The 222506-nt window shown below is 61.0% G+C and carries 223 protein-coding genes, 3 tRNA genes and 1 pseudogene (2 of these 227 running past the window's edge); 120 read left to right on the top strand and 107 right to left on the bottom strand.

What is annotated here, in order from left to right:
- From ACLH0H_RS02680 to ispD, 14 genes are all read left to right on the top strand, one after another.
- Positions 1 to 400, top strand: the 3' portion of a protein-coding gene (locus ACLH0H_RS02680) for an OmpH family outer membrane protein (protein WP_033902788.1). It extends 104 nt beyond the left edge of the window; 400 of the gene's 504 nt are visible here — the last part of the coding sequence; the start codon falls outside the window, past its left edge; its stop codon occupies positions 398 to 400.
- Positions 401 to 403: 3 nt separating this feature from the next.
- A complete protein-coding gene (gene lpxD, locus ACLH0H_RS02675; RefSeq protein WP_411380867.1) occupies positions 404 to 1459 on the top strand; it encodes a UDP-3-O-(3-hydroxymyristoyl)glucosamine N-acyltransferase in 1056 nt (351 codons plus the stop codon).
- 111 nt (positions 1460 to 1570) lie between these two features.
- Complete coding sequence (gene fabZ, locus ACLH0H_RS02670) at positions 1571 to 2011, top strand: 3-hydroxyacyl-ACP dehydratase FabZ (RefSeq protein WP_003172281.1); 441 nt, start codon at positions 1571 to 1573, stop codon at positions 2009 to 2011.
- Complete coding sequence (gene lpxA / locus ACLH0H_RS02665; RefSeq protein WP_411380866.1) at positions 2008 to 2784, top strand: acyl-ACP--UDP-N-acetylglucosamine O-acyltransferase; 777 nt, start codon at positions 2008 to 2010, stop codon at positions 2782 to 2784. Before fabZ ends, lpxA begins: the two co-directional genes overlap by 4 nt.
- Before the next feature lie 2 nt (positions 2785 to 2786).
- Positions 2787 to 3926: a lipid-A-disaccharide synthase gene (gene lpxB / locus ACLH0H_RS02660; RefSeq protein WP_411380865.1), complete on the top strand. Its 1140-nt coding sequence runs from the start codon at positions 2787 to 2789 to the stop codon at positions 3924 to 3926.
- The gene (rnhB, locus tag ACLH0H_RS02655) at positions 3923 to 4555 is read left to right on the top strand and encodes a ribonuclease HII (RefSeq protein ID WP_411380864.1); all 633 of its coding nucleotides are present in this window, start codon (positions 3923 to 3925) and stop codon (positions 4553 to 4555) included. Before lpxB ends, rnhB begins: the two co-directional genes overlap by 4 nt.
- 106 nt (positions 4556 to 4661) lie before the next feature.
- Positions 4662 to 8183, top strand: a complete 3522-nt coding sequence (dnaE, locus tag ACLH0H_RS02650; RefSeq protein WP_411380863.1) for a DNA polymerase III subunit alpha — start codon at positions 4662 to 4664, stop codon at positions 8181 to 8183.
- Positions 8184 to 8333: 150 nt separating this feature from the next.
- Positions 8334 to 9281 carry an acetyl-CoA carboxylase carboxyltransferase subunit alpha gene (locus ACLH0H_RS02645; RefSeq protein ID WP_012722607.1) on the top strand — a complete coding sequence of 316 codons (948 nt, stop codon included), beginning with the start codon at positions 8334 to 8336 and terminating at the stop codon, positions 9279 to 9281.
- A gap of 159 nt (positions 9282 to 9440) precedes the next feature.
- The gene (tilS, locus tag ACLH0H_RS02640; RefSeq protein ID WP_411380862.1) at positions 9441 to 10760 is read left to right on the top strand and encodes a tRNA lysidine(34) synthetase TilS; all 1320 of its coding nucleotides are present in this window, start codon (positions 9441 to 9443) and stop codon (positions 10758 to 10760) included.
- A 273-nt stretch (positions 10761 to 11033) separates the two neighbouring features.
- The gene (locus tag ACLH0H_RS02635; RefSeq protein ID WP_076950034.1) at positions 11034 to 12665 is read left to right on the top strand and encodes a CTP synthase; all 1632 of its coding nucleotides are present in this window, start codon (positions 11034 to 11036) and stop codon (positions 12663 to 12665) included.
- 4 nt (positions 12666 to 12669) lie between these two features.
- A complete protein-coding gene (gene kdsA / locus ACLH0H_RS02630; protein ID WP_076950035.1) occupies positions 12670 to 13515 on the top strand; it encodes a 3-deoxy-8-phosphooctulonate synthase in 846 nt (281 codons plus the stop codon).
- Positions 13516 to 13672: 157 nt separating this feature from the next.
- Positions 13673 to 14962, top strand: coding sequence for a phosphopyruvate hydratase (gene eno, locus ACLH0H_RS02625; RefSeq protein ID WP_186691158.1), 1290 nt, complete (start codon positions 13673 to 13675; stop codon positions 14960 to 14962).
- Between the two features lie 171 nt (positions 14963 to 15133).
- Positions 15134 to 15412, top strand: a complete 279-nt coding sequence (ftsB, locus tag ACLH0H_RS02620; RefSeq protein WP_049709653.1) for a cell division protein FtsB — start codon at positions 15134 to 15136, stop codon at positions 15410 to 15412.
- On the top strand, positions 15409 to 16116 hold the full coding sequence (gene ispD, locus ACLH0H_RS02615) for a 2-C-methyl-D-erythritol 4-phosphate cytidylyltransferase (RefSeq protein ID WP_411380861.1): 708 nt from the start codon (positions 15409 to 15411) through the stop codon (positions 16114 to 16116). Before ftsB ends, ispD begins: the two co-directional genes overlap by 4 nt.
- A 129-nt stretch (positions 16117 to 16245) precedes the next feature.
- Here ispD and ACLH0H_RS02610 read toward each other — a convergent pair whose 3' ends face one another.
- Complete coding sequence (locus ACLH0H_RS02610) at positions 16246 to 17142, bottom strand: LysR substrate-binding domain-containing protein (protein WP_411380860.1); 897 nt, start codon at positions 17140 to 17142, stop codon at positions 16246 to 16248.
- A gap of 109 nt (positions 17143 to 17251) precedes the next feature.
- Between ACLH0H_RS02610 and ACLH0H_RS02605 the strand changes: the two genes are divergently transcribed.
- The 8 genes from ACLH0H_RS02605 (at position 17252) to rpoS (ending at position 24374) form a co-directional block, all read left to right on the top strand.
- Positions 17252 to 18364 carry an S-(hydroxymethyl)glutathione dehydrogenase/class III alcohol dehydrogenase gene (locus tag ACLH0H_RS02605; RefSeq protein ID WP_411380859.1) on the top strand — a complete coding sequence of 371 codons (1113 nt, stop codon included), beginning with the start codon at positions 17252 to 17254 and terminating at the stop codon, positions 18362 to 18364.
- A gap of 8 nt (positions 18365 to 18372) precedes the next feature.
- A complete protein-coding gene (gene fghA / locus ACLH0H_RS02600) occupies positions 18373 to 19218 on the top strand; it encodes an S-formylglutathione hydrolase (RefSeq protein WP_411380858.1) in 846 nt (281 codons plus the stop codon).
- Positions 19219 to 19272: 54 nt separating this feature from the next.
- Entirely contained in the window at positions 19273 to 19746 is a 474-nt protein-coding gene (gene ispF, locus ACLH0H_RS02595) for a 2-C-methyl-D-erythritol 2,4-cyclodiphosphate synthase (protein ID WP_076950041.1), read from the top strand.
- Positions 19743 to 20801, top strand: coding sequence for a tRNA pseudouridine(13) synthase TruD (gene truD, locus ACLH0H_RS02590; protein WP_411380857.1), 1059 nt, complete (start codon positions 19743 to 19745; stop codon positions 20799 to 20801). Before ispF ends, truD begins: the two co-directional genes overlap by 4 nt.
- A complete protein-coding gene (surE, locus tag ACLH0H_RS02585) occupies positions 20789 to 21538 on the top strand; it encodes a 5'/3'-nucleotidase SurE (RefSeq protein ID WP_411380856.1) in 750 nt (249 codons plus the stop codon). The genes truD and surE overlap by 13 nt, the downstream gene beginning before the upstream one ends.
- A 41-nt stretch (positions 21539 to 21579) precedes the next feature.
- Positions 21580 to 22215 carry a protein-L-isoaspartate(D-aspartate) O-methyltransferase gene (locus ACLH0H_RS02580; RefSeq protein ID WP_010563544.1) on the top strand — a complete coding sequence of 212 codons (636 nt, stop codon included), beginning with the start codon at positions 21580 to 21582 and terminating at the stop codon, positions 22213 to 22215.
- Between the two features lie 208 nt (positions 22216 to 22423).
- On the top strand, positions 22424 to 23260 hold the full coding sequence (locus ACLH0H_RS02575) for a peptidoglycan DD-metalloendopeptidase family protein (protein ID WP_076950044.1): 837 nt from the start codon (positions 22424 to 22426) through the stop codon (positions 23258 to 23260).
- Between the two features lie 109 nt (positions 23261 to 23369).
- Positions 23370 to 24374, top strand: coding sequence for an RNA polymerase sigma factor RpoS (gene rpoS, locus ACLH0H_RS02570; RefSeq protein ID WP_076950045.1), 1005 nt, complete (start codon positions 23370 to 23372; stop codon positions 24372 to 24374).
- Positions 24375 to 24692: 318 nt separating this feature from the next.
- Here rpoS and ACLH0H_RS02565 read toward each other — a convergent pair whose 3' ends face one another.
- On the bottom strand, positions 24693 to 24902 hold the full coding sequence (locus tag ACLH0H_RS02565; protein WP_002554837.1) for a cold-shock protein: 210 nt from the start codon (positions 24900 to 24902) through the stop codon (positions 24693 to 24695).
- Between the two features lie 561 nt (positions 24903 to 25463).
- On the opposite strand from ACLH0H_RS02565, the gene dcd reads away from it, so the two are divergent.
- Positions 25464 to 26030 carry a dCTP deaminase gene (gene dcd / locus ACLH0H_RS02560; RefSeq protein ID WP_307386551.1) on the top strand — a complete coding sequence of 189 codons (567 nt, stop codon included), beginning with the start codon at positions 25464 to 25466 and terminating at the stop codon, positions 26028 to 26030.
- A 108-nt stretch (positions 26031 to 26138) separates the two neighbouring features.
- Positions 26139 to 26336 carry a hypothetical protein gene (locus ACLH0H_RS02555; protein WP_411380855.1) on the top strand — a complete coding sequence of 66 codons (198 nt, stop codon included), beginning with the start codon at positions 26139 to 26141 and terminating at the stop codon, positions 26334 to 26336.
- 3 nt (positions 26337 to 26339) lie between these two features.
- Here ACLH0H_RS02555 and pdeM read toward each other — a convergent pair whose 3' ends face one another.
- The 5 genes from pdeM to ACLH0H_RS02530 all read right to left on the bottom strand — a co-directional run bounded on the left by pdeM (position 26340) and on the right by ACLH0H_RS02530 (position 32238).
- Positions 26340 to 26990 carry a ligase-associated DNA damage response endonuclease PdeM gene (gene pdeM / locus ACLH0H_RS02550; protein ID WP_411380854.1) on the bottom strand — a complete coding sequence of 217 codons (651 nt, stop codon included), beginning with the start codon at positions 26988 to 26990 and terminating at the stop codon, positions 26340 to 26342.
- Positions 26990 to 29470, bottom strand: coding sequence for a ligase-associated DNA damage response DEXH box helicase (locus ACLH0H_RS02545; RefSeq protein WP_411380853.1), 2481 nt, complete (start codon positions 29468 to 29470; stop codon positions 26990 to 26992). Before ACLH0H_RS02545 ends, pdeM begins: the two co-directional genes overlap by 1 nt.
- Positions 29471 to 29535: 65 nt before the next feature.
- Positions 29536 to 30948 carry an ArnT family glycosyltransferase gene (locus ACLH0H_RS02540; RefSeq protein WP_411380852.1) on the bottom strand — a complete coding sequence of 471 codons (1413 nt, stop codon included), beginning with the start codon at positions 30946 to 30948 and terminating at the stop codon, positions 29536 to 29538.
- The gene (locus ACLH0H_RS02535) at positions 30945 to 31838 is read right to left on the bottom strand and encodes a glycosyltransferase family 2 protein (protein ID WP_411380851.1); all 894 of its coding nucleotides are present in this window, start codon (positions 31836 to 31838) and stop codon (positions 30945 to 30947) included. The genes ACLH0H_RS02540 and ACLH0H_RS02535 overlap by 4 nt, the downstream gene beginning before the upstream one ends.
- A 13-nt stretch (positions 31839 to 31851) precedes the next feature.
- Positions 31852 to 32238, bottom strand: a complete 387-nt coding sequence (locus ACLH0H_RS02530) for a GtrA family protein (protein ID WP_411380850.1) — start codon at positions 32236 to 32238, stop codon at positions 31852 to 31854.
- Between the two features lie 140 nt (positions 32239 to 32378).
- Here ACLH0H_RS02530 and ACLH0H_RS02525 point away from each other — a divergent pair, with 140 nt between their 5' ends.
- Both ACLH0H_RS02525 and ACLH0H_RS02520 read left to right on the top strand, forming a co-directional pair.
- On the top strand, positions 32379 to 33041 hold the full coding sequence (locus tag ACLH0H_RS02525; protein WP_411380849.1) for a response regulator transcription factor: 663 nt from the start codon (positions 32379 to 32381) through the stop codon (positions 33039 to 33041).
- 40 nt (positions 33042 to 33081) lie between these two features.
- Positions 33082 to 34230 (top strand): sensor histidine kinase, encoded by a 1149-nt coding sequence (locus tag ACLH0H_RS02520; RefSeq protein ID WP_411380848.1) that lies wholly within the window; start codon positions 33082 to 33084, stop codon positions 34228 to 34230.
- On the opposite strand, the gene ACLH0H_RS02515 is transcribed toward ACLH0H_RS02520, so the two are convergent.
- The 12 genes from ACLH0H_RS02515 to ACLH0H_RS02460 all read right to left on the bottom strand — a co-directional run bounded on the left by ACLH0H_RS02515 (position 34223) and on the right by ACLH0H_RS02460 (position 45898).
- Positions 34223 to 34987: an ABC transporter ATP-binding protein gene (locus ACLH0H_RS02515; RefSeq protein ID WP_186691174.1), complete on the bottom strand. Its 765-nt coding sequence runs from the start codon at positions 34985 to 34987 to the stop codon at positions 34223 to 34225. The genes ACLH0H_RS02520 and ACLH0H_RS02515 overlap by 8 nt on opposite strands.
- A gap of 13 nt (positions 34988 to 35000) precedes the next feature.
- The gene (locus ACLH0H_RS02510) at positions 35001 to 36119 is read right to left on the bottom strand and encodes a succinylglutamate desuccinylase/aspartoacylase family protein (protein ID WP_411380847.1); all 1119 of its coding nucleotides are present in this window, start codon (positions 36117 to 36119) and stop codon (positions 35001 to 35003) included.
- 9 nt (positions 36120 to 36128) lie between these two features.
- Positions 36129 to 36839: an ABC transporter permease gene (locus tag ACLH0H_RS02505; protein ID WP_076950057.1), complete on the bottom strand. Its 711-nt coding sequence runs from the start codon at positions 36837 to 36839 to the stop codon at positions 36129 to 36131.
- On the bottom strand, positions 36836 to 37564 hold the full coding sequence (locus ACLH0H_RS02500; protein WP_411380846.1) for an ABC transporter permease: 729 nt from the start codon (positions 37562 to 37564) through the stop codon (positions 36836 to 36838). Before ACLH0H_RS02500 ends, ACLH0H_RS02505 begins: the two co-directional genes overlap by 4 nt.
- A 57-nt stretch (positions 37565 to 37621) precedes the next feature.
- On the bottom strand, positions 37622 to 38401 hold the full coding sequence (locus ACLH0H_RS02495; RefSeq protein ID WP_025855157.1) for a transporter substrate-binding domain-containing protein: 780 nt from the start codon (positions 38399 to 38401) through the stop codon (positions 37622 to 37624).
- A gap of 314 nt (positions 38402 to 38715) precedes the next feature.
- The gene (locus ACLH0H_RS02490) at positions 38716 to 40350 is read right to left on the bottom strand and encodes an ATP-dependent DNA ligase (RefSeq protein WP_411380845.1); all 1635 of its coding nucleotides are present in this window, start codon (positions 40348 to 40350) and stop codon (positions 38716 to 38718) included.
- A complete protein-coding gene (locus ACLH0H_RS02485) occupies positions 40347 to 41351 on the bottom strand; it encodes a ligase-associated DNA damage response exonuclease (RefSeq protein ID WP_411380844.1) in 1005 nt (334 codons plus the stop codon). Before ACLH0H_RS02485 ends, ACLH0H_RS02490 begins: the two co-directional genes overlap by 4 nt.
- Before the next feature lie 181 nt (positions 41352 to 41532).
- Entirely contained in the window at positions 41533 to 43974 is a 2442-nt protein-coding gene (locus tag ACLH0H_RS02480) for a penicillin acylase family protein (RefSeq protein ID WP_411380843.1), read from the bottom strand.
- Between the two features lie 241 nt (positions 43975 to 44215).
- On the bottom strand, positions 44216 to 44428 hold the full coding sequence (locus ACLH0H_RS02475) for an SEC-C metal-binding domain-containing protein (RefSeq protein WP_076950063.1): 213 nt from the start codon (positions 44426 to 44428) through the stop codon (positions 44216 to 44218).
- On the bottom strand, positions 44425 to 44907 hold the full coding sequence (locus tag ACLH0H_RS02470) for an LEA type 2 family protein (protein ID WP_411380842.1): 483 nt from the start codon (positions 44905 to 44907) through the stop codon (positions 44425 to 44427). The genes ACLH0H_RS02475 and ACLH0H_RS02470 overlap by 4 nt, the downstream gene beginning before the upstream one ends.
- A gap of 18 nt (positions 44908 to 44925) precedes the next feature.
- Positions 44926 to 45396, bottom strand: a complete 471-nt coding sequence (locus tag ACLH0H_RS02465; RefSeq protein WP_076950065.1) for a YchJ family protein — start codon at positions 45394 to 45396, stop codon at positions 44926 to 44928.
- 4 nt (positions 45397 to 45400) lie between these two features.
- Positions 45401 to 45898 carry a DUF6231 family protein gene (locus tag ACLH0H_RS02460; RefSeq protein WP_411380841.1) on the bottom strand — a complete coding sequence of 166 codons (498 nt, stop codon included), beginning with the start codon at positions 45896 to 45898 and terminating at the stop codon, positions 45401 to 45403.
- 215 nt (positions 45899 to 46113) lie between these two features.
- Between ACLH0H_RS02460 and ACLH0H_RS02455 the strand changes: the two genes are divergently transcribed.
- Positions 46114 to 46872, top strand: a complete 759-nt coding sequence (locus ACLH0H_RS02455; protein ID WP_411380840.1) for a collagen-like protein — start codon at positions 46114 to 46116, stop codon at positions 46870 to 46872.
- Positions 46873 to 47184: 312 nt separating this feature from the next.
- On the opposite strand, the gene ACLH0H_RS02450 is transcribed toward ACLH0H_RS02455, so the two are convergent.
- Entirely contained in the window at positions 47185 to 47649 is a 465-nt protein-coding gene (locus tag ACLH0H_RS02450) for a CopD family protein (RefSeq protein ID WP_411380839.1), read from the bottom strand.
- A gap of 99 nt (positions 47650 to 47748) precedes the next feature.
- On the opposite strand from ACLH0H_RS02450, the gene dinG reads away from it, so the two are divergent.
- The 6 genes from dinG (at position 47749) to ACLH0H_RS02420 (ending at position 56200) form a co-directional block, all read left to right on the top strand.
- The gene (gene dinG / locus ACLH0H_RS02445) at positions 47749 to 49893 is read left to right on the top strand and encodes an ATP-dependent DNA helicase DinG (protein ID WP_411380838.1); all 2145 of its coding nucleotides are present in this window, start codon (positions 47749 to 47751) and stop codon (positions 49891 to 49893) included.
- Positions 49894 to 49981: 88 nt separating this feature from the next.
- A complete protein-coding gene (locus ACLH0H_RS02440) occupies positions 49982 to 52279 on the top strand; it encodes a beta-galactosidase (protein WP_411380837.1) in 2298 nt (765 codons plus the stop codon).
- Positions 52280 to 52361: 82 nt separating this feature from the next.
- Positions 52362 to 53507 (top strand): serine hydrolase domain-containing protein, encoded by a 1146-nt coding sequence (locus ACLH0H_RS02435; protein WP_411380836.1) that lies wholly within the window; start codon positions 52362 to 52364, stop codon positions 53505 to 53507.
- 143 nt (positions 53508 to 53650) lie between these two features.
- Entirely contained in the window at positions 53651 to 54829 is a 1179-nt protein-coding gene (locus tag ACLH0H_RS02430; RefSeq protein WP_411380835.1) for an OmpA family protein, read from the top strand.
- A 26-nt stretch (positions 54830 to 54855) separates the two neighbouring features.
- Positions 54856 to 55503: a pyridoxamine 5'-phosphate oxidase gene (gene pdxH, locus ACLH0H_RS02425; protein ID WP_411380834.1), complete on the top strand. Its 648-nt coding sequence runs from the start codon at positions 54856 to 54858 to the stop codon at positions 55501 to 55503.
- 232 nt (positions 55504 to 55735) lie between these two features.
- The gene (locus ACLH0H_RS02420; protein WP_003231137.1) at positions 55736 to 56200 is read left to right on the top strand and encodes a glycine zipper 2TM domain-containing protein; all 465 of its coding nucleotides are present in this window, start codon (positions 55736 to 55738) and stop codon (positions 56198 to 56200) included.
- A 768-nt stretch (positions 56201 to 56968) separates the two neighbouring features.
- Here the strand turns inward: ACLH0H_RS02420 and nhaA are convergent.
- A complete protein-coding gene (nhaA, locus tag ACLH0H_RS02415; RefSeq protein ID WP_411380833.1) occupies positions 56969 to 58156 on the bottom strand; it encodes a Na+/H+ antiporter NhaA in 1188 nt (395 codons plus the stop codon).
- A 216-nt stretch (positions 58157 to 58372) separates the two neighbouring features.
- Here nhaA and ACLH0H_RS02410 point away from each other — a divergent pair, with 216 nt between their 5' ends.
- Positions 58373 to 59467 carry a PLP-dependent cysteine synthase family protein gene (locus ACLH0H_RS02410; RefSeq protein ID WP_411380832.1) on the top strand — a complete coding sequence of 365 codons (1095 nt, stop codon included), beginning with the start codon at positions 58373 to 58375 and terminating at the stop codon, positions 59465 to 59467.
- A 150-nt stretch (positions 59468 to 59617) separates the two neighbouring features.
- On the opposite strand, the gene ACLH0H_RS02405 is transcribed toward ACLH0H_RS02410, so the two are convergent.
- The 3 genes from ACLH0H_RS02405 to ACLH0H_RS02395 form a co-directional block, all read right to left on the bottom strand.
- Positions 59618 to 61231, bottom strand: a complete 1614-nt coding sequence (locus ACLH0H_RS02405; protein WP_411380831.1) for an NAD(P)/FAD-dependent oxidoreductase — start codon at positions 61229 to 61231, stop codon at positions 59618 to 59620.
- Positions 61232 to 61337: 106 nt separating this feature from the next.
- The gene (locus tag ACLH0H_RS02400; protein WP_411380830.1) at positions 61338 to 62009 is read right to left on the bottom strand and encodes a COG3650 family protein; all 672 of its coding nucleotides are present in this window, start codon (positions 62007 to 62009) and stop codon (positions 61338 to 61340) included.
- A 96-nt stretch (positions 62010 to 62105) separates the two neighbouring features.
- On the bottom strand, positions 62106 to 62705 hold the full coding sequence (locus ACLH0H_RS02395; protein ID WP_411380829.1) for a short chain dehydrogenase: 600 nt from the start codon (positions 62703 to 62705) through the stop codon (positions 62106 to 62108).
- A 101-nt stretch (positions 62706 to 62806) separates the two neighbouring features.
- On the opposite strand from ACLH0H_RS02395, the gene ACLH0H_RS02390 reads away from it, so the two are divergent.
- Positions 62807 to 63715 carry a LysR family transcriptional regulator gene (locus ACLH0H_RS02390; RefSeq protein WP_411380828.1) on the top strand — a complete coding sequence of 303 codons (909 nt, stop codon included), beginning with the start codon at positions 62807 to 62809 and terminating at the stop codon, positions 63713 to 63715.
- Here the strand turns inward: ACLH0H_RS02390 and ACLH0H_RS02385 are convergent.
- From ACLH0H_RS02385 to ACLH0H_RS02345, 9 genes are all read right to left on the bottom strand, one after another.
- The gene (locus ACLH0H_RS02385) at positions 63712 to 64197 is read right to left on the bottom strand and encodes a DoxX family protein (RefSeq protein WP_411380827.1); all 486 of its coding nucleotides are present in this window, start codon (positions 64195 to 64197) and stop codon (positions 63712 to 63714) included. The two genes, ACLH0H_RS02390 and ACLH0H_RS02385, sit on opposite strands and share 4 nt — an antisense overlap.
- Positions 64194 to 64970, bottom strand: coding sequence for a putative DNA-binding domain-containing protein (locus tag ACLH0H_RS02380; protein WP_411380826.1), 777 nt, complete (start codon positions 64968 to 64970; stop codon positions 64194 to 64196). The genes ACLH0H_RS02385 and ACLH0H_RS02380 overlap by 4 nt, the downstream gene beginning before the upstream one ends.
- Complete coding sequence (locus ACLH0H_RS02375) at positions 64967 to 65842, bottom strand: DUF692 domain-containing protein (RefSeq protein ID WP_411380825.1); 876 nt, start codon at positions 65840 to 65842, stop codon at positions 64967 to 64969. The genes ACLH0H_RS02380 and ACLH0H_RS02375 overlap by 4 nt, the downstream gene beginning before the upstream one ends.
- A gap of 25 nt (positions 65843 to 65867) precedes the next feature.
- On the bottom strand, positions 65868 to 66164 hold the full coding sequence (locus tag ACLH0H_RS02370) for a DUF2282 domain-containing protein (RefSeq protein ID WP_411380824.1): 297 nt from the start codon (positions 66162 to 66164) through the stop codon (positions 65868 to 65870).
- A gap of 245 nt (positions 66165 to 66409) precedes the next feature.
- Positions 66410 to 67111 (bottom strand): ABC transporter ATP-binding protein, encoded by a 702-nt coding sequence (locus ACLH0H_RS02365; RefSeq protein ID WP_017844798.1) that lies wholly within the window; start codon positions 67109 to 67111, stop codon positions 66410 to 66412.
- Between the two features lies 1 nt (position 67112).
- The gene (livG, locus tag ACLH0H_RS02360) at positions 67113 to 67880 is read right to left on the bottom strand and encodes a high-affinity branched-chain amino acid ABC transporter ATP-binding protein LivG (protein WP_076950082.1); all 768 of its coding nucleotides are present in this window, start codon (positions 67878 to 67880) and stop codon (positions 67113 to 67115) included.
- Positions 67877 to 69130: a high-affinity branched-chain amino acid ABC transporter permease LivM gene (locus tag ACLH0H_RS02355; RefSeq protein ID WP_411380823.1), complete on the bottom strand. Its 1254-nt coding sequence runs from the start codon at positions 69128 to 69130 to the stop codon at positions 67877 to 67879. Before ACLH0H_RS02355 ends, livG begins: the two co-directional genes overlap by 4 nt.
- The gene (livH, locus tag ACLH0H_RS02350; protein ID WP_411380822.1) at positions 69127 to 70050 is read right to left on the bottom strand and encodes a high-affinity branched-chain amino acid ABC transporter permease LivH; all 924 of its coding nucleotides are present in this window, start codon (positions 70048 to 70050) and stop codon (positions 69127 to 69129) included. The genes ACLH0H_RS02355 and livH overlap by 4 nt, the downstream gene beginning before the upstream one ends.
- Before the next feature lie 228 nt (positions 70051 to 70278).
- On the bottom strand, positions 70279 to 71406 hold the full coding sequence (locus tag ACLH0H_RS02345; protein WP_411380821.1) for a branched-chain amino acid ABC transporter substrate-binding protein: 1128 nt from the start codon (positions 71404 to 71406) through the stop codon (positions 70279 to 70281).
- Between the two features lie 341 nt (positions 71407 to 71747).
- Between ACLH0H_RS02345 and ACLH0H_RS02340 the strand changes: the two genes are divergently transcribed.
- Together ACLH0H_RS02340 and ACLH0H_RS02335 are read left to right on the top strand one after the other, a co-directional pair.
- A complete protein-coding gene (locus ACLH0H_RS02340; RefSeq protein WP_411380820.1) occupies positions 71748 to 72059 on the top strand; it encodes a DUF2288 domain-containing protein in 312 nt (103 codons plus the stop codon).
- A gap of 250 nt (positions 72060 to 72309) precedes the next feature.
- A complete protein-coding gene (locus ACLH0H_RS02335; protein ID WP_411380819.1) occupies positions 72310 to 73401 on the top strand; it encodes a hypothetical protein in 1092 nt (363 codons plus the stop codon).
- A 36-nt stretch (positions 73402 to 73437) separates the two neighbouring features.
- Here ACLH0H_RS02335 and ACLH0H_RS02330 read toward each other — a convergent pair whose 3' ends face one another.
- The 3 genes from ACLH0H_RS02330 to ACLH0H_RS02320 all read right to left on the bottom strand — a co-directional run bounded on the left by ACLH0H_RS02330 (position 73438) and on the right by ACLH0H_RS02320 (position 78577).
- Positions 73438 to 75615, bottom strand: a complete 2178-nt coding sequence (locus ACLH0H_RS02330; protein ID WP_186691194.1) for a hypothetical protein — start codon at positions 75613 to 75615, stop codon at positions 73438 to 73440.
- A 205-nt stretch (positions 75616 to 75820) separates the two neighbouring features.
- Positions 75821 to 78073 (bottom strand): putative bifunctional diguanylate cyclase/phosphodiesterase, encoded by a 2253-nt coding sequence (locus ACLH0H_RS02325; RefSeq protein ID WP_411380818.1) that lies wholly within the window; start codon positions 78071 to 78073, stop codon positions 75821 to 75823.
- Between the two features lie 138 nt (positions 78074 to 78211).
- Positions 78212 to 78577 carry a YkgJ family cysteine cluster protein gene (locus ACLH0H_RS02320; protein ID WP_411380817.1) on the bottom strand — a complete coding sequence of 122 codons (366 nt, stop codon included), beginning with the start codon at positions 78575 to 78577 and terminating at the stop codon, positions 78212 to 78214.
- 251 nt (positions 78578 to 78828) lie between these two features.
- Here ACLH0H_RS02320 and ACLH0H_RS02315 point away from each other — a divergent pair, with 251 nt between their 5' ends.
- On the top strand, positions 78829 to 80175 hold the full coding sequence (locus tag ACLH0H_RS02315) for a spinster family MFS transporter (RefSeq protein WP_076950093.1): 1347 nt from the start codon (positions 78829 to 78831) through the stop codon (positions 80173 to 80175).
- Positions 80176 to 80467: 292 nt separating this feature from the next.
- Here the strand turns inward: ACLH0H_RS02315 and rapA are convergent, their stop codons facing one another.
- Positions 80468 to 83314, bottom strand: coding sequence for an RNA polymerase-associated protein RapA (gene rapA, locus ACLH0H_RS02310; protein ID WP_411380816.1), 2847 nt, complete (start codon positions 83312 to 83314; stop codon positions 80468 to 80470).
- Positions 83315 to 83533: 219 nt separating this feature from the next.
- Between rapA and ACLH0H_RS02305 the strand changes: the two genes are divergently transcribed.
- From ACLH0H_RS02305 to ccoM, 3 genes are all read left to right on the top strand, one after another.
- On the top strand, positions 83534 to 83875 hold the full coding sequence (locus ACLH0H_RS02305) for an aspartate-semialdehyde dehydrogenase (protein WP_411380815.1): 342 nt from the start codon (positions 83534 to 83536) through the stop codon (positions 83873 to 83875).
- A 102-nt stretch (positions 83876 to 83977) separates the two neighbouring features.
- Positions 83978 to 84139, top strand: a complete 162-nt coding sequence (locus ACLH0H_RS02300) for a hypothetical protein (protein ID WP_090219949.1) — start codon at positions 83978 to 83980, stop codon at positions 84137 to 84139.
- A 143-nt stretch (positions 84140 to 84282) separates the two neighbouring features.
- Positions 84283 to 84399 carry a cytochrome c oxidase subunit CcoM gene (gene ccoM, locus ACLH0H_RS02295; RefSeq protein ID WP_003172387.1) on the top strand — a complete coding sequence of 39 codons (117 nt, stop codon included), beginning with the start codon at positions 84283 to 84285 and terminating at the stop codon, positions 84397 to 84399.
- A gap of 277 nt (positions 84400 to 84676) precedes the next feature.
- On the opposite strand, the gene ACLH0H_RS02290 is transcribed toward ccoM, so the two are convergent.
- Together ACLH0H_RS02290 and ACLH0H_RS02285 are read right to left on the bottom strand one after the other, a co-directional pair.
- On the bottom strand, positions 84677 to 86152 hold the full coding sequence (locus ACLH0H_RS02290) for an inorganic phosphate transporter (RefSeq protein ID WP_076950098.1): 1476 nt from the start codon (positions 86150 to 86152) through the stop codon (positions 84677 to 84679).
- Positions 86153 to 86465: 313 nt separating this feature from the next.
- A complete protein-coding gene (locus ACLH0H_RS02285) occupies positions 86466 to 86666 on the bottom strand; it encodes a hypothetical protein (RefSeq protein WP_411380814.1) in 201 nt (66 codons plus the stop codon).
- Positions 86667 to 87217: 551 nt separating this feature from the next.
- Between ACLH0H_RS02285 and pcaR the strand changes: the two genes are divergently transcribed.
- From pcaR to pcaC, 11 genes are all read left to right on the top strand, one after another.
- The gene (gene pcaR / locus ACLH0H_RS02280; RefSeq protein WP_076950100.1) at positions 87218 to 88060 is read left to right on the top strand and encodes a pca regulon transcriptional regulator PcaR; all 843 of its coding nucleotides are present in this window, start codon (positions 87218 to 87220) and stop codon (positions 88058 to 88060) included.
- Positions 88061 to 88205: 145 nt separating this feature from the next.
- Positions 88206 to 89546, top strand: a complete 1341-nt coding sequence (locus ACLH0H_RS02275) for an MFS transporter (protein WP_411380813.1) — start codon at positions 88206 to 88208, stop codon at positions 89544 to 89546.
- A 178-nt stretch (positions 89547 to 89724) separates the two neighbouring features.
- Entirely contained in the window at positions 89725 to 90582 is an 858-nt protein-coding gene (locus tag ACLH0H_RS02270) for a CoA transferase subunit A (RefSeq protein WP_411380812.1), read from the top strand.
- Positions 90582 to 91361, top strand: a complete 780-nt coding sequence (locus ACLH0H_RS02265) for a CoA-transferase subunit beta (RefSeq protein ID WP_076950105.1) — start codon at positions 90582 to 90584, stop codon at positions 91359 to 91361. The genes ACLH0H_RS02270 and ACLH0H_RS02265 overlap by 1 nt, the downstream gene beginning before the upstream one ends.
- Positions 91358 to 92560, top strand: coding sequence for a 3-oxoadipyl-CoA thiolase (pcaF, locus tag ACLH0H_RS02260; RefSeq protein WP_411382488.1), 1203 nt, complete (start codon positions 91358 to 91360; stop codon positions 92558 to 92560). The genes ACLH0H_RS02265 and pcaF overlap by 4 nt, the downstream gene beginning before the upstream one ends.
- 23 nt (positions 92561 to 92583) lie before the next feature.
- Positions 92584 to 93288: a protocatechuate 3,4-dioxygenase subunit beta gene (pcaH, locus tag ACLH0H_RS02255; protein ID WP_411380811.1), complete on the top strand. Its 705-nt coding sequence runs from the start codon at positions 92584 to 92586 to the stop codon at positions 93286 to 93288.
- A 1-nt stretch (position 93289) separates the two neighbouring features.
- The gene (pcaG, locus tag ACLH0H_RS02250; RefSeq protein WP_411380810.1) at positions 93290 to 93856 is read left to right on the top strand and encodes a protocatechuate 3,4-dioxygenase subunit alpha; all 567 of its coding nucleotides are present in this window, start codon (positions 93290 to 93292) and stop codon (positions 93854 to 93856) included.
- Between the two features lie 117 nt (positions 93857 to 93973).
- Entirely contained in the window at positions 93974 to 95269 is a 1296-nt protein-coding gene (locus ACLH0H_RS02245; RefSeq protein ID WP_411380809.1) for an MFS family transporter, read from the top strand.
- Positions 95270 to 95279: 10 nt separating this feature from the next.
- Positions 95280 to 96635 carry a 3-carboxy-cis,cis-muconate cycloisomerase gene (locus ACLH0H_RS02240; protein ID WP_411380808.1) on the top strand — a complete coding sequence of 452 codons (1356 nt, stop codon included), beginning with the start codon at positions 95280 to 95282 and terminating at the stop codon, positions 96633 to 96635.
- A gap of 10 nt (positions 96636 to 96645) precedes the next feature.
- Positions 96646 to 97437, top strand: coding sequence for a 3-oxoadipate enol-lactonase (pcaD, locus tag ACLH0H_RS02235; RefSeq protein WP_411380807.1), 792 nt, complete (start codon positions 96646 to 96648; stop codon positions 97435 to 97437).
- 10 nt (positions 97438 to 97447) lie between these two features.
- Positions 97448 to 97846, top strand: a complete 399-nt coding sequence (gene pcaC / locus ACLH0H_RS02230) for a 4-carboxymuconolactone decarboxylase (RefSeq protein ID WP_411380806.1) — start codon at positions 97448 to 97450, stop codon at positions 97844 to 97846.
- Between the two features lie 48 nt (positions 97847 to 97894).
- On the opposite strand, the gene ACLH0H_RS02225 is transcribed toward pcaC, so the two are convergent.
- The 4 genes from ACLH0H_RS02225 to ACLH0H_RS02210 all read right to left on the bottom strand — a co-directional run bounded on the left by ACLH0H_RS02225 (position 97895) and on the right by ACLH0H_RS02210 (position 104772).
- Entirely contained in the window at positions 97895 to 98794 is a 900-nt protein-coding gene (locus ACLH0H_RS02225; protein WP_411380805.1) for a polysaccharide deacetylase family protein, read from the bottom strand.
- Between the two features lie 213 nt (positions 98795 to 99007).
- Positions 99008 to 100465, bottom strand: coding sequence for an AdeC/AdeK/OprM family multidrug efflux complex outer membrane factor (gene adeC / locus ACLH0H_RS02220; protein WP_411380804.1), 1458 nt, complete (start codon positions 100463 to 100465; stop codon positions 99008 to 99010).
- Positions 100462 to 103623, bottom strand: a complete 3162-nt coding sequence (locus tag ACLH0H_RS02215) for an efflux RND transporter permease subunit (RefSeq protein WP_411380803.1) — start codon at positions 103621 to 103623, stop codon at positions 100462 to 100464. The genes adeC and ACLH0H_RS02215 overlap by 4 nt, the downstream gene beginning before the upstream one ends.
- A 3-nt stretch (positions 103624 to 103626) precedes the next feature.
- Positions 103627 to 104772, bottom strand: coding sequence for an efflux RND transporter periplasmic adaptor subunit (locus tag ACLH0H_RS02210; RefSeq protein ID WP_411380802.1), 1146 nt, complete (start codon positions 104770 to 104772; stop codon positions 103627 to 103629).
- Between the two features lie 286 nt (positions 104773 to 105058).
- Here ACLH0H_RS02210 and ACLH0H_RS02205 point away from each other — a divergent pair, with 286 nt between their 5' ends.
- On the top strand, positions 105059 to 105691 hold the full coding sequence (locus ACLH0H_RS02205; protein ID WP_411380801.1) for a TetR family transcriptional regulator: 633 nt from the start codon (positions 105059 to 105061) through the stop codon (positions 105689 to 105691).
- Between the two features lie 360 nt (positions 105692 to 106051).
- Here the strand turns inward: ACLH0H_RS02205 and ACLH0H_RS02200 are convergent, their stop codons facing one another.
- From ACLH0H_RS02200 to ACLH0H_RS02190, 3 genes are read right to left on the bottom strand one after another with little or no spacing between them, the layout of a single operon-like run.
- A complete protein-coding gene (locus ACLH0H_RS02200; protein WP_411380800.1) occupies positions 106052 to 107107 on the bottom strand; it encodes an alkene reductase in 1056 nt (351 codons plus the stop codon).
- A 25-nt stretch (positions 107108 to 107132) separates the two neighbouring features.
- Positions 107133 to 108299 (bottom strand): MFS transporter, encoded by a 1167-nt coding sequence (locus ACLH0H_RS02195; RefSeq protein WP_186694672.1) that lies wholly within the window; start codon positions 108297 to 108299, stop codon positions 107133 to 107135.
- Positions 108300 to 108314: 15 nt separating this feature from the next.
- Positions 108315 to 108641 (bottom strand): ArsR/SmtB family transcription factor, encoded by a 327-nt coding sequence (locus ACLH0H_RS02190; protein WP_411380799.1) that lies wholly within the window; start codon positions 108639 to 108641, stop codon positions 108315 to 108317.
- 154 nt (positions 108642 to 108795) lie between these two features.
- On the opposite strand from ACLH0H_RS02190, the gene ACLH0H_RS02185 reads away from it, so the two are divergent.
- Positions 108796 to 109380 carry an ACP phosphodiesterase gene (locus tag ACLH0H_RS02185; protein ID WP_411380798.1) on the top strand — a complete coding sequence of 195 codons (585 nt, stop codon included), beginning with the start codon at positions 108796 to 108798 and terminating at the stop codon, positions 109378 to 109380.
- Between the two features lie 123 nt (positions 109381 to 109503).
- Here ACLH0H_RS02185 and ACLH0H_RS02180 read toward each other — a convergent pair whose 3' ends face one another.
- Together ACLH0H_RS02180 and olsB are read right to left on the bottom strand one after the other, a co-directional pair.
- Complete coding sequence (locus ACLH0H_RS02180) at positions 109504 to 110292, bottom strand: lysophospholipid acyltransferase family protein (protein WP_411380797.1); 789 nt, start codon at positions 110290 to 110292, stop codon at positions 109504 to 109506.
- Positions 110292 to 111047: an L-ornithine N(alpha)-acyltransferase gene (gene olsB / locus ACLH0H_RS02175; RefSeq protein WP_076950140.1), complete on the bottom strand. Its 756-nt coding sequence runs from the start codon at positions 111045 to 111047 to the stop codon at positions 110292 to 110294. The genes ACLH0H_RS02180 and olsB overlap by 1 nt, the downstream gene beginning before the upstream one ends.
- Positions 111048 to 111232: 185 nt before the next feature.
- On the opposite strand from olsB, the gene ACLH0H_RS02170 reads away from it, so the two are divergent.
- The 4 genes from ACLH0H_RS02170 to ACLH0H_RS02155 all read left to right on the top strand — a co-directional run bounded on the left by ACLH0H_RS02170 (position 111233) and on the right by ACLH0H_RS02155 (position 114538).
- Positions 111233 to 112306, top strand: coding sequence for a serine hydrolase domain-containing protein (locus ACLH0H_RS02170; protein WP_411382487.1), 1074 nt, complete (start codon positions 111233 to 111235; stop codon positions 112304 to 112306).
- Positions 112303 to 112617, top strand: a complete 315-nt coding sequence (locus ACLH0H_RS02165) for an amidase (RefSeq protein ID WP_411380796.1) — start codon at positions 112303 to 112305, stop codon at positions 112615 to 112617. Before ACLH0H_RS02170 ends, ACLH0H_RS02165 begins: the two co-directional genes overlap by 4 nt.
- A 171-nt stretch (positions 112618 to 112788) precedes the next feature.
- Positions 112789 to 113379: a YceI family protein gene (locus ACLH0H_RS02160; RefSeq protein WP_411380795.1), complete on the top strand. Its 591-nt coding sequence runs from the start codon at positions 112789 to 112791 to the stop codon at positions 113377 to 113379.
- 1 nt (position 113380) lies between these two features.
- Positions 113381 to 114538 carry a phospholipase D-like domain-containing protein gene (locus ACLH0H_RS02155; protein WP_411380794.1) on the top strand — a complete coding sequence of 386 codons (1158 nt, stop codon included), beginning with the start codon at positions 113381 to 113383 and terminating at the stop codon, positions 114536 to 114538.
- A 30-nt stretch (positions 114539 to 114568) separates the two neighbouring features.
- On the opposite strand, the gene ACLH0H_RS02150 is transcribed toward ACLH0H_RS02155, so the two are convergent.
- Entirely contained in the window at positions 114569 to 117520 is a 2952-nt protein-coding gene (locus ACLH0H_RS02150; protein ID WP_411380793.1) for an autotransporter domain-containing protein, read from the bottom strand.
- A gap of 312 nt (positions 117521 to 117832) precedes the next feature.
- Positions 117833 to 120124: a beta-glucosidase BglX gene (gene bglX / locus ACLH0H_RS02145; protein WP_411380792.1), complete on the bottom strand. Its 2292-nt coding sequence runs from the start codon at positions 120122 to 120124 to the stop codon at positions 117833 to 117835.
- Between the two features lie 238 nt (positions 120125 to 120362).
- On the opposite strand from bglX, the gene ACLH0H_RS02140 reads away from it, so the two are divergent.
- The 4 genes from ACLH0H_RS02140 to ACLH0H_RS02125 all read left to right on the top strand — a co-directional run bounded on the left by ACLH0H_RS02140 (position 120363) and on the right by ACLH0H_RS02125 (position 123805).
- Entirely contained in the window at positions 120363 to 120974 is a 612-nt protein-coding gene (locus tag ACLH0H_RS02140) for a LemA family protein (protein WP_010212287.1), read from the top strand.
- Between the two features lie 18 nt (positions 120975 to 120992).
- Positions 120993 to 121721: a TPM domain-containing protein gene (locus ACLH0H_RS02135; RefSeq protein WP_411380791.1), complete on the top strand. Its 729-nt coding sequence runs from the start codon at positions 120993 to 120995 to the stop codon at positions 121719 to 121721.
- Positions 121722 to 121749: 28 nt separating this feature from the next.
- Entirely contained in the window at positions 121750 to 122367 is a 618-nt protein-coding gene (locus ACLH0H_RS02130; protein ID WP_411380790.1) for a TPM domain-containing protein, read from the top strand.
- Positions 122368 to 122602: 235 nt separating this feature from the next.
- Entirely contained in the window at positions 122603 to 123805 is a 1203-nt protein-coding gene (locus ACLH0H_RS02125; protein WP_411380789.1) for a class I SAM-dependent methyltransferase, read from the top strand.
- 111 nt (positions 123806 to 123916) lie between these two features.
- Here the strand turns inward: ACLH0H_RS02125 and ACLH0H_RS02120 are convergent, their stop codons facing one another.
- On the bottom strand, positions 123917 to 124933 hold the full coding sequence (locus ACLH0H_RS02120) for a DUF4917 family protein (RefSeq protein WP_411380788.1): 1017 nt from the start codon (positions 124931 to 124933) through the stop codon (positions 123917 to 123919).
- Positions 124934 to 125056: 123 nt separating this feature from the next.
- On the opposite strand from ACLH0H_RS02120, the gene yiaY reads away from it, so the two are divergent.
- The 6 genes from yiaY (at position 125057) to ACLH0H_RS02090 (ending at position 131564) form a co-directional block, all read left to right on the top strand.
- On the top strand, positions 125057 to 126205 hold the full coding sequence (gene yiaY / locus ACLH0H_RS02115; protein WP_411380787.1) for an L-threonine dehydrogenase: 1149 nt from the start codon (positions 125057 to 125059) through the stop codon (positions 126203 to 126205).
- Between the two features lie 92 nt (positions 126206 to 126297).
- Complete coding sequence (locus ACLH0H_RS02110; RefSeq protein ID WP_411380786.1) at positions 126298 to 126972, top strand: NAD-dependent epimerase/dehydratase family protein; 675 nt, start codon at positions 126298 to 126300, stop codon at positions 126970 to 126972.
- The gene (locus ACLH0H_RS02105; protein ID WP_411380785.1) at positions 126972 to 127910 is read left to right on the top strand and encodes a LysR family transcriptional regulator; all 939 of its coding nucleotides are present in this window, start codon (positions 126972 to 126974) and stop codon (positions 127908 to 127910) included. Before ACLH0H_RS02110 ends, ACLH0H_RS02105 begins: the two co-directional genes overlap by 1 nt.
- A gap of 118 nt (positions 127911 to 128028) precedes the next feature.
- Positions 128029 to 129222: a CaiB/BaiF CoA transferase family protein gene (locus tag ACLH0H_RS02100; RefSeq protein ID WP_411380784.1), complete on the top strand. Its 1194-nt coding sequence runs from the start codon at positions 128029 to 128031 to the stop codon at positions 129220 to 129222.
- Positions 129219 to 130172 carry a hydroxymethylglutaryl-CoA lyase gene (locus ACLH0H_RS02095; RefSeq protein ID WP_411380783.1) on the top strand — a complete coding sequence of 318 codons (954 nt, stop codon included), beginning with the start codon at positions 129219 to 129221 and terminating at the stop codon, positions 130170 to 130172. The genes ACLH0H_RS02100 and ACLH0H_RS02095 overlap by 4 nt, the downstream gene beginning before the upstream one ends.
- A 60-nt stretch (positions 130173 to 130232) precedes the next feature.
- Positions 130233 to 131564 carry an MFS transporter gene (locus ACLH0H_RS02090; RefSeq protein ID WP_411380782.1) on the top strand — a complete coding sequence of 444 codons (1332 nt, stop codon included), beginning with the start codon at positions 130233 to 130235 and terminating at the stop codon, positions 131562 to 131564.
- 12 nt (positions 131565 to 131576) lie between these two features.
- Here the strand turns inward: ACLH0H_RS02090 and ACLH0H_RS02085 are convergent, their stop codons facing one another.
- Positions 131577 to 132065 (bottom strand): DMT family transporter, encoded by a 489-nt coding sequence (locus tag ACLH0H_RS02085; RefSeq protein ID WP_411380781.1) that lies wholly within the window; start codon positions 132063 to 132065, stop codon positions 131577 to 131579.
- A gap of 77 nt (positions 132066 to 132142) precedes the next feature.
- On the opposite strand from ACLH0H_RS02085, the gene ACLH0H_RS02080 reads away from it, so the two are divergent.
- On the top strand, positions 132143 to 133051 hold the full coding sequence (locus ACLH0H_RS02080; RefSeq protein ID WP_411382486.1) for a LysR family transcriptional regulator: 909 nt from the start codon (positions 132143 to 132145) through the stop codon (positions 133049 to 133051).
- Between the two features lie 7 nt (positions 133052 to 133058).
- Here ACLH0H_RS02080 and ACLH0H_RS02075 read toward each other — a convergent pair whose 3' ends face one another.
- Both ACLH0H_RS02075 and ACLH0H_RS02070 read right to left on the bottom strand, forming a co-directional pair.
- Positions 133059 to 133343 (bottom strand): type II toxin-antitoxin system RelE/ParE family toxin, encoded by a 285-nt coding sequence (locus ACLH0H_RS02075; protein WP_411380780.1) that lies wholly within the window; start codon positions 133341 to 133343, stop codon positions 133059 to 133061.
- A complete protein-coding gene (locus ACLH0H_RS02070; protein WP_307386393.1) occupies positions 133333 to 133572 on the bottom strand; it encodes a CopG family ribbon-helix-helix protein in 240 nt (79 codons plus the stop codon). The genes ACLH0H_RS02075 and ACLH0H_RS02070 overlap by 11 nt, the downstream gene beginning before the upstream one ends.
- A gap of 189 nt (positions 133573 to 133761) precedes the next feature.
- Between ACLH0H_RS02070 and ACLH0H_RS02065 the strand changes: the two genes are divergently transcribed.
- Positions 133762 to 134289: a DUF4142 domain-containing protein gene (locus ACLH0H_RS02065; RefSeq protein WP_076950172.1), complete on the top strand. Its 528-nt coding sequence runs from the start codon at positions 133762 to 133764 to the stop codon at positions 134287 to 134289.
- Positions 134290 to 134342: 53 nt separating this feature from the next.
- Here the strand turns inward: ACLH0H_RS02065 and ACLH0H_RS02060 are convergent, their stop codons facing one another.
- The 3 genes from ACLH0H_RS02060 to ACLH0H_RS02050 all read right to left on the bottom strand — a co-directional run bounded on the left by ACLH0H_RS02060 (position 134343) and on the right by ACLH0H_RS02050 (position 135788).
- The gene (locus tag ACLH0H_RS02060; RefSeq protein ID WP_307386390.1) at positions 134343 to 134768 is read right to left on the bottom strand and encodes a low affinity iron permease family protein; all 426 of its coding nucleotides are present in this window, start codon (positions 134766 to 134768) and stop codon (positions 134343 to 134345) included.
- Between the two features lie 106 nt (positions 134769 to 134874).
- The gene (locus ACLH0H_RS02055) at positions 134875 to 135375 is read right to left on the bottom strand and encodes a methylated-DNA--[protein]-cysteine S-methyltransferase (protein ID WP_411380779.1); all 501 of its coding nucleotides are present in this window, start codon (positions 135373 to 135375) and stop codon (positions 134875 to 134877) included.
- Between the two features lie 89 nt (positions 135376 to 135464).
- Complete coding sequence (locus ACLH0H_RS02050) at positions 135465 to 135788, bottom strand: hypothetical protein (protein WP_411380778.1); 324 nt, start codon at positions 135786 to 135788, stop codon at positions 135465 to 135467.
- Positions 135789 to 136019: 231 nt separating this feature from the next.
- Between ACLH0H_RS02050 and ACLH0H_RS02045 the strand changes: the two genes are divergently transcribed.
- Complete coding sequence (locus tag ACLH0H_RS02045) at positions 136020 to 136259, top strand: DUF6124 family protein (RefSeq protein WP_411380777.1); 240 nt, start codon at positions 136020 to 136022, stop codon at positions 136257 to 136259.
- An 80-nt stretch (positions 136260 to 136339) separates the two neighbouring features.
- Here the strand turns inward: ACLH0H_RS02045 and ACLH0H_RS02040 are convergent, their stop codons facing one another.
- The 6 genes from ACLH0H_RS02040 to ACLH0H_RS02015 all read right to left on the bottom strand — a co-directional run bounded on the left by ACLH0H_RS02040 (position 136340) and on the right by ACLH0H_RS02015 (position 140615).
- Positions 136340 to 136645: a DUF6482 family protein gene (locus ACLH0H_RS02040; protein WP_411380776.1), complete on the bottom strand. Its 306-nt coding sequence runs from the start codon at positions 136643 to 136645 to the stop codon at positions 136340 to 136342.
- A 195-nt stretch (positions 136646 to 136840) separates the two neighbouring features.
- A tRNA-Gly gene (locus ACLH0H_RS02035) sits at positions 136841 to 136914 on the bottom strand.
- A gap of 93 nt (positions 136915 to 137007) precedes the next feature.
- Positions 137008 to 137892 carry an alpha/beta fold hydrolase gene (locus tag ACLH0H_RS02030; protein ID WP_411380775.1) on the bottom strand — a complete coding sequence of 295 codons (885 nt, stop codon included), beginning with the start codon at positions 137890 to 137892 and terminating at the stop codon, positions 137008 to 137010.
- A gap of 111 nt (positions 137893 to 138003) precedes the next feature.
- Positions 138004 to 138696, bottom strand: a complete 693-nt coding sequence (locus ACLH0H_RS02025) for a pseudouridine synthase (RefSeq protein WP_411380774.1) — start codon at positions 138694 to 138696, stop codon at positions 138004 to 138006.
- The gene (locus tag ACLH0H_RS02020; RefSeq protein WP_411380773.1) at positions 138696 to 138908 is read right to left on the bottom strand and encodes a cysteine-rich CWC family protein; all 213 of its coding nucleotides are present in this window, start codon (positions 138906 to 138908) and stop codon (positions 138696 to 138698) included. Before ACLH0H_RS02020 ends, ACLH0H_RS02025 begins: the two co-directional genes overlap by 1 nt.
- An 84-nt stretch (positions 138909 to 138992) precedes the next feature.
- On the bottom strand, positions 138993 to 140615 hold the full coding sequence (locus tag ACLH0H_RS02015) for a methyl-accepting chemotaxis protein (protein WP_411380772.1): 1623 nt from the start codon (positions 140613 to 140615) through the stop codon (positions 138993 to 138995).
- A gap of 263 nt (positions 140616 to 140878) precedes the next feature.
- Between ACLH0H_RS02015 and ACLH0H_RS02010 the strand changes: the two genes are divergently transcribed.
- Both ACLH0H_RS02010 and ACLH0H_RS02005 read left to right on the top strand, forming a co-directional pair.
- On the top strand, positions 140879 to 141244 hold the full coding sequence (locus ACLH0H_RS02010; protein WP_411380771.1) for a hypothetical protein: 366 nt from the start codon (positions 140879 to 140881) through the stop codon (positions 141242 to 141244).
- 92 nt (positions 141245 to 141336) lie between these two features.
- The gene (locus ACLH0H_RS02005) at positions 141337 to 141831 is read left to right on the top strand and encodes a DUF3757 domain-containing protein (protein ID WP_411380770.1); all 495 of its coding nucleotides are present in this window, start codon (positions 141337 to 141339) and stop codon (positions 141829 to 141831) included.
- Positions 141832 to 141835: 4 nt separating this feature from the next.
- On the opposite strand, the gene ACLH0H_RS02000 is transcribed toward ACLH0H_RS02005, so the two are convergent.
- A complete protein-coding gene (locus tag ACLH0H_RS02000; protein WP_411380769.1) occupies positions 141836 to 142948 on the bottom strand; it encodes an enoyl-CoA hydratase/isomerase family protein in 1113 nt (370 codons plus the stop codon).
- 134 nt (positions 142949 to 143082) lie between these two features.
- Here ACLH0H_RS02000 and ung point away from each other — a divergent pair, with 134 nt between their 5' ends.
- Positions 143083 to 143775 (top strand): uracil-DNA glycosylase, encoded by a 693-nt coding sequence (ung, locus tag ACLH0H_RS01995; RefSeq protein ID WP_411380768.1) that lies wholly within the window; start codon positions 143083 to 143085, stop codon positions 143773 to 143775.
- Between the two features lie 16 nt (positions 143776 to 143791).
- Here ung and ACLH0H_RS01990 read toward each other — a convergent pair whose 3' ends face one another.
- From ACLH0H_RS01990 to ACLH0H_RS01970, 5 genes are all read right to left on the bottom strand, one after another.
- The gene (locus ACLH0H_RS01990) at positions 143792 to 144421 is read right to left on the bottom strand and encodes a YncE family protein (protein ID WP_411380767.1); all 630 of its coding nucleotides are present in this window, start codon (positions 144419 to 144421) and stop codon (positions 143792 to 143794) included.
- 424 nt (positions 144422 to 144845) lie between these two features.
- Positions 144846 to 145874 (bottom strand): AbrB family transcriptional regulator, encoded by a 1029-nt coding sequence (locus ACLH0H_RS01985; RefSeq protein ID WP_411380766.1) that lies wholly within the window; start codon positions 145872 to 145874, stop codon positions 144846 to 144848.
- Complete coding sequence (locus ACLH0H_RS01980; RefSeq protein WP_411380765.1) at positions 145867 to 147381, bottom strand: tripartite tricarboxylate transporter permease; 1515 nt, start codon at positions 147379 to 147381, stop codon at positions 145867 to 145869. Before ACLH0H_RS01980 ends, ACLH0H_RS01985 begins: the two co-directional genes overlap by 8 nt.
- Position 147382: 1 nt before the next feature.
- A complete protein-coding gene (locus ACLH0H_RS01975; protein WP_411380764.1) occupies positions 147383 to 147841 on the bottom strand; it encodes a tripartite tricarboxylate transporter TctB family protein in 459 nt (152 codons plus the stop codon).
- Positions 147842 to 147976: 135 nt separating this feature from the next.
- Positions 147977 to 148960, bottom strand: a complete 984-nt coding sequence (locus ACLH0H_RS01970; RefSeq protein ID WP_169376430.1) for a Bug family tripartite tricarboxylate transporter substrate binding protein — start codon at positions 148958 to 148960, stop codon at positions 147977 to 147979.
- A 230-nt stretch (positions 148961 to 149190) separates the two neighbouring features.
- Between ACLH0H_RS01970 and ACLH0H_RS01965 the strand changes: the two genes are divergently transcribed.
- Positions 149191 to 149862, top strand: a complete 672-nt coding sequence (locus ACLH0H_RS01965) for a response regulator (protein WP_076950204.1) — start codon at positions 149191 to 149193, stop codon at positions 149860 to 149862.
- Positions 149855 to 151240 carry a sensor histidine kinase gene (locus ACLH0H_RS01960; RefSeq protein ID WP_411380763.1) on the top strand — a complete coding sequence of 462 codons (1386 nt, stop codon included), beginning with the start codon at positions 149855 to 149857 and terminating at the stop codon, positions 151238 to 151240. The genes ACLH0H_RS01965 and ACLH0H_RS01960 overlap by 8 nt, the downstream gene beginning before the upstream one ends.
- Here ACLH0H_RS01960 and ACLH0H_RS01955 read toward each other — a convergent pair whose 3' ends face one another.
- Positions 151241 to 152062: an HDOD domain-containing protein gene (locus ACLH0H_RS01955; RefSeq protein WP_411380762.1), complete on the bottom strand. Its 822-nt coding sequence runs from the start codon at positions 152060 to 152062 to the stop codon at positions 151241 to 151243.
- Between the two features lie 36 nt (positions 152063 to 152098).
- Positions 152099 to 153040 carry a YgfZ/GcvT domain-containing protein gene (locus tag ACLH0H_RS01950; protein WP_411380761.1) on the bottom strand — a complete coding sequence of 314 codons (942 nt, stop codon included), beginning with the start codon at positions 153038 to 153040 and terminating at the stop codon, positions 152099 to 152101.
- Positions 153041 to 153179: 139 nt separating this feature from the next.
- On the opposite strand from ACLH0H_RS01950, the gene ACLH0H_RS01945 reads away from it, so the two are divergent.
- Complete coding sequence (locus tag ACLH0H_RS01945) at positions 153180 to 153434, top strand: succinate dehydrogenase assembly factor 2 (protein WP_076950210.1); 255 nt, start codon at positions 153180 to 153182, stop codon at positions 153432 to 153434.
- Complete coding sequence (locus ACLH0H_RS01940) at positions 153418 to 153864, top strand: protein YgfX (protein WP_411380760.1); 447 nt, start codon at positions 153418 to 153420, stop codon at positions 153862 to 153864. Before ACLH0H_RS01945 ends, ACLH0H_RS01940 begins: the two co-directional genes overlap by 17 nt.
- Here the strand turns inward: ACLH0H_RS01940 and nadB are convergent.
- Positions 153833 to 155449: an L-aspartate oxidase gene (nadB, locus tag ACLH0H_RS01935; protein ID WP_411380759.1), complete on the bottom strand. Its 1617-nt coding sequence runs from the start codon at positions 155447 to 155449 to the stop codon at positions 153833 to 153835. The two genes, ACLH0H_RS01940 and nadB, sit on opposite strands and share 32 nt — an antisense overlap.
- 463 nt (positions 155450 to 155912) lie before the next feature.
- Here nadB and rpoE point away from each other — a divergent pair, with 463 nt between their 5' ends.
- From rpoE to ACLH0H_RS01915, 4 genes are all read left to right on the top strand, one after another.
- Positions 155913 to 156494, top strand: coding sequence for an RNA polymerase sigma factor RpoE (gene rpoE / locus ACLH0H_RS01930; RefSeq protein ID WP_003172477.1), 582 nt, complete (start codon positions 155913 to 155915; stop codon positions 156492 to 156494).
- A gap of 32 nt (positions 156495 to 156526) precedes the next feature.
- On the top strand, positions 156527 to 157114 hold the full coding sequence (locus tag ACLH0H_RS01925) for a sigma-E factor negative regulatory protein (RefSeq protein ID WP_411380758.1): 588 nt from the start codon (positions 156527 to 156529) through the stop codon (positions 157112 to 157114).
- Between the two features lie 15 nt (positions 157115 to 157129).
- A complete protein-coding gene (locus tag ACLH0H_RS01920) occupies positions 157130 to 158092 on the top strand; it encodes a MucB/RseB C-terminal domain-containing protein (RefSeq protein ID WP_411380757.1) in 963 nt (320 codons plus the stop codon).
- A 223-nt stretch (positions 158093 to 158315) separates the two neighbouring features.
- On the top strand, positions 158316 to 159752 hold the full coding sequence (locus tag ACLH0H_RS01915) for a DegQ family serine endoprotease (RefSeq protein ID WP_186693196.1): 1437 nt from the start codon (positions 158316 to 158318) through the stop codon (positions 159750 to 159752).
- Between the two features lie 60 nt (positions 159753 to 159812).
- Here ACLH0H_RS01915 and ACLH0H_RS01910 read toward each other — a convergent pair whose 3' ends face one another.
- Positions 159813 to 161246, bottom strand: coding sequence for a M48 family metalloprotease (locus ACLH0H_RS01910; protein WP_076950216.1), 1434 nt, complete (start codon positions 161244 to 161246; stop codon positions 159813 to 159815).
- Between the two features lie 94 nt (positions 161247 to 161340).
- Between ACLH0H_RS01910 and ACLH0H_RS01905 the strand changes: the two genes are divergently transcribed.
- Entirely contained in the window at positions 161341 to 161580 is a 240-nt protein-coding gene (locus ACLH0H_RS01905) for a sulfurtransferase TusA family protein (protein WP_010212198.1), read from the top strand.
- A gap of 29 nt (positions 161581 to 161609) precedes the next feature.
- Complete coding sequence (locus ACLH0H_RS01900) at positions 161610 to 162680, top strand: AI-2E family transporter (protein WP_076950218.1); 1071 nt, start codon at positions 161610 to 161612, stop codon at positions 162678 to 162680.
- Positions 162681 to 162874: 194 nt separating this feature from the next.
- On the opposite strand, the gene ACLH0H_RS01895 is transcribed toward ACLH0H_RS01900, so the two are convergent.
- Together ACLH0H_RS01895 and ACLH0H_RS01890 are read right to left on the bottom strand one after the other, a co-directional pair.
- On the bottom strand, positions 162875 to 163348 hold the full coding sequence (locus ACLH0H_RS01895; protein ID WP_411380756.1) for a peroxiredoxin: 474 nt from the start codon (positions 163346 to 163348) through the stop codon (positions 162875 to 162877).
- Positions 163349 to 163358: 10 nt separating this feature from the next.
- The gene (locus ACLH0H_RS01890; RefSeq protein ID WP_012722773.1) at positions 163359 to 163919 is read right to left on the bottom strand and encodes a glycine cleavage system protein R; all 561 of its coding nucleotides are present in this window, start codon (positions 163917 to 163919) and stop codon (positions 163359 to 163361) included.
- 272 nt (positions 163920 to 164191) lie between these two features.
- On the opposite strand from ACLH0H_RS01890, the gene dapA reads away from it, so the two are divergent.
- From dapA to hepT, 7 genes are all read left to right on the top strand, one after another.
- Positions 164192 to 165070 (top strand): 4-hydroxy-tetrahydrodipicolinate synthase, encoded by an 879-nt coding sequence (gene dapA / locus ACLH0H_RS01885; RefSeq protein ID WP_411380755.1) that lies wholly within the window; start codon positions 164192 to 164194, stop codon positions 165068 to 165070.
- Between the two features lie 17 nt (positions 165071 to 165087).
- Positions 165088 to 166203 (top strand): outer membrane protein assembly factor BamC, encoded by a 1116-nt coding sequence (bamC, locus tag ACLH0H_RS01880; protein ID WP_076950221.1) that lies wholly within the window; start codon positions 165088 to 165090, stop codon positions 166201 to 166203.
- Between the two features lie 4 nt (positions 166204 to 166207).
- A complete protein-coding gene (locus tag ACLH0H_RS01875) occupies positions 166208 to 166966 on the top strand; it encodes an MBL fold metallo-hydrolase (RefSeq protein WP_411380754.1) in 759 nt (252 codons plus the stop codon).
- Between the two features lie 27 nt (positions 166967 to 166993).
- On the top strand, positions 166994 to 167707 hold the full coding sequence (purC, locus tag ACLH0H_RS01870) for a phosphoribosylaminoimidazolesuccinocarboxamide synthase (protein ID WP_073521641.1): 714 nt from the start codon (positions 166994 to 166996) through the stop codon (positions 167705 to 167707).
- 83 nt (positions 167708 to 167790) lie between these two features.
- Positions 167791 to 167880: transfer RNA gene (locus tag ACLH0H_RS01865), tRNA-Ser, on the top strand.
- 121 nt (positions 167881 to 168001) lie between these two features.
- On the top strand, positions 168002 to 168397 hold the full coding sequence (gene mntA / locus ACLH0H_RS01860) for a type VII toxin-antitoxin system MntA family adenylyltransferase antitoxin (protein WP_411380753.1): 396 nt from the start codon (positions 168002 to 168004) through the stop codon (positions 168395 to 168397).
- Positions 168387 to 168815 carry a type VII toxin-antitoxin system HepT family RNase toxin gene (gene hepT / locus ACLH0H_RS01855; protein WP_076950224.1) on the top strand — a complete coding sequence of 143 codons (429 nt, stop codon included), beginning with the start codon at positions 168387 to 168389 and terminating at the stop codon, positions 168813 to 168815. The genes mntA and hepT overlap by 11 nt, the downstream gene beginning before the upstream one ends.
- A 483-nt stretch (positions 168816 to 169298) precedes the next feature.
- Here the strand turns inward: hepT and ACLH0H_RS01850 are convergent, their stop codons facing one another.
- The 3 genes from ACLH0H_RS01850 to ACLH0H_RS01840 form a co-directional block, all read right to left on the bottom strand.
- Positions 169299 to 170525: an MFS transporter gene (locus ACLH0H_RS01850; protein ID WP_411380752.1), complete on the bottom strand. Its 1227-nt coding sequence runs from the start codon at positions 170523 to 170525 to the stop codon at positions 169299 to 169301.
- Positions 170526 to 170759: 234 nt separating this feature from the next.
- The gene (locus ACLH0H_RS01845; protein WP_411380751.1) at positions 170760 to 171131 is read right to left on the bottom strand and encodes a helix-turn-helix domain-containing protein; all 372 of its coding nucleotides are present in this window, start codon (positions 171129 to 171131) and stop codon (positions 170760 to 170762) included.
- Positions 171132 to 171134: 3 nt separating this feature from the next.
- Positions 171135 to 171437, bottom strand: a complete 303-nt coding sequence (locus ACLH0H_RS01840) for a type II toxin-antitoxin system HigB family toxin (protein ID WP_411380750.1) — start codon at positions 171435 to 171437, stop codon at positions 171135 to 171137.
- 301 nt (positions 171438 to 171738) lie between these two features.
- Here ACLH0H_RS01840 and ACLH0H_RS01835 point away from each other — a divergent pair.
- Both ACLH0H_RS01835 and ACLH0H_RS01830 read left to right on the top strand, forming a co-directional pair.
- A pseudogene (locus ACLH0H_RS01835) lies at positions 171739 to 172506 on the top strand (MCP four helix bundle domain-containing protein); the annotation flags it as partial.
- Positions 172501 to 173364, top strand: a complete 864-nt coding sequence (locus tag ACLH0H_RS01830) for a methyl-accepting chemotaxis protein (protein WP_411382485.1) — start codon at positions 172501 to 172503, stop codon at positions 173362 to 173364. The pseudogene ACLH0H_RS01835 and the gene ACLH0H_RS01830, both read left to right, overlap by 6 nt.
- A 9-nt stretch (positions 173365 to 173373) precedes the next feature.
- Here the strand turns inward: ACLH0H_RS01830 and ACLH0H_RS01825 are convergent, their stop codons facing one another.
- The 8 genes from ACLH0H_RS01825 to ACLH0H_RS01790 all read right to left on the bottom strand — a co-directional run bounded on the left by ACLH0H_RS01825 (position 173374) and on the right by ACLH0H_RS01790 (position 179491).
- Positions 173374 to 175299 carry a response regulator gene (locus ACLH0H_RS01825; protein ID WP_411380749.1) on the bottom strand — a complete coding sequence of 642 codons (1926 nt, stop codon included), beginning with the start codon at positions 175297 to 175299 and terminating at the stop codon, positions 173374 to 173376.
- Positions 175289 to 176152 carry a sensor histidine kinase gene (locus ACLH0H_RS01820; protein ID WP_411380748.1) on the bottom strand — a complete coding sequence of 288 codons (864 nt, stop codon included), beginning with the start codon at positions 176150 to 176152 and terminating at the stop codon, positions 175289 to 175291. The genes ACLH0H_RS01825 and ACLH0H_RS01820 overlap by 11 nt, the downstream gene beginning before the upstream one ends.
- A complete protein-coding gene (locus ACLH0H_RS01815; protein WP_411380747.1) occupies positions 176145 to 177152 on the bottom strand; it encodes an ATP-binding protein in 1008 nt (335 codons plus the stop codon). The genes ACLH0H_RS01820 and ACLH0H_RS01815 overlap by 8 nt, the downstream gene beginning before the upstream one ends.
- Positions 177143 to 177547, bottom strand: a complete 405-nt coding sequence (locus tag ACLH0H_RS01810) for an ATP-binding protein (protein WP_076950232.1) — start codon at positions 177545 to 177547, stop codon at positions 177143 to 177145. Before ACLH0H_RS01810 ends, ACLH0H_RS01815 begins: the two co-directional genes overlap by 10 nt.
- The gene (locus ACLH0H_RS01805) at positions 177544 to 177906 is read right to left on the bottom strand and encodes an STAS domain-containing protein (protein WP_017254285.1); all 363 of its coding nucleotides are present in this window, start codon (positions 177904 to 177906) and stop codon (positions 177544 to 177546) included. Before ACLH0H_RS01805 ends, ACLH0H_RS01810 begins: the two co-directional genes overlap by 4 nt.
- 2 nt (positions 177907 to 177908) lie before the next feature.
- Positions 177909 to 178760 (bottom strand): RsbRD N-terminal domain-containing protein, encoded by an 852-nt coding sequence (locus ACLH0H_RS01800; RefSeq protein ID WP_186693170.1) that lies wholly within the window; start codon positions 178758 to 178760, stop codon positions 177909 to 177911.
- A gap of 135 nt (positions 178761 to 178895) precedes the next feature.
- The gene (locus ACLH0H_RS01795) at positions 178896 to 179213 is read right to left on the bottom strand and encodes a type II toxin-antitoxin system RelE/ParE family toxin (protein WP_411380746.1); all 318 of its coding nucleotides are present in this window, start codon (positions 179211 to 179213) and stop codon (positions 178896 to 178898) included.
- A complete protein-coding gene (locus ACLH0H_RS01790; protein WP_411382484.1) occupies positions 179210 to 179491 on the bottom strand; it encodes a type II toxin-antitoxin system ParD family antitoxin in 282 nt (93 codons plus the stop codon). Before ACLH0H_RS01790 ends, ACLH0H_RS01795 begins: the two co-directional genes overlap by 4 nt.
- A gap of 328 nt (positions 179492 to 179819) precedes the next feature.
- Here ACLH0H_RS01790 and ACLH0H_RS01785 point away from each other — a divergent pair, with 328 nt between their 5' ends.
- Positions 179820 to 180722 (top strand): LysR family transcriptional regulator, encoded by a 903-nt coding sequence (locus ACLH0H_RS01785; RefSeq protein ID WP_307386321.1) that lies wholly within the window; start codon positions 179820 to 179822, stop codon positions 180720 to 180722.
- Here ACLH0H_RS01785 and ACLH0H_RS01780 read toward each other — a convergent pair.
- Entirely contained in the window at positions 180714 to 181472 is a 759-nt protein-coding gene (locus ACLH0H_RS01780) for a substrate-binding domain-containing protein (RefSeq protein WP_411380745.1), read from the bottom strand. The two genes, ACLH0H_RS01785 and ACLH0H_RS01780, sit on opposite strands and share 9 nt — an antisense overlap.
- On the bottom strand, positions 181469 to 182776 hold the full coding sequence (locus ACLH0H_RS01775; RefSeq protein ID WP_411380744.1) for an MFS transporter: 1308 nt from the start codon (positions 182774 to 182776) through the stop codon (positions 181469 to 181471). The genes ACLH0H_RS01780 and ACLH0H_RS01775 overlap by 4 nt, the downstream gene beginning before the upstream one ends.
- A gap of 238 nt (positions 182777 to 183014) precedes the next feature.
- On the opposite strand from ACLH0H_RS01775, the gene ACLH0H_RS01770 reads away from it, so the two are divergent.
- From ACLH0H_RS01770 to ACLH0H_RS01745, 6 genes are all read left to right on the top strand, one after another.
- The gene (locus ACLH0H_RS01770) at positions 183015 to 183737 is read left to right on the top strand and encodes a GntR family transcriptional regulator (protein WP_411380743.1); all 723 of its coding nucleotides are present in this window, start codon (positions 183015 to 183017) and stop codon (positions 183735 to 183737) included.
- Entirely contained in the window at positions 183734 to 184522 is a 789-nt protein-coding gene (locus ACLH0H_RS01765; protein ID WP_411380742.1) for an SDR family oxidoreductase, read from the top strand. Before ACLH0H_RS01770 ends, ACLH0H_RS01765 begins: the two co-directional genes overlap by 4 nt.
- Positions 184523 to 184588: 66 nt before the next feature.
- The gene (locus ACLH0H_RS01760; RefSeq protein WP_169376459.1) at positions 184589 to 185521 is read left to right on the top strand and encodes a 3-keto-5-aminohexanoate cleavage protein; all 933 of its coding nucleotides are present in this window, start codon (positions 184589 to 184591) and stop codon (positions 185519 to 185521) included.
- 61 nt (positions 185522 to 185582) lie between these two features.
- Complete coding sequence (locus tag ACLH0H_RS01755; RefSeq protein WP_411380741.1) at positions 185583 to 186461, top strand: SMP-30/gluconolactonase/LRE family protein; 879 nt, start codon at positions 185583 to 185585, stop codon at positions 186459 to 186461.
- A gap of 74 nt (positions 186462 to 186535) precedes the next feature.
- On the top strand, positions 186536 to 187858 hold the full coding sequence (locus ACLH0H_RS01750; protein ID WP_186693157.1) for an MFS transporter: 1323 nt from the start codon (positions 186536 to 186538) through the stop codon (positions 187856 to 187858).
- A 55-nt stretch (positions 187859 to 187913) separates the two neighbouring features.
- Positions 187914 to 189239, top strand: coding sequence for an MFS transporter (locus ACLH0H_RS01745; protein WP_186693154.1), 1326 nt, complete (start codon positions 187914 to 187916; stop codon positions 189237 to 189239).
- Here the strand turns inward: ACLH0H_RS01745 and ACLH0H_RS01740 are convergent.
- Entirely contained in the window at positions 189194 to 189370 is a 177-nt protein-coding gene (locus tag ACLH0H_RS01740; RefSeq protein ID WP_165448104.1) for a hypothetical protein, read from the bottom strand. The two genes, ACLH0H_RS01745 and ACLH0H_RS01740, sit on opposite strands and share 46 nt — an antisense overlap.
- 128 nt (positions 189371 to 189498) lie before the next feature.
- On the opposite strand from ACLH0H_RS01740, the gene ACLH0H_RS01735 reads away from it, so the two are divergent.
- Complete coding sequence (locus tag ACLH0H_RS01735) at positions 189499 to 190422, top strand: LysR substrate-binding domain-containing protein (protein ID WP_411380740.1); 924 nt, start codon at positions 189499 to 189501, stop codon at positions 190420 to 190422.
- A gap of 49 nt (positions 190423 to 190471) precedes the next feature.
- Positions 190472 to 190834, top strand: a complete 363-nt coding sequence (locus ACLH0H_RS01730) for a 5-carboxymethyl-2-hydroxymuconate Delta-isomerase (RefSeq protein ID WP_411380739.1) — start codon at positions 190472 to 190474, stop codon at positions 190832 to 190834.
- A 3-nt stretch (positions 190835 to 190837) separates the two neighbouring features.
- On the opposite strand, the gene ACLH0H_RS01725 is transcribed toward ACLH0H_RS01730, so the two are convergent.
- The 4 genes from ACLH0H_RS01725 to ACLH0H_RS01710 form a co-directional block, all read right to left on the bottom strand.
- On the bottom strand, positions 190838 to 191773 hold the full coding sequence (locus tag ACLH0H_RS01725) for a LysR family transcriptional regulator (RefSeq protein ID WP_411380738.1): 936 nt from the start codon (positions 191771 to 191773) through the stop codon (positions 190838 to 190840).
- A 136-nt stretch (positions 191774 to 191909) separates the two neighbouring features.
- A complete protein-coding gene (locus ACLH0H_RS01720; RefSeq protein ID WP_411380737.1) occupies positions 191910 to 193097 on the bottom strand; it encodes a cyanate transporter in 1188 nt (395 codons plus the stop codon).
- Between the two features lie 463 nt (positions 193098 to 193560).
- Complete coding sequence (locus tag ACLH0H_RS01715; protein ID WP_411380736.1) at positions 193561 to 194175, bottom strand: NAD(P)-dependent oxidoreductase; 615 nt, start codon at positions 194173 to 194175, stop codon at positions 193561 to 193563.
- 32 nt (positions 194176 to 194207) lie between these two features.
- Entirely contained in the window at positions 194208 to 195074 is an 867-nt protein-coding gene (locus ACLH0H_RS01710; RefSeq protein ID WP_411380735.1) for an MBL fold metallo-hydrolase, read from the bottom strand.
- A 105-nt stretch (positions 195075 to 195179) separates the two neighbouring features.
- Between ACLH0H_RS01710 and ACLH0H_RS01705 the strand changes: the two genes are divergently transcribed.
- Together ACLH0H_RS01705 and ACLH0H_RS01700 are read left to right on the top strand one after the other, a co-directional pair.
- The gene (locus ACLH0H_RS01705) at positions 195180 to 196094 is read left to right on the top strand and encodes a LysR family transcriptional regulator (RefSeq protein WP_411380734.1); all 915 of its coding nucleotides are present in this window, start codon (positions 195180 to 195182) and stop codon (positions 196092 to 196094) included.
- Between the two features lie 90 nt (positions 196095 to 196184).
- Positions 196185 to 196361: a hypothetical protein gene (locus tag ACLH0H_RS01700; RefSeq protein ID WP_165448105.1), complete on the top strand. Its 177-nt coding sequence runs from the start codon at positions 196185 to 196187 to the stop codon at positions 196359 to 196361.
- A 180-nt stretch (positions 196362 to 196541) separates the two neighbouring features.
- Here the strand turns inward: ACLH0H_RS01700 and ACLH0H_RS01695 are convergent, their stop codons facing one another.
- Complete coding sequence (locus ACLH0H_RS01695; protein WP_411380733.1) at positions 196542 to 197399, bottom strand: helix-turn-helix domain-containing protein; 858 nt, start codon at positions 197397 to 197399, stop codon at positions 196542 to 196544.
- A 186-nt stretch (positions 197400 to 197585) separates the two neighbouring features.
- On the opposite strand from ACLH0H_RS01695, the gene pobA reads away from it, so the two are divergent.
- Positions 197586 to 198770, top strand: a complete 1185-nt coding sequence (gene pobA / locus ACLH0H_RS01690; protein WP_411382483.1) for a 4-hydroxybenzoate 3-monooxygenase — start codon at positions 197586 to 197588, stop codon at positions 198768 to 198770.
- Positions 198771 to 198836: 66 nt separating this feature from the next.
- On the top strand, positions 198837 to 200354 hold the full coding sequence (locus tag ACLH0H_RS01685) for an MDR family MFS transporter (protein ID WP_411380732.1): 1518 nt from the start codon (positions 198837 to 198839) through the stop codon (positions 200352 to 200354).
- Positions 200355 to 200618: 264 nt separating this feature from the next.
- Here the strand turns inward: ACLH0H_RS01685 and ACLH0H_RS01680 are convergent, their stop codons facing one another.
- The gene (locus tag ACLH0H_RS01680) at positions 200619 to 201113 is read right to left on the bottom strand and encodes a SprT family zinc-dependent metalloprotease (RefSeq protein WP_411382482.1); all 495 of its coding nucleotides are present in this window, start codon (positions 201111 to 201113) and stop codon (positions 200619 to 200621) included.
- 128 nt (positions 201114 to 201241) lie between these two features.
- Positions 201242 to 201844, bottom strand: a complete 603-nt coding sequence (locus ACLH0H_RS01675; protein ID WP_411380731.1) for a Yip1 family protein — start codon at positions 201842 to 201844, stop codon at positions 201242 to 201244.
- Positions 201845 to 202145: 301 nt separating this feature from the next.
- On the opposite strand from ACLH0H_RS01675, the gene ttcA reads away from it, so the two are divergent.
- Both ttcA and ACLH0H_RS01665 read left to right on the top strand, forming a co-directional pair.
- Entirely contained in the window at positions 202146 to 202970 is an 825-nt protein-coding gene (ttcA, locus tag ACLH0H_RS01670) for a tRNA 2-thiocytidine(32) synthetase TtcA (RefSeq protein WP_411380730.1), read from the top strand.
- Positions 202971 to 203037: 67 nt separating this feature from the next.
- Complete coding sequence (locus ACLH0H_RS01665) at positions 203038 to 203709, top strand: DNA-3-methyladenine glycosylase I (protein ID WP_065872088.1); 672 nt, start codon at positions 203038 to 203040, stop codon at positions 203707 to 203709.
- A 99-nt stretch (positions 203710 to 203808) separates the two neighbouring features.
- Here the strand turns inward: ACLH0H_RS01665 and ACLH0H_RS01660 are convergent, their stop codons facing one another.
- Genes ACLH0H_RS01660 through arsC form a run of 3 tightly spaced genes read right to left on the bottom strand, consistent with a single transcriptional unit; the run spans position 203809 to position 205176 of the window.
- Positions 203809 to 204228, bottom strand: a complete 420-nt coding sequence (locus ACLH0H_RS01660; protein WP_411380729.1) for a DUF2069 domain-containing protein — start codon at positions 204226 to 204228, stop codon at positions 203809 to 203811.
- A complete protein-coding gene (gene wrbA, locus ACLH0H_RS01655) occupies positions 204212 to 204826 on the bottom strand; it encodes an NAD(P)H:quinone oxidoreductase (protein ID WP_307392004.1) in 615 nt (204 codons plus the stop codon). Before wrbA ends, ACLH0H_RS01660 begins: the two co-directional genes overlap by 17 nt.
- Entirely contained in the window at positions 204823 to 205176 is a 354-nt protein-coding gene (arsC, locus tag ACLH0H_RS01650) for an arsenate reductase (glutaredoxin) (protein ID WP_186689871.1), read from the bottom strand. Before arsC ends, wrbA begins: the two co-directional genes overlap by 4 nt.
- Positions 205177 to 205291: 115 nt before the next feature.
- On the opposite strand from arsC, the gene ACLH0H_RS01645 reads away from it, so the two are divergent.
- On the top strand, positions 205292 to 205753 hold the full coding sequence (locus ACLH0H_RS01645; RefSeq protein WP_411380728.1) for a TlpA family protein disulfide reductase: 462 nt from the start codon (positions 205292 to 205294) through the stop codon (positions 205751 to 205753).
- A gap of 134 nt (positions 205754 to 205887) precedes the next feature.
- On the opposite strand, the gene ACLH0H_RS01640 is transcribed toward ACLH0H_RS01645, so the two are convergent.
- The 5 genes from ACLH0H_RS01640 to ACLH0H_RS01620 all read right to left on the bottom strand — a co-directional run bounded on the left by ACLH0H_RS01640 (position 205888) and on the right by ACLH0H_RS01620 (position 211509).
- The gene (locus tag ACLH0H_RS01640; protein ID WP_411380727.1) at positions 205888 to 206292 is read right to left on the bottom strand and encodes an META domain-containing protein; all 405 of its coding nucleotides are present in this window, start codon (positions 206290 to 206292) and stop codon (positions 205888 to 205890) included.
- Complete coding sequence (locus ACLH0H_RS01635) at positions 206289 to 206729, bottom strand: hypothetical protein (protein WP_411380726.1); 441 nt, start codon at positions 206727 to 206729, stop codon at positions 206289 to 206291. The genes ACLH0H_RS01640 and ACLH0H_RS01635 overlap by 4 nt, the downstream gene beginning before the upstream one ends.
- A gap of 71 nt (positions 206730 to 206800) precedes the next feature.
- On the bottom strand, positions 206801 to 207790 hold the full coding sequence (locus tag ACLH0H_RS01630) for a 2-hydroxyacid dehydrogenase (protein WP_411380725.1): 990 nt from the start codon (positions 207788 to 207790) through the stop codon (positions 206801 to 206803).
- 279 nt (positions 207791 to 208069) lie between these two features.
- A complete protein-coding gene (locus tag ACLH0H_RS01625) occupies positions 208070 to 210823 on the bottom strand; it encodes a response regulator (RefSeq protein WP_411380724.1) in 2754 nt (917 codons plus the stop codon).
- A 170-nt stretch (positions 210824 to 210993) separates the two neighbouring features.
- Complete coding sequence (locus ACLH0H_RS01620) at positions 210994 to 211509, bottom strand: DUF2062 domain-containing protein (protein WP_076950767.1); 516 nt, start codon at positions 211507 to 211509, stop codon at positions 210994 to 210996.
- Positions 211510 to 211643: 134 nt separating this feature from the next.
- Here ACLH0H_RS01620 and ACLH0H_RS01615 point away from each other — a divergent pair, with 134 nt between their 5' ends.
- The 8 genes from ACLH0H_RS01615 to murB all read left to right on the top strand — a co-directional run bounded on the left by ACLH0H_RS01615 (position 211644) and on the right by murB (position 218474).
- Positions 211644 to 213869 carry a DNA internalization-related competence protein ComEC/Rec2 gene (locus tag ACLH0H_RS01615; RefSeq protein ID WP_411380723.1) on the top strand — a complete coding sequence of 742 codons (2226 nt, stop codon included), beginning with the start codon at positions 211644 to 211646 and terminating at the stop codon, positions 213867 to 213869.
- A gap of 83 nt (positions 213870 to 213952) precedes the next feature.
- Positions 213953 to 214588: a MotA/TolQ/ExbB proton channel family protein gene (locus ACLH0H_RS01610; RefSeq protein ID WP_076950765.1), complete on the top strand. Its 636-nt coding sequence runs from the start codon at positions 213953 to 213955 to the stop codon at positions 214586 to 214588.
- Positions 214585 to 215013 carry an ExbD/TolR family protein gene (locus ACLH0H_RS01605; protein ID WP_076950764.1) on the top strand — a complete coding sequence of 143 codons (429 nt, stop codon included), beginning with the start codon at positions 214585 to 214587 and terminating at the stop codon, positions 215011 to 215013. Before ACLH0H_RS01610 ends, ACLH0H_RS01605 begins: the two co-directional genes overlap by 4 nt.
- Positions 215013 to 216023, top strand: a complete 1011-nt coding sequence (lpxK, locus tag ACLH0H_RS01600) for a tetraacyldisaccharide 4'-kinase (RefSeq protein ID WP_411380722.1) — start codon at positions 215013 to 215015, stop codon at positions 216021 to 216023. The genes ACLH0H_RS01605 and lpxK overlap by 1 nt, the downstream gene beginning before the upstream one ends.
- 24 nt (positions 216024 to 216047) lie before the next feature.
- Positions 216048 to 216233, top strand: a complete 186-nt coding sequence (locus tag ACLH0H_RS01595) for a Trm112 family protein (RefSeq protein ID WP_003174668.1) — start codon at positions 216048 to 216050, stop codon at positions 216231 to 216233.
- Positions 216230 to 216994, top strand: a complete 765-nt coding sequence (kdsB, locus tag ACLH0H_RS01590; protein WP_411380721.1) for a 3-deoxy-manno-octulosonate cytidylyltransferase — start codon at positions 216230 to 216232, stop codon at positions 216992 to 216994. Before ACLH0H_RS01595 ends, kdsB begins: the two co-directional genes overlap by 4 nt.
- Positions 216994 to 217458, top strand: coding sequence for a low molecular weight protein-tyrosine-phosphatase (locus ACLH0H_RS01585; protein ID WP_411380720.1), 465 nt, complete (start codon positions 216994 to 216996; stop codon positions 217456 to 217458). Before kdsB ends, ACLH0H_RS01585 begins: the two co-directional genes overlap by 1 nt.
- A complete protein-coding gene (murB, locus tag ACLH0H_RS01580) occupies positions 217455 to 218474 on the top strand; it encodes a UDP-N-acetylmuramate dehydrogenase (protein ID WP_411380719.1) in 1020 nt (339 codons plus the stop codon). The genes ACLH0H_RS01585 and murB overlap by 4 nt, the downstream gene beginning before the upstream one ends.
- Before the next feature lie 68 nt (positions 218475 to 218542).
- On the opposite strand, the gene ACLH0H_RS01575 is transcribed toward murB, so the two are convergent.
- The gene (locus tag ACLH0H_RS01575; protein WP_003174664.1) at positions 218543 to 219214 is read right to left on the bottom strand and encodes a Bax inhibitor-1/YccA family protein; all 672 of its coding nucleotides are present in this window, start codon (positions 219212 to 219214) and stop codon (positions 218543 to 218545) included.
- Positions 219215 to 219367: 153 nt separating this feature from the next.
- Here ACLH0H_RS01575 and ACLH0H_RS01570 point away from each other — a divergent pair.
- Positions 219368 to 219458, top strand: a tRNA-Ser gene (locus tag ACLH0H_RS01570).
- A gap of 286 nt (positions 219459 to 219744) precedes the next feature.
- Here the strand turns inward: ACLH0H_RS01570 and ACLH0H_RS01565 are convergent.
- The gene (locus tag ACLH0H_RS01565) at positions 219745 to 219909 is read right to left on the bottom strand and encodes a hypothetical protein (protein WP_411380718.1); all 165 of its coding nucleotides are present in this window, start codon (positions 219907 to 219909) and stop codon (positions 219745 to 219747) included.
- Between the two features lie 184 nt (positions 219910 to 220093).
- Here ACLH0H_RS01565 and ACLH0H_RS01560 point away from each other — a divergent pair, with 184 nt between their 5' ends.
- Positions 220094 to 220714 carry a hypothetical protein gene (locus tag ACLH0H_RS01560; protein WP_411380717.1) on the top strand — a complete coding sequence of 207 codons (621 nt, stop codon included), beginning with the start codon at positions 220094 to 220096 and terminating at the stop codon, positions 220712 to 220714.
- Between the two features lie 423 nt (positions 220715 to 221137).
- On the opposite strand, the gene ACLH0H_RS01555 is transcribed toward ACLH0H_RS01560, so the two are convergent.
- Complete coding sequence (locus ACLH0H_RS01555; protein ID WP_411380716.1) at positions 221138 to 221611, bottom strand: hypothetical protein; 474 nt, start codon at positions 221609 to 221611, stop codon at positions 221138 to 221140.
- 872 nt (positions 221612 to 222483) lie between these two features.
- Between ACLH0H_RS01555 and ACLH0H_RS01550 the strand changes: the two genes are divergently transcribed.
- Positions 222484 to 222506, top strand: partial view of a hypothetical protein gene (locus ACLH0H_RS01550; protein WP_411380715.1) — the beginning only. The gene runs 403 nt beyond the window's last position; only the first 23 of its 426 coding nucleotides appear in the window; it begins with the start codon at positions 222484 to 222486; its stop codon lies beyond the right edge, outside the window.

The following is a 222506-nucleotide window of genomic DNA, read 5'->3' as shown; positions in this document are numbered from 1 at the left end:
GGAGTCCGATGCGGCCAAGCGTTATGCCGTGGATGCCGAGAAAAAATTTGGTCCGCAACTGACCAAGCTCAAGACGCTGGAAAGCAGCGCCAAGGGCATCCAGGATCGTCTGGTCGCTGGTGGCGACAAGATGCAGCAAGGCGAGCGCGAGCGTCTGGAGCTTGAGTTCAAGCAAAAGGCCCGTGACTACCAGTTCCAGTCCAAGGAGCTGAACGAAGCCAAAGCTGTTGCCGACCGTGAAATGCTGAAACAGCTGAAGCCCAAACTCGACAGCGCCGTGGAAGAAGTCATCAAGAAGGGTGCCTTTGACCTGGTGTTCGAGCGTGGCGCTGTGATCGACGTCAAGCCTCAATACGACATCACCCGTCAGGTGATCGAGCGCATGAACCAGCTGAAGTAAGCCATGACCGCGACTATCAAGCTCGGCGAGTTGGCCGAGTTCCTGGGGGCTACCTTGCGTGGCTCCCCGGAGAAAGAAATCACTGGGCTAGCCACCTTGCAGGAGGCTGGCCCAGCTCAGTTGAGCTTCCTCGCAAACCCTCAATACCGTAAATACCTGGTCGACAGCCAAGCCGCAGCCGTGTTACTCAAAGCCGCTGACGCCGAGGGGTTTGCCGGGGAGGCGCTGGTGGTGGACGACCCGTACCTGGCTTATGCGCGGGTGTCGCACCTGTTCGATCCAAAGCCCAAGGCCGCCCCCGGTATTCACCCGTCTGCGGTGATTGCCGATGATGCCCAGGTTGACCCAGCGGCCAGCGTCGGTGCCTTTGCGGTGATCGAGGGTGGCGCACGCATTGCGGCGGGTGTCACGGTCGGTGCCCATTGTTTTATCGGTGCGCGCTGTGAAATCGGCGCCAACGGTTGGCTCGCACCGCGCGTCACCCTGTACCACGATGTGCGTATCGGTGAGCGTGTGGTCATCCAATCGGGTGCCGTGATTGGTGGCGAAGGCTTTGGCTTTGCCAACGCCAAGGGCATCTGGAACAAAATTGCCCAGGTCGGCGGCGTAGTGATCGGCGACGACGTGGAGATTGGGGTGAACACGGCTGTCGATCGGGGGGCCCTGGCCGATACTGTGATCGGCAACGGCGTGAAGCTCGATAACCAGATCCAGATCGCCCATAACGTGCAGATTGGCGATCACACCGCCATGGCCGCCTGTGTGGGGATCTCCGGCAGCACCCGGATCGGCAAGCATTGCATGCTCGCCGGTGGCGTAGGGCTGGTAGGGCATATCGATATTTGCGACAACGTCTTCATCACTGGCATGACCATGGTTACCCACTCGATTACCGAACCCGGGGCCTATTCTTCCGGTACCGCCATGCAGCCTGCGGCTGAATGGCGCAAGAGTGCAGCGCGGTTGAGGCAGCTCGACGACATGGCGCGACGTCTCAAACAGCTGGAAAAGCGTGTTGGGGACGTGACCCCTGGCGGTAATGCTTCATCAGAAGGCTGATACCATTTCCATATCAAGTGTGCACAGCCGCTAGACTGCCTCCTTGATTTGCTAGCGGGGCGTGCGTTTAGTTCGCCCGCCCCCAATCTTTATTACAGGCTTCCCCCCGAAATGATGGACATCAACGAGATTCGCGAATACCTGCCTCACCGTTATCCGTTCCTGCTGGTGGATCGCGTAGTGGACCTCAACGTCGAGGAAAAGCGCATTCGTGCCTACAAGAATGTCAGCATCAACGAACCTTTCTTCAATGGTCACTTTCCCGCGCATCCCATCATGCCGGGCGTGCTGATCATCGAGGCGATGGCCCAGGCTGCCGGCATCCTTGGTTTTAAGATGCTCGACCTCAAGCCTGCCGATGGCACGCTCTACTATTTCGTGGGCTCCGACAAGCTGCGTTTCCGCAACCCGGTGACCCCGGGCGACCAACTGATCCTGGAAGCCAAGTTCATCAGCTGCAAGCGCCAGATCTGGAAGTTCGAATGCCAGGCCTCGGTGGACGGCAAGCCAGTGTGCTCCGCCGAGATCATCTGCGCGGAACGCAAACTATGAGTTTGATTGACCCTCGCGCAATCATCGATCCGTCGGCCGTACTGGCCGCCGACGTTGAGGTCGGCCCCTGGTCGATCATCGGCGCAGGTGTGGAAATCGGCGAGGGGACTGTCATCGGGCCGCACGTGATCCTCAAAGGTCCGACCCGCATTGGCAAACACAATCGCATCTACCAGTTCTCCTCGGTAGGCGAAGACACCCCGGACATGAAGTACAAGGGTGAAGAAACGCGCCTGGTAATGGGTGATCACAACATCATCCGTGAAGGGGTGACCATTCACCGTGGCACCGTGCAGGATCGGGCCGAGACCACCCTGGGTGATCACAACCTGGTGATGGCCTATGCGCACATCGGCCACGACAGCGTGATCGGCAACCATTGCATCCTGGTCAACAACACTGCACTGGCGGGCCATGTGCACGTTGATGACTGGGCAATCTTGTCGGGGTTCACCCTGGTGCATCAGTACTGCCATATCGGCGCCCACAGCTTTTCCGGCATGGGCACCGCCATCGGCAAGGACGTTCCGGCGTTCGTCACGGTATTCGGCAACCCGGCCGAGGCCCGCAGCATGAACTTCGAGGGCATGCGCCGTCGCGGGTTCAGCGAAGAGGCCATCCATGCGTTGCGCCGCGCCTACAAGGTGGTTTACCGCCAGGGGCTCACCGTGGACCAGGCGTTGCTCCAACTGGCCGAGCCGGCAGCGGCGTTCCCGGAAGTTGCGGTGTTCCGTGACTCGATCCAGGCGTCGACTCGCGGCATCACCCGCTGATCATGGCTAATCTGCGTATCGCGCTGGTGGCCGGAGAAGCTTCCGGTGACATTCTGGGCGCAGGTCTTATGCGGGCCCTCAAGGCCCAGCATCCAGCGGTGGAGTTCATGGGTGTCGGCGGCCCGCTGATGCAGGCCGAAGGGCTCGTTTCCTATTTCCCCATGGAGCGTTTGTCGGTCATGGGACTGGTGGAGGTGCTGGGCCGTCTGCGCGAGCTGCTGGCGCGGCGCAAGTTGCTAATCCAGACCCTGATCGAAGAAAAGCCCGACGTGTTTATCGGGATCGACGCGCCGGACTTCACCCTCACTATCGAACTCAAGTTGCGTCAGGCCGGGATCAAGACCGTGCACTACGTCAGCCCGTCCGTGTGGGCGTGGCGGCAGAAACGCGTGCTCAAGATCCGCGAAGGCTGCGACTTGATGCTGACCCTGCTGCCATTCGAAGCCAGGTTCTACGAAGAAAAGGGCGTGCCGGTACGGTTTGTCGGGCATACCCTGGCCGACACCATTCCATTGGAGGCTGACCGCGCCGCGGCGCGCGCCGAACTTGGCTTGCCCGCCGGCCCGCTGGTCGCGCTGATGCCCGGCAGTCGTGGTGGCGAAGTCGGGCGCCTTGCCTCGGTATTCTTTGACGCTGCCGAGCGCCTGCAAGCCTTGAAGCCAGGCGTCCGCTTCGTACTGCCCTGCGCGAGTCCGCAACGTCGTGCACAGATCGAAACGCTGCTTGAAGGCCGCAACCTGCCATTGACCTTGCTCGACGGCCAATCGCACCTGGCCCTGGCGGCCTGTGATGCGGTGCTGATCGCTTCAGGTACGGCCACTCTGGAGGCCTTGCTGTACAAGCGCCCGATGGTCGTGGCGTACCGTCTGGCGCCATTGACCTTCTGGATCCTCAAGCGCATGGTCAAAAGCCCTTATATTTCCTTGCCAAACTTGCTGGCCCAGCGCCTGTTGGTGCCGGAGTTGTTGCAGGACGATGCAACACCCGAGGCCCTCGCGAAAACCCTACTACCCTTGATTGACGGCGGTGAAGAACAGACCCGCGGTTTTGACGACATTCACCGCACCTTGCGCCGGGATGCGTCGAATCAGGCGGCGGACGCCGTATTGACCTTGATCGGCAAAAAACAGGAAGCTTTATGATGAAGCAAATGGGCCTGGATTTCAGTCTGGTCGCCGAAGCCCACGAGTTGGTGGCCGGTGTTGACGAGGTCGGTCGCGGGCCTTTGTGCGGCGCCGTCGTCACGGCGGCGGTGATCCTCGATCCGAACCGCCCGATCCTGGGTCTCAACGACTCGAAGAAACTCACCGAAGCGCGCCGCGAAAAGCTATACGACGAAATTTGTGAGAAGGCCCTGAGCTGGCATATCGCCCGTGCCGAGGTCGAAGAGATCGATGAGCTGAACATTCTCCACGCCACCATGCTTGCCATGCAGCGCGCGGTGGAAGGCCTGCACATCACCCCCAAGCTGGCGAAGATCGACGGCAACCGCTGTCCAAAACTGTCGATGCCGGCCGAGGCGGTCATTCAGGGCGACGGCAAGGTACCTGCCATCGCTGCGGCGTCGATCCTGGCCAAGGTCAGTCGCGACCGTGAAATGGCAGCGTTTGAACTGATCTACCCCGGCTACGGCATCGGTGGTCATAAAGGCTACCCGACGCCCGTTCATCTGGAAGCGCTGGCTCGTCTCGGACCGACGCCGATCCATCGCCGCTCCTTCGCCCCGGTGCGCCAGGCTTACGAGCTGCGCGAGAGCCTCATCGAGGTATAGCCGCAAGGCTGATGTTTTTGCCAGGGCCCGGTACAATCCGGGCCTTGCTGTCTTCAAAAACAGTTGTCTTCACCCAGTTGTCTCCACGTATAAGCACAGGATCATCATGCCGGCTTCATTCGTTCATCTACGCCTGCACACTGAATACTCCCTGGTCGACGGCCTGGTACGGATCAAACCGCTGGTCAAAACCCTGGTGGGCATGAATATGCCTGCGGTAGCGGTTACCGATCAGAACAACATGTGTTCCCTGGTCAAGTTCTACAAAAACGCCATGGGCGCCGGCATCAAACCGATCTGCGGTGTCGACCTGTGGCTGTCGAACAAAGACCCTGACAACGCGTTGAGCCGCATCAGCCTGCTGGCGATGAATGGCGTGGGCTATCGCAACCTCACCGAACTGATTTCCCGTGGCTTTATCGACGGCCAGCGCAACGGCTCGATCATCATCGAGCGCGAATGGGTAGCCGAGGCCAGCGAGGGGGTGATCATGCTCTCGGCGGCCAAAGAGGGTGAGATCGGTCTCGCGCTGCTCGGCGGCAACCCGCACGAAGCCGAGGTGCTGGCCCGCGAGTGGATGCAGGTCTTCCCCGACCGCTTCTACCTCGAAGTGCAGCGCACCAATCGCCCCAATGACGAAGAACATCTGCACGCCGCCGTGGCCCTGGCCGACAAGCTGGGCGCGCCGCTGGTGGCCACCAACGATGTGCGTTTCATCAAGAAGGAAGACTTCGAGGCCCACGAAACCCGCGTGTGCATTGGCGAGGGTCGGGCCCTGGACGACCCGCGCCGCTCAAAGAACTACAGCGAAGAGCAGTACCTCAAAAGCGCCGAGGAAATGGCCGAGTTGTTCAGCGACTTGCCCGAGGCCCTGGAAAACTCCGTCGAAATTGCCAAGCGCTGCAATATCGAAGTGAAGCTGGGCAAGCACTTCCTGCCCAACTTCCCGATTCCCGATGGCATGACCATCGATGAGTACTTCCGCAAGGTGTCGTTCGACGGTCTGGAGGATCGTCTCAGCGTCCTGCTGCCCAAAGACACCACCGAGGACTACGAGGCCAAGCGCCAGGTCTACGTCGATCGCTTGAATTTCGAGCTGGATATCATCATCCAGATGGGTTTCCCCGGTTACTTCCTGATCGTGATGGACTTTATCCAGTGGGCCAAGAACAACGGCGTGCCGGTTGGCCCGGGCCGGGGGTCAGGTGCGGGGTCGCTGGTCGCCTATGTGCAGAAGATCACCGACCTCGACCCGTTGGAATATGACCTGCTGTTCGAACGCTTTCTGAACCCGGAACGGGTGTCCATGCCCGACTTCGACGTCGACTTCTGCATGGACGGCCGTGACCGCGTGATCGAATACGTGGCCGAGAAATACGGCCGCAACGCGGTCAGCCAGATCATCACCTTCGGTTCCATGGCCGCCAAGGCGGTCATCCGGGACGTGGCCCGTGTGCAGGGCAAGTCCTACGGCCTGGCCGATCGCCTGTCGAAGATGATCCCGTTCGAAGTCGGCATGACCCTGGAGAAGGCCTACGAGCAGGAAGAGATCCTGCGCGACTTCATCAAGGTCGATGAAGAAGCCGCCGAAATCTGGGACATGGCGCGCAAACTCGAAGGCGTGGTGCGTAACGTCGGCAAACACGCCGGTGGTGTGGTGATCGCGCCTACCAAGCTCACCGATTTTTCGCCGATCTATTGCGATGAAGAAGGTGACGGCCTGGTCACCCAGTTCGACAAGGACGACGTGGAGGCGGCCGGCCTGGTGAAGTTCGACTTCCTCGGCCTGCGGACCCTGACGATCATCGACTGGGCGCTCAAGACCATCAACCGCGACCGCGCCAAGGTCGGCGAGGAACCGCTGGATATCGCGTTTATTCCACTGGACGACAAACCGACCTACAGCCTGCTGCAAAAAGCTGAAACCACCGCAGTGTTCCAGCTCGAGTCGCGTGGCATGAAAGAGCTGATCAAAAAGCTCAAGCCCGACTGCCTGGAAGACTTGATCGCACTGGTTGCCCTGTTCCGTCCGGGCCCGTTGCAATCGGGCATGGTGGACGACTTCATAAACCGTAAGCATGGCCGCGCCGAACTGGCGTACCCGCACTCCGACTATCAATACGAAGGCCTCAAGCCCGTACTGGCACCGACCTACGGCATCATCCTGTATCAAGAGCAGGTGATGCAGATCGCCCAGGTGATGGCCGGCTATACCCTGGGCGGCGCCGACATGCTGCGTCGCGCCATGGGTAAGAAAAAACCCGAGGAAATGGCCAAGCAGCGCGGCGGTTTCATCGAAGGTTGCGCCACCAACAATATCGACGCGGACCTGGCCGGTAACATCTTCGACCTGGTGGAAAAATTCGCCGGTTACGGCTTCAACAAATCCCACTCCGCCGCCTACGGCCTGGTGTCGTACCAGACCGCCTGGCTGAAAGCCCACTACCCGGCACCGTTCATGGCCGCCGTACTCTCGGCGGATATGCACAACACCGACAAGGTCGTGACCTTGATCGAGGAAGTGCGCACCATGAAGCTGCGCCTCGATGCGCCGGACGTGAACGCCTCCGAGTTCAAGTTCACGGTGAACGACGAAGGCCGCATTATCTATGGCCTTGGTGCGATCAAGGGCGTGGGAGAGGGCCCGGTGGAAGCCATCACCGAAGCGCGCCAGGACGGGCCGTTCAAGGACTTGTTCGACTTCTGCGCGCGGGTGGACCTCAAGCGCATCAACAAGCGAACCCTCGATGGCTTGATCCGCAGCGGCGCGCTCGACCGTCTCGGCCCGTACTTCCATGACGAGCCCAAGGCTTACCAGGCGAATATCGACCGCAACCGCGCGGTATTGCTCACCGCCATGGAAGAGGCGATCAAGGCTGCCGAACAGACCGCCCGCACCCATGACAGCGGCCACGCCGACCTGTTTGGTGGGTTGTTCGTCGAAGAAGATGCGGATGTGTACGCTAACCATCGCAAGGCCAAGGAGCTGACCCTCAAGGAACGTCTCAAGGGCGAGAAAGACACCCTGGGCCTGTACCTTACCGGTCACCCGATTGACGAATACGAAGGTGAGATCCGCCGGTTCGCCCGTCAGCGCATCATCGACCTCAAGCCTGCACGGGACACCCAGACCGTCGCCGGCATGATCATCGCCCTGCGGGTGATGAAAAACAAAAAGGGCGACAAGATGGGCTTCATCACCCTCGACGACCGCTCGGGACGCATCGAAGCGTCGTTGTTTGCCGACGCGTTCCACTCCGCCCAGTCGCTGCTGCAGACCGACGCCATGGTGGTGGTGGAAGGGGAGGTCAGCAACGATGATTTCTCCGGCGGCCTGCGCCTGCGGATCAAGCGGGTGATGAGCATGGAAGACGCGCGCACCAACTTGGCTGAAAGCCTGCGCTTGAAGCTCAAGACCGAAGCGCTCAAGGGTGATCAGCTACGCTGGTTGGGTGATTTGCTCAAACGCCACCGTGGCGCGTGCCCGGTGACCATGGAGTACACCGGCAACGACGCCAAGGCCATGTTGCAGTTTGGCGAGGCCTGGCGAATTGATCCCGCAGATGGCTTGATTCAGGCATTGCGTGACCAGTTCGGTCGTGACAACGTCTTCCTCCAATACCGTTGATGGCCAGGCGCTTTCTTTTTATGCAGAAAATCGCCTGATCTCGACGAAACATTTAATCTCGACCTGGACGCGCCTCTCCCTTAAGGTAGGGCGCGAACAGACAACCGGCTGGCCAGGCACCCCCTGGCCGTCGACCCAAGACGGACGCTTATGAACCCGAATTTTCTTGATTTCGAACAGCCGATCGCTGACCTGCAAGCCAAGATCGAAGAACTGCGCCTGGTCGGCAATGACAATTCGCTGAACATCGGCGATGAGATCGCTCGCCTGCAAGACAAGAGCAGCACGCTCACCGAAGACATCTTCGGCAAGCTGACCAGCTGGCAGATCGCGCGCCTGGCTCGCCACCCGCGCCGTCCTTATACCCTGGATTACATCCAGCACATCTTTACTGAATTCGACGAGTTGCACGGCGACCGCCACTTCTCCGACGACGCGGCCATCGTGGGCGGTATCGCTCGCCTGGACGACCAGCCGGTGATGGTGATCGGTCACCAGAAAGGCCGCGAAGTGCGCGAAAAAGTGCGCCGCAACTTCGGCATGCCGCGTCCGGAAGGCTACCGCAAGGCGTGCCGCCTGATGGAAATGGCCGAGCGCTTCAAGATGCCGATCCTGACCTTCATCGACACGCCGGGTGCCTACCCGGGTATCGACGCCGAAGAGCGCAACCAGAGCGAAGCGATCGCCTGGAACCTGCGCGTCATGTCGCGCCTGAAAACCCCGATTATCGCCACCGTGATTGGCGAGGGTGGTTCTGGTGGTGCACTGGCCATTGGCGTTTGCGACCAACTGAACATGCTGCAATATTCGACCTACGCGGTGATCTCGCCGGAAGGTTGCGCCTCGATCCTGTGGAAAACCGCTGAGAAGGCGCCGGACGCTGCCGAAGCCATGGGCATCACTGCCGACCGTCTCAAAGGCTTGGGCATTGTCGACAAAGTGATCGCCGAGCCACTGGGCGGCGCCCACCGCGACCCGGCCGCCGCCGCCGCGACTATCCGTGGTGAGTTGGCGTCGCAACTGGCAATGCTCAAGAAGCTGGATAACGAAGCGCTGCTGGCCCGTCGTTATGAGCGTTTGATGAGCTACGGTCTCTAAGTTCTCGCGACGATCGTTCCCATGCTCTGCGTGGGAATGACGCCTGTGACGCTCCGCGTCCCTTTGGTGCATGGCTCAAGTCTTGCGCAATGGTGACGCAAAGCGTCAGGGGATGCATTCCCACGCAGAGCATGGGAACGATCATGCTCGAGGGCTGCTATGAAAACCGTTTTAACCGCCCAACTCCTGCAAACCCTGGCCCCCTGGCGCAATGCCCCGGCCTGGCACGTCGCGTTCTCGGGCGGACTTGACTCTACCGTCCTGCTGCACCTCCTGGCCTGCCTGGCAAAAACCGAAACCCTGCCGCCCCTCGGTGCTGTCCATGTCCATCATGGCCTGCAAGCTGCCGCTGACGGCTGGCCGATTCATTGCCGATCGGTCTGCGACAGCCTGGGCGTGCCCCTGCGCATCATGCGTGTGCAAGTGCGGCCGGGTGCCAGCCTTGAGGGGGCCGCCCGTGATGCACGTTATCAGGCGTTCACTCAGGTGACCGGCGCAGGGCAGGTGCTTTTTACGGGCCAGCATCGCGATGATCAGGCTGAAACCTTGTTATTTCGTCTGCTGCGTGGGGCTGGTTTACGAGGATTAGCGGCAATGCCAGCACAGCGCCCCCTGGCCGCTGGCTATCTGGTGCGGCCTTTGCTGGATGTATCTCGGGGCGAGCTGGAGGCCTATGCCAACGAGCACCAGCTCAACTGGATCGAGGACCCGTCTAACGCCGATTCACGCTTCTCACGCAACTACTTGCGCCACCAGGTGTTCCCTGTACTGACGGAGCGTTGGCCGCAAGCCGTATCTGGCCTGGCGCGCACCGCCGAGCATCTGAGTGAAGCCCAGGGCTTGCTCGATGAGCTGGCGCAGATGGATTTGCACGCCGCTGACCAGTCTTCGCCGTTTCCCTGGCTGCACTTGCCGTCCCTGGCGCTTGCGCCGCTGCGCGAGCTTTCCGACGCCCGTCAGCGCAACGCCCTGCGTCATTGGCTGGCGCCGCTGACACGCCTGCCCGACAGCGACCACTGGGCCAGTTGGCATTCGCTGCGCGATGCCAAGGGTGACGCACAGCCTGTATGGCGGCTGACCGACGGCGAGATGCACCGTAGCGGCGAGCGCCTCTGGTGGTTGCCCGCCACGTGGTCGGAATTTTCCGACGCATCGCTGGGCTGGCCCGATCCGCAAAACCCACTAGAGTTACCCGGCAACGGTCAGTTGAAATTCACTGGCAACGCCCCCGAAGGTCCGTTGCAGGTCCGTTACCGACAGGGCGGTGAAGTCATCGAAGTGCCAGGTCGGGGCCGGCGCGACCTGAAGCGGCTGCTTAACGAAAGCGGGCTGCCGGGCTTCGTGCGTGGCAGATTGCCGCTGCTGTATCGCGACGAGCAATTGCTGGGCGTGCCCAGCCTCGCTGGACGCTGGGCCGTTGCGAGTGAGGGCTGGCAATTACATTGGATACCACAGACCTGCGATCAAGGTTTGAGCTGATAGCGCCTTTCCGGTAGACTACGCTCCCTTCTTGATACAACTTCTGTGGATTCGCCTGAATCGCAGCAGTTGCCGATTACCAAGCAGTCTTTGCTGGGCGATTCCAAAAAATGTGTAGCGATCAACGTACCGGTGTTCCATTGCTGGTCTGTCACCACGCGGCGGTTTTTTTGAAAGGTGCACTGTGATTAATGCAGGTGATCGGGGGCTTCGGCCTCTCTTCGCTTTCCCCGGCGGCTCGGACCGCTTTAACGCAGACTTCTAGGGTTTTTCATGACGCGCTACATATTCGTCACGGGCGGTGTTGTTTCTTCATTGGGGAAAGGCATTGCCTCCGCTTCATTGGCGGCCATCCTGGAGGCGCGGGGGCTTAAAGTCACCATGCTCAAGCTGGACCCGTACATCAACGTCGACCCGGGCACCATGAGCCCGTTCCAGCACGGTGAAGTGTTCGTCACCCATGACGGCGCCGAGACTGACCTGGACCTGGGCCACTACGAGCGGTTCATCCGCACGACCATGACCCAGAACAACAACTTCACCACCGGCCGTGTCTACGAGCACGTGCTGCGCAAGGAGCGCCGTGGCGACTACCTGGGTGCAACCATCCAGGTGATCCCGCACATCACCGACGAAATCAAGCGCCGCATCATCAAGGGCGCAGGCGATGCCGACGTGGCGATGGTCGAGATCGGCGGCACCGTGGGTGACATCGAATCCCAGCCGTTCCTCGAAGCCATCCGCCAGTTGCGTTTCGAAGTCGGCGCCAAGCGCGCGATGCTGATGCACCTGACCCTGGTGCCCTACATCGCCACCGCCGGCGAAACCAAAACCAAGCCTACCCAGCACTCGGTCAAGGAACTGCGTTCCATCGGCCTGCAGCCGGACGTGCTGGTGTGCCGTTCCGATCACCCGATCGACATTTCCTCGCGTCGCAAGATCGCGCAATTCACCAACGTTGAAGAACGTGCGGTGATCGCGCTGGAAGACGCCGACACCATCTACAAGATCCCGGGCATCCTGCACTCGCAAGGCCTGGACGATTTTGTGGTCGAGCGTTTCGGCCTGCAATGCAACGGTGCGGACCTGTCCGAGTGGGAAGCCGTGGTCGACGCCAAGCTCAACCCCGAGCACGAAGTCACCATCGCCATGGTCGGCAAGTACATGGAGCTGCTGGACGCGTACAAGTCGCTGATCGAAGCGATGAGCCACGCCGGCATCAGCAACCGTACCAAGGTCAACCTGCGCTACATCGATTCCGAAGACATCGAGAACCAGGGCACCGCGCTGCTCGAAGGTGTTGATGCGATCCTGGTGCCCGGCGGTTTCGGCCTGCGTGGCGTGGAAGGCAAGATCACGGCGGTGCAGTACGCTCGCGAAAACAAGGTGCCGTACCTGGGGATCTGCCTGGGCATGCAAGTGGCCGTCATCGAGTTCGCCCGTAACGTGATGGGCTGGAAAGACGCCAACTCCACCGAGTTCGACAGCAAGAGCGGCCACCCGGTCGTGGGCCTGATCACCGAGTGGGAAGATGCCACCGGCGCCGTCGAGACCCGCACCGAAGCCTCCGACCTGGGCGGCACCATGCGTCTTGGCGCGCAGGACTGCCTGCTGGAGCCGGGCTCGCTGGTTCACGATTGCTACGGCAAGGACGTGATCGTCGAGCGCCACCGTCACCGCTACGAAGTGAACAACAACCTGCTGCCGCAAATCAAAGAGGCCGGCCTGAAAATCTCCGGTCGCTCCGGTGATGGCGCGCTGGTTGAAGTGGTCGAGGCACCGGATCACCCTTGGTTCGTGGCCTGCCAGTTCCACCCTGAGTTCACCTCGACGCCGCGTGACGGCCACCCGTTGTTCAGCGGCTTCGTCAAGGCAGCACTGACCCAACATCAGAAGAAGGCGTAACCTGATGGCCCAGAAGATCATTCGCGTAGGCGACATCGAGATTGCCAACGATAAGCCCATGGTGCTGTTCGGCGGCATGAACGTACTGGAAAGCCGCGACATGGCGATGCAGGTCTGTGAAGAGTACGTCAAGGTGACCGAGAAACTCGGTATCCCCTACGTGTTCAAGGCCAGCTTCGACAAGGCCAACCGTTCGTCCGTGACCTCCTATCGCGGGCCTGGCCTTGAAGAAGGCATGCGGATCTTCCAGGACATCAAGCAAGCCTTCGGCGTGCCGGTCATCACCGACGTCCACGAGCCTGAACAGGCTGCCGTGGTCGCCGAAGTGTGCGACATCATCCAGTTGCCGGCCTTTCTGTCGCGTCAGACCGATCTGGTCGTTGCCATGGCCAAGACCGGCGCGGTGATCAATATCAAGAAAGCCCAGTTCCTCGCGCCCCAGGAAATGAAACACATCCTGAACAAGTGCGTGGAAGCGGGTAACGACCAGTTGATCCTCTGCGAGCGGGGTTCGAGCTTCGGCTACAACAACCTTGTGGTGGACATGCTCGGTTTCGGCATCATGAAACAGTTCGAGTACCCGGTGTTTTTCGACGTGACCCACGCGCTGCAAATGCCCGGTGGTCGCGCCGATTCCGCTGGCGGGCGCCGTGCCCAGGTACTGGACCTGGCCAAGGCGGGCATCAGCCAGTCCCTGGCCGGCCTGTTCCTGGAAGCCCACCCGGACCCGGACAACGCCAAATGCGACGGCCCATGCGCCTTGCGCCTGGACAAGCTGGAGCCGTTCCTGGCCCAGCTCAAGCAGTTGGACGAACTGGTCAAGAGTTTTCCGACGGTAGAGACCGCGTAAGCGCGGTTTCTCCGGTAGACTTTCCTACGCTTTTCGCTCAGGCCCGAGGGCCTGGGTCTTGTCGCCTGCAAGCCTGCCCCGTTGTTCCACCCTTGCGGTCGGTCAAAAGATTTCCTTCAGCTGCGTCGTTTTCGTCAACTTTGGAGTGTTTACAACAATGGCAAAAATCGTCGACATCAAAGGTCGTGAAGTTCTCGACTCCCGTGGCAACCCCACCGTCGAAGCCGACGTGCTTCTCGATAACGGCATCATCGGCAGCGCCTGCGCGCCGTCCGGTGCTTCCACCGGTTCGCGCGAAGCGCTGGAACTGCGTGATGGCGACAAGAGCCGTTACCTGGGCAAGGGTGTACTCAAGGCGGTAGCCAACATCAACGGTCCGATCCGTGACCTGTTGCTGGGCAAGGACCCGCTGGACCAGAAAGCCCTGGACCATGCGATGATCCAGCTCGACGGCACCGAAAACAAAGGCAGCCTGGGCGCCAACGCCATCCTGGCCGTGTCCCTGGCCGCTGCCAAGGCGGCCGCACAGGACCAGGACCTGCCGCTGTATGCCCACATCGCCAACCTGAACGGCACCCCGGGTGTGTATTCGATGCCGGTACCGATGATGAACATCATCAACGGTGGCGAGCACGCCGATAACAACGTCGACATCCAGGAATTCATGGTCCAGCCGGTGGGCGCCAAGTCGTTCTCCGAAGGCCTGCGCATGGGTACCGAGATTTTCCACCACCTCAAGGCTGTACTGAAGGCCCGCGGCCTGAGCACTGCAGTGGGTGACGAAGGCGGTTTCGCACCGAACCTGGCGTCCAACGAAGATGCACTCAAAGTGATCTCCGAAGCCGTGGCCAACGCTGGCTACACGCTGGGCACCGACGTGACCCTGGCCCTGGACTGCGCGGCCAGCGAGTTCTATGAAGATGGCAAGTACAATCTGTCCGGCGAAGGCCAGGTGTTCAACTCCGAAGGTTTCGCGGACTACCTGAAAGGCCTGACCGAGCGCTACCCGATCATCTCGATCGAAGATGGTCTGGACGAGTCCGACTGGGATGGCTGGAAAGTTCTCACCGACAAGATCGGCGAAAAAATCCAGCTGGTGGGCGACGACCTGTTCGTGACCAACACCAAGATCCTGAAAGAAGGCATCGATAAAAAGATCGCCAACTCGATCCTGATCAAGTTCAACCAGATCGGCACGCTGACCGAAACCCTGGAAGCCATCCAGATGGCCAAGGCCGCGGGCTACACGGCAGTGATCTCGCACCGCTCCGGCGAAACCGAAGACTCGACCATTGCCGACCTGGCCGTGGGCACGTCGGCGGGCCAGATCAAGACCGGTTCTCTGTGCCGTTCCGACCGCGTTTCCAAGTACAACCAGTTGCTGCGTATCGAAGAGCAACTGGCTGGCAAGGCCAAGTACAACGGTCGCGGCGAGTTTCGCGGCTGATCGATAAGTGATAAAAAGTCGGCGGATTGCGTCGGAAAACTCACGACAGTGTGGTTTTCGACGCTAATCTGAGGGCTACCATGCACAAGCCTGGTTCTTCCAGGCTTCGTGCTGTCAGTTGCTTTGAAAGTTTTGCATGGCTGTCTTTTTTCACTGGATACCCGATATTCGATGCGCAGTCCCAATTGGTTGTTCCTCGTCTTGCTCTTGTTGCTGGCTGGCCTGCAATACCGCCTATGGGTGGGTAATGGCAGCTTTGCGCAGGTAAAAGACCTGACCGAGCAAATTGCTGCACAGCACGCCGAAAACGAAGTCCTGCTGGAGCGTAACCGCGTCCTCGATGCCGAAGTGCTTGAGCTGAAAAAAGGTACGGAGACCGTCGAAGAGCGGGCTCGTCATGAGTTGGGCATGGTCAAGGAGGGCGAAACCCTCTACCAGTTGGCCCAATGAGCAACAGCTTGCCGGCCTTCTGGGCCGTGATTCCTGCCGCGGGCGTCGGTGCCCGTATGGCGGCGGACCGTCCCAAGCAATATTTGCAACTGGGCGGGCGCACTATTCTCGAACACAGCCTTGGCTGTTTTCTCGACCATCCATCGCTCAAGGGCCTGGTGCTCAGCCTGGCCAGCGATGATCCCTATTGGCCTACCCTGGCATGTGCCGCAGACTCGCGCATCCAGCGTGCGGACGGCGGCTCGGAGCGTTCGGGCTCGGTGCTCAACGCGTTGTTGCACCTGCATGGGCAGGGGGCAAGCGATGACGATTGGGTGCTGGTGCACGATGCTGCACGACCCAACCTCTGTCGGGACGATTTGGACAAGCTATTAAGCGAACTGGCTGACGACCCGGTAGGTGGCCTGTTGGCCGTGCCGGCTCGCGATACCCTCAAGCGCGTGGACAAGCACGGCCGCGTCGTCGAGACCGTCGACCGTAGCTTGATCTGGCAGGCTTACACGCCACAGATGTTCCGCCTGGGGGCATTGCATCGCGCCTTGGCCGACAGCCTGGTGGCGGATGCGCTGATTACCGATGAAGCGTCGGCCATGGAGTGGTCCGGCCAGGCGCCGCGCTTGATTGAAGGGCGTTCGGACAATATCAAGGTGACCCGGCCGGAGGATCTTGAGTGGTTGCGGTTGCGGTGGGCTAACCGGCGATAGTCGGTTAAACCGTGTCGACCTCTTCGCGAGCAAGCCCGCTCCCACATTCGACCGTGTTCCCACAGGATAAACGCGGTCAAATGTGGGAGCGGGCTTGCTCGCGAAGAGGCCAGTACAAGCACCGAATAATCACCCACTGTACTCCGGCCGCCCAGCCAACCCTTCCTTCAAGAACTCCACCAACTTCCTGACCTTCGGCGACAAATGCCGCTGCTGCGGATACAGCGCCCATACCGCCGTGTTCGGCGGCTGATGCGCCTCCAGCAACGACACCAATGCACCGCTGTGCAGATGTTCCAGCACGTAATAATCCGGCAACTGACATAACCCGACACCTTGCAGCGCCGCGTCCAGCACCGCTTGCCCGCTGTTGCAGCGCCAATTTCCCTGCACACGCTGGGAAAATTCGCGCCCGCCCTGGGCCAGTTGCCAGATATCCGAGCTGCCGATCAGGCAGTTATGCCGACTCAATTCCGACACGCTATGTGGCCGACCATACCGCGTCAGGTAGGAGGGTGACGCGCACACATACATGCGCCTGGGCGCCAGTCGGCTGGCGACCATGCGCGAATCCTGCAAGCGTCCCAGGCGGATCGCCAGGTCGAGGCCTTCGTGCACCAGGTCCAGCTGGCGGTTGCTCAATTCGATATCCACGCGCAACTGCGGGTAAAGCGCCATGAAGCGGGTGACCAGTGGCACGATAAAGCGCTCGCCGTATGCCACGGCGCAGGTCATGCGCAACATGCCCTTGGGTTCGCTGGCCAGGTCGCCCACCGCGCGCAGGGCTTCTTCGCGACCGTCTTGCAGGCGCTGGCAATGTTGCAGGAAGGTCTGGCCCGCTTCGGTCAGGGTGACCTTGCGGGTGCTGCGATACAGCAATCGCGTTTGCAGGCGCTCTTCTAAGCGCGCTACCTGCCTGCTGATATGGGATGACGATACGCCCAGCCGTTCCGCGGCAGCGGTGAATTGGCTGCATTCGGCCACGGCGACGAACTCATCGATGCCTTCCCAGCGGTTTTCCAGCATGTTGATTATCCCTGTACAGCAATAAAGTTTTGCTTTTGCCTGGATTATTAATCAATCGGCCATGTTTTACACTCACCGTCTCAGTTTTCAATTCCTTGGAGAAACCCGGATGATCAAGTCCCGCGCCGCCGTAGCCTTCGAAGCCAAAAAGCCCCTTGAGATCGTTGAAGTGGATGTCGCCATGCCCAAGGCCGGCGAGGTGCTGCTGCGGGTCGTTGCGTCCGGCGTATGCCACACAGACGCCTACACCTTGTCGGGCGCGGATCCGGAAGGCATCTTTCCGTCGATCCTCGGCCACGAAGGCGGTGCGGTAGTGGAAGCGATCGGCGAGGGAGTGACCTCGGTGGCCGTTGGCGACCATGTGATCCCGCTGTACACCCCGGAATGCGGCCAGTGCAAATTCTGCCTGTCGGGCAAGACCAACCTGTGCCAGGCGATTCGTTCCACCCAGGGCAAAGGCCTGATGCCGGACGGCACCACGCGTTTTTCCTACAAGGGCCAGCCGATTTTCCACTACATGGGGACCTCGACTTTTTCCGAATACACTGTGCTGCCGGAAATTTCCGTCGCCAAGATTCCTAAAAAAGCGCCGCTGGAAAAAGTCTGCCTGCTGGGTTGCGGCGTCACCACCGGCATCGGTGCGGTGCTCAACACCGCCAAGGTCAAGCCGGGCGACACCGTAGCCATCTTCGGCCTGGGCGGTATCGGCTTGTCGGCGGTAATAGGCGCGGTCAAGGCCAAGGCCGGCCGCATCATTGCCATCGACATCAACCCGGCCAAGTTCGAAATTGCCATGCAACTGGGCGCAACCGACTGCATCAACCCGAAAGACTACGATCGCCCGATTCAGGACGTGATCGTCGACCTCACCGACGGCGGCGTGGATTTCTCCTTCGAATGCATCGGCAACGTGCATCTGATGCGCGCCGCCCTTGAGTGCTGCCACAAAGGTTGGGGCGAGTCGGTGATTATCGGCGTGGCCGGCGCCGGCCAGGAAATCGCCACCCGTCCCTTCCAATTGGTGACCGGCCGCGTCTGGCGCGGTTCGGCCTTCGGCGGCGTACGCGGCCGCACCGAACTGCCAAGCTACGTGGAAATGGCCCAGACCGGCGAGATCCCGCTGGACACTTTCATCACCCACACCATGGGCCTGGAAGACATCAACAAAGCGTTTGACCTGATGCATGAAGGCAAGAGCATTCGTACCGTCATCCACTTCTGAGGTCGGCCATGAGTCTGGAAAACCTGTCGTGCCAGAAAAGCTTCGGCGGCTGGCATAAACGCTACAAGCATCATTCCGATGTGCTCGGGTGCGACATGACCTTCGCCGTCTACCTGCCGCCGCAAGCGGAGCAGGGCGGCAAGCTGCCAGTGCTGTACTGGCTGTCGGGCCTGACCTGCACCGACGAGAACTTCATGCAGAAGGCCGGCGCCCAGCGCATGGCCGCCGAGCTGGGCTTGATCATCGTCGCGCCGGACACCAGCCCGCGTGGACCGGGTGTGCCGGATGACCCGGATAACGCCTGGGATTTCGGTCTTGGCGCGGGTTTCTATCTGAATGCCACCCAGGAACCCTGGGCCAAGCACTATCGGATGCATGACTACGTGGTGCAGGAATTGCCCGCTTTGGTTGAAGCGCATTTCCCGGCCTCCGACAAGCGCGGCATCAGTGGCCACTCCATGGGCGGCCACGGCGCGCTGGTCTGTGCTTTGCGCAACCCTGGGCGTTACCAGTCGGTGTCGGCGTTTTCGCCGATCAACAATCCAATGGATTGCCCGTGGGGCCAGAAAGCCTTCTCTCGCTACATGGGCGAAGAGCGCTCCAAGTGGCGCGAATGGGACGCCTGCGTGTTGATCAGCGAAGCCACGGAAAAGCTGCCACTGTTGGTGGATCAGGGCGACCGCGACGATTTTCTCGCCGTGCAACTCAAGCCTGAAGCCCTGCAACAAGCGGCCAAGGTGGCCAACCATCCGCTGCAGCTGCGCCTGCAACCCGGCTATGACCACAGCTACTTCTTTATCGCCAGCTTCATCGAAGATCATTTGCGACACCATGGCCGCGCTTTGCTCGGTTAATCTGCGGCAAAAGTAGGTAGAATCACGCCCTGAATTAAATCGGGGCGTTTTTTTATGCGTATTGGCCACGGCTACGATGTGCACCGTTTCGCTGAAGGCGATTTCATCACCCTGGGCGGCGTGCGTATCGAGCACCATCATGGGCTGCTGGCTCATTCCGACGGCGACGTTGTACTGCATGCCTTGAGCGATGCCTTGCTCGGCGCGGCGGCGTTGGGCGATATCGGCAAGCACTTTCCGGACACCGACCCGACGTTCAAGGGTGCGGACAGTCGTGTATTGCTGCGTCACGTGGTCGGCCTGATCCATGCCAAGGGCTGGAAGGTTGGCAATGTCGACAACACAATCGTGGCCCAGGCGCCGAAGATGGCCCCCCATATCGAGTCGATGCGCGCGCTGATTGCCGCGGATCTGCAAATAGAACTGGATCAAGTGAACGTGAAAGCCACCACCACCGAAAAGCTCGGGTTCACCGGTCGTGAAGAGGGCATCGCCGTGCACTCCGTTGCCTTGTTGCTGCGCGCATGAATGACTTGCAACTGCTGGGTCCGCGAGCCTATGGCGAAGCCTTGGGCAACGCGGTATTGAAGGCCACGGCTGAAGATTTCCAGGTTGACGAAGTGCTCGATATTCCACTCACGGGTGAAGGCGAACACCTGTGGTTGTGGGTCGAGAAGCGTGGCCTCAACACCGAGGAAGCCGCGCGGCGTATCGCCAAGGCAGCCGGGGTGCCGTTGCGTACCGTCAGCTATGCCGGGCTCAAGGACCGCCAGGCGTTGACCCGCCAATGGTTCAGTGTGCAACTGCCGGGCAAGGCCGATCCGGACATGAGCGCAGCGGAGAACGACACCCTCAAGATCCTCAAGACCGCCCGCCACAAGCGCAAGCTGCAGCGCGGCGCGCATGCGGCCAATGGCTTCACCTTGCGCCTGACACAACTGGCCGCTGATACCGCCGCCATCGACGCGCGACTGCAACTGATTGCACAACACGGCATCCCCAATTATTTCGGCACCCAGCGCTTCGGCCACAACGGCGGTAACGTCGTCGACGCTCGCGAGTGGGCCGCGCGCAAGGCTTTGCCGGAACAGCGCAACGTGCGTTCGCGGCTGCTCTCCACCGCTCGTAGCTTGCTGTTCAACAAAGTGCTGGCGGCACGTGTGGCTGACGGTTCATGGCAGCGTGCCCAGGTCGGCGACCTGCTGGCCTTTACCGACAGCCGCAGTTTTTTCCCGGCGGGGGAGGCTGAGTGCAGCGACCCGCGGCTGGCAATCCTGGACCTGCACCCGACGGGGCCGCAGTGGGGTGAAGGCGATTCGCCCGCCGGTGGCGCAACCTTTGCGCTGGAACAGGCGATTGCCGCCGGTGAAGCCGACCTGCGCGATTGGCTGGTGAATGCCGGCATGAGCCAGGAACGTCGCATTCTGCGACTGCCCATTGGCGGTTTGACGTGGCATTATCCCTCGCTGGACATTCTGCAATTGGAATTCGTCCTGCCGGCCGGATGCTTCGCCACTGTCTTGGTGCGCGAGCTTGTTGATCTGGTGCCGGTGGGGCAGACGGACAACCCATGCGTATTCTGATATCAAACGATGACGGTGCCACCGCACCCGGTCTTGCCGCGCTCTATGCTGCGCTGCAGGATTATGCCGAGTGCGTGGTGGTTGCCCCCGACCAGGACAGGAGCGGCGCCAGCAGTTCGCTGACGATCAACCGTCCGCTGCATCCGCACATCCTGGACAATGGCTTTATCAGCGTGGACGGCACGCCCACCGACTGCGTCCACCTGGCGATCAACAGCCTGCTGGAGCCGGCGCCGGACCTGGTGGTGTCGGGCATCAACCTTGGGGCGAACCTGGGCGATGACGTGCTGTATTCCGGTACCGTGGCGGCGGCCCTCGAAGGGCGTTTCCTGGGGCGTACCGGGTTTGCCTTTTCGTACGCTTCGCGCCAACTGGATAACTTGCCGACTGCCGCCTATTACGCGCGCAAGCTGGTGGAGGCCCATGGTTCCCTGGAGTTGCCGCCGCGCACAGTGCTCAACGTCAATATCCCGAACTTGCCCCTCGACCGTATTCGCGGCATCCAGCTGACGCGCCTGGGTCATCGTGCCCGTGCGGCGGCGCCGTTGAAGGTGGTCGACCCGCGTGGCAGGGAAGGCTATTGGATCGCCGCCGCGGGTGATGCCGAGGATGGCGGTGAGGGAACGGACTTTCATGCGGTGATGCAAGGCTATGTATCGATTACCCCATTGCAGTTTGATCGCACCTTCAGTGATGCCTTCAGTGGTCTCGATGGCTGGCTGGAGGGGTTGCGCTGATGGGCCGTGAACAAGACGACTTGCTGCGTCGCGGTATCGGGATGACGTCCCAGCGTACCCGCGAACGCTTGATCCAGCGCCTCTACGAGGAAGGCCTGTCCAACGCCCAGGTACTGGAAGTGATCCGGCGCACGCCTCGGCATCTGTTTGTCGATGAAGCCCTGGCCCACCGTGCCTATGAAGACACGGCGCTGCCCATCGGCCATAACCAGACCATCTCCCAGCCGTATATGGTGGCGCGCATGAGCGAGTTGCTGCTGGCGGCGGGTCCCCTGGACAAGGTGCTCGAGATCGGCACCGGCTCCGGCTACCAGACCGCCGTGCTGGCGCAACTGGTGGAGCGGGTGTTCTCGGTCGAGCGTATCAAGGTGCTGCAGGATCGCGCCAAGGAGCGCCTGGTGGAGTTGAACCTGCGCAACGTGGTGTTTCGCTGGGGCGACGGCTGGGAAGGCTGGCCTGCGCTGGCGCCGTACAACGGCATCATCGTGACCGCCGTGGCCACCGATGTTCCACAAGCGTTGCTCGACCAACTCGCTCCCGGTGGACGCCTGGTGATTCCGGTTGGCTCCGGTGAAGTGCAACAATTGATGCTCATCATCCGTGAGGACGAAGGCTTTTCCCGGCATGTACTGGGCGCTGTTCGTTTTGTGCCGTTGCTCAACGGCCCGCTGGCCTGATCAATTTTTGCCTGCGGTGAATTCCGCTGGCGGGGATGTGTCTTACGTCGGGGTCTATTGAGTCAGCATCATCGGTGCGACGATTCAACACGCTGGATGATTCGTTTCAGGCGTGTGCCCGTAAAACTCCAATGCCCAGTTATACTTGCGTCATATTTCAAGCCTGATACAGGCATTCCATGTTCAGCCACCACAAAGGGAGCGGCGGGTGAGTCTCACAGGTCTTGCGCAGCGTATGAGTAAAACAAGCTTTCAGCGACTGGTGCTTGGCCTCGTCTTCAGTTCTGTGTTGGTAGGGTGTTCCAGCTCGCCAAGCAGCGGCGCGCGGGTGGTTGACCGCAATAATGCGGCGCCGCAACGACCGACGGTCACCACCGGGCAATATGTGGTGCGCAAGGGCGACACGCTGTTTTCCATTGCCTTCCGTTATGGGTGGGACTACAAGGCGCTCGCGGCTCGTAACAATATTCCCGTGCCTTACACGATCCATCCGGGCCAGACGATTCGCTTCGACGGACGCACCGGTTCAGCGCCGACGGCAGTTGTGACAAACACTGGATCTTCGCCGTCGTCCTCAAGCAAAACCACCATCATCACTCGCCCTGCCGGCACCGCCGCGCCCGCGCCTTCGAGCAAGCCCGCAGCAGCGCCGCTCCCACCTGCAGGGCCCGCGCCGACGGGCTGGGGATGGCCTTCAAACGGAGTGTTGATTGGAAAATTCTCTTCAAACGGTAGTTTGAATAAAGGCATTGATATCGCCGGGGATTTGGGACAGCCTGTTTTAGCTGCGTCTGATGGGACAGTGGTGTACGCCGGGAGTGGTTTACGGGGCTACGGCGAGCTGGTCATCATCAAGCACAGCGATACCTACGTCAGTGCCTACGGTCATAACCGCAGGTTGTTGGTTCGGGAGGGACAGCAAGTCAAAGTCGGGCAGACAATTGCCGAAATGGGATCAACGGGTACAGACCGGGTGAAACTGCACTTTGAGATTCGCCGTCAAGGGAAGCCTGTAGATCCGCTGCAATTTTTGCCCCGTCGTTGATGTTGTTGTTGCCAGCCTGTTCCCTCACGTAGAAGGAACAGGCTCCAGCGTTGCCAAGGATAAAGGCGCCGCTTGAGCTTGAGGTCGAACTCACCAAAGGACTATAACAATGGCTCTCAGTAAAGAAGCGCCGGAGTTTGACATCGACGATGAGGTTCTCCTGATGGAGGCCGGTATCGATACGGAATCGATGTCGAATGAGGGACCTGCTGTACCTTCAGTTCGCACCAAATCCAAGAACTCCACCGCGTTAAAGCAACACAAATACATTGATTACACGCGGGCGCTCGACGCGACCCAGCTGTATCTCAATGAAATCGGTTTTTCCCCTCTGCTGACCCCCGAAGAAGAAGTCCATTTTGCGCGCTTGTCGCAAAAGGGTGATCCGGCTGGGCGCAAACGCATGATTGAAAGCAACCTGCGCCTGGTGGTGAAAATCGCCCGGCGCTATGTCAATCGTGGGTTGTCCCTGTTGGACTTGATCGAGGAAGGCAACCTGGGCCTGATCCGGGCCGTGGAGAAGTTCGACCCCGAGCGGGGTTTCCGCTTCTCGACCTATGCCACCTGGTGGATTCGCCAGACCATCGAGCGGGCGATCATGAATCAGACCCGTACGATCCGGTTGCCGATCCATGTGGTCAAGGAGCTCAACGTCTACCTGCGGGCGGCGCGTGAGCTTACCCAGAAACTTGATCATGAACCTTCGCCTGAAGAAATCGCCAACCTGCTGGAAAAACCGGTAGCGGAGGTCAAGCGCATGCTGGGCCTTAACGAGCGTGTGTCTTCAGTTGACGTCTCGCTGGGTCCGGATTCGGATAAAACCTTGCTGGACACCCTGACCGATGATCGTCCGACGGATCCTTGCGAGCTGTTGCAGGACGATGATCTTTCCCAAAGTATTGACCAGTGGCTGTCGGAGCTCACGGACAAGCAGCGTGAGGTGGTGATTCGCCGCTTCGGCCTGCGTGGCCATGAGAGCAGCACCTTGGAAGATGTAGGCTTGGAGATCGGCCTCACCCGGGAGCGGGTGCGACAGATCCAGGTGGAAGGGCTCAAGCGCTTGCGTGAGATCCTGGAGAAGAATGGCTTGTCGAGTGAGTCGTTGTTTCAATAACGGCGCACCATGAAATGTGGGAGCTGGGCTTGTGTGGGAGCTGGCTTGCCTGCGATAGCATCACCGCGGTGTAACTGATACACCGAGGCGTCAGCATCGCAGGCAAGCCAGCTCCCACATAAAGCGCTCTTCCACATTTTTTTGTGCCGGGCATCGATCGTTCCCATGCTCTGCGTGGGAATGCAGCCCAGGACGCTCTGCGTCCCAAAGCATGACGCAGAGCGTCACAAGCGGCATTCCCACGCAGAGCGTGGGAACGACAGGCATAAAAAAACCCCGCTTTTGAGGGCGGGGTCTTTTCGACTAAGTCAGTACAAGTTAGATAACTTGAACTTCTTCAGCTTGCATGCCTTTCTGACCGCGGGTAGCGATGAAAGAAACCTGTTGGCCTTCTTTCAGGCTTTTGAAGCCGTCGGATTGGATAGCTTTGAAGTGAACGAACAGGTCGTCACCGGATTGTGGAGTGATGAAGCCGAAGCCTTTTTCATCGTTGAACCACTTAACGGTACCAGTTTGGCGATTAGACATGGTGTAACTCCTTGAACAAAGTTAACTGCGACTCAGGAAAAGCCCTGGCCGAGACTGAGTGCAAAGAGCAGGAAAAATTCTTGGAGATGGTTGGATCGAAATTCAACATATCGTGTAGAGATTCTCAGTGACACAAGCAACACAGTGACGTCACCTTAACCGTTTTTACCGGACGTGCCAATGGTATTTCCGAAGGTTTCTCTATTTTCGTGACTGGCGGTGGTATTTGCGCACAGCGTATGCAGCGCCGCCAGCCCCGGAACCACTGGCTTTGGCTGTAGTGAGCGGGCTTGCCCGCGGTGGGTGGCGAAGCCGCCCCAATGAAGCTAACGCCGAGCTCCAAATAGAACCCGGTTGCCTGGTTTGGAGCGGCTTCGCCACCCAGCGCGGGGCGAGCCCGCTCACTACAATGCTGCCGTGGCCTCAAAAGATAGGTAGACATTCAGGGCTATGACAGCGGGTGCATTCATCAAGAAAATCCCGGCGGCCTTTGAACCCCAACGTCCGCCCCGGTAAGATGCCCCACAGAATTTTTCCACCTCGCTATTCAGGACACACGCCATGAGCATCAAATCGGACAAGTGGATTCGCCGCATGGCGCAAGAGCACGGCATGATCGAACCGTTCGTCGAGCGGCAGGTTCGTGGCCAAAGCGATTCCCCGGTGATTTCCTACGGCGTTTCCAGCTACGGTTACGACGTGCGCTGCGCCGATGAATTCAAGGTGTTCACTAACATCAATTCGGCAATCGTCGATCCGAAGAATTTCGACGAAAAGAGCTTCGTCGACGTCAAGAGCGACGTGTGCATCATCCCGCCAAACTCTTTCGCCCTGGCGCGCACCGTGGAATTTTTCCGTATTCCCCGCGACGTGTTAACCATTTGCCTGGGTAAGAGCACCTACGCGCGTTGCGGCATTATCGTCAACGTGACACCGCTGGAGCCTGAGTGGGAAGGCCACGTGACCCTGGAGTTCTCCAACACCACCACGCTGCCGGCGAAAATCTATGCCAACGAAGGCGTGGCGCAGATGCTGTTCCTGCAGTCCGACGAGGCCTGCGAGGTGTCCTATAAAGACCGCGCGGGCAAGTATCAGGGCCAACGCGGCGTCACCCTCCCACGCGCTTGATCGAAAGGTCTTACGTAGTAAGGGAATTAGTCTGCATAAATCGACTCTATCTAGGTGTACTGCCTCGGCGCGTGTAAAACGCGCCGAGCCACGCTTGAGGAGTACCTTATGAAGATCAACCCGCGAATCAGCGCAGAACTCGCCCGGCTTGAACCCAACCAGATTGGCGTTCTGGCCTGGTCCCTGATGGCCGACCCTGCTTATGCAGGCGCCATTCCCGGCCAACCCGAGCCGGATTACCCCCAGCCCACCGAGCCCGGTGAGCCGACCCTGCCGGATGAGCCGCCACCCGCGCCTGTTGCCTGATAATCAGCCCACTGGCCAGACTTCACGGTCGCCGATCACGAATATTCGGCGATCCTTGTCCTGTTCGACTGCAAAGCCACCGGTAAACGCACCAAACGCCGGCAGCAGGCTGACCCGCGGCCCGATCTGAAAGCACGGCAGGCGCAGGCTCTGCCGGCCCTTGCCGCGCAAGCGATACACCGGATGCACATGCCCCGCCAACACGTGGTGGCTGGGATGCGCATCCGGTTCGTGCTGCAGGGCGAAAGGGCCCATCAGCAAAGGCTCCGGGACGACCACAATCCCCAAGTCGACCGGCGGGTCACCTGCGCGCTTGTCGTGATTACCGCGAATCAAGGTCATGCACAGGTCCGGGTTCAGCGCTCGCCAAGTCCTCAGCGCGCTGAGCGTGCTGCTGGCGTGGGAGCCGGGGCCGTGCAGGAAGTCGCCGAGAAAGATCACTTGGGCGCATGGATACGCCGATAGCACTTGGTCCAGGCGTTGCAGGTTCTCGGTTGTCGTCCCCTGTGGCACCGGTTGCCCCAGGCTGCGGTACGCCGAAGCCTTGCCGAAATGCGCATCGGCAATCAACAGACACTGGCGTGCCGGCCAATACACCGCCTTGTCCGCCAGCAACCACAATTCCTCTCCCTCAAGTATTACCGAGCAAACCATCAGCGCTTCCCGTTATCCGCGACTTTTTCCAGGTCCTTGACCATCCGCGCGATGCGCTCCGAGAGTTTTTCCGAACTCATGCTTTCGCGCATGCGCTCAACCAGCAGAGGAAAGGCCAGGGGCGTAGGCCGTTCGATGAGATGCAGGTCCAGTTCCAGCGCCGATAGCGTGCGCAATGTCTCTTCCAGACGACGAATATCCAGTTCGTCACGCAGGACTTCTTCCCCGGCTTGGGTCAGCAGCAGGTTCTGTGGGTCATACTGCTTGAAAACCTCAAAGAACAACCCGCTGGACGCTTGCACCTGGCGCGTACTTTTAGGCGCTCCTGGATAACCGGCAAACACCAGCCCGGCGATACGCGCGATTTCGCGAAAGCGGCGCAGGGCCAACTCCCCGGCATTCAGGCTGGCGGCGACGTCGTCCAAAAGATTTTCGGGACTCAACAGGGCCTGGTTCAACAGTACTGGCCACTCCACTTCAGTGGCGCTCAGCAATTCCAACCCGTAGTCATTCACCGCAATAGAGAAGGTCACCGGCTGCGCCTGGCCCACACGCCACGCCAACAGACTTGCCAGCCCCAGGTGCACCTGGCGCCCGGCAAAGGGGTAGAGGAACAGGTGCCGGCCCTCGCGTGATTTCAGCGCCTCAGCCAGCAAACGCCCGCGCGTCGGCAGGCCGGACCAGCGCAACTGCGTCTGCAGCAACGGGTAAACCGCCTGCATTTCCGGCCCTTCATAGCGCCCCTGCGCCGCCGCATCAAAGCGCTCCACCACGGCTTGAGCCAGTTCATTGGAAAGCGGCATGCGCCCGCCATTCCAGCGCGGCACGGCGGCTTTTTTCGCGGTGCCGCGACGCACATAAGCGGTCATGTTTTCCACACGCACCAATTCCAGCAAGCGGCCGGCGAACAGGAAGCCGTCCCCCGGCTTGAGCCGAGCGATAAAACCTTCCTCGACACTGCCGAGGTTCTTGCCGCCACCGCCTTTGCTCCAGAATTTTAGCTGGATGCTGGCATCACTGACGATGGTGCCCACGCTCATGCGATGCCGGCGTGCCAGCCTCGCATCCGGAACGCGCCAGATACCGTGCTCGTCCGGTTCCACGCGACGGTAATCCGGGTAGGCGGTCAGCGACAGGCCACCATGGCGTACAAACCCCAGGGCCCAGGCCCAGTCGGCGTCGTTGAGGTCCTGATAGGCCCACGCGCCGCGTACTTCCTGCAGCAATGCATCCGGCGTAAACCCACCGCCCAGCGCCATGCTTACCAGATGTTGTACGAGTACATCCAATGGCTTGTAGGGTGATTCACGGGCTTCGATGCGTCGCTGCGCAATCGCGTCCTGGGCGGCGGCGGCTTCAACCAGTTCCAGGCTATGGGTTGGCACCAGCGTCACCCGTGAAGGCCGTCCCGGCGCATGCCCCGAGCGGCCCGCACGCTGCATCAGGCGCGCCACGCCCTTGGCCGAGCCGATCTGCAGCACCCGCTCGACCGGCAGGAAATCCACCCCCAGGTCCAGGCTTGACGTGCATACCACCGCCTTGAGCTGACCGTCTTTGAGCGCTCGTTCCACCCAGTCACGGGTTTCCCGCGACAGAGAACCGTGGTGCAGCGCGATCACCCCGGCCCAATCGGCACGGGCCTCGAGCAACGCCTGATACCAGATCTCGGATTGCGCCCGCGTATTGGTAAACACCAGGCAACTGCTGCTGGCGTCCACCTCGGCCACCACCTGCGGCAGCATCTTCAAACCGATATGCCCGGCCCAGGGAAAGCGCTCGGTGACGGGGGGCAGCAACGTGTCGATGAGTAGCTGTTTGGCGGTTTGCCCCTGCACATTGATCCCCTCGCCTTGTGGGACCAATACCTCCAACGCGTGAGCCTGATTACCCAAGGTCGCCGAGATACCCCAGACGATCAACCCAGGATGCCAGCGCCGCAACCGTGCCAACGCCAGTTGCAGTTGCACGCCGCGTTTATTGCCGATCAGTTCGTGCCACTCATCCACGACCACCATGCGCAAGTGTCCCAGGCTGGCTTCGCTGTCGGCGCGCGCGAGCATCAGTGTCAGGCTTTCGGGCGTGGTGACCAGGGCGGTGGGCTGGCGGCGGGTCTGCCGTGCGCGTTCGCTGCTGCTGGTATCGCCGGTGCGCAGGCCGACGCTCCAGGGAATCTGCAACGCTTCAAGCGGCGCCTGGAGGGCGCGAGCGGTGTCGGCGGCGAGGGCGCGCATGGGGGTGATCCACAGCACGGTCAGCGGTTCAGCGGGCGGCTTGCGTTTACCGGTAACGGGCGCTCGACTGATGGCGAAACGATTGAGCGCGGCAAACCACAGTGCGTAGGTCTTGCCGGCGCCGGTGCTGGCATGCAGTAACCCGGAGCGGCCCGATTTGACCGCCGCCCATACCTCCTTTTGAAAGGTAAACGGCTTCCAGCCCTTGGCGATAAACCATGTCTTGGCGAAATTGCGGGAAGTTGCCATACAGCAGCTGATGCTCAGGAGGGCCTATCACACAGACCCTCCGGGCACGCCAAAGGTTTAACCCGTCAGGGTGGCCCGACGCGGCAATAGTACATTTCGCTGGCATTGGCTTGGCCCACCAGGTCGCACCTGGCGGTCGCCGGAAGGTCCAGCGGTTGATTGCCCTGGCGTTGGACCAGATAGAAGTCCTCCGAGCGTGGCAGCTGCCTGGTGTGGCGTGCCCAGCCGCTGCTGTAGAACTCCGCCGAGTAGGAGCGCGAACCTGGATAGATCAAGTCGCCAGGCGCCGCCGCCTGTTGTGCCTTCCACAACGCAACCATGGTTTTCTGGTTTTGCGGGCGATCATCGACCTTGCCGCTGATGAGCATGGCGCAGCCTGCCACCGGCAGTGTCAGCGCCACGGCGGTGATAAGCGCGGTGCGAACCTTGTGCCAGACCACATTGGCCAGCAACAGCGCCCAGGCCGGCAGCGCGGGCAGCACATAGGTCCAGAGGATGTTGGTGGACATGGTAAAGAACAGCGGCGTCGAAACCGCCCATGCCAGCACGAAGAGCCAATATTCACGCTGGCCCCGCAGCGAGGCGCGCCACTTCACCAGCAACGGCAAGAAAAACGCCCAGGGTAAAAGCCCACCCAGCAGGTGCACCCAGATCATCGCCAAGGGTTCGGCATGTGCGCTGCCGTAAAGGTCACCCTGCCAATTGCTGATGACATAGCGACTGAAATGTTCGCCGACGATGAAGTAGTGCAGGAACCCCGGGGTCTTCTGTTCCGCCAACCAATACCAAGGCAAGGCCACGGCGCTCATCAAGGCGATGCCAGGCAGCCAAGGCAAGCGGAGTAACCGTCGCCAGTGGCCAGTGAGCGCCAGCCACAGGGCGGCCGGCAACGCAATCAACACCAGTGCCAAGGGGCCTTTGGCGAGCAGGCCCAGGCCCAACCCGAAAAAACCGAGCAGCGCCCAGCCTCGATCCGCGTGCGCCAATCCACGCCACAGGCCAAGGTGTGCCAGCAGAAGGGCGAACGCCAGCGCGCCATCGGTAAGGACCGCGCCGCTTGCAAAGAAGCCCAGGGAGCAGGTCGAATAAATAATGGCAGCGGTCAAGCCGACCTGCAGGCGGCATTCGCCGGCGGCGAGACGCACGATGAGCAAGCAGCTCGCGGCATGCAGCAGCCAGGACGAGAAACGGCTGGCGAATTCGTTGATGCCGAACACCTTCATGCTCAACGCCTGCAGCCAGAATGACAGCGGGGGTTTGCCCCAGAACGGTACGCCATGATCGAACATCGGCGTGATCCAGTCGTTGGACACCAGCATCTTGCGGGCGATTTCCGCGTAGCGGGCTTCCGATGTGTCCATGATCGGATACAGGCCGAGCGTACCCAGGCGCACCAGCAGCACAGTCAACAGGATCGTCCAGAGCAAACGTATGGACGCGCGAGGGTTCACGCCGGCGGCCTTTATGGATGGATTCATGGTTGATGACGTTTATGCAGGGCGTTGGGCCTTGGATTCACCACCGTCAGCACCCGGCCGACGTATTCGCCGACCACGGCGGTACCCAGGCACAACAGCAGGATTGATTGCGCCAGAAGATGCAGTTGGGTCAGTTGGCCGAGCGTCGCGTCCACTGCGATCCACAGTGAGCCGAGCAGAAAGAGGGCGACGCTCAGGTAGCTGTACATCCGTAGCGGGCGAGTGGAAAAGGCGAGAATCGAGTCCACGCACAGGTCGAGCAATGACAGTGTGCTCCACTTGGTCCTGCCCGCCTGGCGCGGCGTGCGGTCGTAGTTCACTTCGGTGCTTGGGTAGCCAAGCCAGCTGACCAGCAGCTTCAACACCCCCGCGTTGTCATCCATGGCGCGAATGGCGGCCAGGGCGTTCGGCCCGATCAGCCTGAAATCACTGACTTGCCGGGGCACTTCGAAGTCGTCGATCAACTGGTCCATGGTGACGTAATAGAGCTGCGCGGCCATACGCTTTGCCCAGGAGTCGCAGCGCCGCGAGCGGCGTTGCATGTTCACGATCTCATGGCCCTTGCGCCATTCCTGCACCATCAGCGGGATCAATTCGGGCGGGTCCTGCAGGTCGCAGTCCATGATGATCACCGCGCCGCCTTGTACGGCGTTGATACCTGCGCGCATGGCCGCTTCCTTGCCGAAGTTGCGGCTTAAGTGGAGGCTGGTGACGCGAGGGTCCTGGGCAAATTGATCGATGATTGCGCCTGTCTGGTCTTGACTGCCGTCATTGATATAAAACACTTCGGTATTTGTATTTAACCGTTCAATGATCGCCATCAGGCGCGAATGAAATTCCGTTATGACGCACTGCTCGTTAAAGCAAGGGACCAGTATCGTAAGTTTCATGGCAGGCAACGGCTCAGCGCAAAGGCGCGCGCTTGATGTCATGTTTGAATACCCAGAAGTGATTGATCATAAACCCCTGAAGGGTCACGGCTGTCGTTGCCACTATTTGCGCGCTTAACGCGGGTGCGCCCCAGTGGGTCAGTAAGTTGACAATCAGTGTGTTGCATGAAACCTGGCTGGTGGCGGTTATCACGAACTGCCAGCAATTGCAGTGCCGCTGTGCAAAGACCCAATGCCTGGACAGGCAGTAGGCGACCAGTGCGCCCGTAATGGCGGCGCAGAGCGTGGATGAGGTCGGGCTGTAGTAAGGCAGCAAACAGATAAACACCACGAAGTGAACCAACGTGGCAATGACGCCTGCGTTCAAGTAACGAATAAACAATCGAAGTATTTTTTGCATGGCCAAAGTGTATAAAATCAAATGTGAACCAGTTGTCACGTCATGAAATGAAATTTGTGTTCGTGCTTTAGTTTTTTGTTGAAGGAATTTTCTTAATTGTTTGTATGACTTTGGAGTTTGTACTAGTGGAAATATTACTAGTGGAAGATGACCATGAATTGGCGGGGTCGTTGGGGGATTATCTCGGCGAGTTTGGCTATGAAGTAGACTTCGCGCGCGATGGCCGAAGTTGCCTGGCGCGTGTGCAGCAGCAGGCATACGACCTGATTGTCCTGGATGTCGCGATGCCTCGGATGAGCGGTTTTGACACCTGTCGGCAATTGCGGCGCGAGCAGATTCACACCCCCGTTATATTCTTGACCGCGCGTGACGCACTGCCTGATAAACAAGAAGGTTACGAGGCCGGCGGCGACGATTATCTGGTCAAGCCCTTCGAGCCTCAGGAGTTGCTATGGCGCATTCGCGCGCTGATCCGGCGAGGCTCGCCGCGTCAGCCGCGCTGCGCGAAACAACTGGGTGACCTGGTGATCGATCCGGTCTCGCAGGCGTTGATCCACAACGGTGTGGTCACGGTGTTGCCCGCGTTGCCGTTCAGCTTGCTGAGCCTGCTGGCCGATGAGGCACCGGAACCCGTCAGCCGACGCAAACTGGAGACGGCGTTGTGGCCCGATGGCGATCCGCCGGACAGCGATGCGTTGCGCACCTATATCTACCGGCTCCGGCAAGCCTTGGGCAAACCTTACGGTAACGATCTGATTCGCACCGTTCACGGTAAGGGCTATCGCCTTGCGATTCCCTACTGATTCCTTCTTTGCGCGAATCCTTTGCGCGCTGCTGCCGTTCATGGCAACCATCACCTTGTTTTACAGCGCCCTGATCTGGGCCACCGTCAATCTGACGGAGGACTACATCATTGCCAGTTATCTGAAGCTTGAGGCCCAGGCGTTCGAGGAACGGCACGCCCTGCAAGGGGCGGCTACCGCCATGCCCAACAGCATCTATCTTCAAGGCTACTGGTCGGGTGATGTTGAAGTGCCTGGCTTTGCGCGGCCATTGCCCGCAGGCCATCATGAAGTGGATGGCGAGGATGTGCATGTGTTCGTGAGTCAGGTGCCGGGGGCGTCGCAGCGCTTGATTCTGGTGCTGAACGAGTCCGAGCTCAGTCAGACCGAAGGCTACCGCGCGCAGATCTTCGGCTTGTTGTGCGCACTGGCCGGGTTGATCCTGATCCTGGGAACGGTTCTGGCCATCGCGATTGCCCGCGCCATCGCCCAACCCGTCAGCCAGTTGGCGGCGGACATGGCGGTTGCACCGCAAGCGTCATCCCGGTTCAGCGGGTTTGACCGTCAGGATGAAATCGGCACGTTGAGCCGCACGCTGTCGTCCCTGGTGACCCAGCAGAATGCCGCGCTGCAGCGCGAGCGTGCGTTTACCCGGCACGTCAGCCATGAGTTGCGTACCCCCTTGAGCATCTTGAACAACAGCCTGGCGATCCTGCGCTTGCCGGGCTGTGATGCCCAAAAGCATGCGCGCAGCCTGCTGCGCATGGAGGGCGCGCTGGCCGGGATGAAGATGACCATCGAGCTGTTTTTATCCCTGGCCCGTGAACCGCGTAAAGTGCCCCATGAGGCGATTGACCTGGCCGCTGTCGTCACCGAGCAGATCGAAAAATACCAGCAGCTTTACCCCCTTGCGACAGGCGCGCTGGTCTATGCCGGTGCACCCGCAATCACCTTGCAGGCCCATGAAGCAATCGCCCGCAGCGTGGTGCAGAACCTGCTCGGCAACGCTGTGCAGCATGGCGCCGGGAAGATCCGGGTGGTCCTCACCGGGCAGCGTTTGGTAATCATCAATAACCGCGTGGAACAGCTAACGTCGCCAGGCTTCGGCTTTGGCCTGGAAATCGTCACCCGTGCCTGCACGCATGCCGGCTGGCGCCTTGAAACCCGGCGCACCCTTCATACGTTCCGGGCGCACGTCACGTTCACTTGAGGTTGCCGCTAAGAAACTGCTGCAAGCGCTCGCTCCTGGGGTTGCCCAGTACCTCTTGCGGGGCGCCTTGTTCTTCCACCAGGCCCTTGTGCAGGAACAGCACCTGGCTCGACACCTTGCGTGCAAAGCTCATCTCGTGGGTCACCATGATCATGGTGCGGCCTTCCTCGGCCAGGCCCTGGATCACTTTCAACACTTCGCCCACCAACTCCGGGTCGAGGGCCGAGGTGGGTTCGTCAAACAGCATCACCTCCGGTTCCATGGCCAGCGCGCGGGCGATGGCGACCCGTTGCTGCTGGCCTCCGGAGAGGAACGCCGGGTACTGATCGGCCACGCGCGCCGGCAGGCCGACCTTGTCCAGGTAGCGACGGGCCCGGTCCTCGGCGTCCTTCTTGCTGCATCCCAGCACCCGGCGCGGGGCCATGGTGATGTTTTCCAGCACGCTCATGTGGCTCCACAGGTTGAAATGCTGGAATACCATGGCCAGCCGCGTGCGCAGGCGCTGCAGCTCGGCATCATCGGCCACGCGCATGCCATGGCGGTCACTGACCATGCGGATCACTTGGCCATCGAGCGTCATGGCGCCGTCATTGGGGGTTTCCAAGAAGTTGATGCAGCGCAAAAAGGTGCTCTTGCCCGAGCCGCTGGCGCCGATCAGGCTGATCACGTCACCGGTCTTGGCCTTGAGCGAAACACCTTTGAGCACCTCATTGTCGCCATAGCTTTTATGCAGGCCTTCAACGGTCAATTTGTACATGGGGCGTGCATCCTCAAGGCGAAAGTAGATAGCCGCTGCGGTAGGCTTCGGTGCCTGCGACATGGGCGATGACCATCCCGGCAGTGGCCATGCGGCGTAGCGAACGGGCGTAAAGCAGGCCGGCCTTGCGGCAGTGCACGGGCGTTACGCGGTCGGAAATGGGGTCGATGATTTCGGCGATCAATTGCCCGGCTTCCAAGTACTCGCCAGGCAGGGCACTGAACACCAGCAAGCCGCCCACCGGGGTCGCTACCGGTTCAACGCCGGCCAGCGGCGTGGCCGGGTAAGGCAAGTCGGGCAGCGGTGCGGCATCCCCCGCAATGGCGCCGAAGCGAATCAGGTAATCGATGATCGCCTGGCAGTCGAGGCTGGCCAGGCCGTGGTTGACGTCCCCTTGGCCGCGCAGTTCGACGGTCACCGAAAAGCTGCCCATGGGGATCGGGAAGCGCTCGCCGAAGCGTTGCTGCAATTGCCACCACACCAGGGTGAAACATTCATCGAAGGATTGGCCGCCGGAATCGGTGGCCAGCAAGTTCGCCTCCGAGCCGATATACCGCGCCAGCGGCTCCACCTGCGGCCACGCCTCGGGTGTGGTGTACAGGTGCGCCACGGCTTCGAAATCGCAATGCAGGTCCAGCACCATGTCGGCATTGCAGGCCAGGCGTTGCAGCACCAGGCGCTGGGATTGCAGTTGGGTGTCGGCGGTTTGCGCGGCCAGGGCGGCGGCCAGCGCGGTGCGAATCAGTGCGACGTTGCGCCGCGGATCCGGCCCGAGCAGATCTTCGACGTGGTTCCCCACCTCCTCACTGAGGTCGACAAACAGCCGATTGAAGTTCTGCCCGCTTTCCAGCTCGTAGCGGCCCAGCGGAATATCCATCAATACCTGTTCCAGGCCCACCGGGTTGGCGATGGGCACCAGCACGATCTCGCTGCGCAAGCGACCGGCAGCCGCCAGCTCGGCCAGGCGCACCTTGAGGTGCCAGGCCACCAGCATGCCGGGCAGTTCATCGGCATGCAGCGACGACTGGATGTAAATCTTGCCCTCGGCCTGCTCCGGGCCAAAGTGAAAACTGTGGATCTGCCGCGCCGTGCCGGGCACCGGCGCGATCAGTGGATGGACCTGATGACGCATGAAGGCTCCTTAATGGCTCGGCCCGAGAAACGCCAGCCAGCGGCGCTCCGCCAGACGAAACAGACCCACCAAAGCAAAGGTCACGCTCAGGTAGATCAGCGCGGCGATACCAAATGATTGAAAGGTCATGAAGGTTGCCGAGTTGGCATCCCGCGCCACTTTGAGGATATCTGGAATCGTCGCGGTAAAGGCCACGGTGGTTGAGTGCAGCATCAGGATCACTTCGTTGCTGTAGTAGGGCAACGAGCGGCGCAGCGCCGAGGGCATGATCACGTAGGCGTACAGCTTCCAGCCGCTCAAGCCGTAGGCCTTGGCCGCTTCGACTTCGCCATGGGCCATGCTGCGAATCGCCCCGGCGAAAATCTCCGTGGTGTAGGCGCAGGTATTGAGGGCGAAGGCCAGGATGGTGCAGTTCATTGCATCGCGAAAGAACGCATCCAGCAGGGGCTGTTCGCGCACGGCGGCGATGCTGTAGATGCCGGTGTAGCAGATCAGCAGCTGGATATAGAGCGGCGTGCCACGGAACAGATAGGTATAGAACTGCACCGGCCAGCGCACCAGGCGCTTGCGCGACACGCGGGCGATGGACAACGGGATCGACACCAGAAAGCCGATGACCAGGGCGGCGCTGAGCAGCCACATCGTCATGGCCAGGCCGGTGATGTGCTGGCCGTCGCTATAAAGGAAGGGGCGCCAGTATTCCTGCAAGAGTTCGATCATCGCACGGCCTCCCGGGCGCCAGCGGAGTAGCGACGTTCAAGGCGACGCAGGACGAAGTTGGACGCGCTGGTGATCATCAGGTAGATCAGCGCGGCGAGCACCAGGAAATAGAACAGTTGGTAGGTGCTTTTGCCCGCATCCTGGGCCGCCTTGACCAAATCCGCCAGGCCGATGATCGACACCAGCGCCGTGGCCTTGAGCATCACCATCCAATTATTGCCGATACCCGGCAGGGCAAAGCGCATCATTTGCGGAAAGGTCACGTAGCGAAACCGCTGGCCGCGCTTGAGGCCATAGGCCGTGGCGGCTTCCAGTTGGCCACGGGGCACTGCGAGGATCGCGCCGCGAAAGGTCTCGGTGAAGTAGGCGCCGTAAATAAAGCCCAGGGTGATGACCCCGGCGCTGAAGGGGTCGATCTCGATGTATTCCCATTCCATCAAATCGGTAAAACCGGTAAGCCAGGTTTGCAGGCTATAGAAAATCAGCAGCATCAGCACCAGGTCGGGTACACCGCGAATCAACGTGGTGTAGAGCTGGGCGGGGATACGCAGGAAGGGCAGGCTGGAGAGTTTGGCGCTGGCGCCGAGCAGACCGAGCAATACGCTGACGGCCAGAGACAGCACCGACAACTTTATAGTCATCCAGGTGCCTTGCAGCAACAGCGGGCCGAAACCCTTCAGGCTGAACGCGCTCAGCCCGAGAGTTTGCAACAGATCTTCGAACATAAATCAGGACCTATGGCGATAAAAAAGCGCCCCTGCATAAGAAGGGGCGCCCGGGCATTATTTGCCGCTGTACAGGTTCAGATCGCCAAAGTGTTTCTTCTGGATGGTGGCGTAGGTGCCATCATCGTGTAACGCTTTGATACCTTTATCCAAAAGCGCCTTCAGTTCAGTGTTACCTTTTTTGATACCGATGGCGGTTTTCGACGGGAGCAGTGGATCGTCGATGGCCGCGCTGACTTCATAACCGGCGCCGGCTGGCGACTTCAAAAAGCCCAGTTCGGCTTGCAGCATGTCTTGCACGGAAGCGTCGAGACGGCCGGAAGTCAGGTCGGCATACACCTGATCCTGGTTGGCGTAGGCCTTGGTGGTCACACCGGCTTTATCCAGTACGGCCTTGGCATAGGCTTCCTGGATGGTGCCTTGCTCGTAGCCCACGGATTTGCCCTTGAGCGACTCTGGCGTCGAGTAGCCCGCGCCTTTCTTGAACACCAGCGAAGTAGGGCCGGAGAACAGCTCGTTGGAGAAGTCGATGGCCTTTTCACGCACCGGGGTCACGGTCATGGACGAAATCACGCCGTCGAACTTGTTGGCCTTGAGGCCTGGAATCATGCCGTCGAAATCGCTTTCGACCCATTTGCACTTCACTTTCAGCTCGGCACAGATCGCATTGCCCAGGTCGATATCAAAGCCCACCAGGCTGCCATCGGCTGCCTTGGATTCAAACGGCGCGTAGGACGGATCGACACCAAAACGCAGTTCCTTGTATTCCTTGGCCAGCGCGGTACCGGCGGCCATGCACAGAGCCAGTGCAGAAAGGGTCAGCAATGCTTTTTTCATTATGTAATCCCTGGAAACCAAGATAAGCGCTTGTGGCGCGTTTAGGACTGTTACTGAACGGTGTCAGACGCATCACCGGAAGCAATTTCTGCACCATAGTCCCGAATGGGTGTTTTAAAAGGTGGGATAAGGGCGTTGTGAGCGTAGGCTGTGCCCGAAAATGGGCGCTGAAAAATCAGTGCACCATTTCAGATCGCATGAAGATCTAAAACTGTGGGAGCTGGCTTGCCTGCGATAGCGGTATGTCAGCCAACCCATCTGTAAACTGACCCACAGCTATCGCAGGCAAGCCAGCTCCCACAGGGGAATCGTGTTCAGGCCAGCAGGTCCTGCAGTGTGGCCAGGTTGTCGGCTTCTTCCACAGATTTATCCTGGCGCCAGCGCAGCATCCGCGGAAACCGCACCGCGATCCCGCTCTTATGCCGCTTGGACAGGGCTATCCCCTCGAACCCAAGCTCAAACACCATGCTCGGCGTCACGCTGCTCACCGGGCCGAATTTCTCTACCGTGGTCTTGCGCACAATCGCATCGACTTTGCGCATCTCTTCGTCGGTCAGTCCTGAATACGCCTTCGCGAACGGCACCAAGGTGCGTTCGCTGCCGGGTGGGCCGTCCCACACCGCGAAGGTGTAGTCGCTGTAGAGACTGGCGCGTCGGCCGTGGCCGCGTTGGGCGTAGATCAGCACCGCGTCGACGCTGAACGGGTCGACTTTCCACTTCCACCACAGGCCCATGTCCTTGGTGCGACCCACACCATAGAGACCCTTGCGGTCCTTGATCATCATGCCTTCCACGCCAAGGCTGCGTGAGGCTTCGCGTTGTTCGGCCAGGTCCTGCCAGCTGCTGCCCGTCAGCAAGGGTGATTCTCGCAGCACGGGCTGGTTGCACTGGTCGATCACCTGTTCCAGTTGCGTGCGGCGTTCAGCCTGGGTGTGGTTGCGCCAATCGTCACCCGCATATTCCAGCAAGTCGTAAGCCAGGACTGCCACGGGGGCATCCTCAAGCACTTTTTTGCTCAGGGTCTTGCGCCCAATCCGCTGTTGCAGAAGCGCGAAAGGTTGCACGGCGTCTTTCCAGACGACGATCTCGCCGTCGATCACGGTGCCATCGGGCAAGCCGCTTACCAGGCTGTGAAGTTCGGGGAAGCGTTCAGTCACCAATTCTTCGCCGCGTGACCAGACCCACAGGCGGCCCTCACGTTTGACCAGTTGCGCGCGGATGCCATCGTACTTCCATTCCACCTGCCAATCGGTGGGAGGGCCGAGCAACGTGTCGAATTGCTCCACCGGTTGCGCCAACCCATGCGCAAGAAAAAACGGATAAGGCTGCCCGCCCCGTTGCGCATGTTCGTCGGATGATTCGGCGGCGATCAGCTTCAAGTAGCCCTCAGGCGTAGGACGGTTGGACAGGTCGGTGTAGCCCACCAACCGCTGTGCCACGCGCTTGCTGTCCAGGCCAGCCATCGCAGCCAGCGCGCGGGTGACCAGCAGCTTGGACACCCCGACGCGGAAACTGCCGGTGATCAGCTTGATGCACACCATCAGGCTGGGCTGGTCCAGTTGCGCCCATAACGCGGGTAGACGTTCAGCAAGCTCCAGGGGAGGCAGGCCACGCAGGGGCAGGAGTTTTTCTTCCAGCCACACTGCCAGGCCGTCCTGCGAGGTGTAGGTCGACTCCGGTAGCAACAGGGAAATGGTCTCCGCCAAGTCACCCACCGACTGGTAGCTTTCCTCAAACAGCCACGGCTCGATGCCGGACGCTTCGGTGGCCATGTCGCGCAGCAGACGCGTCGGCACCAATTGCCGAGGCCGACCGCCGGACAAGAAATACACGGCCCACGCGGCATCGTCCGGTGCCGCTTGCCGGAAGTAGGTCTGCAACGCGGCAAGTTTGGCGTTGCTGGAGGTGGTGGCGTCGAGGTTGGCGTAAAGTTCGGCGAAGGCCTTCATGTGCTGGGTTCCTCTTCGTCATCGCCGTATTCGGTGACGAAGCCTTGGGCATCCAGGCCTTTTTCCCGCAAATGACGCACCAGAACGCCGACAGAACCGTGGGTAACCATCACCCGTTCGGCGCCGGTTTGCTCGATGGCCCACAACAGGCCGGGCCAGTCGGCGTGGTCCGACAGCACAAAACCCCGGTCCACACCGCGCCGCCGCCGAGTGCCGCGCAAGCGCATCCAGCCGCTGGCGAACGCGTCGCTGAAGTCGCCGAAGCGCTTGATCCAACTGCTGCCGCCCGCGGATGGCGGTGCGATGATCAAGGCTTGGCGCAACAGCGGGTCGGTCTTGTTGAAGTCGCCGGCATAGAGGGTTTCAGGGATGTAGACCCCTGCCTCGCGGTACACCCGGTTCAACGGTTCGACCGCGCCGTGGCTGAGGATCGGGCCGATGCTGGCGTCGATGCCATGCAGGATGCGCTGGGCCTTGCCGAAGGAGTAACAGAACAACACGCTGGCTTTGCCTGCCGCGATATTCGCCTGCCACCACTCGTTGATCCCGGCGAAGATCTGCGCCTGGGGCTGCCAGCGATAGATCGGCAGGCCGAAGGTGGACTCGGTGATGAACGTGTGGCAACGCACCGGTTCGAAGGGCGCGCAGGTGCCGTCGGGCTCGACCTTGTAATCACCGGATGCGACCCAGACTTCGCCCTTGTATTCCAGGCGCACCTGGGCCGAACCGAGCACATGCCCGGCCGGGTGAAAACTTAAGGTCACGCCGTGATGAACCAATGGCTCGCCGTAGGCCAGGGTTTGCAGGTTGATGTCCTGGCCCAGGCGCGAACGCAGGATGCCTTCGCCCGGCGCGGCGGCGAGGTAATGCTCGTTGCCGGTGCGGGCGTGGTCGCCGTGGGCGTGAGTGATGACCGAACGTTCAACCGGGCGCCAGGGATCGATGTAGAAATCACCGGCGGGGCAGTAGAGGCCTTCGGGGCGGGCGATGACAAGGTCCATGGGGTGGCCGTGGCGGTGGGCTTGTTACTTATGAGGCGGGGGTGTGGCTGGAAGTTCTATAAAGAATGCATGCAGTCCAAATGTGGGAGCGGGCTTGCTCGCGAATGCGGTGTGTCAGTCGCTGAATGGTTGGCTGAGCAACCGCATTCGCGAGCAAGCCCGCTCCCACATTTAGATCCGATTACTTGCCGGGCGTCAGCGTCAACCGAGCCTTGCCATACACCTTCTCAAAGTTCTGCGGCTGCATCGGGAAGCTCAGGTATTGCGCCTTGAGCGACGGGTCGATGCCATTGGCATAGTTCGGGCTGGCGGGGTTGCCGGACTGGCCGATGCCACCCTGGCCCATCATCGGTTCCACCTGGCCGAAGTCGACAATCATGCGCAGCGCCGGTACCTGGGTGGTGTTGAAGTCCTGGCCCCAGCGGTACGGCGCCGGGTTCAAGGTGTTGTGATCGCCGCCCGAGGCCAGCGGGCCGCGAATCACCTGGCCATCGGCGTTTTTCCAGGTGGTCATGTGCAATTTGCCCCACTGCCAGGCTTTGTGATCGGCACCCAGTTGGCTATCCCCGGCGCTGATCGCGGCGGCCAGGCTGCGGGCGAGGATCGCCGGTTTGTCTTCTTTTTGCGCGGTGCGCACGTCGTCCCAGAACGGGCTGTCTTCACGCCCCAGCAAGTGGTCGGCCTGGGCGGCGTAGGACAGGCCGGCGTTGCTGACAAACGCTTTCCAGCTCGCGCTGTTTTCCGGGCCCAGTTCGTCGAGGAAGATCTGCCGGGTGCTTTCCTGCAGGAACAGTTCGTAGATTGCGGCGTCGGCGGAGGTTGCCGACAGCCGACCGTCGAATGCCATCAGGCGATTCAGCGCTTCGCGCGCCTTTGCCTGCTCGGCAGGCGGTAGCGCGTCGATCGCCTGTTTCAGCGGCTGGGCCATGCCCGGTGCCTGGAACATGGTCTTGAGCTTGGCGGCGAAGGGGGTGGTCTGGTCGTATTGCATGGCGATCATGCTGCGGCTGTCATGCTTGCCGGCACTGGCCAGTTGCGCCAGGCGCTCGCTACGCTCCGGCGCGTCCCAGGAATTGGACAGCTGCATGCCATAGCCGCGCGGCGCGGTGCGTTGGTTGGCGGTGCCGATCCAGCCTTGGGCCGGGTCCTGGTCATATGGGTGCAGCATTGCGTCAGCGTAACCGTCCCAGTCAAAGCGCGTGTCCCAACCCGGCGATGGCAGCAAGCCTTCGCCTTCGCGGCGGTTGGGGAAACGGCCGGTGACTTGCCAGCCAATGTTGCTGGCGTCGGCGAACACCATATTCAGCGCTATGGCGCGAATCTCGCGGGTCGCATCCGAGGCCTTGCCGGCGTTTTGCGCACGGGACAGGTCGAAGAACGCATCCAGGCTCTTGTCATCCTTGAGGTCGGCGGTCTGCAGGGACAGGCCCAGGCCGGTGGTCAGTGCCTGGCTGCTGTTGAGCAGGGCACCATGACGGGTTTCGTACACCACTTCACGAATCGAGCGCTGGCCCTTGACGAAGAAGGTCTCGTTACGTACGCCCGCAGGGAGCCATTTACCGTTGTTCTCGTAGTACAGCGCGCTGCCCTGGCGCCTGACTTTTTCCAGGAACAGGTCCTGGGTGTCGCCCTTGACCGCGCTCATGCTCCACGCGACTTTGCCGTTGAAGCCCGAAAGCAGGGTCGGCAGGCCGGCAATCGAGGCGCCGACGGCCTGGTACTTCGGTGCACGGATTTGCACATAGCTCCAGGGCGACGGTGCCAGCGGTTGGGCGGCGAGGTCGCCTGCCAACAGGCTTTTACCGCTGCGGCTGCGTTGCGGGCCAATCGCCCAGTTGCTCGAGGTGGTCACAGCCAGCGCGTTGAGGCTGTCCAGTTGCTGGCTGACCGCGTCCAGCCCGGCCAGGCCGGTGACCTGGCCGAGGTTCACGCCCTTGAGTTTCTCGGCCTCGGCCAGGGGGATCGATTCATCCGGCGCGCTGGGCGTGAGCCAGGCGAGTTTGTCGACGCCGACTTTCTGTGCCAGCACCAGGGAGGCTATTTCTTCCTGCAGGTTGGCCGATTCGCTGAAATTCAGCAGGCAGAACAGCAGTGCCGAATCTTCCGGCTTCCAGTATTCGGGCTTGTAGCCGGTCTGGGCCAGGTCCGGCGGCAGCTTGTCGCGGTAGCGAAACAGGTAGGCGTTGACGCCACGGGCATACACTTCAAAGAAGCGCTTGAGGCGTGGCGAGGATGCGTTATACAGCTCGCCGGCGCTTTTTTTCAGGTTGACCGCGCGCATGAACCGGTCGACATCCAGCACTTCAGGGCCAGACATTTCCGCCAGGCGGCCCTGGGCCAAGAGGCGCAGGGTGACCATCTGGGTGATGCGATCACTGGCGTGCACATAACCGAGGCTGAACAACGCGTCATGGAAAGTGTTGCTTTCGATCAGCGGCATGCCTTGGGCATTGCGTCGCACGGAAACATTCTGTGCCAGGCCCTTGATCGGCTGCACGCCGGCATTTGGCGGCAGGGTGTCCTGGGTGCTCTGGAGCTGGCAACCGGCCAGGCTTAAAGCACTGGCCACTGCCGCAGCTACGCCGAACCGGGGAAGAAAATGTGAGAGGGCTGGCGAGGCCATGGCAAAGCTCCTGCGGGGGTGGCGTCAGTAAAGGCGCTACGTTAGTGAGCGCGGCGAAACGACGCAAGCGGGAGTTTTGGGAGAAACATGAGATATTGAGTCTTGCACAAACCAATGTGGGAGCGGGCTTGCTCGCGAAAGCGTCGTGTCAGTCACTGCAAATGTTGACTGAACCACTGCTTTCGCGAGCAAGCCCGCTCCCACATTTAGATGCCACTCGTCTTCGAATCAGGTTTGGAGGTTATGCCCCGTGGCACTTCTTGAATTTCTTCTCGCTGCCGCACGGGCAAGGATCGTTGCGACCCACGTCCTTCAGGGCGTTGCGCACCGGTTCCTGGTGAGCGTGGCCGCAGTTCGGGCCGTGAACATGGCCGTGCTCGTGGTCGTGGCTGTGATCATGATGATCGTGATCGTGGTTGCAGTCAGGGCCATGGACATGGGGTTGCTGAGTCATCGATGTCGCTCCGGAATAAAATCGCCGGGGATTATCTCGCCATTGTGGTTCACCTGCACGTCATAACCGATGAATAATCCGGTTTTCAATTCACCTTCCAGGCGATACGGCACTGGCTGGTCGGGATTTTTCAACATCCGTACCACATCACGGATCTGCGGCCATAGGTTGGTACGCACCGAAACCCGAAAGAACTTATGACCGTGCGGCGGTACGGTCAGCCATTCGTCGGACTCACCCTCGGTCAACACGAAATCGTCCAGGGACACCTTGTAGATCAGGCCGCGCACGGTCAGGTCGGCGTCGTCACGGTTGTCCACACGAAAGTACAGCTTGAACTTCTGTTCCAGCAACTTGGCGCGCACCACTTCGACCTTCACCAGGGAGACGTGGGGCGGTGGCGAATCGTCCTCGAACCACGACGCGCAGCCGGTCAGGCCAAGGGTTAACGCCAGCATCAAGCTGTACATCCGGAGCATGGCGTCAGTCCTGTGGGGTTAGAGGTAGCTGGAACAACACTTCTTGAATTTCTGCCCACTGCCGCACAGGCAGGCATCGTTGCGCCCGGCCTTCACTTCCACCGTCGGATCGATGAAGTACCAGCGCCCGTCATTCTGTACGAAAGACGAGCGCTCGCGGTGGCTATGTTCGCCGGTCGCGTCATGCCAGCGTGCGGTGAAGGTCACGAAGGCGTGTTCGGGCTGGCCGCCGAACACTTCGGAGCTTTCCACTTCAAGGCCGAGCCAGGTGCTCTGTGCGCTCCAGGCACCGATGGCATTGCGGTCCAGGCCGGCTTGTTGCGCCGGTAGCGTCGTGGCGACCAGGTAGTCCACCAGGCCGAGCACGTAGGCGCTGTAGCGTGAACGCATCAGTGCGGCGGCGCAGGGGGCCGGGTGCCCGGCGTGATAATGGCCACAGCAGGCATCCAGCAGGTTGCCACTGCCGCAGGGGCAAATGGATGTACTCATTGGGTTACCACCAGTACTTTCCGAAATTTTCCGGGTTGGCCCAGAAGCGGGCGTTGAGCCAGTCCGGCACCTGTTTATAGTCAAGCAGATCATAGGTAAACAACGTCAGAACCTGCTCATCACGTTGGAAGCGTTCACCGGCCTGCAGGGCCAGGGAGAAGAAGTCAGTGTCTTTCCAGTCGCAGGCGGCCAGGTCCACCAGCACCGCGATGCGGCTGGCATTGAGATTGCGGATGCCCCCAAGCAGCGTCAAGCCTTGCGGTTTTGGCAGGTGCTCCAGGCAATCCACCACCAGCGCCAGGTCAAACCGTTGCGCGGCAAGCGTCGCCGGCAACGCGCCCGGTGCCGCGACTGACACTTGGGTATCCGGGTGGGCTTGTTGAAAAGCCTCCAGCGCCGGGAACTGGCTGGCACCCAACAGCAACAGGCGTTTTGGCCGGTGCAGATCAAGCAAGGCGGCCAAGGCTTGCTGGGGTGTACGGGCAGAAATACCAGCGGTCATCGCAGATCCTCGCATCAGGACCCAACAGACTAGCGCGGCTGAGCGTGCGGGCCTAGAGCCGGTGACTGGGAAAATCCTGCAGGTTGCGCAGACCCGTCAGCCAGAAGCCTTCCCTTTATTAACTTTTTTGATCCTTCACTGGCAAAGCGCCTGTGGAAGTCGTTACTGTGCGTCCAAAGAAAAAACTAGAAATGAAAAATTAGGGGAGCCCCATGATGCGTAAGGTTTTACTGTTGGCCCTGCTGGTCAGCCCCGTTGTCCTGGCCCAGAGCGTCAGTGTCGAAACCAATTCGTTGATGCGCCTGCCCAGCAGCACCAGCGTGCTGCAACTCGAACGACTGGATGTGGCGGACTACGGCACCTTGCTGATTCCTGCAACCATCAGCCAGGTCACGGTGGATGAGCTGCATCTTGGGCGCGACGCGCGCATCGCCATCGTGCCCGGTAACACCGCGCTGCAATTGCAGGTACGTCATGCGCAGTTGGACCAGGGCAGCCAGATCACCTCGCGCGGCGCGCCCGGTACCCACGAAAAGCCGGCCAAGGCCGGGCGTGACCTAACCTTGCGCATCGATTCGCTGAACGCTGAAGAACTTTCCGTGGACGCCCGAGGTGGGGCCGGTGCCAAAGGTTACGCCGGGCTGGACGGCGCCAACGGCGAAGACCCGGGCTGCACCTGGGGCTCGGCGGGGCGTGGTTTCAATGGCGACAACGGTGGCGATGGCCTGCCGGGGGCAGCCGGCGCGACCGTACGGGTTGAATTGCCACGGGACTTCCCTGCTGGTCAGATCAAAGTCTGGGTGGACGGTGGGCCGGGTGGTTTGCCCGGCACCGCAGGCAAACCGGGCAAAGGCGGGCAGTCCAAAGGCTGTGTCGTGTATCGCGCCGACGGCGGCGAGAAGGGCCGTCCAGGACTGGAAGGGCAACCGGGCACGGCGGGGCCAGCGGGTTCTGTGACCATTCAGCGGCTTTGAGTCGCCTGGCCTGACGCCATCGCGGGCAAGCCCTAATGCCAGTCAGTTAAGCGCAATCCCCTGTGGGAGCGGGCTTGCTCGCGAAAGCGGTGGGTCAGTCAACATCAATGTTTGCAGGGCCGACGTCTTCGCGAGCAAGCCCGCTCCCACATTTGATCTTCGTTGCTTTAAACATTGCGTTCGCTTAACTGATCGGCATTAGGGCAAGCCCGGCTCCCACATTTGACCGCGTTCCAAAGGGTGTACGCGGTTAAAATGTGGGAGCGGCGTTGCGACGATTCGACTTGCTCGCGAAAGCGTTGTCCGGTCGCCTCAGAACATCGGCCGAGCCGAAGCAATTGTCACCACCACCAACCCCACAATCAAATTGATCCCCACCAACCTGCGAATCTGCCCCAGCACCGCGGCCCCCGCCGACCAGTCCTCAGCCGCCACCGCATTGCGCAACGCCGGAAGCTTCAACGCCTGGACCCGGATAAACAACGCCGTCATCACCAGATACAAACCCATCATCACCTGCACATAACGCGGCGCCGTCTCAAACCCATTGAAGCGCAGATGCAGCAGGCCGATGCCGCTGATCGGCAAAACCGCCACCGCAACCCATACCCACACGAAAAAACGTTGAAACACATTCGCCCATAGCTTTAGCCGGGCAGGGCCTTCAAGTGCCGCCCCGGCGGCGGGGCGCAGGATCATCCAGGCGAAAAACATACCGCCGACCCACACCAGGGCGGCCAATACATGCAGCGTATAAGCGAGGTTGAACACGGTCATTGAAGTACTCCGTTCTGCGCGGGATTAATTAGCGGGGTATGATAGCGACCGATCCGAACCACTGAAAATTTATCCAGCGTTTTTTGCGCCCGACTATCCATGATCAGCACTGAACTCAAAACCACGATCCAGGGCGCCTATTCGCGTTTTCTCGAAGCCAAGAGCTTGAAACCGCGCTATGGCCAACGCCTGATGATCGCCGAAGTGGCCAAGGTCCTCGGGGATATCGACACCGACGACGAAGGCCGCCGCGAGGGCGAGCCCGCGGTCGTGGCCGTCGAGGCCGGCACCGGTACCGGCAAGACCGTGGCCTATAGCCTGGCCGCGATCCCGACCGCCAAGGCCGCCGGCAAGCGCCTGGTGATCGCCACCGCCACCGTGGCCCTGCAGGAACAGATTGTCTACAAAGACTTGCCCGACCTCATGCGCAACAGCGGCCTGAACTTCACCTTCGCCCTGGCCAAGGGCCGCGGCCGCTATATGTGCCTGTCCAAGCTCGACGTGCTGTTGCAGGAAGGCCATGCGCAAACCGCCACGGCGTCGCTGTTCGAAGAAGAAGGCTTCAAGATCGAAGTCGATGAGGTCAGCCAGAAGCTGTTCACCAGCATGATCGAGAAACTGGCCGGTAATAAGTGGGACGGCGACCGCGACAGCTGGCCCACCGCCCTGGAAGATGCCGACTGGGCGCGCCTGACCACCGACCACAGCCAGTGCACCAACCGCCATTGCCCCAACTTCGGCCAATGCGCCTTCTACAAGGCGCGCGAAGGCATGGGCAAGGTCGACGTGATCGTCACCAATCACGACATGGTCCTGGCCGACCTGGCCCTGGGCGGCGGCGCCGTGCTGCCCGACCCGCGCGACACCCTTTATGTCTTCGATGAAGGCCACCACTTACCGGACAAGGCCATCGGCCACTTTGCCCACTACACGCGCCTGCGTTCTACCGCCGACTGGCTGGAAACCACCGCGAAGAACCTCACCAAGTTGCTGGCCCAGCACCCGCTGCCCGGCGACCTGGGCAAGCTGATCGAACAGGTGCCGGAGCTGGCACGGGAAATCAAGACCCAGCAGCAGTTCATGTTCAGCGCCTGCGAACAGGTGGCCGACTTCAAGCCCGGTGAAGACGTCGAAGGCCGTGAGCGGCCACGTCACCGGTTCGTCGGCGGGTTGATCCCCGAGCATATGCGCGAGATGGGCATCGAGTTGAAGAAAGGCTTCTCACGCCTGACCGACCTGTTCACCCGTATCACCGACCTGCTCAAAGAGGGCATGGATGGCGAGGTCAACATCGGCATCGCCAGCAACCAGGCCGAGGAATGGTACCCGCTGTTCGGCAGCCTGTTGTCCCGCTCCCAGGGTAATTGGGAGCTGTGGACCGCCTTCACCGTCGAAGACCCGGAAGACAACCCGCCCATGGCCCGCTGGCTGACCTTGTCGGAAAGCGGTGCGCTGTTTGATATCGAGGTCAACGCCAGCCCTATCCTGGCGGCGGAAATGCTGCGGCGCAATTTGTGGAACGTGGCCTATGGCTGCCTGGTGACCTCGGCCACGCTAACGGCCCTGGGCACTTTCGACCGCTTCCGCATGCGTGCCGGCCTGCCAAAAAAAGCCGTCACCGCCGTGGTGCCGAGCCCGTTCCATCACGCCGACGCGGGCGTACTGCGGGTGCCGGACCTCAAGGCCGACCCACGGGACGCGCCAGCGCACACGGCTGCCATTATTCGTGACCTGCCGGGGTTGGTGGAGGGCTCGCGCGGCACTCTGGTGCTGTTTTCGTCGCGCAAACAGATGCAAGACGTGTTCGATGGCCTTGACCGCGACTGGCGTAAGCAGGTGTTTATCCAGGGCAACCTGTCCAAGCAGGAAACCTTGAACAAGCACAAGGCGCGCGTCGATGGCGGGGACTCCAGCGTGCTGTTCGGCCTGGCGAGTTTCGCCGAAGGTGTGGACTTGCCCGGCGCCTACTGCGAACACGTGGTAATCGCCAAGATCCCGTTTTCGGTGCCGGACGATCCGGTCGAGGCCGCGCTGGCCGAGTGGATCGAAGCGCGGGGCGGCAACCCGTTCATGGAAATCTCGGTGCCGGATGCTTCGTTGAAGCTGGTCCAGGCCTGCGGACGCTTGCTGCGCACCGAGGAAGACCGGGGCACCATCACCTTGCTGGACCGCCGTCTGGTCACCCAGCGCTATGGCAAGGCCATCCTCAACGCCCTGCCGCCGTTCAGGCGCGAAATTTCTTAAGCCACCGTGGGCGAATGCGCCCACTTCGTGGTCTATCTCGATTATGTCATCAGGCCATTTACCGGCCGTCTGGGAGAACCTTGTCTGTATGATTCGCACGCTGCCCGCTCTTTTTGCCCTGCTGTTCACCGCACCGTTGATGGCTGCGCCCGCGGGGCAACAGACCTTGTTCAACTTCGTCCGGCCTGCCGATGTGGTCAAGGTGGCGACCCAGGACGCCAGCCTGCCGCAATACAATGCCGAACAGACCGCCGAAGGCGAAGTGCTGCGCCGCATCACCTTCAGCCCGGCTGCCGAACCGAGCCTGGTGCTCAGCCCGCAAACCGGCACCTGGGACTGGTCCCAGTCGGGGGCCATGAGCCTGCGCATCCAAAGTGCGATGGACTGGGCATTGACCCTCTACGTCAAGGTCCAGAGCAGGGATGGCCGTACCTTGGTCAGCCGCATCGACCTGCCGGCGGGCCCGGCCCAGACTCTGTTGGTCCCGCTGCAAGCCAACTCACCGTTGAGCCAGGGCATGAAGGCCGGGCCGCCGATGCCGATCACCGTGGACGGCCAGCGCGTATTGCTGGCCACCAGCGCCGGTGAAATCGACCGCAGCCAAGTGGCCTCGGTGACCTTGTCGATGATCAAGCCCAACGCCGCCCAAAGCATCCTGCTGGAGCGCTTTGGCGTGCAGGACAGCGAGCCGGTATTGAAAGCCGCCTACAGCGAGTTGGTGGACGCCTATGGTCAATCCACCCGTGCGCGCTGGCCGGAAAAAGTCAGCAGCGACGAGCAACTCAAGGCCGCCGCCGCCAAGGAGCAGCAACAGCTCCAGGCCTGGCTGGCGACGCGGGACAAATCCGCGCTGGACCCGTACGGCGGCTGGAACAAAGGCCCTGCGTTCGAGGCCAGCGGGTTTTTCCGCACCGAGAAGCGCGACGGACGCTGGTACCTGGTGACGCCGGACGGGCATCCGTTCTATTCCCTGGGCGTCAACACCGTGGCGCCGGACAACAGCCAGACTTACGTGGCCGGCCGTGAATGGATGTTTGCGGCGCTGCCCAAGGCCGGCGAGCCTTTCGACAAGTACTACGGCAGCGGCGACCACCGCACCGGCAACGGCGCGGGTGAGGGCCGCAGCTTTGGCGCCGGCCGTTGGTACGACTTCTATGGCGCCAACCTGCAGCGTACTTACGGCGGGGAGGGTTTTGACCAGATACGCTGGGTCGCCCACACCCTTGATCGCCTGCAGGCCTGGGGTTTCAACACCGTGGGCAACTGGAGTGAACCGGACCTGGCCGGCGCCGACCGCGTGCCGTACACCTTGCCGTTGTCGATCGTCGGCGACTACGCCAGCATCAGCACCGGCACCGATTGGTGGGGCGGCATGCCCGATCCGTTTGACCCGCGTTTCGCCATGGCCACCGAGCGCGCCGTGGCCATCGCTGCCCGCGACCATCGCGACGACCCCTGGTTGATCGGCTTCTTTGCCGACAACGAGCTGGCCTGGGCGGGCCCTGGCGATGCGCCAAAATCCCGCTACGCCCTGGCCTACGGCACCTTGCGCATGACCACCGACGTGCCGGCCAAGCGCGCGTTCCTCAAGCAACTGCGTGACAAGTACCGTAACGAAGAAGGCTTGTCGAAAGCCTGGGGTATCCAATTGGCCGGCTGGGAACTGATGGAAGACCCGGGCTTCGAGCCGCCGCTGCCCAACCCCGAACATCCGGAAATTGAAGCTGACTTCAAACATTTCCAGAAGACCTTTGCCGATGCCTACTTCAAGACCATCTCCGACTCGCTGAAATGGCACGCCCCCAACCAACTGCTGCTGGGCGGCCGTTTTGCGGTAAGCACACCTGAAGCCGTGGCGTCCTGTGCGCAGTATTGCGATGTACTGAGCTTCAACATGTACACCCTCAAGCCCCAGGACGGTTACGACTTCGCGGCCTTGCGTGCGTTGGACAAACCGGTGCTGATCACCGAATTCAATTTCGGCTCCAATGACCGTGGGCCGTTCTGGGGCGGCGTGACGCAGTTGGCCAAGGAAGAAGATCGCGGCGCGGCATATGCCAACTTCCTTAAGCAGGCCATGGCCGAGCCGTCGATTGTCGGCGTGCATTGGTTCCAGTATCTGGACCAACCCGTGACCGGGCGTTTGCTGGACGGCGAGAACGGCCATTTCGGCCTGGTGGGCATCACCGACCTACCGTTCCAGGGCTTTGTCGACAGCGTGCGCAAGAGCAACCTGGCAGCGGTCGATCAGTTGGGCAAGGAAGCGCAGAAGGCCAAGGCTGTCGGAGTCGTTCATGAAAGTGAAGGCGGCAAGGCCGGGCAAGAAGGCAAAGGCCCGGGACAGGGCGTCGGGCATGCCGGTGGGCATGCTGGGAATGGTCATTGATGGAGGTCTGACGGGTTCCCAAAAGCCATAATGGCTGGAACAATGTCGACCACTTTTTACTGTGTTTTCCGAGGGTGTTCAGGTGCAGATCCAGGGTCATTACGAACTCCAGTTCGAAGCGGTACGTGAAGCCTTTGCCGCGTTGTTCGATGACCCGCAGGAGCGTGGTGCCGGGCTCTGCATCCAGATCGGCGGTGAAACCGTCGTCGACCTGTGGGCTGGCACCGCCGACAAGGACGGTCTCGAGGCCTGGCACAGCGATACCATCGTCAACCTGTTTTCCTGCACCAAAACCTTTACTGCCGTGACGGCCCTGCAACTGGTGGCCGAAGGCAAATTGCAACTGGACGCACCGGTCGCCCGCTATTGGCCGGAGTTCGCGGCCGCCGGCAAGGAAACCATCACCCTGCGTCAGTTGCTCTGCCACCAGGCCGGGTTGCCGGCGATCCGCGAAATGTTGCCGGTCGAGGCGCTGTATGACTGGCAACTGATGGTTGACACCCTGGCGGCCGAAGCTCCGTGGTGGACACCGGGCCAGGGCCACGGCTACGAGGCGATCACCTACGGTTGGCTGGTGGGCGAATTGCTGCGTCGCGCCGATGGGCGCGGGCCGGGAGAGTCCATCGTGGCGCGGGTTGCGCGGCCGTTGGGGCTGGATTTCCATGTGGGCCTGGCGGATGCAGAGTTCTATCGCGTGGCACATATAGCGCGCAGCAAAGGCAATATGGGCGATGAAGCCGCACAACGTTTATTGCAAGTAATGATGCGCGAACCTGCGGCCATGACGACGCGTGCATTTGCCAACCCACCGTCCATTCTGACCAGTACCAATAAACCCGAATGGCGGCGCATGCAGCAGCCGGCGGCAAATGGTCACGGCAATGCGCGCAGCCTGGCGGGTTTTTATAGTGGACTATTGGACGGTAGTTTGCTGGAAGCCGACATGCTTGAGCAGTTTACCCGTGAGCACAGTATCGGGCCGGATAAAACGTTATTGACCCAAACCCGTTTTGGCTTGGGTTGCATGTTGGACCAGCCCCGGTTGCCCAATGCCACCTTCGGCCTTGGCCCGCGTGCTTTCGGGCATCCTGGCGCGGGCGGCTCGGTGGGGTTTGCCGACCCTGAGTATGATGTAGCGTTTGGTTTTGTGACTAATACATTGGGGCCTTATGTACTAATGGACCCACGGGCACAGAAGTTGGTCGGAATATTGGCCGATTGTCTGTAAACCCCTTGCTGTTTCACATTTTTTTGTTACAAAGGCAACTATAAGAAGACGCTGAACGAAATGATGTAACTTTAATGTTCTGTAAGCGTCTGTTTAACGGGTCACCCAGACCCCCGTTTCTTTTCTCATTTTGTGGATACCTCATGTTATCGAACAAGTCCTTGGCACTGGCGCTATGCCTCACTATCACTGGTTGCGCACAAACTCCACAAAATGATGCCGAGGGCGGGCATTGGTGGTCATTTGGCTCTGACAAGGCTGCTACTAAGGACCCAGTGACCCAAGCCGATGCCAAGCCGGATGCCAAGCCGGATGCCAAGCCCGACGCCAAGCCTGCTGCGAGCGCCAAGCCTGCCGCACCGGTAGCCGCCGCTGCAGCGCCTGCCCCGGCCCCAGCCGCCAAGGCTGATACCGGCTTCAGCTGGTGGCCGTTCTCCTCCAAGAGCGCCGACGAGAAGGCTGCCGATGCCAAGGCCGACCTGAAAGCCGACCTCAAGGCCGCTGAGCCGGCACCCGCCGTCGCCAAGACCGACACCGAAACCCACTGGTGGTGGCCGTTCGAAAGCAAACCCAAGCCCTTGGCCAAGGTCGACGTGACCAACGTGCCGATGCCCGATCCGAAAATCACCCAGGCCTGGCTGGACGACTATGAGCCACGCCTGCGCGCTGCCATCAAGGACAGCAACCTGCAGCTGGAACGTCGCGACAATGTGCTCGTCGTAATTGCCCCGGTCGACGGCTCCTACAACCCGAAACGCCCTGCGATGTTGCTGCCGGTTACCCTGGGCCCGTTCACGCGTGTAGCCAAGGCCGTTGAAGCCGATCCCAAGACCGCCGTATTGGTGCTTGGCCACGTTGATGCTACTGGCACCGCCCCGGCCAGCCAGGCGTTGACCAAGGAACGCGCACAATCGATCGCCTCGATCTTCAGCCTCAGCGGCCTCAAGCAAGACCGCCTGATGCTGCGCGGCATGGGCGACCTGATGCCTCGTGCCGCCAACGACAGTAACCAGGGCCGCGCCCTGAACCGTCGTATGGAAATCATGTTCACCCAGCGCTCGACCATGTTGGCCCTGTTGAGCAAATACAATTCCGGCAAGACGCCGCCTGTGGCTGAAATGGTTGCCGTACAGAATGTTCCTGCCCCGACGCCTGCCGCCAAGGCTCCGGTGAAAAAAGCCGCCGCCAGCAAGGCAACCAGCAAGAAAGCCGCTGCCAAGCCAGCCGCAAAAAAGGCCCCGGCCAAGCCTGCCGCCAAGAAGCCAACTGCGGCAAAAGCCAAGGCTGATGCACCGGCCCCGAGTGACCAGGCAAAAAACTGATCCGCTGAACAGAAGGATAAAGCCGCATGACCCAGGCACTGGCCGATATGCGCCGTGATTACACACGGGACGGTTTGAGCGAGGCCCAGGCCCCGAGCGAACCGTTTGCCTTGTTCCACCAATGGTTTGGCGATGCGGTGAAAACCGAGCAGCCACCGGTGGAAGCCAATGCCATGACCTTGGCCACGGTCGACCAGGACGGTCGCCCGCACTGCCGCATCCTATTGCTCAAGGGCCTGGATGCGCAGGGCTTTACCTTCTTTACCAATTACCAGAGTGCCAAGGGCCAACAGCTCGCGGCACGGCCGTTTGCGGCCATGACCTTTTTCTGGCCGACCCTGGAGCGTCAAGTGCGCATCGAGGGGCGGGTGGTCAAGGTCACGCCTGAGGAGTCGGACGCTTATTATCAGGTCCGTCCGCTGGGCAGCCGCCTGGGTGCCTGGGCTTCGCCGCAGAGCCAGGTCATTCGTGATCGCGAAGAGTTGCAGGACCTGCTCAAGGCCACCGAGCAGCGTTTCAGCGACACCCAGCCCGACTGCCCCGAGCACTGGGGTGGCTATCGTTTGCTGCCCGAGCGCATCGAGTTCTGGCAAGGCCGCGCAAGCCGCCTGCACGATCGCCTGAACTATCGCCTGCAAGGGGCCGATTGGACACGTGAGCGCCTGGCGCCCTGAGCTGCACCTTTCGTCACTTCGCCTGAATGTTGCCGATCACTTCGAAGTCTCTATAAGAGGCTTCGGGCGTGTACTGCTGCGCGGCATCGTCCAGCCAATGCGACCGTTCGTCGAGTTTTGTGGTGCGCGCAGTCTGTACTCAGGCTGAATGAAAGCAATTTTCTGCGGTGCTTGCCGTGACAGGCGTCAAGCTGCAGCGTTTAATGAACACCTGTCCTTTGGAGTTGATGCTATGCGTAAGTCCGTTTTACTGGTTGCCTGCTTTACCACCCTGTCGTTGTTGTTGGGTGGCTGCGCCTCGAGTCTGACCGGCGACTCATATTCCCGTGACGAAGCGCGTCGTGTACAAACCGTGCGCATGGGCACCATCGAGTCCCTGCGTCCGGTGAAAATCGAAGGCACCAAGACCCCGATCGGCGGCGCTGCTGGCGCGGTCATCGGCGGTGTTGGCGGCAGCGCCATCGGCGGCGGCCGTGGCAGCATCGTTACCGCAGTGATCGGCGCTGTCGCCGGCGGCCTGCTGGGCTCGGCCACTGAAGAAGGCCTGACCCGCACCCAGGGCGTGGAAATCACCGTTCGCGAAGACGACGGCAGCACCCGCGCCTACGTGCAGGCCGTGCAGGAGAACGAAATATTCCGCATTGGTGACCGTGTACGCATCATGACGGTTGATGGCACGAGCCGCGTTACTCGTTAAGCGCAGGGTGTGGAAACAAAACCCCCAACCGGGTGACCGGTTGGGGGTTTTTGGTTTATGGGGCCAATATTCCAGGACGGTATTGGGGGTTGAGAGTCTCGACGATTGGGAGCAGTGCAAAAAACAGACAATAAAAAACCGCCTTAGTAAGGCGGTTTTTTGGCAAGCCCAGTTAGTGGCTGAGATTGCGACCTCAACGATGCATCGACCTGCAACGGGATACTAGCGCCGACCTTGCCGTCACGCAAGTCTAAGCGACTGACGATTAAGATCGATTCCGAAGTTGTATTGTAGAGTTATATGTCCGCAACGGCCTGCAATAAATCTCTTGAGCAATCCTGAATATGTGAGCACCGTCGTCACACTTTCAGCCCCAATGTTGGTTAGGATTCTTCCCGTTCTACGTTCGTCGCTTTCAGGTGTGTCGGGTACTCGCGCGGATTCTGGGCCGACCGCCACGGGCTAGTAATCCGTGCCGGATTCATGCGGAAGGACCATTAACCCGGCCGCCTCAAGGATGCATCGACCTGCATCTAAAGGCTCACATGTTCCGGTAAGTGCGCTGGAGGTAAGGCCCAACATTTGGAGGGCCGAGTATGTCTAAGTTTGCACGACGTACGTGGAACCTCGTAGTGAATGCCCTGCGTGTTTATCACGTGTGGACATTCCTGCGGGACAGCTTCGATGACCTGTAAGGTCTGAAGAAGTGGAGCCGCCTCGGTTAACCCTGAGGCGGCTTTTTGGTTTTTGGCTTGTCAGTTCAAACTGTCAAACTGAAGGTATAGCCTTCTTGCGACTCGCCATCGCCGTCACCGCATACCCGATACACGCCGCCAGTATCGACCCGGTCAGAATTCCCATCCGGTCTTCTCCGGCAAATTCGCTGGCACCCGGTACAAACGCCAGGGACCCGACAAACAGGCTCATGGTAAAGCCGATGCCGCACAGGATCGCCACACCAAACACCTGGCCCCAATTCGCGCCGCTGGGCAGGGCGGCGATGCCGGTCTTGATGGCCAGCCAGGTGAGGCCGAACACGCCGATGGTCTTGCCGATCAGCAGGCCGGCGGCGATGCCCATCGGTACGTGGTGGGTAAAGCTTTCCAGGCTGACGCCGGTCAGGGACACGCCCGCGTTGGCGAAGGCGAACAGCGGCAGGATGCCGTAGGCCACCCAGGGGTGCAGGGCGTGTTCCAGGGTAAGCAGCGGCGACGGTTCGGCGTTTTTGGTGCGCATAGGGATGCAAAACGCCAATGTCACGCCGGCTAGCGTCGCGTGGACACCGCTCTTGAGTACGCACACCCACAGGATCAGCCCAATGATCAGGTAGGGCCCGAGCTTGATCACGCCCAGTCGGTTCATCGCGATCAACGCAATCAGGCAGGCCCCCGCACCGGCCAGGGCGGCGCCGGACAAGTCTGCGGAATAGAACACGGCGATGACGATGATCGCGCCCAGGTCATCGATGATGGCCAGGGTCATCAGGAACAGCTTGAGCGATACCGGTACGCGCTTGCCCAGCAAGGCCAGCACACCGAGGGCGAAGGCAATGTCGGTGGCCATTGGGATTGCCCAGCCCGACAGCGCGGCAGGGTAGTCCTTGTTGATAGCCCAGTAGATCAGCGCCGGCACCACCATGCCGCCGATGGCCGCTGCGCCAGGCAGCACCACTTGCGAAGGCTTGGACAGGTGGCCGTCGAGCAACTCGCGCTTGACCTCAAGGCCGATCAGCAGGAAGAACAAGGCCATCAGGCCGTCGTTGATCCACAGCAGTGCCGGCTTGGCGATTTTCAGTGCGCCAATCTGTGCCACCACCGGTACGTCGAGAAACGCGCCGTACAGGTGTGACAAGGGCGAATTGTTGATGATCAGTGCCAGTGCCGCAGCCGCGATCAATAACAGACCGCTGGCGGCTTCCAGCTGGAAGAAACGGGTGAAAGTGCTACGCAGAGGCAAGGGACGCTCTCCAATCCAGATTCAATAGGTGGGTACCCTAACCCGTACCGTTAGTTGTTAAAACAAAAGTTATATTCTTATTTGTTATAAGTGTCGACCCGCGATGACGCTTCGGTTAAGCCTGGCAATTGTGTGTCCTATTGAGTCGGGACTGTATCTGTCTGGCTTGTAGGAAACGCCCTAAAATCAGGGCTTATATCCTCAGAGAAACACGCCATGAGCGACCACCGTCCCTGGGCCCGCGAAGCCATTCGTATCATTGAAGCAGACTTCCAGCGCAGCGCCGACACGCACCTGATTCCGTTGCCGCTGCCGGGGTTGCCGGGTATCGAGTTGTACTTCAAGGATGAGTCCAGTCACCCGACCGGCAGCCTCAAGCATCGGCTGGCGCGTTCATTGTTTCTGTACGCGCTGTGCAATGGCTGGCTCAAGCCGGGCGCGCCGGTGATCGAAGCGTCCAGCGGCTCGACGGCGATTTCCGAAGCCTACTTTGCCCGTATGCTCGGCCTGCCCTTTATTGCGGTGATGCCGGCGACCACCTCCCAGGAGAAGATCGCGCAGATTGCCTTCTACGGTGGCAGAAGCCATCTGGTGCAAGACCCGACGCAAATCTATGCTGAATCCGAACGCCTGGCGCGGGAAAGCGGCGGCCACTTCATGGACCAGTTCACCTATGCCGAGCGCGCGACCGACTGGCGGGCCAACAACAATATCGCCGAATCAATCTTCCAGCAGATGCGCTTCGAGCAGTATCCGGAACCGAGCTGGTTGATCTCCAGCCCCGGCACCGGCGGCACCACCGCGACCCTTGGTCGTTATGTGCGTTATCGCCAGCATTACACGCGCGTGCTGTGTGCCGATGCCGAGCGTTCGGTGTTCTTTGATTTCTACCAGAGCGGCGACGCCAGCCTGCGCCTGGACTGTGGTTCGCGCATCGAAGGCATTGGCCGGCCACGGGTCGAAGCGTCATTCTTGCCAGCGGTGATCGACGCAATGGTCAAGGTGCCGGATGCGCTCTCGCTGGCGGCCATGCATTACCTGGCGGATCGGCTGGGACGGCGGGTTGGCGGCTCCAGCGGGACCAACCTGATTGGCGCGCTGGTAGCGGCGCAGCAGATGAAGGCCGCGGGAGAGTCGGGATCGATCGTGGCGATCCTGTGTGATGGGGGCGAGCGCTATGCCACAACCTATTACGACCAGGCGTGGTTGGCGGGGCAGGGGTATGAATTGGATGGTTTGATCAACGACGTTGCGGCGAGTGTGGAGCGCGGTGAGCCGCTGCCGAACAGCATCCAGCGCGCCAACATCTGACACCACACAAAACCCAATGTGGGAGCGGGCTTGCCTGCGATAGCGGAGTATCAGTCGTCGAATTTATCGACTGAACCACCGCAATCGCAGCGATGCGGCGATCCGACAAGCCAGCTCCCACATTTGATAGGTGTTGTCAGGAAAGAACTATCAGGCCTCGATGCCCAACATATCCCGCGCCAACGCCTCGGCAATCCGGATCCCATCCACCCCCGCCGACAGAATCCCGCCGGCATAACCGGCGCCCTCACCGGCCGGGAACAGGCCTTTCACGTTCAAGCTCTGCATCGACTCGTCACGGGTAATCCGCAGCGGCGATGAGGTGCGCGTCTCGATACCCGTCAACACCGCATCGTGCAGCGAGTAGCCCTTGATCTGCTTCTCGAACGCCGGCAGTGCTTCGCGGATCGCCTCGATGGCGAACGCCGGCAAGGCCAGGGCCAAGTCACCCAGGGACACGCCGGGCTTGTAGGAGGGTTCCACACTGCCGATCGCCGTGGACGGCTTGCCGGCGATGAAGTCACCGACCAACTGCGCCGGGGCGTCGTAGTTGCTGCCGCCGAGGAGGTAGGCGTGGGATTCCAGGCGTTCCTGCAACTCGATCCCTGCCAGCGGACCACCCGGGTAATCCACCTCAGGGGTGATGCCGACCACGATGCCGGAGTTGGCATTGCGTTCGTTACGCGAGTATTGGCTCATGCCGTTGGTCACGACGCGGTTCGGCTCGGATGTCGCTGCCACCACGGTGCCGCCTGGGCACATGCAGAAGCTGTAGACCGAGCGGCCGTTCTTGGCGTGGTGCACCAGTTTGTAGTCGGCGGCCCCCAGTTTCGGGTGCCCGGCGTATTTGCCCAGGCGTGCGGCGTCGATCAACGACTGCGGGTGCTCGATACGAAAGCCTACCGAGAACGGCTTGGCTTCCATGTACACGCCACGGCCGTGGAGCATGCGGAAGGTATCGCGTGCGCTGTGGCCCAGGGCCAGGATCACATGCCTGGAGAGGATCTGCTCGCCGCCATCGACGACCACGCCGTTCAACTGCCCGTCTTCGATCAGCACGTCGGTAACCCGCTGTTCGAAGCGCACTTCACCGCCCAGGGCGATGATTTGCTCACGCATGTTTTCCACCACGCCGGTCAGGCGGAAGGTGCCGATATGCGGCTTGCTGACGTAAAGGATTTCTTCCGGCGCACCGGCCTTGACGAACTCGTGCAGGACTTTGCGGCCGTGGAACTTCGGGTCCTTGATCTGGCTGTAGAGCTTGCCGTCGGAAAACGTCCCGGCACCGCCTTCACCAAACTGCACATTGGACTCGGGGTTGAGCACGCTTTTGCGCCACAGGCCCCAGGTGTCCTTGGTGCGCTGGCGCACTTCCTTGCCGCGCTCGAGAATGATCGGCTTGAAGCCCATCTGCGCCAGCAACAGCCCGGCAAAGATGCCGCACGGTCCAAAGCCCACCACGATCGGGCGTTCGACCAGGCCTTCCGGGGCCTGGCCCACGACGTGGTAGCTGACATCCGGCGCCGGATTGACGTTGCGATCATCGGCAAACTTGAGCAGCAGGGCGGCTTCGCCCTTCACGTTCAAGTCGATGGTGTAGATGAAGCACAGCTCCGAAGACTTCTTGCGCGCGTCATAGCTGCGTTTGAACAGGGTGAAATCGAGCAGGTCATCACTGGCGATGCCCAGGCGCTGCAGGATGGCAGGACGCAGGTCTTCTTCGGGATGGTCGATGGGCAGCTTGAGTTCGGTGATTCGTAACATGACAGGATCCGGTAGGCGGCGGGCTGAGTGGCCGGCTGTTTTGCAAACCGGCGATTATAAGCCCCAATGGCCGTTTCCCGTCATGTTAAAACAGCGCAGTGCCCAGTCAGTCGTCGCGCGAGCCGCCAAACGCTGCGCAGCCGCGTTGCACCTGGCCGTTGACGCGCAGCTCGGCGGTCATGTGTTGCAGGCTGCCGCTGACACTGTCGATGCAACGTTGCGGGGCGACCCACAATTCGACGTGCTGGTTGTTGGCTTCGGTCATCAGGTTGAAGCGGCCATCTCCGATCTGTTCTTCCACATAGGGTACCGCCAAAGGTGGCTGGCCTTCGCGCAGCAGCACCATGCCCTTGGCCGTGACGTTCATCGCCCAGGCGGGCTTGTGGCCGTTGGCGCGCAGGATCATGCGCTTGAAATCCGGGTCATCGCAGGCCGAGGTCGAGCGCTCGACGCGGTAGAGCTGCTGCAGGTCGACGCTGCCCTGGGTGCCGCTGGCGACCCCGGAGAATTTGCCACGCAGGTCGGCGAACAATGCACCTTGCTGGCCGGCCAGCGACGCCGCTTCCTGCAGGATGCTGGTGCGGCCCGTGTCGTTGACCACGTAGTTGCGTTTGTCATTGCACGGTTGGAACAGCAGTTTGCCGCCGACTGCGGTGAGTTCGCCCTGCATGCGGGTCAGCCCGGCCAGAGACGGCGTGGCCGGCTCCTTGTCGAACATCTGGCAGGCGGCAAACAGGGGGAACAAGGCAAACAGAGCGAGGGTATGGGCGGCACGCATGATCGGGTCTCCGGACAAGTGCCGCCACGTTACGCAGGCCGGCGTCGCACCACAACCCCGCCCGGCAGCTTAAGGCGATTCTGACAGACGGCGAGTTCAGCCAACGATAAAGGTCTGACCCGTTTGCAAGCCTTCGACACTTTTTGCGTAGGCCAATGCCACGTCGGCGCCAGTCGCCGGTTTGAAGCCACGAAAGTACGGCGCGTAGCTGCCCATGGCTTCTTGCAGGACCGTCGGGCTCACCGAATTGACGCGCAAACCCCTTGGCAATTCAAGCGCCGCGGCCTTGACGAAGGCATCCAGTGCACCGTTGACCAAGGCCGCCGAGGCGCCGGTGCGGATCGGGTCGCGGTTGAGAATGCCGCTGGTGAAGGTGAACGAGGCGCCATCGTTGGCGTACTCACGACCGATCAACAGCAGATTGACTTGGCCCATCAGCTTGTCACGCAGGCCCAATTCAAAATCGCTTTCGCTCATGTCGCCCAGCGCCACAAAATTCACGCTGCCCGCCGCGCAGACCAGCGCGTCAAAGGTGCCGGTCTGTTCAAACAGTTTGCGGATAGATGTGCTGTCGCTGATATCCACTTGGAATTCACCGCTGCTACGGCCGATGCCGATCACTTCGTGACGCTGGGCCAGTTCGGCCTTGACCGCCGAGCCGACGGTGCCGCTGGCGCCAATCAACAGAATTTTCATGGTGCTGTTCCTCCGGGTGAGTGAAGGCTCAGTCTACGGTGGCTTTTTAAGTGGATAAACGCGCTAATAGGCAACCTTTGGTTTTCATTTGGAAACAATCCATGAGCGAGATGGATGACCTGGCCGCCTTTGCCGTACTGGTCGACGCCGGCAGTTTTACCGTCGCCGCTGAGCAATTGGGCTGCAGCAAAGGGCAGTTGTCCAAGCGCATCAGTCAATTGGAGGCGCGGTTCAGCGTGGTTTTGCTGCACCGCACCACACGTAAACTCAGCCTGACGGCAGCCGGTGCGGCGTTGCTGCCCCAGGCCCAGGCTCTGGTGGTACAGGTGGAACGAGCCCGTCAGGCATTGGCCCGCCTCAAGGACGATCTGGCCGGGCCTGTGCGTATGACGGTTCCGGTGTCGTTGGGCGAAACCTTCTTCGACGGCTTGCTGTTGGAGTTCTCCAAGCACTACCCGCAGGTGCAGATCGAGCTGGAGCTCAACAACCGCTATCGCGATCTGGCGCGGGACGGTTTTGACTTGGGAGTACGCTCAGGCGCGATTGAAAACGAGCGCCTGGTGGCCAAGCCATTGCTGGCCTGGCATGAGGTGACCTGCGCGAGCCCGGCCTACCTCGAGCAATACGGCGAACCCGAGACCCCGGCTGATCTGGCCACCCATATCTGCTTGCTCAACAGCCACTACAGCGGCCGTGAGGAGTGGCTTTACCACCAGCAACACGAACTGCTGCGGGTACGGGTCAGCGGCACCTTCGCCTCCAATCATTACAACCTGTTGAAAAAAGCCGCGCTGGTCGGCGCCGGTATCGCACGCCTGCCGTCCTACCTGTTGCCGACGGAATTGGCTGACGGCCGCTTGAGCTGGCTCCTGCGCGATTACCAGACGCGGAGCATGCCGATGTACCTGGTGCATCCCTATCAGGGCGGCCTGCCGCGTCGCACCCAGATATTGGCCGATTACCTGGTGGACTGGTTCAAGCGCAGCGGCGAGGCCCTGGATCGGCTTTAAGCATAGCGACGCGCGATAAAGTGATCGATGGACAAGCGCCCCGGACCCTTCGCCACCAGCAGCAACAGCAGCGCAAGCCAGGTGCCGTGGGTCGGGTAGGCATCCGGGTAGACGAACAGCTGAATCACCAGCGTCATGCCGATCAGGGCCCAGGCCGAAAAGCGCGTGGCGAAGCCAACCAGGATCAGCACCGGGAAAAAGTGCTCGGCAAATGCCGCCATGTGCGCCGCCACCTCCGGCGATAGCAACGGCACAGCATACTCGCTGCGAAACAGCGGCAGTGTCGAGGCCGCCAGTTTTGGTTCACCCAGTTGAAAGGTGCCGCTGATGATATCCACCGCGAAACCTTCAATTTTGGTCTGCCCGGATTTCCAAAACACCGCAGCCATCGAAAAACGTGCGAGAAAGGCAATCAGGCTGTAAGGAATTTGCTCGAAAAACGCGATGACCCGATTGATCAATCCCGATGGACAAGTGTTCATGGCGATACCTTTTGTTCTGGATACAGATGAGTGATGGCGTTGTGGCTGACCAGCAACGTCAGGCAGTGGTGCATATCGAATTCGGCGCTGGCTTCAAGTGCATGCTCCACGGCTTTTTCCAATGGACTGCCATGGGCCAGGCTGTTGATAAACGTCGCTGAGCCACTGTCGAGGGCAAACACCCTGACTTCCAGCCCCTGGCGCAATACCAGTGCAGCCTGGGCGTGCCAGGGGTTCAGGGTGGCCAGGGCACCCTCGGATTGATGCGCGGCCCATACCGCCACCACCGCGAAGGCAGAATTCAAGGTGGCAAGGGATGGGTGCAGCTGCAGGCGCAATTTTCCGACGTCTGTCTGGCCTTGCATGACTTGAAGAATCGCCTGCTGATCCAGCGGCTGTGCATCCGCCGCGTGGTAGGCACGTACACGCAGGCGTTCCAGGCGCGCGATATCGGCCAGGTAGGGCACGCTGGCGGCCGGCTCAAAATCCTGGATAAACGCTGGAAACGCACTGCCGTACTCCCTGATCAGCGGGCTGGTGGGAGGGCACGCCTGCACGAACAGGCCGGCCATCGCACGGAAAAATTCCTCGCCCACCAGTTGCAACGTCACGGGGTAAGCGGTCGCCAACGCGTTGATCAACGAACTGTGCACATTGTTGCGATACACCGCGAAGCGGCTGGCCGGGTCGGCACCGTTGCGGCTGACCAGGCCTTCGGGGCAGGCCCGGTCCGGCGCCAACAGGACTGCGGCAAAGTCGTCATGAAGGCTCATGGTCCCACCTGCGACAGATGCCATTGGGCCTGTTGCGCCTCGGCCAGCAATACGCTGAACACCGGCACCTGGTTATCCCGTTCGATCAACGTCGGCACCGGGCCGACGCGCGCCAGTACCTTTTCGTACAGCTGCCACACGGCGTTATCGATCGGAGCACCGTGATCATCGATCAACAGGCGATCACCGAGGCTGTCCGTGTCTTCGGCAAAACCGGCCAGATGAATCTCACCCACCGCGTGCAATGGCAGCGCGTGTAGGTAGGAAAGTGGATCGCGCTGGTGATTAACGCAGGACACATAGACGTTATTCACGTCCAGCAGCAAGCCACAGCCGGTGCGACGGATGATCGTGCTGATGAAGTCGGTTTCGTCCAGGGTTGAGCGCTCAAATTGCAGGTAGGTCGACGGGTTCTCCAGCAACATTGGCCGCTTGAGGGCGCTCTGTACCTGGTCAACGTGTTCGCACACCCGTTGCAGGGTCGCGTTGTCGTAGGCCATGGGCAGCAAGTCATTGAGGAATACCGGGCCGTGGCTCGACCAGGCCAGGTGTTCGGAGAAAGCGTGGGGTTGGTAGCGTTCGATCAGCATGGCCAGCCGCGCCAGGTGCCCACGGTCCGGCGGGGCTTCGCCGCCGATGGACAGGCCTACGCCGTGCAACGACAGCGGGTACCGCTCACGGATCATCCCCAGATAGTGATGAAACGGGCCGCCGGCCACCATGTAGTTTTCGGCGTGCACTTCAAAAAAACCGATGTCGGGTGAAGTGTCGAGCACTTCAGTGAAGTGCTCATGCTTGAGCCCCAGCCCGGCCCGACGCGGGAGGCCGGGCGCCTGAGCCTGGGCGATGGCGTGCAGGGATGAAAGGGGCATCGTCAGTACTCAGGTTTCGCGAGGGTCAGGACTTGGCGGTGAAGGCCGCTTCCTGGCCGAAACCGGTCGGCGAGGTGGAGCTTGGGGTTTTGAGGCAGGTGCCGGCGGGGACGAGTTTCCAGGCGTTGGCCTGGTCTTTGGTTTTCGAGGTGCCGGCGCAGGACGTGCCGGCGCCAGCGGCGCAGTCGTTCTTGCCGGCTTCGGCGATACCGAAGCATTTCTGCATGTCGTCGGCGGCGTGGGCGGTGATGGTCAGGGCAGACAGGCTCAGGGCGGAACCGAGGGCCAGGACGAGGGTGGCGGCGGACAGTTTGGTGGTCATGGTGGATCTCCAGTAGTGGCGGGCGTGTTTGCCTGCTTGCACCACTAGAGGCGTTGGGGTGAACTTCGTTACACGTCTGCCGAAAATAACTTCGGGTTTCACCAATTATCAGTTCACACACAACAGATGTGGGAGCTGGCTTGCCTGCGATAGCATCACCTCGGTGTTACTGAAAAATCGAGGTGCCTGTATCGCAGGCAAGCCAGCTCCCACATGTTTAGGCCGGTTCCTACAGCAAATTTCTCTCAACCGCCCAGGTAAGCCTCACGCACCTTCGGATCCGTCAGCAACTGCTCGCCAGTGCCCTGCATGACCACCCGGCCGTTTTCCAGCACATAGGCGCGGTCGGCAATCTTCAGCGCCTGGTTGGCGTTCTGCTCCACCAGGAACACCGTCACACCGTCCTTGCGCAGCTGTTCGATGATGTCGAAGATCTGCTGGATGATGATCGGTGCCAGGCCCAGGGACGGTTCGTCCAACAGCAACAGCTTGGGCTTGCTCATCAATGCGCGGCCGATGGCGAGCATTTGCTGTTCGCCGCCCGACATGGTGCCGCCGCGTTGGCTGAAGCGTTCCTTGAGGCGGGGGAACAGGTGCAGCACCTTGTCCATCTGCTCCTGATAGTCGCCCTTGTCGGTAAAGAACCCGCCCATGGCCAGGTTCTCTTCCACGGTCAGGCGCGAAAACACGCGACGGCCTTCCGGCACTACCGCGATGCTTTTGCGCATGATGTGCGACGACTGCTGGCCCACCAGTTCTTCACCCATGTAGCGGATGCTGCCGCTGTGGGCCTGGGGCGAACCGCACAGGGTCATCAACAAGGTCGACTTGCCGGCGCCGTTGGCGCCGATCAGCGTGACGATCTCACCCTGGCGAACCTCCACATTGACGCTGTGCAGGGCCTGGATCTTGCCGTAGAAAGTGGAAACGTTTTCGAATTGCAGCATTTTACGCTTCCCCCAGATAGGCTTTGATCACTTCAGGATTGTCACGGATCTGCTCCGGACTCCCATTGGCCAGAGGCGTGCCCTGGTTGATCACGACGATATGGTCGGAAATGCTCATGACCAGTTTCATGTCGTGTTCGATCAGCAGCACGGTGGCGTTGTTTTCCTCGCGCAGCACGCTGATCAGCGCCTTGAGGTCTTCGGTTTCCCTGGGGTTCAGGCCGGCGGCAGGTTCGTCGAGCATAAGGATGCGCGGGCGGGTCATCATGCAACGGGCGATTTCCAGGCGACGTTGCTGACCATAGGCCAGGGTGCCGGCCGGGCGGTTGGCAAACTCGGTGAGGTTGACCTTGTCCAGCCAGTACTCGGCGTACTCCATGGCCTCGCGCTCGCTTTTGCGAAACGCCGGGGTCTTGAACAAGCCTGCGAAGAAGTTGGTGTTCAAGTGACGGTGCTGGGCGATCAACAGGTTCTCGACCGCCGTCATGTCCTTGAACAGCCGCACGTTCTGGAAGGTGCGCACCACGCCCTTGCGGGCGATTTCGTGACCGGCCAGGCCCTGGATCGGCTGTCCGTCCAGCAGGATGCTGCCGCCGCTCGGCTTGTAGAAGCCGGTGAGGCAGTTGAATACCGTGGTCTTGCCGGCGCCGTTGGGGCCGATCAACGCCACAACCTGTTTTTCTTTCACGGTCAGGGCCACGCCATTGACCGCCAGCAAGCCGCCGAAGCGCATGCTCAAGTTTTCGACTTTCAGGATCTCGCGGCTCATTTGCGCAGCTCCATGTGTGGACGTTGCATGGGCAGCAGGCCTTGAGGGCGCCAGATCATCATCAGCACCATGAGAGCGCCGAACATCAACATGCGGTATTCACTGAACTCGCGCATCATTTCCGGCAGCAGGATCATCACGATCGCCGCCAGGATCACGCCCAGTTGCGAGCCCATGCCACCCAGTACCACGATGGCGAGGATGATCGCCGACTCGATAAAGGTGAATGACTCCGGCGTCACCAGCCCTTGGCGCGCGGCGAAGAAGCTGCCGGCGAAACCGGCGAACGCAGCGCCCAGGGTAAAGGCGGAGAGCTTGATGATGGTCGGGTTCAGGCCCAATGCGCGGCAGGCGATCTCATCTTCGCGCAACGCTTCCCACGCGCGGCCGATGGGCATGCGCAGCAGGCGGTTGATCACAAACAGTGCGGCCAGTGCCAGCAACAGCGCCACCAGGTACAGGAACACCACTTTGCTCACCGGGTTGTAGGCAATCCCGAAGTACTCGTGAAAGGTCTGCATGCCCTCTGCGGCGGTGCGGTCGAACGACAGCCCGAAGAACGTCGGCTTGGGGATGCTGCTGATACCGTTGGGGCCGCCGGTGATATCGGTGAGGTTACGCAGGAAAAGGCGGATGATTTCACCAAAGCCCAGGGTCACGATCGCCAGGTAGTCGCCGCGCAGGCGCAACACCGGGAAGCCCAGCAGGAAGCCGAACGTGGCAGCCGCCATGCCCGCCAGTGGCAGGCAGATCCAGAAGCTCCAGCCCAGGTAATGCGAGAGCAGCGCGTAGGTGTAGGCACCCACGGCGTAGAAGCCCACATAACCCAGGTCGAGCAGGCCGGCGAGGCCGACCACAATGTTCAGGCCAAGGCCCAGCAACACGTAGATCAGGATCAGGGTGGCGATATCGACTGCGCCGCGCGAGCCGAAGAACGGCCAGATCAACGCCGCGACAATCAAGCCGATGATGATGTAGCGCTGGGTGCGCGGCAGGGTCAGGAATTGGCTGACCTTGGGCGACACCAACGGGCCACGGTTACGCTTGAACAGTGCGCCAACCTGTTGGGTGAACAGCACGCGCAGGAACATCAGCACCGAGCACAAGGCGATGATGGTCAGGGTCACGGGACCGGTGCCATGCACTTCCAGATTGATGCCGACAATGCTCAGCTTGAGGCCCAGTACCGGAAATGCCACGGCCCACACCAGCAAGGCGCTGAAAAACGCCGATTTAAGATATCTGCTCATACTTTCTCAACCTCCGGACGGCCCAGGATGCCGGTCGGACGGAACAACAGCACCAGAACCAACAGGCCGAACGCCACGACGTCCTTGTACTGGTCGCCGAAGATATCGGCGCCAAAGGCCTCGGCCACACCCAGCACCAAGCCGCCGAGCATCGCGCCCGGAATGCTGCCGATGCCGCCCAATACCGCTGCGGTAAAGGCCTTGAGGCCCACCAGGAAACCGGCGTTGGGGTTGATCACGCCGTACTGCATGCTCAGCAGTACCGCCGCGACGGCTGCCAGCGCGGCACCGATCACGAAGGTCAGGGCGATGATGTTGTTGGTGTTGATGCCCAGCAGATTGGCCATCTTGATGTCTTCGGCGCAAGCCCGGCAGGCGCGCCCCAGACGGGATCGGGAGATGAACAGGGTCAGGCCCAGCATGGCCACCAGGGTGACGACGAAGACCAGGATCTGCATATAGGAAACCAGCACTTCCTGCGCGCCACCCGGGCCGAAGGAGAAACTCCCCGGGATCAGGTTGGGGATGGATTTATCCTTGGAGTCCTGGGACAGCAATACGGTGTTCTGCAGGAAAATCGACATGCCGATGGCGGAAATCAGCGGGATCAGGCGGTTGCTGCCACGCAAGGGACGGTAGGCAACGCGCTCGATACTGTAACCATAGGCACTGGTCACGATGATTGACGCAAGGAACGCGGCGGTCATCAAAAGCGGCAGGGAGTGGATCCCCATCATGGCCAGCCCGGCAAGGGCGATAAAGGCCACGTAGGAACCAATCATGTACACCTCGCCATGGGCGAAGTTGATCATTCCAATGATGCCGTAAACCATTGTGTAGCCAATGGCTATCAAGGCATAGGTGCTGCCAATGGTCAGGCCATTAACCAGCTGTTGGAAAAAATGATAGATCTCAGGCATTACAGCGCTCCTAAAAACCCGATACGCATTTCACTGGTGGAGTCATGTTCCGGCTCTGGGCTGTGTTCTGTGAGCACATTTGCACAAAGCGTTGGCCAGCGAACCGCTGGTGACGGTTTTAAGATTTTCAGGTGAGCCAGCGCCCGGATCGCGGGTGACAGGCCCATAAACCTCGTAAAACAAAGCCCACTGCTTTCACAGTGGGCTTGTTGACCCGTTAAGGCGGGGTTACTGAGGGGAAACTTCGGTTTTAGGTTTGCCGAAGTGCCATTCGTAGACCACGAACTTGAAGTCCTTCAGGTCGCCTTTGGCGTCGAAGCTCAGGTCGCCGGTTGGGGTCTTGAAGGTACCCGCGTGAATGGCTTCGGCCACTTTGGCGGTGTCTTCGCTCTTGGCGGCTTTGATACCACCGGCGATCACTTCAATGGCCGAGTAGGCCGGGAATACGAACGGACCGGTCGGGTCCTGCTTGTTCTTGGCGAACTCCTCGACGATGGCCTTGTTGGCAGGGTCGGTGTCGAAGGATTTAGGCAGGGTGACCAGCAGGCCTTCGGAAGCGCCCTGGGCGATTTGCGAGATGGAGTCGTTGCCGACGCCCTCTGGGCCCATGAACTTGGCGTTCAGGCCTTTTTCCTTGGCTTGGCGCAGGATCAGGCCCAGCTCAGGGTGGTAGCCGCCGTAGTAGACGAAGTCGACATTGGCTTGCTTGAGTTTCTGGATGATCGAGGAGAAGTCCTTGTCACCGGCGTTCAGGCCTTCGAAGACGGCAACCTTGGTGCCTTTTTCTTCCAGGGTTTTCTTCACGGCGCTGGCGATGCCTTCACCGTATTGCTGCTTGTCGTGCAGGACGGCAACGATTTTCGGCTTCACGTGGTCGGCGATGTAGTTGCCGGCTGCCGGGCCCTGGGCGCTGTCCAGGCCGATGGTGCGGAAGATCAGCTTGTAGCCACGGGCAGTGATTTCCGGGCTGGTGGCGGCCGGGGTAATCATGATCACGCCTTCGTCTTCATAAATGTCGGACGCAGGCTGAGTGGAGCTGGAGCAGAGGTGACCGACCACGAACTTGACGCCGTCGTTGACCACTTTGTTGGCGACGGCCACGGCTTGTTTAGGATCACAGGCGTCGTCGTATTCCTTGGCCTCAAGCATCTTGCCGTCAACGCCGCCCTTGGCGTTGATGTCGGCGATGGCTTGCTTGGCACCCATGAATTGCATGTCGCCGTATTGCGTCACCGGGCCGGTTTTAGGGCCGGCGATACCGATCTTGATGGTGTCGGCGGCGAACGAATGGCCGGCAACCCCAGCCAGGACCATAGCGGCAAACAGTTTGGAAATCTGCTTAGTAGCCTTATTCATAGTGCTCCACTCTTACTGTTGTATTTTTTATAGTTCTAGCGGCCTTGTGAGCTGCAGAACCGGATCGGATATCCCGGATATCCCCCCGGCAGTGCCCTGGCAACTGTACCGGTACAGTGTAGAGCGCCGGTTGATCGCTTGAAAAGCTGGCTGCTGGGGGCAAAACCCGAGTGTGTCGCTTAAATGAAAGAAAAAGACAGAATTGCGGCGGGGTGATGCCAGAGTTCCAGGCAATCCTTGGCGTTGCTGACACTTTCTCTCGATGACTCAATTGCAACTGGGTTTTTCTACCTCGGCCTCGACGTTATGATTGCGCCGATTTTTTCCCAAGGTGAACCCCCATGACGCAAGAACCTAGCACCCTCTATGCCAAGCTGCTCGGTGAAACCGCCGAAATATCCTGGAAGGAGCTTGAGCCGTTCTTTGCCAAGGGTGCCCTATTGTGGGTCGACGCCAGCCTGGATTTGATCGAGGCCGCCGAAGGAATGGCCGAAGACAACCGTGACAAAGTCGCTGCCTGGCTGGCCTCGGGCAACTTGGCCGAAGTGTCTGCCACGCGGGCGCTGGACCTGGTTGAGCGCGATCCGAGCGTGTGGGCGGTGGTGGTTTCGCCGTGGATCCTGATCCAGGAAAGGGCAGTGCTCGCGCCATAAGCACTGAAATGGTGCGTGATGCTGCGCTTTAAAAGTGTGTAGCGGAGTAACCGCTGCAGCGGTGATGGCATCTTGCCGTGAAGAAAGGTCACATCCGAGGGTGACGCGCACGTCATGGGAACAGTTTTCTCGTCGCTCAAAGCGCGGGAGAATTGTTTCTCGGTGTGAATAAAAGCCGGCAATTGTCAGATCGCAGCGTAGGAAGGGCTGGAATCCGGTAGAGTTCGCCGCCTGTCATCCGGAGCTCGTCATGCCGTCAACGCTGCCCCTCTCAGCGAAACCCTCGCACCAGTTGCTTTACCTTATCTACGGTAAACAGGAAGTTTACCGGCGCGAAGCCAAGTTCAGCATTCTCACCGCCCTGGCGCAGCTCAAACCGGGTGAGTCGCTGTGCATCCGGGTCATGACTGACCGGCCCCAGGACTTCACCGGCTGGCCGGTGGAAACCCTGGCGCTGGACGAGCAGACCCTGGCCCGATGGCAGGGTGACAACGGTTATACCCACCGGCGCAAGGCCTGTGCGATCGCCGAAGGGTTGAAGCTTGCGGACAAGACGCTGTTTGTCGATACCGACACACTGTTCCTCAAGTCCCCGCATCGTGTGTTCGAACTTATCGCGCCTGGCCAGTACGTGATGGACGAATTCGAGTACGACTGGAGCTATGTCTGCAAACGTCCGGATTACCTCAAGCTGGGCACGCACCTGCATGCCCATGGCGTGTCTGCGAGTAACGGCTTCAAGCTCTACAACAGTGGCTTGTGCGGCGTGTGTGACACGGATACGGCGCTGCTCGACACCGCGATCAGTCTGATCGACGCGTGGACCGAGGGCTCGTTCGATATCCACACCATTGAGCAAGTCGCGATTTCCTTTGCGATGCGTGGCAAGACGGTGCGCGAGTCCAGCAAGTGGGTTTATCACTATTACGCCGAGAAGCGCTTTTTCCACGCCATGCAGGCGCATTTTTTCGGTCTTCACGGCGAGACCTTCGGGCCTGAACTGGTCGCGCGTTGCCTCGACGTGCCCCAGGTCAAGCCTATGCCCAGCGCCTGGCAACGGCTGCTGATCAAATGGAAGCTGCGCAATCAGCGCAAACATCTGAAGAGGGTGGGCCGCGACTTGCTCTACGGCAGCGCGGCGCCTGAGAATCCTTATTACGACGTGTGTCGACAGGGCTGGTGGGAATCGGCCTCGCGTGAAATCCGCAGTTGGGATGAGGCTGAGCAGAAAAATTTCTTCGGTATGCACGAGGCTGCGTGGCCCAAGCAACTGCCTCGGCCGGCAAAGTCCACCGATGAGCAGGCCATCGTCGCCTACCTGCACCAACGACGAGCCCAATAAGGCAGCGACGGCGCCGAAGGGCGCCGTCGCAGGGCTTCAGCCGGTCTTGCCGGTATGGTTGTTCAGCGAGATAACCTTGGTCTTGCCGATGCGGTGACGGTAAATCTCACGCAGGTACTTGATCGCCTTCTTCACGCAGTCCCGTGACAGGCGAATGTCATTGATCGACACAAACTTGTCTTTGTCGTTGATCAACTCGCGGTACTTTTTCTCATACATCGGCTTGATCGCGTACCAGTTGGTATCGAGGATCTTCGCCGGGTTCTCGAACTCGTTGAGCAATTCGTCGATGCGGTCTTCGTCGAAGTCCTCGTGGATGATGAAATCCAGGATCGAGTTGTCCAGCGTGTCGTCGAAGCGGTACGGGTTGCGCGCAAAGCAGCGTTTGATAAACGCCACGATCAAGGTGAGGAAGTCATCCGACAGGCACGGGCTTTTCGCGATCAGGGTGGTCAGCGACAGGTTGGCCGAGGCGCCGATCACCAGGGCGTAGCGCTTGAGGGTGGTGTTGGGGAACAGGCTGTTGAGGTGAGTCTTGAGCCGGTTCAGGTCCATATAGGACAGCTTGTAGTCCTTGGGCAAGGACACGATGGACACCACCGACGAGCAGTTCTTGAAAAAGTGCAGGTCATGCAGCGCCGCCGCGTCGTAGCCGGAGTTCTTGTACTGCTCCAGGGACGCCTTGTAGCGCTTGGACTCGATCGGCAGCAGGCTGATGCCTTCGATGGCCTGGGTGACCTTGTTGAAGTGCGGCAGGTCGATGGAACGGAAGAACAGGTCATCAATGTTCAGACGCTGTGGCTCTTTTTCGAACACCTTGAATTTGTCGCTGGACGGTGCCGGCGTTTCGGGAACCACGGACTCGGCGTAGGCGATCGCCACCGGGCCGGCCAGGCTCATGAACAGGTCGTTGGCATCCAGGCGGATGGTTTCGCCGATGTCAATACCGGCACGCCGGAAGTAGTTCTGGTCGTAGTCGGTGGTCACCGCCTGGGCGGTGAGGATGTTGAAGATCTGTTGGGAGATGTATTGGTTGGCGTGTTTTTCCATGGCATTGACATCAATGTTCTGGATGTTGCCGTCATCGCTTTCTTCGGCATAACGCATGATGTCGTTGGAGATCAGCATCATCGCGTTCCACGGCCGGATACGCCCCTTCACACTGGCTTCGCTGCTGTCTTCATTGTCGAAGTTGTATGAGAAATCCCATTCTTCCGAGAGGTATTTGCACAGCAGCCGCCCGGCGTTGATGTGCAGCGCTTCGGACATTTCGCTGCGATGGTCGGAAATATTCGGCAGCACGCAGATGCCGCTGGTGAAGATCGGCTCGAACACAAAGGCATGGCCGCTCTTGCTGTCGTGCTCGTCGGCGGGCTTGGTGTCGAACGTCTTGTTCATGTACGAATGTTGCTGCGCCAAGCCGAATTCGGAGGCCATGCCCGAGCCGGTACCGCCGCCGGCGCTGAAGATCGAGAAGTACAGACGCGACTGGTTGGCCTTGATGCCGCAGGAGTCGATCAGGTACGAGTGGATCATCTTCCAGTCGGGGCTGGAAAAACGCTGGGTATCTTTGTTGAGGATGATCTTGGCCAGGTACTGCCCCAGGATCGGCGCGTTACCGGCGCCGCCGGCATGGACTTCCGACAGGTCCATGATTTTCATCTTGCTGTAGTCGCGCAGGAAGCCGCTTTTTTCGCCCTTGCGCGAGAAGCGGATGCGCCCGGCGATGTCTTTGTCCAGGTCGCCCAGCATTACCAGCGGTTCCACCAGGAACACCGGTTTGCTCGCCTTGCCGCTGCCCAGGCGCAGGTTGTTGCGCAGCCACTGGGCCGGGCTGTAGCCCTTGTCCTGCGACTTGTCTTCGTTGCTGAATTCGTTCAAGTAGAACTTGCGCGCGTTGTACACCAGTTCCGCCACGTCCAGTGCGATGTTCGAGCCGCAACGGCCCAGGCCGATCAGGCATACCGAAGGGAATTCCTGCTCGCTACGCGGATCGCTGTCGCCTTCCAGATGGGGTGGGCGCGGGAATACCATGTCGCGCAGGCCGTCGAGGTTGTCGAGGATACGGTCGGTATTGGTTTCGGTGAAGTACAGGTATTGCTGGGTGGCCAGCGGGCGGGCGGTGCTCAATGACTTTGAACCTGAGGGTTTGTCCGCAGGAGCTTTGAGCAACACGTCGGATACCACGGTGGCAGAGTTATTTTTAGAAGTCATTGTGCGCCATGTGCCTGGGCGGATGGCTGAAGAAATCAAGGGGCCATCACGCAATGGGTGTTCGCGACTTTGCAGTGCGTCCTTGTCCTGGACGAGCGGCTTGACCCCTTGAAGGGTTCAGGGAAAAACCTGGCCGGACTCTGATGGATCGGCCGTTCGTCGGCGTTCTTTAGGCAAATGATGGCGAAATGCCAAAGTTTAGGCGTCAGCGAATTGGCCTGACGATTGAATTGGGGCTGTGGCTTGCAGAAGGCTCTTTTGCCGGGCTGCCGTCCTTGGCAGCCGCCCCGCCATGTGGGTGGCGCAGGTTGATACCCTGGATCACGCCGATGATGTCGTTGGCCGCCACCGCCGGGCTCAGCAGGTAGCCCTGGACGAAATCACAGCCATGCTTGAGCAGCAGCTCGAACTGCGCCTGGGTTTCCACGCCTTCGGTAACCACTTGCAAGTGCAGCGTGTGGGCCATGCCGATAATCGCCTGGACGATCTCGATATCGGCAATCGACTTGGGAATATCCTGGATAAACGAGCGGTCGATCTTCAAGGTGTTGAGCGGCAGGCGCTTGAGGTAGGCGAGGGACGAGTAGCCGGTGCCAAAGTCGTCGATAGCCAGCGACACCCCCAGCGCGCGGATTTGCCGCAGCAGTGCCAGGGTGCTGCTGATGTTGCCCATCAGTGCATTTTCAGTGACTTCCAGTTCCAGACGGGTGGCGGCGATGCCGCTCAAGCGCAGTGCATCTTCGATTTCGTCCGCCAGCTCATCGCGGGCCAGGTTCAGGGCCGAACAGTTCACCGACATGGTCAGTTCCGTATAACCACGGTCAGACAGCAGGCTCAGGTCATGGCAGGCCTGGCGCAGCACCCAGTGATCCAACTCGGCGATCAGCCCGTTGCTTTCAGCGATGCCGATAAACCGATCCGGTCCCAGCAGACCGTGCTGTGGGTGTTGCCAGCGCACCAAGGCCTCCAGCCGCGTGACCTTGCCTTGCTTCATGTCGAAGATTGGCTGATAGAACAGCACCAGTTGGTTGCGGGCGCGCAGGGCTCCGCGCAGTTCTTCTTCCAATTGCAATTCGAGGGACGCGCGGGTTTTCAGGTTGGAGCTGAAGAAGTTCAGGCTGTTGCGCCCCATGTCCTTGGACTGGTAAAGCGCCAGGTCGGCGGTTTTCAGCAACTCCTCGCAGGTCAGGCCATCATCGGGGAACAGGCTGATGCCGATGCTGGTGGTCATCACCATGCGCCGGCCGGCCAGTTCGATGGGTTCTTTCATCTGTTGCATGATGCGCTGGGCCAGGTGCCGGGCTTCGTCGCGGTGGTGAATGCTGATCAAAATGCAGAACTCATCGCCGCCAAACCGCGCGACTACATCGGCGTGGCTGCGCACCGAGCCTTTGATATGCCCGGCCAGGACCGTGAGCAACTGGTCGCCGGCGTCATGCCCGAGGCTGTCGTTGATGCGTTTGAAGTGGTCGATATCAAGGAAGATCACCGCCATCATGCCGTGGGAGGCGGTTTTCTCGGCGAGCTTCTCCGCAAAGATCTGGTTGAAGCCCCTGCGATTGAGCAGGCTGGTCAGGGCGTCGTAGTGGGCCACTTGTTGCAGCGAGGCGCGAGCCTGGTCGAGTTCGCTGAGCAGGGCATTGACCCGGCGCAAATCGCGCTCCTTGTGTTGCAGCTTCTTATCGGCCAAGGCGGCGCTGATGCTGCTGCCGATCACCAGCAGGGTGATGACGGCCACCGACAGGCCCAGTTGAATAGGGTTATTGCCCGTCGGCAACGACAGGTCCGCTCCGGTGGGGACGATTAATTGCATCGCCGCCATGCCGGTAAAATGCATGCTCAGAATGCCCGCGCCCAATACGAGGCTGGCGGCATATTTGAGCAGTTGGTGAAACACGCCGGTGCCAGTGCGCAAGTGGCTCGACAGTAACAACGCCGCCAGACTTGAGCCTATGGCGATACCCACCGAAGCCATGAACAGCCCTGGCTCAAAATACACATGGGCCTGGGAACGCATGGCCGACATCCCCACGTAGTGCATCAAGGCGATGCCGATCCCCATCCATAGGGACGCGAGCAAATACTGGTGCAAGCGCAGGTTGGCATGACTGAGGGTTTGCATGGCGAACAACGAAGCGATCAGGGCGATCAGCAAGGACGCGAACGTCATTATCAGTTCGTAGTGGATCGCAATGGGCGCCTGGAAGGCCAGCATGCTGATGAAGTGGGTCGACCAGATTCCGCCTGCCAGGCAACCGGCGCCGAGCCAGCGCCAGTTGCGCCGGGCGGTGGGATCCTCGACATGGCCGACGCGTTCAGCCATGTCCAGCGTACCGAAGCCCGCCGCGCACGCGACCAGATAGGCCAACAGCACCAAGAACGGGTTATGACTGCAATTGAGTAATAAATGCCCGTGTTCTGGAAGCTCAGTAAAAAAATGCAGACCCAGCCATTCCATAGCATGCCCTGTCATAGCGTCACGTCACTGCCAGAGGCGATGACCTATGCGGTCGAGTATAGAAGCCTTGCGGAATTTGCCATCGCTAATGGCACTTTGCTTTGAATTATTTTGGCATGCCTGGCATCGCGTCTGGTGCTAAGCGCTGATGGGCAGTTCCAGCTCGAAAGGGGCTTCCAAGGGTGCCAGGCCGAAGGCGGCGCGAGCGGCATCACAGTCGACATTCTGCACGCCTTGGCTCCAGGACGAATCAAACTCGCGGCACACACTGGAGCGTTCATCGTAAATCGTGCAACGGGTCGCTTGACCCACTTCACCCTCAAGGCTGCAGCAGCGTGCGGGTTTCTGGTCGGTGCCGATCATGGCCACGCGGGTGGGGTTGATCTGCACGACCAGGTTGTCGGGTACCGTGCCCCCTGACGAGGCGCACTCACCCCAGAAGAAAGACACACGAAAGTATGAACAGCAGGCACCGCAATTCAGACACGGACTGGCTTCGGACATGGGCGTCATCGATTAGGAAGGTAAGTAGGGGGACTACGGGAAGGCTCGCCATTCTATCCGGGCCATGGCGGTTGGGAAGGGGGGCGCGTACTTATATTTTTGTAGGCAAAGTGCCGTAGCGCCGGGTCAAATCATGCCCTATCAGCTTTACGAATCATTACAGACAAGCGCCGTGCGCCTGACTATGTTGCAGGTACCGGGCGGGATGCATCGGGCATCGCAGCTCTCATAACAATAAAAGAGACGGACCCATGCAGAACTCGACCCAAGCGGCGAATGCCTGGCGCATTCTGTTCCTGTTGTTTCTCGCCAATCTGTTCAATTTCTTCGACCGTACCATCCCGGCGATCATCATCGAGCCGATCCGCATGGAATGGCACCTGAGCGACTTCCAGCTCGGCATCATCGGCACCGCCTTCACCATCGTCTACGCCATTGCCGGCCTGCCGCTCGGGCGTTTGGCCGACACCGGTTCGCGCAGCAAACTGATGGGTTGGGGCCTGTTCGCCTGGAGCGGGCTGACGGCGGTCAACGGCCTGGTCGGCAGTTTCTGGACGTTCCTGCTGGTGCGCATGGGCATCGGCATTGGCGAAGCCAGCTATGCGCCGGCCGCCAACTCGCTGATTGGCGACCTGTTTCCCGCCCATCGCCGGGCGCGGGCCATGGGAATTTTCATGCTGGGCCTGCCGTTGGGGCTGTTGCTGGCGTTCTTCACCATCGGCTGGATGGTCAAGGCGTTCGACAGCTGGCGCGCACCGTTTTTCATCGCCGCCGTGCCGGGGATGATCCTCGCGGTGTTCATGTTCTACATCAAGGAGCCCAAGCGCGGCGCGGCGGAAACCGTGCAAGTCTCCCAGGAACGCGTCGACCGCCCGATTCGCCGCGTGCTGGCGGTGCCGACCTTTCTGTGGCTGGTGCTGGCCGGGCTGTGCTTCAACTTTGCAACCTATGCCTGCAACTCGTTCCTGGTGCCGATGTTGCAGCGTTACTTCCTGATGCCATTGCAGGACGCTGCGGTCGCCACCGGGGTGATCGTCGGCCTGACCGGCCTGGTGGGCCTGACCCTGGGTGGCTGGATCGCCGACAAGGTCCACCAGCGTGTCGCCAATGGCCGGCTGTTGTTTGCAGCGTTCAGCCTGATCATTTCCACCGTGACCACGGGGTGGGCGCTGCACGCAGGGCGCATCGAGATCGGGGTGTTTGTGGCGCTGTTCAGTGTGGGGTGGTTGTTTGCCTATAATTTCTATACCTGTGTGTACACGGCGATTCAGGACGTGGTTGAACCGCGTTTGCGGGCGACCGCAATGGCGTTGTTCTTTGCCGGGCTGTACTTGCTGGGCGGCGGGATGGGGCCGATTGTCGTGGGCGGTCTTTCCGATCATTTTGCGCACTCGGCGATGTACGCGGCAGGGGCCGAGCAGATGACCGAGGCTTACAAGGCGGTGGGCCTGCACGACGCCATGTATCTGATTCCGGTGGCGTTGTTCCTCACCATGCTGTTCCTGTTCCAGGCCTCGCGCAGTTTTGTGCGCGATGCCAAGCGGATGAAAGATGGGCTGGGGGCGGTGGAGGTGCCGGCGCAGGCGGTCACTGCTTGAGACCGGGCATGGGTATCTACACATCTATGTAGTGAGCGGGCTTGTCCCGCGCTGGGTGGCGAAGCCGCCCCAATAAAGACACCGCGAAGTTTCCGATAAACCCAATTCGCCTGGTTTGGGGCCGCTTCGCAGCCCAGCGCGGGCGGTGCGACGATTCGACAAGCCCGCTCACTACAGGGAGATTTTCAGCCTTTGAAATATGTGTAGATACCTAGACCGTCATCAGGCCCTTGAGTCTATAAAGAAGGCCCGCATTGCGCGGGCCTTCTTGTTCAGCAGGGCAGGGCGGCGATCAACCCGCCACCAACACCCGGATCGCTTCCAGTCGCAGTGCGGCCTTATCCAGCATGGCCAAACCTTGCTCGCGCTGGTTGCGCAGGGCAACCAGCTCGCTGTCCCGCACGGTCGGGTTGACCGCTTGCAACGCGGTCAGGCGCGCCAGTTCTTCGTCGGTATCCGCAGCCAGGCGACGCTTGGCCTCGGCCACGCGCTCGGCGTGGCGCGGGGTGATCTTTTCTTCGCCGGCGTTGATCCGCGGCGTCAGTTGGTCACGCTGAGCCTGGATGAACTTGTTGGCGCTGGCCCGTGGCACGCTTTCCAACTGGTCGTTCAACGTCTCGAACGACACGCGGCCCGACAGGTCGTTGCCATTGGTATCCAGCAGGCAGCGCAGGGCGGCCGGCGGCAGGTAGCGACCCAATTGCAGCGAGCGCGGCGCAACCACTTCGCTGACGTAGAGCAGTTCGAGCAATACAGTGCCGGGCTTGAGCGCCTTGTTCTTGATCAGCGCCACGGCGGTGTTGCCCATCGAGCCGGACAGCACCAGGTCCATGCCGCCCTGCACCATCGGGTGTTCCCAAGTGATGAATTGCATGTCTTCGCGCGACAGCGCCTGGTTACGGTCGTAGGTGATCGTCACACCTTCGTCGTCGCCCAGAGGGAAGCTGGCGTCGAGCATTTTTTCGCTAGGCTTGAGGATCAGTGCGTTTTCCGAATGGTCTTCGCTGTCGATGCCGAACGCGTCGAACAGGGTTTCCATGTAGATCGGCAAGGCGAACTGGTCGTCCTGCTCGAGGATATCCTCGACCAATGCATCGCCTTCACCGGCGCCGCCGGAATTGAGTTCCAGCAGGCGGTCACGGCCGGTGTGCAGTTCCTGTTCCAGGCGCTCGCGCTCGGCGCGGGCCTCGTCGATCAGGGCTTGCCACTCGCCGTCGTCGGCGTTTTCCAGCAACGGCAGCAGGCGCGGGCCGAACTGATGCTGCAAGGCGTTGCCGGTCGGGCAGGTGTTGAGGAACGCGTTCAGCGCTTCGTGATACCACTGGAACAGCCGCTCCTGTGGGCTGGTTTCCAGGTACGGCACGTGAAGTTCGATCACATGTTTCTGGCCGATCCGGTCCAGACGGCCGATGCGCTGCTCCAGCAAATCGGGGTGGGACGGCAGGTCGAACAGCACCAGGTGGTGAGAGAATTGGAAGTTGCGTCCTTCACTGCCGATTTCCGAGCAGATCAGCACCTGGGCGCCGAATTCTTCATCGGCGAAGTAGGCGGCGGCGCGGTCACGCTCGAGGATGTTCATGCCCTCGTGGAACACCGTGGCCGGAATACCGGAGCGCACGCGCAGGGCGTCCTCCAGGTCCATGGCGGTTTCGGCGTGGGCGCAGATCACCAGCACCTTGGTGCGTTTGAGCATCTTCAACTGGTCGATCAGCCACTCGACCCGTGGGTCGAAGCGCCACCAGCGATTTTCTTCTTCGATATCCGGCTGTGACTGGAAGCTGACTTCCGGATACAGCTCGGCGTGCTCGCCCAGCGGCAATTCCAGGTATTCGTCCGGGTTCGGCAGCGGGTAGGCGTGCAGCTTGCGCTCGGGGAAGCCTTGCACGGCGGCGCGGGTATTGCGGAACAGCACGCGGCCGGTGCCATGGCGGTCGAGCAGCTCGCGGACCAGGCGTGCGCTGGCTTCGGTATCGCCATCGTTGACAGCGGTGAGCAGGGCTTCACCTTCGTTGCCGAGGAAACCCTGGATAGTCTTGTGCGCGGCGGGCGACAAGCGGCCTTTGTCCAACAGCTCCTGCACGGCTTCGGCCACCGGGCGATAGTTCTCGCTTTCGGCGCGGAAGGCTTGCAGGTCGTGGAAGCGGTTCGGGTCCAGCAGGCGCAGACGTGCGAAGTGGCTGTCCTGGCCCAGCTGTTCCGGGGTGGCGGTGAGCAGCAGCACGCCCGGGATCACTTCGGCCAGTTGCTCGACCAGCGAATACTGCGCACTGGCTTTGTCTTCATGCCACACCAAATGGTGGGCTTCGTCGACAACCAACAGGTCCCAACCCGCGGCAAACAGCGCGTCCTGGGCCTTCTCGTCGTCCACCAGCCATTCCAGCGCAACCAAGGCGAGCTGGGTGTCTTCGAACGGGTTGGTGGCATCGCTCTCGATAAAACGTTCTTCGTCGAACAGCGCAACCTGCAGGTTGAAACGGCGGCGCATTTCCACCAGCCATTGGTGCTGCAGGTTTTCCGGAACCAGGATCAGCACGCGGTTGGCGCGGCCCGACAGCAGCTGGCGATGGATCACCAGGCCGGCTTCGATGGTCTTGCCCAGGCCCACTTCGTCGGCCAGCAGTACACGCGGCGCGATACGGTCAGCGACTTCGCGGGCAATATGCAATTGATGCGCGATGGGCTGTGCACGCACGCCGCCCAGGCCCCACAGCGCGGACTGCAGTTGGCGGCTGGTGTGCTCCAGAGTGTGGTAGCGCAGCGAGAACCAGGCCAGCGGGTCGATCTGCCCGGCGAACAGGCGGTCGCTGGCCAGGCGGAACTGGATGAAGTTGGAGAGTTGGGTTTCTGGCAGGGTGACCTGTTCGTTCTGCCCATTGAGGCCGTGGTAAACCAGCAGGCCGTCGACGTCGTCGACTTCCTGCACGGTCATTTTCCAGCCTTCGAAATGGGTGATGCTGTCGCCCGGCGAAAACCTCACGCGGGTGAGGGGCGCATTCCGTAGCGCATACTGGCGAGTGTCGCCAGTGGCCGGATAGAGCACGGTCAACAAGCGGCCGTCCTGTGCCAGAACGGTGCCTAACCCCAGCTCCGCTTCGCTGTCACTAATCCAGCGTTGCCCCGGTTGATACTGCTGCGCCATGCTGCCTGACTCCCGCCGTGAAAAAGCCGACTATGTTAACGGAACAAGGCCCCACGCCCAAGGACTCTGACAAAAACTACTGCCTTTGGGGCGCGTATCCAGCGCCGGATCGACGGGTGGCGGGCACTTGTGAGTGTCGACTGGGTCACAGCTTGGCAAGCCTGCGCTCAAGTCGCCCTGCCATCCGCCGACAGCCTGTTGATCAGGAGAATAACCACTATGCTGCCACCCATGCTGCCCGTCAGCGTTGTGCCGGTCACGTCACAACTCGATCCGGTGCGCCAGAAGCCGGATATCCCGCCGGTGGTGCCCGTTCAGCCGGGCTCCAACGAAAGCACCATCGACCTGAAAAAGGGCGATGCCGAGACTTCTACGTTTTTGTTGCGCGAGGAACAGCGCCGTCAGCAGGAACAGCAGAAACGCAGGCGTGAAGCCGATGAAGACCCGGAGCAGCACCTGGCCATTCCGGGGGATATGCTCAATGCCGACAATACCGTTCCGGTTATCCCCTTGATCGAGGACGCTCCGCGCCAGGGCTTGTGGGTAGATGTCGAAGTTTAGTCGCACACAACGCCCTCACCTGCCTTTTGTCGCTCGCTGATTTGCCGTTGAACGGAGCAGGCCGCATTATTGGGTTATCTCCTCCACGACGTAAGCCAAGCCATGAGTGAAGACGACAAGCTGATCGACCTGAATGCCGAACGCGCCAAGCGCGTGCATGACCTCAATGACAAGCGCCTGAATGAAGTACGCCAGGCGTTTGAGCAGGCGATGCCGCTGGGCAAAGCGAAGAAGAAGTCGAAGAACAAGCCAAAAAAGCGTTGAAACAACCTGCATCCCTTGATGCAGGTCAGTTATTGCCCTTCTTTACGCCCTGTCGTGGGCGACATTGACCCCGGTCAATTTTCCAATCCGCCTTCTCCATTAACTTAGCCCTATCGCAACAGGGCAAGTGCAGGAGGCCGGTCATGTTCATCGATAATGTGGTGTTTGCCGGGGTGCTGACTGTAAGCCTCATGGTGTTGTTTTTTGTAGGGTTTGGAATTTTTATCTGGAAAGACGCGAACAAGCGTAAAAAACCTTAGGTTTTTCCAGGTTGCACGGGCACGCAAGGCATTTTGGGCGACTTCGGTCGCCTTTTTTTTCGACTGTTATTTAATTAACATCGCTGAACCCTTGTGGGAGCGGGCTTGCTCGCGAATGCAGTGGGTCAGCCAAACATGTATTGACTGACACTCTGCATTCGCGAGCAAGCCCGCTCCCACATTTTGATTTATGTCTGGTTTGAGACCTGCAGAGTCCAGAGGCAACAAAAAGGTGCGACCCTCGCGGATCGCACCTTTTTTTGTTGCAGTCGGCTTATCAGCTGCCGAGTGCCATGGATGCCAGCCAGAACAACCCGGCCGACAGGGCCACGGTGGCGGGCAGGGTCAGCACCCAGGCCATCAGGATGGTCTTCACGGTGCCGCCTTGCAGGCCACTTTTGTTCGCGACCATGGTGCCGGCCACACCCGAGGACAGGACGTGGGTGGTGGACACCGGCAACGCGAAGATATTGGCAAAGCCAATCATGGTGGCGGTGGTGATCTGCGCCGACATGCCCTGGGCATAGGTCATGCCTTGCTTGCCGATTTTCTCGCCGATGGTCAGCACCACGCGCTTCCAGCCCACCATGGTGCCCAGGCCCAAGGCCAGTGCGACGGCGAGGATCACCCAGAACGGTGCGTATTCGGTGGTGGCGGTCAGGTCCTTGCGCAGCTTGTCGAGGTCGGACTTCTCACGGGCCGGCAAGCCTGGCAGTTTGCCGACTTTCTTCGCGGTGTCGTCAAGGCAGAGCAGGTAGCGACGCACTTCGATGCGATGATCGGCCGTCAGCGAATGGTAGTCGGAGACGCCTTTCAAGGTGCCCAGCAGTGCGTTGATGGTCGGTTCGGTCTGCTGCGGGTTGCAGCGGAACTTGCCCGGCAGGTCGTCTTTCACGCTTTTGCCCAGGGAAAGGAACTCCCCGAGAGTCTCGTGGTTGCGCTGGTAGAACTGGTTCAAATGCAAGGTGGCGTCGCGGGTACGTTCGATCTGGTAGGTGGTGCTGCCCAGGTCGAGTACGAACTGTGCCGGCACGATACCGATCAGCACCAGCATGATCAGGCCGATGCCTTTCTGGCCATCATTGGAGCCGTGCACGAAACTCACGGCCATGGCGGAAATCACCAGCACCAGGCGGTTCCAGAAAGGCGGGTGTTTCTTGTCGTCGAGCTTGCGGCGCTGGTCCGGGGTCTTGTGCATCTTCGACAACGGGCGCCACCACTTCAGGCCGAGCAGCACCAGGGCTGCGACCAGGAAGCCGGCCATTGGCGAGAACACCAGGGAGGCGCCGATATCCACCGCTTTCTGCCAGTTCACACCGTCAGCCAGGGGGATGTCGTTGATCAAGGCGTTGGCCAGGCCGACACCGAGGATCGAGCCGATCAAGGTGTGAGAACTGGAGGCAGGGATACCGAAGTACCAGGTGCCCAGGTTCCAGGTGATCGCCGCTGCCAGTAAAGAAAACACCATCGCCAGGCCATGGCCGGTGTTCACATTGATCAGCAACTCCACCGGCAGCAAGTGCACGATGGCGTAGGCGACACCGACACCACCGAGCAACACGCCAAGGAAGTTGAACACCCCCGAGAAGAACACGGCCAGGTGCGGCGGCATGGCTTTGGTATAGATGACTGTGGCCACCGCGTTAGCGGTGTCATGAAAGCCATTGATGAACTCGAAGGCGAGGACAAAGGCCAGGGCGAGCAACAGGCTCACTAGAACCCACGCATCCAGTCCGCTGAATAAATCGATCATGAAGGTTTTCTGACCCGGTCGTAAGGGGGCGCGATTATGCCAGAAAACCTCGGTAATCGATGCACTAGCTGCTCATCGGTCACAATCTTCCCGGAAAAAAACACCGGGATCGGGGTGCATCCCAGGGTTTCCGGGGCTTCGGCAAGTCTTTGATTTACAAAGCGTAGGCTGTTTGCGGCGGGTATTGTCACAAAAATGTCACCCCTGAAACATTTGTATGAAATTTTACCGCTGATTGTGAGATGCGAAGCTGGCCGGATGCTAGCTATGCGCCAGCAGCCGGAGCCGAACTTAAAATTCAATCCCGATCCGTTTATAGCTCTTCGGTTTTGAGTTCCTGTTCGATTTTCTGGATTTCCTGGGCAAATGCCTGGTCCAGGAGGCTGGCTCGCTTGCGCCATGGCTTGCGTTCAGGTTCAGGCTGGGCGGCGTAGGTGGTGACTTCCCCGCCGTAAACGTCCTTGTAACGTTGCTCCTGGCGCTCAAGTTCTGCGCGCAGTTCATCTTTCGTCACATTGTTACCTAATGAAGTTGAGTGTAAATACGTTGCAGCGTTGTGCCGGAATGCGCCCTCGGGCTGTTCCAAGTTGAACAGTGGAAAGGTTCAAGTTAGGAGTAGGCACGGGCAGCCACTTATTAAGTGCGGTGATTCCAAGCAGTAGTTGCGGTAGGCAATGCACGGCTTGTGCACCACCTGGCGAGCTCCGGTTCCGATAGTCATACCAGGCGGACCCGCGCACAGAGTGCATTATAGCGGTGCATTTGAATAACACTATCAGCATAAAGTTAAGAACAGTCAACTTGTGTAAGCGTTTCGTTACGTATGCACAGGAGATGATTGCAGGTTATGGCGCCATAAATGCAACACACTTGCGACATTCATTCGATCCGATAATTTTTGCAGAGCGGGGCAAGCGTGCGCTGGCAGCGAAAATTGCGATAATCGGGTCATTGTCCGATAATCGCACGATGTTGCCGGCTCCGCCTTGCGTAGCCAGGCCGCCGCGCCTTGTAATGGCATGCAAAGCTTCGCTGCGGTTGACAATAAGATAAAAGGATCCCGACATGAACGATCAATTGCGCAACTCTTTCGCGTCAGTGGCGCCACCGATCGTCGCTTCCCCGGCCAAGCGTATCCAGGCATTTACCGGTGATCCAGACTTCATGACCTCCCTGGCGCGTGGCCTGGCTGTGGTGCAGGCCTTCCAGGAACGCAAGCGCCACCTCACCATCGCCCAGATCAGCCATCGTACGGAAATCCCCCGCGCCGCCGTGCGCCGTTGCCTGCATACCTTGATCAAACTCGGCTATGCCACCACTGACGGGCGTACCTACTCGCTGTTGCCCAAGGTCCTGACCCTTGGTCATGCGTATCTGTCGTCCACGCCACTGGCGGTGTCGGCCCAACCTTACCTGGACCGCATGAGCGAGCAGCTCCATGAGGCGTGCAACATGGCCACCCTCGAAGGCGACGACATCCTGTACATCGCCCGTTCGGCCACCACCCAGCGCCTGATTTCCGTGGACCTGTCGGTGGGCGGGCGGCTACCCGCCTATTGCACCTCCATGGGCCGCATTTTGCTTGCGGCGCTGGATGATGCCTCGCTGCAGGATTACCTCGACCACGCCGACCTGCAAACCAAGACCAGCCGCACCCTCACGACGCCCGAGGCGCTGTTCGAATGCCTGCAACAGGTGCGCGGGCAGGGCTGGTGCATCGTCGACCAGGAGCTCGAGCAAGGCCTGCGCTCCATTGCCGTGCCGGTGTATGACGCGTCGGGCCAGGTGCTGGCCGCGCTGAACGTCAGCACCCACGCCGCGCGGGTCAGCCGCAGCGAACTGGAGCAGCGCTTCCTGCCGAGCATGCTCAGTGCCAGCCGCGAGCTGAGTGCGCAACTGTTCGCCTAAGCTGTTCGGTGACCGCACAGAACCTGGTCTGATCAATTGACGGTGTTTCCCCCGGCTTATTAAGGTGCGGCAGCGCTGTGAGCGCCGCCAATAATAAACGACGACCCCAGGCCGTCAGCCCGCCATCGGTGTGGAAATAAAAATAATGACTCAGCCCTCTGTCGGTACCCCGTTGGACGTCCAGTCCTTCATCAACGCCCAGCCATTGTCACGTTACCAGTGGCGCGTGGTGATCCTGTGTTTCCTGATTGTGTTCCTCGATGGCCTCGACACTGCCGCCATGGGCTTCATCGCGCCGGCGCTGTCCCAGGACTGGGGCATCGACCGCGCCAGCCTTGGCCCGGTGATGAGCGCCGCGTTGATCGGCATGGTCTTCGGCGCACTGGGCTCCGGCCCGCTGGCGGATCGCTTCGGGCGCAAAGGGGTGCTGGTGGGCGCGGTGCTGGTGTTTGGCGCGTTCAGCCTGGCGTCCGCCTACAGCAGCAATGTCGACCAGTTGCTGGTACTGCGCTTCCTGACCGGGCTGGGCCTGGGGGCCGGGATGCCGAACGCGACGACGCTGCTGTCCGAATACACCCCCGAACGCCACAAGTCGTTGCTGGTGACCAGTATGTTCTGCGGCTTCAACCTGGGCATGGCCGGCGGCGGGTTTATTTCCGCCAAGCTGATCCCGGCGTTCGGCTGGCACAGCCTGCTGCTGATCGGCGGCATCCTGCCGTTGATCCTGGCGCTGGTACTGCTGGTGTGGCTGCCGGAATCGGCGCGTTACCTGGTGGTGCGCAATCGGGGTACCGACCGGGTGCGCAAGGCCTTGTCACCCATCGAACCGTCCATCGTCGCCCAGGCCACCGGCTTCAGCGTGCCCGAGCAAAAAACCGTCAAGGCCCGCAATGTGTTCGCGGTGATCTTCTCCGGTACCTACAGCGCCGGCACCTTGTTGCTGTGGCTCACTTACTTCATGGGCCTGGTGATTGTGTACCTGCTCACCAGTTGGCTGCCAACGCTGATGCGCGACAGCGGTGCCAGCATGGAACAGGCCGCGTTTATCGGCGCGCTGTTTCAGTTTGGCGGCGTTTTGAGCGCGGTGGGGGTGGGCTGGGCGATGGATCGGTTCAATCCCCACAAAGTCATCGGCACTTTCTACCTGCTGGCCGGGGTGTTTGCCTACGCGGTGGGGCAGAGCCTGGGCAATATTACGGTGCTCGCAACCTTGGTGCTGATCGCCGGGATGTGCGTCAACGGCGCGCAATCGGCCATGCCGTCCCTGGCTGCACGCTTCTACCCGACCCAGGGTCGCGCCACTGGCGTGTCGTGGATGCTCGGCATCGGCCGTTTCGGCGCAATCCTCGGTGCGTGGATGGGCGCCACCTTGCTGGGCTTGGGCTGGAACTTCGAGCAGGTGCTCACGGCGTTGGTGATACCGGCGGCGTTGGCGACGGCAGCAGTCGTCATCAAAGGCATGGTCAGCCACGCTGATGCCACCTGAGGCGGGCGCAGCTCCCACATGACCGAGTTCGGCTGAATGATAGCAAGACAACAATTGGTTCGGTAATCGAACACTCAGTCGATTATCGGATTGTTTGGCTCATTGCCCCGGCTTAATCTCCAAGCACTTCGGCGCCACCTCAGCGCCCTTTTCGATCCACACCGGGAGTCCGAACCCCATGGCTGAAATTCTTGCGCTGCGTGACGCGGTGAATCAATTTGTGAACGACGGCGATACCGTCGCGCTGGAAGGCTTCACCCATCTGATCCCTACGGCAGCGGGTCATGAAATCATTCGTCAGGGCAAGAAAGACCTGACGCTGGTGCGTATGACGCCTGACCTGGTCTACGACCAGTTGATCGGTGCCGGTTGCGCTCGCAAGTTGATTTTCTCCTGGGGCGGCAACCCGGGCGTGGGCTCCCTGCATCGCCTGCGTGACGCGGTCGAGAAGCAATGGCCACAACCGCTGGAAATCGAAGAGCACAGCCACGCCGACCTGGCCAATGCCTACGTCGCCGGTGCCTCCGGCCTGCCGTTCGCCGTATTGCGTGCTTACGCGGGTTCCGACCTGCCCAAGGTCAACCCGCTGATCAAGACCGTGACCTGCCCATTCACCGGCGAAGTGCTGGCGGCGGTGCCGTCGGTGCGCCCGGATGTCACGGTGATCCACGCACAAAAGGCCGACCGCAAAGGCAACGTCTTGTTGTGGGGCATTCTTGGGGTGCAGAAAGAGGCGGCCCTGGCGGCCAAGCGCTGCATCGTCACCGTCGAAGAAATCGTCGATGACCTCAACGCGCCGATGAACAGCTGCGTGTTGCCGACCTGGGCCCTGACTGCGGTGTGCCATGTTCCCGGTGGTGCGCATCCGTCCTACGCCCACGGCTACAACGAACGCGACAACCGCTTCTACCAAGCGTGGGACCCAATCGCCCGCGACCGTGGGACCTTTACCGCCTGGATCGATGAATACATCCACGGCACCGCCGACTTCACTGAATTCCAGGCCAAACTGGCCAGCGCGCAGGAGGCCAAGTAATGGCTTACTCGACCAATGAAATGATGACCGTCGCCGCCGCGCGCCGCCTCAAGAATGGCGCCGTATGCTTTGTCGGTATCGGCCTGCCATCCAAGGCGGCCAACCTGGCGCGCCTGACTTCGTCGCCGGACGTAGTGCTGATCTACGAGTCCGGCCCGATAGGCGCCAAGCCGTCGGTGCTGCCACTGTCCATCGGCGACGGCGAACTGGCGGAAACCGCTGACACCGTGGTGCCCACCGGTGAGATCTTTCGCTACTGGCTGCAGGGCGGGCGCATTGATGTAGGCTTTCTCGGCGCGGCCCAGGTTGACCGCTTCGGCAACATCAACACCACCGTGGTCGGTGATTACCATCAGCCCAAAGTGCGCCTGCCGGGTGCCGGTGGCGCGCCGGAGATTGCAGGTTCCGCCAAGAGCGTGTTGATCATCCTCAAACAGTCGGCACGTTCGTTTGTCGACAAGCTGGACTTCATCACCTCGGTCGGCCATGGCGAAGGCGGCGATTCGCGCAAACGCCTGGGCCTGCCGGGTGCCGGCCCGGTCGGGATTATTACCGACCTGTGCATCATGGAGCCGGAAGAGGGCACCCATGAATTCGTGGTCACGGCGCTGCACCCTGGTGTGACCCGTGAACAAGTGGCGGCCGCCACCGGTTGGGCGATTCGTTTTGCCGACCAGGTCCACACCACCGCCGCACCGACTGATGTTGAGCTGACCGCCTTGCGTGACCTTGAAGCACGCACCGCGGCCGCCCATGGGCAAGCGCCCGGAGAAGCCTGATGCGTGACGTGTTTATCTGCGATGCCATTCGTACCCCCATCGGCCGTTTCGGCGGTGGCCTGTCCACCGTGCGCGCCGATGACCTGGCGGCCCTGCCGATCAAAGCGCTGATCGAGCGCAACCCCTCGGTGGATTGGCACGCGGTTGACGAAGTGTTCCTCGGCTGCGCCAACCAGGCCGGTGAAGACAACCGCAACGTGGCGCGCATGGCGCTGTTGCTGGCGGGCCTGCCGGAGAGCATTCCGGGCGTGACCCTCAATCGCTTGTGCGCCTCGGGTATGGACGCGATTGGCACGGCCTTTCGCGCCATTGCCAGCGGCGAGATGGAGCTGGCGATTGCCGGTGGCGTCGAGTCGATGTCCCGTGCGCCGTTCGTGATGGGCAAGGCTGACGCGGCGTTCTCGCGCAACATGAAACTGGAAGACACCACCATCGGCTGGCGTTTTATCAACCCGTTGATGAAGGCGCAGTACGGCGTGGATGCGATGCCGCAGACCGCCGATAACGTCGCCGACGATTACACGATCTCCCGCGCCGACCAGGACGCCTTCGCCCTGCGCAGCCAGCAACGTACCGCTGCCGCGCAAGCTGCGGGCTTTTTCGCCGAGGAAATCGTGCCGGTGCGGGTGGCCCATAAAAAAGGCGAAACCGTGGTGGAGCACGATGAGCATCCACGGGACACCAGCCTGGAAGCCCTCGCCAGACTCAAGCCGGTCAACGGCCCCGACAAAACCGTCACCGCCGGCAATGCCTCGGGGGTGAACGACGGCGCGGCGGCGCTGATCCTGGCCTCCGCCGAAGCCGTCAAGCAGCATGGCCTGACTGCCCGCGCCCGCGTATTGGGCATGGCCAGCGCCGCTGTCGCGCCGCGCGTGATGGGCATCGGCCCGGTGCCGGCGGTACGCAAGCTGGTGGAGCGCCTTGGCCTGGCGGTCACTGACTTTGACGTGATCGAACTCAACGAAGCCTTCGCCAGCCAAGGCCTGGCGGTGCTGCGTGAACTGGGCATCGCCGACGACGCGCCGCAGGTCAACCCGAACGGCGGTGCCATTGCCCTTGGCCACCCGCTGGGCATGAGTGGCGCGCGCCTGGTGCTGACCGCCCTGCATCAGCTTGAAAAAACCGGCGGCCGCAAAGGCCTGGCGACCATGTGCGTGGGTGTCGGCCAGGGCTTGGCCCTGGCGATCGAACGCGTCTAAGTCTAATAAGAGAGGATGGCTCCATGAGTGACAAGCCTGGATACCGGCGCCCGCAAGCGGGCACTCAACCGGATTACCTGCACCCGGCCTACCAGTCGACGAACCTGCGTTCGCCGTCCAAGCCCTTGGTGTTTCTGCCGCATTCCTTGTCGGAAATCACCGGCCCGACCATCGGTGCCGAGCGTATCAATGCGACGGATAACGACCTGACCGCCCAGCATGAGGGTGAGCCCCAGGGCGAACGCATCATTATTCACGGCCGTGTGCTGGATGAAAACGGCCTGCCGGTTCCCGGCATCCTGGTGGAAATCTGGCAGGCCAATGCCGCCGGCCGCTACAACCATCCGCGTGACCTGCACGACGCGCCGCTGGACCCCAACTTCACCGGCACCGGTCGCACCGTCACCGACGCCGAGGGTGGGTACCAGTTCCAGACCATCAAGCCCGGCGCCTATCCGTGGGGCAACCATCCCAATGCGTGGCGCCCGGCGCATATCCACTTTTCGCTGTTCGGGCCGAGCGTGCTGACGCGGCTGGTCACGCAGATGTACTTCCCCGGCGACCCGCTGCTGGCCTACGACCCGATCTACAACTGCGTGCCGGACACCTCGGCCAAGGAACGTTTGATCGCCCGTTTCGACCTGGAAAAAACCATTCCTTCCTATGCCCTCGGCTACCGCTGGGACATCGTCCTGCGCGGCCGCGACGCCACGCCGATGGAGAAATGAGATGACACTCAATGCGACCACATCCCACACCGTCGGGCCGTATTACCACATTGGCCTGACCTGGCTGAACCGCGAAGACTTGACCGTGGCCGCCACCCTTGGCGAGCGCGTGGCGATCAGCGGGCAGGTGGTGGATGGCAACGGCGACGTCGTCAACGACGCCATGCTGGAAGTCTGGCAGGCCAACGCCGCCGGCAAGTATGACCACCCGGAAGATCAGCAGGACAAAGCGCTGGACCCGAACTTCGAAGGGTTTGGCCGGGTGCCGGTGGATGCGCAGGGGCGGTTTCGCTTTACCACCATCAAGCCGGGCGCCGTGCCGGGATTGAAGGGCACGACCCAGGCGCCGCACCTGGTGGTGCTGGTGTTTGCGCGGGGGCTGGTGAAGCATTTGCTGACGCGGATTTATTTTGACGGCGAAGCGCTGAATGGGGATGACCCGTTGTTGGCGTGTGTGCCGGGCGAACGCTGTGGAACCTTGATTGCCAGCCAGGATGCGCAGGGTGTGTATCAGTGGGATGTGGTTTTGCAGGGAACAGATAGAGAAACGGTATTTTTCGATTATTGAGTTGGCTGGCGATCGTTCCCACGCAGAGCGTGGGAACGATCAACGATCAGTCTGCTTGCGGAACGAGCTTGTTGCAAAGTATGTCTAGGCTATAACCGTTCCCACTGAGTAAAAACCATGACAACAAAAACCAGTCATTACACCGGAGAAGAACGCAGCAAGCGGATTTTTGCCATCGTCGGCGCGTCCTCCGGCAACCTGGTCGAATGGTTCGACTTCTACGTCTATGCCTTCTGCGCCATCTACTTTGCCCCGGCGTTTTTCCCCTCGGACAACCCCACCGTCCAGTTGGTGAACACCGCCGGTGTGTTCGCCGCCGGGTTCCTGATGCGGCCCATCGGCGGCTGGCTGTTCGGTCGAGTGGCCGACAAGCATGGTCGCAAGAACTCCATGATGATTTCGGTGCTGATGATGTGCGCCGGCTCCCTGGTGATCGCCTTTCTGCCGACCTACAACGACATCGGCGTGTGGGCACCGATCCTGCTGCTGGTAGCCCGTCTGTTCCAGGGCTTGTCCGTGGGCGGCGAGTACGGCACCACCGCGACCTACATGAGCGAGGTGGCGCTCAAGGGCCAGCGCGGTTTCTTCGCCTCGTTCCAGTACGTGACCCTGATCGGTGGGCAGTTGCTGGCGGTGCTGGTGGTGGTGATCCTGCAACAGATTCTTACCGAAGAAGAACTGCGGGCATGGGGCTGGCGAATTCCGTTCGTGATCGGCGCCGTCGCCGCGGTGATCTCCCTGCTGCTGCGGCGCACCCTGAAAGAAACCACCAGCAAGGAAATGCGCGAAGACAAGGACGCCGGCAGCATCGCCGCGCTGTTTCGCGACCACAAGGCCGCGTTCATCACCGTGCTGGGCTACACCGCCGGCGGTTCGCTGATTTTCTACACCTTCACCACCTACATGCAGAAATACCTGGTGAACACCGTAGGCATGCACGCCAAGACCTCGAGCTACATCATGACCGGCGCCTTGTTTCTCTACATGTGCATGCAGCCGCTGTTCGGCATGTTGGCGGACAAGATCGGCCGCCGTAATTCGATGTTGTGGTTTGCAGGCCTCGGCACGTTGTTCACCGTGCCGATCCTGCTGACCTTGAAAACCGTCAGCAGCCCGTTCCTGGCCTTTGTGCTGATCACCCTGGCGCTGGCGATTGTCAGCTTCTATACCTCCATCAGCGGCCTGGTCAAAGCGGAGATGTTCCCGCCTCAGGTACGTGCCCTGGGTGTGGGCCTGGCGTATGCGGTGGCCAATGCGATCTTTGGCGGTTCGGCGGAGTTCGTCGCGTTGAGCCTCAAATCCATCGGCATGGAAAACAGCTTCTATTGGTACGTCACGGCGATGATGGCGATCGCTTTTCTGTTCAGCTTGCGTTTGCCGAAACAGGCGACGTACTTGCATCACGATCTGTAAGGGATGAGCTATGACACTGCGCACGAGCAACCAACTGTTCGACGCTTACTTCACGGCCGACAGCATGGCGCAGGTATTTTGCGACCAGGGGCGCCTGCAGGGCATGCTCGATTTTGAAGCGGCACTGGCCCGGGCGCAAGCCCAGGTCGGGTTGATTCCCCAGGCCGCTGTGGCACCGATTGCCCAGGCGTGCCTGGCGTCGTTGTACGACGTGGATGCCCTCGGCGTGGCGATCGCTACGGCGGGCAACTCCGCGATCCCGCTGGTGAAGGCGCTGGGCAAGTTGATTGCCGCCCAAGACCCGGGAGCCGAGCGTTATGTGCACTTGGGCGCGACCAGCCAGGACGTGATGGATACCGGCCTGGTGTTGCAGGCGCGGCGGGCGGTGGAGTTGATCGAAGCGGACCTGGCGCGCCTGGGCGGCGTTCTTGCCACGCAGGCCCAGCGTTATGCTGGCGTGCCACTCGCGGGGCGGACCTGGTTGCAACAGGCGACGCCCGTCACCCTGGGGATGAAAATCGCCGGTTGGCTGGGGGCGGTAACCCGCAGTCGCCAACGTCTGAATGAACTGAAGCCGCGCCTGCTGGTGCTGCAGTTCGGTGGGGCATCCGGAACCCTCGCGGCGCTCGGCGAGCAGGCCATGCCGGTGGCCGAAGCGCTGGCAAAAGAGCTGCAGCTGACCTTGCCCGAACAACCCTGGCACACCCAACGGGATCGCCTGGTGGAGTTCGCCAGTGTGCTCGGGCTGATCGCCGGCAGCCTTGGCAAATTGGGCCGTGACATCAGCCTGCTGATGCAGACCGAAGCGGCGGAAGTGTTTGAGCCGTCGGCGCCGGGCAAGGGCGGCTCATCCACCATGCCGCATAAACGCAACCCGGTGGGCGCGGCGGTGCTGATCAGCGCCGCCACCCGGGTGCCGGGCCTGGTGGCGACGATGTTCAGCGCCATGCCCCAGGAACACGAGCGCAGTCTGGGTTTGTGGCATGCCGAATGGGAAACCCTGCCGCAGATTTGCCGCCTGGTCTCCGGCGCGTTGCAACAGGCCGTGCTGGTCAGCGAAGGCTTGGAAGTCGACGCGCAGCGCATGGCGCAAAATCTCGACCTGACCCAGGGCCTGGTGCTGGCCGAAGCCGTCAGCAGCGAACTCGCCCAGCGCCTGGGCCGTGAAACGGCGCACCACTTGCTGGAGCAATGCTGCAAGCGCGCCGTCGCAGAGGGGCGGCACCTGCGCGCGGTATTGGCCGATGAACCGCAGGTCACCGCCGAGCTGTCGGCGGCTGAGCTGGACCGCTTGCTCGACCCCGCGCATTACCTGGGCCAGGCTCAAACCTGGGTCACCCGCGCCGTAGCCGAACACTTTGCTTGAGGAGACCACCGTGGCATTCGTACAACTCGCCGAAGGCGAACTGCATTACCAACTGGACGGACCTGTGGAGGCGCCGGTGCTGGTGCTTTCCAACTCGTTGGGCACCGACCTGCACATGTGGGACATCCAGATCCCGGCATTCACCCGGCACTTTCGCGTGCTGCGTCTGGACACCCGGGGCCATGGCAAATCCCTGGTCACGCCAGGGCCGTACAGCATCGAGCAACTGGGTCGCGATGTGATCGCTCTGCTGGATGTGCTTGGGATCGAGCGCGCGCACTTCTGCGGCTTGTCCATGGGTGGCTTGATCGGCCAGTGGCTGGGGATCAACGCGGGCCAGCGCCTGCATCGCTTGGTGGTGTGCAACACCGCCGCCAAGATCGGCACGCCCGAGGTGTGGAACCCGCGTATCGAGACGGTCCTGCGCGATGGCGCAGCGGCAATGGTGGCCCTGCGCGACGCGTCGATTGCACGCTGGTTTACCGCTGATTTTGCAGCCGCCAACCCGCACCAGGCCAAGCAGATTACTGACATGCTCGCGGCCACATCGCCTGAGGGTTACGCCGCCAATTGCGCGGCCGTGCGTGACGCCGACCTGCGTGACCAACTGGCCTCGATCAAGGTGCCGACCCTGGTGATTGCCGGCACTGAAGATGCCGTAACGCCGCCGGCTGGCGGCCACTTTATCCAGAACCATGTAAAGGGCGCCGAGTACGCCGAGTTCTATGCGGCGCACCTGTCCAACGTCCAGGCCGGAGCTGCGTTCAGCGACCGTGTGCTGGAATTTCTGCTGGCCCGCTGAGGAGCTTTTCGTGGACGAGAAACAACGTTACGCCGACGGCCTGCACGTGCGCCGCGAAGTGCTGGGTGACGCCCATGTCGACCGCAGCCTCAACGCCCTGACCGAGTTCAACAGCGAGTTCCAGGAAATGATCACCCGCCATGCCTGGGGTGATATCTGGACCCGGCCCGGATTACCCCGGCACACCCGCAGCCTGATCACCATCGCCATGCTGATCGGCATGAACCGCAACGAAGAACTCAAGCTGCACCTGCGCGCCGCCGCCAGCAACGGCGTGACCCGTGCCGAGATCAAGGAGGTGCTGATGCAAAGCGCCATTTATTGCGGGATTCCGGCGGCGAATGCGACGTTTCATTTGGCGGAATCGGTGTGGGATGAGCTAGGCGTGGAGTCGCGCCAGCAGACCTGACTTGAAATGCAGCCAGCTCCCACAGCAAGCCCCATTGTGCTGTCGGGATCAGTGCGAATCCGCATCCCACACCCAGTTCCACACGCCCGGCAGGTTCACTTCTTCAGTCACATCCTTCACCGTCCGCGCCAGCGCGGCGCGCTGGAGCTCGGCGGTGTCGGTGTAGAACGGCTCGGCGGCGGTTTTCATGCCGTTGATCCGGGCGCTGTCCAGCAGAATCTGCAAGTACTCCTGCATATGGATTGCGGTGTAGCGGTTGATGTCGTGGAAGGTCACCACCACCGGAATCACTCCGTCCACGGTTGGCAATTCGCCCAGGGCAATACGCTCGCGCACCACCGACAGTTGCCGATACAGGTTGGCGCGGCGGCGTGGGCTGGCGTTGAAACCCCAGATCTTGCCGTCGTTGGCGCTCAAGTCGGTCAACAACACCTGCATGCCATGACGTCGGTAGGCGGCGAAAGTGCGGCGGTCGTAGTTCCAGAACGGCGGGCGGACCAGCACGGGCGGGCTGCCCGTGATCGCGGCAATGTCCGCGGCGCCCTGGATGAGGGAGCGTTCCAGTTCTACGTCGTTCAGCCAGCGGTGGTTGGTGTGGAACGCGGTGGCCGTGTGGAACGCCAGGATATGCCCGCCGGCGTATTCACGCTCCATGGTCTTGCGCCCGCGTGAACTGCCGCCAGAGCGGGCGGCTTCGGTCTGCAGGAAGAACACCGCCTTGATTCCCGGCAGCACCGGGTTCTGCGCCAGGTCAGCCACCACCGAACGGCTCGGGTTGTTGTAGCCTGAGGCGCTGGGGCCGTCATCGAAGGTCAGCAGGAAACGGATCGGCGCCTGGGCTTGCAGGCGCTGCTCTGTCTGTGGTGTCAGGGCAATGGGCGAACCAATGCAGCCGCCAAGGCTCAAGACCAGGGCAAGCAGGGCGGATGCGGCGGCAAAGGACTTCATGGTGTGCGCAGGCTCGAAGAGAGACCGCTGCTGAGTAAGTCAGCGGCGGCAGGCGCGCACCATACAGCAAGATGGCTGATGTGAGGCTACAGGCTGACAAATGAGCGCTGTTCAGGCCCCGTCGTTGTAGAAGCAAGTCAAAAATAGCAAAAAAAACCGCTTCCGGTGAGGGAGGCGGTTTTGTTTGCAACGGCGTTACTTTTTACAACAGCATCAGAACAACTTCAGCGCCGGTGCTTCCTGTTTCGACTGCTCGTTCTGTGCGGTCTGCTCGTTCCAGCCACCGCCGAGAGCCTTGTACAGGTTGACCTCGCTGGTCAGTTGCGCCAGGCGGTCGGTGATCAGCGACTGCTGGGCACTGAACAGCTGGCGCTGGGCATCGAGGAACGTCAGGTTGCTGTCGACACCGATGCGGTAGCGACGCTCGGCCAGGCGGTAGTAATCCTGGTTGGCCGCGACGAAGCCACGCTGGGCCTCCAGTTGCTGCTTGTAGGTCTCACGCGCGGCGAGGCCGTCGGAAACTTCCTGGAAGCCGGTCTGGATCGCCTTCTCGTAGTTCGCCACGTTGATCTCTTTCTGGATCTTGGAGTAGTCCAGGCTGGCGCGCAGGCTGCCGGCGTTGAAGATCGGGATGTTGATCTGCGGCGCGAACGACCAGGTGCCCGAGCCGCCTTTGAACAGGCCGCCCAGGTCCGGGCTCAGGGTGCCGGCGTTGGCCGTCAAGCTGATGCTCGGGAAGAACGCGGCACGGGCCGCGCCGATGTTGGCGTTGGCCGCCTTGAGGTTGTACTCGGCCTGCATGATGTCGGGACGACGTTGCAGCAGGTCCGAAGGCAACCCGGCCGGTACTTCGCTGAGCAGGTCATCCGACAGCGGCTTGCTGGCGATATTCGCCGGCAGGCCGGTGCCCAGCAGCAGGGTCAGGCTGTTTTCGTCCTGGGCGACCTGGCGCGTATAGCGGGCCAGCTGCACGCGGGCGTTTTCCACCGAGGTGCGCGCCTGGCTCAGGTCGAGGGCCGACGCCACGCCGACCTCGTTGCTGCGCGAGGTGAGCTTGAAGCTTTGCTCGAACGCGCCCAGGGTGTCCTGGGTGAGCTTGAGCAGTTCCTTGTCGGCCTGCCAGGTCAGGTAGGCATTGGCCACGTTGGCCACCAGGCTGATCTGGGTGCTGCGGCGCGCTTCTTCAGTCGCAAAGTACTGCTGCAGCGCTTGCTCGCTCAGGCTGCGCACCCGGCCGAACAGGTCCAGCTCGTAAGAGCTGATCCCTAGGGTGGCCGAGTACTGGCTGGTGATGCCGGCTTCACCGGTCTGCGAAGCACGGGCCGGCACCCGCTGGCGGCTGCCGCTGCCCGTGGCCGAAATGGCCGGGAACAGGTCGGCACGCTGGATGCGGTACTGCGCCGCGTACGCGTCGATGTTCAGGGCCGCGACGCGCAGGTCACGGTTGTTCACCAGCGCGGTCTGGATCAGCTGTTGCAGGGCAGGGTCGTGGAAAAACTGCTTCCAGCCCTGCTCGGCAGCGGCCTGGTTCGGCGCCTGGGCCGACGAATAGGCCGGGCCCTGCGGGAACTGTGCCGCCACCGGCGCTTCGGGGCGCTGGTAGTCAGGTATCAGCGAGCAGCCACTGAGCACGAAGGCGGTGACGGCTAGGGAGAGTAGCGACTTGCTCATTGGCCAGCCTCTTTAGGAGTTTGCTTGGTTTCTTTCGGTTTGCGGTCGCCGATGGCGGACACGGTTGCAAAGAACAACGGTACCCAGAAGATCGCCAGGACAGTGGCCGTGATCATACCGCCAATCACGCCGGTACCGATGGCGTGCTGGCTGCCTGAACCCGCGCCCGAGGAGATCGCCAGCGGCAATACGCCGAGGATGAACGCCATGGACGTCATGATGATCGGGCGCAGACGCATCCGCGAGGCTTCGATGGCGGCTTCGACGATGCCCTTGCCTTGTTCGTGGAGCTCTTTGGCGAACTCCACGATCAGAATGGCGTTTTTCGCCGCCAGGCCCACCGTCACCAACAGGCCCACCTGGAAGAACACGTCGTTGGACAACCCGCGCATGCTGGTGGCGATCAACGCACCCACCACGCCCAACGGCACGACCAGCACCACCGCGATCGGGATCGACCAGCTTTCGTACAGCGCCGCCAGGCACAGGAACACCACCAGCAGCGACAGGGCGTACAGCGCAGGCGCCTGGGAGCCGGAGAGGCGTTCTTCGTACGACAGGCCCGTCCAGGCGTAGCCGACGCCCGCCGGCAGTTGCTTGGCGATACGTTCGACTTCGGCCATTGCGTCACCGGTGCTGTAGCCCGGCGCCGGGGTACCGAGGATTTCCATCGCCGCCACACCGTTATAACGCGAGAGCTTGGGCGAGCCGTAGATCCACTTGCCCGAGGCGATGGCCGACAACGGCACCATCTTCCCGGAGTCGCTGCGCACGTACCACTTGTTCAAGTCTTCCGGTGACATGCGGCTGGCCGCTTCACCTTGCACGTAGACTTTCTTCACGCGGCCACGGTCGATGAAGTCGTTGACGTAGCTGCCACCCAGGGCAATCGCCAGGGTCTGGTTGATGTTGGACAGCGTGATGCCTTGGGCGCTGGCCTTTTCGTCGTCCACGGTGAGCTCGTATTGCGGCTCATCGTTCACGCCGTTGGGGCGCACGCCGGCCAGGATCTTGCTCTGGGCCGCCATGCCCAGGAACTGGTTACGCGCCGCCATCAACTTCTCATGGCCGACACCGCCCTGGTCTTGCAGGAACACGTCGAAACCGGTGGCGTTACCCAGCTCCAGTACGGACGGCGGCACGATGGCAAACACCATGGCGTCCTGGAAGGTCTGCATGAAGTAGCCTTGGGCACGCTTGGCGATTTCGAATACCGACGTGGAGGCATCACGTTCATCCCACGGCTTGAGCATCACGAACGCCAGGCCCGAGCTTTGGCCGCGACCGGCGAAGTTGAAGCCGTTCACGGTGAACACCGATTTCACGCCTTTGCCTTCGCCTGGCTCGCCTTCCTTGTCGTTGAGCAGGTAGATACGCATGTCGTCGATGACTTTTTGCGTGCGCTCGGCGGTCGAACCGACCGGTGTCTGCACCTGGGCGAAGATCACGCCCTGGTCTTCATCGGGCAGGAACGCGGCGGGGATGCGCATGAACAGCCAGATCATGCCGGCGAAAATCAGCAAGTACACCAGGAACGCCGGGATCTTGTGCTTGATCATGTTGCCCACGCCGCGCTCGTAGCTCAGTACGCCACGGTCGAAGGTGCGGTTGAACCAGCCGAAGAAGCCGCGCTTGGGTTGGCCGTGCTTTTCCGGGTCAATCGGCTTGAGCATGGTGGCGCACAGCGCCGGGGTGAAGATCAGCGCAACCAGTACCGACAATGCCATGGCCGAAACGATGGTGATGGAGAACTGTTTGTAGATCACTCCGGTGGAACCGCCGAAGAACGCCATTGGCAGCAGTACCGCCGACAGCACCAGCGCAATACCCACCAGGGCACCCTGGATCTGGCCCATGGACTTGACCGTCGCCTCCTTGGGCGACAGGTGTTCCTCGGCCATCACCCGCTCGACGTTTTCCACCACCACGATGGCGTCGTCCACCAGCAGGCCGATGGCCAGGATCATGCCGAACATGGTCAGGGTGTTGATGGTAAAGCCGAACGCGGCCAGGATCCCGAAGGTACCCAGCAATACCACCGGCACCGTCATGGTGGTGATGATGGTGGCGCGGAAGTTCTGCAGGAACAGGAACATCACCAGGAACACCAGCACGATCGCCTCGACCAGGGTGTGAACCACACCGGAGATCGATTCGGTCACCACGGGGGTGGTGTCATACGGCACCACCGCCTTCATGCCAGGCGGGAAGAACGGCTCAAGGGATTTCACCGTTTCGCGGATGGCCTTGGCCGTGTCCAGTGCGTTGGCGCCGGCAGCCAGCTTGATCGCCATTCCCGAAGCCGGGTTGCCGTTGAACTGCGCGCTGATGCTGTAGGTCTGGCCGCCCAGTTCGATACGCGCGACGTCCTTGAGGCGAACCTGGGAACCGTCGGTGTTGACCTTCATCAGGATGTTGCCGAACTGCTCTGCGGTTTGCAGGCGAGTCTTGCCGATGATGGTAGCGTTCAGCTGGGTGCCGGGCAGGGCGGGCAAGCCGCCCAACTGGCCAGTGGCTACTTGCACGTTCTGCGCCTGGATCGCGGCGCTGACGTCCACCGGCGTGAGCTGGTAGTTGTTCAGCTTGGCCGGGTCGAGCCAGATGCGCATCGCGTACTGCGAACCGAACACCTGGAAGTCACCCACGCCTGCGGTCCGCGAAATCGGGTCCTGGATGTTGGACACGATGTAGTTGGACAGGTCGTCCTTGGTCATGCTGCCGTCTTCGGACACCAGACCGATCACCATCAGGAAGTTCTTCACTGACTTGGTGACGCGGATACCCTGCTGCTGCACTTCCTGAGGCAGCAAGGGGGTGGCCAGGTTCAGCTTGTTCTGTACCTGAACCTGCGCGATGTCCGGGTTGGTACCCTGGTTGAACGTCACGGTGATGGTCATGCTGCCGTCGGAGTTACTGTCCGAGGAAACATAACGCAGGTTGTCGATACCGTTGAGCTGTTGCTCGATCACCTGCACCACGGTGTCCTGCACGGTTTGTGCGGAAGCGCCTGGATAGGCCACCTGGATGTCGATGGCGGTTGGCGCGATGGCCGGGTATTGGTTGATGGGCAACTTCAGGATCGACAGTGCCCCGACCAGCATGATCACCAGGGCAATCACCCAGGCGAAAATGGGACGGTCGATAAAAAATTTCGACATGGATTACTCCCCTTTGCCGGCAGCGGCGGCAGGAGCAGCGGAACCGGCGGGCTTGGCGTTGTCAGCCTCCTTGACCTTGACCTCGGCGCCCGGCTTGACGTATTGCAAGCCTTCGGTGATCACACGGTCACCGGCGTTCAAGCCCTTTTCCACCAGCCAGTAAGCGCCGTAAGTACGGTTGGCCACCAGCTCACGCTGCTCGACCTTGTTGTCGGCATTCACGATCAGCGCCGTCGGGGTGCCTTTCAGGTCGCGTGTCACGCCTTGCTGCGGTGCCAGGATCGCCTTGCTGTTCACGCCGGCTTGCAGCTGGGCATGCACGAACATGCCCGGCAGCAGGGTGTGATCGGGGTTGGGGAACACGGCGCGCAGGGTCACGGAGCCGGTGGTCTGGTCGACAGACACTTCGGAGAACTCCAGCTTGCCGTCCTGGCCGTACTCGCTGCCGTCTTCCAGCGTCAGCTTGACCTTGGCGGCGTTCGCGCCGGCTTTCTCCAATTGGCCGCTTTCCAGGTCGCGGCGCAGTTTCAGCATTTCAGCCGAGGACTGCGTGACGTCGACGTAGATCGGGTCCAGTTGCTGGATCACAGCCATGGAGTCGGCCTGGCCGTTGCTGACCAGCGCGCCTTCGGTGACCGAAGAACGGCCGATACGCCCGGAAATCGGCGCGTACACCTTGGTGTACCGCACGTTGATCTGGGCGGTTTGAACGTTGGCTTCCGCCGTCATGCGGTTGGCCACAGCGGTGTCGTATTCCTGACGGCTCACGGCTTGCTCATCGACCAGCTGCTTGTAGCGGTCGGTGATGGATTTGGTCTGGGTCAGGGTGGCTTGCGCGCTTTTCAGCGTGGCTTCGTACACCGACGGGTCGATCTGGTAGAGCTGTTGCCCTTCCTTCACGTCTGCGCCTTCCTTGAACAGGCGCTTGAGAATGATGCCGTTGACCTGCGGGCGAACTTCCGCGATGCGGTAGGCAGTGGTGCGGCCCGGCAGCTCGGTCGTCAGGGTAAAGGCTTGCGGTTGAAGGGTGACCACGCCGACCTGAGGGGCTTGAGCGGGCGGAGCCGCTTCTTCCTTTTTACATCCGCTGAGCAGCGATGCCAGGGCGACGGCAGTGACCAGAGCGGTAACAGCTGGCTTAAGTTGCATGAAGATCCTCGGGTCAGGCGCGCAGGGTGCGCACAAGAAGTGTGGAAGGGTAAAAAATAAACGGCGAGTAGATAAGTAGCTTGCTACGCAATATACTTACGTTCATGGTTGTTTGTAAACTCTTGACAGGCTTCGCGCAATGTTGACAAAGCAACGCGCAACGCCTCGATTCCATTGCGTTCGGCACCCATGACGGTGTCGTCCCACAAATATTCAGATGATCGTGACCGGGCATTAATGCTGCGTTAACGATTGTCTCAAGTGCCCTGATTGAGGTTTTACTGCCATGGTTCGTCGTACCAAAGAGGAAGCTCAGGAAACGCGCAACCAGATTCTCGATGCCGCCGAGCAAGCCTTCTATGCGCGCGGCGTTGCGCGCACGACGCTGGCGGACATCGCCGCGCTGGCGGGTGTGACGCGGGGCGCCATCTATTGGCACTTCAGCAATAAATCCGACCTGCTGCAGGCGCTGCTCGACACGCTGCATGAGCCGCTGGACGAGCTCGCCAGGGCAAGTGAGAGCGAGGATGAGCTCGATCCGCTGGGCTGCATGCGCAAATTGTTGATTCATTTGTTCCATCAAGTGGCCCTGGACCCGAAAACCCGGCGCATCAACGAGATCCTGTTTCATAAGTGCGAATTCACCGATGAAATGTGTGACATGCGCCGCCAGCGCCAGACCCACACCCTGGAATGCAACCTGCGCATCGGCCTCACCTTGCGTAACGCAGTCCATCGCGGGCAGCTTCCGGAAAATTTCGATACCACCCGTGGCGCGGTGTGCATTCACGCCTACATCAACGGGCTGATCGGCCAGTGGCTGTTGGTGCCCGACAGTTTCCAACTGCATCAGGATGCCGAACGCTGGGTGGACGCAGGGCTGGACATGCTGCGCTGGAGCCCCAGCCTGCGCAATTGAGACAAAATGCGTAATTGCATCAGGTTGTGTCAACAGTAAAGCCCAAGGACAGTCAATCGTCCTTCTGCCTGATAGGTGGGGTGACTTTATATACGGGCTGGCGGGCGGTTGGTAGGTAGCCGCCTAAGTATTTTGTAGCGATTTTGTTGCCGTTCTGTGAAGTCCTGTTACTTAAGAACAGCGCGTATTCACATGTGGGAGCGGGCTTGCCCGCGATGGCGGCGTGTCAATTACTGAAAATGTGACTGAGCCACCGCTTTCGCGAGCAAGCCCGCTCCCACATGGGGTAGGCAGTGGATGCCAGGTAGATGTGAAAAAAGCCCCGGTTGTTGCCAGCCGGGGCTTTTGCGTTTCAGGCGATTACAGCGCCAGCGTTGGGTAGTCGATATACCCCACCGGGCCCTTGGCGTAGAAAGTCTCCGGATGCGCTTCGTTCAACGGCGCACCCGCCTTCAAGCGCGCCGGCAGGTCCGGGTTGGCGATGAACGGCACGCCCCAGGCCACTGCATCCGCTTTGCCTTCGGCCAGCCAGGCATTGGCGCTGTCCTTGGTGAAGCGTTCGTTGGCGATGTACACGCCACCGAAAGCCTTCTTCAGTTGTGGGCCAAGGCTGTCTGCACCTTCCTTTTCACGCGAGCAGATAAATGCAATGCCGCGCTTGCCCAGTTCGCGGGCGACGTAGGTGAAGGTTTCGGCCAGATTGTCATCGCCCATGTCGTGGGCGTCAGCGCGTGGTGCCAGGTGCACGCCCACGCGGCCGGCGCCCCAGACTTCGATGGCGGCGTCGGTGACTTCCAACAGCAGGCGCGCACGGTTTTCCAGGGAACCGCCGTATTGGTCGGTGCGCTGGTTGGTGCTGCTCTGCAGGAACTGGTCGAGCAGGTAGCCGTTGGCGCCGTGGATTTCCACGCCATCGAAACCGGCGGCCTTGGCGTTCTCGGCGCCGGTGCGGTAGGCGTCGACGATGTCGGCGATTTCAGCGGTTTCCAGGGCGCGTGGGGTCGGGTAGTCAGCCAGTGGGCGAACCAGGCTGACGTGGCCTTTGGGCTGGATCGCACTCGGAGCCACCGGGGTTTCGCCGTTCAGGTAGGACTCATGCGAGATGCGGCCCACATGCCACAGTTGCAGGAAGATCTTGCCGCCCGCGCCATGTACCGCCTTGGTGATGTTGGCCCAGCCGCGTACCTGGTCGTTGGACCAGATGCCTGGCGTATCGGGGTAGCCCACGCCCATTGGCGTGACCGAGGTGGCTTCGCTGAGGATCAGCCCCGCGGATGCGCGTTGCACGTAGTACTCGGCCATCAGCGCATTGGGTATGCGGCCGGCGTCGGCACGGCAGCGGGTCAGCGGCGCCATGATGATGCGGTTCGACAGTTCCAGGTCGCCCAGTGTGATCGGATCGAAAATAGTCGTCATGGGATGCACCTTTCTTTGAGTTTGATCAGTTAGTCACAGGGGCCAGGTCGGCATTGCCGCCCTGACGGAAGGTAATCAAGGTCACCACCAGCGCCAGGATCGCCAGGGCCGCCGCGGCCAACGGCACGCTGGTCAGGCCGAAACCGTGGGCAATCACACTGCCGCCGACCCAGGCGCCGAGGGCGTTGCCGATGTTGAAGGCGCCGATGTTGAGGGTCGACACCAGGTTCGGCGCGGCCTTGCCGAAGGTCACCACGTTGATCTGCAGCGCAGGCACGGCGGCGAACGAAGCGGTGGCCCATAGGAACAGGGTGATTTCGGTGGGGATCACGGCGATGCTGGTCCAGCTCAACGCCGTGGACACCACCGCCATGCTGATGAACACGCCGATCAGAGTGGCGGCCAGGCGTTTGTCCGCCAGCTTGCCGCCAATGATGTTGCCCACGGTGAGGCCCAGGCCGATCAGCAGCAGCGTCCAGGTCACGCCCTTGGGCGACACGCCGGTGACATCGCCCAGCAGCGGCGCAACATAGGTAAAAAGGGTGAACATAGACGCGGCGAACAGCGCGGTCATGCTCAGCGACAGCCAGATGCCCGCGCCCTTGAGGGCGGCGAGTTCGGCGCGCATGTCGAGTTTTTCTTCATCACGCTTGGCCGGCAGGAAGCGGATCAGGCCGATCAAGGCGATCACGCCAATCACCGTCACCGCCCAGAAGGTCGAGCGCCAGCCGGCTTCCTGGCCCAGTGCGGTACCCAGCGGAACGCCGAGCACGTTGGCCAGGGTCAGGCCGGTGAACATCAGGGCCACGGCCGACGCACGTTTGTTGGCCGGCACCAGGTTGGCCGCTACGACTGAACCGATACCAAAGAAAGCACCGTGGCACAGCGCGGTGACGACACGTGCGAACATCAGCACGTTGTAGTCACTGGCCAGGGCGCACAGCAGGTTGCCGACAATGAAGATTCCCATCAACGCTACCAGGGCCGCCTTGCGCGGCAGCCTGGCGGTGGCCAGCGCCATGAAGGGTGCGCCGATGGCCACGCCCAGGGCGTAGCCGGTCACCAGCCAGCCGGCGCCGGGAATCGACACGCCCAGGTCCGCCGCCACATCGGGCAGCAAGCCCATGATGACGAATTCGGTGGTGCCGATGGCGAAGGCGCTGAGGGCCAGTATGAGCAGCGAGAGGGGCATTATCGTTTCCTTAGCTTACAGCGCCGCGGTGTCGTCAGCGCCGAGTTCAGTGATGAGCGCAGCGAGGAAGGCCTGGATGGTCGCCTCGTTGCGTTTGAAAAAGTGCCACTGCCCGGCCTTCTGGCTGCTGATCAATCCCGCCCGTTGCAAGGTGGCCAGGTGGGCCGACACGGTCGACTGGGACAAGCCGCAGCGCTGGTCGATCTGCCCGGCACAGATGCCGTGTTCGTGGTTGTGCAGTTGCTCGGGAAACTGCACTTTCGGGTCTTTGAGCCAGGTGAGGATGTCTCGTCGTACTGGGTGCGCCAGGGCTTTTATTATTTCGTCGAGGTCGATGGACATGGCAGGTGCTCGGTGTCGTACAGCGTTATATCGCGATGAGGCGAACTTTAAATCGGTATATCCCGATATACAAATATGATTTTGGTCTGGAATCAGACTGAATCGGTATATCGGGTTATAACGATACGTTGTCGGCAGTGCTAGACTGCGCGCCATGAATTATCTCGCACATCTGCACCTGGGCGGTCACCTTCCTGCGCAACTGCTGGGCAGCCTGTATGGCGATTTCGTCAAAGGCCGCCTGCAGGGCCAATTCAGCCCGCCAATCGAAGCGGCCATCCAACTGCACCGCTCGATCGACCGCTTCACCGACAGCCACCCGTTGGTCGGGGAGGCGTTGTCACGCTTCAGCCTGACCCGCAGGCGCTATGCCGGGATCGTCCTCGATGTGTTTTTCGACCACTGCCTGGCGCGGGACTGGGCAGAGTATGCCGATCAGCCATTGGAGCGCTTCACTGCCCAGGTGTACCGCGTGCTGGCGGCCGAGCCGCAATTGCCTGGGCGGCTGGCGCAGATTGCGCCGTATATGGCGGCGGATGATTGGCTGGGGTCTTATCGCGATTTTGCGGTGATGGAGCAGGTGTTGCGCGGGATTTCGCGGCGGCTGACGCAGCCGGAGGAGCTGGGGTTTGCGATGCAGGAATTGCGGATGCTCTATGAGCCGCTGAGCCAAGACTTCAGAGCGTTCTACCCAGAGCTGCAGGCGTTTGCACAAATCCAACTGACTGCTGAGATCTAAATGTGGGAGCGGCGGTGCGACGATTCGACTTGCTCGCGAATGCGGTGGTTCAGGTGGAATATCTTTGACTGACACACCGCATTCGCGAGCAAGCCCGCTCCCACATTTTTGACCGTGCCCGCTTTAGGCTGCCAATGGTCGAGCAACCACCTGCTCCGCCTCCGGCACCGGCCCAAACAACGCCTTCTGCACCGCCTGCTGCGCCTGATACGCCAGCGCCGCGCGTTCCTGCCCGGCGCAGGCAATCGGTTTGAGCACGTGAATCTCCACGTCGCCCTGATCATTGGCAAACAAACGCATCAGGTGCGAGAGCAAATCATCATCGCCAATAAAGGGCGCTAACGGGTCCACTTGCCCATCGCGCAGGTAACGGATCGCCACCGGTTGCAGCGACACATCCGCATCGATTGCACTGGCCAGCAGACGTCCGTGGAAGGTGCGCAGGCTGCGCCCGTCGGTGGTGGTGCCTTCCGGAAACATCAGCAACGGATGCGCCTGTTCCAGGTGGCGGGTCATCTGCTTGCGGATCAACTGGCTGTCGCCCGAACCGCGGCGGATAAACAGGCTGCCGGCCTTGGCCGCCAGCCAGCCCGCGACCGGCCAGGTGCGCACTTCGGCCTTGGACAGGAACGACATCGGCGCGACCATGCCCAGCAGCGGAATGTCGGTCCACGACACATGATTGCTCACCCACAGCATCGGTTTTTGCGGCAGCTCACCGTGAACCGTCACGCGAAAGGGCAGGGCGTTGGCCAGCCTCGCCATGAAAAAACGCGACCAGCGCTGGCGCCGCGCCATCGAGTTAGCGATGCCCATGCGCTCAAACACACCAAACACACTGGCCATGCTCAAGCCCAGCGCAACCACCACCAGTACGCGGGCAATGCGCCCGTACACACGCAGGCGGCTCATCACATGGCCGCCTTGAAGTGGCGAGCATAGCGGGGGCACAACTCATCACGCTTGAGCAGGATGAACACGTCGGCCACCTGGAAATCTTCATCCCAGCACGGCTCGCCGCAGATCTTCGCGCCCAGGCGCATGTAGGCCTTGAGCAGCGGCGGCATTTCGGCGATCACGTTGGACGGCAGGTCCAGCGCCGGCAGCGGTTTTTTCGGCTCGGCGCGCAGGTGTTCATTGCACAGGTAGCGTTCGCGCAGGCGTTGCATGATCGCGTGGGCCTGGATGCCGCCATCGTGCATCGGAATGCTCGCGCACCCCATCAAGTAGCTGTAGCCGCCCTGGTTGAGCACTTCGGCCAACTCACCCCACAACACAGCGATGGTGCCGCCATTGCGGTAGGCCGGGTCGACGCAGGTGCGGCCGATCTCCAGGATCGGGCCTTGCAAGTGCCGCAAACCGTGCAGGCTGAATTCTTCTTCGCTGTAGAACCGGCCCAGGGTGCTGGCAGCCTGGTGATCGAGCAAGCGGGTGGTGGCGACGAGTCGACCGCTGTTCAAGTCCCGCACGCCGATGTGGCTGCAGTGAACATCATAGTCATCCATGTCCAGGCCCAGCTCAGCGCCTTTCAGCTTGGCGTTGAACTCGCCGCTGAACACGTTGAACCGCAGGGCCTGGGCTTCCTGCAACGCCTGTGCGCCGATCAGGCGTTCGGCTTGCAGGCGGCGTTCATTGCCGGTGTCGCTGATGCGGGCGATCTGAGTCATGGCGAGTCTCCGAGTGCCGGCCACGATTTCGGCCGGTCGACTTTGTTGTCCAAAGTCAGGCTATGGAGGCCCGGTGTCATCTCCGTGAAGTTATGGTGACGCTTGGATGACAGCGCTCTGTGTCGCAAATCTGTCATCGGCGCAGGCTACGCTCGCGGGCTTGAATGCCCCTTGAGTCTGCGTCCATGGTCAGAGGCCTGCTGTGCGTTGTGCTGCTGTTCGTCACCGTTACCGCCCATGCCGAAGCCTGGCCCGATAAGGACTGGGCCAAGGGCACACCGCTCACGGGCCCCGCTGTGGATGCCTTGGAGGCCTACGCTTTCCCCGCTCGGGACGACGCCACCCGCCAAGGCATTCGCACCGACGCATTGCTGGTGATTCGTGACGGCGTGGTGGTCTATGAACGTTATGCCGCGCCCACCACCGCCAGCACGCCGCACCTCACCTGGTCCATCAGCAAAAGTCTGATGGCCACCGTGCTGGGCGTGGCCTACGGCGATAATCGCTTCAAGTTGACCGACCCGGTGGCGCGGTTTTACCCGCCGATGAAGCAGCACCCAACGGTGACCATGGCCGACCTGCTGCACTGGGCCTCGGGCCTGGACTGGCAGGAAGACTACGAATACGCGCCGCTGAAATCCTCAGTGGTGGCGATGCTCTACACCCGTGGCCGCGCCGATATGGCTGACTTTGCCGCGGATACGGAGGCGGCCAGCGCACCCGGCCAGGCCTTTCGTTACTCCAGCGGCGACACCAATATCCTGTCCGCCGCCCTCAAAGGCATGCTCGGCCTCAAGGCTTATATGAGTTACCCCTGGGACGCCCTGTTCAAGCCCTTGGGTATCCGCAGTGCCACGTGGGAAACCGACGCCGATGAAACCTTTGTCGCCTCGTCCTACGCCTACCTTACTGCCCGCGACCTGGCGCGCGTCGGCCTGCTCATGGCGCGGGATGGTCGTTGGGGGGATCAACAGTTGCTGCCAAAGGATTGGGTGACCTTCAATCGCCAGCCGTTCGATAAATACAAAGCCGGCCAGGACGAAGCCGTCCCCGGCGGCCACTGGTGGCTCAATCAAGGCACCCCACGGCCCTGGCCCGACGCTCCCGCCGATACCTTCGCCGCCCTCGGCCACTGGGGCCAGGCGCTGTACATGATGCCCGACGAACGCCTGGTGATCGTGCGTTATGGCGACGACCGCGACGGCAGCTACCGCCACAACGAACTGCTCAAGCGCGTGCTTGCGGCGGTGCAACCATGATCCGCCGTCGCCCGTTTACCAGCCTGTTTCTCCTGCTGCTTCTCGCTCTGCTGGGGTGGATCTGGCACGAGCGCGTCAACCTGCAAGCCTTCCCCGACATCATCGCGGCGTACACGGCCAAGGAATATTGCTCGTGCCGGTATGTGATGAATAATCCGGCGCAGTATTGCCTGGGGTATGTGACGCAGTACGTGCCCACCAGCGCGTTCAGCGATAACCCGGAGCGCAGTGAAGTGACTGCCAGCGGGTTGGGGCGTACCCATTCCGCACGCTGGCTGGGCGACCGCCAAGGTTGCCGCTTGAATCCTTGAAACACCCCAGAACCCCTGTGGGAGCGGGCTTGCTCGCGAATGCGGTGGATCAGTTACCTATACTTGGCTGACCCACTGTATTCGCGAGCAAGCCCGCTCCCACATTTGGATTTGCGCCGTTCATTCGATTGCGCTTAAGGTTCGTGCAGGTTTTTCGCCCTCCGAGTCTTTATGTTCAACGCTTCTCTATTCAAGCCGCTGGCTTTTTCACTGCTGGCCGCCGCTGCGGTGCCTGCCCACGCCGACTGGTACCTGGATAACGAATCCTCACGCCTGTCGTTCGTCACCACCAAAAACACCGAAATCGCCGAGGTCCAGCGCTTTCTGGTGCTGCACGGCAAGGTCGACGGCACGGGCGCGGCGCACGTGGAAGTGGAGCTGGAGTCGGTCAACAGCGGCATCCCGTTGCGCGATGAGCGCATGCGCAACCAGTTGTTCGAGATCAAGACCTTCCCCGAGGCGTTGATCAGCGCGCAGATCAATCTGCAACCGATCAATGACCTGGCCCCCGGCGCGCAGTTGGAGTTGCGCTTGCCGCTGAACGTCACCCTGCACGGCAAGACCCAGACCTACAGCGCCGAGCTACTTGCCACGCGCCTGGACGACCGCCGCTTCCAGATAGTGACCCTGGAGCCGGTGGTGCTGCATGCCGAGGATTTTGACCTCGCGCCAGGCGTGGCCACGCTGCGCAAGGCCGCAGGGCTTAAATCGATCAGTTTGTCGGTGCCGGTGGGTGCGGTGCTGATTTTCACGGCGCGCTGACATGGGGGGCGCGGTGTTTCCGTGGCGCAGCGCCAATCGGTTCGAGTTGCTTATCGACGGGCCGAGTTTCTTTCCGCAGATGTTGGTGGGCATAGCGCGGGCTGAGCGGCAGGTCGACCTGGAGTTGTACCTGGTGGAAGCCGGCGCCTGTGCCGAGGCCATGGTGCAGACGTTGGTGCTCGCCGCCGAGCGCGGCGTGCGGGTGCGTTGCCTGTTCGATGATTACGGCAGCCTGGCGTTTACCCTCGGGCTGCGCAAGCGCCTGACCGACGCCGGTGTGGAGCTGCGTTTCTACAACCGTCTGAGCTGGCGGCGCTGGATGCGCAATCTGTACCGTGATCACCGCAAGGTGTTGCTGATCGACCAGGGTATCGCGGTGGTCGGCGGCACCGGTGTAACGGATGAGTTCTGGACGCCGGGCCAGGACACCGCCGACTGGCATGAAGTGATGGTGCAGATCAGCGGCCCGCTGGTGCTGGACTGGCAGGCGCTGTTCGACCGTCAATGGCACGCCAACGCCGCCCGCCGCGAGTGGAAACCCGCCACCCATTTTGGCCTGCCGCGTTTGCCCAAGGTGCCCGCGACCGGGCCGGGCCTGGGGCGGGTTGCCTATGCCGACGCCCGTCAGCATCGCGACATCCTGCAATCGCTGATCCGCGCCTTGAACAGCAGCCAGCAACGTATCTGGCTGGCCACGCCGTACTTTCTGCCGACCTGGAGCGTGCGTCGCGCGTTACGTCGGGCGGCGGGGCGCGGTGTCGATGTCCGCCTGCTGCTCACCGGGCCACGCACCGATCACCCGTCCGTGCGTTATGCCGGGCACCGTTATTACCCGCGGTTGCTGCGTTCGGGGGTGCAGATTTTTGAATATCAACCGTGTTTCCTGCATTTGAAGATGGTGTTGGTGGACGACTGGGTGAGCATCGGCTCGTGCAACTTCGACCACTGGAATTTGCGCTTCAACCTGGAAGCCAACCTGGAAGCACTGGACCCCGAATTGGCGCTGGCGGTAGCGGGCAGTTTCGAGCGCGATTTTGCCCAGAGCCAGGCGGTGAGCCTGCAGGCATGGAAGTCGCGGCCGCTGTGGCGGCGGGTGAAGCAAAGGTTGTGGGGGTGGGTCGACAGGTTGGTGGTCAACCTGTTGGATCGGCGAGGGTAGGGTGCCCTCGCCTTTGGTTGCTTACGCGGTTTAGAACTGCAACGAATACTGCGCCGTGATGTTCTGGTCCCGTGAACGCTCGCCGCGCTGTTGGCTGAAAGCCAGGTCCAGCGCGCTGCTGCGGCTCAGGCGCGCGGTGGCGCCCAGCTCCAGTCGGGTGCTGAGCCGATCCAACGGGGCGCCGCTCACCTTGAAGGCGTCGCCGCCATCCCAGGCCACTTGAGTGGTCGATTGTCGGTCGCCGCCGGCATGGGTATAGGCCAGGCCGCCACGCAGGCTCAACCATGACGGGCCGGTCTGTGCCTGGGCCAGGTCGAGGTTCACGCGCACACCGCCAGTAGTCAGGTTGACGGTGTCTTTCGAGCGCTGGCCGCGCAGTGCCGCCATGCCGCCGCGTTCGGTGAAGCCGTCGTTGCGCTGTTGCACAGTGGCCAGTTGCAGGTAGGGCTGCCAATCCCAAAAACCGTGATTAAAGCGATAGTTGGCCTCGGCGAATGCCTGCACGGTACGGCTGGCGTAGTCGGCAGACAGCCGATTCTCCACGCCTGGAAAGCTGACTCGGCGCTTGGTTGCGATCTGATGCTGCGCGTAGGCGATGCCGCCGTACAGGCCCAGAGCGTCCCAGGTGTGCCCCACGTGCAGGCCCAATTGGTAGCTGTCGACACTCGCTTTGCCGCGAGCGCCGGCCTTCACTTCGCCGGTGCTGCTGCCCGCAACCACCCCCACGCGTGTGCCTTGTTCCAGCCGGTGATCGAACCCGACCAACAGGCCCGTGCTGCTGTGGGACGCGCGGGCGGTGTTGCTATCGCCTTGCAGCTGGCCGCTCTGGCGCGGCAGTTGCACCCAGGCGCCCTCGTTCAGTGCTTCGGCCTCGGCAGCGCTACGACCATGGGCGTTACGCTGCCGGTCGAGTACGGCTTCACGCACTACCCGGCTGTTTTCGATCAGTGCCGCTTGGGTACTGGCATGCAGCTCGCCGCTCAGTTGGTCCAGGGCCGAGGGGGCCTGCTCGGGGAACAGTGCGGTGAGGCGCTGCAGCAGCGGGGTCGGCGCGGCTTGAGCGTCGGCGGCCGTGGCGACGGCGCGTTGGTTGGCGGTGTTTGCCGCAGAAGCCAGTGGCCTTCCACGGACAAACTCGACCAGCAGGTTATTGGCTTGCTTGACTTGGGAAACGCTGAGGAAGGGCGAGAACTCTCGATGGTCGATCGCGGCAAACTCGCCGCTCACGGCACCTTTTGCCTGGAGGATGCTGTATTGCTGGCCCAATGGGTAGGTGCCGGGTTGTGCGCTCAGGTACAGCGTGCCGCCGTTGACAGTGGCCTGGTTATCGACCTGCAGTTTTGCCGGCCGGTCCTGGGCGACCAGCCCAGTCATCAAGGTGGCGCCGGGCGCTTGACGGTAGTCACCCTCGACGGCCAGGGAGCCGTTCAGGCGCAGAACGCCGCCTTCGAGGTTCACATCGCCCCTGAGGGTGTTATTGCCATTCAGCTCCAGAATGCCTGCGTTGAGCGTGGCCCCGGCAAAGCTGTTATTGCCGCTCAGGCGCAACCAGCCGGCGCCGCTTTTTTCCAGGCGCCCGGGGCCGCTGATGTCGTTGCGCCAGTCGTCCCATGCGCCGCCTTGCCATACCACCGCGCCGCCGGCGGGGCGGTCCATGTTGACCTGCGTGTCCACCCGCAGTTGGCCGGGCCCGTCGATGGCTTTTTTCAGGTCTACCAAGCCCCAGCCGTACACATCGTCGACGCCAGGCTCACCCAGGTCGGTGGCGGTGGTCAGCAGCACATCGCGAATTTGCGGGTTGTCGAGGTAAGGGAAGCGCTCGATCAGCAGAGCCAGCGCACCAGTTACGTGAGGCGCGGCGAAGGAGGTGCCGGAAGCGGTGAAGTCTGTAAATTCGGGTTTGTCGCCGGTCACTTTGAAACCGTCGGCGTCGCCTTCCTTACTATAGTGGGTTTCGGTGTTTATGGAGCCTGTGACCCAGGCCGAGGTGACGTCCGTTCCCGGCGACGCCAGGCACCAGTCCTTACTGAAGCCACAGCGGAACGAGCGATCGCTCAAGGTCAGCGCCTGATTGACGTTGACCACGCTCAACCAATAGCGCTCGAGTTCGGCGACCGCACGCGGCAGGCTGGGAAGAAACCCGGCAAAGGGTGCTGCTTGCGGCGTTGCGTTGGGGGTGAGTGTATTGCCCGCTGCCCATACTTGGAGTATCCCGTATTTGACGGTTGCGTCGGCGATGGCCTTTGGTTCGACATAGCCGCGGTTCAATTCCATGTCCAGCTCAGCTTCATCCGCCACTGGGTTGCGAGGCCCCCAGCTATGGTTGACCACTCGCACATTTTGCTCGTGCAGTTGGGCATAGGCGGCCTTGACTGCCTCCGGCGTAGGATTATCAATACTGTACGTTGGCACACCGGGGCCGTCCTGGTAAGTGTTGCTGAACCTGCGCAGCGCACTCAGGTTGGCTGCGAAGGCTACGCCATGGGCCCCGGCGCCATTTCGGTTGGCGAGTATGTTGGCGGCCACGAAGGTGCCATGCGAATCATAGCGGGCCCCTTGTTTTCTAAGGTAGGCATCCACTTGTTCGCGGGTGAAATCACCGTTGGCAATTCCCTCCTCCACTGCAAGCAAAGTCTCAGGCGGTAGTGTCTCAAGCAGCTCCACGGCGGAACGATCACCCTCACTGAAGAAGCAGCCACCGAACAGTACCGTATCGCTTTTGCATCCAGGGTCTGCCAGGCGCACGCCGGAATGCGGTTTGCCGGCAAACTCGTCATGGCGCAAGTCGGTGCCGGAATCGTAGACCCCCACGTTTACCCCGGCGCCACTCAACCCCCTGGCATAGGCGTAATCGGCACCGATGGCGCCCAGCCCCCAGCTTTTTTCGAACTCATCGCTGCGCCAGCTGGCGGCGTCGTAGAGCTTCCCCTGTTCGCTGTAACTCGCGGCTTCAACAGGTATGCCCGGCAAACTTCCGAGCATGCACAGCGCGAGCGCCTTTCGCTTGAACGATGAGTAAAAGGAGGCTTTGTTATTGGCCCATGGGGCGTTTTTCGTCGGCAACATAGTCCATCTGCACGTTGATTCAGGGCAGACAGGATGTGCGAGCAGGCGGGGGAAGGAATGTAGGGCGCGGCTGAGACAGGAGAGCGAAACTTGACTTTATGCCGACGGAGAAAACGTAAGGGCAAGCCCCAATGCCAGTCAGTTAAGGTTTTTTGTAGGAGCGATGTACGCTTAACTGACTGGCATTAGGGCAAGCCCCCTCTTCAACGCAAGAGGGGGCTGCGTGGCTTACAGCAACTCGAAAGTCTGCTGCTGCACATCCTGGGAATCCAGCCCGATCTGCACATTGAACTCGCCCGGTTCCGCGGCGAACTTGAGCTGGGTGTTGTAGAACTTCAAGTCGTCCTCGGTGATGGTGAAGTGCAGCGTGCGCTCCTCGCCAGCCTTGAGCATGATTTTCTGGAAGTTCTTCAGCTCCTTGATCGGGCGGATCATCGAGCCGGCCACGTCCTGGATATACAACTGCACGACCGTTTCACCGTCCATCTTGCCGGTGTTGGTCACCGTCACACTGGCGTCGAGCTTGCCGGTCTTGTTCAGAGTAGTGGACGACAGCGCCATGTCCGACAGGTTGAACGTGGTGTAGCTCAAGCCATACCCGAACGGAAACAGGGGGCCGGTGGTGTCGTCGAAGTACTGCGAGGTGTAGTTGCCCGGCTTGCCTGGGGTGAACGGCCGGCCGATGGTCAAGTGGTTGTAGTAGGTCGGAATCTGCCCCACCGAGCGTGGGAACGTGATCGGCAGCTTGCCCGACGGGTTGTAGTCGCCAAACAGCACGTCGGCGATGGCGTTGCCGCCTTCGGTGCCGGCGAACCAGGTCTCCAGGACCGCGTCCGCCTGTTGGTTCTCTTCAAGAATCGACAGCGGGCGGCCGTTCATCAGCACCAGTACCAGCGGCTTGCCGGTGGCTTTGAGGGCCTTGATCAGGTCGCGCTGGCTTTGCGGGATGTTCAGGTCGGTGCGGCTGGAGGATTCGTGGGACATGCCACGGGACTCACCCACGGCAGCCACCACCACATCGGCATCCCTGGCAGCCTTCACGGCCTCGTCGATCATCACTTGGGCAGGGCGGGTGTCATCCACCACTTCCGGGGCATCGAAGTTGAGGAAGTTAAGGTAGTCGACCACGGCCTTGTCGTTGGTGATATTGGCGCCTTGGGCATAAATGATCTTGCCTTTTTCGCCGATCACCGCGTTCAAGCCGTCGAGCAGGGTGACCGATTGTTCCGGTTTGCCGGCGGCGGCCCAACTGCCCATCATGTCGATCGGTGCCTTGGCCAGCGGGCCGACCAGGGCGATGGTCGCGGATTTTTTCAGCGGCAGGGTGTTGTTGCGGTTTTTCAGCAGGACCAGGCTGCGGCGTGCGATGTCGCGCGCCTCGCTGCGATGCAGGCGGCTTTCGGCGTAGGTGTCGGCCGGATCATCCTCGGCCTTGCCGATGCGCAGGTACGGGTCCTTGAACAGGCCCATGTCGTACTTGGCGCCGAGCACTTCGCCCACGGCATTGTCAATGTCGCTCTGCTCGATCTCTCCGGATTTGAGCAGGCCGGGCAATTCCTTGCCGTACAGCGAGTCGTTCATGCTCATGTCGATGCCGGCCTTGATCGCCAGCTTGGCGGCTTCACGCCCGTCCTTGGCCACGCCATGCTTGATCAGCTCGAAGATCGCGCCATGGTCGCTCACGGCCAGGCCCTTGAAGCCCCAGTCCTTGCGCAACAGGTCGTTCATCAGCCAGGTGTTGGCGGTGGCGGGCACGCCGTTGATCGAGTTGAGCGCCACCATCACGCCGCCGGAGCCGGCCTTGATTGCCGCGTGGTACGGCGGCAGGTAGTCCTGGTACATCTTGACCGGGCTCATGTCGACCACGTTGTAGTCACGCCCGCCTTCCACCGCGCCATACAGGGCGAAGTGCTTGACGCTGGCCATGATGCTGTCGGCATTCGCGGCGCTCACGCCCTGGAAAGCCTTGACCATCACTTCGGCAATCCGCGAGACCAGGTACGTGTCTTCACCGAAACCTTCGGAAGTGCGGCCCCAGCGTGGGTCGCGGGAGATGTCGACCATCGGCGCGAAGGTGATGTCGAGGCTGTCGGCGGCGGCTTCCTGGGCGGCGATGCGCCCGGAGCGGCCGATGGCGTCCATGTCCCAGCTGGACGCCAGGGCCAGGCTGATCGGAAAAATCGTGCGGTGGCCGTGGATCACGTCATAGGCGAAGAACATCGGGATCTTCAGCCGGCTGCGCATGGCCGCGTCCTGCATCGGACGGTTTTCCGGGCGGGTGATGGAGTTGAACGTGCCGCCGATGCGGCCGGCGGCGATTTCCTTGCGGATCAGCTCGCGGGGCATCTCGGGGCCGATGCTGATCAGGCGCAACTGGCCGATCTTTTCGTCCAGGGTCATCTGCTTGAGCAGGTCGCTGACAAAGGCGTCCTTGTCTTTAAGCGCGACAGGCTTTGTTTCTGCCCATACGGGCTGGGTGGCCAGAGTGGCAACAAGGCCGAGCAAGCACAGCTTCTTCATGAATATCCTTTTTCGGCTCATTGCACAGCGATGAGGCTGATCGGCCAAAATGTGGGGAGCGTCTATTGTTGTTCGGGTGTTGTTCAGATAAATGCAGCACACTCTGAACTCTTTTTCGCGCTGGGCATCTTTGTAGCTGATTGGCTCGACGCAATCCAGTGGTGGCGGATTATGCCCCAAGCGCGTGGTTTATAGGGTTAGTCGTCAAATTCCATCAAGATTGGGCAGGAGAAACACCATGCAAGCAGCACAAGGTTACCGCTGGGGCTTGAAAGCCGCGGCTTTGCTATTGATCAGCACGGTGCTGAGCGGTTGCGGGATCAACAACATTCCCACCCTGGATGAACAGGCCAAGGCCGCCTGGGGCCAGGTGCAGAACCAGTACCAGCGCCGCGCCGACCTGATCCCCAACCTGGTGGAGGTGGTCAAGGGCTACGCCGCCCATGAGCAAGACACCCTCACCGCCGTGATTGAAGCGCGGGCCAAGGCCACCTCGATCCAGGTGGATGCCAGCACCCTCGACAACCCGGAAAAACTCAAGCAGTTCCAGCAAGCCCAGGACGGCTTGAGCGGTGCACTCAGCCGCTTGATGGTGGTGTCCGAGCGCTACCCGGACCTGAAGGCCAACCAGAACTTCCTGGCCCTGCAGTCGCAGCTGGAAGGCACCGAAAACCGTATCGCCGTGGCCCGCCGCGACTTTATCCAGGCGGTGCAGGCCTACAACACCGAGATCCGCACCTTTCCCGGTCGTCTGTGGCACAGCGTGATGTACAGCGACCTGCCGATTCGCGCCACGTTTGAAGCCACCAGTGCCGATGCCGATAAAGCGCCGCAAGTGAAGTTCAAATAAGGCTGCATTGAGGTGTCGATGCGTTTATTAAGGATAGGCCTGGCGCTGTGGCTGTTGGCCTGCGTGGGCGTGGCCCAGGCGGCGCTGACCTTACCGGCGCTGACCGGGCGGGTGGTGGATAACGCCCAAATGCTGGACGAAGCAACGCGCCAGCGGCTGACGCAACAGTTGCAGGCGCTGGAGCAGACCACCGGCAACCAGGTCGTGGTGGTCACCGTGCCCGATTTGCAGGGGGTGCCGATTGAGGACTTCGGTTATCAATTGGGCCGCCACTGGGGTATCGGCCAGAAGGGCAAGGACAACGGCGCGCTGTTGATCGTCGCCCGCGATGAGCGCAAATTGCGCATCGAAGTCGGCTACGGCCTGGAAGGCGTGCTCACCGATGCGCAGTCGTGGGTGATCATCAACCAGGTGATTGCGCCCAAGTTCAAGGCCGGCAATTTCAGCCAGGGCATCAGCGACGGCGTGGCGGCGATGGTGCAGGTGGTGGGCGGCGAGCCATTGGCGGTGCCGGCCCATGTGGCGGACGCCAACTTTGCCAAGGATAATCCCGGATTTTCCATTGGCCTGTTTATCCTGTTGATCGGCGTGTTGTGGCTGTGCAATCGCATGGGGCTGCCGGTCGGCGCGATCCTGCTGGCGATTCTCAGCAGCAGCGGGCGCGGCGGCGGAGGCGGGGGAGGTGGCGGCGGTTTCCGGGGCGGCGGTGGCGGCTTCGGCGGCGGCGGGGCTTCGGGCGGGTGGTGATGACAATAATCAGAGAGCAACTACAACCATGGCATTACTGACTGAACACGAGCAGCGCCAAGTCGCCGAAGCGATCGCCCGCGTGGAAAAAACCACCGACGCGGAACTGGTGACCGTATTGGCCGCCCGCGCGGATGACTACGCCTACATCCCGCTGTTGTGGGCCAGCCTGATCGCGTTGGTGGTGCCGGGTGTGGTGCATTACTTGTCGGGTTACCTGACCATGTACACCTTGCTGCTGGCGCAATGGGCGACGTTCATCGTGTTGTGCCTGGTGTTCCGCTTGCCCAAGGTCACTACGCGGTTGATCCCCCGCTCGGTGCGTCATTGGCGGGCATCCAACCTGGCGCGGCGGCAGTTCCTGGAGCAGAACCTGCACCACACCGTGGGCAGTACCGGGGTGCTGATTTTTGTCAGCGAGGCTGAGCGGTATGTGGAGATTCTGGTGGATAACGGCATCTCCGCGCGCCTGGATGACAGTTGCTGGGATGCGATCGTCAAGGCGTTTACCCAGCAGGTGAAACAGGGGCAGACGCTGGCCGGGTTTATCAGTTGCATTGAAGCCTGCGGCGAGTTGTTGAAGGTGCATGTGCCGGTGACGCAGGCGCGTAATGAGCTGCCCAATCGGCTGGTTGTACTCGAATAGCCGAAACAACACTGCACCAACCTGTGGGAGCGGGCTTGCTCGCGAATGCGGTGTGTCAGATACAAGTTCTTTAACTGACACACCGCATTCGCGAGCAAGTCGAATCGTCGCACCGCCGCACCCACATTGGGTTCTCTGCAGGCCAATCGGGTTACCGTTGATCAAATAACCCCGTGCCCAAAACCCCCATCCCCCCTAAAATGCCCTGCATTCCCTGCCCGAGGCGTTTTTGTTCATGTCTGTCACCGCTCAACCGGATCATCACGCCCAGTTCATCGAACTGCTCAGCGCAAGCCTCGCGCAGAACGCCTTCATCAAACTGGTGCTGGCCAAGTACGTGGGTACCGAGGCCGAGTTGCAGCGGCTGATCATCAAGCCTGTGACGGTCAAGGAGCAGCCATGCCTGTCCTTCGTCTATCGCTACAAGACCCGCGACATCACCAAGAACTTTCCTGTGGCAGAAGGCGTGGCGGTGATTGCCGAACTGCTGCCGGCTCAGTTCAAGAACGCGCACCTGCTGTCGCTGACCGACGAAGCCCAGCTCGAATACAGCAAGAAGAACAAAAGCTCGCTGTTCAAAAGCAAACCGCAGCAACTGCGCGAAGCGCCTTCGGCCGAGCATAACCGCGAGAAGCATCGTTTTCTCGACCTGAGCCGGCCGTTCCTCGCTGACCTGGGCGTGACCGATGCCAGGCAGGCGCTGATCCCGTCGATGTCGCGCAAGTGGAAGCAGATCAACAAGTTCATCGAAGTGTTCAGCCATGCGCTGACCTCGTCACCCTTGAAGCTGGATCAACCGGTGCGCGTGGCCGACTTTGGCTCGGGCAAGGGTTACCTGACGTTCGCCATCCACGACTACCTGCGCAACACCCTCAAGGCCGAAGCCGAAGTGACCGGTGTTGAATTGCGCGAAGACATGGTGACCCTGTGCAACACCGCCGCCGCCCGCCTGGAACATCCGGGGCTGGTGTTCAAATGCGGCGATGTGCGCAGTGTGGCGCCGAGCGAGTTGGACGTGATGATCGCCCTGCATGCCTGCGACATTGCTACGGACTATGCGATTCACACCGGCATTCGCTCCGGCGCGTCGATCATCCTGTGCTCGCCGTGCTGCCATAAGCAGATCCGCCTGCAGATCCAGAGCCCGGTGCTGCTCAAGCCAATGCTGCAATACGGCCTGCACCTGGGCCAGCAGGCGGAGATGGTCACTGACAGCCTGCGCGCGTTGTTCCTCGAAGCCTGCGGTTACGAGACCAAGGTGTTCGAGTTCATCTCGCTGGAACACACCAACAAGAACAAGATGATCCTCGCGGTCAAGCGCGCCGAGCCTTTGGACAGCGCGCAGTTGGTGGAGAAAATCCAGGAGCTGAAGGCGTTCTACCACATCACCGAGCACTGCCTGGAAACCCTGCTGCGCGCCGATGGCTACCTGACCTGAGAGCCGACGCGGTCGCTGTGGGAGCTGGCTTGCCTGCGATGACGGTGGTGACTGACACGCCGCTATCGCAGGCAAGCCAGCTCCCACAGTTGAACGGCGTCGCCCATAGATTCAGTGTTCGACGGGTACGGACAGTGCCGGATTGCCCAATGGATGCGTACGCGCCGCAAAGAACTTCAGTTCCACCCCCGTGCCATCAAACAGCTGGGAATATCGGCGCTTCTGCTGGCGAATAAACCCGTCGCTGCGCCCCGACACCGAAATCGCCAGGGTCGACGGCCGGGCCTGGCGAATCGCATCCACCAAGTGTGCGTCCTGCGGCCCAAGACCATGGCCGAAGATGCACAGCGTGCCTTTGTGGTTCAGCAGCTGTTCATAGCAGAACGACAGATAATCCGAACTGCGGATGGTCTTGAGCTTTTCCTCAACCTTGCCCTCGCTGACAAACAACGGCACATCGTCCAGGGTTTTGATGGTGTTGTTGATGGCAAAACTGCTGAGCAAGGTGCTGTTGGTGGTCGGCAATTTGCGCGCGGTGCCGTCGAGGTTACGCACCAGGTGCAGGCCGCCGTGCAGGTAGAGAATACGCGTGGCGCTTGTGCGAGTGTCGCGCAGGTCGAAGCTGGCGTCGGCGCTGCGGAACAGGTCGTCGATGCCCGGTGCGTGCAGGATCGCCCAATAATTGAGCAGGTCGTAATTGCTGGTGAATACCGTGGGGTAATTCATCAGTTCGCTGCTGATGGTCGCCAAGGTCGAGGGCTGCACCAGGCGCCATGGGATGTGCACGGCATGGATGGTGTTGATCAGGGCTTCCTTGATTGCATAGTAGCGATTGCGCGGCGCCGCCGAACTGACTGCCAGGGCCTTGTTGACCCGGTTGGTGGTCTTCAGCGCGCCCAGCGCTTGTTCGAAACTGCGGGTTTGCAAGGCGTCGAACACGCTGAGTTCGGATTGGCTCAGGGGTTTTTCTTCGACGGTGCGTGCGTTTTCGAACAGTGAGTCGTAGGCAAAGTCTTCCCAAATCGTACGGCTGGCGCCGTTGCCGATCAGAATCCCGTTGAAGTCGAGGGTCGCACGCACTGCGCTCCAGTCTTCAAGGTGGGCGTCAATATCCTGGAAATCCTTCATTGGTGCGGTTCTACTCGAAATCGGCTGAGCGGTGACTTTATCACGGCCAGGCGTTGATCCTGATCAAGATGCCGCATGCGTCATCGGTTGATTCTGTGGGCATAACGCCTCTGAGGATTCGCCATGAGCAGCACCTTCTTCATTCCCGCCGTGAATATCATGGGCACCGATTGCCTCGACGAAGCCATGATCGCCATTCGTAACTACGGTTTTCGCAAGGCGCTGATCGTCACCGACGCCGGTCTGGCCAAGGCCGGTGTAGCGAGCATGATTGCCGAGAAACTGGCGATGCAGGACATCGACTCGGTGATCTACGACGGCGCCAAGCCCAATCCCAATGTGGACAACGTCGAGAAAGGCCTGGCGCTGTTGCAGCAGAGCGACTGTGACTTCGTAGTGTCCCTGGGCGGCGGTTCGCCTCACGACTGCGCCAAGGGCATCGCCCTGTGCGCCACCAACGGCGGTCATATCGGCGACTATGAAGGCGTCGACCAATCGAGCAAACCGCAACTGCCGCTGGTGGCCATCAACACCACCGCCGGCACCGCCAGCGAGATGACCCGTTTCTGCATCATCACCGACGAAAGCCGCCACGTGAAAATGGCCATCGTCGACCGCAACGTCACGCCGCTGCTGTCGGTCAACGACCCGAGCCTGATGGTGGGCATGCCCAAGGGCCTCACTGCCGCCACCGGCATGGACGCGCTGACCCATGCCATCGAAGCCTACGTATCCACCGCCGCCACACCCATCACCGATGCCTGCGCAATCAAGGCCATCGAACTGATCAGCGCCAACCTGCGCCTGGCCGTTCGCGATGGCAGCGACAAGGCCGCGCGGGAGAATATGGCCTACGCGCAGTTTCTTGCCGGGATGGCGTTCAACAATGCGTCCCTGGGTTTCGTGCACGCCATGGCGCACCAACTGGGTGGTTTCTACGACCTGCCCCACGGCGTGTGCAACGCAGTGTTGCTGCCCCACGTGCAAAGCTTCAACGCCAGCGTCAGCGCCAAACGCCTGAGCGATGTGGGCCGCGCGCTGGGCGCCGACATCAAGGGCAACACTGACGAAGAGGGCGCCCAGGCGGCCATCGCGGCCATTCGCAGCCTGGCCCATGACGTTGAGATTCCCGCCGGGTTGCGCGAGTTGGGCGCCAAGTTGCAAGACATTCCACTGCTGGCAACCAATGCGCTGAAGGATGCGTGCGGGCTGACCAACCCGCGCAGGGCGGATCAGCGTCAGATCGAGGAGATCTTTCGCAACGCGTTCTGAATGGGGCAGTTGTGAGCTGCAAGCGGTAAGCTACAAGCTGAACTGCATTCAACTTGAGCTTTAAGCTTGCGGCTTGCCGCTGAGGTCCCTTAATGAGAGTTCTGTTATTCGGCGCCACCGGCATGGTCGGCCAGGGTGTTCTACGCGAGTGCCTGCAGGCCGTCGACGTTCAGGAGATCGTCACCGTTGGCCGCACGCCGTTGACCCTGGAGCACGGTAAGCTGCACCAGGTGTTGCACAGCGACATGCTGGATTTCCAACCGCTGGAAAACCTGCTGCAAGGCTTTGATGCGTGTTTTTTTTGCCTCGGTGTTTCGTCGGCGGGGATGAATGAAGCCCGGTACACCCACCTCACGTATGACCTCACCCTCGTTGCCGCCAGCACCCTGGCGCGGCTCAACCCGCAGATGACGTTTGTCTATGTTTCCGGCGCGGGCACCGACAGTTCCGAGGCGGGCAAATCGATGTGGGCGCGGGTCAAGGGCAAGACGGAGAACGCCTTGTTGCGCCTGCCGTTCAAGGCGGTTTACCTGTTTCGCCCGGGGCTGATTCAGCCGTTGCACGGTGTGCGTTCGAAGACGCCGTTGTACCGGCTCTTTTATTGCGTGCTTGGGCCATTGCTGTCGTTGGTACGTCGGGTAAACCCGGATTGGGTGGTGAGCACCGAGACGGTGGGCCGGGCGATGTTGCAGGTTGTAAGCCACGGCGCGCCGCAGCCGGTGGTGGAACAGGCGCAGATCAATCGCTTGGCCAATGAGCGTCGCTGATGCTGCACAAGAGCCTGGTGCGTCGCCTGGACCTGATCACGCTGCAGCTGTTCGTCGCGGTGTTCGAGGAGGGCACGCTGACCCGCGCTGCCAACCGTGAGGCGATTGCCGTGTCGGCTGCCAGCAAGCGCCTGATGGAGCTTGAGCAGGTGCTGGGCGTGAGCCTGTTCGTGCGCCGGGCCAAGGGCATGGACCTGACGGCCGCCGGTGAAACCTTGCTGCACCATGCGCGGCAGATGCTGTTCAACGTCGAGAAGATGGGGTTGGAGCTGGGCGAACACAGCCACGGCGTGCGCGGGTATGTGCGGATGCTGGCCAATCTGTCGGCGATCATTCAGTTTCTTCCCGAGGACCTGCGGGATTTTTCCGAGTTGCATCCCGAGGTGAAAACCGATTTGGAGGAGCGCCCCAGCAATGGCGTGGTGCAGGGTGTTCTGGATGGGGTGGCGGACCTCGGGATCTGCTCCAGTGACACCGACACCAAAGGCCTGCCGGGCGTGACCTATCGCCACGACAAACTGGTGGTACTGATGCCGGCGGATCACCCGCTGGCGGCGCGCGAAAGCCTGGCTTTTGCCGAAACCCTGGGCAGCGATTACGTCGGCCTGCACGCCGCCAGCTCCATTAATATGCGCACCCACGCCGCCGCGCGCGAGGCCGGCAGGATGCTGCGCCTGCGCATTCATGTGCCGGGGTTCGATGCCATGTGCCGGATGGTCCAGGCCCATATGGGCATCGGGATCTTGCCCCATAAGGCGTATGAGTTGTTTGGTCGCGCGCTGGGCTTGCATGCCGTGCCCTTGACGGATGCCTGGTCGGATCGCAGCTTGATCCTCGTGGTGCGCGATGAAGCGTTGCTGTCGCCCGTCAGTCGATTGCTGTTCGACTACCTGAGAATGGCCGCGCCTGTTCTAGAGCGACCCGAAAGCCTGGTCTGACAGATTATTCCTTGATCGTTCGCGTTTCGCGAACGCTCCTTGCCAACTGACGGTTGGATTTCCCGGGTGGCTGTCCTCTAGCCTTGGCCGTACATTCCAAAAATAAGAGGTACACCCCATGACGGCTCCCCTGAGCGGTATCAAGGTGATCGAGATCGGCACGCTGATCGCCGCGCCGTTCGCCGCCCGGCTGATGGCCGACTTCGGCGCCGAGGTGATCAAGATCGAAGCCATGGGGCAGGGCGATCCGCTTCGCAAATGGAGAAAGCTGCACGAAGGCACGTCGTTGTGGTGGTACCTGCAGTCGCGCAACAAGAAGTCGCTGGCGCTGGATCTCAAGTCGCCGGCAGGCCTGGAGCTGATCAAGCAACTGCTGGGTGACGCCGATGTGCTCATCGAAAACCTGCGCCCCGGCGGCCTGGAAAAACTCGGCCTGGGCTGGGACGTGTTGCATGCGCTCAACCCCAAGCTGACCCTGGTGCGTATCTCCGGCTACGGCCAGACCGGCCCGTATCGCGACCGTCCGGGCTTCGGTGCCATCGGCGAGGCCATGGGCGGCATTCGCTACACCACCGGCCACCCGGATTCGCCGCCGGCGCGGGTCGGCGTGAGCCTGGGGGATTCGCTCGCTTCGCTGCACGGCGTGATCGGCGCGTTGATGTCACTGTTGCGCGTCAAGACCGGTCAGGGCGATGGGCAGGTTGTCGACGTGTCGCTGGCCGAAAGCGTGTTCAATCTGATGGAAAGCCTGGTGCCGGAATACGACATGCTCGGCCATGTGCGTGAACGCAGCGGCGGCGCCTTGCCCGGCATTGCACCGTCCAATACCTACCTGACCGCCGACGGCGCCTACGTGGTGATCGCCGGCAACAGCGACCCGATCTACAAACGCCTGATGACCGCCATCGGCCGTGTCGACCTGGCCGACGCACCCGAATTCGCCCACAACGATGGCCGCGCCGCCCAGAGTGGTTTGCTCGACGCCGCCATTACCCACTGGACCAGCAGCTTGCCCATCGATCAGGTGCTCAGTGCCCTGGAAGCGGCGCAAGTGCCGGCCGGGCGTATCTACTCGGTGGCCGATATCGTCAGCGACCCGCATTACCAGGCGCGCGATATGTTGCTCAATGCCCAGTTGCCCGGCGGCGTGTCGGTGAAGATGCCCGGCATTGTGCCCAAACTCTCAGACACCCCCGGCGGTGTGAACTGGCAGGGCCCGAGCCTGGGCCAGCACACGGATGACATCCTTGGCGACCTTGGCCTGACGGCTGCCGATATTCAACGCCTGAAAGCCTCGGGAGTGGTGCAATGATCACCGACTATGGCGACCCGCTGATCGTGCAGGAAGTGTCCCCGCGCGACGGCCTGCAAATCGAGCCGACCTGGGTCGAAACGGCTGACAAGATCGCCTTGATCGACCAGCTTTCCCTGGCGGGTTTTTCGCGGATCGAAGCCGGTTCATTTGTCTCGCCCAAGGCCATCCCGGCGTTGCGCGATGGCGAGCAAGTGTTCCACGGTATTGAGCGCAAAGCTGGTGTGATCTATGTGGCCTTGATCCCCAACCTCAAGGGCGCGCAGCGTGCCATCGAGTCCCGCGCCGATGAGTTGAACCTGGTGATGTCCGCCAGCCAGACGCACAACCTGGCCAATATGCGCATGCGCTGCGAGGCCTCGTTGGCTGCGTTTGCCGACATCACACGCTTCGCCGCCGAGTACCCGGTGCGCCTCAACGGCAGCATCGCCACCACGTTCGGTTGCCCGTTCGAAGGCAAGATCGATGAAGACCGTGTGTTGCACATCGTCGAGGCGTATCAAAAACTCGGCATCCAGGGCATCAGCCTGGCCGACACCACGGGCATGGCCAATCCGCGTCAAGTGGAGCGCCTGGTCAAGCGTGTGCTGGAGCGCGTATCCGCCAGTGACCTGACCCTGCATTTCCACAATACCCGCGGCCTCGGATTGTGCAATGTGCTGGCCGCTTACGAAGCCGGTGCCCGCCGATTTGACGCGGCGCTTGGCGGCTTGGGCGGCTGCCCGTTTGCGCCAGGGGCATCGGGCAATATCTGCACCGAGGATTTGGTCAACCTGTGTGACGAGGTTGGCATCCACACCGGTATCGACCTGCCGCACCTGCTGCAAATGTCCCGCCGCTTGCCGGCCCTGCTGGCTCATGAACTGCCTGGCCAGGTGGCCAAGGCCGGGCGCAACTGCGACCTGCATCCACCACCGGGCCACATAGCAGGCTCTATCGCCACGCTGTAACGACCTGCCAGACAACAAAAACAATCGGACGCCCTGTGAGCAGTCCGCTGGAGAGAAACCATGAGCACTAATACGTTGGAGGCCGGCGTACGCCCGGCCGCTGAGATCGCTGCCGAAAAAGCCCTGGTCAGCAAGGTCGCCTGGCGCCTGATGCCGCTGATCATGGTGTGCTACCTGTTTGCGTTTTTTGACCGGATCAACATCAGCTTCGCCAAGTTCCAGCTGCAAGCGGACCTGAGCCTGAGCGATACCGCCTATGGCCTGGGTGCCGGGTTGTTTGTGGTGGGCTATGTCATCTTCGAAGTACCGAGCAACATGATGCTCTACAAGGTCGGCGCGCGGCGTTGGATCGCGCGGATCATGATGTCGTGGGGCCTGGCAACGGCGGCCATGGTGTTTGTCACGGCCGAATGGCAGTTTTATGTGCTGCGCTTCCTCATCGGTGCGATGGAAGCGGGTTTCGCGCCCGGCGTGTTGTATTACCTGACGTTGTGGTTCCCGCAGCACTTCCGGGGGCGAATCACGTCGATGCTGTTCCTCGCGTCGGCCTTTGCCGGGCTGGTGGGCGCGCCGTTTTCGGGGCTGGTGCTGCAACACCTTGATGGCGTGCTGCATATGCGTGGCTGGCACTGGCTGTTCCTGCTCGGCGGCTTGCCGTGTGTGGGCCTGGGGTTCCTGGTGTTGACGTTGCTCAAGGACCGCATCGAAGACGCCCAGTGGCTGAGCCCGGCGGAGAAGACCTTGTTGGCTAGCCGTATCGCCAAGCATGAGCCGAACCAGCATGGTGGCTCGCTGTTGTCGGCGATCCGCATTCCTGGCTTCCTGATGTTGGGCTTTATCTACTTCCTGATCCAGGTGGCGTCGTACGGGCTCAATTTCTGGGCGCCGCAACTGATCCGCAGCGCCGGCACCCAGAGCCCGGTGATGATTGGCTTGCTCACGGCGATTCCTTATGTGTGCGGCGCGATCACGATGGTCGTGATCGGGCGGCTGTCGGACGCTACCGGTGAGCGTCGCAAGTTTGTCTGCGGCCTGGTGTCACTCGGCGCGCTGGGGTTCTTCAGCGCCGGGATCTTCGCCGACCACACCACGTTCCTGATCATCGCCCTGGGCATGTTGGGTGCCGGCATCATTGCCTCGATCCCGACCTTCTGGACGCTGCCACCCAAGTTGTTGGCCGGCGCGGGGGCAGGCGCGGCGGGCGGTATTGCGGTGATCAATACCCTCGGTCAATTTGGTGGTATTGTCAGCCCGGTGATGGTGGGGCGGATCAGGGACCTCACCGGCAGCACCACGCCGGCGCTCTACGTGATCGGCGTGTGCGCGCTGCTGGCCGCGGCGCTGCTGCTGTGGGGGCTGCCGCAGAAGTTGCGCACGCTCGACAGGGGCTGAGACAGAGCCTGATCAGCTCGCCGTTGTCAGCGCGCGGGCGGGGGAGGCGCTGAACTGGATCAACACCACGCCGCCGATCAATAACAACGCCCCCAGCACCCGGGGCGTTGTGAGTTGGCGCTCAGCCAGGCCGAACAGGCCGAAATGATCCAGCACCAGCGACGCCAGGATCTGCCCGGCCATGGCCAAGGCGATAAATCCCGATGCGCCAAGCTTTGGCAGCAACATTAACGCCAGGGAAATAAAGCACACGCCAAACGCGCCCCCCGCCCACATCCACAGCGGTGCCTGGGTGATAAACGCCAGGCTCGGCAACGGTAAGCGCAGCGCCAGGATCACCGGCAGCAATACGATGATGCTCACCAGCAGCGACGCCAGGGTGGCCCATAACGGATGGCCTAGCCCGCGCTCGAGGTTAGCGTTTATCGCGCTCTGAAACGGAACCACCGCCCCGGCGATGGCCGCCAGCGCCAGCAAACCCACCCAATGCAACGTCGTCATCTCAGATCTCCCAGAGGTTTTGCTGGACTCTAGGCTATTCATCGCGCAAATTTAAATTCCGAATTGTCATGACGGGCATGCAACTGGTGAATGATCTGCGTCGCATCGACCTTAACTTGCTGGTGATTCTCGACGTCTTGCTCAGCGAGCAACACGTCACTCGCGCCGCCGAGCGCCTGCACCTGAGCCAGCCGGCGGTGAGCCACGCCCTGGCGCGTTTGCGTGACCTGCTTGGCGATCCGCTGCTGGTGCGCCAGGGCGGTAGCCTGGTGCCGACCGCTCGCGCACTTGAGTTGGCCACGCCACTGGCTGAAGCCCTGGCCCAGGTGCAGACCCTGCTGGCACCGAATCGCTTTGATCCTGCTTCAGCCAGGCGCAAATTTCGTTTGGCGATGTCTGACTACAGTGCGGCGATTTTCCTACCCAACCTTGTGCGTACGTTGCGCAGTGAAGCGCCGGGTATCGATCTGCAAATCATCCAGGCCAGCCGTGAAGGCATGATTGACGGGGTGGTCAACGGCGACCTCGACCTGGCGGCGGGTGTCTTCCCCGACATGCCCGCCGAATTACGCACCACGCCGTTGTTCGAAGAGCACTACACCTGCCTGGTGGACCGCAACAGCCTGCCGGCAAGTGGCACGCTGGACCTGCCGACTTACATGTCACGTCCCCATGTATTGCTGGAAATGCGCGGCAGCGGCACACCGGAGATCGAGCGGGCGTTGACGGCGATTCGTGAGCGGCGGCATGTGGTGGTCAGTCTGCCGCATTGGGGCGTGGCGCCGCAGTTGATTCAAGGCACCGACCTGATCCTTACCGTCTCGTCCCGAGGTTTGCTCAATATCGATCACAGGCACTTGCTGGCGGTGCCGCCGCCGTTTCATATCCCGTCGTTTGCGTTCGAACTGGCCTGGCATGGGAGGCGGGGTGGAGATGCGGGGTTGCAGTGGTTGATCGGGCGGGTGCAGGGAGGGTTACAGGGCTGAATATTCACTACCAGGATGCGGGTGGCTGGCGCCGAGTATGGAAAATCCGCATTACCTGCAATCGCCCATCTCTGATGCGATATGGCACGATATAGGGCCATCGAGGCACAACCCATTCGCGAGTTCCAGGCACGCGCCCCTCTTTTCCCAGCGCGGGAAACTCAGCAATGTGTTCAAGCCCAGTCAAAACTGCCTGGACAAATTCGTGAGCTGCTTTGGGATTTTCTTCGGCAATATAAGCCGCTTCATCATCAAGGTTCCTGAGGGCTGCCCTCAGCCACTCAACCTGCATTGTTGCGCCATTTATCAGCGACTGCTTTTACCTCGGCATCTGTCGCGAAATCACCCGAATCAGCTTCTGTTAATGCTTTTTGAATTTCCTCAATTTGCCACGCTTCGCGCGTCAGGTATTCACGTAAGGCATCAACGGCGAGAAAAGATTTGCTGCGCCCGGTGGCCTTGGCGAGACTCGCAAGCGTGTCAGCGACATCTTCGGGTATACGTAGGGACATGACAGACATAACTGCCTCGATGTAGTGGTTTGTAGTGCAACATACTACAGGCTCACCGTACCAACAGTTTACTTCGTTCGTCGAAGGCGACCGTTCGTCGTACTAACAAGTTTTTTTTAAACCTTTACCGCCCTGAAAATTCGAATTGAGGGCGGGGTGTGCTCTCCCGCACTTATTTTCAGCCTGGAGGAACCCATCATGAGCCGCATGGCTATCCGGTTACGCACCGCCAGTTTCGCGATGCTGCTGGGCCTCGGCGCCAGCAGTGCTTTCGCCCAGTCGCCCGCTGAATTCATCGAGCAGGCTTCGGCCAAGGGCATGGCCGATATCGAAACCAGTCGCATGGCCCACGCCAAAACCTCGTCCCAGGAAATCAAGGACTACACCATCGAGGTGATCAACGAGCGGACCCTGGCCAACCAGCATCTGGCAGCCATCGCCAAGAAGCTCGACCTGCCCGTGGCACCGCGGGAGAAGATCGTCGATAAAGCCGAAACCCTGATGCCCGAACTCAAGGACGGCGACTCCTTTGACGCGGCTTACACCGCGCAGCAGGTGAAGGAAAACGAAGACGCCATCGCCCTGTTCAAGCAGGAAGGCGCCGCGTCGAGTGTCCCGGAAATAAAGGCCCTGGTGGACGAAACGCTACCGAAGCTGGAAGAGCGTCTTCAGAAAGCCCGTGCATTGGCCTCGACCTACGGCAAAGGTCATCAAGGCGACGGTTGACACTGTATCGAATTGAAAAACGGCGGTTGGATCAGCTCCAACCGCCGTTTTTTTTACGCCTGGTTCAAATCGGTTTTAATCGGCGCGGCATCGTCTGCGGCAGGCCCACAACTGCTGTTGAGGTTCACAGTGCCGGCTTTGCCGATAGCGCGGTATTCCTGGCGCAGTTTTTCCAGTTCCTTGCGATCCAGGCCATCCAGGCTAAGCACGGCATTCTGCGCATCCTTGGACACCCGCAATAGCTCGTCGATCTTGATGTGCAGGATGTCATTGTCGCGGTTCTGCGTATTCTGGATCAGGAAGACCATCAGAAAGGTGATGATGGTAGTCGAGGTGTTGATGATCAATTGCCAGGTGTCGTTGTAGTGGAAATAAGGCCCGCTCAAGCTCCACGCAAGGATCAACGCCACCGCCGCGTAGAACGTGCGTGGGCTACCGGCCCAGCGGGACAGGGATTGGGAGACTGCGGAGAATTTCATGACCGTTTTTCCTCTTGAAGGGGTGATGAAATAATGGACCGCAGGGACTCTTTGAAATTTCTTTTTACATTTGCTTCCACGACAGCGCCGTACATCGCCTGCCGACTTAAAAGGCCAGTTCGGCCTGACCGAAGCCTTCGAGCGCCAGCAGATACTGCTTGGCTGCCAGGCCCCCGGCGAACCCCGTCAGCCCGCCCGATGCGCCGATGACACGGTGACACGGCGCAATGATCGAGATTGGGTTGCGCCCATTGGCTGCGCCCACTGCGCGTACCGCACTCGGGTTGCCGATCTGTCGGGCAATCTGGCTGTAGCTGCGGGTTTCGCCAAAGGGAATCGTCAGCAACGCCTGCCAGACTTGTTTCTGAAACGCGGTGCCGATGAAGTCCAGTTCCAGCTCGAAACGGTCGCGGCTACCGGCAAAATACTCTTGCAACTGGCGTTCGGTTTCCACTAGCACCGGATTGCCATCGGCCTCGCGCAATTCACCCAGGCGCACACGGTTGGCGCGCTCTGTTTCCCACAGGATGGCGCCGAGTTTTCCATTGCGCGCCACCAGGGTGAGTTGGCCGACCGGGGAGGGCATGAGCGTGTATTCGTAGGGCATGGACTTAGTCCTTGAAGAAGGTGCGGTGCCACTATCCAACGTACGAAGCTGGCGTAAAAGCTGTTTCTTGCGGTGAAATTCCGTGACCGTTAGAAACGCCAGTGGATCCAGTTGCCCGACCCATATACCCAGGCGACATTGAAGACAAACCAGGCTATGGAGGCCGTCCCCATTGCGACCAGCGAGCCCAAATTGAGCAGCGCCATGATGGTCGCGCCGATTGCCAGGCCTCGGCTGGCATGCCGCCACGCGTACCACGCACCATAGAGGGATCCCGCGATGGCGGCTATCGCTGCATAGCGGCCCAGGCCGAAGGGAATCCGCATCAGTGGGAGAAGCAATGGGATGATCAGTATGAACCCCACGATTTTTCTGAGCGTGCGTGTCGACGTTTTTTGTACCTGCGGGAGCATTCTGGTTTGTCCTTTGGCTGCCAGGTGTTTCCCATACTGATAGGCTAATTTTCTCATACTTGTAGGGATTGGCTTAATCAGCGCTCCTGCTGAAGCACCTGCTTATTGGTAGTTGTACGCAGGGCGTCTTCGGGCGCGCCGGTTTTTTCGGATGAATTCTCCCGGTCTACTAACCTGCGTACAGCTGCCACCCTAACCCTTCGGGTGGTGGTCCTTATCGAGGATCAACAGATGTGTAATGACTCATGTAATCCATCCGTAAAACTGTTCAGCGTCCGTCCCGAAGCCAACACCGAAGCGTTGCTCGCCAACGCCTACGAAACCATCGCCGGCGCCGGGGCCATGACCAATGAGTTCGCCGAAACCCTGCCTTCCCAGCTGCGCTATCTGGCCCTGGCCATCCAGCAAATGATCGAGTTGGGGCTGATGCTGGTGGAAGCGGCGCAAGACCGCGTGGACCGCGCCGCGTAAGTCATTTCGCGCAGTGCCCAGGCTTGCCTTCCCTGGCCGCCCATACCAAGGGGGAGGGGAGCCAAAAAACGCCACACACCTTAAAGGGACGAGGCCAGCGTAAACGGAATGCGCAGGGAGCCGATCGGCCCCTCTCGAACGCCGCACATTTCATCGTGCACGCACTGCTGCACCAGCACGCAGGGAAACGGCGGGACCCGTTGCAACAGGTCGCGCAAATGCGTGGTGGAGCCGATACGCAGTGGCTTGGCATCATCGCCCAGCAACGTCATCACGCCATGATCCAACCTGACGCGCGCGATGTAGAAGCCACCCTCCAGTGACAGCAGCTCCAGCTCACGAACCTCTCCTTTTAACGCTGATTCAGTCAGCATGTGCAGATTCATGATTCACCTCACTGCAGGTCAGTTGATCATTCGACGATCGGTTGAAAGATGGTTGTACAAAAATACTTATTTGTACAGATTTGTGCGGCGGATGGCTGATGTACCTTAAATCGCGGCCATAAAAAAACCGGCCTCAAAGGACCGGTTTTTCATGCATTCCCGTCAAGATAAGCTGACGCGGAACAAGAATCTGAATGGAGCGGGTAGAGGGAATCGAACCCTCAACTAAAGCTTGGGAAGCTTTCGTTTTGCCACTAAACTATACCCGCTCAGAGCGGCTGACTTTGTACCAGATGTTCGCTCGGATTTGAAGTTTTTCTTCAAAAAAGTGTTGGTTGCTCGCGTCATTAGAAAATCGCGTTTCAAAGGGCAAAGGCCTGCTGCGTCTGGCCCTGTTGATAACGCGAGCGACTGACCCGCCGCTGCGCCGTCAGGAAGCCCACCACCGCATCCCGGCTGTCCCGGCACGCCGCCTTGTGCTCCATGTCCAGAAAGTGCCCGGTCGCCTGGATGGTGCTGAAGCTGCTGTTCGCCACATGCTGGCCAAACAGCTTGGCATCCTGGGCACTGGTGTACTCGTCCCATTCGCCGTTGAGAAACAACACCGGAATGTCGATCTGCCTGGCTGCCTTGAGGTAGCACGAGCGATCGCTGTTCAGTACATGGCTGATGTGAAAACGAATTTGCCCGTATTCGTGCTCGGCCAAGCTGCTCACATGTTTGTGATTAAAGCGTTTGAACAGCGACGGCAGATGTTTGCCGAGGGTGCTATTGACCAGGTGCCCGACGCGGTCGCGGTCGAGGTTGCCGAGGTAGTCGACGCCGCGTTCAAGGTAGTCACGCATCGGTGCGTTGATCACCGGTGAGAACGAACTGATCACCGCCTTTTCCACGTGGCGAGGGCGGTGGGCGAGAGCGACCAGGGCTGCAGCGCCGCCCCAGGAGAAAGACAACACGTGTTCGGCGGCGAAATGGTCGATGAGCTCCAGCAGGATCTGGCCTTCGACTTCCTTTGTCAGCATTTGCTCATGGCGGTTATGGATTTTGGAACGGCCAGCGTAGGGCTGGTCGTACAACACCACATTGAACTGCGGGTACAGGCTTTTCACGGTCTGGCCGAAGGACGCCGTGGTGGCCATGGAGCCGTTGACCAGGATGATGGTCTTTGCAGCAGCGTCCGCGCGGTAGCACTCCGTGTAAACCCGGTACTGACCCTGTATATCCAACACAGCGATTTCTGGCCTCATGTCGTCAGACTCCTGGCAAGCGGGTAGTGCGCGCAGATCACTCTGCACGTGCTTTATGACAGGTAGGCATACGCCTGGGAGAGGGAGGGGGCGCGGTGTTCCGAACGGTCGTCAGATTTGTCGGATTTCTTCGTCGGTCAGCGTCCGGTACTCGCCCGGTGCCAGTTCAGCGTCCAGCACCAGCGGGCCCATTCGCTCGCGATGCAGGCTGACCACCTTGTTGTCGAAATGCCCGAACATGCGTTTGACCTGATGATAGCGCCCTTCGATGATGCTCAACCGCGCAGTCCTCGGGCCAAGCAGGGTCAGCTCGGCGGGTTGGGTGGTGAGGTCTTCAAACGCAAAATACAGGCCCTTGGCAAACGTCGTTGCGTACTGCGCGCCAATGTCCTGCTCGGTCCCTACGAGGTAGACCTTGGGCAACTTTGTCTGTGGTTGCGTCAGGCGTCGCGACCACTGGCCGTCGTTGGTGATCAGCATCAGGCCGGTGGTGTTGAAGTCCAGGCGTCCGGCGATGTGCAGTTCGGCCTTATGCGGTTCATCCAGTAGATCCAGGACGGTCGGGTGCTGTGGATCCGCCGTGGCGCTCACGCACCCCTGTGGTTTATGCAGCATGAAATAACGCGCGGGTTTACCCGCTTGCAGTACTTCGTTGTCAACGCATACACGGCTGAATTCGCGCACTTCATGATGAGGATCGCTGACCGCCACGCCATCGACCCACACCCGCCGTTCAATCAGCAACAGGCGCACTTGCCTGCGATTGAAACGCGGCAAATTGCTGAGGAAGCGGTCCACCCGCATTACGTCGGCTCAGCCCCACGCAATTGCTCATCGACCTGGGCGCAACGCGGGCACAAACAGGCTTTATTGCGCAGCTCAGGGGGCAGCGCTTGGAGCACGGCCTTGTCGATGGTGACGCTGTAGCACCAGCACGCCTGGTCGACGGTACGTGGGTCGGCCAGGGTGCAGTCGTTGCGGCCGCCGCAGGCGGGGCAGAGGGTTGGCGTGGTCATGGTCGGATTCGGGCCGGATCGGGCAAGGTTGCGGATACTCTCCGCGAGCCTTGCACGATACAGGGCCGGCCCGGCCCAGGCTACTCAGAGCTGGAACTTGCTGACCAACACATTGAACGAGGTGGCCAGGCGCGACAGGTCCTGGCTGGACGCATTGGTCTGGTTGGCACCGGCGGCCGTCTGGCTGGACAGGTCCTGGATATTCAGCAGGTTGCGGTCCACTTCACGGGCGACCTGGGCCTGCTCCTCCGAGGCCGAGGCGATCACCAGGTTGCGCTCGTTGATCATCGCCACACTGGCGGTGATCCGCTGCAATGCCTGGCCGGCATTCTGCGCCAGGGTCTGTGTGTTGTTGGCCCAGGTCAGGCTCTTGTTCATCGCCGCCACCGCTTCATCAGCGCCGGTCTGGACTTCGCCGATCATCTTTTCAATGTCGACGGTGGACACTTGCGTTCGGTGGGCCAGCGCCCGCACCTCATCGGCAACCACCGCAAAACCCCGGCCCTGCTCACCCGCGCGCGCCGCTTCGATGGCGGCGTTGAGCGCCAACAGGTTGGTCTGGTCGGCGATGCCTCGGATCACATCGATCACCTTGCCGATTTCTCGCACCTGTCCGGCCAGATCGGCCACCGATTGCGTGGAGCCGTTGATTTCTACCACCATCGCACTCATGCCAGATACGGCCTGTTCCACTTGCTGGCGGCCGTCCTCGGCTTCGGTGGTGGCCTGGCGCGACGCTTGCGAGGTCGATACGGCGTTGCTCGCCACTTCGTCCACGGCGGCGGTCATCTGGTTGACGGCGGTGGCGGCTTGTTGGATTTCGTCATTCTGGCGCGTCAGGCCGCGGCTGCTTTCATCGGTGACCGCGCTCAACTCTTCGGCGGCGGAGGCCAGTTGGTCGGAGGCGTTGGCGATTTCCACGAGGGTGCTTTTCAAGCCGGCCTGCATATCCGACAGCGCCATCAGCAGTTGCCCGGCTTCGTCGGTGCGCTCGGTGATGATGGCCTGGGTCAGGTCGCCTTGGGCAATACGTTGCGCGCTCTGCACGGCCTGAGCGATGGGGCGCGTGATCAGGCGGGTGATCAACACTCCAATGGTGATGGCAATGACAAAGGCCAGGACAATCCCACTGATCATCCACGTCAACGCACTGGCGCGCAGCGCGTCGGCGGCGATGGCGCCTTCCTTGATCTGACGATCATTGGACTCGATCATCACCCGAATCAGCTCGCGCGCCTGACGGAAGAGTTCATTGTTGGAGGTATTGAGCAGGGTTCGGGCCTGGTCGACCTGGCCGCCGTCAAGCAGCGACATGATGCGTTCGGAACTGCTGATGTAGGCGGGCCAGATCTGGTCGAGTTTGTCTCCCGCCGCCCGTTCGTCATTTTCCAGCGGCGTTGCACGGTATGTGGCATACGCCGCCTGGCTGCGCTTGAGCTCGTTGGCGGTGTCCTGGCGCACGCGTTCGCGGTCTTGGGAAGCAACGTCGCCTTTGCTGGCGTCCATCAACCGGTACAGGCCGCGGTTATGGGCCACCAGGCCATTGAGCGTGGTGCCCGTGTGACTGACGGAAACCAGGTTGTTGGAGAAGGTCAGCTCCAGGGCCGTGGCCAGGCGCACCACCCCTTTGATACCCAGCAGGCCTACCCCGAGGGTGACCACCGCGCACAGTAGGAATGAAAGCAGCAGTTTGGTTGAGATTTTCATGGGGTCGAGTCCGGCGATAGTTGCGAAGGGCGCACGCTAGAGCCTCCCTGGCTTTGTGCGATGTCATAGTGACATCATCGCAATTGAGAAAGTTGCTCGCCAGAAAAATTTACTGAATCGATAAACCTGGTTTAGATGTATCAAACTGTTGCTGCAACGCACCAGATTCTGATTTTGATGTCAGATGTTTCGTCATTCAGTGAAAGCTGAATGCCGCCCTCCAGCGTCGCTGGAGGTGCTCTTCCGCGGTCCAGGAGGCCGCCATGTATCGACGACTGCTGCTCAGCGCTTTATTCGGTCTGACCCTTTCTGCTTGCGTTCCCTATTACGAAGGAGGCCAGAGTTATTACCGTTCCGAGGTCTACACCTCTCCGGCACCGGTGTATTACTACGGCGGTGGCAGCGCGTACCCATACCGCCGTGACTACTACCCCGCGCCACGCTATTACGCCCCGCAACCGCGCTACTATTCGGCGCCGCGTTATTACCAGCCGGCACCGCGCTACTATCCCGTCGGACCGCGTGCCGGTTACCGGCCTTACCCCAACCAAGGCTGGGGCGGGGAACACTGGGGTGGCGGCGGGCACGGTCGTGGCGACCATAGAGGTGGCCGCGGCGGTCATCGTTGACAGATTTTTTGCACGCGGCGCTTGGGGCGCCGCTCTTTTCTTATACCGTTTATCATAACTGTCAGATTTAACAGCTATCTTCGGAGTTTTAGATGAGTTTCACTGGAGGCGAAGCCGTTGTGCTTCCCACTATCAGTGATGAATGGAACTCCGTAATGATCAGACATTTGGTGTATGTATTCTTCCTGAGTTGCCTTGTTATCGCTTCGGCCAATGCGGATCAGGGGTGCCCCTATGCTTCAGCGATTAATTTCGCTGACGATGCCTATCAGTCCGGCTGTGGGGGGAAGCTTTGGCAAAGTCAAAAAGTCAAAGAGCGGGATTTTGTTGACCGTTTCATTGGCGCTATCTTTTTTCCTGATAAAGACGACGAGTTGAACGTTGGTCATGTGGAGTGCGTCTACCTTACAGGCGGTGGGCGCAGGGTGACTTTGAAGTATTTGACGCAAAACGTTCACGAACGCATGTTGATGGGTTCCGATTTCTATTGGCAGCCCGCCGTCGATCCACTGGGCAGACCGGTGCGCATCTGCCAAGACAGCCAGCCGGACAACTGCAAAGTCACACCCGAGGATTCCAAGCTTTGAGCTGTCAAAAGTCGGAAAGATCTGCCAGAGGATTCCTACCTTCCCACGCCTTATTGAAATGCGCCTGCACCACCGCTTCAGGAATGGTGTTGATATCCGGCCAATGCCAATGGGGCGTCTGGTCCTTGTCGATCAACCTGGCGCGCACCCCTTCGCTGAATTCCGGATGACGGCAGCAATTGAGGCTCAAGGTGTATTCCATCTGGAACACCTCGGCCAGTGACAGGTGCCGGGCGCGCCGGATCTGTTCCCACACCAGGTGCGCGGTCAGCGGGCAGCCTTCGTTCAGCGTCTTGCCGGCACGGCTGAACAGTGGATCGGCATGTTCGCGTAGTTGGCTCAGTGCGCGCCACGCACCAAGCACATCGCCCACATCCAGCCATTCGTCGATTTGCCCGCGGCGCGGTAGCCATTGCGCTTGCGGCTGCTGGCCGATGGCTTCCTGCGCCAGCGCCTTGAGCAGGCTATTGAGTTGTATCGAGGTTTGTTCCTGCCAGTTCAGTTGCAGCAGGCCGTCGAGCAGTTCGTCTTGCTGGTCGTCGCGCAGGAAGCGGTCGGCAAGGCCCAGGTCCAGCGCGTCGCGGCCGTTGATATAGGCGCCGGTAAGGCCCAGGAACAACCCGAGTTTCCCCGGCAGGCGCGACAGGAACCAACTGGCGCCGACGTCCGGATACAGCCCGATGCTGATCTCCGGCATGGCCAAGCGGCTGCTCGGCGTGACGATGCGCACCGAGGCACTTTGCAGCAGGCCCATGCCGCCGCCCAACACGTAGCCATGGCCCCAGCAGATCAGCGGTTTGGGGTAAGTGTGCAGGCGATAATCCAGGCGATATTCCGCCGCAAAGAATTGCGCGGCCAGCGCCGGTACGGTTCCTGGCTGTTCCCGGCATGCCTGCGCCAGGCTGCGCACTTCGCCACCGGCGCAAAACGCCTTGGAGCCCTTGCCGCGCAGCAGCACGCAGACGATATTCGGGTCTTTGGCCCAGGTATCCAGGCGTTCGCTCAGGGCCAGGATCATCGGTAAGGAAAGGGCGTTCAGGGATTTTTCAGCGTCGAGGCTGGCGATGCCAATGCGGGCACCGTCGCTGCCGGTCAGCTCTTCGAAGTGCAGGTTCATCGTGACCTCAATCGAGAAGGTGAAGGATGAGTATGATCGCTTGGCAGGAAAGTGCCGTGGTGTGTCAGATCAATTGACAAGCAAGGTCGGCTTTCCTAGGGTTCGCCTCATTCTTTTTACAAGACAATTGAACCATGACCGAAGAAGACCGTATCAAACTCGAACCCAGCTGGAAACATGCCCTGCGCGGGGAGTTCGACAAGCCTTACATGGCGCAGTTGCGCGAGTTCCTGCGCCAGGAACACGCCGCCGGCAAAGAGATTTACCCGCCTGGCCCGCTGATCTTTAACGCGCTCAACTCCACGCCGCTGGACAAGGTGAAAGTGGTGATACTGGGCCAGGACCCGTATCACGGGCCCGGCCAGGCCCACGGGCTGTGTTTCTCAGTGCAACCCGGCGTGCCGGCGCCGCCGTCGCTGGTCAACGTCTTCAAGGAACTCAAGCGCGACCTGAACATCGACATCCCCAACCATGGCTGCCTGCAAAGCTGGGCTGACCAGGGCGTGTTGTTGCTCAACACCACCATGACTGTCGAGCGCGCCAACGCCAATGCCCATGCGGGCAAGGGCTGGCAGTTCTTTACCGACCGGATTATCGAGGTGGTCAGCGAGCATCAGCCGCATCTGGTGTTTTTGCTGTGGGGCGCGCATGCCCAGAGCAAGCAGAAGCTGATCGATGCCACCAAGCACCTGGTGCTGACCTCGGTGCATCCGTCGCCGCTGTCGGCGTATCGCGGGTTTCTGGGCTGCGGGCATTTCAGTCGCGCCAACAAGTTTCTTGAGCAGAATGGCGAGACGCCGATCGAGTGGCGGTTGCCGCCAATGTGAACGGCGCGGCCGCACGTCACAATCGGACTTGCGATACCGTGCCATTGCCTATGTTGGCGACGTAGGCGAATCGGCCGCTGGGGATTACGACAATGCCCCGCGGTTTGTTGAAGCCCTGAACCGTACCGGTCACAGCTTGTGTGCGAGTGTTAATAATACTTACGCGGTTGCCATCGGTTTCCGGGATGTAGGCCAACTCAAACATCGTATGAAATGCCACCTGATAGGGGCTTTGAAAGCCGGCCAGTATCTTACTGACCAGTGCGGTGCTGGTGTCGCCGATATAGACCTCTCCACGGTCCCTATACGTGATATAGATCCGTGAGTTGAAGCGGGCATGAGCAATGGAGGCAGCTTGACCGGCAACGGTAGGGGTTTGGGTCACAATGCGGTTGGTCCCCAGATTGATGCTGGCCCAGCCGACTGAGTCCGAAGCAACGTGTGAACGTGCATTGCCGGGTGCTATCGCAATAGCTCTAGGGTAGGGCACTGTCGTGGCGGTGATTCGCTGGTGGTTGTCGGTATTGATCGCCACGACTTCTGAAGCGCCGTGGTCTGCTACGTATAAGCGTGTTCCGATGGAATTCAACGCAAAACCATTGATAGCCGTGAACCCCCTGATCTGATCAATGACCGTATCGGTCAAGGTATCTATCACCGTGATCGACGTATCGCTGGCCTGGCTGTTATCGCTGGTATAAAGGCGAGGGACAGTGGGGTGCATGGCCAGCCAAATGGGTGATCCCACATTGGTTATCATGCGCAGGAGGCTAAAGGTCGCTGTATCGATGACCGTAATACCCTGTGGGAGTGTGGCGCTTGCGACATACAGGCGCGTTCCATCTCCATTGAGTACAAGGCGATTGGGGCTCCCGGAACGGCAAGCGTGCCTACGATTGCGGCGGGTTCTTCATCGTCATTTTCGAGCGTTGTTTCGGTTGGGGCCGCCATGATGCGCTCCTCAATGGGTAGTCACACCATAAATGGCCCACAAAGATGAGCATGGCTAGCTGTGAGAATTGACAGTTCAGACAAGCGGAGATGGCCTCTGAAAGGACCACTCTTTAGGGTCAGGGTTGACGGTTCCAGTATCGAAACAACGGCTCGGCCAAAAACAACACAAATAACAAGCGCATCACCTGCATCGCCGTCACCAGCGGCACCGACAGCTGCAGGGTTTCGGCCGTAAGGCTCATCTCCGCAATCCCGCCGGGCATCATGCCCAAGGTCAGCGAGCGCAGGTCCAAGAGGGTCAGGGCACTCAGGCCCACAGCCGCCAGTGTCGCCAGCGCCATGGTCAAGGCGGTGCCGATCAAGGTGCGCCCCATAAAGGATGGAGCCCTGCGAAAGAACTGTCGGTTGAAATGGCAACCCAACCCGCTGCCGATCAACCACTGGCCAATCTGGCTGCCGCCGTCGGGCAAACCGATATGCAGGTCCCAGACAACACTGGCCGTCGCACTCACCAGCAACGGCCCGAACAGCCAAGGGTTAGGCTGGCGCAAACGCTGCCAACCCCAGGCCACCAGAGCGCCCATCGGAAACAGCATCAACAACCAAGGCCAACTCACCGGTGCCGGATGAAACTGCGGCGCGCCGCCTTCCAGTAGATACTTGAAGATCGCCGGCACACACAGCACCACCACCAGCACCCGCAGACTTTGCCCCGCCGCCACACGGCTGAGTACCGCGCCGTTGCGCGCGCCAAGGTTGACCATCTCGCCGGAACCACCCGGCATGCTTGAGAAAAACGCCGTGGCACGGTCTTCGCCACTGCGGCGCATCAACCACACACCGACCACGCTCGACAGGCTGGTGACCAGCGCGCCGAAGAAAATCAGGCCGAAGTGGCTCATCACCTGCTCGATCACCAGCGGCGTGAAGTGCAGGCCGATGCCGATGCCCACGACCCATTGGCCGCATTTGCGACCGCCGGGAATTTCCGCCAACTGCCATGGCGTTAGGCAACGCACCAGGATGATCGCCAACAACGAACCGACCATGTACGGCAACGGCCAGCCGACGAGGCTGGCCAGGTAACCGCCGGCCAGGCCGACCAGTGGTGTTCCCCACCAATGTTTAAAAGTGACCTCAGACATCGGCCAGGGCACGACGCTGCAAGGCACGTTTACGGTAGATGCGCACGAGCGGGAACATCAGCATCAACGCGGTCAGTACCCACACGCCAAAGGTGATCGGGCTCGACCACAGGATCTCCAGCGCACCGTTGGAGATCGACAGCGCGCGGCGCAGGTTCTGCTCCATCAGGCCGCCGAGGATAAAGCCCAGCAGCACTGGCGACAGCGGGAAGTCGAGCTTGCGCAGGATGTAGCCGAAGATGCCGATGCCGACCATCAGGAACAGGTCGAAAGTGGTGGCGTGCACCGCGTATACACCAATCGCGGTGATGATGGCGATCACCGGCACCAGCGCCCAGTTCGGCACGGCGAGGATACGGGTGAAGATTCGGATCATCGGGATGTTGAGGATCACCAGCATGATGTTGGCAATGAACAACGAGGCGATCAGGCCCCAGACAATGTCCGGTTGCTGTTGGAACAGCAGCGGGCCGGGCGTGATGTTGTACAGCGACAGGGCACCGATCATCACGGCGGTGGTGCCCGAGCCGGGCACGCCCAGGGTCAGCATCGGCACCAGCGCACCGCAGGCGGAGGCGCCGATCGCGGTTTCCGGCGCGGCGAGGCCACGCATGTCGCCCTGGCCGAACTTGCCGCTGGCGCCGGCCAGGCGTTTCTCGGTCATGTAGGCAACGGCCGAGGCCAACGTAGCACCCGCGCCCGGCAGCACACCCATGATAAAGCCGAGCAGGCCGCAACGGATGTTGACTGCGAAAACCGAAGACGCTTCCTTCAGGTTGAACATCATCCGGCCGGTGGCTTTCACGGCTTCCTGGCCACGATGGGTTTTTTCCAATAGCAACAGGATCTCGCTGATCGAGAACAGGCCCAGCACCAACACCACAAACTGGATGCCGTCGGTCAGGTGGATGTTGTCGCCGGTAAAACGGTACACGCCGCTGTTGGCGTCGATGCCCACGGCCGACAGGAACAGGCCGATCAACGCCGCCACGAACGTCTTCAAGGGTTTGTCACCGGCCATGCCGCCCAGACAAACAATCGCGAACACCATCAGGACGAAATATTCCGCCGGGCCGAAGGCAATCGCCCATTTGGCCAGCAGCGGCGCAAACAGCACCATGCCGCAGGTGGCGATGAATGCGCCGATGAACGAACTCCAGGCCGACAACGACAGTGCTACGCCGGCCAGGCCTTTGCGGGCCATCGGGTAGCCGTCGAGGGTGGTCATCACGGTGGAAGCTTCGCCCGGAATGTTCAACAGGATCGAGCTGATACGCCCGCCGTACTCGCAGCCCAGGTACACGGCGGCGAGCAGGATCAAGGCCGACTCCGGCGGCAGGCCGAGGGCGAAGGCGATGGGGATCAACAGCGCCACGCCGTTGATCGGCCCCAGGCCCGGCAACAGGCCAACCACGGTGCCGATCAAGGTGCCACACAACGCGGTTATCAGGTTGTAAGGGGACAGTGCAACGCCGAAGCCCTGGCCCAAATAGCCGAAAGTATCCATGTCAGTTCTCCAGAACGTCGAGCAGGCCAAGGGGCAGCGGCACATCCATGACTTTATCGAACAGCAGATATAGACCGATGGCCATCAGGCCGACGATGACCACGCTGGGCAACCAGCGGCCGCCATACAGGCGTGCCATAGGGATGCCGATCAGCAGGCTGCTGAGGATGAAGCCCAGGGGTTCGAAGGTGCCGGCGAACACGATCAACAGCGCGACACACACGCCGATCTTGACCAGGGTGTCGCGGTCCAGCGCCGGCTCTTCTTCGGTGTGTTGGGTCGCTTGCGGGCGAATCAGCATGTAGATCAGCGCCAGGCTCATCAGCCCGAGCATCAGCAGCGGGAAGGCGCGTGGCCCGACCGGCTCGTAGGAAAAGGCTGCCTGATACGGCCAGGCCATCAGCGCCAGGCCGGCGCAGGCCAGCAGCAGCACGGCGGCAAAAATACGTTGTATGAGCATAGGAAACTCCAAGGCTACGCTTGCAGAAGCGAGCGAGCTCGCGAAGAACTCAAAGACACCACGTACGTCTATCCAGATAGCGCGTGTGATCGTTGACGTTGTTCGCGAGCAAGCCCGCTCACACAGGGAGGACGGTTACTGGATCAGGCCGAACTCTTTGGCCAGCACTTTGTAGTCCGCCACCTGTTTCTTCACGTAGGTGTCCAGCTCCGGGCCGGTCATGGCGAACGGGAACAGCTCGCGCTGGTCACGCAGCTTGGCGAACTCGTCGGAGGCCAGCAGCTTGTCGAAGGCGTCTTTCCACCAGGCGTAGTCGGCATCGCTGACTTTTGGCCCCAGGTAGAAACCGCGCACCACTGGCCAGACGATGTCGTAGCCTTGCTCTTTGGCGGTCGGAATGTTCTTCATTTCCGGCTCGTCCAGACGCTTTTCGGAGAACACCGCCAGCAGGCGCATGTCGCCGCTCAAGATGTGCGGCATGGAGTCGGAGATGTCGGTACTGCCCACCTGGATATGACCACCGAGCAGGGCGGTGGCGATTTCACCGCCGCCTTCCAGGGCCACGTAACGCAGCTCGCGTGGGTTGATCCCGGCGGCCTTGGCGATCAGCGCGGTTTGCATCCAGTCCTGGCTGCCAACAGTGCCGCCGGAACCGATCACCACGCTGCCCGGATCTTTCTTCAAGGCTTTGACCAGATCGTCGAGGGTCTTGTAGGGCGAATCGGCTTTCACGGCGATGGCACCGTAGCTGGTGCCGACTGCTGCCAGCCAACGCACGGCGCTTTCATCGAAGCGCCCGAACTTGCCCTGTGCCAGGTTCAACAACGAACCGCTGGACCACGCCACCAGGGTGCCGCCGTCCGCCGGGCGCTGGGCGACCACGGCGTTGTACGCCACTGCGCCCACGCCGCCTGGCATGTAGGTCACGCGCATCGGTTTGCTCAACAGTTTTTCGTTGACCAGTGCGCTTTGCACCAGTTTGCAGGTCAGGTCGAAACCGCCGCCAGGGGAGGCCGGGGCGATGCATTCGGGGCGCTTGGGTTCTTCGGCGGCCAGCAGGTGGCCGGCGAACAGCATGCAGCCGGCGGCGAGGGCGAGTTTACGTAGGGGGAACGTCATGTGTGTCTCCATTTATTGTTCTTATTTGGCGAAAACGCTTCGAGGCGTTTTTCGGGTGCTATCGCTCAATAGCTTGGCGGGCGTAACCTGCCGTCGCCTGATGCTAAACGGCGAAGCTTTCAGTAACCTTTCAACTGTCTTTCAATGTTTTCGGGCTTCACAGGGCAGGCGGCGCCTGTAAACTGCCTCGCAAAGCGTGGCGCCGACCACCCCGAATAAGGTAGAAATCCATGCGTGTCCTTCTGGTTGAAGACCACCTGCAGCTCGCCGAAAGTGTGGCCCAGGCGCTCAAGAGCACGGGTTTGACCGTCGATGTGCTGCACGATGGCGTGGCTGCGGACCTGGCCCTGAGCAGTGAGGAATACGCAGTGGTCATCCTCGACGTGGGTTTGCCGCGCATGGACGGTTTCGAGGTGCTCGCACGTTTGCGCGGCCGTGGAAAAAACCTACCGGTGCTGATGCTGACCGCGCGCAGTGATGTGAAGGACCGCGTTCACGGCCTGAACCTGGGGGCTGATGACTACCTTGCCAAACCTTTCGAGCTGACGGAGTTGGAAGCGCGGGTCAAGGCACTGCTGCGACGCAGCGTGTTGGGCGGGGAGCGGCAGCAGACCTGCGGCGTGCTGGTCTACGACCTCGATACCCGGCGGTTCACCGTGGGCGGCGAGTTGATGACGCTCACCTCCCGGGAGCAAGCGGTGCTTGAAGCGCTGATCGCCCGCCCAGGACGGGTGATGAGCAAGGAGCAGTTGGCCTCCCAAGTGTTCGGCCTGGACGAAGAGGCCAGCCCCGATGCCATCGAAATCTACGTGCACCGCCTGCGCAAGAAACTCGACGGCCAGCCCATCGCCATCGTGACCTTCCGAGGTCTCGGCTATTTGCTGGAAGCCCGCGATGCATAAGCCCAGCAGCCTGCGCTGGCGCTTATTGTGGAACCTGGCATTGTTGCTGGTGCTGTTGATGTTGGCCAGCGGCATGAGTGCCTACTGGAATGGCCGCGAGGCCGCCGACACCGCCTACGACCGTACGCTGCTGGCCTCGGCGCGCACCATCGCCGCCGGCTTGACCGAGGTGGACGGCACCTTGAGCGCCAATGTGCCCTATGTGGCCCTGGACACCTTTGCCTACGACAGCGCCGGGCGTATTTATTACCAGGTCAATGACATCGACCAGAAGCTGATCTCCGGCTACGAAAACCTTCCCGGCCCGCCACCCGGTACGCCTCGCACCGACGATTATCCGGCGCTGGCGCGCTTCTACGACGCTGTCTACCAGGGCCAGCAGGTGCGCGTGGTCAGCTTGCTCAAAGCCGTATCCGAACCGAACATGAACGGCATGGCGGAAATCCGTGTCGCCGAAACCGATGAAGCGCGCGTGAGCATGGCCCGCAGCCTGATGGCCGATACCTTGCTGCGCCTGGGTATGCTCGCCATCGGCGCCTTGTTGCTGGTGTGGTTTGCCGTGAGTGCGGCGCTGCGTCCACTGGAGCGCCTGCGCACGGCGGTGGAAGAGCGCCAGCCCGACGATTTGCGTCCGCTGCCCTTGGTGGAGGTGCAAGATGAATTCGGCCCTCTGGTGCGCTCCCTCAACCACTTCACCGAGCGCTTGCGCGGCCAGTTCGAACGCCAGGCGCAATTCATTGCCGATGCGGCCCATGAACTGCGCACGCCGCTGGCCGCGCTCAAGGCCCGGCTGGAGCTGGGCTTGCGCGCAGAGGAACCCGCCATCTGGCGCAACACGCTGGAAACCGCGGCCCAGGGCACTGACCGCCTGACTCATCTGGCCAACCAGCTGTTGTCCCTGGCGCGTATCGAAAACGGCGCCCGAGCGATTGCCGAAGGCGGCGCGCAGTTACTCGATCTCAGCCAGTTGGCCCGGGAGCTGGGCATGGCCATGGCGCCGCTGGCTCACGCACGTGGCGTGGCACTGGCGCTGGAAGCCGACGAGCCGGTGTGGCTGCGTGGAGAGCCCACTCTGTTGAACGAGTTGCTGAGCAACCTGGTGGACAACGCCCTGGCCCACACGCCGCCCGGCGGCAACGTGATCCTGCGGGTGACGGCGCCGGCGGTGCTGGAAGTTGAAGACGATGGCCCCGGTATCCCGCTGGATGAGCGGGACCGGGTATTCGAGCGCTTCTATCGCCGCAGTCAGCAGGGCATGGGCTCGGGGCTGGGGCTGGCGATTGTCGGTGAAATCTGCCGGGCGCATCTGGCGCAGATCAGCCTGCACGATGGCGAGCAGGCGGGGTTGAAAGTGCGGGTGAGTTTTATCGCGGGCTGATCAATAAAACATCGAGCGGGCTTCATCCAGCTCGGTGCGCAGCTTTTCGCTGTAGGGGTCAACTCGCAGTTTTTTCATGGCCGGCACGCTGGAGACGTCCACTTGTGCCAGCGGGTGATCGGTGCCGCGATGGCAATACAGCACGGCGACCTGTACCAGGTCGATGTAGTCGAGGCTGGCCGAGTCGCGCTCCAGGTCCAGGTACAGGCCAGGCAATTTCGCCAGCATTTCCGGGAAGTCCCAGACGCCCAGCAGTTTGTCGCCGAGCAGCGGATGAATGCTTTCGATGACGTGGTTGAGGCTGACCGGGTCCGCGAGCAGCTCGTAGTGGTCTTCGGCGTAGGTCAGGATCGGCAGAACACCGATCTGGTGCACCAGGCCGCCGAGGGCTGCCTGGTCCGGCTTGAGCTGGCTGTGGCTGCGGCACAGGGCGTAACTCACCCCGGCGACTTCCAGGCTGCGGCGCCACACATCACGCATCTTTTGTTCAACCACATCGGAGCGGGCATGGAAGATCTGCTCCATCACCAGGCCGATCGCCAGGTTGCTGCTGTAGTTGGTGCCCAGCCGGGTGATGGCGGTGTGCAGGTCGGTGACTTCCTGGGTGGCACGCAACAACGGGCTGTTGACCACTTTGATCAGGCGCGCCGACAGTGCGGTGTCGCGACCGATGACTTTGCTCAAATGGCTGATGCTGATTTCCGGGTCTTCGGCGGCCTGGCGAATGTTCAGGGCCACTTCCGGCAATGTCGGCAGAACCAGGTCATCGTTGCCGATGGCCTTCACCAAAGCCTGTTGGACTTTTTCCGCCAGCTTGTTCATTCATGATCTCTAGGGTGTTGCAAAAAGGTACGGCGACTAACGCTGGATCTCTCGATCACGGTCAAGCGTGTAAGGCAGATCGAGCAGTTGCAAGCCGGGCCCTTCCAGTGTGCCTAAATGCACATCGCCACTATCGGCAGCTTCGGCTTGCAATACGGCCAGAAGTTCAACGGTCTGGTCAGCTTTTGCTGCAAGGACCACTTCGCCGATCGAGCTGTTGTGGTTGGGTGAAAACAGCGGCGTGCCTGGCTCGGGTAGTTGCGTCGTATCAAGGCGCAGGCGGTACAGGCGGCGCTTGAGTTTGCCCAGGTACTGCATGCGCGCGACGATTTCCTGGCCGGTGTAGCAGCCCTTCTTGAAGCTCACGCCGCCTACGGCTTGCAGGTTGAGCATCTGGGGGATGAACAATTCGCGTGTCTGCGGCATGACCTGGCCGATGCCGGCGCGGATTTGGCCCAGCAGCCATTCATTCAAGTCAGCTTGTTGCAGGTGTTCGGCCAGTTGGCTGCGCACGCTCTCGGCTTGCTCGGCGGGCACCCAGAGTTCGGCCCGGCCAGGGGAGACGCGAAGGGCGATCAATGCTTCATGGCGGGCGACGCTGTCAGTCTCGGCCGGCAACTCAAGGCCAAGGCTGGCCAGGGCCGGATCGGCATTCACCAGGCCAAAGCGCGCCCAGGCGACGCTTTCGTCGGTGAGTTTGGATTTGGAGAACACCGCGTATTTCTTCAGGTCCGCCAGTTGTGGCTCCAGCAGCTCGGTGGTCATGGCCAGTAGCACGCCGTCACCTTGCAGCAAAATGCGGAAACTGGACTGCATGCGCCCTTTTTGTGTGCAGCGCGCGCCGAGGCTGGCCTGGGTATCGCTCAGGTAGTTGAGGTTACATGTCAGTTGGCCCTGAAGGAATTTGGACGCGTCGGCGCCGCGGACGGCGAGAATACCTTCGTGGGACAGGGGGCAGAAGAAAGCAGAGTCAGCCATGGGTCATCGCAGGTCAAAAAGTCATAGGTGCATCATAGAGGGGCGCCCGGCAAATGGATAGTTTCGTCGCGGGTGACCACAGCCGACTGTTCCGGTGCCGTCGGGCCTGTATACTTGCGCTCTATTTGAGGAGCGCTCCATGGTCGAAGAAGTCGAAATCAATCGTCTCTACTGGCACAGCCGTCGCGGCATGCTGGAGTTGGACGTGTTGCTGGTACCTTTCACCAAAGAGGTCTACGCGACGCTCGATCAGGTAGATCGCGACCTGTATGTACGGCTGCTGGAATGCGAAGACCAGGACATGTTCGGCTGGTTCATGGAGCGTGCCGAGTCCGAAGACCCGGAGCTGCAGCGCATGGTCCGGATGATTCTGGATCGTGTCCAGCCCAAGTAATGTTTTCGAATGCCGCTGGCAGGCCTCACGGCTGTTGCTGGCGGCGTATTTCCTCGCCCAGCTGTTCGCGTTGGGTGCGCTGTCGGCGATTGAGCTGCCTTATTCGAGCCTGGGCATGCTGCTGTGTATGGCGCACGCCACCTGGGTCTTGCCGCGTTTTATCCTGTTGACGCACCGTTCGTCCGTCCGTGGCCTGCGCCGTGATGCGGATGGCTGGCAGCTCTTCAGCGCTGAGCGTGGTTGGCACGGCGTGCAGTTGCGTCCAGACAGCCTGGCCTTGCCTTTGATCGTGGTGCTGCGTTATCGGGTGCCGGGGGAGTGGCGGGTGCGCACGATCTGCGTGCCCAGGGACGCGCAAAGCGCCGATATGCACCGGCGCCTGCGGGTACGCCTGAAGTTCAGCCGCCGTAGGTGGTTGGCACCAGGATAGTGTCGCGGGCCTCGGGCAGCATTTGCGGGTAGTCGAGGGTGTAATGCAGGCCCCGGCTTTCCTTGCGCTCCATGGCTGAGCGGATCATCAGTTCAGCGACCTGAGCCAGGTTGCGCAGCTCGATCAAATCGCGACTGACCTTGTAATTGCAGTAGAACTCGTCGATCTCATCCAGCAGCAAGCGTACGCGGTGCTGCGCCCGTTGCAGGCGTTTGTTGGTGCGCACGATCCCCACGTAGTCCCACATGAAGCGGCGCAGCTCGTCCCAGTTGTGCGCGATGATCACGTCTTCGTCCGAATCGGTCACCTGGCTGGCGTCCCAGCGGGGCAGGGCGGCCGGCACCGCGATACGTGGCAGCTGTTCGAGAATGTCCGCCGCCGCGGATCGCGCATAGACGAAACACTCAAGCAACGAGTTGCTGGCCATGCGATTGGCGCCGTGCAGGCCGGTGAAGCTGGTTTCGCCGATCGCATAGAGGCCGGGTACGTCGGTGCGGCCGTGCCTGTCGACCATCACGCCGCCGCAGGTGTAGTGCGCGGCCGGCACCACGGGGATCGGGCCTTTGGTGATGTCGATGTTGAAGGCCAGGCAGCGCTCGTACACCGTGGGGAAGTGGGTCTTGATGAAAGCCTCGGGCTTGTGGCTGATGTCCAGATAGACACAGTCGACGCCCAGGCGCTTCATTTCATGGTCGATGGCGCGGGCGACGATATCGCGGGGCGCGAGTTCGGCGCGCGGGTCGAAGCGCTGCATGAAGCGCTCGCCGTTGGGTAGCTTCAGGTGCGCGCCTTCGCCGCGCAGAGCTTCGGTGATCAGGAAACTCTTGGCCTGTGGGTGATACAGGCAAGTGGGGTGGAACTGGTTGAATTCCAGGTTGGCCACGCGGCAGCCGGAGCGCCAGGCCATGGCGATGCCGTCGCCACAGGCGCCGTCCGGGTTACTGGTGTAGAGGTAGACCTTGGCCGCGCCACCCGAAGCCAGGACAGTGAAGCGCGCGCCGTAGGTGTCGACTTCTCCGCTGCCACGGTTGAGCACGTAGGCGCCAAGGCAGCGTTCTCCGTCCAGGCCCAGACGTTTTTCGGTGATCAGGTCGACGGCGACACGCTGCTCCAGCAATTCGATGTTGGGGCGTTGCCGGGCTTGTTCGAGCAGCGTCTTGAAAATCGCAGCGCCGGTGGCGTCGGCGGCGTGGATGATGCGGCGATGGCTGTGGCCGCCTTCGCGGGTCAGGTGAAATTCGAAACCGCCGTCCTCACTGCCCGCATGTTCGTCACGCGTGAACGGCACGCCCTGGTCGATCAGCCATTGGATGGCTTCGCGGCTGTGCTCCACGGTGAAGCGTACCGCTTCTTCATCGCACAGGCCGCCGCCGGCGTTGAGGGTGTCTTCGACATGGGACTGCACCGTATCGGTGTCGTCCAGCACGGCGGCAACACCGCCTTGGGCCCAGAACGTCGAGCCGTTGGCCAGGTCGCCTTTGCTCAGCACTGCAATGCGCAGGTGGCTGGGAAGGGTCAGCGCAAGGCTCAAGCCGGCCGCGCCGCTGCCGATCACCAGGACATCGTGTTGAAACTGTTGGCTCATTTGAAGGATTCCGCAAAAAGCGATCCGAAGGGTTGGCGCAAACAGGACGCCTGGATCGGCGAATCAAAGGGTCACACGGGCCACTAGTATATAGAGGGGTGGAGCGGCACAATAGCCGGGCATTCGTGGCAATCTGAGATTACGGTGCACAGCTCGGGTGAAATTGGCCGGTTTTGGGACGGGAACTTTTTGCATGAGCCCCGACTCAATAGCAGGTTGCCCGAAAGCTGGGAAAACGTTGAGTTTATTGGCCCGTCGGGAGCATTGGACGCGTCAGAAAAACCGGCGACAAGATTATTCGCGCAGCCGGCGTTGCCCGCGCTGCGTTTTTCGTGTGTGCCAAATCAGTGCGTGCCGGAAACTTGCTTGAAGGGGGAGAACTTTTGCGAAAAGACCGAGTCTATGTTTGCAAGCCTGATCGTTTAGTTATGCAAGCCTCCTACGAGTACAACGAGGAGTGTTCATGCTAACCCAGGAAGAGGATCAGCAGCTGGTCGAGCGCGTACAACGTGGCGACAAGCGAGCTTTTGATCTGCTAGTGCTGAAATACCAGCACAAAATTCTCGGGTTGATCGTGCGGTTTGTGCACGACACCCATGAAGCGCAGGACGTTGCACAGGAAGCCTTTATCAAGGCTTACCGTGCACTTGGTAATTTTCGCGGTGATAGTGCGTTTTACACGTGGCTATACCGAATCGCCATCAACACGGCGAAGAACTATCTGGTGTCTCGCGGACGCCGCCCACCGGATAGCGATGTAAGTTCAGAAGATGCGGAATTTTACGATGGTGATCACGGGCTCAAGGATCTCGAGTCCCCGGAGCGTGCATTGCTGCGCGACGAGATCGAAGGCACCGTTCATCGCACAATTCAGCAACTGCCAGAAGATTTGCGTACGGCGTTAACTTTACGTGAATTCGATGGTCTGAGTTACGAAGACATTGCGAGCGTCATGCAGTGTCCGGTGGGGACTGTAAGGTCACGGATTTTCCGGGCCCGGGAAGCCATCGATAAAGCCTTGCAACCGTTGTTGCAAGAGAACTAAAGACAGCGGCGACAGCCAAGAGAGGAACCGCCATGAGTCGTGATGCCCTGCAGGAATCGCTGTCCGCAGTGATGGATAACGAAGCGGATGAACTGGAACTTCGTCGGGTGCTCAATGCATTTGATGATGCCCAAACCCGTGATACCTGGTCTCGTTACCAAGTCGCTCGGGCGGTGATGCACAAGGATCTTCTAATCCCTCGTCTGGATATTGCTGCGGCCGTTTCTGCCGCGCTGGCTGATGAAGCCGTTCCGGCAAAAGCTGCTCGTGGTCCTTGGCGTAGCCTGGGCCGCCTGGCAGTCGCTGCCTCGGTAACTGTTGCCGTGCTGGCGGGTGTTCGCCTGTACAACCAGGACGAAATCGCCGGTGCCGAACTGGCCCAGCAGACTCAGCAGCCGGTCATGGCCGGTCCGCAAGTCAAAGGCCCGGCGGTACTGGCCGGCTACAAGGAAAGCTCCGACACCACCGGGCCTATGGCCAATGGCGTCTTGCAAGGGCAATCCGGCTGGCAAGACCAGCGTCTTCCAGGCTACCTGCGCCAACACGCACAGGAATCGGCCCTGAAAGGCACTGAAACCGCTCTGCCCTATGCTCGCGCAGCAAGTCTGGAAAACCGCTAATCCGTAAGGAGCTCTATGCGAGCCATACCGCTCCTTACGCTTTTGCTCAGTGGTTGCTTAGCACTCCCCGCCCATGCCGATGAAGCCCAAGACTGGCTGACTCGACTTGGGCGTGCAGAGCAGCAGCAAAGCTTTCAAGGTACGTTCGTCTACGAACGTAACGGCAGTTTCTCCACCCATGACATCTGGCACAGAGTCCAGAATGGCCAGGTCCGTGAGCGCCTCTTGCAGCTCGATGGTTCTGCCCAGGAAGTTGTGCGAGTGGATGGCCGCACGCAATGCGTCAGCGGCACCCTTGTCGCAGGCCTTGGCAATTCCCGTGACGCACCCTCGCGTGCGCTGGATCCGCAAAAACTCAATCAATTCTACGAACTGGCCGTTATTGGCAAATCCCGTGTGGCCGGTCGAAATGCGGTGATCGTGTCGATCACGCCGCGTGATCAATACCGCTACGGTTTTGAACTGCACCTGGACCGTGAAACCGCGCTGCCGCTCAAATCCTTGCTCTTGAATGATAAAGACCAGTTGCTTGAGCGCTTCCAGTTCACGCGATTGAATACGTCCGTCGTGCCTGACGACCGCGATCTGCAACCCAGTGTCGAATGTGCACCGATTACCGTGGCGAGTAGCAAGGCACCCAAGGTACAGTCCACCGAGACGTGGCATATGGAATGGTTGCCGCCAGGTTTTCAACTGACCACCAGCAGTGCTCGTAAGGACGCACAGACCAAAACAACGGTAGACAGCCTGATGTATAGCGACGGGCTGGCGCGTTTCTCTGTGTTCCTTGAGCCGGTCAGCGATGGGGGCGTCACGGAGGCCCGCACGCAACTGGGCCCGACGGTGGCTGTTTCCCGCCGCCTGAACACGGTAGATGGCGAAATGATGGTCACGGTGGTGGGCGAGATCCCTGTCGGCACCGCTGAACGTATCGCGTTGTCGGTGCGCGGTGAAAAAAAGCCAGCCGTGAATCGTTAATCTTATGTTCATCCTGACGTTTCACTGTAGGCGCATGGCAGGTGGGTTGCCGAGAGCATGAAATGTCTGGATCAGCATTTTCACTTGCAAAAATCACTCATGTTTTTTATAGGTCAGGGCTGTCGGCGCTGGCCTTGTTTTGTTCGCGGAACAAAGATGCCGGTCGTATTGCGGCGTTTCTTGAACCCTGTCGCTCAACCCTGCTCGTCGTAACGGGAGCTGTATGTCGATACCACGCTTGAAGTCCTATCTATCCATAATCGCCACGGTATTGGTGCTGGGCCAGGCCTTGCCTGCGCAAGCAGTCGAGTTGCCTGACTTCACCCAATTGGTCGAGCAGGCCTCGCCAGCTGTGGTGAACATCAGCACCACGCAAAAACTGCCGGATCGCAAAGTCTCCAACCAGCCAATGCCGGACCTTGAAGGCCTGCCGCCAATGCTGCGCGAGTTCTTCGAGCGCGGCATGCCCCAACCGCGCACGCCCCGTGGCGGTGGTGGCCAGCGTGAAGCGCAGTCCCTGGGTTCCGGCTTCATCATCTCGCCGGACGGCTACATCCTCACCAACAACCACGTGATTGCCGACGCCGATGAGATCCTGGTGCGCCTGGCTGATCGCAGTGAGCTCAAAGCCAAACTGGTCGGCACCGATCCACGTTCCGATGTGGCTTTGCTGAAAATTGAAGGCAAGGACCTCCCGGTGCTGAAGCTGGGTAAATCCCAGGACCTGAAAGCCGGGCAATGGGTCGTCGCCATCGGTTCGCCGTTTGGTTTCGACCATACCGTTACCCAAGGTATCGTCAGCGCAATTGGCCGCAGCCTGCCGAACGAAAACTATGTGCCGTTCATCCAGACCGACGTGCCAATCAACCCGGGTAACTCCGGTGGCCCGCTGTTCAACCTGGCGGGCGAAGTGGTTGGGATCAACTCGCAGATCTACACCCGTTCCGGTGGTTTCATGGGTGTGTCTTTCGCCATCCCGATCGACGTCGCCATGGACGTTTCCAACCAGCTGAAAAGCGGTGGCAAGGTCAGTCGTGGCTGGTTGGGCGTGGTGATCCAGGAAGTGAACAAAGACTTGGCTGAATCCTTCGGCCTCGATAAGCCGGCCGGTGCCCTGGTCGCGCAGATTCAGGACGACGGTCCGGCTGCCAAAGGTGGCCTGCAGGTCGGCGACGTGATTCTGAGCATGAACGGCCAGCCGATCGTCATGTCAGCCGACCTGCCGCATCTGGTGGGCGCGCTCAAGGCTGGCAGCAAGGCCAAGCTGGAAGTGATCCGCGATGGCAAGCGCCAGAACGTTGAGCTGACCGTTGGCGCCATCCCTGAAGAGGGCGCAACCCTGGATGCCCTGGGCAACGCCAAGCCGGGTGCCGAGCGCAGCAGCAATCGCCTGGGCATTGCCGTGGCCGAGCTGACCCCTGAGCAGAAGAAGACCTTCGACCTCAAGAGCGGCGTCGTGATCAAGGAAGTGCAGGACGGTCCTGCTTCGCTGATCGGCCTGCAGCCCGGTGATGTGATCACTCACCTGAACAATCAGGCAATCGACAGCACCAAGCAGTTCACCGACATCGCCAAGGCGTTGCCGAAGAATCGTTCGGTGTCGATGCGCGTATTGCGTCAGGGACGTGCAAGCTTCATTACGTTCAAGCTGGCCGAGTAACTCGGTAAAAAAGCCCCGCCTTCGTTTAACGAAAGCGGGGCTTTTTTGTGCGCGATGGGTTTAGCTCATCATGCCTTTGACCAGGCGTTCCTGTTCGATCAGCTCACGCTGGCGTGCGTCGATACGAGAAGACAGGGGGAAATTGCTCCCGGCCCTGCGCTTGGCAAAATCCAACTGCTGGATCGCCTGCTGGAAATCGCCCACCAGCGCGAAATATTCGGCGCGCGCTTGATGCAGGCCAATGATGTTGCCGGACAAGCCGCGTGTTTCGGCGACCTGGTACCAGACGTCGGGGTCGTCGGGACGGGATTTGAGCAGTGCATCCAGGGCTTTCTCGGCATCGGCCGTACGGTTCTGCTTGAGCAACAGGTCGACCCGAATCTGGTTCAGCGGATAGTTGCCGGGGTACTGGGTGAGCAGCCGATCCGTGCGTTGCTGGGCATCAGGCAGGCGATTGTTGTCGATATCCAGTTGGATCTGCGCCAGGTTGTAGGTGATGTCGTTTGGTGCCTTGGCCAGCAGCGGTGCCAGGTTGTCCCGCGCCTGCTTGAACTGAGAGGCTTTGATCTGGGCGATGGCCAGGCCGTAACGCGCCACGTCGTTCTTCGGGTTCTCGTCCAGTTGCGCCTGGAAACGCTTGGCGGCCAGGCCGGAAGTGTCTTCGTACTGCAACTGCACCCGTGCGCGAATCAACTGATAGCGCAGGCTGTCTTCCTTGCCGCCGGGTTTGGCTTGTTCGGCGCGGTTACGGGTGTCGGCGATCCGTGATTCGGTGACCGGGTGCGTCAGCAGGAACTCCGGTGGCTTGGCGTCGAAGCGGTATTGGCGGCCCAGGCGCTCGAACATGGTCGGCATCGAGCGTGGGTCGTAGCCGGCCTTTTCCAGGTTGACGATACCGATGCGGTCGGCCTCTTGTTCATTTTGCCGAGAGAACCTGCGCTGTTCCTGGATCGCGGCGGCCTGGGTGCCGGCAATCGCCGCGATGCCGGCATCGCCAGCACCGGCCGCCGCCGCAATGATGCCGCCAAGCAGCGCTGCCATCATTGGGATCTGCATGCGCTGCTGCGCTTCCACGCCACGGGCGAAGTGACGCTGGGACAAGTGCGCCAGTTCATGGGCCAGTACCGAGGCATATTCCCCTTCGGTCTGGGCGTTGAGGAACAGCCCGCCGTTCACCCCCACAATGCCGCCTGGCGCCGCAAAGGCGTTGAGTTGCGGGCTGTTGATCAGGATGAACTCCAGGCGCCGGTCATTGACCTGGCTGGTTTCCACCAGTTTGTACACGCTGGTTTCGACGTAATCCTTGAGCTGCGGGTCGTTCAGTTGCGAGACCTGCCCGCGCAGGTAGGCCAGCCATGCGCGACCCAACTGGTATTCCTGTTGTGGCGAGACAATGGCAGAACTGGCGTCGCCAAGTGACGGCAGGTCGTCGGCGAAGCCTGGGGAGGCCAGCAGGCAAGCCAGCGTCAGCAGGGTGGGGCGCAAAAAAGTCATGCACAGAGCCTTTCGACAAAGAGCTTACTGTAGCCGGACACTGAGCTTCGGACCAGATATTCTAAGCGCCCGAATGCGTGCCCGGAGTAAAACCATGACCGACGCTGTAGCCTTTGATGCCGAACTTGACGCCAGCGGCCTCAATTGCCCATTACCCTTGCTCAAGGCCAAGCTGGAGCTCAATCGCCTGGCCAGTGGCGCGGTGCTCAAGGTGATCGCTACGGATGCGGGCTCCCAGCGGGACTTTCGCACGTTTGCCAAACTGGCCGGCCACACCCTGTTGCATGAAGAAGACGCCGCCGGTGTGTACCGTTACTGGTTGCGCAAGGCCTGAACCGTTTGCCCATCCTCCGAGGTTGATTGATGTTCAAAGTGTTACGAGACTGGATCCAGCGCTACTTCTCCGATGAAGAAGCAGTGGTGCTGGCGGTCCTGCTGTTCCTGGCCTTTACGGCCGTGCTCACCTTGGGTGGCATGCTGGCGCCAGTGCTGGCAGGGATGGTACTGGCGTATCTGATGCAGGGCCTGGTCACCACCTTGGAGCGCTTGCGCTTGCCTGGCGGGGCGGCCGTGGGGCTGGTGTTCGCTTTGTTCATGGGGCTGCTGGTGCTGTTTATCGTGGTGGTGTTGCCGTTGCTATGGCACCAGTTGATTACGCTGTTCAATGAATTGCCGGGCATGCTCGCCAAATGGCAGTCGCTGTTGCTGCTGTTGCCGGAGCGCTACCCGCACCTGGTTTCGGATGAGCAGGTGCTGCAAGCCATCGAAGTGGCGCGCGGCGAGATCGGAAAGTTCGGGCAATGGGCGTTGACCTTTTCCCTGTCCAGCCTGCCGCTGCTGGTCAATATCATGATCTATCTGGTGCTGGTACCGATCCTGGTGTTCTTCTTCCTCAAGGACCGCGTGATGATCGGCCGCTGGGTGCGGGGCTACCTGCCGCGCGAACGTGCACTGATCACTCGCGTTGCCGAGGAAATGAACCGGCAGATCGCCAACTACATTCGTGGCAAGGTGATCGAAATCATCATCTGTGGAGGCGTGACCTACATCGCTTTTATCGCCCTGGACCTGAACTACGCGGCCCTTCTGGCGTTGCTGGTGGGAATATCGGTAGTGGTGCCGTACGTCGGCGCCGTGGTGGTGACAGTGCCCGTGACCTTGATCGCACTGTTCCAGTGGGGCTGGAGCGACCAGTTCATCTATTTGATGGCGGTATACGGGATCATCCAGACCCTGGACGGCAATGTGCTGGTGCCGCTGCTGTTTTCGGAGGCCGTCAACCTGCACCCGGTGGCGATCATCTGCGCGGTGCTGTTGTTTGGGGGGTTGTGGGGGTTCTGGGGTGTGTTTTTTGCGATACCCCTGGCGACGCTGTTCAAGGCTGTGCTGGATGCGTGGCCGCGCAAGGAGCCGGTTGTAGCACCGCTATTATAATTCTGTCGCGCGGCAAACCAGTGGCGAGCGGGCCTTTTGTGGCGAGCGGGCTTGCCCCGCGTTGGGGGGCGAAGCACCCCTATGGAAGACGCATGCGGTGTATCAGACATTCCGCAGAGGCTGGTTTTGGGGCTGCTGCGCAGCCCAACGCGGGGCAAGCCCGCTCGCCACAAAAGCTCGCTCCAGAGCGAAATTCAGGTCTTATTCAGCGCCTGGGCCGCTGCCAGAACAGCATCCACATGCCCCGGCACTTTCACGCCGCGCCATTCCTGGCGCAACACGCCGTCCTTGTCGATGAGGAAGGTGCTGCGATCCACGCCCAGGTATTCCTTGCCGTACAGCTTCTTCAGCTTGATCACATCAAACAACTGGCAAACCGCTTCATCCTTGTCGCTGATCAGCTCAAAGGGGAATGCCTGCTTGCCCTTGAAGTTCTCGTGAGACTTCAAGCTGTCGCGCGAAACGCCGAACACCTCGGTGTTGGCGGCCTTGAACGCTTCATGCTGATCCCGAAAACCCTGGCCCTGCGTGGTGCAGCCCGGCGTGCTGTCCTTCGGGTAGAAGTAGATCACCACCTGCTTGCCCTTGAGTGCGGCGAGGTTGAAAGTCTGCCCGCTGGTGGCCTGGGCTTCGAAATCGGGGACCGGTGTATCGATGACTACCGCCATGAAAACTTCCTTACATTGGGTTCTGTGGGCGCCATGGTTCGATCAGTGCGTCGAGGTTCAACGCGTCGGCGAAATCCAGGAACTGATCGCGCAGCCAACTGATCTGCACTCCGGCCGGCAAGGTGACGGTGAACGTGGCGTTCAGCATGGTGCCGCCGGTCTGCGGAGCCAGGTAGGTGTCGCAGGTCAGGTTCTCCAGCTCGACATTGTGGTCGATAAAGAACTGGCACAGCTCGTTGACGATGTCCGAACGATAGGCCGAGCTGACATACGCCACGTAGGGCAGGGCCTGTGGCCGGTTCTCGAGGGCGGCGCTGCGCACCACGTTGACCGTGAAGTCATGCTTCTTGGCCAGGCCCGGCAGGCCGGTCTCCAGGCGCGCCAGGGCATCCCAGGTGCCGGAAATCTGCAGGACCAATGCACTGCACTCGCCATGGCGGGTCAGGCGCGACGTTACGACGGCGCAGCGGTTTTCATGGCTGGCGCGGCACAGGACGTTGGTCAGCTCCATGGGGTTGGCGCCGAGGGCACTGATAACAAGGAATTGTTCGCGAACTGTGGGGGTGGACATGCAGCCTTCCTAAAACGATGAGCGGTCGATACCGTGGGGCTGTATCGATCAAAGGATCAAGGGTAGCGAAAAGCGCCGCCAAGGGATAGGAGGTGGCGGTTTCATTGCGTGATCGGTCCTATTTCATCGTGCTTCATGGCGTGCTTTGGCCCGATGATGGCCTTACCTGTCGTTTAGTTGCGCCAGAACGCATCCTCAGGCGGTACTTCGCTTGTGCAAGCATCTTGGCGCCAGTACCATTACCGCTCTCTTTTTCCGGCAGGAGCGGTTGCATGATTGCGGGCAGTATGGTGGCACTGGTCACACCCATGGATGCACAAGGTCGTCTTGACTGGGACAGCCTGGGCAAACTGGTGGACTTCCACCTGCAAGAAGGCACCAACGCCATCGTGGCGGTCGGCACCACCGGTGAATCCGCCACCCTCGATGTGGAAGAACACATCCAGGTGATCGAGTTCGTGGTCAAGCGCGTCGCGGGCCGTATTGCCGTGATCGCCGGTACGGGCGCCAACTCGACGCGTGAAGCCATCGAGTTGACCAGAAACGCCAAAAAGGCCGGCGCCGATGCCTGCCTGCTGGTGACCCCGTATTACAACAAGCCGACCCAGGAAGGCCTGTACCAGCACTTTTGCGCCATTGCCGAAGCTGTCGATATCCCGCAGATCCTCTATAACGTACCGGGTCGTACCGCGTGCGATATGAAGGCCGAGACCGTGATCCGCCTGTCCACTGTGCCGAACATCATCGGCATCAAGGAGGCCACTGGCGACCTGCAGCGCGCCAAGGACATTCTGGCCGGCGTCAGCAGCGACTTCCTGTTGTATTCCGGTGACGACGCCACCGCCGTGGAGCTGATCCTGCTGGGCGGCAAAGGCAACATCAGCGTGACCGCCAACGTGGCCCCGCGCGCCATGAGCGACATGTGCGCCGCCGCCATCGCCGGCGACGCCGTGACCGCCCGTGCCATCCACGAAAAGCTGATGCCGCTCAACAAGACACTGTTTATCGAATCCAACCCTATTCCCGTGAAATGGGCGCTGACTGAAATGGGCATGATGCCGGACGGTATCCGTCTGCCGCTCACCCGTCTCAGTGAAGCCTGTCACGAACCGCTGCGACAGGCCCTGCGCCAGTCCGGCGTCCTGGTTTAATTGAGGAAGCACTACGCATGAAGCGATTGGCCGGACTTTCCGCACTTGCCTTGATTATCTCCAGCACCAGTGGCTGCGGTTGGATCTGGGGCCCGGAAGGCTACTTCCGTGACCGCGGTAGCGATTACCTGGAAGCCCAACCCACCAAACCCATGGAATTGCCGCCGGGCGTCAATGTCGCCAAGCGCCTTGACCCGTTGCTGCCGATCCCGCGCAACGTCGCCGACGACACCACCAAGGGTGAGTACGTGGTACCGCGTCCGCAGCCGATCGCGTCCGTGGCGGATGCCAGCGACTACAGCCTGCAGAAGAGCGGCGACTCCCGCTGGATCGTGGCCCAGCGCCCACCTGCCGAAGTCTGGCCGGTGGCCGTGCAGTTCTTTCAGGACAATGGTTTTCGCATCGACGAACAGCGCCCGCAGACCGGTGAGTTCACCACCGCATGGCAGCAGGGCAGCGAACTGTCGGCCACCATGGCCAAGCGTTTGCAGGCCGGTGGTGTAGCCGCCGACAGCGAAGCCCGTGTGCGTGTGCGCATCGAGCCAGGCGTGCAGCGCAATACCAGTGAAGTCTACGTGGTCAGCGCCGAGCGTCCCGCCGGCAGCACGGCCAACGTTGAGTTCACCAACCGCTCGGTCAATACCGGCGTCGACTCGGCACTGGTCGACGAAATGCTGGCCAGCATGAGCCGTATCTCTGAGAAGGGTGGTTCGGTATCCCTGCTCGCGGCACGCGATTACGACACCCCGAGCCGTGTCAGCCTCACCGAAGACGGCAGCGGTAACGTGGTGCTCAACCTGGGTGAAGACCTCGACCGTGCCTGGGCCAGTGTTGGCCGCGCGCTGGAGCAGGGTCCATGGCGTGTTGAAGACATCAACCGCAGCCTGGGCCTGTACTACATCAACGTGGCTGAGAAGGCCGAGCGTAAAGATGAAGAGCCCGGTTTCTTCGGCAAGCTGTTCGGCAGCCAGCCGACCAAGGAAGAGATCGAGACCCGCGCCGAGCGTTACCAGGTTCGTTTGAGCAAGGTAGGCGACGCCGTGCAAGTCACCGTCGAGAAAAACATCAATACCGTTGCGCCCGCTGAAACAGCGCGCAAAGTATTGGGCGTGATTCAGGACAACCTGGGCTGATCCGATGCGTTTTGCCGTTCTCGGCAGCGGTAGCCAAGGGAACGGCACGCTGGTCGCACATGACGAGACCTATGTGCTGGTGGATTGTGGTTTCTCGTTACGGGAAACCGAGCGGCGCCTGCTGCGGCTGGGGGTTCACCCCGCGCAGCTGAGCGCGATTCTAGTGACCCACGAACATGCCGACCACGTGCATGGCGTGGGTTTGCTGTCTCGGCGCTACAATCTTCCGGTCTACCTCAGTCGCGGCACCTTGCGCGGGATGCGCAAACCCATTGAACCTGCGGGTTTCCTGGCCGGTGGCGAGCAACTGCAGATCGGTGCCCTGGGCATCGATGTCATTGCCGTTGCGCACGACGCCCAGGAGCCGACGCAATATGTATTCAGTGATGGCGAGCGGCGCTTCGGCGTACTCACCGACCTGGGTTCCTACTGCGCCAAGGTGCTGGACGGTTACCGGAACCTCGATGCGCTGATGATCGAGTCCAACCACTGCCGAGACCTGCTGGCTCGCGGGCATTACCCGTACTTTCTCAAGCAGCGGGTGGGCGGCGAACTGGGGCATTTGAACAACCACCAGGCGGCGTACCTGGTGTATGAGTTGGGCTGGCAAGACTTGCAACACCTGGTCCTGGCCCACCTGAGCAGCAAGAACAACCTGCCGACGCTTGCCCGGCAATGTTTTGTCGACACCCTCGGGTGCGACCCGGACTGGCTGCAACTGGCCGATCAAGATTCAGGGCTCGACTGGCGACACATCGCCTAGCCCACCATTTAGCAAGCGGAGCCCATCATGGAAAAACGTGAAGAACTCTACCGCGGCAAAGCCAAGTCGGTATACAAGACCGACGACGCCAACCGCCTGATCCTGCTGTTTCGCAACGACACCTCGGCGTTCGACGGCAAGCGCATCGAACAGCTTGATCGCAAGGGCATGGTGAACAACAAGTTCAACGCCTTTATCATGCAGAAGCTCGAAGCGGCCGGTATCCCGACCCAATTCGACAAACTGCTGGGCGACAACGAGTGCCTGGTCAAGAAGCTGGACATGATCCCGGTGGAATGCGTCGTGCGTAACTACGCCGCCGGCAGCCTGGTCAAGCGCCTGGGCGTCGAAGAGGGCCTCAAGCTAAACCCCTACACCTTCGAACTGTTCCTGAAGGACGACGCCAAGGGCGACCCGTTCATCAACGAATCCCACGTCGTGGCGTTCGGCTGGGGCACCGCTGAGCAACTGGTCCGCATGAAGGAGCTGTCCCTCAAGGTCAACGACGTGCTGAGCAAGCTGTTCGACGACGCAGGCCTCTTGCTGGTGGACTTCAAGCTCGAATTCGGCGTGTTCCACGACGGCTCCATCGTCCTGGGCGACGAATTCAGCCCGGACGGCTGCCGCCTGTGGGACAAGGACACCAAGAAGAAGATGGACAAAGACCGCTTCCGCCAGGGCCTGGGTGACGTGATCGAAGCCTACGAAGAAGTCGCCAAGCGCCTCGGCGTACCGCTTTAATCGACGCAAGCATCTGATAGCACGGAAAAAAATCGCCTCGGCGCTTTGCATCCTCGAATCATGCTGTTATGATGCGCGCCGTTGGAGAGATGCCAGAGTGGCCGAATGGGACGGATTCGAAATCCGTTGTACCTTCACCGGTACCTAGGGTTCGAATCCCTATCTCTCCGCCATTATTTGTAAACGAGAACCCCCAATAACTTAAATGTTGTTGGGGGTTTTTGTTTTTGTAGCAGAAAGGGTCAAGTGAATTCTGCTACGGTCATCATCACCGGATTCCAATGCGGGTCGATCATGAACTTTGAAACAGTGCTCACGCATTTACGGGCGAACCTCCCTGGTCTGTTGGCGGTGTATGCGTTTGGCAGCCAGGTAACGGGCGAGGCACAGGCAGACAGTGACCTTGACCTGGCTGCTCTGGTTGAGGGGCGTATTGACCCACTGCAGTTGTGGCGCCTATCTGGAGAGTTGGCGGATATCGTCAAAGTACCTGTCGATTTGTTGGACTTGCGTGCTGCGTCAACCGTCATGCAATACCAAGTCATAACGACAGGGCGCCTGCTCTGGAGTAAGGACAGTCAGGCAGGTATTTTTGAGAGCTATATTCTCAGCGAGAAAACGGCGTTGGATGCTGCCAGAGCCGGGCTGCTAGCCGACATTCATAAGGACGGGACGGTATATGGTCGATGACGTACTCATCAACAAGGCTGCCAGCATTGAGCGTTGTGTGGCGCGTGCCCGGGAGGAATATGAAAAGGACCCTGCCAGTTTTGCCACTGATTACACTCGCCAGGATGCAGCCATTCTCAATATTCAGCGTGCATGTGAAGCCGCGCTGGACATGGGGCAGCATCTGATTCGTCGTGAGCGCCTTGGCGTTCCCCAAGGCGCGCGCGACGTGTTCGAACTGCTGGCTCAGGGCGGTTGGGTGAGCCCATCTTTGTTGACCAACCTGAAGAATATGGTCGGCTTCCGCAATATCGCCGTGCATGAGTATCAAACGCTTCAGTTGCCGATCACGGTTGCGATCATTACTCAGCACCTGGGCGATTTCCTGGCATTCAGTTCGCACATTTTAACTAAGGACTCGGCCGTCCGGCGGCTTTAAAAAAACCTCGTGAACGCTACATCGAGACGGGCCTGGCTGACCATTGATCCCACTCTGCGATTTGGCACTGCATGACCCTTCAGTTTCTTGCCCTGCGGTTTTGCTGGTGGCTTTTTGTCCGTCTCCTTAACCGTCTCCCTCGGCCTTTTCTTTGCCTCGCCCTCTGTCACGTATTCCCCTGTTACCGCATCACGATATCGCGTTGGCATATAAGCTCCCTTTGCAAGTATGTCGCCACACCGGCGACCTTCTGAGGCTAGCTCAGAGATGTGGGTGCTCAAGTTCCACTCTGGGAATTCTCATTACCAAGCTTTTCCGAAACAGTCGCTTACGTTGTGCGGGATCGGTAGTTACCGATTGAATAGGTACGTAGGTGCAGCTGTTTAATGTGCTTTCCTCCAAGTTCAGATAAACACCTTTCCCTGAAACAAAAAAGCCCACTGAGCTCAATGCTCAGCAGGCATTTTAAGGTGTCCTGTCTGGTCAGGTCGGCTGTGCCACCAGGCGATTGCTGATGTTACGCCCCAGTACCAACACCGTGACAAAACCCACGCCCACCAACGCCGTGGCCAGGCTCAACAACACCGAGGTACCCAGGTGGTCGACGATCTGTCCACCAAAGAACGAGCCCAGCGCAATGATCACTTGGAACAACGCAACGAACAACGGCATGCCACGTTCCACATCCTTGGGCGCGACCACGAACATCCAGATACTGGCGCACGCCGGGAAGGCGCCGAAGGCGAAGCCCCACAGCGCGATCAGCATCGTGGCGCCGATCATGCCGGTGGCGAAGTAGGGGAACAGGGCGGTGCTGATGCCGATCATCAGCGCGACCAGCAGCAGGGTGTGACGCACGCTGCGGTTGGCGGCGAAACCGGCAAAAATGTTACCCGCGACCCCGGCCACGCCAAACATCAGCAACAGCGAACCGATCGTCGGCCCGTCGAAGCCGGCGCTGTTCTTGAAGAACGGCGCGACATAGGTGTAGGCGGCAAAGTGCGCAAGGCCGATCAGCAAGACGGCGATCAGCCCGACCCGAGCGCGTGGGTTGATAAACAACGCCGGCAGGTCACCGACGAGAATGGCCTTCTCCGGGTAAAGTCGGGGCAGCAGGAAGACCTGCGCCAGCAGGACCGGTATGCCCAGCACCGCGGTGACCAGGAAGGTCATGCGCCAGCCCATCAAGCCACTCAGCCAGGTGCCGACGGGTACGCCCAGTACGGTGGCGAGGGTGACGCCCATCATGATGATCGAGGTGGCTTTGGCGACGTCCACGCCCCTGGGGGCCAGGCGGCCGCTGAGGGCAATGGCCGTCGCCCAGAAACCGCCAATGCTGATGCCCAGCAATACGCGGCCGAACAGCAGCAGGCTGAAGTCACTGGCGAAGGCCACGACCAGGTTGGCGATAATCATGACCAACGTCAGGCCGATCAGCAGATAACGGCGATCCATCTTGCCGATGACCACGGACAGCAACGGCGCGGCGAGGGCGGCCATGATGCCCGGCAGGGTCACCATCAGGCCCGCGTGGCCGGCGCTGATGCCGAGGTCGCTGGCAACGTCGTTGAGCACGCCCACCGGCAGAAACTCGCTGGTCACTAGGGCAAAGGCGCCCACGGCGACCGAGAGAATCGCCAGCCACTGCTGTTTGACACTCTGTTGGTTATGTTCGGGAAGGCCGCGAGGGGCCTGGGTGGCGCTTGGCATGGAGTCAGGTTCCGGGGTGAACGTCGCCTGAAGCCAGGCGAAGGGGAGGGAATTTGGAGCCGATTATAGAAACCTGTTGTGGTAATTGAGCAGGCGCTCGGTTCGATAGTAATCATCAGTGCAATCGATGCTTCTGGATTCAGTCGTTACGCAGACTACAAACGTGCCATTGAGTGTCCCGCTGCTTGAACAGACAAAGCGCTTCGCTCTACGGGCTTTTTCGTACCTTCGATTTCACGCATTTTTTACCGGCCGAATCAGGCTCCCGGCTGGAATTCCAAACATTTCATGCAGTTTCCAGATCATTGGCAAAGTGAGTGCGCGTTTTCCATTAAGCACTTCATAGACCCGGTTTTGACGGCCAATGGCGGGCACCAGATCTGCTGCCGAGAGACCAGACTGTTCCATTCTGAAATGAATGGCGTCGACGGGGGTGGGCAGGTCAATCGGGAAATGCTTGGCCTCATAGGCTTCAATCAGGGTGATCATTACATCGAAGTAATCACCTTCTGGCGTACCGGGTTCCGGTTCGTCATCGAACAGCGGGGAGACTGACTTCAGTGCGTCTTTATAGTCTTGCTCGGTATGGATGGGGCGGATATTCATGGGTTACTCCGTTTCAACGGTGTCGGCGTCAATCGCGTCGTACTGCTTATGCGTACCGACGAACTTGATGTAGAGAGCGCCGTAGCGATAGGCGATCGCGACCACTAGCCGGTAGTCGTTGCCTTTTATATTGAAGACGACTCTGCGGCTCTTGAGGACGCTTGCATGACGAAACTGTTCCTTGATGTCAGCCGGGGTGGACCAGTCGGCGTTTTTTGCCTCATCTATCCAGGCCAGTATAGATTGCTCGGCGTCCGGGTACTTGCGCCAAAAGGTTTTGAGTTGGCTGATCGCGATGATTCTCATGAGGAAATCCTAGTCCCGCCATGGGACTTGTGCAAGCTCGTATTATTGGTAACGGTTGTTTTGGGTAGCTGCCTTAGGTCAGAAAAGGTTTTGCCGCATAAGAAATCTCCGTTGTAACGGTGAAGGAATACGTTCCGAACCCAGTATTGCCCTCAAGTAGCTTTTTGCTCGTCAACAGGTCAAATAACTCCCTGATATTCATGACAATTAATTTCCTTTCCACCTACGCTCTAAAGTCCCGCCTGCGCAGGCCGAAACCCTCTCATACGACGTCATATCCCCAATAAGAGATCTCCCCGAAATGTCCCTTCGCAACCTGTCCATCGCTCGCCGTGCGGGTCTGGGTTTTGCCTTGATCGCTTTGCTCGTGGCCCTGCTGGGTTTTTTTGCACTGTCGAACATGGCAAGCATTCGTGCCAGTGCGGTGCAGGTTGAAAGCGGGCTGGTGCCCAAGATGCGGCTGGTGGCGGACATTCGCGAAATCATGCTGCGCATTCGGACGATCTCGTTGCGCATGGCGCTGGACCCGAATCCGGCCAGCATCCCGCAATACCGCAGCCAGATGGACACCCGCAGCCAGGACCTGACCAAACGGCTGGCCGAACTCGATGCGGTCATCGATACCCCGCAAGTGCGCGCGCTCTACGATCAGTTCCAGGGTTCGCTGCGTCAGTACCAACAGGGGCTGGCTCAATCCTTCGTGCTTGCCGACAAGCAGCAGTGGGCCGAGCTGAACAAGTTGCTGCTGGTGGACATGAAAACCGTGATCGATGGCTCCGGTGCGCAGCTCAATGCCCTGGCTGACTACTACAACGCGCAGATCAACCAGCAGGGCCAACTGGCCGAGTCGCAATACAGCCGTTCGCGCACCATGGTGTTCGGCTTCGTACTCCTGGCCGCCTTGAGCACCGTGGCGCTGGCCTGGTTGCTGACGCGCAGCATTGTCGGACCGCTGAGCCATGCGGTGCGGGCCGCCGAAAACGTGGCTCAGGGCGACCTGACCCAGACGGTGGACGTGACCGGTGACGACGAAGTGACGCGGCTGCTGGTTGCACTCAAGACCATGCAGGCCAATTTGCGCGGGACCTTGCAATTGATCCGCCAGTCGGCGGGGCAGATGGCCTCATCCGCCGCTGACCTGAATGGCATCACCGACCAAAGCAGCCGCAGCCTGCAAAAGCAGACCGCCGAAATCGAGCAGGCCGCTACCGCCGTCAATGAGATGACGTCCGCAGCGGACGAAGTGGCGCGCAACGCAGTGTCCACCTCCGAGTCCACGCGTGTCTCCAATGAAACGGCGCGCGAAGGCCAGCATCGCGTTGGCGAGACCGTCAGCGCCATCCAGGCTCTGAGCACGAACATAGGTGAGACTTCGACGCTGGTGCAGAACCTCGCCGAGCAATCGCGGGATATCGGCAAGGTGCTCGACGTGATTCGCTCCATTGCCGAACAGACCAACCTGCTGGCCCTCAATGCCGCCATCGAGGCTGCGCGGGCCGGTGAGTCCGGGCGCGGCTTTGCGGTCGTAGCCGATGAAGTGCGCGCGCTGGCGCATCGTACCCAGCAATCCACCCTGGAAATCGACCAGATGGTCACCGCGATGCGCACAGGCTCGGATCACGCGCTGACTTCAATGCAGTCGAGTACCCAGCGCGCCACCGATACCCTGGCCTTGGCCGAAGGGGCGGGTGGCGCGTTGAGCCAGATCACCGACTCCATCGACCAGATCCACCAACGCAACCTGGTGATTGCCAGCGCCGCGGAAGAACAGGCGCAAGTGGCCAAGGAAGTCGACCGCAACATCGTCAACATTCGCGACTTGTCTGCCCAATCTTCATCCGGTGCCGGGCAGATCAACGGATCGAGTCGCGAGCTGGCGCAGTTGGCGGCTTCGCTGAACGAAGCGGTGACACGGTTCCAGCTGTAACCAGCGGCGCTAGGATTTTGCTTCCAGGCCCTGGCGAATCTTCTCGAGCAGTTCATCGACGTGAAACGGCTTGGTGATCAGGTCCATGCGCTCCCCCAGGAAATTTTGCCGATTGGCTGCGTTCTCTGCGTAGCCGGTCATGAACAGGATCGGCAAATCGTTGCGCAGGCCACGGGCGAAGTCAGCCAATTCACGGCCGGTCATGTAGGGCAGGCCGACATCGGTGAGCAGCAGGCTGATAGTCCGATCGTTCTTCAAGACAGCGATCGCTTCGTCACCGTCGGCCGCCAGGCTGCACTGGTAACCGGCGTCCGCCAGCACTTCGGCAACAAAGCTGCGCACCGAAGGCATGTCTTCGACGATGAGTATGTGTTCACCGTTGCTTTTGCCCGGCTTCGCCAACGTCTTGGTGGTCACGGAGGCAGGGCCGTCTGCGGCCGGGAGCATGATCGTCACTTCAGTGCCCTGGCGGGTGACGCTGCGGATCTGCGCATCACCGCCTGACTGGCGCGCGAAACCGTAAATGGTCGACAGGCCCAGACCGGTGCCCTGGCCCACCGGCTTGGTGGTGAAGAAAGGGTCGAACACCTTGTCGATGACGCTGTGCTCGATGCCCACGCCGTTATCGCGTACCGACAGCGCGATATAGGGGCCGTTTTCCAGCTTGAGGTTGCCGTTGGAGTAGGCAGGGTAGGTAGTCACCCAAATGTTGCCACCTTTGGGCAGCGCATCGCGGGCGTTGATCACCAGGTTCAGCACCGCGCTTTCCAGTTGGATCGGGTCGACCATTGCCACCGCTGGGTTGTTGGTCAGCTCCAGTTTCAGGGCGATGTGTTCGCCGATGGTGCGCACCAGTAACTCCTCCAGGGAGCGGATATGCGCGTTGATATCAATGGGCCGTGTGTCCAACGGCTGCTGGCGGGCGAACGCGAGCAGGCGGTTGGTCAGGCCGGCGGCGCTCAGGGCTGAACTCAGCGCGGCGTCGGCATAGCCCAGGACCTTATCGGTGCGCTGGCTTTCGATGCGCTTTTTGATCAGTTCCAGGCTGGTGATGATACCGGTGAGCAAGTTGTTGAAGTCATGGGCGATGCCGCCGGTGAGTTTGCCCAGAGCATCCATTTTCTGGGCCTGGAGCAACTGCGCTTCGGTGCGTGCCAGGCGGGTCGCCGCGTTGGCGAGTTCGGCCTGTTGGTGACGCTCGCGATGACGGTGTTCAGTGACGTCCTCGACAAACACCAGGCTCAGCTCGGCACGGTCATAGGGCGAAATCTGCCACTCGGTTTCGCGCAATTGGCCGTCGACTTTCATCTGCAACGTGCCTTTCCAGCGTTCGCCGGCCGCCAGGCGCAGGCACAGTTCCTGGATGACCGCATACTGGTCGCCGGCGAAGCATTCAAGCAGCGCGTCGGGGTTGAGGTTGTCGTGGATCAACTGCGCGAACGCGTGGTTGCATTCGTGGACCTTCAATTGTGCGTCGATCACGGCAATCGGCGCGCTGATATTAAAGAAGATCTCTCGAAAGCGTGCCTCGCTTTCCCGCAGCGCGTATTCGGTGTCGCGCACGCGCAAGAGGGTGCGCAGGGTCGCCAGCAGCACCTCGGGGTCGACCGGGTGGATCAAGTAGGCATCAGCCCCTGCGTCGAGGCCGGTGATAATGTCGCCGGTCTCGATGGAGGCCGCCGAAACGTGCACCACCGGCAACAAGGCCGTGTTCGGGTCGGCGCGCAAACGGCGCACGATATCGAAGCCGCTCATGTCCGGCAGGTTGACGTCGAGGATCAGCGCATCGATTTTTCCAGCGGCGATCAGGTCCAGCCCGTCCTGGCCCGTGCCGGCTTCAAGCACCTGGTAGTGATGGCGTTCGAGGCGTCGGCGCAGGGCGTAGCGCGTGGCGGCATTGTCGTCGACGATCAGCAGTTGGATATCACGTTTCATCGACGTTCTCGCTGGAGATGGACAGAGGAATAACCACAAAGAACAGCGAGCCCACGCCGGGCGTGCTTTCAACGCCTACCCTGCCACCCAGCAACTCGGCGAAACGCTTGCACAGCGACAGGCCCAGGCCCGTGCCGCGCAGGCGTTTCTGCAACGGTGAGTCGATCTGGGAAAAGTCCTCGAACAGGTTGTTGTGCAACTCGGCGGGTATGCCCAGGCCGGTGTCCTGCACCGCAAAACGGATCTCGTGTTCGTTCTCCATGCGCGCAGAGACCCTTACTTCGCCCTGCAGGGTGAATTTAAGAGCATTGGAAATAAAGTTGCGCAGTATCTGCGCGAGTTTCTTGTCATCGGTGTAGAGCTTGGGCAGGCCGGAAGGCTTCTCGAAGATCAGGTCGACCGATGATGCGTCGACAATCGGGCGGAACATCCCGCGTAGCGCCGAGAACAGGTCGAACATATCGAACCAGCCCGGGGAAATAGTGATACGCCCGGCCTCGATCTTGGCCAGGTCGAGCAAGTCGTCGACCATTTCGCGCAATTCGCGCGCCGAGCTGCGGATAAACCCCACTTGAGTGTGTTGCTCGGCGCTCAACGGGCCGTCCAACTCGTCGTCAAGCAGGCTGGTGATGCTCAGGATCGAGCCCAGGGGCGTGCGGAACTCGTGGCTCATATACGACAGGAAACGACTCTTGAGGTCTGACGCCTGGCGCAGTTGGTCGGCTTGCATATCCAGCTCTGCATACAGCGCCAGCACGCCCTGGTTGGTTTCATCCAACTCCGCGCGCAAGGCATCCGCTTCCTGGCGCAGGCGTTGGACTTCAGCGGCAAGCGAGGCAGTGGTTTCAGCCATCGATGGCCTCCAGGGCAATCACGAAGACGGTAACGTCATCCCGGCCGCGGCAGAAGTCACGGTGCAGGATGGCGGCGATCAGGGCAGGGTGGCGGTGGACAAGCCCTGGGTAGTCCGAAAGATTCCAGCGTGATTGCAGGCCGTCGCTGTAAAGGATCAGCAACTGATTGGCCACTTGAGCATAGTCGAAGGGTTGAGCCTTGCGAAACTGCACGCCGACGATACCGGGGTGGGACGCCAGGCCGCGCGGCTTGCCAGGCCCGATCAGGCTGCCGCCGATATTGCCCACGCCGGTGAAGCGAAGCGTGTCGGCCACGGCATCGTACTGTGCCACCGCCATTGCGGCGCCACGGGTACCGTTCATGCCGATGTGCATGTCGTTCATCAACACCGTCGAATCCACGAAGGCACTCTGTGCAAACACTGCTTCTCCCGCTCGGGCTGCCTGCTCGGCATATTCGCCATGGCCGAGTCCGTCGGCCATCATCACGCTGAAGCGCCCAGGCTCGATCGCCAAGTGCCAGGCATCACCGCAGTGAGGGTCGTGATGCAGCGAGTGCTGGCTGACGCCATAGCGAATATCCCTGGCCTTCACGGCGCGCGGTGTCAGCCTGGCCAGTATCGCCGCGCCGCGCTGATCGGCATGTGCATCGAACACCTGCGCCAGGCGTGATATTGCTCCAAGCCCGATACCTTGGGTGCCTCCGGTGGAGAAGCCGTCGACCAGCCCGCTGTTGATATCAAAGCCTTGCCCACGGTCGATGGCGATCATCTCGACGCCGCCGTTGCCGGTGGCGCGCAGGTGCAATTCACCGTGGGTAGCATGTTTGAGGATGTTGCTGGCGAGCTCGGTGGCGACCAGCGCCACCCGCCCCGCATCGGTCTCATCGAAACCCAGGGATTCGGAAAACTGCTGGGCCGTGCGCCGGGCGTGGCCGATCTGGCTGGTATCTTCAATCAGGAGCACTTGCGTGAGCGCGCTGGGAATATTCAGGCCCATCGGGTGATCGTCACGCGGGTACCCTTGCCAGGTTCGGTGTCCAGTTCAAACTCATCCACCAGGCGCTTGGCGCCGGTGAGCCCCAGGCCAAGGCCGCTGCCGGAGGTCCAGCCGTCGGTCATCGCCAGCTTGAGGTCGGGAATGCCCGGCCCTTCGTCGCGAAACGTCAGGCGTACACCGGGGCGGTGGTCCTTCTCGATCACAGCCCAGTCCATATAACCACCGCCGCCATAGACCACGGTGTTACGCGCCAACTCACTGACGGCCGTGACCAACTTGGTCAGGTCGATCAGGCGCATGCCGCAGTCCTGGGCCAGTTTTCGTACCAATTGTCGAGCCAGCACAACGTCCTGTTCTATCAGCACAGGGTGTGTGCCGCTGCTGGCTTGGCTCATGAGTGTTCTACCCGGTCACGCAGCAGCTTCATGCCGCGCTCGACGTTAAGTGCGGTCGCGACGCCGGGCAGGGTCATGCCCAACTCCACCAAGGTGATGGCGACCGCGGGTTGCATGCCCACCAATACGGTTTGTGCATCCATGATCCGGGACAGCCCGGAGATGGTGCCGATCATGCGGCCGATGAAGGAGTCGACCATGTCCAGCGCCGAGATATCGATGAGCACGCCGCGCGCCGAGGTACGGCTGATACGCTCGGACAGATCGTCCTGCAAGGTCAACGCGAGTTGGTCGTGCATGTCCACCTGGATGGTCACGAGCAAAAACTCGCCCATCTGCAAAATAGGGATGCGTTCCATGCTTAGACAGCCTTGGTGATGTTGACGCCCAGGCGTTTGAGCGCCAAGGCCAATGCATCGGCGAGGTTGGCCTTGGTCACCACACCTTGAAGGTCGAGCCCCAGGTGCACGATGGTCTGGGCGATCTGCGGACGCACGCCGCTGATGATGCAGTCAGCGCCCATCAAGCGGATGGCGGTGACGGTTTTCAGCAGATGCTGGGCGACCAGGGTATCGACAGTCGGCACGCCGGTGATGTCGATGATGGCGATTTCCGCGCCGGTGTCGACGATGCGTTGCAGCAGCGATTCCATCACGACCTGGGTGCGTTGCGAATCCAGGGTGCCGATCATCGGCAGGGCCAGTACGCCATCCCACAGCTTGACCACCGGGGTGGAGAGTTCCAGCAGTTCTTCCTGCTGGCGCTTGATTACCGACTCCCGGGATTTCTGGAAGGTACGGATGGTGTGCATGCCCAGCGCATCGAGCAGCTCGGAGATTTCCCAGAGCTGTTCGCCCAGTTGCGCCGGTTGCTCGGCGTATTCGCGCTGCAGCAATGCGAACAGTGGTCCCTTGAGAGCGAAGATAAAGCTGGCGGTCTGTTGCGAGTCCTGTCCGGCGAGGGCACGGCTGTGGGACAGTTTCTCCAGGAATACTCGGGTTTCCGCCCAGTTTTCGTGGTGGGTATTTTGCGAACCGCCTTGTTGCAACGCGGCGCTCAGCAGCCCGAGGAATTCGCGGGTCTGCTGTTTGACATCGTCGCCTTTGACGTTACGCGTCGCACCCGAAGCCTCAAGGCTGGTATTCCATTCCTCAAGGAGAGCGATACGATTTTCATGCAGTGCCTGGATTGTGTTCGTTTGCAGAGTTGCCACGGGTGACCTCCTTGAATGCCTTGGATAAGCTGCACGCAATTTATACTAAATTGAAGGAATTAGAAGTATTTCGCGGGCGTTTCCTACCGAAGTTGGGCAGGTTTTTCCCACGCCACACGCTTCGGCCAATGCGGATCAGTCTTCCCAGGGCTGAAACAGTGCCGCGTAGCTTTGTCCGCCATAAAACACGCCCAGGATCGACACGGTTTCGCTGGTGGTATTCACCGTGAATGCGATGATCGTGGTACATCGATAGTGAGTGATGCGCAGGCCAGTCAGCAGGTCGTCACGACGGGGGCCGCGCAAGGGAAACAGTGAAAAGCTTTCGCAGTGGCTGATGAGCTTGTCGACAAAGCGTGCAGCCACTGCCGCAGAAGCGGCCTCGCTGATGAATGCTTCAAGGGCGTCGAGGTGCGCCAAGGCTTGCGGCGCGAAAGCCACCGAGTAGCTCACGGTTTGCCGGGGTTTTTTCGCTGACGTTTGGCCGCCATATGCTCGCGAACCTGCTCAGCGGACAATGCTCGGTCAGGCTCCGCCCTCAGGGCCGTGGCCGCAGGGACCACCTCGTCCCGCAGCCAGTCTTCCATGGCTCGGTCGCGCGCCAGCAAGGCCCGCAGGCCATCGCGAATCACTTCACTTTCGGTCGCATATTCACCGGCCGCGACTTTGGCTTTGACCAAGGCCGCCATTTCAATTGGCAATGTAATGCTCATTTGCTGGGTTGAGCGCATTTGGAAGTCCGCCGAGGTTGGGTAGGATTCAATCCTACTGGACCATTGGCGCGATGCAAGAAGCAATAGATCGATGCCGATACCCGGCGACTCGTCGTCTATCCAGAGGTGATAGGTTTCCATGAGTGACTACGTCCTGTTGTGTGGGCCAGGCCAAAAGTATTGACCCATTTCGACGATTGCGTAGCCGCGCACCGCCAATAACCCGCTGATATGTATGACTTCATATTAGCAAGGTTATTAGCGCCAACCGCTCCCGGCACACATGGCGCCCCATCCGCTCCCATACGATAATGTCCGCCACCTTGACCACCCTGGTTTCCCTGCCGTGATCATCAACTTCGACCTCAACGACCTCCAAGCCTTCCGCGCCGTGGTAGACAAGGGCAGTTTTCGCGGCGCCGCCGAGGCCATCCGGATCTCGCAACCGGCCCTCAGCCGGCGCATCGAAAAGCTCGAGACCGCCCTGGATGTGAAACTCTTCGAACGCACCACCCGGCGCGTCAGCCTGACCATGGTCGGCCGTGCTTTCCTGCCGAAAGTCGAACGCATGCTCGACGACCTCGATGTCGCGCTGATGGGCATCAGCAACGTCGCGTCCACGCGCATGGGCAATGTCACCATAGCCTGCGTGCCGTCGACCGCGTACTACTTCATGCCCCACGTGATCTCCGAATTCCACAAGCTGTATCCGAAGATTCGCCTGCGGGTGCTGGACGCCAGCGCCGGCGAGGTATGCCATGCGGTGGCAAGTGGCGAGGCGGATTTCGGCGTGAGCTTCAGCGGCAGCCTGGCCGATGAAGTCGAGTTCGAACTGTTGCTGCAGGAACGCTATGTCCTGGCCTGTCGCCGCGACCATCCGCTGGCCCGGCGCGACAGCGTGACCTGGGCCGAAGCCTACGAGCATGACTACATCACCGTGGACAAAACCTCGGGCAACCGCTTTCTGCTGGACCAGGCGTTGCGCGGCGTGCGCGTGAAAAAGCCGAGTATCTGCGAGACGCACCACGTGACCACCATGATCGGGCTGGTGGAAGCGGGGCTGGGGGTTGCCATGGTGCCATCGATTGCGATGCCGGCGGGTGAACACCCGATTCTGGTGAGTGTGCCGCTGGTGGAGCCCCACGTAATGCGTAACGTGGGCTTGATAAAACGCCGCGGGCGGACCTTGCCGCCAGCGGCGCTGGAGTTGGAGCGGTTGGTGCGCGAGATGCCGTTTCGGTCAGCGTGACACGGAGTCCAGGCCGGTGGATTGCACCACCGGTTGCGCCTCGGGCGACGCCAGAAATTGCAGCAGCGCCCTAGCCTGGGCCGGGTGTTCGGCGTTCACCGGAATACCGGCCGCAAAACGCGTCACCGATTGCACATCTTCGGGGATCTTGCCGACGTAGGTCACGCCCGGCACCGGCAACAACTCCGCGACCTGCTGCAGGCCCACTTCGTAGTCACCCTTGGCAACCTGTTCGGCCACCGGAAGGCGTTCGATCATGGTGCCTTTGGCCGGCATGCCGAGCTTCTTGAACAACTCTTTCTCGACATACACACCGCTGGCGCTGTCCGAATATGCGATGGACTTGGCTTTGCTCAGCACGGCTTTAAGTTCTGCGTCAGTACCGATGGCAGGTTTTGCCGCGCCTTCCTTCACCACCAGGCCGATGCGCGAGTCCGCCAGTTCCACGCGGGAGGCGGGGTCGACCTTGCCTTGTTTGATCAAGTCATCCAGGGCGTAGCCGACCATGATCACCACGTCGGCGTGTTCGCCACGGGCCAGGCGGTTGGGGATCGCTTCCGGCGCCTTGCCCATTGACGGGCCGAGGAGGGTGTCGAGGGTGTCGCCGCTTTTGCGGGCGTATTGCGGGCCGAGCAATTTATACGCGGCGGTGAAGCCACCGGAAGTCATCACGGTGAGCTGTTCAGCCTGGGCCGTCAGCGCGATGGCGCCAAGGGCCAGCGCGACGAGGGTCTTGAACAGAGGCTTCATTGCACCGCCCCCTGCATCACCTGCCCACGGGCATTGGCGCGACGGTACAGCGCGAGGGTCGAGCACAGCGCGCACAGGGCGGCGAACATCATCCAGTAGGCCGGCGAAGCCTTGTCTTCAGTGATGTGGATGAACCAGGTGGAGATCGCCGGGGTGAAGCCGCCGAATATCGCGGTCGCCAGGCTGTAAGCCAGGGAGAAGCCTGCCACACGGACTTCCACCGGCATGATTTCGGTGAGGGCCGGGATCATCGCACCGTTGTACATGCCATAGAGGAACGAGAACCAGAGCAGGGTTTCCAGCATATGGCTGAAGCTCGGCGCATTTACTACGTAGGACAATGCCGGATATGCGGTGAGAACGGTCAACACCGTCATGGCGACCAATACCGGCTTACGGCCGAAACGGTCGCTCAAGGTACCGCCGATCGGCAGCCAGACAAAGTTCGACACGGCCACCAGCAAGGTCACCAGCAGCGCATCGGACGTGCTCAGTTGCAGCACGGTTTTGCCGAAGGTCGGCGCGTATACGGTGATCAGGTAGAACGCCGTCGTGGTCATCGCCACCATCAGCATGCCGCCGATCACCATGGTCCAGTTTTTCACCAGAGTGGCCATCACCTCGCGCATGGTCGGGCGATGCTTGCGGTTGGCGAACTCTTCGGTTTCCTGCAGGTTGCGACGCAGGATAAAGATGAACGGGATGATCACGCAGCCGAGGGCGAACGGAATGCGCCAGCCCCAATCGGCCACCACGGCCGGGTCCATCCACACGTTCAGGCCATACCCCAGCGCGGCGGCGACCACAATGGAGATCTGCTGGCTGCCCGATTGCCAACTGGTATAGAACCCTTTGCGTCCCGGTGTGGCCATTTCCGACAGGTACACCGACACGCCGCCCAACTCCGCGCCAGCCGAGAAACCCTGCAACAGGCGGCCCAGCAGCACCAGCAACGGCGCCCACAAGCCAATGGTGTGATAACCCGGCACCAGCACGATCAGCAGCGTGCCGCTGGCCATGATCGCCAAGGTCACGATCAGTCCTTTGCGGCGGCCGACGTCATCGATGTAGGCCCCTAGGATAATCGCGCCCAAGGGGCGCATCAGGAAGCCCGCGCCGAACACGGCGAAGGTCATCATTAATGACGCAAACTCATTAGCGGCGGGGAAGAACGCGGCAGCAATGTAAGTGGCGTAGAAGCCGAACAGAAAGAAATCGAACTGTTCGAGGAAGTTGCCCGAAGTAACGCGAAATACCGCGCCAACTTTCGAACTGGCAGCCTGGGGCCGGGTAGGGCTAGTCATGGTCTTGTGTCTCCAGCGTTCTTTTTGAAGTGCTTGTTTCGCTTAAGACCTGGGATATTGGCTGACACATTTAGAAATGATAAGTGAAAAATTTGGATTGATTGATGTTTGATAGTTATCAATCAACCGTGGAACAAAAAGCTCATTGCTCCTTACGCATCGAACGGGAAACTATTTGACATATTTGATTTGTGATCACATATTGAGGCCATAAGAACGACAACACAGGTTTTGCCTCATGACAGATGGACCGCTCCTCCTGCCCACCCTGCGTCAGGTTTCCCGCGATACCTTGCAAGACCAGGTCTATCGCCAGATCCGCGAAGCGCTGATGAGTGGCCGCTTCCAGCCGGGCCAGAAGCTCACCATCCGCGGCCTCGCCGAAGCCCTCGGTTCCAGCCCGATGCCCGTGCGCGAAGCGCTGCAACGCCTCAGCGCTGAAAACGCGTTTGAAGTCACCGAGACCTCCCGTCTGCGCGTACGCCTGATGACGGTCGAGCGCCTGCGCGAAATTCGCGATGCACGGGTCGCCCTCGAAGGGCTGCTGGCCGAAAAGGCCGTGCTGCTCCTGCAAACAGCTGACCTCGACGAAATCACCGACCTCTGCCGGCAGATGCAGCACGCCGCCGACGAGGTGGACGTGTCTCGCTATCTCTGGACCAACTTTGCTTTTCACCGGCGCATTTACGCGGTGGCCCAGGCCGAGTTGACCATGGCGGCCGTGGAAAACTTCTGGCTGCACATGGGCCCGTGCTTTGCGCTGGTCGCCCCGGATAAAGCTCACCTGCAACGCTCGATGGAAGCGCACACGCGCATCGTTGACGCCTTGGCCGTCCGTGATGGCGCCGGCGCGCGTGCAGCGGTGACCGACGACATCATGCAGGCCGCCGATTCCCTGGCGCGCCTGCTCGTCAAGAGCGACCGTAAGCGGTCGTCTGTTTCAGGAGGTAAACGTGCATGAATGTCCTACAGCGGCTGCAGCCCTATCCTGGGTTACGTGTGTTGATTTCCGGCGGGGCTGCCGGTATCGGTGAAGTGCTGGCGGCGGCGTATCTGGAAGCCGGTGCCCAGGTGCATGTGTGTGATGTGAACGAGCCGGCCCTGGCCGCGTTTCGCGACAAATACCCAGGCACCGTCGCCACCCACGCCGACGTCAGCGATGCCGCGCAGATCGAAGCGGTGTTCACCGTGCAGCGAGAACAGTTCGGCGGCCTCGATGTGCTGGTCAACAACGCCGGAATCGCCGGGCCCACCGGCGGTATCGATGTGATCAGCGATGCCGAGTGGCAAGCCACCATCGATATCAATCTCACCGCGCAATACCGCTTTGCCCATCACGCGGTGCCGATGCTCAAGCAATCGTCCCACGGCCATCTGCTGCATATCGCCTCGGTGGCGGGGCGCTTGGGCTACGCCTGGCGCACCCCGTATGCGGCGACCAAATGGGCGATTGTCGGCTTGATGAAATCCCTGGCTTCGGAGTTGGGCGAGAGCGACATCCGTGTCAACGCCCTGCTGCCCGGCATCGTCGAAGGCCCGCGCATGGATGGCGTGATCCGCGCCCGTGCCGAACAGGTCGGCGTGCCCGAAGCCGAGATGCGCCAGGAGTACCTCGACAAGATTTCCCTGAAACGCATGGTCACCGCCGAAGACGTGGCCGCCATGGCCCTGTTCCTCTGTTCGCCCGCCGCCCGCAACGTGACCGGCCAGGCGATCAGCGTCGACGGTAACGTCGAGTACCTGTAAGCCACGCAAGACTCATTGCGCTGTACCCAGGATTTTTTTCATAAGAATAAAAGTCGGAGATTCGTCATGTCCAAAAATCGTCCTGTCATCATCACCTGCGCCGTCACCGGTGCGATTCATACGCCGTCAATGTCGCCGCATTTACCGATCACCGCGCAGGAAATTACCGATGCCGCCCTCGGCGCCGCGCAAGCTGGCGCGGCGATTGTCCACCTGCATGCCCGTGACCCCATCGATGGCCGCCCGAGCCAGGACCCGGCGCTGTTCGCGCAATTTTTGCCACAGATCAAGGCCGCCAGCGACGTGGTGATCAACATCACCACCGGCGGCGCACCGACCATGGGCGTGGAAGAGCGCCTGCAGCCGGTGATGCAGTTCAAGCCGGAATTGGCCTCGCTGAATATGGGATCGATGAACTTCGGCCTGTACGAAATGCTCAACCGCTTCACCGAGTTCAAGCACGACTGGGAGCGTCCGTACCTGGAAGAAAGTGACGACCGGATCTTTCGCAACACCTTCCGCGACATCACCCATATCCTCAATGCCTGCGCCGAGAACCGTACCCGTTTTGAAATCGAGTGCTACGACATTGGCCACTTGTACACCGCCGCGCACTTCCTGGAGCGCGGCCTGCTCAAGCCGCCGTTGTTTATCCAATCGGTGTTCGGCCTGCGCGGCGGCATCGGCGGGCACCCGGAAGACCTGGCACACATGCGACGCACCGCCGACCGCCTGTTTGGCGACGACTATGTGTGGTCGATCCTCGGCGCCGGCCGTGGGCAAATTCCGCTGGCGACCATGGGCCTGTCCATGGGCAGCAACGCACGAGTCGGCCTGGAAGACTCGCTGTGGGATGGCCCGGGCAAGCTGGCGGCGTCGAACGCCGACCAGGTGCGGCGCATTCGCACGGTGATCGAGGCGCTGGGGCAGCGCGTCGCCACACCGGACGAAGCGCGGGAAATCCTCGGGCTCAAAGGGCGCGATCAGGTCAACTTTTAACCACAAAAGGTCGTGCCGTAGCGCGACCTGAATCCCGCACAACAACAATAAGGGGATCACCATGCGTATCGAAGTGCTTGTCGACGTCAAGACCACCCTGGGCGAAGGCCCGGTGTGGGACGTCGAGCAACAACGCTTGTACTGGATCGACAGTGCCGACGGCCGCATCCTGCGCTGCACCGAGGACGGCCGCGAACTGCGCGCCTGGGAGGTGGGCCAGAAAATCGGCTCCATGGCCCTGCGCCACAGCGGTGACAGCGCCATCGTCGCCCTGCAAAACGGCGTGCACACCCTCGACCTCAAAAGCGGCGACCTCAACCTTATCATCGACCCGGAACCGCACCTGCCGGGCAACCGCCTCAACGACGGCAAGGTCGACCGCCAGGGCCGCTTTGTGTTCGGCTCGATGGATACCTCGGAGGACAGCGCCAGCGCCAGGCTTTACCGTCTGGACGCCGACCTGAGCCTGCACACCCTGGACGAAGGCATCATCGTGTCGAACGGCCCGTGCTGGAGCCCGTCGGGAGATACCTTCTACTTCTGCGACACCTGGTCCGGCGAGATCTGGGCCTATGACTACGACCTCGCTACCGGCAACGTCAGCCACCGTCGCACCTTCGCCAAGGTCGATACCCGCGAGGGTGGCGCCGCTGACGGCTGCACCGTGGACGCCGAAGGCTGCCTGTGGCAAGCGCTGGTCTACGCCGGAAAGCTGGTGCGCTACACCCCTGATGGCCAGGTCGACCGCATCATCGCGATGCCGGTGAAGAAGGTCACCAGCCTGACCTTTGGCGGGCCGAACCTCGACACCCTGTTTGTGACGTCGATGGCCAAGCCGCCGCTGCCGCGTTTTCCGGCGGACGGCCAGCAGCGCGGCGCGCTGTTCGCCATCACCGGGTTAGGCGTGCAAGGAATAGCTGAGCGACGGTTCGCCAGCTAGCGCGTTTTTTTCAATAAGGCATATTCCTTCGCAACCTTGCGTCAGTGCGCGCCCTCGCGCGCCTGGAGAGGCTCATGGCAACTTTAAAAAAAGCGTCGCTGCGCAGCATTCACCGGCATTCCTGGGTATCGCTGCTGGTCTGCTGGATGATCTGGATCCTCAACGCCTACGACCGTGAGATCGTGTTGCGCCTGGGGCCGACCATCTCCAAGCATTTCGATTTGTCCGCCGACCAATGGGGCACCGTGGCCACCGTGGTGATGCTGGCGCTGGCCCTGCTCGATATCCCCGGCTCCATGTGGAGCGACCGTTATGGCGGCGGCTGGAAACGCGCGCGCTTCCAGGTGCCGCTGGTACTCGGCTACACGGCGATCTCGTTTCTGTCCGGCTTCAAGGCATTGAGCGGTAACCTCGCCACCTTTATTGCCCTGCGCGTTGGCGTCAACCTCGGCGCCGGCTGGGGCGAGCCGGTGGGTGTGAGCAATACCGCCGAATGGTGGCCGGTAGAGCGTCGCGGGTTTGCCCTGGGCGCGCACCATACCGGCTACCCGATCGGCGCCATGCTCAGCGGGATCGTCGCGAGTTTTGTCATCACGGTATTTGGTGAAGAGAACTGGCGCTACGTGTTCTTCTTTGCCTTCGTCGTGGCGCTGCCGCTGATGATCTTCTGGGCGCGTTATTCCACGGCCGAGCGCATTACCGCGCTGTACGTCGACATTGCCGCCAAAGGCATGACCCCGCCGGACAATGCGCCGGCCAGCCAGGTCAAGGGCGAGGCCTGGCGTACCTTTGTCGCCACCTTGCGCAACCGCAATATCGCCCTTACGGCGGGCAATACGATGCTCACCCAGGTGGTGTACATGGGCGTGAATATCGTGCTGCCGGCCTACCTCTACAACATCGCCGGGCTGTCGCTGGCCGAGTCGGCGGGCATGAGCGTGGTGTTCACCCTCACCGGGATTCTGGGGCAACTGGTGTGGCCGTCGCTGTCGGACATCATTGGCCGGCGCACCACCCTGATCATCTGCGGGCTGTGGATGGCGGCAAGTGTGGGTGCGTTCTACTTCGCCAACACCCTGACGTTGATCGTCGTGGTGCAACTGCTGTTCGGCTTGGTCGCCAACGCGGTGTGGCCGATCTACTACGCCGTGGCCTGCGATTCGGCCGAGCCGTCGGCGACGTCGACCGCCAACGGCATCATCACCACGGCGATGTTCATCGGTGGCGGCCTGGCGCCAGTGCTGATGGGCAGCCTCATCGCCATGGGCGGCGGCTGGACCACGCTGCATGGCTACACCGTATGTTTCTTCGTGATGGCCGGCTGCGCCCTGGGCGGCGCACTGCTGCAACTGTTTTCCCATCGCCCCCAGGCGCTGGCCGTGCAACTGGACTCCTAGAACAACACCGATGCGCCCCCCGGCCCGGCCGGCGGGGCGCCAAGAGGAATTGCCGATGACTATCGCCACCCCCGCCCGCGAGCCGCAGGCGCTGAATAAACTGATGTTCGTCAAGCTGATGCCCTTGTTGATCATCGCCTACATCTTGAGCTTCCTGGACCGCACCAACATCGCCCTGGCCAAGCATCACCTGGACGTCGACCTGGGCATCTCCGCCGCAGCCTACGGGCTGGGCGCGGGGCTGTTTTTCCTGACCTATGCGCTGTCGGAAATCCCCAGCAACCTGATCATGCACAAGGTGGGCGCGCGGTTCTGGATCGCGCGGATCATGGTGACCTGGGGCCTGATTTCGGCGGCGATGGCCTTTGTGCAGGGCGAGACTTCGTTTTACGTATTGCGCCTGTTGCTGGGCATTGCCGAGGCCGGTCTGTTTCCCGGGGTCATGCTCTACCTCACTTATTGGTTTAACCGTGAACAGCGGGCGCGCGCCACCGGTTATTTCCTGCTCGGCGTGTGCTTCGCCAATATCATCGGCGGCCCGGTGGGCGCAGCGTTGATGCGCATGGACGGCCTGCTCGGGTGGCACGGCTGGCAGTGGATGTTCCTGCTCGAAGGCCTCCCGGCCGTGGCGTTTGCCTGGGTCGTCTGGCGCAAACTGCCGGACCGCCCGAGCAAGGCGCCGTGGCTGTCGGCAGAGGAAGCGCGCGGGATCGAACAGCGCATTGCCCTGGAAGCCGAAGAGGGCGCGGGCGAGGGCGGCCACTCGTTGAAAAACTGGCTGACCCCACAAATCCTGCTGGCGATCTTTGTGTATTTTTGCCATCAGATCACCATTTATACCGTGATCTTTTTCCTGCCGAGCATCATCAGCAAATACGGCGAACTGAGCACCATGAGCGTTGGCTTGCTGACCTCATTGCCCTGGATCGCGGCGGCGCTCGGTGCGGTATTGATCCCGCGGTTTGCCACCACGCCGGGGCGTTGTCGTCGGTTGTTGGTGACCGGCCTGCTGACCATGGCGTTGGGCCTGGGCATTGCGTCGGTGTCGGGGCCGGTCTTCAGTCTGCTGGGTTTCTGCCTGTCGGCGGTGATGTTCTTTGTCGTGCAATCGATCATCTTCCTGTACCCGGCTTCGCGCCTCAAAGGCGTTGCACTGGCGGGCGGCCTGGGCTTCGTGAACGCCTGCGGGCTGTTGGGCGGGTTTGTCGGGCCGTCGGTGATGGGCGCGATCGAGATGAGCACCGGCAACGCAATGAATGGCTTGAAAGTGATCGCGCTGGTGCTGGTGGTGGCCGCGCTGGCGGCGTTGCGCCTGCGTCAGGGGCAGGAGGCGTCTCAGACCAGCAGCGACGTGGGGAACCCCCAGGCCAGCACCAGGTAAGCCACGACCGCCGCCAGGCATAAACCGACAAAGACGCGCAGCAGTGTCCTGGCGGTGGGGTGAGTGATGAACTTGATGGCCCAGAGCAAAACCCCGCCGAGCAGGACGCTTAAGGCAAGAATGACCAGCACGGTGATGTTCCCGGTGACGTTCGAGAGCTGATTTATAATCGCAAAGCCTGTCGATGAACAGTGTGCACATAGACGCAGGCCCCCGCGCTTTCTAAACTGCGGCTTGTCTTGGAGAAGGGCAGGCGCCGATGAATCGCAATGAATTACGCAAGGCCGACATCAACCTGATGGTGGTGTTCGAAGCGCTGATGCTCGAGCGCAACGTAACGCGGGTAGCGGAGAAACTGTTTCTCGGCCAACCGACCATCAGCTCGGCCCTCAACCGCTTGCGCACCTTGTTCAACGACCCGCTGTTCATTCGCGTCGGCCACCGCATGGAGCCCACCGCGCGCGCCGAGGAAATCATCCAGCACCTGTCGCCGGCCCTGGATTCGCTGTCGTCGGCCCTGAGCCTGACCCACGATTTCGACCCGTCCGTCAGCACCATGACCTTTCGCATCGGCCTCTCCGATGATGTCGAGTTCGGCCTGCTGCCACCCTTACTGCGCGCCCTGCGCCAGGAAGCGCCGCAAGTGGTGTTCGTGGTGCAGCATGTGGACTACTGGCGCATTCCCGACCTGTTGGCATCCGGCGACATTACCGTTGGCATCACCCAGACCCGTGGCCTGCCGGCGAATGCCAAGCGCAAGCTGCTGCGCCATATCCGCCCGCGATTGCTGCGTGCCGATGCGTCGGACACGCCACTGACCCTTGACGAATATTGCGCACGGCCCCACGTACTGGTTTCCCACACCGCCAACGTGTCGGGGTTTGCCGATGAATGGCTGGCGGAAATCGGCCGCAAGCGCCACGTGGTGCTGTCGGTGCCGCAATACAGCGCGCTGCCGGCCTTGCTGGCCGGCACCGACCTGATCGCCAGCCTGCCGGATTACACCGCCGAGGCCATGGCAGTGTCGGGCCAGCTGTTCTGTGAGCCATTTCCATTCGAGACGCCGACCCTGGATTTGTCCATGGTCTGGCTCAGCCATGTGGACACCGACCCGGCCGAGCGTTGGGTGCGTTCGCGGCTGGAAGCTTTCATGAGCGATCGAGGGTTGGCGACCAAAGTCTGATTCGCGTGGTATATCTAGACGTCTTCCTACAAAAAACTCGGAGCGATCCATGCCACACCTGCACCTGGAATACACCGCCAACCTCACAGAATTGTCCGTTGAGAAGACCCTGTTGCGGCTCAATAACGTGCTGATGGCGTCTGGGCAGTTCGGTTCCGAGTTCGATATCAAAAGCCGTGCGATCAAGGTCGAGAGTTTCCAGGTAGGCACGTCCCTCAACCCGCGCGGGTTTATCGCGGTCAAGCTGTCGCTGCTCAGTGGGCGCTCACCGCAGGTCAAGCAGCAGCTATCGCAAAGCCTGCTGGCGGCGTTGCAGGACATGGGCGACTGGCCGGCGGATATCCAGGTGCAACTCAGCGTGCAGTTGGTAGACATGGATCGCGAGTCCTACAGCAAAGTCGCCATTGGCTGAGGGCTACAACAACCCCTGGTCCGCGCACACCTTCACCACCTGCTCACGAAACCAGGTATTGGCAGTGTCCTGTTCACTGGTTTCATTCCACTGCATCTCCAGCGTGAACCCCGGCAAGCCGTGGGGCGCTTCGCAGTGGGCGAACGTCGTGGCAGGTGCCAGCAGCTTTTGCACGCGGCGTGGCAGCGTGACGACACAGTCGGTGCCGGTGATCATCTTCAAGGCCGCACCGTAGCTGTTGGCGCGGGCGATCACCTGGCGCTTGTGGGCTTGGCGCGCCAGCCAACCGTCGATCATGTTGGTGTCGGATGTCCACGGCGTGGGGAACACATGGCGCCGCTCGACGAAGGCTTGCAGGCTCAACGCCGGCTCTTGCGGTGCCGAGCGTTTATCGAACACGCACACCAGTTCGTCCTCGAGCAGCATCTGGCTGCGCAAGTCCTTATGGGCGCGGTGGAAGTGGGGGCCGAAGCAGATCACCAGGTCAAGGCGGCCTTGGCGCAGGTCGTCGGCGGGAATCTCGGTTTCCAGTTTCTGCACGTTGACGATGACCGGCAGGTTGGCGCGGTCGAAGTGTTTCAACAGGCGCGGCAGGATCAACTGTTCGAAATATTCCGGCGCGCACAGGTTGAAGGCCACGGCCTTCTGCGTCGGGTCAAAGGCTTGGCCACCGGCGTGGCACAGGTTGATGCTTTCCAGGATTTTCTGCACATGGCCGTACATGGTGGTGGCCTTGTACGTCGGGCGCATGCCCGCGCGAGTGTTGATAAACAGGTCGTCTTCAAAGCTGGTGCGCAGTTTCTTCAGGCTATAGCTCACGGTGGACTGGCTGACAAACAGCGTTTCAGACACCTCGGTAACGCTGCGTTGGTCATAGACGGCGATAAACACCATCAAGTCCTGCATATCGAGCTTTCTGAGCAAGTTGCTGTTTAACATCGGTTTCGTCCGTAAACCCGTTGTACCGAACTCAGTACAAGACAGCGCAAAAGCTTACGGAACGAACGTGCCAATAGAAAGCGCTGTAGGGTGTTTCCATGTTCGCAGTGGGACAAATTATGTTTGCAACACGACGTCAGCGGATATGCCGTGCGTAATGCTGCGGGTTGAAACGCGTGACGATCAGCAGCATCACCACGATCACGGCGGTCAGCGACCACCAGGCCCACTCGAAGCTGCCCAATTGGTCGCGGATCATTCCGGCGATCAGCGGCGACAGCCCGGCAATCAGGTAACCCACGCCTTGCACGAACGCAGTGAGGCCACCGGCGCGGCGCGGGTTGTCCAGGTGGTCGAGGGACAGGATCAGGCTCATCGGGAACAGGCCGCCGATGCCCAGGCCCAGCAGGCAGGGCCACAACAACGTCAAGTGTCGAGGGCTCAGAATCAGGCCGCAGAAGCCCAGGATGATCAGCACCAGCAGCACGGCAACGACACCACGTTTATCCCGGCGGCGATTGGCGATGGCCGGTGTGATCAAGCCGGAAACGACTTCCATTGCCGTCAGAAAACCCAGCAGCAAGCCGGCGTCCTGTTCGCTCCAGCCTTGCTCCACGTAGTACGGCGCCAGCCAGGCCAGTACGCAGGTGTAGGACGCGGTGCCGAGGCCAAAAAACACGGCGAGCAGCCAGGCTCGCCGATTGCCGGAAAATGCGTCCTGCGCGCCGGTGTCGGCTTGGGGCAGCGGCGCCAGCACCGAGCGCTGCGCCAACCAGAACACCCACGCCAGCAACGCGAGCACCGCCCAGATGGCCAGGCCGGTGCGCCAACTGCCGGTCTGGGCCTGCACCAACGGTGCGAACGACGCCGCCAGCGCCGCGCCGCCCATGATCGCGGTGACATACAGCCCCATGAACAGCGAGACGTTGTCGCTGAACCGCGACTTGATCAGCGCCGGCATCAACGCCTGGATCATCGCGATCCCCACGCCGGCCGCGATGGCGCTGACGATCAACTCCAGCGCCGAATCCAGCCACAGCCGCGACAGCGTGGCCACGCCAATCACCACCAGCGACACCCCTATGCTGCGGTGTTCGCCAAAACGCCTGGCCAGGCCCATGCCAAAGAACATCGCCAAGCCCATGGCCATCACCGGCAACATGGTCAGCAATGCGGCGCTGCTGAAGCTCAATGGCACGTCGCCGCGAATCGATGAGAGCAGAGGCCCCACGGCGGCCATCGACGGGCGCAGGTTGAGCGCGACCAGCACGACGCTGATCATCAGCCAGAGGGCGGTGGTGGGTTTGGCGTGAGCGGTCGTCATGGGCGGGCCTTGAAAGAACAAGGGTGAATCAGGCCATGGGCGCATGCGGGGGCGCAAATGAGAAAGTCGTTGGGGCTATTGAAAAATCACTGGCTGGCTGAGACACCGCCGAGCAATGTGGGAGCTGGCTTGCCTGCGATAGCCATAGGTATCTACACAATTTTCAGAGGCTAGCGAATTCCCCTGTGGCGAGCGGGCTTGTCCCGCGTTGGGCTGCGCAGCAGCCCCAAAACCAGGCGCAGAGGAGAGTCTGATACTCCGCATTCGTCTTCATAGGGGCTGCTGCGCAGCCCAACGCGGGACAAGCCCGCTCGCCACAGAAGCCCCTGTTCACTAGGTTTCAGCGTCGAGCCAAAGTTGTGTAGATACCTATGCTGCGATAGCGGTGGATCAGTCAGCACATCATTGACTGACACACCGCTATCGCAGGCAAGCCGGCTCCCACAGTTTTAACCGCGTTCTGTCAGTAGCCGACGGTGAAGCGCTGGCGCGAGTGCTTGGGTGTTTCTACCTCATCAATCAACGCAATCGCATAGTCAGCAAAACTGATCCAACTGCGACCTTCACTGCTCACCAGCAAATCATCCTGGCCTACACGGAATGTACCGGTGCGCTCGGCCTCAACGAACTCCGCCGACGGCGACAGGAAGGTCCAGTCCAGCTCCTTTTCCTCACGCAATGCATCGAGAAACGCAGCGCCCGCGCTGGCTTCGGCTTTGTATTCGGCCGGGAAGCCCGCGCTGTCGATCACCCGCCCGCCACCCGGCAGCAACAGCGAACCGGCGCCGCCCACCACCAGCAGGCGTTTTACCCCGGCTTTCTTTACCGGCCCGAGCACGGCACGGGCGGGCAGAGTGGCGAAGTGTGCGGCGCTGATCACCACATCGCTGCCGCTCACGGCGTGTTGCAGGGCTTCGGCGTCCAGTGCGTCGACCTGTTTGACGGTGACGCCAGGGCGCGCGGCCAGCTTGCTGGTATCGCGCGCGATGGCCACGACGCTATGCCCGCGACGCAGCGCTTCTTCCAGCAGTTGGCTGCCGGCACGGCCGGTGGCCCCGATGATTGCGATCTTGCTCATGACGTTCTCCAGTACGTTAGGGTTTAAACCATTCACCACTTCATTTCGCCCTTGGCGACTTTGGCGCTCAGTTCCAGCGAGCTTTCGTCGGCGAGGGTGGGGTAACGCTTTTTCATCGCTGCGATCAACGCGGCGGAATCCTTGGCCTTGGCTGTCTCGATGTCGAAGGCCTTGATGTAATCGGCGGTAAAGACCACGGCGGCCGGCGTCGGCGTGCCCAGGTAGTGGCCTGGAATCACTGTGCGTGGCTTGAGCTGTTCGATGCGTTGCAGGGTGGCGAGCCAGTCTTTGTGGGATTGCGCGCTCTGGGTGTCGGCCATCCACAGGTGGATGTTTTCAGAGACCACCACACCGCCAACCACGGCCTTGATCGACGGGATCCACACAAAGCTGCGCTCCGGCTGCGGGCCGTCCAGGCCGATCACGTCCAGCGGTTGGCCTTCCAGGCTCAGGCTGTGACCCTCGAGTACTTGCGGCACGAGGGTTCTGGCCGGTTTGTCGGCGCCCATTTTCGGGCCCCAGAACGCGAGCTTGTCGGCCATGGTCGCGTTGATGTGGTCGACTACCGGTTGGGGTGCCAGCACCTTGGCGTCGGGAAACGCGGCGGTGAGGGTGTCGAGGCCGAAGTAGTAGTCCGGGTCGCCATGGCTGATGTAGATAATGGTGAGGTGTTTGCCGCTGGCGCGAATCTTCTGCACAAGCTGCTCGGCCTGGCCTTTGCCGAATTGTGCGTCCACCAGGATCGCATCCTTGGCGCCGCTGACCAGCACCGAGCTGACCGGGAAGATCGCTGCTTCACCTGGGTTGTACACGTCCAGGGTCAGCTCGGCTGCTGCCGCGTGCGCGGCGAAGGCCAGGGCGGCGGTTGCCAGGGTCAGGCGCTTGAAGGTTGAGAACATCGGGCAGCTCCAGCATAGGTATAAGGATGCACAGAGCTTAGTTGCACAAAACCAGACTAAAAATGCGATGCTGGGACATAGTTTGTTTCTGAAATCGGGCAAATCATGGACCGTCTTCAAGCAATGCGCGTGTTTGTCACCGTGGTGGACCTGGGCAGCCAGTCCGCCGCGGCCGATCATCTGGACCTGTCGCGCCCGGTGGTGTCGCGTTACCTGGCGGAGTTGGAAGACTGGGTCGGTGCGCGGTTGCTGCACCGCACCACGCGCAAGCTCAGCCTCACGGCGGCGGGCGGTGAAACCCTGCCACGCTGTCGGCAATTGCTGGAGTTGTGCGGTGACATGCAAGCCGCCGTCCGCGAGCCGGATGACGCGCCCCGTGGCCTGCTGCGCCTGAGCGTCAGCACCTCGTTCGGCCAGGCGCAACTGGCCGCGGTCATCGCCGAATACGTCAAGCGCTACCCCCTGGTAACGGTCGACCTGCAGATGCTCGACCGCACGGTGAACCTGGTGGATGAACGCATCGACCTGGCCATCCGCACCAGCAACGACCTGGACCCCAACCTGATCGCCCGGCGCCTGACGGTGTGCCGCTCAGTGGTCTGTGCTTCGCCGGCCTACCTGCAGGCGCACGCGGCCCCGCGAAAAGTCGAAGACCTGGCCGGGCACAACTGCCTCACCCACTCCTATTTCGGCAAAAGCCTGTGGCATTTCGAAGAGCGGGGCGAGCACATCGGCGTGCCCATCAGCGGCAATATCACCTCCAACGAGGCCAGCACTTTGTTGCGCGTCACGCTGGCCGGGGCGGGGGTGGCGATGCTGCCCACCTACCAGGCCGGCGACTACATTCGCCGTGGCGAACTGGTGCGCCTGCTGCCCCACGCCGAACCCCGGCAGATGAACATTTACGCGGTGTACGCCTCGCGCAAGCACATGCCATCGGCGCTGCGCAGCCTGTTGGATTTCCTGGTGTTGAAGTTTCCGGAAGAGCCCGCCTGGGATGTGGACCTTCAGGCGACATAAGCGTGTTGAATGTCGCCCGATAATGGCAACTCGCCCTGGTTGACCTATGCTTTAGACAGCACCGTGTAGATCCGCTCAGAGGTCTGTGCCATGAGTATTAAAACCAGAAAATACCTGATGATTTTCAGCCTGTGCGCACTCGCCAGCGCGCTCTACGGGACTGCCGCCTACCGTGTGGAGCAAACCCGTATGCAGCCAACGTTTGCGATCAGTTGCCATCAGGACCAATGCGTCCCCCGTACCGGCAGTTTCAGCGCCTTGCGCTGAAGGCGGTGCGACGATAACGATTGAAGCACACCGCCTTGTAGTGAGCGGGCTTGTCGAATCGTCGCACCGCCCGCGCTGGGCTGCGAAGCGGCCCCAACAAAGACACCGCAGTGCTCCAGATACAACCGGGTCGCCTGGTTTGGGGCCGCTGCGCAGCCCAGCGCGGGGCAAGCCCGCTCACTACAGTTGCTCGCGAAACGCCTTGGGCGAAAACCCGACCCGTCTTCGGAACAGCCGGGAGAAGTTGGTGGGATCGGAAAACCCCAGCACCTCTGACATTTCATTGATGGTCATGCTGGTGTAGGTCAACAAGCGCTTGGCCTCCAGCAACTGTCTGTCATGCATGATCTGCAATGCCGGCTGCCCACCCAATTCCCGACACGTGCCGTTCAGGTGTGAGACCGAAATGCCCAACTGGTGGGCCAGGTCCTCGATTTTCGGGTGCTCGCGGTAATGCTGTTCGACCAACTGGGTAAAGCGCCGGAAGTACTCACGCCCCCTCGGCGCGCGCGAATGGCGACGCTGGATGGCCTGGCGGCTGATCCACACCAGCAACACGCTGACCAGCGCGTGCATCATCATGCCCCGAGCCGGTTGTTCGTTTGAGTACTCATCCTGTAAACGGGCGAACTGACTGTTCAGGTAATCACTGTCCTTGCCGGCCGGGTAACTGCCCACTGTCTGCAACCCGTCTACCGTGGCGTCCAGCTGGGTCTGCAAGTGGCTGACCAGCGGCGCCGCGAGGGTCAATACATAGCCCTCAACGTCCTCGGAAAAGCGAAACCCGTGCACACACAACGCTGGCAGCACCTGCAGGGTCGCTTCGTTCAGCGTGGTGCGCCGGCCTTCGATTTCAAGCTGAGCCTGGCCTTTGTGCACGTACAACAACTGGCAAAGATCCGCGTGCCGGTGGGGCTGGATTTCCCACTGGTATTCCCGACTGCGCCGGGAAATGGTTTCGCAGTGCAACAAATCGGGTGTCGGCCATTGCTGGTGTTCCCCGTAAAGCTTGAAGACCGGAATGGCGGTTTTGGTCATGTTCAATCCGATACCAGGCAGAGTGGGGCGGTAATCGCCCCGATTGGTAAAAAGGGCAGGCTTTGGCTCAGTTTTCACCTTCTTATGCTGCTCGCTCAAGTGAAAAATGTCTGCCACATGACAAAGACAACTCATTCGCTCAATCCGTTCGAGTGAAACTTGCGGGCCATAAAAATAATGAAAACGCTGAAAACCCAAGTCGCCATTATCGGCGCCGGTCCTTCCGGACTGCTGCTCGGCCAATTGCTGCATAACGCGGGTATCCAGACCCTCATCCTGGAGCGCCAGAGCGCCGAATATGTGCAAGGCCGCATCCGCGCCGGGGTGCTGGAGCAAGGCATGGTCGACCTGTTAAGGGAGGCTGGCGTCAGCCGGCGAATGGACAGCGAAGGCCTGGTGCATGAGGGTTTCGAGCTGGCGCTCAATGGCCACCTCACGCATATCGACCTCAAGGGCTTGACCGGCGGCCAGTCGGTGATGGTCTACGGCCAGACCGAAGTCACCCGCGACCTGATGGCGGCCCGCAGCGCTGCCGGCGCCACCACCCTGTATGAAGCCCATGACGTGCAGCCCCACGGTCTCAAAAGTGATCAGCCCTGTCTCACGTTTGAGTATCAGGGCGAAGCTTTTCGCCTGGAGTGTGACTACGTTGCCGGTTGCGATGGTTTCCACGGCGTTGCGCGCCAATCGATCCCGGCCGATTCACTCAAGGTGTTCGAGCGGGTCTACCCGTTCGGCTGGCTGGGCATTCTCGCCGACACGCCGCCGGTGCATGCCGAACTGGTGTATGCCAGGCACCCGCGCGGTTTCGCGCTGTGCAGCATGCGTTCGCCGACGCGCAGCCGCTATTACCTGCAAGTGCCGGTCGACGAACCTCTGGACGAATGGCCCGACGCACGCTTTTGGGATGAACTCAAAACCCGTCTGCCGAGCCAGCTTGCCGAACGGCTGGTAACCGGCCCGTCGATCGAGAAAAGCATCGCGCCACTGCGCAGTTTTGTGGTGGAACCCATGCAGTACGGGCGCCTGTTCCTGCTCGGCGACGCAGCGCACATCGTGCCGCCCACCGGGGCCAAAGGCTTGAACCTGGCGGCCAGTGATGTGAGTACCCTGTATCGGATCCTGCTCAAGGTTTATGGCGAGGGGCGGGTGGATTTGCTGGAACGCTATTCCGCCATTTGCCTGCGACGGGTATGGAAGGCCGAACGGTTTTCCTGGTGGATGACCTCGATGCTGCATCAGTTTCCCGAGGCCGATGGCTTCAGCCAGCGCATTGCCGAAAGTGAGCTTGAGTACTTCATCCACTCGGAGGCGGGGCGCAAAACCATCGCGGAAAATTACGTCGGACTTCCTTACGAAGCTATCGAATAGCCTGCTATCGTATCCAGCATTCCCGCGGGCCGCCTTTTCCCGCGGGCCTTGCTCGAAGGTCCTGCCGTGACGCACCTCAATCAGCCCGTTCCGCCGCTTCCTGCCGTGCGCAGTATTCTCGCCTCATTGATGATGGCGATTTTCCTCGGTGCCCTGGACCAGACCATCGTCGCCGTGTCCATGCCGGCCATCTCCGCGCAGTTTCACGACGTCAACTTGCTGGCTTGGGTCATCTCCGGCTACATGGTGGCAATGACCGTGGCGGTGCCGATTTACGGCAAGCTGGGCGACCTGTATGGGCGCCGGCCGATGATGCTGATCGGCATGGGTCTGTTTACCCTGGCGTCGCTGTTCTGTGGCATGGCGCAAAGCATGGAGCAACTGGTGCTGGCGCGGATCCTTCAAGGCATCGGCGCCGGCGGCATGATTTCGGTGAGCCAGGCGATCATCGGCGACATCATCCCGCCCCGCGAGCGCGGCCGCTACCAGGGTTATTTCAGCAGCATGTACGCGGTGGCCAGCGTGGCCGGGCCGGTGTTGGGCGGCTACATGACCGAGTACCTGTCGTGGCGCTGGGTGTTCCTGATCAACCTGCCATTGGGCGCCGGCGCCTGGTACGTCGCCCATCGCACCCTGGCGGGGCTGCCGGTGCCGCAGCGCAAGCCGATCATCGATTACCTCGGTACGCTGCTGATGATCATCGGCCTCACGGCGTTGCTGTTGGGCATTACCGAAATCGGCCAGGGCCATCCGTGGCGCGACAGCGAGGTGTTGGGCCTGTTGGGGGGAGCGCTGGTGGCGTTGACGCTGTTCGTGTGGCATGAACGCCGTGCGCGCGAGCCCTTGTTGCCGATGCATCTGTTCGCCAACCGCAGCGCGGTGTTGTGTTGGTGCACGATTTTCTTCACCAGCTTCCAGGCGATATCCCTGACGGTGCTGATGCCATTGCGTTACCAGACCGTGACCGGCTCCGGCGCCGACAGCGCGGCCCTGCATTTGCTGCCGCTGGCTATGGGCTTGCCGATGGGCGCCTATTTTGCCGGGCGCATGACCTCGGTGACCGGGCGCTATAAACCGATGATCCTCAGCGGCGCGTTGTTGAGCCCCTTCGCGATTCTCGGCATGGCCTTCAGCGCGCCCCAGGCGGTGGGGCTGACGGCGCTGTTTATGCTGCTGTGCGGGATCGCTGCCGGCATGCAATTTCCCACTTCGCTGGTGGGCACGCAAAACTCGGTGGAGCAGCGCGACATCGGCGTCGCGACCAGCACTACCAACCTGTTCCGTTCCTTGGGTGGGGCTGTCGGGGTAGCGTGCATGTCGGCGCTGCTGCTGGCGCTGTTGCAAGACTCCAGCTTCGCCCACCTGGCCAGCGGCGCGCTGGGGGCCGAGGGCCGTTCCGGCAATGTGTTGCTCGACGGCCTCAACGCCGCCCCCGGCCCCGCGCAGGACGCCCTGCGTGGGGAACTGGCGGTGACGTTCCGGCATTTGCTGATGGTCAGCGCGGCTGTGTCGCTGTTGGGGTTGGCGGCGGCGATTGCGATGCCCAACCGGGTGTTGCGTGGGCGTGAAGACAAGGCGAAATAACTGACACGCTGGAGATCAAATGTGGGAGCGGGCTTGCCTGCGATAGCCATAGGTATCTACACCACTTTCTAAGGCTGACAAATCTCCCTGTAGTGAGCGGGCTTGTCCCGCGCTGGGTGGCGAAGCCGCCCCAATAAAGGCATCGCCGAGCTTCAGGTAGAATCCGGTCGCCTGGTTTGGGGCTGCTTCGCAGCCCAGCGCGGGACAAGCCCGCTCACTACAGGGAATTGTCAGCCTCTAGATACCTATGCTGCGATAGGGCCGTTATTCCACCCGAGTTTCCCCGGTGAACACCAGTGTCTGCCGACACCGCCGACACAAATACCGCCGCCCCCTGGCCACCATGCCATGGCGCTGCGACGAAAACGGAAAATCACTGTCCGCACACGGGCATCGGTAGATATAGCGCATCACCTGACGGCGTTTCACCTCATACGTATGGCAGCGGTCCGGCGGGAGTTCATAGACGCCGCGCATTATCAGTTGCCATTCTTCGCCATGGGGCTGGATGCGCTCGCCAAACAATTGGTGGGCAATCAGGTGCGCCACTTCATGGGCCACGGTCTGTTTCAGGAAATGCTGACTGTTTTCACGGTACAACTGCGGGTTGAAACGCAGCAGGTTCGCGTGCAAATGCGCGACACCGGCCTTTTGGCCCCGCAGCTTGAGGCTGATCTGGGGGCGTTTGAAGCTTCTTTTGAAAAAGGATTCGGCTTGCAGGTAACACTCTTCGACGCGGGTATTGAGTTGCTCGGGCATGCTGTACATCTCTCCAGAGACGCCCAGTATGCCGCAAAGCTGGGTGTTTCCGAATCTGTCAGGCGCCGAATGGTCATCCATAGCGCACAAAGCCACCTTGCGGTGGCCTTGCCTGCGGTGTCATCAGCTCAACTGGTATAAATCGGACCTACGCCCAGGCCCCAGACGATCACCGTGAACGCCATGATCGCCACCAGCACCACCAGCCCTACGGCCAGTATCGAGCTGGAAAACAGGAAGCCCTCGTCGGGATCGATACTCATGAAGGTCGGCACGCCCACATAAAGCAGGTAAACCGTGTAGCAGATCGCCGCCGTGCCCACGACCATGCCCAGCCACATGTGCGGATAGAGCGCCGCCAGCCCGCCGATGAACAGCGGCGTCGCGGTATAGGTGGCAAACGCGACGCAGCGCGCCATGCTTGGGTTGGCGTCATAGGTGCGCGCCATCCAGTGAATGAACGCACCCATCACCGCCACGCCACCGAGCATGGCCGCGTACGACATCAGGGTCATCCACAGTGCGCTTTCCTGGGTCAGCATCACCGGCGCGCGGTTGCCGATGACCCAGCCTATCTGAGTGGTACCGATAAAGGCGGAGACGGCGGGGATCGCCGCGAGAATCAGGGTATGAGTGAGGTACATGTGGCTGATGCTTTCTTCTTTATCGCCACGAATCTCCCGCCATTCCTGATCGGGATGGGTAAAAAGCCCCACGACGTGATGGATCATGCCAGTCACTCCTGTCGTTATTGCCATCGCCCCCATCGGAGCGCCCACGGGCCAGGTGGCCTCAAGGTCCTGGATAGCTGTGCGACCTCAAGTCGCAGTATAGGAAGGGATGACCGGAATAACTGTAGGGCCTTTAGAGCAAATTGCGCTGTAAACGGCGTTCCTAATCGCTGAGGGGTCTGTCAGATTCGGTACGGCCCAATGTGGCAGCAGGCAAGCCAGTTCCCACAATGGAACTCGGTCGTTCATGAAGGTAAAATACCGCGCTTTTCGTCACACACCTCCAGCGGATCCAAGCGCCATGGGCACTCTTACGGTCAACCAGAACAAACTGCAAAAACGCCTGCGTCGCCTGGCCGGTGAAGCGGTCGCCGATTTCAACATGATCGAGGACGGCGACAAGGTCATGGTCTGCCTCTCCGGCGGCAAGGACAGCTACACCCTGCTCGACGTGCTGCTGCACCTGCAAAAGGTCGCGCCGATCCAGTTCCAGATCGTCGCCGTCAACATGGACCAGAAGCAGCCGGGCTTCCCTGAGCACGTGCTGCCGGCCTACCTCGAAGCGCTGGGCGTCGAGTATCACATCGTCGAGAAAGACACCTATTCGGTGGTCAAGGAATTGATCCCGGAGGGTAAGACCACCTGTTCGCTGTGCTCGCGCCTGCGCCGTGGCACGCTGTACACCTTCGCCGACGAGATCGGCGCAACCAAGATGGCCTTGGGTCACCACCGCGACGACATCGTCGAGACCTTCTTCCTCAATATGTTCTTCAACGGCTCGCTCAAGGCCATGCCGCCCAAGCTGCGTGCCGATGACGGGCGCAACGTGGTGATCCGTCCGCTGGCGTATTGCAACGAGAAGGACATCCAGGCCTACTCCGACTTCAAGCAGTTTCCGATCATCCCGTGCAACCTTTGCGGCTCCCAGGAGAACCTGCAGCGCCAGGTGGTCAAGGAAATGCTCCTGGACTGGGAGCGCAAGACCCCCGGCCGCACCGAGAGTATCTTCCGCAGCCTGCAGAACGTGCAGCCGTCGCAGTTGGCCGACCGCAACCTGTTCGACTTCGCCAGCCTGAAAATCGATGAGAGCGCCGCGTCGCGCTTCGTCAATGTTGTGAACCTCTGAGCCGCTGCAAGGCTCTGACACACGGCGCTCGCGGGCGCCGTTTTCAATTCAACTGCCAGGAGAGGGCATGCGCGATTACAAGTGGCTGCACGAATATTGTCTGAACCGCTTCGGTTCGGCGGCCGAGCTGGAAGCCCATCTGCCTGTACCCAAGACCCCGGCGCAGTTGCGCAAGATCAGTGATGATCGCTATTTGTCGACGTTGGCCCTGCGCGTGTTCCGTGCGGGCTTGAAGCACAGCGTAGTGGACGCCAAGTGGCCGGCGTTCGAGCAGGTGTTCTTCGGCTTTGACCCGGAAAAAGTCGTGTTGATGGGCGCCGAGCACCTGGAACGGCTGATGCAGGACACGCGCATCATTCGTCACCTGGGCAAGCTCAAGAGCGTGCCGCGCAATGCGCAGATGATTCTGGACATCGAGCAGGAGAAGGGCAGCTTTGGTGCGTTTGTCGCCGACTGGCCGGTGACCGACATCGTCGGGCTGTGGAAGTACCTGAGCAAGCACGGCCATCAACTCGGCGGGCTGTCGGCGCCGCGTTTCCTGCGCATGGTCGGCAAGGACACTTTTGTGCCGAGTTATGACGTGGTCGCGGCGTTGAACGCACAGAAGATCGTCGACAAGGCGCCGACCAGCCTGCGCGACCTGGCGGCGGTGCAGGGCGCCTTCAACCAGTGGCACGCCGAGAGTGGGCGGCCGATGTGCCAGTTGTCGATGATGTTGGCGTATACCGTCAACCACTGATCACTGTAGGAGCGAGCTTGCTCGCGAAGAACGTCAACGATAACGCGCTCATTCTGGTTCAACGCGTTGCCCTCAGGTTCTTCGCGAGCAAGCTCGCTCCTACAAGGTAGGGGGGTGATCGGCCAACCGCCGATTCAACTGATGCCGCCAGCGCACATACAGCAGCGCCGTACAAAACACCGCCAGGCTCGCCAGCATTTCCAGCACCCCGAACCCTTGCCGGTTGGGGTCATACGCCGCCAGCGCGCCCTTGATGAAATACAGGTTCACCACAAAGCACATCCACGAATGCCCCCGCGCGCTGCCGATCAGCATCCCCGGCGCCAGTACCAGCAGCGGCACCAGTTCGATCAGCAGTATCACCCAAGGCCGTGCACCGTGCAGGTCGGCGATGAACAGGTAGTACACGCAGAGCAACGCCACCAACGCGAAAAACGCCAGCAGGCTCAGTGCGCGTGCAAGCTTTACGCGCGGCGCCAGCCACGCCTGGGGCGGCAGGACCTTAGGCTTCCTGGCCACGGCCGTTCTCCAGCAGCGTGGCGGTGGTGGCCAGGCGCAGGCCCAGGGCCCGGCATAAGGTGATTTCATGTTGATCGAGCAGGCGCTTGCCGTCAGGCCCTGCATGGTGGGTGGGCCCGTAAGGCGTGCCGCCGCCCTGGGTGTCGAGCAAGGCCTGTTCGCTGTAGGGCAGGCCGGTGATCAACATGCCGTGGTGCAACAGCGGCAGCAGCATCGACATCAGTGTGGTTTCCTGGCCGCCGTGCAGGCTGGCGGTGGAGGTGAACACACCGGCCGGCTTGCCGACGAGCGCACCGGTCAGCCACAGGTTGCTGGTACCGTCGAGGAAGTATTTGAGCGGCGCGGCCATGTTGCCGAAGCGGGTCGGGCTGCCCAGGGCCAGGCCTGAGCAGTTTTTCAGGTCGTCCAGGCTGGCATACAGCGCGCCTTCGTCCGGAATGCTCGGCGCCACGGCTTCGCACTCGGTGGAGATCGCCGGCACGGTGCGCAAACGCGCTTCCATCCCGCCTTGCTCGATGCCTCGGGCGATTTGCCGAGCCATTTCGCTCACCGAGCCATGGCGGCTGTAATAGAGCACCAACACATACGGCGACGTCATGGCAGGATCTCCACTACGTTTTCCGGCGGGCGGCCAATGATGGCTTTATCGGCGGTTTCCAGGATCGGGCGTTCCATCAGCTTCGGGTGGGCGGCGATGGCGGCAATCAACTGCGCTTCGCTGAGGCTGGCGTCGGCCAGGTTGAGGGTCTTGTACTCGTCTTCACCGCTGCGCAGCAGTTGGCGCGCGCTGATGCCCAGCTTGCCGAGCAGGGCCTTCAATTGCGCGGCGTCCAGCGGGGTTTCCAGGTAGCGCACCACGGTGGGGGTGAGCCCGCGGGCTTGCAGCAGTTCCAGCGCACCGCGTGATTTCGAGCAGCGCGGGTTGTGATAAAGCGTCAGATCGGTCATGTGCGGGTCGCATCTTGCGTAAGGTGACAGGTATTCTACCTGCGCTGCGGCCCGTCCTTAAACCGTAAGAGGCGATAGGTCGCAGCCAACGTTCATTTTTGCGAAGGATTACCCCATGACTAAGCGACTGATCGGTGCATTGGCGATCATCACGACCCTGCTGCTCAGCGGCTGCGGTAACGATTACGGCGTTGACCAGAATGGTCAGAAGGTGGCGGCCGAACGCTTGGACAAACAGTGGCTGGTGGTCAATTACTGGGCCGAATGGTGTGGCCCGTGCCGCACGGAAATCCCTGAGCTCAATGCCTTGGCCGAACAGTTGAGGGCGCAGAACGTGGGCGTGTTCGGGGTCAATTTCGACAATGTGCAGGGTGAGGAACTCAAAGCCGCCAGCGACAAGCTGGGCATCAAGTTCACGGTGCTGGCGCAGAACCCGGAAGGCATTTTCGATATTCCGCGCAGCGAAGCGTTGCCGGTGACCTACATTATTGACGACAAGGGCAAGGTGCGTGAGCAGTTGATGGGCGAGCAGACGGCGGAAGGGGTGTTGGCAAGGCTCAAGGCCCTGCGCGGTTAAGGCCACAGAATGTGAGCGGGCTTGTGTGGGGGCTGGCTTGCCTGAGATAGCATCACCGGGGTCTTACGGATAGACCGAGGTGTCTGCATCGCAGGCAAGCCAGCTCCCACAGGAAAGCCGATCCAGAGGGGATTTCAGCCCTCTTCCAGCCACAGGCGAATCGGCTTGCCCTCGGCCGGCCAGAAACGCGTCTGCTCGATCGGCGAGATGTCCCAGCGTTGCACATTTTGCAGGGCCTGGAAGAAGCGCTGTTCCTGCTCCATCAACGCCTCGGCGCAGAGCTTGCGGGTGCTGCCGATCTTGCCGAAGCTGAGCGTGTTGCCTTCGACGGTGTACGGCGCAAACCAGTGGTTGCACCCGCCATTGCCGTAGGCGCGGCCGTCGGCGCCGAGAGTAACGGTCAGGTGCGCGTAATCCATCAACGGCCGTTCACCGATCCACTCCACCACATAGCTGTGATCGCGCTTGAGCTTGACCGCGTCCCCGGCGCAGCCGGTCAGGGCCGCTCCGAGGGCGGCGAGCAGAAGCAGGCCTTTCATTGCGCGGCCTTCTGGCATTTCGGGCAGCGGTGCTTGTCGCCTTCGCTGGCCCAGCCCAACTCGGCGATGCGCGCGTTGGCCGCCGGTTGCAGTGGTTCCTTGGTCAGCTTGGTTTCCACCGCAAATTCGAACGCCAACACTGCATCGCAGCTGTCGCAGTTGACCTTCCAGGTGTGAATTTCCAGCTCGCCGAATTTCGGCCCCTGGGCCATGGCGACCCACTGGCCCGCCGGGCGGATGGAGTAGCGCGCGTCGCCTTCGACGGTGAGGCGCATCGACAGGGTTTTACTGCCACGCAGGGTGACGATCAACACGTCGCCATGCTTGATCGAACCGCCGTTGCCAGTGACCTGGTAACGGCCCGGCACCAGGGCACGGCATTCGATCAGGGTGTGTTGCGGGCTCAGCAAACTGAAGCGGAAATCGTGTTCGGCCATGGATCCTCCAAATAGGCGCGGCATCCTATCACGGGTGCTTGCTCATCATGAGCCTGGTATGTGACCGCTGATCAACCTTCGACAAGGTTCTGCGCCCGGCCATCGGCCCAGGCGGCAATATTGGCCAGGGTGGTGCCGGCGATGGCCGCCAGGGCTTCACGGGTGAGGAATGCCTGGTGGGCGGTAATGATCACATTCGGGAAGGTCAGCAGGCGCGCGAGGACATCGTCCTGCAAGGGCAGGTCGGAGCGGTCTTCGAAAAACAGTTGGGCTTCTTCCTCGTACACATCCAGCCCGAGGTAGCCCAACTGGCCGTCCTTGAGCGCTTCGATGAGTGCCGGAGTGTCGACCAGGCCACCGCGACCGGTGTTGATCAGCATCGCGCCGCGCTGCATCTGCGCCAGGGAGCGGGCGTTGATCAGGTGTTGACTGTCGGCGGTCAGCGGGCAGTGCAGGCTGATGATCTGCGCCTGGGCGAGCAATTCGGGCAGGCTCACGTAGTGCGCGTCCAAGGCCAGCACTTGCGGGTTAGGGAAGGGGTCGCAGGCGAGCAGTCGGCACCCGAAGCCGGCCATGATCCTGGCGAAGGTCGCGCCGATCTGCCCGGTGCCGACCACCCCGACGGTCTTGCCCACCAGGTCAAAACCGGTGAGGCCATGCAGGCTGAAATCGCCATCGCGGGTGCGGTTATAGGCGCGATGCAGGCGGCGGTTGAGGGCCAGGATCAGCGCGACCGCATGCTCGGCCACTGCGTGGGGCGAGTAGGCCGGTACGCGCACGATGGCCAGGCCCAGGCGCTTGGCGGCGGCCAGGTCCACATGGTTGTAACCCGCCGAGCGCAGGGCGATCAGCCGCGTGCCGCCCTTGGCCAGCTGTTCCAGCACCGGGGCACTGAGGTCGTCATTGATAAAGGCGCACACCACTTCGTGATGTTCGGCCAGGGCCACGGTGTCGAGGTTGAGCCGGGCGGGCTGGAACTGCAGCGCCAGCCCCGCCGGCAGCGGCTCGCCGAGAAAACTGTCGCGATCGTAGGCCTGGCTGCTGAAAAGAATGATGCGCATTGGAAAGCTCCCTGCAATCGTAAGGCTGGATGGGTTGCCCCTGTGGGCTTGTCCGCGATAGCTATAAGTATCTACACCTCTTTGTAGTGAGCGGGCTTGTCCCGCGCTGGGCTGCGAAGCGGCCCCAAACCAGGCGAATTGGGTTTGTCTGACACTGCTCGGTGTCTTTATTGGGGCGGCTTCGCCACCCAGCGCGGGACAAGCCCGCTCACTACAAAAATGTGTAGATGCCTAAGCGCATCGCGGGCAAGCCCGGCTCCCCCACCTGATGAATAGGCGTCAGGCCTTGACCCGCGCTTCACTGGCCAGGCGCGCAATCGACATGTCCAGTTCGTCCAGCGCGTGCAGGGCCTTGGCGTCGTTCTGCTTGAGCAGGGTTTCGGCGCGGTGGCAGGCGGCACGCAGTTGCGGGACGCCGCAGTAACGGGTCGCGCCATGCAGGCGGTGCACACGTTCGATCAGGGCGTTGTTGTCGCTGGCGTCACGCGCGAGGGTGATGGCCAGGCGATCTGCCTCCAGGGAGGCCAGCAACATCGCCAGCATATCGGCCGCCAGGTCCGCCTTGCCGGCGGCCAGGCGCAAGCCTTCCTCGTGGTCGAGCACCGGCAGTTGAACGCCAGGGCCAAGGCCTTCGGTTGCGCGTTCCGGCGCCTGGTTGCGCAGGGCCAGGCCGGTCCATTTCAACACCACCTGGGCCAATTGCCGCTCACTGATGGGTTTGGTCAGGTAATCGTCCATGCCGCTTTGCAGCAGGGCACGTTTTTCGTTGGCCATGGCGTGGGCGGTGAGAGCCACGACCGGCAGTGGCGTGCCGCTGCGTTCGCTTTCCCACTGGCGGATCGCCTCGGTGCTCTGGCGGCCGTCCATGCCGGGCATCTGTACGTCCATCAGCACCAGATCGAAGGTGTCCTGTTTCACCGCGTCGACCGCTGCATACCCGCTTTCCACTGCGCTTACCCGTGCGCCCATGTCTTCTAGCAGCGTCTGCACCAGCAGCAGGTTCGCCGGGTTGTCATCCACGCACAGCACCCGCGGTGCCCGGCTGGACAGCGGCTCGCCCGGTTCGCTGCGCGACGGACGCGGGCTGATCAGGTCGGACAACGCGCGGCGCAGTTTGCGCGTGCACGCAGGCTTGGCCTGCAATTGGCTGTTAGGGTTGGGCACGGACTGGTTGAACAGCATCTGTTCGGTGGTGGGGCACAGCACCAGCACCTTGCAGCCCAGGTGTTCCAAATCCCACAGATGCTGGTTGAGGCGCTCGGGCGGGATGTCATTGGCGGTGACGCCCAGTACCGCAAGGTCGATGGCCTGGTCGGTCTGATGCGCGCTGGTGATGCCGTTGGTCAGGCTTTCCAGGGTGTTGAACGGCGTGACTTCCAGGCCGCAGTCTTCCAGTTGGTGCTGCAATGCCTGGCGCGCCAGCTCGTGGTTTTCCAGCACGGCCACGCGATGGCCCAGCAGCGGCGCGCAAGGCAAGTCCTCGACGTCGTCACGGGTCTTGGGCAGGTTGAGGCTGATCCAGAACTCCGAGCCTTCGCCCGGCGTGCTGTCGACGCCGATCTCACCGCCCATCTGTTCGATCAGACGCTTGGAAATCACCAGGCCCAACCCCGTGCCGCCCGGTTGGCGCGACAATGAGTTATCGGCCTGGCTGAACGCCTGGAACAGCGCGCGCACATCCTGGCTGGACAAGCCGATGCCGGTGTCCTGCACGCTGATGCGCAGTTGCACGCTGTCTTCCTGCTCGTCCTCGATCATCGCCCGGGCCACGATAGTGCCTTCGCGGGTGAACTTGATCGCGTTGCTGATCAGGTTGGTGAGGATCTGTTTGAGACGCAGCGGGTCGCCGACCAACGCCAGCGGCGTGTCGCGATAGACCAGGCTCACCAGCTCCAGCTGCTTGGCATGGGCGGCCGGGGCGAGGATGGTCAGGGTGTCTTGCAGCAAATCGCGCAGGTTGAACGGAATGCTGTCGAGCACCAGCTTGCCGGCTTCGATTTTCGAAAAGTCGAGGATCTCGTTGATGATGCCCAGCAAGTTGTCGGCGGACTTTTCGATGGTACCCAAGTAGTCGAGCTGGCGCGGCGTCAGCTCGCTTTTTTGCAGCAAATGGGTAAAACCGAGGATGCCGTTGAGCGGCGTGCGGATTTCATGGCTCATGTTGGCCAGGAACTCCGACTTGATACGGCTGGCTTCCAGGGCTTCCTTGCGTGCCAGGTCCAGCTCGATGTTCTGGATCTCGATGGTTTCCAGGTTCTGGCGCACGTCTTCGGTGGCCTGGTCGATGCTGTGCTGCAGTTCTTCCTGGGCATTCTGCAGCGTCTCGGCCATGCGGTTGATACCGAGGGCGAGCTGGTCCAGTTCCTGGCTGCCCAGCGGTGGCAAGCGGGTTTCCAGGTTGCCGTCCTTGAGTTGCGCCACGGCTTGCTTGATCTGGCCGATCGGCGAATTGATCGTACGGCTGATGCGCAGGGCCAGGGCCGCGGTGCAGATCAGGCCGATGGCGATCAGTAGCAGGCTGGCGAACAGGCTGCGGTAACCGCGCAGCAACATGCCGGTGTGGGACAGTTCCACTTCGACCCAGCCGAGCAGGCGGTCGGCTTCATCCGGGATCAGGTCGCCGGCGAGGTTGCGATGACGGCCGAACACTGGCAGCAGGTAGCGGGTGGCGTCGTTGCCGGTGCGCTGCAACAGGTGCGAGCTATTGCCGACGGGCGCCTGGTTGAGCATGGTCGGGCCCGCATGGGCGAGGGGCGCACGGTCTGGGCTGAGGAAGGCCACGGTGCGTACGTCCGGTTGTTCCAGGGACTGGGTGGCGATGCGCTCCAGCAGGTCGGTGTTGCGCGCGCTCAGGGCAGGCGCCACCAGCGGCGCCAACTGTTCGGCGATCATTTCGCCGCGCTGCAGCAATTGGGCCTGCAACTCCGAGAGCTGCATCCAGGTGAAGTAGCCGCCCAGCAACGAGGCCATCAGGCTGGTCGGTAATAAGGTCAGCAACAGTACGCGGCCTTTTATCCCCATTCTTGTCAGCACGCCACTCTCCTGCTACCACATTGATATCTACGATTTGCGCAGGCATCCGGCCCGCGCCACCTGCGCAGTGTAGCGATTTGCACGGTGTGGAATCTCGTAAATTAATGACGGATGGCAATCTTCAGGGAATTCGGTGGCGTTTGACGGCGATGGTGTACCGATGTTGACGTTCAGGCGCGGCGCTGTTTGCGTTTTTTCCACTGGTGGGCAACCCACCAGCGCCAATACCCCATGGTCAGGCAATAGGCGAGTGCGCCCAGCACCAGCCCCAACACCACTGAGCCCAGCAGAAATGGCTGCCATAGCGTGCTCAATTGCCCGCTGATCCATTCCCAGGTCAGGTCGTCCGGAAGGCTGCGTGGCGGCACATTCATCAGCCAGGCACCGGTCATGTAGGTGCACACGAACACCACCGGCATGGTGATCGGGTTGGTCAGCCACACCAGGCTGACTGCGATGGGCATATTGCCGCGCACCGCAATCGCCAGGAGCGCAGCGAGCAGCATTTGCAGGGGGATCGGGATAAAGGCCGCGAACAAACCCACGGCCATCGCGCGTGCAACCGAGTGCCGGTTCAGGTGCCACAGGTTCGGGTCATGCAGCAGCGTGCCGAGAAACTGTAATGACTTGTGTTCCCGGATACTGCTGGGGTCGGGCATGTACCGTTTGAATAAGCGCCGGGGCATAAGGGGTCCAGGTCAGTTCGAGGGGCAAGTATGCGCGCATTCTATAAACAGAAAATTCAGACTTTGTGACAAAACATCAAAGGCAGCGTTGGGTTCCCGGTCAAGACTAGTGGATCACTTGAAAAGGATGATTCATGAGCACAGGGATGTTCGCGCTGGCGCTGGGGCTGCTGGCCTTGCGCTTGCTACCGGCGTTGCCGCCCACTGGATGGCTGATTGCCGTGTTGGCGCTGGCATTGATGCTGTTGCCGTTTCGCACTTATCCGCTGGCGTTTTTCCTGCTGGGGCTGAGCTGGGCGTGCATCAGCGCGCAGTCGGCGCTGGATGATCGCCTGAAGCCGGCGCTGGACGGCCAGACACGCTGGGTAGAAGGGCGGGTCATCGGGCTGCCGCAACGCACGGGGGAGGCGGTGCGTTTCGAGTTGGCCGACAGTCGGTCGCGAAATGCCCGGCTGCCCAAACGTATCCGGGTGTCCTGGCGCGGTGGGCCGTCGGTGCACAGCGGTGAACGCTGGCGGCTGGCAATCACCCTCAAGCGGCCGGCCGGGTTGCTGAACTTCCATGGCTTTGACCAGGAAGCCTGGCTGCTGGCCCAGCGCATCGGCGCCACGGGCACGGTGAAGGACGGCGAGCGCCTGGCACCGGCCCGAAACGCCTGGCGCGACAGCGTGCGCCAGCGCCTGATGGCGGTGGATGCCCAAGGCCGTGAAGCCGGGCTGATCGCGCTGGTGCTGGGCGACGGCTCTGGTCTGGCGACCACCGATTGGCAGGTATTGCAGGACACCGGTACCGTGCATCTACTGGTCATTTCCGGCCAGCACATCGGTTTACTGGCGGGCTTGATCTACGGGTTGATCGCTGGGTTGGCGCGCTATGGATGCTGGCCCCGCACCTGGCCTTGGCTGCCATGGGCCTGTGGCCTGGCGTTCGGCGCCGCGCTGGGTTATGGCTTGCTCGCCGGGTCTGGCGTGCCGGTGCAGCGCGCCTGCGTGATGGTCGGTCTGGTGTTGTTGTGGCGCCTGCGCTTTCGGCATCTGGGGCTGTGGTGGCCGTTGCTGCTGGCACTCGATGGGGTGCTGATGCTGGAGCCGCTGGCCAGTCTGCAGCCGGGTTTCTGGTTGTCGTTTGCCGCGGTGGCAGTGCTGATCCTGGCATTCGGTGGGCGGTTGGGCCCCTGGAGCCTGTGGCAGGCCTGGACCCGCCCGCAGTGGCTGATTGCAATTGGATTGTTTCCCGCCTTGCTGGTGTTGGGGCTGCCCATCAGCCTGAGTGCGCCGCTGGCCAATCTGGTGGCGGTGCCCTGGATCAGCCTGGTGGTCTTGCCGATGGCGTTGCTCGGCACGGCATTGCTGCCTTTACCCTTTGTAGGTGAAGGGTTGCTGTGGCTGGCGGGCGGCGCGCTGGGTGGGTTGTTCAACGCCCTGGCCTGGCTCGCAGGGCAGATGCCCGCCTGGATTCCCGCCGAGGTTGCATTGGGGTATTGGCTGGTGAGCCTGCTTGGCGCCGTGCTGCTGTTGCTGCCAAAAGGCCTGCCGTTTCGGGTACTGGGCTGGCCGATGCTGTTGCTGGCGGCGTTTCCCCCGCGCGAGGAGGTACCTCACGGGCAAGTGGAGGTGCTGCAACTGGACGTCGGCCAGGGCCAGTCGCTGATTTTGCGCACCCGTCACCACACCTTGCTGTATGACGCCGGCCCGCGTTCCGGAACCTTTGACCTGGGCGCCCGCGTGGTGTTGCCGTCGTTGCGAAAGCTCGGGGTACGCGAATTGGACATGATGTTGCTCAGCCACGCCGACGCGGATCATGCCGGTGGCGCGGCCGTGGTTGCCAGGGGAATGCCGATCAAACGCGTGGTCGGCGGGGAGACCGAGGGGCTGCCGGCGTTTCTCGCCACCCAGCCGTGCGTCAGTGGCGAACGGTGGAGCTGGGATGGTGTGACGTTCGAACTGTGGCAGTGGCCTGACGCTATCAACGGCAACCCGAAGTCCTGTGTATTGCAGGTGCAGGCCAACGGCGAGCGCCTGTTGCTCACCGGCGATATTGATCGCGCGGCCGAACGGGCCATGCTTGCCTCAGCCCTGGCGGTGCCCACCGATTGGTTGCAAGCGCCGCACCACGGCAGTCGCACTTCGTCGTCCTGGGCGTTCCTGGAACGCCTCAAGCCGCGCTCCGTGCTCATTTCACGGGGGCGCGGCAATGCGTTCGGCCATCCCCATCCGCAGGTCCTGGCACGTTACCAGCGCTTGGGCAGCCAGGTGTATGACAGCGCCGAGCAAGGGGCCGTGCGCCTGCAATTGGGGGCCTTCGCGCCACCGATTGTTGCGCGCAGTCAACGAAGGTTCTGGCGCGAGCGGTTACCCTAGGCGCTCGTCGCCGCAGCCGATGGGGTCTGTGGCCGGTGAACCTATATGGTAAAGTGGCGCACTTTTTCGAGGGGACATTCACTGTGTGGGAATTGGTCAAATCCGGCGGCTGGATGATGTTGCCGATCATCATGAGTTCTATCGCCGCACTCGGCATCGTCGCCGAGCGCCTGTGGACCCTGCGCGCCAGTCGTGTCACTCCCGAGCATCTGCTGGGTCAGGTCTGGGCCTGGATCAAGAACAAGCAGCTCGACAAGGAAAAACTCAAGGAGCTGCGCGCCAACTCCCCGCTGGGTGAAATCCTCGCCGCGGGCCTGGCCAACTCCAAGCATGGTCGCGAGATCATGAAAGAGTGCATCGAAGAAGCCGCCGCCCGCGTCATCCATGAGCTGGAGCGCTACATCAACGCCCTGGGCACCATTGCCGCCATGGCGCCGTTGCTCGGCCTGCTCGGTACGGTACTGGGCATGATCGATATTTTCAGCTCGTTCATGGGCTCCGGCATGACCTCCAACGCCGCTGTGCTGGCGGGGGGCATCTCCAAGGCACTGATCACCACGGCGGCGGGCCTGATGGTCGGGATTCCTTCGGTGTTCTTCCATCGTTTCCTGCAGCGTCGTATCGATGAACTGGTGGTCGGCATGGAACAGGAAGCCATCAAGCTGGTGGAAGTGGTGCAGGGCGACCGTGACGTGGACCTGGTTGGGGGCAACGCGTGAAATTTCGCCGTAAGCGCCGGGAAAACGTTGATATCAACCTCGCGTCGCTGATTGACGTGGTGTTTATCCTGCTGCTGTTTTTTGTCGTCACTACTACCTTCAACCGGCAGACCGAGCTGCGCGTCGACCTGCCGGAAGCCGTGAGCGGTTCGCCGGCCGAAGACCAGGAGGTCAAGCAGTTGGACATCGCCATCAGCGCTGAAGGGGTGTTCTCGGTGAATAACCAGTTGCTCGAGAAAAACGACCTTAACAGCCTGATGGACGCCTTGCAGAAAGAGTCCGGCGGCGATACTAAAATGCCGCTGTCGATCAGTGCCGACGGCAAAACCCCGCACCAGTCCGTGATCACTGCGATGGATGCCGCCGGCAAGCTCGGTTTCAGCCACCTGCGCATGACCACCATCGAGGCGGCGAGCGCGCCCTGATGGCCATGTCCGATCGTTTGCTCAAGGCCTGGTACGAGGGCCACCCGGCGCTTGCGCTGTTGCGTCCGCTGGAAACCTTGTACCGCCGGGTGGTACAGCGCAAGCGCGCACGCTTCCTGGCGGGCGAGGGCGATATCTACCGATCGCCGGTGCCGGTGGTGGTGGTGGGTAATATCACCGTGGGCGGCACCGGCAAGACACCGCTGATCCTATGGTTGATCGAACACTGCCGGCGCAGCGGCTTGCGCGTGGGCGTCGTCAGCCGCGGTTATGGCGCCAAGCCACCCCAGTTGCCTTGGCGGGTTGAAGCCAACCACAGCGCTGAAGTGGCCGGTGACGAACCTTTGCTGATTGTGCAGCGTTGCGGCGTTCCCTTGATGATCGACCCGGATCGCAGCCGGGCGGTCAAGGCGCTGCTGGCCAGCGAAACCCTCGACCTGATCCTCTCCGACGATGGCCTGCAGCATTACCGTCTTGCCCGTGACCTTGAGCTGGTGCTGATCGACGCCGCCCGTGGCCTGGGCAACCGCCATTGTTTACCGGCGGGGCCGCTGCGCGAGCCGGTGGAACGGCTGCAAAGCGTCGATGCGCTGTTGTATAACGGCGCCGCCAGTGATCGAGACGATGGTTTTGCCTTTCACTTGCAGTCCACCGCCCTGGTCAATTTGCAGACCGGCGAGCGCCGGGCGGTCAACTACTTTGCCGCGGGCCAGGCGGTGCATGCGGTCGCCGGCATCGGTAACCCGCAGCGTTTCTTCAAGACCCTTGAAACGCTACACTGGCAGCCGATACCCCATGCGTTCGCCGACCATGCGCCGTATAGCGCCCAGGTGCTGAATTTTACACCGTCATTGCCGCTGGTCATGACCGAGAAGGACGCGGTGAAGTGCCGCGCCTTTGCCCAGCCCGACTGGTGGTACCTTGCGGTGGATGCGCTGCCGTCGCCGGCGTTCGTCGCCTGGTTCGACACGCAGCTGATGCGCCTGTTGCCTGCACGTCTATTGCCTTAAACCGCTTCTTTCCAGGAAACACTCATGGACACCAAACTGCTCGACATCCTCGCTTGCCCGATCTGCAAAGGCCCGCTCAAGCTCAGCGCCGACAAGACCGAGCTGATCAGCAAAGGCGCCGGCCTGGCTTACCCGATCCGTGATGGCATCCCGGTGATGCTGGAGAGCGAAGCCCGCACCCTGACCACCGATGAGCGCCTGGATAAATGACCACAGCCTTTACCGTCGTCATTCCCTCGCGCTACGCGTCGACCCGCCTGCCGGGCAAGCCGCTGCAGCTGATCGGCAACAAGCCAATGATCCAACTGGTGTGGGAACAGGCCTGCAAAAGCAGTGCCGAGCGTGTGGTTGTGGCCACCGATGATCCGCGCATCATCGAAGCCTGCAAGGGTTTCGGCGCCGAGGCCGTGCTGACGCGCGAAGACCACAACTCCGGCACCGACCGCCTGGCCGAAGTGGCCACCCAACTCGGCCTGGCGCCGGATGCTATCGTGGTCAATGTGCAAGGTGACGAGCCGTTGATCCCGCCGAGCGTGATCGACCAGGTCGCCGCCAACCTGGCCGCCCATGGCGAAGCCCGCATGGCGACCCTGGCCGAACCGATCGAAGACATCGCCACACTGTTCAACCCGAACGTGGTCAAAGTGGTCAGCGACCTCAACGGCCTGGCGTTGACGTTCAGCCGCTCGACCCTGCCATGGGCGCGCGATGCCTTCGCCAGCAACCCCGACGTACTGCCGGAAGGCGTGCCCTATCGCCGGCATATCGGCATTTATGCCTACCGCGCCGGTTTCCTGCATGACTTCGTCAGCTGGGGCCCGTGCTGGCTGGAAAACACCGAATCCCTGGAGCAATTGCGTGCCTTGTGGCATGGCGTGCGCATCCATGTGGGCGATGCGCTGGAAGCGCCGCCGGCCGGTGTCGACACCCCGGAAGACCTCGAGCGCGTCCGTCGCCTGCTGGGGGCCTGATGGAGGTTCTGTTTGTCTGCCTGGGCAATATCTGTCGCTCGCCCACCGCAGAAGGCGTATTGCGCCACAAGTTGCGTGAGGCAGGGTTGGCGGGCCAGGTCGATGTAGCGTCCGCCGGTACCGGCGAATGGCACATCGGCAATCCGCCGGATCAACGCAGCCAACGGGCAGCGTTGGCGCGCGGCTACGACTTGTCCGCCCAGCGGGCCCAGCAGGTCAGCCGCGCCGACTTTGCGCGCTATGACCTTATCCTGGCGATGGACCACAGCAATCTGCGCAGCCTCAAGGCCCTGCAACCGGGCCAGGGCAAGGCGCAGCTGGACCTGTTCCTGCGCCGTTACGCATCCGAAGTGGACGAAGTGCCCGACCCGTATTACGAAGGTGAACAAGGCTTCGAACGGGTCCTGGACCTGATCGAGCGCGCCTGTGATTTGTTGGTGATCGAATTGAAGGGGCGCCTATGACCTTGCACGTGCAGTCGCAGGTATCGCTCAAGCCATTCAACAGCTTTGGCATTGATGTTCGTGCCCAATTATTTGCCGAGGCCCACAGCGACGACGACGTCCGTGAGGCCCTGGCCTATTCGGCCGCGCAAGCGCTGCCACTGCTGGTGATCGGTGGGGGCAGCAACTTGCTGTTGACCCAGGACATCCCGGCGCTGGTGTTGCGCATGGCAACCCAAGGCATCCGCGTGCTGCATGACGACGGCATGCACGTGGTGGTCGAGGCCGAAGCGGGCGAGGCCTGGCACCCGTTTGTGCTGTGGACCCTGGCGCAGGGTTTCTGCGGTCTGGAAAACCTCAGCCTGATCCCCGGCACCGTTGGCGCCGCGCCCATGCAGAACATCGGCGCCTACGGGGTGGAGATCAAGGATGTATTCGCCGGCCTGACCGCCCTGGATCGCCACACCGGTGAGCTACGGGATTTCAGCCTGGAACAATGCAACTTTGCCTACCGTGACAGCCTGTTCAAGCACGAGACCGGACGCTGGTTGATCCTACGGGTGCGCTTTGCCCTGAGCCGCGCCAGCCACCTGAAACTCGACTACGGCCCGGTGCAGCAGCGCCTGGCTGGGCAGGGGATCACCGAGGCAACGCCGAGCGACGTCAGCCGTGCGATTTGCAGCATCCGCCGGGAAAAACTGCCGGACCCGGCAGAGCTTGGCAATGCCGGAAGCTTCTTCAAGAACCCATTGGTGCCCCAGGCCCTGGCGGCAGAGCTGCAAACGCAGTACCCGGACCTGGTGGCTTACCCCCAGGCCGACGGGCAAATAAAGCTCGCCGCCGGCTGGCTGATCGACAAGGCTGGCTGGAAGGGGTTTCGTGAGGGCGATGCCGGCGTGCACAAGCTGCAGGCGCTGGTGCTGGTCAACTATGGAGGTGCTTCGGGCAACGATATCGCCAACTTGGCCCAGCGTATCCAGCGCGATATCGCCGAGCGCTTCAAGGTCGAGCTGGAAATGGAGCCCAACCAGTATTAACCCCTGTTCTCAACACAAAAAAATGCCCCGCATCTTTCGATACGGGGCATTTTTATTACGCTTAACAATCAGTCATCGCGGCTCATGATGCCGAAGATCTGCAACAGGCTGATAAACAGGTTGTAGATCGATACATACAGGCTGACGGTCGCCATGATGTAATTACGCTCACCACCGTGGATGATCGCGCTGGTCTGGAACAGGATGCACACCGACGAGAACAGCACAAAACCCGCGCTGATCGCCAGTTGCAGGCCGCTGATCTGGAAGAACATGCCTGCAACCACCGCCGCCAGCAACACGAAGAAGCCCGCGGTGATGAAGCCGCCCAGGAAGCTCATGTCTTTCCGGGTGATCAGCACGTAGGCCGACAGGCCACCAAACACCAGGGCGGTCATTGCAAACGCCGAGCTGACAACTTCCGCACCGCCGGCCATGCCGAGGTAACGGTTGAGGATCGGGCCAAGGATGAAGCCCATGAAGCCCGTCAAGGCAAACGCCGACACCAGGCCCCAGGCCGAGTCGCGCAGCTTGTTGGTCAGGAAGAACAGACCATAGAAGCCGATCAACACGACAAAGATATTCGGGTAGCCAACGCGCATCTGCTGCGCCACGAACGCCATCACACCGCTGAATGCGAGGGTAAGGGCGAGCAAGCCATAGGTGTTGCGCAACACGCGGCTGACTTCAAGCTGCTCAGCCTGCGCGTTGCCATTCACTGCGTAATTCTGTTCGCGCATGGCGACACTCCTCCGGTTTTGAAACGTTCAGTCGCAAAGATCATAACAGACGCTCTGTAACAAGCTATGGCGAGAGTTTGACAGTGTGTTTCATTCGGGTATTATGGCGCCCGCTGAGACGGGATGGGCTATGATAATCCTGTGGATGCACAAGGGAAATTGGCAGAGTGGTTGAATGCACCGGTCTTGAAAACCGGCGAACGTTAATAGCGTTCCCAGGGTTCGAATCCCTGGTTTCCCGCCAAGATTCAAACAAAAGCCTCGCAAATGCGGGGCTTTTGTGTTTCTAGGGTTTGGCAAGGTAGGTAGCGTAAAGGCGGATCGGCCCGCATCATGTCAGGCGGTTATCGCAATTTTTTGCAAATTGCGGTCAGCGAGTGGGCTTCACGAACCTCATAGTGGAATTGGTTTTCAGTCATGCACGAATACCTCGCCCGCCGCTCACCGGCAGGCATGTGGCGGTGGATGGACTTCACAGCCATGGCCTGGGCCCTTGTAGATTAAGACGTAGGCGAATCAGAGGGTGGCGATCATGGCGTCACCTTCATATCGACATCGTCCTGAATCCACTCAATGTCGAGCAGGTCATCGTCATCGATCTGGCCTTCTCGCAGATCATTGCTGGCCGGCAGCTGCTCTACCTCGTCGTCCTCGGTGTCCTTCCGGAAGTTCACGACGGCCTTGCCGGTGAGCACAACTGTTCTTTTTCATGGGCGAGCTCGTCCTTGCCGCTATAGCGGCTGACTTTGAAGGGGGAGGTTATTGCGGGGTGACCTGAGTAACCGGAGTGCGGAGCGCGATGAGAAAGCCCCGTGATCTGTTTCCAGACTGTCCGGCAGTAGTGGTAACGTCTGCGCTGTAATCCCTCGAGACGGCCAAATGGATCATCAAAGACCAGCTAACGCCACAGCAACAAATGCTGGCGAGGTAACTACTGCCCACCCGCCTATTTGGTATTACGGCCCCGAAATACCAATTGTCGGAAGCAATGGTATGGGCGTTTTTGGCTTCTCTCTTGCGCTGCTTCTGCTTTTACCGGGCTATGGACTTGCGACGCTCCTTTTCACAGGGCCGGACCTCATTCATGGTGTGCAGCCTGACCATAGTGAAAGCCTCACAGCGTCATTCTTCATTCTGTTAATGCTGGCCAGTGTAGTGCTCATTGGTGCCTTCTTTGCGTGGGTTGTCTCTGAGCCTCAAGTGCAGGCCTTCACGTTCGACGAAAATCAGCAGCTGCTGACCCTCACCATAACCCGTCGTTGTCGAAGCCCCATCGAAGTACGCGTACCGTTTAGCGAAATCATCTCCATCCGCCCTTATGTGATGAATTCGTCTGCTCATGATGGACATTTTCGCGTCGTATATCGCGGAGCGAAGGGCAAGGTTTTTGAGCATCTTCTAGGGGACGGTACTTCTCTCGAAAATATTGAGTTTCATTGTGCGTGGTTGCGTGGGATGTTAGGAGAGCGGATGGGCGAGCTGCTAGATCTCGACGACTGAAAGCAGCCTGAAGCCAGTCTGAGCTACCGCACTGTTGGTCGGCCCCGCCAGGTATTCATTAGTCATACGGCATTCCTTGCCGGGCCATGCCCGGGCGGTGCATGAAGGCAGCGCAGCGCCGGGTGCCTTCCATTGATCTGGCGTCAATGTATCCGGCTTCGACTGGCCAAACTTACATCTCTAGGGCCGCCTGCCCCGGGATAGGTGCGCCTGCACTAAGCCAAAAACCTCAAATTAACCCAATAGCAAAGCAACAAAGGTGAACGAAGGGCCGAGAAACCACTCAACGTGGTTAGTAGTTCTCCGGTGGTAGCCGTGCCTGAGTTCAGGTGATCTGAAAATCCGACTTTTTCAACAGAATCGGCCAGAAGCTGCCCGTGATGATCGGTAGCTTTCTACGAAAAAAGGCCCGATAGAATCAAATCACTTTTTAACCGGTGTATCCCAGCATTCGGGATTGAGCGAGCATACGTTGTATTGCCGATCCATCAACGCCATGCGGTTGAGATGGGCATCAGTGGCGGCGTTCAGTGATTGCTCACTGGTGACCATGTAGCGCGCGGCTCTATCGCTCATGCGTGCACTCCATTGGCGCCGAATCTTTTCATCCAAGGATTTTGGTGACGTAGCCAGGGCTTGAAGTGTACCGTCGTCTACTCGGCTCAACTCGTCGCGGTAGGTTTCGATGTACTGGGTTCGTGCGGCGTCGTGCTGATGATTTAGGTCGTACTGGAGCGCTTCCAAGTTTTGCTTGTAGAGAGTCCAGTAACCGTCAGGGAGCACGCCACCGTCTTTCTTTCGTAGCGAGGCAATACGCCCATCGTTGTCGGTATTGGCGCTGAGTACCGGCTTGAGCGACGAAATGACAACGGGGTCATTGCTGATAATCTGGTTCATCAACACAGTACGTGAACTAGTCTGAGGCAGACTCTGGCCCAGGGGCTCCACGCGGATCGGCTCCGCTGGTTTCAGGGAACCAGGTTGGCTCGCGCAGCCTGTAACCAAAAAGGCCAAAAAAAGGATCGACGAGAGAGGATGACGTAAAAACATAAGCTACCCATGAGCATGGTTGGTTAGGGAGCCGAGCATACCACCCGCCAACCAATAGTGTCGTTTTGACATCGATCCAGTCCTGTCAGTCGCGCGGGACAGAAAGCGACCCAATATGGATAGTCCATGTTGAACGCAACAAACTGTCGGGATGAATTAATCCCCCGAATTGCAGGCGCTCGATAGCTTCGAGAACTGGCCGTCGAAGTACTCAGTTCCGTCTTGCTTAAGGTTCTGCGCCTACATCTGAGTTGAGAGACTCATGTAGAGATCGGCGCGAATAGCTTGTTCATTGAGGAACCTATTACTTTTTCCCCCTTGGAGGCGTGCGCTTTGTCGCACCTCGGCATAAGTACTGGCTGCGGGTAGTATTTACTGTACGGGCTTGTAGGTTCAGGCAATGCATCAATCAGCGTTCGAAACTCGACTTTTTTACATCGTCGAAGCAGTAGCTGGTCATTTGTAGACCCGCCGGCGCGAACCCTTTTTTCAGGCTGGATTTCAACAAAGAGTAAACCTGATCTACAACCTTCTCTCTAGGGGCAAATCCTATTGCAAGCCAGGCGAGTCGGTATTGTGCGGCAGGATTTTCTTCATCGGATGAACGCCTGGATAGCGGGGTCGCTTGCGCCAGTAGCAGTCGCTTCGTGATCTGCTGACCATTGAGTAGACTATGCAGATTGGCTGGATTGACCCGCCTATCGCTAGGTCTGGAATTTATGGACACAAGCACATCTCAGGT

This window comes from Pseudomonas sp. MPB26 (assembly GCF_046605355.1).
GTDB classification, from domain to species: Bacteria; Pseudomonadota; Gammaproteobacteria; order Pseudomonadales; family Pseudomonadaceae; genus Aquipseudomonas; species Aquipseudomonas cedrina.
The sequence above is the reverse complement of the archived record's forward strand: the minus strand, read 5'-3'. Positions and strand labels throughout refer to the sequence as shown.

Excerpts from the sequence above, each read along its gene's own strand:
- lpxD (WP_411380867.1), top strand. The coding sequence starts at position 404 with ATGACCGCGACTATCAAGCTCGGCGAGTTGGCCGAGTTCCTGGGGGCT.
- fabZ (WP_003172281.1), top strand. The coding sequence starts at position 1,571 with ATGATGGACATCAACGAGATTCGCGAATACCTGCCTCACCGTTATCCG.
- lpxA (WP_411380866.1), top strand. The coding sequence starts at position 2,008 with ATGAGTTTGATTGACCCTCGCGCAATCATCGATCCGTCGGCCGTACTG.
- lpxB (WP_411380865.1), top strand. The coding sequence starts at position 2,787 with ATGGCTAATCTGCGTATCGCGCTGGTGGCCGGAGAAGCTTCCGGTGAC.
- rnhB (WP_411380864.1), top strand. The coding sequence starts at position 3,923 with ATGATGAAGCAAATGGGCCTGGATTTCAGTCTGGTCGCCGAAGCCCAC.
- dnaE (WP_411380863.1), top strand. The coding sequence starts at position 4,662 with ATGCCGGCTTCATTCGTTCATCTACGCCTGCACACTGAATACTCCCTG.
- ACLH0H_RS02645 (WP_012722607.1), top strand. The coding sequence starts at position 8,334 with ATGAACCCGAATTTTCTTGATTTCGAACAGCCGATCGCTGACCTGCAA.
- tilS (WP_411380862.1), top strand. The coding sequence starts at position 9,441 with ATGAAAACCGTTTTAACCGCCCAACTCCTGCAAACCCTGGCCCCCTGG.
- ACLH0H_RS02635 (WP_076950034.1), top strand. The coding sequence starts at position 11,034 with ATGACGCGCTACATATTCGTCACGGGCGGTGTTGTTTCTTCATTGGGG.
- kdsA (WP_076950035.1), top strand. The coding sequence starts at position 12,670 with ATGGCCCAGAAGATCATTCGCGTAGGCGACATCGAGATTGCCAACGAT.
- eno (WP_186691158.1), top strand. The coding sequence starts at position 13,673 with ATGGCAAAAATCGTCGACATCAAAGGTCGTGAAGTTCTCGACTCCCGT.
- ftsB (WP_049709653.1), top strand. The coding sequence starts at position 15,134 with ATGCGCAGTCCCAATTGGTTGTTCCTCGTCTTGCTCTTGTTGCTGGCT.
- ispD (WP_411380861.1), top strand. The coding sequence starts at position 15,409 with ATGAGCAACAGCTTGCCGGCCTTCTGGGCCGTGATTCCTGCCGCGGGC.
- ACLH0H_RS02610 (WP_411380860.1), bottom strand. The coding sequence starts at position 17,142 with ATGCTGGAAAACCGCTGGGAAGGCATCGATGAGTTCGTCGCCGTGGCC.
- ACLH0H_RS02605 (WP_411380859.1), top strand. The coding sequence starts at position 17,252 with ATGATCAAGTCCCGCGCCGCCGTAGCCTTCGAAGCCAAAAAGCCCCTT.
- fghA (WP_411380858.1), top strand. The coding sequence starts at position 18,373 with ATGAGTCTGGAAAACCTGTCGTGCCAGAAAAGCTTCGGCGGCTGGCAT.
- ispF (WP_076950041.1), top strand. The coding sequence starts at position 19,273 with ATGCGTATTGGCCACGGCTACGATGTGCACCGTTTCGCTGAAGGCGAT.
- truD (WP_411380857.1), top strand. The coding sequence starts at position 19,743 with ATGAATGACTTGCAACTGCTGGGTCCGCGAGCCTATGGCGAAGCCTTG.
- surE (WP_411380856.1), top strand. The coding sequence starts at position 20,789 with ATGCGTATTCTGATATCAAACGATGACGGTGCCACCGCACCCGGTCTT.
- ACLH0H_RS02580 (WP_010563544.1), top strand. The coding sequence starts at position 21,580 with ATGACGTCCCAGCGTACCCGCGAACGCTTGATCCAGCGCCTCTACGAG.
- rpoS (WP_076950045.1), top strand. The coding sequence starts at position 23,370 with ATGGCTCTCAGTAAAGAAGCGCCGGAGTTTGACATCGACGATGAGGTT.
- ACLH0H_RS02565 (WP_002554837.1), bottom strand. The coding sequence starts at position 24,902 with ATGTCTAATCGCCAAACTGGTACCGTTAAGTGGTTCAACGATGAAAAA.
- dcd (WP_307386551.1), top strand. The coding sequence starts at position 25,464 with ATGAGCATCAAATCGGACAAGTGGATTCGCCGCATGGCGCAAGAGCAC.
- ACLH0H_RS02555 (WP_411380855.1), top strand. The coding sequence starts at position 26,139 with ATGAAGATCAACCCGCGAATCAGCGCAGAACTCGCCCGGCTTGAACCC.
- pdeM (WP_411380854.1), bottom strand. The coding sequence starts at position 26,990 with ATGGTTTGCTCGGTAATACTTGAGGGAGAGGAATTGTGGTTGCTGGCG.
- ACLH0H_RS02545 (WP_411380853.1), bottom strand. The coding sequence starts at position 29,470 with ATGGCAACTTCCCGCAATTTCGCCAAGACATGGTTTATCGCCAAGGGC.
- ACLH0H_RS02540 (WP_411380852.1), bottom strand. The coding sequence starts at position 30,948 with ATGAATCCATCCATAAAGGCCGCCGGCGTGAACCCTCGCGCGTCCATA.
- ACLH0H_RS02535 (WP_411380851.1), bottom strand. The coding sequence starts at position 31,838 with ATGAAACTTACGATACTGGTCCCTTGCTTTAACGAGCAGTGCGTCATA.
- ACLH0H_RS02530 (WP_411380850.1), bottom strand. The coding sequence starts at position 32,238 with ATGCAAAAAATACTTCGATTGTTTATTCGTTACTTGAACGCAGGCGTC.
- ACLH0H_RS02520 (WP_411380848.1), top strand. The coding sequence starts at position 33,082 with ATGGCAACCATCACCTTGTTTTACAGCGCCCTGATCTGGGCCACCGTC.
- ACLH0H_RS02515 (WP_186691174.1), bottom strand. The coding sequence starts at position 34,987 with ATGTACAAATTGACCGTTGAAGGCCTGCATAAAAGCTATGGCGACAAT.
- ACLH0H_RS02510 (WP_411380847.1), bottom strand. The coding sequence starts at position 36,119 with ATGCGTCATCAGGTCCATCCACTGATCGCGCCGGTGCCCGGCACGGCG.
- ACLH0H_RS02505 (WP_076950057.1), bottom strand. The coding sequence starts at position 36,839 with ATGATCGAACTCTTGCAGGAATACTGGCGCCCCTTCCTTTATAGCGAC.
- ACLH0H_RS02500 (WP_411380846.1), bottom strand. The coding sequence starts at position 37,564 with ATGTTCGAAGATCTGTTGCAAACTCTCGGGCTGAGCGCGTTCAGCCTG.
- ACLH0H_RS02495 (WP_025855157.1), bottom strand. The coding sequence starts at position 38,401 with ATGAAAAAAGCATTGCTGACCCTTTCTGCACTGGCTCTGTGCATGGCC.
- ACLH0H_RS02490 (WP_411380845.1), bottom strand. The coding sequence starts at position 40,350 with ATGAAGGCCTTCGCCGAACTTTACGCCAACCTCGACGCCACCACCTCC.
- ACLH0H_RS02485 (WP_411380844.1), bottom strand. The coding sequence starts at position 41,351 with ATGGACCTTGTCATCGCCCGCCCCGAAGGCCTCTACTGCCCCGCCGGT.
- ACLH0H_RS02480 (WP_411380843.1), bottom strand. The coding sequence starts at position 43,974 with ATGGCCTCGCCAGCCCTCTCACATTTTCTTCCCCGGTTCGGCGTAGCT.
- ACLH0H_RS02475 (WP_076950063.1), bottom strand. The coding sequence starts at position 44,428 with ATGACTCAGCAACCCCATGTCCATGGCCCTGACTGCAACCACGATCAC.
- ACLH0H_RS02470 (WP_411380842.1), bottom strand. The coding sequence starts at position 44,907 with ATGCTCCGGATGTACAGCTTGATGCTGGCGTTAACCCTTGGCCTGACC.
- ACLH0H_RS02465 (WP_076950065.1), bottom strand. The coding sequence starts at position 45,396 with ATGAGTACATCCATTTGCCCCTGCGGCAGTGGCAACCTGCTGGATGCC.
- ACLH0H_RS02460 (WP_411380841.1), bottom strand. The coding sequence starts at position 45,898 with ATGACCGCTGGTATTTCTGCCCGTACACCCCAGCAAGCCTTGGCCGCC.
- ACLH0H_RS02455 (WP_411380840.1), top strand. The coding sequence starts at position 46,114 with ATGCGTAAGGTTTTACTGTTGGCCCTGCTGGTCAGCCCCGTTGTCCTG.
- ACLH0H_RS02450 (WP_411380839.1), bottom strand. The coding sequence starts at position 47,649 with ATGACCGTGTTCAACCTCGCTTATACGCTGCATGTATTGGCCGCCCTG.
- dinG (WP_411380838.1), top strand. The coding sequence starts at position 47,749 with ATGATCAGCACTGAACTCAAAACCACGATCCAGGGCGCCTATTCGCGT.
- ACLH0H_RS02440 (WP_411380837.1), top strand. The coding sequence starts at position 49,982 with ATGATTCGCACGCTGCCCGCTCTTTTTGCCCTGCTGTTCACCGCACCG.
- ACLH0H_RS02430 (WP_411380835.1), top strand. The coding sequence starts at position 53,651 with ATGTTATCGAACAAGTCCTTGGCACTGGCGCTATGCCTCACTATCACT.
- pdxH (WP_411380834.1), top strand. The coding sequence starts at position 54,856 with ATGACCCAGGCACTGGCCGATATGCGCCGTGATTACACACGGGACGGT.
- ACLH0H_RS02420 (WP_003231137.1), top strand. The coding sequence starts at position 55,736 with ATGCGTAAGTCCGTTTTACTGGTTGCCTGCTTTACCACCCTGTCGTTG.
- ACLH0H_RS02410 (WP_411380832.1), top strand. The coding sequence starts at position 58,373 with ATGAGCGACCACCGTCCCTGGGCCCGCGAAGCCATTCGTATCATTGAA.
- ACLH0H_RS02405 (WP_411380831.1), bottom strand. The coding sequence starts at position 61,231 with ATGTTACGAATCACCGAACTCAAGCTGCCCATCGACCATCCCGAAGAA.
- ACLH0H_RS02400 (WP_411380830.1), bottom strand. The coding sequence starts at position 62,009 with ATGCGTGCCGCCCATACCCTCGCTCTGTTTGCCTTGTTCCCCCTGTTT.
- ACLH0H_RS02395 (WP_411380829.1), bottom strand. The coding sequence starts at position 62,705 with ATGAAAATTCTGTTGATTGGCGCCAGCGGCACCGTCGGCTCGGCGGTC.
- ACLH0H_RS02390 (WP_411380828.1), top strand. The coding sequence starts at position 62,807 with ATGAGCGAGATGGATGACCTGGCCGCCTTTGCCGTACTGGTCGACGCC.
- ACLH0H_RS02385 (WP_411380827.1), bottom strand. The coding sequence starts at position 64,197 with ATGAACACTTGTCCATCGGGATTGATCAATCGGGTCATCGCGTTTTTC.
- ACLH0H_RS02380 (WP_411380826.1), bottom strand. The coding sequence starts at position 64,970 with ATGAGCCTTCATGACGACTTTGCCGCAGTCCTGTTGGCGCCGGACCGG.
- ACLH0H_RS02375 (WP_411380825.1), bottom strand. The coding sequence starts at position 65,842 with ATGCCCCTTTCATCCCTGCACGCCATCGCCCAGGCTCAGGCGCCCGGC.
- ACLH0H_RS02370 (WP_411380824.1), bottom strand. The coding sequence starts at position 66,164 with ATGACCACCAAACTGTCCGCCGCCACCCTCGTCCTGGCCCTCGGTTCC.
- ACLH0H_RS02365 (WP_017844798.1), bottom strand. The coding sequence starts at position 67,111 with ATGCTGCAATTCGAAAACGTTTCCACTTTCTACGGCAAGATCCAGGCC.
- livG (WP_076950082.1), bottom strand. The coding sequence starts at position 67,880 with ATGAGCCGCGAGATCCTGAAAGTCGAAAACTTGAGCATGCGCTTCGGC.
- ACLH0H_RS02355 (WP_411380823.1), bottom strand. The coding sequence starts at position 69,130 with ATGAGCAGATATCTTAAATCGGCGTTTTTCAGCGCCTTGCTGGTGTGG.
- livH (WP_411380822.1), bottom strand. The coding sequence starts at position 70,050 with ATGCCTGAGATCTATCATTTTTTCCAACAGCTGGTTAATGGCCTGACC.
- ACLH0H_RS02345 (WP_411380821.1), bottom strand. The coding sequence starts at position 71,406 with ATGAATAAGGCTACTAAGCAGATTTCCAAACTGTTTGCCGCTATGGTC.
- ACLH0H_RS02340 (WP_411380820.1), top strand. The coding sequence starts at position 71,748 with ATGACGCAAGAACCTAGCACCCTCTATGCCAAGCTGCTCGGTGAAACC.
- ACLH0H_RS02335 (WP_411380819.1), top strand. The coding sequence starts at position 72,310 with ATGCCGTCAACGCTGCCCCTCTCAGCGAAACCCTCGCACCAGTTGCTT.
- ACLH0H_RS02330 (WP_186691194.1), bottom strand. The coding sequence starts at position 75,615 with ATGACTTCTAAAAATAACTCTGCCACCGTGGTATCCGACGTGTTGCTC.
- ACLH0H_RS02325 (WP_411380818.1), bottom strand. The coding sequence starts at position 78,073 with ATGGAATGGCTGGGTCTGCATTTTTTTACTGAGCTTCCAGAACACGGG.
- ACLH0H_RS02320 (WP_411380817.1), bottom strand. The coding sequence starts at position 78,577 with ATGTCCGAAGCCAGTCCGTGTCTGAATTGCGGTGCCTGCTGTTCATAC.
- ACLH0H_RS02315 (WP_076950093.1), top strand. The coding sequence starts at position 78,829 with ATGCAGAACTCGACCCAAGCGGCGAATGCCTGGCGCATTCTGTTCCTG.
- rapA (WP_411380816.1), bottom strand. The coding sequence starts at position 83,314 with ATGGCGCAGCAGTATCAACCGGGGCAACGCTGGATTAGTGACAGCGAA.
- ACLH0H_RS02305 (WP_411380815.1), top strand. The coding sequence starts at position 83,534 with ATGCTGCCACCCATGCTGCCCGTCAGCGTTGTGCCGGTCACGTCACAA.
- ACLH0H_RS02300 (WP_090219949.1), top strand. The coding sequence starts at position 83,978 with ATGAGTGAAGACGACAAGCTGATCGACCTGAATGCCGAACGCGCCAAG.
- ccoM (WP_003172387.1), top strand. The coding sequence starts at position 84,283 with ATGTTCATCGATAATGTGGTGTTTGCCGGGGTGCTGACTGTAAGCCTC.
- ACLH0H_RS02290 (WP_076950098.1), bottom strand. The coding sequence starts at position 86,152 with ATGATCGATTTATTCAGCGGACTGGATGCGTGGGTTCTAGTGAGCCTG.
- pcaR (WP_076950100.1), top strand. The coding sequence starts at position 87,218 with ATGAACGATCAATTGCGCAACTCTTTCGCGTCAGTGGCGCCACCGATC.
- ACLH0H_RS02275 (WP_411380813.1), top strand. The coding sequence starts at position 88,206 with ATGACTCAGCCCTCTGTCGGTACCCCGTTGGACGTCCAGTCCTTCATC.
- ACLH0H_RS02270 (WP_411380812.1), top strand. The coding sequence starts at position 89,725 with ATGGCTGAAATTCTTGCGCTGCGTGACGCGGTGAATCAATTTGTGAAC.
- ACLH0H_RS02265 (WP_076950105.1), top strand. The coding sequence starts at position 90,582 with ATGGCTTACTCGACCAATGAAATGATGACCGTCGCCGCCGCGCGCCGC.
- pcaH (WP_411380811.1), top strand. The coding sequence starts at position 92,584 with ATGAGTGACAAGCCTGGATACCGGCGCCCGCAAGCGGGCACTCAACCG.
- pcaG (WP_411380810.1), top strand. The coding sequence starts at position 93,290 with ATGACACTCAATGCGACCACATCCCACACCGTCGGGCCGTATTACCAC.
- ACLH0H_RS02245 (WP_411380809.1), top strand. The coding sequence starts at position 93,974 with ATGACAACAAAAACCAGTCATTACACCGGAGAAGAACGCAGCAAGCGG.
- ACLH0H_RS02240 (WP_411380808.1), top strand. The coding sequence starts at position 95,280 with ATGACACTGCGCACGAGCAACCAACTGTTCGACGCTTACTTCACGGCC.
- ACLH0H_RS02225 (WP_411380805.1), bottom strand. The coding sequence starts at position 98,794 with ATGAAGTCCTTTGCCGCCGCATCCGCCCTGCTTGCCCTGGTCTTGAGC.
- adeC (WP_411380804.1), bottom strand. The coding sequence starts at position 100,465 with ATGAGCAAGTCGCTACTCTCCCTAGCCGTCACCGCCTTCGTGCTCAGT.
- ACLH0H_RS02215 (WP_411380803.1), bottom strand. The coding sequence starts at position 103,623 with ATGTCGAAATTTTTTATCGACCGTCCCATTTTCGCCTGGGTGATTGCC.
- ACLH0H_RS02210 (WP_411380802.1), bottom strand. The coding sequence starts at position 104,772 with ATGCAACTTAAGCCAGCTGTTACCGCTCTGGTCACTGCCGTCGCCCTG.
- ACLH0H_RS02205 (WP_411380801.1), top strand. The coding sequence starts at position 105,059 with ATGGTTCGTCGTACCAAAGAGGAAGCTCAGGAAACGCGCAACCAGATT.
- ACLH0H_RS02200 (WP_411380800.1), bottom strand. The coding sequence starts at position 107,107 with ATGACGACTATTTTCGATCCGATCACACTGGGCGACCTGGAACTGTCG.
- ACLH0H_RS02195 (WP_186694672.1), bottom strand. The coding sequence starts at position 108,299 with ATGCCCCTCTCGCTGCTCATACTGGCCCTCAGCGCCTTCGCCATCGGC.
- ACLH0H_RS02190 (WP_411380799.1), bottom strand. The coding sequence starts at position 108,641 with ATGTCCATCGACCTCGACGAAATAATAAAAGCCCTGGCGCACCCAGTA.
- ACLH0H_RS02185 (WP_411380798.1), top strand. The coding sequence starts at position 108,796 with ATGAATTATCTCGCACATCTGCACCTGGGCGGTCACCTTCCTGCGCAA.
- ACLH0H_RS02180 (WP_411380797.1), bottom strand. The coding sequence starts at position 110,292 with ATGAGCCGCCTGCGTGTGTACGGGCGCATTGCCCGCGTACTGGTGGTG.
- olsB (WP_076950140.1), bottom strand. The coding sequence starts at position 111,047 with ATGACTCAGATCGCCCGCATCAGCGACACCGGCAATGAACGCCGCCTG.
- ACLH0H_RS02170 (WP_411382487.1), top strand. The coding sequence starts at position 111,233 with ATGGTCAGAGGCCTGCTGTGCGTTGTGCTGCTGTTCGTCACCGTTACC.
- ACLH0H_RS02165 (WP_411380796.1), top strand. The coding sequence starts at position 112,303 with ATGATCCGCCGTCGCCCGTTTACCAGCCTGTTTCTCCTGCTGCTTCTC.
- ACLH0H_RS02160 (WP_411380795.1), top strand. The coding sequence starts at position 112,789 with ATGTTCAACGCTTCTCTATTCAAGCCGCTGGCTTTTTCACTGCTGGCC.
- ACLH0H_RS02155 (WP_411380794.1), top strand. The coding sequence starts at position 113,381 with ATGGGGGGCGCGGTGTTTCCGTGGCGCAGCGCCAATCGGTTCGAGTTG.
- ACLH0H_RS02150 (WP_411380793.1), bottom strand. The coding sequence starts at position 117,520 with ATGCTCGGAAGTTTGCCGGGCATACCTGTTGAAGCCGCGAGTTACAGC.
- bglX (WP_411380792.1), bottom strand. The coding sequence starts at position 120,124 with ATGAAGAAGCTGTGCTTGCTCGGCCTTGTTGCCACTCTGGCCACCCAG.
- ACLH0H_RS02140 (WP_010212287.1), top strand. The coding sequence starts at position 120,363 with ATGCAAGCAGCACAAGGTTACCGCTGGGGCTTGAAAGCCGCGGCTTTG.
- ACLH0H_RS02135 (WP_411380791.1), top strand. The coding sequence starts at position 120,993 with ATGCGTTTATTAAGGATAGGCCTGGCGCTGTGGCTGTTGGCCTGCGTG.
- ACLH0H_RS02130 (WP_411380790.1), top strand. The coding sequence starts at position 121,750 with ATGGCATTACTGACTGAACACGAGCAGCGCCAAGTCGCCGAAGCGATC.
- ACLH0H_RS02125 (WP_411380789.1), top strand. The coding sequence starts at position 122,603 with ATGTCTGTCACCGCTCAACCGGATCATCACGCCCAGTTCATCGAACTG.
- ACLH0H_RS02120 (WP_411380788.1), bottom strand. The coding sequence starts at position 124,933 with ATGAAGGATTTCCAGGATATTGACGCCCACCTTGAAGACTGGAGCGCA.
- yiaY (WP_411380787.1), top strand. The coding sequence starts at position 125,057 with ATGAGCAGCACCTTCTTCATTCCCGCCGTGAATATCATGGGCACCGAT.
- ACLH0H_RS02110 (WP_411380786.1), top strand. The coding sequence starts at position 126,298 with ATGAGAGTTCTGTTATTCGGCGCCACCGGCATGGTCGGCCAGGGTGTT.
- ACLH0H_RS02105 (WP_411380785.1), top strand. The coding sequence starts at position 126,972 with ATGCTGCACAAGAGCCTGGTGCGTCGCCTGGACCTGATCACGCTGCAG.
- ACLH0H_RS02100 (WP_411380784.1), top strand. The coding sequence starts at position 128,029 with ATGACGGCTCCCCTGAGCGGTATCAAGGTGATCGAGATCGGCACGCTG.
- ACLH0H_RS02095 (WP_411380783.1), top strand. The coding sequence starts at position 129,219 with ATGATCACCGACTATGGCGACCCGCTGATCGTGCAGGAAGTGTCCCCG.
- ACLH0H_RS02090 (WP_411380782.1), top strand. The coding sequence starts at position 130,233 with ATGAGCACTAATACGTTGGAGGCCGGCGTACGCCCGGCCGCTGAGATC.
- ACLH0H_RS02085 (WP_411380781.1), bottom strand. The coding sequence starts at position 132,065 with ATGACGACGTTGCATTGGGTGGGTTTGCTGGCGCTGGCGGCCATCGCC.
- ACLH0H_RS02080 (WP_411382486.1), top strand. The coding sequence starts at position 132,143 with ATGCAACTGGTGAATGATCTGCGTCGCATCGACCTTAACTTGCTGGTG.
- ACLH0H_RS02075 (WP_411380780.1), bottom strand. The coding sequence starts at position 133,343 with ATGCAGGTTGAGTGGCTGAGGGCAGCCCTCAGGAACCTTGATGATGAA.
- ACLH0H_RS02070 (WP_307386393.1), bottom strand. The coding sequence starts at position 133,572 with ATGTCTGTCATGTCCCTACGTATACCCGAAGATGTCGCTGACACGCTT.
- ACLH0H_RS02065 (WP_076950172.1), top strand. The coding sequence starts at position 133,762 with ATGAGCCGCATGGCTATCCGGTTACGCACCGCCAGTTTCGCGATGCTG.
- ACLH0H_RS02060 (WP_307386390.1), bottom strand. The coding sequence starts at position 134,768 with ATGAAATTCTCCGCAGTCTCCCAATCCCTGTCCCGCTGGGCCGGTAGC.
- ACLH0H_RS02055 (WP_411380779.1), bottom strand. The coding sequence starts at position 135,375 with ATGCCCTACGAATACACGCTCATGCCCTCCCCGGTCGGCCAACTCACC.
- ACLH0H_RS02050 (WP_411380778.1), bottom strand. The coding sequence starts at position 135,788 with ATGCTCCCGCAGGTACAAAAAACGTCGACACGCACGCTCAGAAAAATC.
- ACLH0H_RS02045 (WP_411380777.1), top strand. The coding sequence starts at position 136,020 with ATGTGTAATGACTCATGTAATCCATCCGTAAAACTGTTCAGCGTCCGT.
- ACLH0H_RS02040 (WP_411380776.1), bottom strand. The coding sequence starts at position 136,645 with ATGAATCTGCACATGCTGACTGAATCAGCGTTAAAAGGAGAGGTTCGT.
- ACLH0H_RS02030 (WP_411380775.1), bottom strand. The coding sequence starts at position 137,892 with ATGAGGCCAGAAATCGCTGTGTTGGATATACAGGGTCAGTACCGGGTT.
- ACLH0H_RS02025 (WP_411380774.1), bottom strand. The coding sequence starts at position 138,696 with ATGCGGGTGGACCGCTTCCTCAGCAATTTGCCGCGTTTCAATCGCAGG.
- ACLH0H_RS02020 (WP_411380773.1), bottom strand. The coding sequence starts at position 138,908 with ATGACCACGCCAACCCTCTGCCCCGCCTGCGGCGGCCGCAACGACTGC.
- ACLH0H_RS02015 (WP_411380772.1), bottom strand. The coding sequence starts at position 140,615 with ATGAAAATCTCAACCAAACTGCTGCTTTCATTCCTACTGTGCGCGGTG.
- ACLH0H_RS02010 (WP_411380771.1), top strand. The coding sequence starts at position 140,879 with ATGTATCGACGACTGCTGCTCAGCGCTTTATTCGGTCTGACCCTTTCT.
- ACLH0H_RS02005 (WP_411380770.1), top strand. The coding sequence starts at position 141,337 with ATGAGTTTCACTGGAGGCGAAGCCGTTGTGCTTCCCACTATCAGTGAT.
- ACLH0H_RS02000 (WP_411380769.1), bottom strand. The coding sequence starts at position 142,948 with ATGAACCTGCACTTCGAAGAGCTGACCGGCAGCGACGGTGCCCGCATT.
- ung (WP_411380768.1), top strand. The coding sequence starts at position 143,083 with ATGACCGAAGAAGACCGTATCAAACTCGAACCCAGCTGGAAACATGCC.
- ACLH0H_RS01985 (WP_411380766.1), bottom strand. The coding sequence starts at position 145,874 with ATGTCTGAGGTCACTTTTAAACATTGGTGGGGAACACCACTGGTCGGC.
- ACLH0H_RS01980 (WP_411380765.1), bottom strand. The coding sequence starts at position 147,381 with ATGGATACTTTCGGCTATTTGGGCCAGGGCTTCGGCGTTGCACTGTCC.
- ACLH0H_RS01975 (WP_411380764.1), bottom strand. The coding sequence starts at position 147,841 with ATGCTCATACAACGTATTTTTGCCGCCGTGCTGCTGCTGGCCTGCGCC.
- ACLH0H_RS01970 (WP_169376430.1), bottom strand. The coding sequence starts at position 148,960 with ATGACGTTCCCCCTACGTAAACTCGCCCTCGCCGCCGGCTGCATGCTG.
- ACLH0H_RS01965 (WP_076950204.1), top strand. The coding sequence starts at position 149,191 with ATGCGTGTCCTTCTGGTTGAAGACCACCTGCAGCTCGCCGAAAGTGTG.
- ACLH0H_RS01960 (WP_411380763.1), top strand. The coding sequence starts at position 149,855 with ATGCATAAGCCCAGCAGCCTGCGCTGGCGCTTATTGTGGAACCTGGCA.
- ACLH0H_RS01955 (WP_411380762.1), bottom strand. The coding sequence starts at position 152,062 with ATGAACAAGCTGGCGGAAAAAGTCCAACAGGCTTTGGTGAAGGCCATC.
- ACLH0H_RS01950 (WP_411380761.1), bottom strand. The coding sequence starts at position 153,040 with ATGGCTGACTCTGCTTTCTTCTGCCCCCTGTCCCACGAAGGTATTCTC.
- ACLH0H_RS01945 (WP_076950210.1), top strand. The coding sequence starts at position 153,180 with ATGGTCGAAGAAGTCGAAATCAATCGTCTCTACTGGCACAGCCGTCGC.
- nadB (WP_411380759.1), bottom strand. The coding sequence starts at position 155,449 with ATGAGCCAACAGTTTCAACACGATGTCCTGGTGATCGGCAGCGGCGCG.
- rpoE (WP_003172477.1), top strand. The coding sequence starts at position 155,913 with ATGCTAACCCAGGAAGAGGATCAGCAGCTGGTCGAGCGCGTACAACGT.
- ACLH0H_RS01925 (WP_411380758.1), top strand. The coding sequence starts at position 156,527 with ATGAGTCGTGATGCCCTGCAGGAATCGCTGTCCGCAGTGATGGATAAC.
- ACLH0H_RS01920 (WP_411380757.1), top strand. The coding sequence starts at position 157,130 with ATGCGAGCCATACCGCTCCTTACGCTTTTGCTCAGTGGTTGCTTAGCA.
- ACLH0H_RS01915 (WP_186693196.1), top strand. The coding sequence starts at position 158,316 with ATGTCGATACCACGCTTGAAGTCCTATCTATCCATAATCGCCACGGTA.
- ACLH0H_RS01910 (WP_076950216.1), bottom strand. The coding sequence starts at position 161,246 with ATGACTTTTTTGCGCCCCACCCTGCTGACGCTGGCTTGCCTGCTGGCC.
- ACLH0H_RS01905 (WP_010212198.1), top strand. The coding sequence starts at position 161,341 with ATGACCGACGCTGTAGCCTTTGATGCCGAACTTGACGCCAGCGGCCTC.
- ACLH0H_RS01900 (WP_076950218.1), top strand. The coding sequence starts at position 161,610 with ATGTTCAAAGTGTTACGAGACTGGATCCAGCGCTACTTCTCCGATGAA.
- ACLH0H_RS01895 (WP_411380756.1), bottom strand. The coding sequence starts at position 163,348 with ATGGCGGTAGTCATCGATACACCGGTCCCCGATTTCGAAGCCCAGGCC.
- ACLH0H_RS01890 (WP_012722773.1), bottom strand. The coding sequence starts at position 163,919 with ATGTCCACCCCCACAGTTCGCGAACAATTCCTTGTTATCAGTGCCCTC.
- dapA (WP_411380755.1), top strand. The coding sequence starts at position 164,192 with ATGATTGCGGGCAGTATGGTGGCACTGGTCACACCCATGGATGCACAA.
- bamC (WP_076950221.1), top strand. The coding sequence starts at position 165,088 with ATGAAGCGATTGGCCGGACTTTCCGCACTTGCCTTGATTATCTCCAGC.
- ACLH0H_RS01875 (WP_411380754.1), top strand. The coding sequence starts at position 166,208 with ATGCGTTTTGCCGTTCTCGGCAGCGGTAGCCAAGGGAACGGCACGCTG.
- purC (WP_073521641.1), top strand. The coding sequence starts at position 166,994 with ATGGAAAAACGTGAAGAACTCTACCGCGGCAAAGCCAAGTCGGTATAC.
- mntA (WP_411380753.1), top strand. The coding sequence starts at position 168,002 with ATGAACTTTGAAACAGTGCTCACGCATTTACGGGCGAACCTCCCTGGT.
- hepT (WP_076950224.1), top strand. The coding sequence starts at position 168,387 with ATGGTCGATGACGTACTCATCAACAAGGCTGCCAGCATTGAGCGTTGT.
- ACLH0H_RS01850 (WP_411380752.1), bottom strand. The coding sequence starts at position 170,525 with ATGCCAAGCGCCACCCAGGCCCCTCGCGGCCTTCCCGAACATAACCAA.
- ACLH0H_RS01845 (WP_411380751.1), bottom strand. The coding sequence starts at position 171,131 with ATGAATATCCGCCCCATCCATACCGAGCAAGACTATAAAGACGCACTG.
- ACLH0H_RS01840 (WP_411380750.1), bottom strand. The coding sequence starts at position 171,437 with ATGAGAATCATCGCGATCAGCCAACTCAAAACCTTTTGGCGCAAGTAC.
- ACLH0H_RS01830 (WP_411382485.1), top strand. The coding sequence starts at position 172,501 with ATGCAGGCCAATTTGCGCGGGACCTTGCAATTGATCCGCCAGTCGGCG.
- ACLH0H_RS01825 (WP_411380749.1), bottom strand. The coding sequence starts at position 175,299 with ATGAAACGTGATATCCAACTGCTGATCGTCGACGACAATGCCGCCACG.
- ACLH0H_RS01820 (WP_411380748.1), bottom strand. The coding sequence starts at position 176,152 with ATGGCTGAAACCACTGCCTCGCTTGCCGCTGAAGTCCAACGCCTGCGC.
- ACLH0H_RS01815 (WP_411380747.1), bottom strand. The coding sequence starts at position 177,152 with ATGGGCCTGAATATTCCCAGCGCGCTCACGCAAGTGCTCCTGATTGAA.
- ACLH0H_RS01810 (WP_076950232.1), bottom strand. The coding sequence starts at position 177,547 with ATGAGCCAAGCCAGCAGCGGCACACACCCTGTGCTGATAGAACAGGAC.
- ACLH0H_RS01805 (WP_017254285.1), bottom strand. The coding sequence starts at position 177,906 with ATGGAACGCATCCCTATTTTGCAGATGGGCGAGTTTTTGCTCGTGACC.
- ACLH0H_RS01790 (WP_411382484.1), bottom strand. The coding sequence starts at position 179,491 with ATGCGCTCAACCCAGCAAATGAGCATTACATTGCCAATTGAAATGGCG.
- ACLH0H_RS01780 (WP_411380745.1), bottom strand. The coding sequence starts at position 181,472 with ATGAAGCCTCTGTTCAAGACCCTCGTCGCGCTGGCCCTTGGCGCCATC.
- ACLH0H_RS01775 (WP_411380744.1), bottom strand. The coding sequence starts at position 182,776 with ATGACTAGCCCTACCCGGCCCCAGGCTGCCAGTTCGAAAGTTGGCGCG.
- ACLH0H_RS01770 (WP_411380743.1), top strand. The coding sequence starts at position 183,015 with ATGACAGATGGACCGCTCCTCCTGCCCACCCTGCGTCAGGTTTCCCGC.
- ACLH0H_RS01765 (WP_411380742.1), top strand. The coding sequence starts at position 183,734 with ATGAATGTCCTACAGCGGCTGCAGCCCTATCCTGGGTTACGTGTGTTG.
- ACLH0H_RS01760 (WP_169376459.1), top strand. The coding sequence starts at position 184,589 with ATGTCCAAAAATCGTCCTGTCATCATCACCTGCGCCGTCACCGGTGCG.
- ACLH0H_RS01755 (WP_411380741.1), top strand. The coding sequence starts at position 185,583 with ATGCGTATCGAAGTGCTTGTCGACGTCAAGACCACCCTGGGCGAAGGC.
- ACLH0H_RS01750 (WP_186693157.1), top strand. The coding sequence starts at position 186,536 with ATGGCAACTTTAAAAAAAGCGTCGCTGCGCAGCATTCACCGGCATTCC.
- ACLH0H_RS01745 (WP_186693154.1), top strand. The coding sequence starts at position 187,914 with ATGACTATCGCCACCCCCGCCCGCGAGCCGCAGGCGCTGAATAAACTG.
- ACLH0H_RS01735 (WP_411380740.1), top strand. The coding sequence starts at position 189,499 with ATGAATCGCAATGAATTACGCAAGGCCGACATCAACCTGATGGTGGTG.
- ACLH0H_RS01730 (WP_411380739.1), top strand. The coding sequence starts at position 190,472 with ATGCCACACCTGCACCTGGAATACACCGCCAACCTCACAGAATTGTCC.
- ACLH0H_RS01725 (WP_411380738.1), bottom strand. The coding sequence starts at position 191,773 with ATGTTAAACAGCAACTTGCTCAGAAAGCTCGATATGCAGGACTTGATG.
- ACLH0H_RS01720 (WP_411380737.1), bottom strand. The coding sequence starts at position 193,097 with ATGACGACCGCTCACGCCAAACCCACCACCGCCCTCTGGCTGATGATC.
- ACLH0H_RS01715 (WP_411380736.1), bottom strand. The coding sequence starts at position 194,175 with ATGAGCAAGATCGCAATCATCGGGGCCACCGGCCGTGCCGGCAGCCAA.
- ACLH0H_RS01710 (WP_411380735.1), bottom strand. The coding sequence starts at position 195,074 with ATGTTCTCAACCTTCAAGCGCCTGACCCTGGCAACCGCCGCCCTGGCC.
- ACLH0H_RS01705 (WP_411380734.1), top strand. The coding sequence starts at position 195,180 with ATGGACCGTCTTCAAGCAATGCGCGTGTTTGTCACCGTGGTGGACCTG.
- ACLH0H_RS01700 (WP_165448105.1), top strand. The coding sequence starts at position 196,185 with ATGAGTATTAAAACCAGAAAATACCTGATGATTTTCAGCCTGTGCGCA.
- ACLH0H_RS01695 (WP_411380733.1), bottom strand. The coding sequence starts at position 197,399 with ATGACCAAAACCGCCATTCCGGTCTTCAAGCTTTACGGGGAACACCAG.
- ACLH0H_RS01680 (WP_411382482.1), bottom strand. The coding sequence starts at position 201,113 with ATGCCCGAGCAACTCAATACCCGCGTCGAAGAGTGTTACCTGCAAGCC.
- ACLH0H_RS01675 (WP_411380731.1), bottom strand. The coding sequence starts at position 201,844 with ATGATCCATCACGTCGTGGGGCTTTTTACCCATCCCGATCAGGAATGG.
- ttcA (WP_411380730.1), top strand. The coding sequence starts at position 202,146 with ATGGGCACTCTTACGGTCAACCAGAACAAACTGCAAAAACGCCTGCGT.
- ACLH0H_RS01665 (WP_065872088.1), top strand. The coding sequence starts at position 203,038 with ATGCGCGATTACAAGTGGCTGCACGAATATTGTCTGAACCGCTTCGGT.
- wrbA (WP_307392004.1), bottom strand. The coding sequence starts at position 204,826 with ATGACGTCGCCGTATGTGTTGGTGCTCTATTACAGCCGCCATGGCTCG.
- arsC (WP_186689871.1), bottom strand. The coding sequence starts at position 205,176 with ATGACCGATCTGACGCTTTATCACAACCCGCGCTGCTCGAAATCACGC.
- ACLH0H_RS01645 (WP_411380728.1), top strand. The coding sequence starts at position 205,292 with ATGACTAAGCGACTGATCGGTGCATTGGCGATCATCACGACCCTGCTG.
- ACLH0H_RS01640 (WP_411380727.1), bottom strand. The coding sequence starts at position 206,292 with ATGAAAGGCCTGCTTCTGCTCGCCGCCCTCGGAGCGGCCCTGACCGGC.
- ACLH0H_RS01635 (WP_411380726.1), bottom strand. The coding sequence starts at position 206,729 with ATGGCCGAACACGATTTCCGCTTCAGTTTGCTGAGCCCGCAACACACC.
- ACLH0H_RS01630 (WP_411380725.1), bottom strand. The coding sequence starts at position 207,790 with ATGCGCATCATTCTTTTCAGCAGCCAGGCCTACGATCGCGACAGTTTT.
- ACLH0H_RS01620 (WP_076950767.1), bottom strand. The coding sequence starts at position 211,509 with ATGCCCCGGCGCTTATTCAAACGGTACATGCCCGACCCCAGCAGTATC.
- ACLH0H_RS01615 (WP_411380723.1), top strand. The coding sequence starts at position 211,644 with ATGAGCACAGGGATGTTCGCGCTGGCGCTGGGGCTGCTGGCCTTGCGC.
- lpxK (WP_411380722.1), top strand. The coding sequence starts at position 215,013 with ATGGCCATGTCCGATCGTTTGCTCAAGGCCTGGTACGAGGGCCACCCG.
- ACLH0H_RS01595 (WP_003174668.1), top strand. The coding sequence starts at position 216,048 with ATGGACACCAAACTGCTCGACATCCTCGCTTGCCCGATCTGCAAAGGC.
- kdsB (WP_411380721.1), top strand. The coding sequence starts at position 216,230 with ATGACCACAGCCTTTACCGTCGTCATTCCCTCGCGCTACGCGTCGACC.
- ACLH0H_RS01585 (WP_411380720.1), top strand. The coding sequence starts at position 216,994 with ATGGAGGTTCTGTTTGTCTGCCTGGGCAATATCTGTCGCTCGCCCACC.
- murB (WP_411380719.1), top strand. The coding sequence starts at position 217,455 with ATGACCTTGCACGTGCAGTCGCAGGTATCGCTCAAGCCATTCAACAGC.
- ACLH0H_RS01575 (WP_003174664.1), bottom strand. The coding sequence starts at position 219,214 with ATGCGCGAACAGAATTACGCAGTGAATGGCAACGCGCAGGCTGAGCAG.
- ACLH0H_RS01560 (WP_411380717.1), top strand. The coding sequence starts at position 220,094 with ATGGATCATCAAAGACCAGCTAACGCCACAGCAACAAATGCTGGCGAG.
- ACLH0H_RS01555 (WP_411380716.1), bottom strand. The coding sequence starts at position 221,611 with ATGAACCAGATTATCAGCAATGACCCCGTTGTCATTTCGTCGCTCAAG.